At 47.6% G+C, this 230,686-nt stretch carries 210 protein-coding genes, 8 tRNA genes, 1 other RNA gene and 1 pseudogene (1 of these 220 cut by a window edge); 150 read left to right on the forward strand and 70 right to left on the reverse strand.

The annotated features are described in order from the left end of the window. A protein-coding gene (locus HHL17_RS29040; RefSeq protein WP_317166631.1) for an alpha-ketoacid dehydrogenase subunit alpha/beta crosses the window boundary here: on the forward strand, nucleotides 1–789 show its 3' portion. The gene continues 1,341 nt to the left of window position 1, outside the view; only the last 789 of its 2,130 coding nucleotides appear in the window; its start codon lies beyond the left edge, outside the window; it ends in the stop codon at nucleotides 787–789. 88 nt (nucleotides 790–877) lie between these two features. On the opposite strand, the gene HHL17_RS29045 is transcribed toward HHL17_RS29040, so the two are convergent. The 7 genes from HHL17_RS29045 to HHL17_RS29075 form a co-directional block, all read right to left on the reverse strand. Continuing rightward, nucleotides 878–2,164, reverse strand: coding sequence for a DUF4302 domain-containing protein (locus HHL17_RS29045; protein ID WP_169228365.1), 1,287 nt, complete (start codon nucleotides 2,162–2,164; stop codon nucleotides 878–880). A 24-nt stretch (nucleotides 2,165–2,188) separates the two neighbouring features. Continuing rightward, complete coding sequence (locus HHL17_RS29050; protein ID WP_169228366.1) at nucleotides 2,189–3,502, reverse strand: DUF4302 domain-containing protein; 1,314 nt, start codon at nucleotides 3,500–3,502, stop codon at nucleotides 2,189–2,191. Nucleotides 3,503–3,538: 36 nt separating this feature from the next. Then, the gene (locus HHL17_RS29055) at nucleotides 3,539–4,393 is read right to left on the reverse strand and encodes a zinc-binding metallopeptidase (protein ID WP_169228367.1); all 855 of its coding nucleotides are present in this window, start codon (nucleotides 4,391–4,393) and stop codon (nucleotides 3,539–3,541) included. 21 nt (nucleotides 4,394–4,414) lie between these two features. Further along, a complete protein-coding gene (locus HHL17_RS29060; RefSeq protein ID WP_169228368.1) occupies nucleotides 4,415–5,869 on the reverse strand; it encodes a RagB/SusD family nutrient uptake outer membrane protein in 1,455 nt (484 codons plus the stop codon). A gap of 21 nt (nucleotides 5,870–5,890) precedes the next feature. After that, a complete protein-coding gene (locus HHL17_RS29065) occupies nucleotides 5,891–9,481 on the reverse strand; it encodes a SusC/RagA family TonB-linked outer membrane protein (protein ID WP_169228369.1) in 3,591 nt (1,196 codons plus the stop codon). A 181-nt stretch (nucleotides 9,482–9,662) separates the two neighbouring features. Further along, on the reverse strand, nucleotides 9,663–10,637 hold the full coding sequence (locus tag HHL17_RS29070) for a FecR family protein (RefSeq protein ID WP_169228370.1): 975 nt from the start codon (nucleotides 10,635–10,637) through the stop codon (nucleotides 9,663–9,665). A gap of 148 nt (nucleotides 10,638–10,785) precedes the next feature. Continuing rightward, nucleotides 10,786–11,424, reverse strand: coding sequence for an RNA polymerase sigma-70 factor (locus tag HHL17_RS29075; protein ID WP_169228371.1), 639 nt, complete (start codon nucleotides 11,422–11,424; stop codon nucleotides 10,786–10,788). A 1,010-nt stretch (nucleotides 11,425–12,434) separates the two neighbouring features. Between HHL17_RS29075 and HHL17_RS29080 the strand changes: the two genes are divergently transcribed. Then, nucleotides 12,435–15,593, forward strand: coding sequence for a SusC/RagA family TonB-linked outer membrane protein (locus HHL17_RS29080; RefSeq protein ID WP_169228372.1), 3,159 nt, complete (start codon nucleotides 12,435–12,437; stop codon nucleotides 15,591–15,593). A 28-nt stretch (nucleotides 15,594–15,621) separates the two neighbouring features. Beyond that, nucleotides 15,622–17,190 carry a RagB/SusD family nutrient uptake outer membrane protein gene (locus tag HHL17_RS29085; protein ID WP_169228373.1) on the forward strand — a complete coding sequence of 523 codons (1,569 nt, stop codon included), beginning with the start codon at nucleotides 15,622–15,624 and terminating at the stop codon, nucleotides 17,188–17,190. Between the two features lie 115 nt (nucleotides 17,191–17,305). Here HHL17_RS29085 and HHL17_RS29090 read toward each other — a convergent pair whose 3' ends face one another. Both HHL17_RS29090 and HHL17_RS29095 read right to left on the reverse strand, forming a co-directional pair. Beyond that, entirely contained in the window at nucleotides 17,306–17,866 is a 561-nt protein-coding gene (locus HHL17_RS29090) for an RNA polymerase sigma-70 factor (RefSeq protein WP_169228374.1), read from the reverse strand. 135 nt (nucleotides 17,867–18,001) lie between these two features. Then, nucleotides 18,002–19,444, reverse strand: coding sequence for a hypothetical protein (locus tag HHL17_RS29095; RefSeq protein ID WP_169228375.1), 1,443 nt, complete (start codon nucleotides 19,442–19,444; stop codon nucleotides 18,002–18,004). A 163-nt stretch (nucleotides 19,445–19,607) separates the two neighbouring features. On the opposite strand from HHL17_RS29095, the gene HHL17_RS29100 reads away from it, so the two are divergent. The 4 genes from HHL17_RS29100 to HHL17_RS29115 all read left to right on the forward strand — a co-directional run bounded on the left by HHL17_RS29100 (nucleotide 19,608) and on the right by HHL17_RS29115 (nucleotide 28,717). After that, nucleotides 19,608–20,654 (forward strand): FecR family protein, encoded by a 1,047-nt coding sequence (locus HHL17_RS29100; protein WP_169228376.1) that lies wholly within the window; start codon nucleotides 19,608–19,610, stop codon nucleotides 20,652–20,654. 256 nt (nucleotides 20,655–20,910) lie between these two features. Then, nucleotides 20,911–24,312, forward strand: a complete 3,402-nt coding sequence (locus HHL17_RS29105) for a SusC/RagA family TonB-linked outer membrane protein (protein ID WP_206156217.1) — start codon at nucleotides 20,911–20,913, stop codon at nucleotides 24,310–24,312. A 20-nt stretch (nucleotides 24,313–24,332) separates the two neighbouring features. Beyond that, nucleotides 24,333–26,129, forward strand: coding sequence for a RagB/SusD family nutrient uptake outer membrane protein (locus HHL17_RS29110; protein WP_169228377.1), 1,797 nt, complete (start codon nucleotides 24,333–24,335; stop codon nucleotides 26,127–26,129). Nucleotides 26,130–26,260: 131 nt separating this feature from the next. Continuing rightward, a complete protein-coding gene (locus HHL17_RS29115) occupies nucleotides 26,261–28,717 on the forward strand; it encodes an outer membrane protein assembly factor BamB family protein (RefSeq protein WP_169228378.1) in 2,457 nt (818 codons plus the stop codon). Between the two features lie 82 nt (nucleotides 28,718–28,799). Here HHL17_RS29115 and yiaA read toward each other — a convergent pair whose 3' ends face one another. The 3 genes from yiaA to HHL17_RS29130 form a co-directional block, all read right to left on the reverse strand. Then, nucleotides 28,800–29,219, reverse strand: coding sequence for an inner membrane protein YiaA (yiaA, locus tag HHL17_RS29120; RefSeq protein ID WP_169228379.1), 420 nt, complete (start codon nucleotides 29,217–29,219; stop codon nucleotides 28,800–28,802). Between the two features lie 174 nt (nucleotides 29,220–29,393). Continuing rightward, nucleotides 29,394–29,465, reverse strand: a tRNA-Met gene (locus HHL17_RS29125). Nucleotides 29,466–29,698: 233 nt separating this feature from the next. Then, nucleotides 29,699–30,466, reverse strand: a complete 768-nt coding sequence (locus tag HHL17_RS29130) for an NIPSNAP family protein (protein WP_169228380.1) — start codon at nucleotides 30,464–30,466, stop codon at nucleotides 29,699–29,701. 109 nt (nucleotides 30,467–30,575) lie between these two features. On the opposite strand from HHL17_RS29130, the gene HHL17_RS29135 reads away from it, so the two are divergent. Then, nucleotides 30,576–31,691, forward strand: a complete 1,116-nt coding sequence (locus tag HHL17_RS29135) for a suppressor of fused domain protein (protein ID WP_169228381.1) — start codon at nucleotides 30,576–30,578, stop codon at nucleotides 31,689–31,691. Here HHL17_RS29135 and HHL17_RS29140 read toward each other — a convergent pair. Further along, a complete protein-coding gene (locus tag HHL17_RS29140; RefSeq protein ID WP_169228382.1) occupies nucleotides 31,688–33,592 on the reverse strand; it encodes a hypothetical protein in 1,905 nt (634 codons plus the stop codon). The two genes, HHL17_RS29135 and HHL17_RS29140, sit on opposite strands and share 4 nt — an antisense overlap. Nucleotides 33,593–33,751: 159 nt before the next feature. Between HHL17_RS29140 and HHL17_RS29145 the strand changes: the two genes are divergently transcribed. The 14 genes from HHL17_RS29145 to HHL17_RS29210 all read left to right on the forward strand — a co-directional run bounded on the left by HHL17_RS29145 (nucleotide 33,752) and on the right by HHL17_RS29210 (nucleotide 47,660). Next, entirely contained in the window at nucleotides 33,752–34,255 is a 504-nt protein-coding gene (locus tag HHL17_RS29145) for an RNA polymerase sigma factor (protein ID WP_169228383.1), read from the forward strand. Further along, on the forward strand, nucleotides 34,245–34,859 hold the full coding sequence (locus HHL17_RS29150) for a hypothetical protein (RefSeq protein ID WP_169228384.1): 615 nt from the start codon (nucleotides 34,245–34,247) through the stop codon (nucleotides 34,857–34,859). The genes HHL17_RS29145 and HHL17_RS29150 overlap by 11 nt, the downstream gene beginning before the upstream one ends. A gap of 263 nt (nucleotides 34,860–35,122) precedes the next feature. Beyond that, nucleotides 35,123–35,725 (forward strand): hypothetical protein, encoded by a 603-nt coding sequence (locus HHL17_RS29155; protein ID WP_169228385.1) that lies wholly within the window; start codon nucleotides 35,123–35,125, stop codon nucleotides 35,723–35,725. A 269-nt stretch (nucleotides 35,726–35,994) separates the two neighbouring features. After that, nucleotides 35,995–38,703: a hypothetical protein gene (locus tag HHL17_RS29160; RefSeq protein WP_169228386.1), complete on the forward strand. Its 2,709-nt coding sequence runs from the start codon at nucleotides 35,995–35,997 to the stop codon at nucleotides 38,701–38,703. 283 nt (nucleotides 38,704–38,986) lie between these two features. Next, nucleotides 38,987–39,664 carry a Crp/Fnr family transcriptional regulator gene (locus HHL17_RS29165; RefSeq protein WP_169228387.1) on the forward strand — a complete coding sequence of 226 codons (678 nt, stop codon included), beginning with the start codon at nucleotides 38,987–38,989 and terminating at the stop codon, nucleotides 39,662–39,664. A gap of 27 nt (nucleotides 39,665–39,691) precedes the next feature. After that, nucleotides 39,692–40,612 (forward strand): hypothetical protein, encoded by a 921-nt coding sequence (locus tag HHL17_RS29170; RefSeq protein WP_169228388.1) that lies wholly within the window; start codon nucleotides 39,692–39,694, stop codon nucleotides 40,610–40,612. A 127-nt stretch (nucleotides 40,613–40,739) separates the two neighbouring features. After that, the gene (locus tag HHL17_RS29175; protein ID WP_169228389.1) at nucleotides 40,740–41,615 is read left to right on the forward strand and encodes a TraB/GumN family protein; all 876 of its coding nucleotides are present in this window, start codon (nucleotides 40,740–40,742) and stop codon (nucleotides 41,613–41,615) included. Between the two features lie 27 nt (nucleotides 41,616–41,642). Continuing rightward, complete coding sequence (locus HHL17_RS29180; RefSeq protein WP_169228390.1) at nucleotides 41,643–42,200, forward strand: hypothetical protein; 558 nt, start codon at nucleotides 41,643–41,645, stop codon at nucleotides 42,198–42,200. A 96-nt stretch (nucleotides 42,201–42,296) separates the two neighbouring features. Continuing rightward, nucleotides 42,297–44,477, forward strand: coding sequence for an outer membrane beta-barrel family protein (locus HHL17_RS29185; RefSeq protein WP_169228391.1), 2,181 nt, complete (start codon nucleotides 42,297–42,299; stop codon nucleotides 44,475–44,477). A gap of 39 nt (nucleotides 44,478–44,516) precedes the next feature. Next, a complete protein-coding gene (locus tag HHL17_RS29190) occupies nucleotides 44,517–45,251 on the forward strand; it encodes a hypothetical protein (RefSeq protein ID WP_169228392.1) in 735 nt (244 codons plus the stop codon). Beyond that, nucleotides 45,248–46,087, forward strand: coding sequence for an SUMF1/EgtB/PvdO family nonheme iron enzyme (locus tag HHL17_RS29195; protein WP_169228393.1), 840 nt, complete (start codon nucleotides 45,248–45,250; stop codon nucleotides 46,085–46,087). The genes HHL17_RS29190 and HHL17_RS29195 overlap by 4 nt, the downstream gene beginning before the upstream one ends. A gap of 50 nt (nucleotides 46,088–46,137) precedes the next feature. Further along, nucleotides 46,138–46,611, forward strand: a complete 474-nt coding sequence (locus tag HHL17_RS29200; protein ID WP_169228394.1) for an N-acetyltransferase — start codon at nucleotides 46,138–46,140, stop codon at nucleotides 46,609–46,611. Continuing rightward, the gene (locus HHL17_RS29205) at nucleotides 46,602–47,126 is read left to right on the forward strand and encodes a helix-turn-helix domain-containing protein (RefSeq protein WP_169228395.1); all 525 of its coding nucleotides are present in this window, start codon (nucleotides 46,602–46,604) and stop codon (nucleotides 47,124–47,126) included. Before HHL17_RS29200 ends, HHL17_RS29205 begins: the two co-directional genes overlap by 10 nt. Nucleotides 47,127–47,198: 72 nt before the next feature. Beyond that, complete coding sequence (locus HHL17_RS29210; RefSeq protein ID WP_169228396.1) at nucleotides 47,199–47,660, forward strand: nuclear transport factor 2 family protein; 462 nt, start codon at nucleotides 47,199–47,201, stop codon at nucleotides 47,658–47,660. A gap of 4 nt (nucleotides 47,661–47,664) precedes the next feature. On the opposite strand, the gene HHL17_RS29215 is transcribed toward HHL17_RS29210, so the two are convergent. From HHL17_RS29215 to HHL17_RS29225, 3 genes are all read right to left on the reverse strand, one after another. Then, entirely contained in the window at nucleotides 47,665–48,015 is a 351-nt protein-coding gene (locus tag HHL17_RS29215) for a winged helix-turn-helix transcriptional regulator (RefSeq protein ID WP_169228397.1), read from the reverse strand. Between the two features lie 160 nt (nucleotides 48,016–48,175). After that, nucleotides 48,176–49,213 (reverse strand): HlyD family secretion protein, encoded by a 1,038-nt coding sequence (locus HHL17_RS29220; RefSeq protein ID WP_169228398.1) that lies wholly within the window; start codon nucleotides 49,211–49,213, stop codon nucleotides 48,176–48,178. Nucleotides 49,214–49,225: 12 nt separating this feature from the next. Next, nucleotides 49,226–49,537 (reverse strand): TolC family protein, encoded by a 312-nt coding sequence (locus tag HHL17_RS29225; protein WP_169228399.1) that lies wholly within the window; start codon nucleotides 49,535–49,537, stop codon nucleotides 49,226–49,228. An 18-nt stretch (nucleotides 49,538–49,555) separates the two neighbouring features. Between HHL17_RS29225 and HHL17_RS29230 the strand changes: the two genes are divergently transcribed. From HHL17_RS29230 to HHL17_RS29240, 3 genes are all read left to right on the forward strand, one after another. Then, on the forward strand, nucleotides 49,556–50,065 hold the full coding sequence (locus HHL17_RS29230; RefSeq protein WP_169228400.1) for a helix-turn-helix domain-containing protein: 510 nt from the start codon (nucleotides 49,556–49,558) through the stop codon (nucleotides 50,063–50,065). Between the two features lie 61 nt (nucleotides 50,066–50,126). Continuing rightward, nucleotides 50,127–50,324, forward strand: coding sequence for a chryseobasin-related MNIO class RiPP peptide (locus HHL17_RS29235; RefSeq protein WP_169228401.1), 198 nt, complete (start codon nucleotides 50,127–50,129; stop codon nucleotides 50,322–50,324). A 15-nt stretch (nucleotides 50,325–50,339) separates the two neighbouring features. After that, entirely contained in the window at nucleotides 50,340–51,473 is a 1,134-nt protein-coding gene (locus HHL17_RS29240; RefSeq protein WP_317166632.1) for a multinuclear nonheme iron-dependent oxidase, read from the forward strand. 82 nt (nucleotides 51,474–51,555) lie between these two features. Here HHL17_RS29240 and HHL17_RS29245 read toward each other — a convergent pair whose 3' ends face one another. Next, entirely contained in the window at nucleotides 51,556–51,891 is a 336-nt protein-coding gene (locus HHL17_RS29245; RefSeq protein WP_169228402.1) for a hypothetical protein, read from the reverse strand. Between the two features lie 77 nt (nucleotides 51,892–51,968). Here HHL17_RS29245 and HHL17_RS29250 point away from each other — a divergent pair, with 77 nt between their 5' ends. Then, nucleotides 51,969–52,610 carry an HAD family hydrolase gene (locus HHL17_RS29250; protein ID WP_169228403.1) on the forward strand — a complete coding sequence of 214 codons (642 nt, stop codon included), beginning with the start codon at nucleotides 51,969–51,971 and terminating at the stop codon, nucleotides 52,608–52,610. A gap of 72 nt (nucleotides 52,611–52,682) precedes the next feature. Here HHL17_RS29250 and HHL17_RS29255 read toward each other — a convergent pair whose 3' ends face one another. Together HHL17_RS29255 and HHL17_RS29260 are read right to left on the reverse strand one after the other, a co-directional pair. After that, a complete protein-coding gene (locus HHL17_RS29255; protein WP_169228404.1) occupies nucleotides 52,683–54,128 on the reverse strand; it encodes a RagB/SusD family nutrient uptake outer membrane protein in 1,446 nt (481 codons plus the stop codon). Between the two features lie 10 nt (nucleotides 54,129–54,138). Continuing rightward, nucleotides 54,139–57,219 (reverse strand): SusC/RagA family TonB-linked outer membrane protein, encoded by a 3,081-nt coding sequence (locus tag HHL17_RS29260; protein WP_169228405.1) that lies wholly within the window; start codon nucleotides 57,217–57,219, stop codon nucleotides 54,139–54,141. Between the two features lie 497 nt (nucleotides 57,220–57,716). Between HHL17_RS29260 and HHL17_RS29265 the strand changes: the two genes are divergently transcribed. Then, on the forward strand, nucleotides 57,717–60,428 hold the full coding sequence (locus HHL17_RS29265; RefSeq protein WP_169228406.1) for a hypothetical protein: 2,712 nt from the start codon (nucleotides 57,717–57,719) through the stop codon (nucleotides 60,426–60,428). Nucleotides 60,429–60,431: 3 nt separating this feature from the next. Here the strand turns inward: HHL17_RS29265 and HHL17_RS29270 are convergent, their stop codons facing one another. After that, a complete protein-coding gene (locus HHL17_RS29270) occupies nucleotides 60,432–61,154 on the reverse strand; it encodes a Crp/Fnr family transcriptional regulator (RefSeq protein ID WP_169228407.1) in 723 nt (240 codons plus the stop codon). Between the two features lie 30 nt (nucleotides 61,155–61,184). Between HHL17_RS29270 and HHL17_RS29275 the strand changes: the two genes are divergently transcribed. Beyond that, nucleotides 61,185–61,886: a Crp/Fnr family transcriptional regulator gene (locus HHL17_RS29275; protein WP_240975996.1), complete on the forward strand. Its 702-nt coding sequence runs from the start codon at nucleotides 61,185–61,187 to the stop codon at nucleotides 61,884–61,886. A 1-nt stretch (nucleotide 61,887) separates the two neighbouring features. On the opposite strand, the gene HHL17_RS29280 is transcribed toward HHL17_RS29275, so the two are convergent. From HHL17_RS29280 to HHL17_RS29290, 3 genes are read right to left on the reverse strand one after another with little or no spacing between them, the layout of a single operon-like run. Next, the gene (locus HHL17_RS29280) at nucleotides 61,888–62,622 is read right to left on the reverse strand and encodes a YoaK family protein (protein WP_169228408.1); all 735 of its coding nucleotides are present in this window, start codon (nucleotides 62,620–62,622) and stop codon (nucleotides 61,888–61,890) included. A 15-nt stretch (nucleotides 62,623–62,637) separates the two neighbouring features. After that, on the reverse strand, nucleotides 62,638–62,856 hold the full coding sequence (locus tag HHL17_RS29285; protein ID WP_169228409.1) for a hypothetical protein: 219 nt from the start codon (nucleotides 62,854–62,856) through the stop codon (nucleotides 62,638–62,640). A 10-nt stretch (nucleotides 62,857–62,866) separates the two neighbouring features. Continuing rightward, nucleotides 62,867–63,466 carry a methyltransferase domain-containing protein gene (locus tag HHL17_RS29290; protein WP_169228410.1) on the reverse strand — a complete coding sequence of 200 codons (600 nt, stop codon included), beginning with the start codon at nucleotides 63,464–63,466 and terminating at the stop codon, nucleotides 62,867–62,869. A 248-nt stretch (nucleotides 63,467–63,714) separates the two neighbouring features. Here HHL17_RS29290 and HHL17_RS29295 point away from each other — a divergent pair, with 248 nt between their 5' ends. From HHL17_RS29295 to HHL17_RS29365, 15 genes are all read left to right on the forward strand, one after another. After that, nucleotides 63,715–64,326, forward strand: coding sequence for an RNA polymerase sigma factor (locus HHL17_RS29295; protein WP_169228411.1), 612 nt, complete (start codon nucleotides 63,715–63,717; stop codon nucleotides 64,324–64,326). A 73-nt stretch (nucleotides 64,327–64,399) separates the two neighbouring features. Beyond that, the gene (locus HHL17_RS29300) at nucleotides 64,400–65,572 is read left to right on the forward strand and encodes a FecR family protein (protein WP_169228412.1); all 1,173 of its coding nucleotides are present in this window, start codon (nucleotides 64,400–64,402) and stop codon (nucleotides 65,570–65,572) included. A 244-nt stretch (nucleotides 65,573–65,816) separates the two neighbouring features. Further along, nucleotides 65,817–69,161, forward strand: coding sequence for a TonB-dependent receptor (locus tag HHL17_RS29305; RefSeq protein ID WP_169228413.1), 3,345 nt, complete (start codon nucleotides 65,817–65,819; stop codon nucleotides 69,159–69,161). 30 nt (nucleotides 69,162–69,191) lie between these two features. Further along, entirely contained in the window at nucleotides 69,192–70,871 is a 1,680-nt protein-coding gene (locus HHL17_RS29310; RefSeq protein ID WP_169228414.1) for a RagB/SusD family nutrient uptake outer membrane protein, read from the forward strand. Between the two features lie 41 nt (nucleotides 70,872–70,912). Then, nucleotides 70,913–71,938: a hypothetical protein gene (locus HHL17_RS29315; RefSeq protein ID WP_169228415.1), complete on the forward strand. Its 1,026-nt coding sequence runs from the start codon at nucleotides 70,913–70,915 to the stop codon at nucleotides 71,936–71,938. Between the two features lie 25 nt (nucleotides 71,939–71,963). Beyond that, nucleotides 71,964–73,169, forward strand: coding sequence for a glycoside hydrolase family 27 protein (locus HHL17_RS29320; RefSeq protein ID WP_169228416.1), 1,206 nt, complete (start codon nucleotides 71,964–71,966; stop codon nucleotides 73,167–73,169). Nucleotides 73,170–73,172: 3 nt separating this feature from the next. Then, a complete protein-coding gene (locus tag HHL17_RS29325) occupies nucleotides 73,173–74,600 on the forward strand; it encodes a trehalase family glycosidase (protein ID WP_169228417.1) in 1,428 nt (475 codons plus the stop codon). Between the two features lie 369 nt (nucleotides 74,601–74,969). Continuing rightward, complete coding sequence (locus HHL17_RS29330; RefSeq protein ID WP_169228418.1) at nucleotides 74,970–75,788, forward strand: helix-turn-helix domain-containing protein; 819 nt, start codon at nucleotides 74,970–74,972, stop codon at nucleotides 75,786–75,788. Nucleotides 75,789–76,189: 401 nt separating this feature from the next. Continuing rightward, complete coding sequence (locus HHL17_RS29335) at nucleotides 76,190–76,801, forward strand: class I SAM-dependent methyltransferase (protein ID WP_169228419.1); 612 nt, start codon at nucleotides 76,190–76,192, stop codon at nucleotides 76,799–76,801. Nucleotides 76,802–76,813: 12 nt separating this feature from the next. Next, nucleotides 76,814–77,503 carry a class I SAM-dependent methyltransferase gene (locus tag HHL17_RS29340; RefSeq protein ID WP_169228420.1) on the forward strand — a complete coding sequence of 230 codons (690 nt, stop codon included), beginning with the start codon at nucleotides 76,814–76,816 and terminating at the stop codon, nucleotides 77,501–77,503. Nucleotides 77,504–77,602: 99 nt separating this feature from the next. Further along, nucleotides 77,603–78,493, forward strand: a complete 891-nt coding sequence (locus HHL17_RS29345) for an oxidoreductase (RefSeq protein WP_169228421.1) — start codon at nucleotides 77,603–77,605, stop codon at nucleotides 78,491–78,493. 52 nt (nucleotides 78,494–78,545) lie between these two features. Then, entirely contained in the window at nucleotides 78,546–79,355 is an 810-nt protein-coding gene (locus HHL17_RS29350) for an AraC family transcriptional regulator (protein WP_240975997.1), read from the forward strand. Nucleotides 79,356–79,405: 50 nt separating this feature from the next. After that, on the forward strand, nucleotides 79,406–79,870 hold the full coding sequence (locus HHL17_RS29355; RefSeq protein ID WP_206156249.1) for a helix-turn-helix domain-containing protein: 465 nt from the start codon (nucleotides 79,406–79,408) through the stop codon (nucleotides 79,868–79,870). A gap of 65 nt (nucleotides 79,871–79,935) precedes the next feature. Further along, the gene (locus HHL17_RS29360; protein WP_169228422.1) at nucleotides 79,936–80,370 is read left to right on the forward strand and encodes a VOC family protein; all 435 of its coding nucleotides are present in this window, start codon (nucleotides 79,936–79,938) and stop codon (nucleotides 80,368–80,370) included. Next, a complete protein-coding gene (locus HHL17_RS29365) occupies nucleotides 80,354–80,803 on the forward strand; it encodes a DUF1569 domain-containing protein (RefSeq protein WP_169228423.1) in 450 nt (149 codons plus the stop codon). The genes HHL17_RS29360 and HHL17_RS29365 overlap by 17 nt, the downstream gene beginning before the upstream one ends. Before the next feature lie 4 nt (nucleotides 80,804–80,807). Here HHL17_RS29365 and HHL17_RS29370 read toward each other — a convergent pair whose 3' ends face one another. The 6 genes and pseudogenes from HHL17_RS29370 to HHL17_RS29395 form a co-directional block, all read right to left on the reverse strand. After that, nucleotides 80,808–81,434 (reverse strand): class I SAM-dependent methyltransferase, encoded by a 627-nt coding sequence (locus HHL17_RS29370; RefSeq protein WP_169228424.1) that lies wholly within the window; start codon nucleotides 81,432–81,434, stop codon nucleotides 80,808–80,810. A gap of 53 nt (nucleotides 81,435–81,487) precedes the next feature. Beyond that, nucleotides 81,488–81,868 carry a DUF1801 domain-containing protein gene (locus HHL17_RS29375; protein ID WP_169229118.1) on the reverse strand — a complete coding sequence of 127 codons (381 nt, stop codon included), beginning with the start codon at nucleotides 81,866–81,868 and terminating at the stop codon, nucleotides 81,488–81,490. A gap of 59 nt (nucleotides 81,869–81,927) precedes the next feature. Beyond that, entirely contained in the window at nucleotides 81,928–82,428 is a 501-nt protein-coding gene (locus HHL17_RS29380; RefSeq protein WP_169228425.1) for a DUF2938 domain-containing protein, read from the reverse strand. Between the two features lie 3 nt (nucleotides 82,429–82,431). Continuing rightward, the gene (locus HHL17_RS29385) at nucleotides 82,432–83,436 is read right to left on the reverse strand and encodes an NAD(P)/FAD-dependent oxidoreductase (RefSeq protein ID WP_169228426.1); all 1,005 of its coding nucleotides are present in this window, start codon (nucleotides 83,434–83,436) and stop codon (nucleotides 82,432–82,434) included. 4 nt (nucleotides 83,437–83,440) lie between these two features. Continuing rightward, a pseudogene (locus HHL17_RS29390) lies at nucleotides 83,441–83,728 on the reverse strand (thioredoxin family protein); the annotation flags it as partial. Between the two features lie 10 nt (nucleotides 83,729–83,738). Further along, the gene (locus HHL17_RS29395; RefSeq protein WP_169228428.1) at nucleotides 83,739–84,029 is read right to left on the reverse strand and encodes a thioredoxin family protein; all 291 of its coding nucleotides are present in this window, start codon (nucleotides 84,027–84,029) and stop codon (nucleotides 83,739–83,741) included. Between the two features lie 190 nt (nucleotides 84,030–84,219). Between HHL17_RS29395 and HHL17_RS29400 the strand changes: the two genes are divergently transcribed. After that, a complete protein-coding gene (locus HHL17_RS29400; protein ID WP_206156218.1) occupies nucleotides 84,220–84,798 on the forward strand; it encodes a Crp/Fnr family transcriptional regulator in 579 nt (192 codons plus the stop codon). A 67-nt stretch (nucleotides 84,799–84,865) separates the two neighbouring features. Beyond that, a complete protein-coding gene (locus HHL17_RS29405; RefSeq protein ID WP_169228430.1) occupies nucleotides 84,866–85,654 on the forward strand; it encodes an alpha/beta fold hydrolase in 789 nt (262 codons plus the stop codon). Between the two features lie 440 nt (nucleotides 85,655–86,094). Here the strand turns inward: HHL17_RS29405 and HHL17_RS29410 are convergent, their stop codons facing one another. Beyond that, entirely contained in the window at nucleotides 86,095–86,955 is an 861-nt protein-coding gene (locus HHL17_RS29410) for an alpha/beta fold hydrolase (RefSeq protein WP_206156219.1), read from the reverse strand. A 66-nt stretch (nucleotides 86,956–87,021) separates the two neighbouring features. Beyond that, the gene (locus tag HHL17_RS29415) at nucleotides 87,022–87,846 is read right to left on the reverse strand and encodes an SDR family NAD(P)-dependent oxidoreductase (protein ID WP_169228431.1); all 825 of its coding nucleotides are present in this window, start codon (nucleotides 87,844–87,846) and stop codon (nucleotides 87,022–87,024) included. 90 nt (nucleotides 87,847–87,936) lie between these two features. Here HHL17_RS29415 and HHL17_RS29420 point away from each other — a divergent pair, with 90 nt between their 5' ends. The 8 genes from HHL17_RS29420 to HHL17_RS29455 all read left to right on the forward strand — a co-directional run bounded on the left by HHL17_RS29420 (nucleotide 87,937) and on the right by HHL17_RS29455 (nucleotide 97,350). After that, on the forward strand, nucleotides 87,937–88,287 hold the full coding sequence (locus HHL17_RS29420; RefSeq protein ID WP_169228432.1) for a winged helix-turn-helix transcriptional regulator: 351 nt from the start codon (nucleotides 87,937–87,939) through the stop codon (nucleotides 88,285–88,287). Between the two features lie 50 nt (nucleotides 88,288–88,337). After that, complete coding sequence (locus HHL17_RS29425) at nucleotides 88,338–88,916, forward strand: RNA polymerase sigma factor (protein ID WP_169228433.1); 579 nt, start codon at nucleotides 88,338–88,340, stop codon at nucleotides 88,914–88,916. Between the two features lie 93 nt (nucleotides 88,917–89,009). Then, nucleotides 89,010–89,969 carry a FecR family protein gene (locus HHL17_RS29430; protein WP_169228434.1) on the forward strand — a complete coding sequence of 320 codons (960 nt, stop codon included), beginning with the start codon at nucleotides 89,010–89,012 and terminating at the stop codon, nucleotides 89,967–89,969. A gap of 96 nt (nucleotides 89,970–90,065) precedes the next feature. After that, complete coding sequence (locus tag HHL17_RS29435) at nucleotides 90,066–93,500, forward strand: TonB-dependent receptor (RefSeq protein ID WP_169228435.1); 3,435 nt, start codon at nucleotides 90,066–90,068, stop codon at nucleotides 93,498–93,500. Nucleotides 93,501–93,518: 18 nt separating this feature from the next. Then, nucleotides 93,519–94,310, forward strand: coding sequence for a hypothetical protein (locus tag HHL17_RS29440; protein WP_169228436.1), 792 nt, complete (start codon nucleotides 93,519–93,521; stop codon nucleotides 94,308–94,310). Between the two features lie 13 nt (nucleotides 94,311–94,323). Next, nucleotides 94,324–95,073, forward strand: a complete 750-nt coding sequence (locus HHL17_RS29445; RefSeq protein ID WP_169228437.1) for a hypothetical protein — start codon at nucleotides 94,324–94,326, stop codon at nucleotides 95,071–95,073. 124 nt (nucleotides 95,074–95,197) lie between these two features. Next, entirely contained in the window at nucleotides 95,198–95,680 is a 483-nt protein-coding gene (locus HHL17_RS29450) for a RidA family protein (RefSeq protein WP_169228438.1), read from the forward strand. Between the two features lie 245 nt (nucleotides 95,681–95,925). After that, nucleotides 95,926–97,350: an AAA family ATPase gene (locus HHL17_RS29455; RefSeq protein WP_169228439.1), complete on the forward strand. Its 1,425-nt coding sequence runs from the start codon at nucleotides 95,926–95,928 to the stop codon at nucleotides 97,348–97,350. A 71-nt stretch (nucleotides 97,351–97,421) separates the two neighbouring features. On the opposite strand, the gene HHL17_RS29460 is transcribed toward HHL17_RS29455, so the two are convergent. Both HHL17_RS29460 and HHL17_RS29465 read right to left on the reverse strand, forming a co-directional pair. Next, nucleotides 97,422–97,495, reverse strand: a tRNA-Met gene (locus tag HHL17_RS29460). Between the two features lie 91 nt (nucleotides 97,496–97,586). Beyond that, the gene (locus HHL17_RS29465) at nucleotides 97,587–100,034 is read right to left on the reverse strand and encodes a mechanosensitive ion channel family protein (protein WP_169228440.1); all 2,448 of its coding nucleotides are present in this window, start codon (nucleotides 100,032–100,034) and stop codon (nucleotides 97,587–97,589) included. 308 nt (nucleotides 100,035–100,342) lie between these two features. Here HHL17_RS29465 and HHL17_RS29470 point away from each other — a divergent pair, with 308 nt between their 5' ends. Beyond that, entirely contained in the window at nucleotides 100,343–101,911 is a 1,569-nt protein-coding gene (locus HHL17_RS29470; RefSeq protein ID WP_169228441.1) for a glycerol-3-phosphate dehydrogenase/oxidase, read from the forward strand. Nucleotides 101,912–101,996: 85 nt separating this feature from the next. On the opposite strand, the gene HHL17_RS29475 is transcribed toward HHL17_RS29470, so the two are convergent. The 4 genes from HHL17_RS29475 to HHL17_RS29490 all read right to left on the reverse strand — a co-directional run bounded on the left by HHL17_RS29475 (nucleotide 101,997) and on the right by HHL17_RS29490 (nucleotide 104,360). Continuing rightward, complete coding sequence (locus HHL17_RS29475) at nucleotides 101,997–102,587, reverse strand: nitroreductase family protein (RefSeq protein WP_169228442.1); 591 nt, start codon at nucleotides 102,585–102,587, stop codon at nucleotides 101,997–101,999. Between the two features lie 167 nt (nucleotides 102,588–102,754). Continuing rightward, nucleotides 102,755–103,204 carry an acyl-CoA thioesterase gene (locus tag HHL17_RS29480; RefSeq protein ID WP_169228443.1) on the reverse strand — a complete coding sequence of 150 codons (450 nt, stop codon included), beginning with the start codon at nucleotides 103,202–103,204 and terminating at the stop codon, nucleotides 102,755–102,757. Between the two features lie 17 nt (nucleotides 103,205–103,221). Next, a complete protein-coding gene (gene rdgB, locus HHL17_RS29485; protein WP_169228444.1) occupies nucleotides 103,222–103,803 on the reverse strand; it encodes an RdgB/HAM1 family non-canonical purine NTP pyrophosphatase in 582 nt (193 codons plus the stop codon). 59 nt (nucleotides 103,804–103,862) lie between these two features. Continuing rightward, a complete protein-coding gene (locus HHL17_RS29490) occupies nucleotides 103,863–104,360 on the reverse strand; it encodes a hypothetical protein (protein WP_169228445.1) in 498 nt (165 codons plus the stop codon). Nucleotides 104,361–104,489: 129 nt separating this feature from the next. Here HHL17_RS29490 and HHL17_RS29495 point away from each other — a divergent pair, with 129 nt between their 5' ends. The 7 genes from HHL17_RS29495 (at nucleotide 104,490) to HHL17_RS29525 (ending at nucleotide 113,474) form a co-directional block, all read left to right on the forward strand. Beyond that, nucleotides 104,490–105,590, forward strand: coding sequence for a branched-chain amino acid aminotransferase (locus HHL17_RS29495; protein ID WP_169228446.1), 1,101 nt, complete (start codon nucleotides 104,490–104,492; stop codon nucleotides 105,588–105,590). A gap of 310 nt (nucleotides 105,591–105,900) precedes the next feature. Beyond that, nucleotides 105,901–106,281, forward strand: a complete 381-nt coding sequence (gene rpsL / locus HHL17_RS29500; protein WP_012789278.1) for a 30S ribosomal protein S12 — start codon at nucleotides 105,901–105,903, stop codon at nucleotides 106,279–106,281. A 30-nt stretch (nucleotides 106,282–106,311) separates the two neighbouring features. Continuing rightward, nucleotides 106,312–106,779, forward strand: coding sequence for a 30S ribosomal protein S7 (rpsG, locus tag HHL17_RS29505; RefSeq protein ID WP_169228447.1), 468 nt, complete (start codon nucleotides 106,312–106,314; stop codon nucleotides 106,777–106,779). A gap of 1,525 nt (nucleotides 106,780–108,304) precedes the next feature. Next, the gene (gene fusA, locus HHL17_RS29510) at nucleotides 108,305–110,449 is read left to right on the forward strand and encodes an elongation factor G (protein WP_206156220.1); all 2,145 of its coding nucleotides are present in this window, start codon (nucleotides 108,305–108,307) and stop codon (nucleotides 110,447–110,449) included. Nucleotides 110,450–110,736: 287 nt separating this feature from the next. Further along, nucleotides 110,737–111,522: a glycosyltransferase gene (locus HHL17_RS29515; protein WP_169228448.1), complete on the forward strand. Its 786-nt coding sequence runs from the start codon at nucleotides 110,737–110,739 to the stop codon at nucleotides 111,520–111,522. Nucleotides 111,523–111,524: 2 nt separating this feature from the next. Further along, complete coding sequence (locus tag HHL17_RS29520; protein WP_169228449.1) at nucleotides 111,525–112,292, forward strand: polysaccharide deacetylase family protein; 768 nt, start codon at nucleotides 111,525–111,527, stop codon at nucleotides 112,290–112,292. A 564-nt stretch (nucleotides 112,293–112,856) separates the two neighbouring features. Further along, nucleotides 112,857–113,474 (forward strand): outer membrane beta-barrel protein, encoded by a 618-nt coding sequence (locus tag HHL17_RS29525; RefSeq protein WP_169228450.1) that lies wholly within the window; start codon nucleotides 112,857–112,859, stop codon nucleotides 113,472–113,474. Between the two features lie 227 nt (nucleotides 113,475–113,701). Here HHL17_RS29525 and HHL17_RS29530 read toward each other — a convergent pair whose 3' ends face one another. Continuing rightward, nucleotides 113,702–113,842 carry a hypothetical protein gene (locus tag HHL17_RS29530; RefSeq protein WP_169228451.1) on the reverse strand — a complete coding sequence of 47 codons (141 nt, stop codon included), beginning with the start codon at nucleotides 113,840–113,842 and terminating at the stop codon, nucleotides 113,702–113,704. Between the two features lie 3,785 nt (nucleotides 113,843–117,627). Between HHL17_RS29530 and rpsJ the strand changes: the two genes are divergently transcribed. The 32 genes from rpsJ to carA all read left to right on the forward strand — a co-directional run bounded on the left by rpsJ (nucleotide 117,628) and on the right by carA (nucleotide 136,728). Next, nucleotides 117,628–117,933 carry a 30S ribosomal protein S10 gene (rpsJ, locus tag HHL17_RS29535; protein WP_012789286.1) on the forward strand — a complete coding sequence of 102 codons (306 nt, stop codon included), beginning with the start codon at nucleotides 117,628–117,630 and terminating at the stop codon, nucleotides 117,931–117,933. 194 nt (nucleotides 117,934–118,127) lie between these two features. Continuing rightward, entirely contained in the window at nucleotides 118,128–118,745 is a 618-nt protein-coding gene (rplC, locus tag HHL17_RS29540; RefSeq protein ID WP_168871747.1) for a 50S ribosomal protein L3, read from the forward strand. 1 nt (nucleotide 118,746) lies between these two features. Continuing rightward, on the forward strand, nucleotides 118,747–119,385 hold the full coding sequence (gene rplD, locus HHL17_RS29545; RefSeq protein ID WP_168871748.1) for a 50S ribosomal protein L4: 639 nt from the start codon (nucleotides 118,747–118,749) through the stop codon (nucleotides 119,383–119,385). Between the two features lie 69 nt (nucleotides 119,386–119,454). After that, nucleotides 119,455–119,754, forward strand: coding sequence for a 50S ribosomal protein L23 (rplW, locus tag HHL17_RS29550; protein WP_169228452.1), 300 nt, complete (start codon nucleotides 119,455–119,457; stop codon nucleotides 119,752–119,754). Nucleotides 119,755–119,842: 88 nt separating this feature from the next. Beyond that, complete coding sequence (gene rplB, locus HHL17_RS29555; RefSeq protein WP_169228453.1) at nucleotides 119,843–120,676, forward strand: 50S ribosomal protein L2; 834 nt, start codon at nucleotides 119,843–119,845, stop codon at nucleotides 120,674–120,676. A 63-nt stretch (nucleotides 120,677–120,739) separates the two neighbouring features. Further along, entirely contained in the window at nucleotides 120,740–121,006 is a 267-nt protein-coding gene (rpsS, locus tag HHL17_RS29560; RefSeq protein WP_169228454.1) for a 30S ribosomal protein S19, read from the forward strand. Nucleotides 121,007–121,097: 91 nt separating this feature from the next. Beyond that, nucleotides 121,098–121,448, forward strand: coding sequence for a 50S ribosomal protein L22 (gene rplV, locus HHL17_RS29565; RefSeq protein ID WP_078666979.1), 351 nt, complete (start codon nucleotides 121,098–121,100; stop codon nucleotides 121,446–121,448). A gap of 61 nt (nucleotides 121,449–121,509) precedes the next feature. Further along, a complete protein-coding gene (gene rpsC, locus HHL17_RS29570) occupies nucleotides 121,510–122,298 on the forward strand; it encodes a 30S ribosomal protein S3 (RefSeq protein WP_169228455.1) in 789 nt (262 codons plus the stop codon). A 55-nt stretch (nucleotides 122,299–122,353) separates the two neighbouring features. Beyond that, nucleotides 122,354–122,773 (forward strand): 50S ribosomal protein L16, encoded by a 420-nt coding sequence (rplP, locus tag HHL17_RS29575; RefSeq protein ID WP_078666981.1) that lies wholly within the window; start codon nucleotides 122,354–122,356, stop codon nucleotides 122,771–122,773. 65 nt (nucleotides 122,774–122,838) lie between these two features. Next, the gene (gene rpmC, locus HHL17_RS29580) at nucleotides 122,839–123,039 is read left to right on the forward strand and encodes a 50S ribosomal protein L29 (RefSeq protein WP_078666982.1); all 201 of its coding nucleotides are present in this window, start codon (nucleotides 122,839–122,841) and stop codon (nucleotides 123,037–123,039) included. A 50-nt stretch (nucleotides 123,040–123,089) separates the two neighbouring features. Next, nucleotides 123,090–123,350, forward strand: a complete 261-nt coding sequence (gene rpsQ, locus HHL17_RS29585; protein ID WP_078666983.1) for a 30S ribosomal protein S17 — start codon at nucleotides 123,090–123,092, stop codon at nucleotides 123,348–123,350. 71 nt (nucleotides 123,351–123,421) lie between these two features. After that, nucleotides 123,422–123,790: a 50S ribosomal protein L14 gene (rplN, locus tag HHL17_RS29590; protein ID WP_078666984.1), complete on the forward strand. Its 369-nt coding sequence runs from the start codon at nucleotides 123,422–123,424 to the stop codon at nucleotides 123,788–123,790. A 167-nt stretch (nucleotides 123,791–123,957) separates the two neighbouring features. Continuing rightward, the gene (gene rplX / locus HHL17_RS29595; RefSeq protein ID WP_078666985.1) at nucleotides 123,958–124,296 is read left to right on the forward strand and encodes a 50S ribosomal protein L24; all 339 of its coding nucleotides are present in this window, start codon (nucleotides 123,958–123,960) and stop codon (nucleotides 124,294–124,296) included. Continuing rightward, on the forward strand, nucleotides 124,296–124,871 hold the full coding sequence (gene rplE, locus HHL17_RS29600; RefSeq protein ID WP_169228456.1) for a 50S ribosomal protein L5: 576 nt from the start codon (nucleotides 124,296–124,298) through the stop codon (nucleotides 124,869–124,871). The genes rplX and rplE overlap by 1 nt, the downstream gene beginning before the upstream one ends. Nucleotides 124,872–124,891: 20 nt before the next feature. Further along, nucleotides 124,892–125,161: a 30S ribosomal protein S14 gene (gene rpsN / locus HHL17_RS29605; protein WP_168806964.1), complete on the forward strand. Its 270-nt coding sequence runs from the start codon at nucleotides 124,892–124,894 to the stop codon at nucleotides 125,159–125,161. 107 nt (nucleotides 125,162–125,268) lie between these two features. Beyond that, a complete protein-coding gene (gene rpsH / locus HHL17_RS29610) occupies nucleotides 125,269–125,667 on the forward strand; it encodes a 30S ribosomal protein S8 (protein ID WP_078666988.1) in 399 nt (132 codons plus the stop codon). Nucleotides 125,668–125,795: 128 nt separating this feature from the next. After that, complete coding sequence (gene rplF / locus HHL17_RS29615) at nucleotides 125,796–126,350, forward strand: 50S ribosomal protein L6 (protein ID WP_169228457.1); 555 nt, start codon at nucleotides 125,796–125,798, stop codon at nucleotides 126,348–126,350. Between the two features lie 85 nt (nucleotides 126,351–126,435). Further along, nucleotides 126,436–126,789 carry a 50S ribosomal protein L18 gene (gene rplR / locus HHL17_RS29620; protein ID WP_169228458.1) on the forward strand — a complete coding sequence of 118 codons (354 nt, stop codon included), beginning with the start codon at nucleotides 126,436–126,438 and terminating at the stop codon, nucleotides 126,787–126,789. A gap of 51 nt (nucleotides 126,790–126,840) precedes the next feature. Continuing rightward, a complete protein-coding gene (gene rpsE, locus HHL17_RS29625; RefSeq protein WP_168871756.1) occupies nucleotides 126,841–127,359 on the forward strand; it encodes a 30S ribosomal protein S5 in 519 nt (172 codons plus the stop codon). Nucleotides 127,360–127,460: 101 nt separating this feature from the next. Next, complete coding sequence (gene rpmD / locus HHL17_RS29630; RefSeq protein WP_078666992.1) at nucleotides 127,461–127,646, forward strand: 50S ribosomal protein L30; 186 nt, start codon at nucleotides 127,461–127,463, stop codon at nucleotides 127,644–127,646. A 129-nt stretch (nucleotides 127,647–127,775) separates the two neighbouring features. Then, nucleotides 127,776–128,222 carry a 50S ribosomal protein L15 gene (gene rplO / locus HHL17_RS29635; RefSeq protein WP_078666993.1) on the forward strand — a complete coding sequence of 149 codons (447 nt, stop codon included), beginning with the start codon at nucleotides 127,776–127,778 and terminating at the stop codon, nucleotides 128,220–128,222. Nucleotides 128,223–128,300: 78 nt separating this feature from the next. Then, on the forward strand, nucleotides 128,301–129,641 hold the full coding sequence (gene secY, locus HHL17_RS29640; RefSeq protein ID WP_168871757.1) for a preprotein translocase subunit SecY: 1,341 nt from the start codon (nucleotides 128,301–128,303) through the stop codon (nucleotides 129,639–129,641). 149 nt (nucleotides 129,642–129,790) lie between these two features. Beyond that, on the forward strand, nucleotides 129,791–130,591 hold the full coding sequence (gene map / locus HHL17_RS29645; RefSeq protein WP_169228459.1) for a type I methionyl aminopeptidase: 801 nt from the start codon (nucleotides 129,791–129,793) through the stop codon (nucleotides 130,589–130,591). 148 nt (nucleotides 130,592–130,739) lie between these two features. Continuing rightward, nucleotides 130,740–130,958 (forward strand): translation initiation factor IF-1, encoded by a 219-nt coding sequence (infA, locus tag HHL17_RS29650; protein ID WP_012789309.1) that lies wholly within the window; start codon nucleotides 130,740–130,742, stop codon nucleotides 130,956–130,958. Between the two features lie 70 nt (nucleotides 130,959–131,028). After that, nucleotides 131,029–131,145 (forward strand): 50S ribosomal protein L36, encoded by a 117-nt coding sequence (gene rpmJ / locus HHL17_RS29655; protein ID WP_073083232.1) that lies wholly within the window; start codon nucleotides 131,029–131,031, stop codon nucleotides 131,143–131,145. Nucleotides 131,146–131,203: 58 nt separating this feature from the next. Continuing rightward, entirely contained in the window at nucleotides 131,204–131,584 is a 381-nt protein-coding gene (gene rpsM / locus HHL17_RS29660; protein WP_078666996.1) for a 30S ribosomal protein S13, read from the forward strand. Between the two features lie 111 nt (nucleotides 131,585–131,695). Then, on the forward strand, nucleotides 131,696–132,097 hold the full coding sequence (rpsK, locus tag HHL17_RS29665; RefSeq protein WP_078666997.1) for a 30S ribosomal protein S11: 402 nt from the start codon (nucleotides 131,696–131,698) through the stop codon (nucleotides 132,095–132,097). A 154-nt stretch (nucleotides 132,098–132,251) separates the two neighbouring features. Continuing rightward, a complete protein-coding gene (gene rpsD / locus HHL17_RS29670) occupies nucleotides 132,252–132,857 on the forward strand; it encodes a 30S ribosomal protein S4 (protein ID WP_169228460.1) in 606 nt (201 codons plus the stop codon). Nucleotides 132,858–132,924: 67 nt separating this feature from the next. Continuing rightward, a complete protein-coding gene (locus HHL17_RS29675; RefSeq protein WP_168871759.1) occupies nucleotides 132,925–133,920 on the forward strand; it encodes a DNA-directed RNA polymerase subunit alpha in 996 nt (331 codons plus the stop codon). Nucleotides 133,921–134,030: 110 nt separating this feature from the next. Continuing rightward, a complete protein-coding gene (gene rplQ / locus HHL17_RS29680) occupies nucleotides 134,031–134,525 on the forward strand; it encodes a 50S ribosomal protein L17 (RefSeq protein WP_169228461.1) in 495 nt (164 codons plus the stop codon). Between the two features lie 129 nt (nucleotides 134,526–134,654). Continuing rightward, nucleotides 134,655–135,479 carry a hypothetical protein gene (locus HHL17_RS29685; protein WP_169228462.1) on the forward strand — a complete coding sequence of 275 codons (825 nt, stop codon included), beginning with the start codon at nucleotides 134,655–134,657 and terminating at the stop codon, nucleotides 135,477–135,479. 136 nt (nucleotides 135,480–135,615) lie between these two features. Beyond that, complete coding sequence (carA, locus tag HHL17_RS29690; protein WP_169228463.1) at nucleotides 135,616–136,728, forward strand: glutamine-hydrolyzing carbamoyl-phosphate synthase small subunit; 1,113 nt, start codon at nucleotides 135,616–135,618, stop codon at nucleotides 136,726–136,728. Nucleotides 136,729–137,414: 686 nt separating this feature from the next. Here the strand turns inward: carA and HHL17_RS29695 are convergent. After that, nucleotides 137,415–138,614, reverse strand: coding sequence for a pyridoxal phosphate-dependent aminotransferase (locus tag HHL17_RS29695; RefSeq protein ID WP_169228464.1), 1,200 nt, complete (start codon nucleotides 138,612–138,614; stop codon nucleotides 137,415–137,417). 107 nt (nucleotides 138,615–138,721) lie between these two features. Beyond that, nucleotides 138,722–139,114: a DUF1573 domain-containing protein gene (locus HHL17_RS29700; protein ID WP_169228465.1), complete on the reverse strand. Its 393-nt coding sequence runs from the start codon at nucleotides 139,112–139,114 to the stop codon at nucleotides 138,722–138,724. Nucleotides 139,115–139,339: 225 nt separating this feature from the next. Between HHL17_RS29700 and HHL17_RS29705 the strand changes: the two genes are divergently transcribed. The 3 genes from HHL17_RS29705 to HHL17_RS29715 all read left to right on the forward strand — a co-directional run bounded on the left by HHL17_RS29705 (nucleotide 139,340) and on the right by HHL17_RS29715 (nucleotide 143,909). Next, nucleotides 139,340–141,718 carry an alpha-ketoacid dehydrogenase subunit alpha/beta gene (locus HHL17_RS29705; RefSeq protein ID WP_240975998.1) on the forward strand — a complete coding sequence of 793 codons (2,379 nt, stop codon included), beginning with the start codon at nucleotides 139,340–139,342 and terminating at the stop codon, nucleotides 141,716–141,718. Nucleotides 141,719–141,940: 222 nt separating this feature from the next. Next, entirely contained in the window at nucleotides 141,941–142,906 is a 966-nt protein-coding gene (locus HHL17_RS29710) for a D-2-hydroxyacid dehydrogenase (protein ID WP_169228467.1), read from the forward strand. A 274-nt stretch (nucleotides 142,907–143,180) separates the two neighbouring features. Further along, entirely contained in the window at nucleotides 143,181–143,909 is a 729-nt protein-coding gene (locus HHL17_RS29715) for a response regulator transcription factor (protein WP_168871767.1), read from the forward strand. 77 nt (nucleotides 143,910–143,986) lie between these two features. Here HHL17_RS29715 and HHL17_RS29720 read toward each other — a convergent pair whose 3' ends face one another. Next, a complete protein-coding gene (locus HHL17_RS29720) occupies nucleotides 143,987–144,697 on the reverse strand; it encodes a YebC/PmpR family DNA-binding transcriptional regulator (protein ID WP_169228468.1) in 711 nt (236 codons plus the stop codon). Between the two features lie 179 nt (nucleotides 144,698–144,876). Beyond that, entirely contained in the window at nucleotides 144,877–146,310 is a 1,434-nt protein-coding gene (locus tag HHL17_RS29725) for an amino acid permease (protein ID WP_206156221.1), read from the reverse strand. Between the two features lie 250 nt (nucleotides 146,311–146,560). Between HHL17_RS29725 and HHL17_RS29730 the strand changes: the two genes are divergently transcribed. The 3 genes from HHL17_RS29730 to HHL17_RS29740 all read left to right on the forward strand — a co-directional run bounded on the left by HHL17_RS29730 (nucleotide 146,561) and on the right by HHL17_RS29740 (nucleotide 149,925). After that, complete coding sequence (locus HHL17_RS29730; RefSeq protein WP_169228470.1) at nucleotides 146,561–147,877, forward strand: dicarboxylate/amino acid:cation symporter; 1,317 nt, start codon at nucleotides 146,561–146,563, stop codon at nucleotides 147,875–147,877. Nucleotides 147,878–147,925: 48 nt separating this feature from the next. Then, nucleotides 147,926–148,612 carry a DedA family protein gene (locus HHL17_RS29735; RefSeq protein ID WP_169228471.1) on the forward strand — a complete coding sequence of 229 codons (687 nt, stop codon included), beginning with the start codon at nucleotides 147,926–147,928 and terminating at the stop codon, nucleotides 148,610–148,612. Between the two features lie 77 nt (nucleotides 148,613–148,689). Then, nucleotides 148,690–149,925: an MFS transporter gene (locus HHL17_RS29740; RefSeq protein WP_169228472.1), complete on the forward strand. Its 1,236-nt coding sequence runs from the start codon at nucleotides 148,690–148,692 to the stop codon at nucleotides 149,923–149,925. Here the strand turns inward: HHL17_RS29740 and HHL17_RS29745 are convergent. From HHL17_RS29745 to HHL17_RS29755, 3 genes are all read right to left on the reverse strand, one after another. Beyond that, nucleotides 149,922–150,383, reverse strand: coding sequence for a MarR family winged helix-turn-helix transcriptional regulator (locus HHL17_RS29745; RefSeq protein WP_169228473.1), 462 nt, complete (start codon nucleotides 150,381–150,383; stop codon nucleotides 149,922–149,924). The genes HHL17_RS29740 and HHL17_RS29745 overlap by 4 nt on opposite strands. Nucleotides 150,384–150,621: 238 nt before the next feature. Next, nucleotides 150,622–151,563 (reverse strand): malate dehydrogenase, encoded by a 942-nt coding sequence (gene mdh / locus HHL17_RS29750; protein ID WP_169228474.1) that lies wholly within the window; start codon nucleotides 151,561–151,563, stop codon nucleotides 150,622–150,624. 77 nt (nucleotides 151,564–151,640) lie between these two features. Then, the gene (locus tag HHL17_RS29755) at nucleotides 151,641–152,156 is read right to left on the reverse strand and encodes a peroxiredoxin family protein (RefSeq protein WP_169228475.1); all 516 of its coding nucleotides are present in this window, start codon (nucleotides 152,154–152,156) and stop codon (nucleotides 151,641–151,643) included. A 190-nt stretch (nucleotides 152,157–152,346) separates the two neighbouring features. Here HHL17_RS29755 and efp point away from each other — a divergent pair, with 190 nt between their 5' ends. The 3 genes from efp (at nucleotide 152,347) to accC (ending at nucleotide 154,969) form a co-directional block, all read left to right on the forward strand. Then, nucleotides 152,347–152,913: an elongation factor P gene (gene efp / locus HHL17_RS29760; RefSeq protein ID WP_169228476.1), complete on the forward strand. Its 567-nt coding sequence runs from the start codon at nucleotides 152,347–152,349 to the stop codon at nucleotides 152,911–152,913. A gap of 108 nt (nucleotides 152,914–153,021) precedes the next feature. Next, nucleotides 153,022–153,504, forward strand: coding sequence for an acetyl-CoA carboxylase biotin carboxyl carrier protein (gene accB / locus HHL17_RS29765; RefSeq protein WP_169228477.1), 483 nt, complete (start codon nucleotides 153,022–153,024; stop codon nucleotides 153,502–153,504). Nucleotides 153,505–153,631: 127 nt separating this feature from the next. Next, nucleotides 153,632–154,969, forward strand: a complete 1,338-nt coding sequence (gene accC / locus HHL17_RS29770) for an acetyl-CoA carboxylase biotin carboxylase subunit (RefSeq protein WP_169228478.1) — start codon at nucleotides 153,632–153,634, stop codon at nucleotides 154,967–154,969. 62 nt (nucleotides 154,970–155,031) lie between these two features. Here accC and HHL17_RS29775 read toward each other — a convergent pair whose 3' ends face one another. Next, nucleotides 155,032–155,835: a hypothetical protein gene (locus HHL17_RS29775; RefSeq protein ID WP_169228479.1), complete on the reverse strand. Its 804-nt coding sequence runs from the start codon at nucleotides 155,833–155,835 to the stop codon at nucleotides 155,032–155,034. A gap of 170 nt (nucleotides 155,836–156,005) precedes the next feature. Beyond that, a complete protein-coding gene (locus tag HHL17_RS29780) occupies nucleotides 156,006–158,195 on the reverse strand; it encodes a glutamine synthetase III family protein (protein WP_169228480.1) in 2,190 nt (729 codons plus the stop codon). A 507-nt stretch (nucleotides 158,196–158,702) separates the two neighbouring features. Here HHL17_RS29780 and purL point away from each other — a divergent pair. Further along, nucleotides 158,703–160,925 (forward strand): phosphoribosylformylglycinamidine synthase subunit PurL, encoded by a 2,223-nt coding sequence (gene purL, locus HHL17_RS29785; protein WP_169228481.1) that lies wholly within the window; start codon nucleotides 158,703–158,705, stop codon nucleotides 160,923–160,925. Between the two features lie 80 nt (nucleotides 160,926–161,005). Here purL and HHL17_RS29790 read toward each other — a convergent pair whose 3' ends face one another. Together HHL17_RS29790 and HHL17_RS29795 are read right to left on the reverse strand one after the other, a co-directional pair. Next, a complete protein-coding gene (locus HHL17_RS29790; protein WP_240976030.1) occupies nucleotides 161,006–163,330 on the reverse strand; it encodes a TonB-dependent receptor in 2,325 nt (774 codons plus the stop codon). Nucleotides 163,331–163,332: 2 nt separating this feature from the next. Further along, nucleotides 163,333–164,409 carry a PepSY-associated TM helix domain-containing protein gene (locus HHL17_RS29795; RefSeq protein WP_169228483.1) on the reverse strand — a complete coding sequence of 359 codons (1,077 nt, stop codon included), beginning with the start codon at nucleotides 164,407–164,409 and terminating at the stop codon, nucleotides 163,333–163,335. A gap of 601 nt (nucleotides 164,410–165,010) precedes the next feature. Here HHL17_RS29795 and HHL17_RS29800 point away from each other — a divergent pair. Beyond that, nucleotides 165,011–165,556: a hypothetical protein gene (locus HHL17_RS29800; RefSeq protein WP_169228484.1), complete on the forward strand. Its 546-nt coding sequence runs from the start codon at nucleotides 165,011–165,013 to the stop codon at nucleotides 165,554–165,556. 87 nt (nucleotides 165,557–165,643) lie between these two features. Here HHL17_RS29800 and HHL17_RS29805 read toward each other — a convergent pair whose 3' ends face one another. After that, nucleotides 165,644–166,885 carry an aminotransferase class I/II-fold pyridoxal phosphate-dependent enzyme gene (locus tag HHL17_RS29805; RefSeq protein ID WP_169228485.1) on the reverse strand — a complete coding sequence of 414 codons (1,242 nt, stop codon included), beginning with the start codon at nucleotides 166,883–166,885 and terminating at the stop codon, nucleotides 165,644–165,646. A 170-nt stretch (nucleotides 166,886–167,055) separates the two neighbouring features. On the opposite strand from HHL17_RS29805, the gene pafA reads away from it, so the two are divergent. The 3 genes from pafA (at nucleotide 167,056) to HHL17_RS29820 (ending at nucleotide 170,285) form a co-directional block, all read left to right on the forward strand. Beyond that, nucleotides 167,056–168,726 (forward strand): alkaline phosphatase PafA, encoded by a 1,671-nt coding sequence (gene pafA, locus HHL17_RS29810; protein WP_169228486.1) that lies wholly within the window; start codon nucleotides 167,056–167,058, stop codon nucleotides 168,724–168,726. Between the two features lie 86 nt (nucleotides 168,727–168,812). Then, a complete protein-coding gene (locus tag HHL17_RS29815; protein ID WP_169228487.1) occupies nucleotides 168,813–169,592 on the forward strand; it encodes an enoyl-CoA hydratase/isomerase family protein in 780 nt (259 codons plus the stop codon). Between the two features lie 42 nt (nucleotides 169,593–169,634). Beyond that, a complete protein-coding gene (locus HHL17_RS29820) occupies nucleotides 169,635–170,285 on the forward strand; it encodes a hypothetical protein (RefSeq protein ID WP_169228488.1) in 651 nt (216 codons plus the stop codon). Nucleotides 170,286–170,452: 167 nt separating this feature from the next. On the opposite strand, the gene HHL17_RS29825 is transcribed toward HHL17_RS29820, so the two are convergent. Then, nucleotides 170,453–170,851 (reverse strand): hypothetical protein, encoded by a 399-nt coding sequence (locus tag HHL17_RS29825; protein WP_169228489.1) that lies wholly within the window; start codon nucleotides 170,849–170,851, stop codon nucleotides 170,453–170,455. A gap of 149 nt (nucleotides 170,852–171,000) precedes the next feature. Here HHL17_RS29825 and HHL17_RS29830 point away from each other — a divergent pair, with 149 nt between their 5' ends. From HHL17_RS29830 to HHL17_RS29840, 3 genes are all read left to right on the forward strand, one after another. Beyond that, nucleotides 171,001–172,422: a tetratricopeptide repeat protein gene (locus HHL17_RS29830; RefSeq protein ID WP_169228490.1), complete on the forward strand. Its 1,422-nt coding sequence runs from the start codon at nucleotides 171,001–171,003 to the stop codon at nucleotides 172,420–172,422. 181 nt (nucleotides 172,423–172,603) lie between these two features. Next, nucleotides 172,604–173,368, forward strand: coding sequence for a phosphosulfolactate synthase (locus HHL17_RS29835; protein WP_169228491.1), 765 nt, complete (start codon nucleotides 172,604–172,606; stop codon nucleotides 173,366–173,368). Between the two features lie 94 nt (nucleotides 173,369–173,462). Next, the gene (locus HHL17_RS29840; protein ID WP_169228492.1) at nucleotides 173,463–174,194 is read left to right on the forward strand and encodes a shikimate dehydrogenase family protein; all 732 of its coding nucleotides are present in this window, start codon (nucleotides 173,463–173,465) and stop codon (nucleotides 174,192–174,194) included. Between the two features lie 78 nt (nucleotides 174,195–174,272). Here the strand turns inward: HHL17_RS29840 and HHL17_RS29845 are convergent, their stop codons facing one another. After that, entirely contained in the window at nucleotides 174,273–175,070 is a 798-nt protein-coding gene (locus HHL17_RS29845; RefSeq protein WP_169228493.1) for a class I SAM-dependent methyltransferase, read from the reverse strand. Between the two features lie 130 nt (nucleotides 175,071–175,200). Between HHL17_RS29845 and truB the strand changes: the two genes are divergently transcribed. After that, nucleotides 175,201–175,896, forward strand: a complete 696-nt coding sequence (gene truB / locus HHL17_RS29850; RefSeq protein ID WP_169228494.1) for a tRNA pseudouridine(55) synthase TruB — start codon at nucleotides 175,201–175,203, stop codon at nucleotides 175,894–175,896. Here the strand turns inward: truB and tamL are convergent. Further along, complete coding sequence (gene tamL / locus HHL17_RS29855; protein ID WP_169228495.1) at nucleotides 175,877–178,282, reverse strand: translocation and assembly module lipoprotein TamL; 2,406 nt, start codon at nucleotides 178,280–178,282, stop codon at nucleotides 175,877–175,879. The two genes, truB and tamL, sit on opposite strands and share 20 nt — an antisense overlap. Nucleotides 178,283–178,413: 131 nt before the next feature. On the opposite strand from tamL, the gene HHL17_RS29860 reads away from it, so the two are divergent. The 3 genes from HHL17_RS29860 to HHL17_RS29870 are packed head-to-tail and all read left to right on the forward strand — an operon-like array spanning nucleotide 178,414 to nucleotide 182,476. Then, nucleotides 178,414–179,154 carry a TrmH family RNA methyltransferase gene (locus HHL17_RS29860; RefSeq protein ID WP_394353307.1) on the forward strand — a complete coding sequence of 247 codons (741 nt, stop codon included), beginning with the start codon at nucleotides 178,414–178,416 and terminating at the stop codon, nucleotides 179,152–179,154. A 9-nt stretch (nucleotides 179,155–179,163) separates the two neighbouring features. After that, a complete protein-coding gene (locus HHL17_RS29865; RefSeq protein WP_169228497.1) occupies nucleotides 179,164–180,189 on the forward strand; it encodes a hypothetical protein in 1,026 nt (341 codons plus the stop codon). Further along, entirely contained in the window at nucleotides 180,155–182,476 is a 2,322-nt protein-coding gene (locus HHL17_RS29870; protein ID WP_169228498.1) for a hypothetical protein, read from the forward strand. The genes HHL17_RS29865 and HHL17_RS29870 overlap by 35 nt, the downstream gene beginning before the upstream one ends. A 2-nt stretch (nucleotides 182,477–182,478) precedes the next feature. On the opposite strand, the gene HHL17_RS29875 is transcribed toward HHL17_RS29870, so the two are convergent. Next, nucleotides 182,479–183,714 carry an ABC transporter permease gene (locus HHL17_RS29875; protein ID WP_169228499.1) on the reverse strand — a complete coding sequence of 412 codons (1,236 nt, stop codon included), beginning with the start codon at nucleotides 183,712–183,714 and terminating at the stop codon, nucleotides 182,479–182,481. A gap of 94 nt (nucleotides 183,715–183,808) precedes the next feature. Here HHL17_RS29875 and HHL17_RS29880 point away from each other — a divergent pair, with 94 nt between their 5' ends. After that, nucleotides 183,809–185,101 carry a type IX secretion system plug protein gene (locus HHL17_RS29880; protein WP_169228500.1) on the forward strand — a complete coding sequence of 431 codons (1,293 nt, stop codon included), beginning with the start codon at nucleotides 183,809–183,811 and terminating at the stop codon, nucleotides 185,099–185,101. Nucleotides 185,102–185,210: 109 nt separating this feature from the next. Here the strand turns inward: HHL17_RS29880 and HHL17_RS29885 are convergent, their stop codons facing one another. The 5 genes from HHL17_RS29885 to ffs form a co-directional block, all read right to left on the reverse strand. Then, nucleotides 185,211–186,524: an NAD(P)/FAD-dependent oxidoreductase gene (locus HHL17_RS29885; RefSeq protein WP_169228501.1), complete on the reverse strand. Its 1,314-nt coding sequence runs from the start codon at nucleotides 186,522–186,524 to the stop codon at nucleotides 185,211–185,213. 889 nt (nucleotides 186,525–187,413) lie between these two features. Continuing rightward, the gene (locus HHL17_RS29890) at nucleotides 187,414–188,127 is read right to left on the reverse strand and encodes an MIP/aquaporin family protein (protein ID WP_169228502.1); all 714 of its coding nucleotides are present in this window, start codon (nucleotides 188,125–188,127) and stop codon (nucleotides 187,414–187,416) included. A gap of 11 nt (nucleotides 188,128–188,138) precedes the next feature. Continuing rightward, nucleotides 188,139–189,635 (reverse strand): glycerol kinase GlpK, encoded by a 1,497-nt coding sequence (glpK, locus tag HHL17_RS29895; RefSeq protein ID WP_169228503.1) that lies wholly within the window; start codon nucleotides 189,633–189,635, stop codon nucleotides 188,139–188,141. Between the two features lie 94 nt (nucleotides 189,636–189,729). Further along, on the reverse strand, nucleotides 189,730–190,380 hold the full coding sequence (fsa, locus tag HHL17_RS29900; protein WP_078667044.1) for a fructose-6-phosphate aldolase: 651 nt from the start codon (nucleotides 190,378–190,380) through the stop codon (nucleotides 189,730–189,732). Nucleotides 190,381–190,508: 128 nt separating this feature from the next. Beyond that, nucleotides 190,509–190,608: signal recognition particle sRNA small type (ffs, locus tag HHL17_RS29905), an RNA gene on the reverse strand. 238 nt (nucleotides 190,609–190,846) lie between these two features. Between ffs and HHL17_RS29910 the strand changes: the two genes are divergently transcribed. The 3 genes from HHL17_RS29910 to HHL17_RS29920 all read left to right on the forward strand — a co-directional run bounded on the left by HHL17_RS29910 (nucleotide 190,847) and on the right by HHL17_RS29920 (nucleotide 192,263). After that, complete coding sequence (locus tag HHL17_RS29910; protein WP_169228504.1) at nucleotides 190,847–191,278, forward strand: DUF5684 domain-containing protein; 432 nt, start codon at nucleotides 190,847–190,849, stop codon at nucleotides 191,276–191,278. A 41-nt stretch (nucleotides 191,279–191,319) separates the two neighbouring features. Further along, on the forward strand, nucleotides 191,320–191,745 hold the full coding sequence (locus HHL17_RS29915) for an RDD family protein (protein WP_169228505.1): 426 nt from the start codon (nucleotides 191,320–191,322) through the stop codon (nucleotides 191,743–191,745). Nucleotides 191,746–191,843: 98 nt separating this feature from the next. Continuing rightward, nucleotides 191,844–192,263 carry an RDD family protein gene (locus HHL17_RS29920; protein WP_169228506.1) on the forward strand — a complete coding sequence of 140 codons (420 nt, stop codon included), beginning with the start codon at nucleotides 191,844–191,846 and terminating at the stop codon, nucleotides 192,261–192,263. A 63-nt stretch (nucleotides 192,264–192,326) separates the two neighbouring features. Here the strand turns inward: HHL17_RS29920 and HHL17_RS29925 are convergent, their stop codons facing one another. Beyond that, entirely contained in the window at nucleotides 192,327–193,070 is a 744-nt protein-coding gene (locus HHL17_RS29925; protein ID WP_169228507.1) for an RDD family protein, read from the reverse strand. A gap of 115 nt (nucleotides 193,071–193,185) precedes the next feature. On the opposite strand from HHL17_RS29925, the gene HHL17_RS29930 reads away from it, so the two are divergent. Genes HHL17_RS29930 through HHL17_RS29950 form a run of 5 tightly spaced genes read left to right on the forward strand, consistent with a single transcriptional unit; the run spans nucleotide 193,186 to nucleotide 198,611 of the window. Then, nucleotides 193,186–194,181 (forward strand): stage II sporulation protein M, encoded by a 996-nt coding sequence (locus HHL17_RS29930; RefSeq protein WP_169228508.1) that lies wholly within the window; start codon nucleotides 193,186–193,188, stop codon nucleotides 194,179–194,181. A 2-nt stretch (nucleotides 194,182–194,183) separates the two neighbouring features. Beyond that, nucleotides 194,184–195,041, forward strand: a complete 858-nt coding sequence (locus HHL17_RS29935; RefSeq protein WP_169228509.1) for a DUF4129 domain-containing protein — start codon at nucleotides 194,184–194,186, stop codon at nucleotides 195,039–195,041. Next, the gene (locus tag HHL17_RS29940; protein WP_169228510.1) at nucleotides 195,038–196,267 is read left to right on the forward strand and encodes a hypothetical protein; all 1,230 of its coding nucleotides are present in this window, start codon (nucleotides 195,038–195,040) and stop codon (nucleotides 196,265–196,267) included. The genes HHL17_RS29935 and HHL17_RS29940 overlap by 4 nt, the downstream gene beginning before the upstream one ends. Then, nucleotides 196,267–197,247, forward strand: coding sequence for an AAA family ATPase (locus HHL17_RS29945; protein ID WP_169228511.1), 981 nt, complete (start codon nucleotides 196,267–196,269; stop codon nucleotides 197,245–197,247). The genes HHL17_RS29940 and HHL17_RS29945 overlap by 1 nt, the downstream gene beginning before the upstream one ends. A gap of 11 nt (nucleotides 197,248–197,258) precedes the next feature. Continuing rightward, nucleotides 197,259–198,611 (forward strand): DUF58 domain-containing protein, encoded by a 1,353-nt coding sequence (locus HHL17_RS29950; protein WP_169228512.1) that lies wholly within the window; start codon nucleotides 197,259–197,261, stop codon nucleotides 198,609–198,611. A gap of 2 nt (nucleotides 198,612–198,613) precedes the next feature. Here HHL17_RS29950 and HHL17_RS29955 read toward each other — a convergent pair whose 3' ends face one another. The 5 genes from HHL17_RS29955 to gatC are packed head-to-tail and all read right to left on the reverse strand — an operon-like array spanning nucleotide 198,614 to nucleotide 201,521. Then, nucleotides 198,614–199,297 (reverse strand): hypothetical protein, encoded by a 684-nt coding sequence (locus HHL17_RS29955; protein ID WP_169228513.1) that lies wholly within the window; start codon nucleotides 199,295–199,297, stop codon nucleotides 198,614–198,616. Between the two features lie 11 nt (nucleotides 199,298–199,308). Continuing rightward, nucleotides 199,309–199,896, reverse strand: coding sequence for a riboflavin synthase (locus tag HHL17_RS29960; protein WP_169228514.1), 588 nt, complete (start codon nucleotides 199,894–199,896; stop codon nucleotides 199,309–199,311). A gap of 21 nt (nucleotides 199,897–199,917) precedes the next feature. After that, a complete protein-coding gene (locus HHL17_RS29965; protein ID WP_169228515.1) occupies nucleotides 199,918–200,478 on the reverse strand; it encodes a cob(I)yrinic acid a,c-diamide adenosyltransferase in 561 nt (186 codons plus the stop codon). 34 nt (nucleotides 200,479–200,512) lie between these two features. Beyond that, nucleotides 200,513–201,226: an ABC transporter ATP-binding protein gene (locus HHL17_RS29970; protein ID WP_169228516.1), complete on the reverse strand. Its 714-nt coding sequence runs from the start codon at nucleotides 201,224–201,226 to the stop codon at nucleotides 200,513–200,515. A gap of 4 nt (nucleotides 201,227–201,230) precedes the next feature. After that, nucleotides 201,231–201,521 carry an Asp-tRNA(Asn)/Glu-tRNA(Gln) amidotransferase subunit GatC gene (gene gatC / locus HHL17_RS29975; RefSeq protein ID WP_169228517.1) on the reverse strand — a complete coding sequence of 97 codons (291 nt, stop codon included), beginning with the start codon at nucleotides 201,519–201,521 and terminating at the stop codon, nucleotides 201,231–201,233. Nucleotides 201,522–201,707: 186 nt separating this feature from the next. On the opposite strand from gatC, the gene trpS reads away from it, so the two are divergent. The 9 genes from trpS to HHL17_RS30020 all read left to right on the forward strand — a co-directional run bounded on the left by trpS (nucleotide 201,708) and on the right by HHL17_RS30020 (nucleotide 214,299). Continuing rightward, a complete protein-coding gene (gene trpS, locus HHL17_RS29980; RefSeq protein ID WP_169228518.1) occupies nucleotides 201,708–202,718 on the forward strand; it encodes a tryptophan--tRNA ligase in 1,011 nt (336 codons plus the stop codon). 44 nt (nucleotides 202,719–202,762) lie between these two features. Continuing rightward, the gene (locus HHL17_RS29985; RefSeq protein ID WP_168871817.1) at nucleotides 202,763–203,398 is read left to right on the forward strand and encodes a deoxynucleoside kinase; all 636 of its coding nucleotides are present in this window, start codon (nucleotides 202,763–202,765) and stop codon (nucleotides 203,396–203,398) included. 157 nt (nucleotides 203,399–203,555) lie between these two features. Continuing rightward, complete coding sequence (locus HHL17_RS29990; RefSeq protein ID WP_169228519.1) at nucleotides 203,556–204,344, forward strand: hypothetical protein; 789 nt, start codon at nucleotides 203,556–203,558, stop codon at nucleotides 204,342–204,344. Next, nucleotides 204,320–206,383: a ComEA family DNA-binding protein gene (locus HHL17_RS29995; protein ID WP_169228520.1), complete on the forward strand. Its 2,064-nt coding sequence runs from the start codon at nucleotides 204,320–204,322 to the stop codon at nucleotides 206,381–206,383. The genes HHL17_RS29990 and HHL17_RS29995 overlap by 25 nt, the downstream gene beginning before the upstream one ends. 445 nt (nucleotides 206,384–206,828) lie before the next feature. Then, complete coding sequence (locus tag HHL17_RS30000; protein WP_169228521.1) at nucleotides 206,829–210,059, forward strand: SusC/RagA family TonB-linked outer membrane protein; 3,231 nt, start codon at nucleotides 206,829–206,831, stop codon at nucleotides 210,057–210,059. A gap of 24 nt (nucleotides 210,060–210,083) precedes the next feature. Continuing rightward, a complete protein-coding gene (locus HHL17_RS30005; protein ID WP_169228522.1) occupies nucleotides 210,084–211,415 on the forward strand; it encodes a SusD/RagB family nutrient-binding outer membrane lipoprotein in 1,332 nt (443 codons plus the stop codon). 85 nt (nucleotides 211,416–211,500) lie between these two features. Beyond that, nucleotides 211,501–211,815: a DUF3467 domain-containing protein gene (locus tag HHL17_RS30010; RefSeq protein ID WP_168871822.1), complete on the forward strand. Its 315-nt coding sequence runs from the start codon at nucleotides 211,501–211,503 to the stop codon at nucleotides 211,813–211,815. Between the two features lie 7 nt (nucleotides 211,816–211,822). Beyond that, entirely contained in the window at nucleotides 211,823–212,896 is a 1,074-nt protein-coding gene (locus HHL17_RS30015) for an Ldh family oxidoreductase (protein WP_169228523.1), read from the forward strand. A gap of 80 nt (nucleotides 212,897–212,976) precedes the next feature. Then, complete coding sequence (locus HHL17_RS30020; protein WP_169228524.1) at nucleotides 212,977–214,299, forward strand: aspartate kinase; 1,323 nt, start codon at nucleotides 212,977–212,979, stop codon at nucleotides 214,297–214,299. A gap of 54 nt (nucleotides 214,300–214,353) precedes the next feature. On the opposite strand, the gene HHL17_RS30025 is transcribed toward HHL17_RS30020, so the two are convergent. From HHL17_RS30025 to dinB, 4 genes are all read right to left on the reverse strand, one after another. Further along, on the reverse strand, nucleotides 214,354–214,815 hold the full coding sequence (locus tag HHL17_RS30025) for an RES family NAD+ phosphorylase (RefSeq protein WP_169228525.1): 462 nt from the start codon (nucleotides 214,813–214,815) through the stop codon (nucleotides 214,354–214,356). 3 nt (nucleotides 214,816–214,818) lie between these two features. After that, nucleotides 214,819–215,271 (reverse strand): type II RES/Xre toxin-antitoxin system antitoxin, encoded by a 453-nt coding sequence (gene parS / locus HHL17_RS30030; protein WP_169228526.1) that lies wholly within the window; start codon nucleotides 215,269–215,271, stop codon nucleotides 214,819–214,821. 78 nt (nucleotides 215,272–215,349) lie between these two features. Further along, complete coding sequence (locus HHL17_RS30035) at nucleotides 215,350–218,301, reverse strand: DNA polymerase III subunit alpha (protein ID WP_169228527.1); 2,952 nt, start codon at nucleotides 218,299–218,301, stop codon at nucleotides 215,350–215,352. A gap of 1 nt (nucleotide 218,302) precedes the next feature. Then, the gene (gene dinB / locus HHL17_RS30040; RefSeq protein ID WP_169228528.1) at nucleotides 218,303–219,517 is read right to left on the reverse strand and encodes a DNA polymerase IV; all 1,215 of its coding nucleotides are present in this window, start codon (nucleotides 219,515–219,517) and stop codon (nucleotides 218,303–218,305) included. 429 nt (nucleotides 219,518–219,946) lie between these two features. Here dinB and HHL17_RS30045 point away from each other — a divergent pair, with 429 nt between their 5' ends. Then, nucleotides 219,947–220,612: an SdpI family protein gene (locus HHL17_RS30045; RefSeq protein WP_169228529.1), complete on the forward strand. Its 666-nt coding sequence runs from the start codon at nucleotides 219,947–219,949 to the stop codon at nucleotides 220,610–220,612. 80 nt (nucleotides 220,613–220,692) lie between these two features. Here the strand turns inward: HHL17_RS30045 and HHL17_RS30050 are convergent, their stop codons facing one another. Further along, nucleotides 220,693–221,139, reverse strand: a complete 447-nt coding sequence (locus tag HHL17_RS30050) for a hypothetical protein (RefSeq protein WP_169228530.1) — start codon at nucleotides 221,137–221,139, stop codon at nucleotides 220,693–220,695. Nucleotides 221,140–221,247: 108 nt separating this feature from the next. Here HHL17_RS30050 and HHL17_RS30055 point away from each other — a divergent pair, with 108 nt between their 5' ends. The 17 genes from HHL17_RS30055 (at nucleotide 221,248) to rplJ (ending at nucleotide 230,633) form a co-directional block, all read left to right on the forward strand. Beyond that, a complete protein-coding gene (locus HHL17_RS30055) occupies nucleotides 221,248–222,000 on the forward strand; it encodes an XRE family transcriptional regulator (RefSeq protein ID WP_169228531.1) in 753 nt (250 codons plus the stop codon). 325 nt (nucleotides 222,001–222,325) lie between these two features. After that, nucleotides 222,326–222,523, forward strand: a complete 198-nt coding sequence (gene rpsU / locus HHL17_RS30060; protein WP_168871833.1) for a 30S ribosomal protein S21 — start codon at nucleotides 222,326–222,328, stop codon at nucleotides 222,521–222,523. Nucleotides 222,524–222,612: 89 nt separating this feature from the next. Beyond that, nucleotides 222,613–223,551 carry a tyrosine-type recombinase/integrase gene (locus HHL17_RS30065; protein ID WP_240976000.1) on the forward strand — a complete coding sequence of 313 codons (939 nt, stop codon included), beginning with the start codon at nucleotides 222,613–222,615 and terminating at the stop codon, nucleotides 223,549–223,551. Nucleotides 223,552–223,714: 163 nt separating this feature from the next. Next, nucleotides 223,715–224,014, forward strand: a complete 300-nt coding sequence (locus tag HHL17_RS30070) for an HPF/RaiA family ribosome-associated protein (RefSeq protein WP_078667073.1) — start codon at nucleotides 223,715–223,717, stop codon at nucleotides 224,012–224,014. A gap of 235 nt (nucleotides 224,015–224,249) precedes the next feature. Then, nucleotides 224,250–224,323, forward strand: a tRNA-Thr gene (locus HHL17_RS30075). Between the two features lie 72 nt (nucleotides 224,324–224,395). Beyond that, nucleotides 224,396–224,481: transfer RNA gene (locus HHL17_RS30080), tRNA-Tyr, on the forward strand. A 190-nt stretch (nucleotides 224,482–224,671) separates the two neighbouring features. After that, a tRNA-Gly gene (locus HHL17_RS30085) sits at nucleotides 224,672–224,744 on the forward strand. Nucleotides 224,745–224,759: 15 nt separating this feature from the next. Beyond that, a tRNA-Thr gene (locus HHL17_RS30090) sits at nucleotides 224,760–224,831 on the forward strand. A 120-nt stretch (nucleotides 224,832–224,951) separates the two neighbouring features. Continuing rightward, nucleotides 224,952–225,032, forward strand: a tRNA-OTHER gene (locus tag HHL17_RS30095). 74 nt (nucleotides 225,033–225,106) lie between these two features. Further along, complete coding sequence (gene tuf / locus HHL17_RS30100; RefSeq protein WP_169228533.1) at nucleotides 225,107–226,294, forward strand: elongation factor Tu; 1,188 nt, start codon at nucleotides 225,107–225,109, stop codon at nucleotides 226,292–226,294. Between the two features lie 102 nt (nucleotides 226,295–226,396). Then, nucleotides 226,397–226,467: transfer RNA gene (locus tag HHL17_RS30105), tRNA-Trp, on the forward strand. Between the two features lie 98 nt (nucleotides 226,468–226,565). Further along, nucleotides 226,566–226,763, forward strand: a complete 198-nt coding sequence (gene secE, locus HHL17_RS30110; protein ID WP_168871836.1) for a preprotein translocase subunit SecE — start codon at nucleotides 226,566–226,568, stop codon at nucleotides 226,761–226,763. Between the two features lie 4 nt (nucleotides 226,764–226,767). After that, nucleotides 226,768–227,334 (forward strand): transcription termination/antitermination protein NusG, encoded by a 567-nt coding sequence (gene nusG / locus HHL17_RS30115; protein WP_078667076.1) that lies wholly within the window; start codon nucleotides 226,768–226,770, stop codon nucleotides 227,332–227,334. 119 nt (nucleotides 227,335–227,453) lie between these two features. Further along, a complete protein-coding gene (locus HHL17_RS30120) occupies nucleotides 227,454–228,638 on the forward strand; it encodes a transglutaminase domain-containing protein (RefSeq protein WP_169228534.1) in 1,185 nt (394 codons plus the stop codon). Nucleotides 228,639–228,868: 230 nt separating this feature from the next. Then, complete coding sequence (gene rplK, locus HHL17_RS30125) at nucleotides 228,869–229,312, forward strand: 50S ribosomal protein L11 (protein WP_169228535.1); 444 nt, start codon at nucleotides 228,869–228,871, stop codon at nucleotides 229,310–229,312. Nucleotides 229,313–229,355: 43 nt separating this feature from the next. After that, nucleotides 229,356–230,045, forward strand: coding sequence for a 50S ribosomal protein L1 (gene rplA, locus HHL17_RS30130; protein WP_206156222.1), 690 nt, complete (start codon nucleotides 229,356–229,358; stop codon nucleotides 230,043–230,045). A 57-nt stretch (nucleotides 230,046–230,102) separates the two neighbouring features. After that, nucleotides 230,103–230,633, forward strand: a complete 531-nt coding sequence (gene rplJ, locus HHL17_RS30135; RefSeq protein ID WP_169228537.1) for a 50S ribosomal protein L10 — start codon at nucleotides 230,103–230,105, stop codon at nucleotides 230,631–230,633. The last annotated feature ends 53 nt before the right edge of the window (nucleotides 230,634–230,686 follow it).

The raw sequence follows: 230,686 nt of genomic DNA on the forward strand, positions 1-230,686 counted from the left end.
ATCGTGGAAATACAGTTTGCGGATTATATCTATCCGGGATTCAACCAGCTGGTGACAGAAATTTCCAAGTCCTGTTACCTGAGCCAGGGCAAATTTCCGGTGCAAACGCTTATCAGGGTGCCTATCGGCGCTTACGGCGGCGGCGGCCCTTATCACTCCGGCAGTATTGAATCCACCCTGCTGAGCATCAAAGGCATCAAGGTGGTATACCCTTCCAATGCGGCTGACATGAAAGGCCTGCTCAAAGCGGCATTCCTGGACCCTAATCCGGTGGTGATGCTGGAACACAAAGGGCTCTATTGGAGCAAAGTACCCGGTACCCAGGATGCGATGACGATAGAACCGGCGGCAGACTATGTGCTGCCACTGGGAAAAGCCGCTGTGGTATTGCAGGCACACCCCAAAGATGTGCAGCGTGGGGAATCTGTTTGCATCATCACCTATGGTATGGGCGTATACTGGGCAAAAGCTGCTGCACGCGCATTTCCGGGGAATGTGGAAATCGTGGATCTGCGCACCCTCTTCCCGCTGGATGAAGAGCTGGTATTTCAAACCGTCCGCAAGCATGGTAAATGCCTGCTGCTGACGGAAGAGCAACTGAATAACTCTTTTACGCAGGCGTTGGCGGGCCGTATTCAGAAAGAATGTTTCAGGCAACTGGACGCCCCGGTACATATGCTGGGGGCCCTCGACCTGCCGGCAGTGGCACTTAATACCGGCCTGGAAGCCGCTATGCTGCCCAATGCGGCGAAGGTGGAGGCTATGATAAAAGCGCTAATGTCCTACTGAGGACCAACCGATACTTCATGTAAAAAGGCCCTGTCAGCGTCCTGACAGGGCCTCTCTCTTTTTTATCGTGAAAGGATAGTACTGGTGCTTACCAGTAACTGGTGAAGCCAAGGGTAGGTTTGTCGGCACTTTTGAAGCTGACGAACACGCCGTCCGGAGCATCGAGGTAATCAAGGGTGAACCGGTTGGTGGATAACATGTTTGTCAGTGGTTGTGCCAGTGTTTTTAATGCATTGCCGTTGGCGCCCGGAGTATCATTGGTAAATGCCAGCATCACAAATGAATAAACGCCATCTGCCGTTTTGGTATATCGGAAGCTATATCTGCAAATAATTGTGCCGATATAGATATCCATGTTCAGTAGATTGTTGACGGTCTGGAAATCCATCACCACTTTGGTGATCGGATATTTGGCACCTTTAAAGCGGTTGGACACATCGTTCCAGATGGTCATAAAATCAGCTGTCCAGCCAGGTAGCGGATAGGTGGTGGGTGGCAGCATTGTCAATGCGCCGGGGAGCTCGCTGCCGAGCAGGTAGTGGACCGGCACTATGGGAACGTTGGTCCGTTCCAGGTATACCTTGTTTTTATCAACCAGCGCATAGAAGTTGCTGACCGTAGCGTCCCAGATAAGGGAGGACACGCTCTGATTGTCTACCACAACAGGATGGCGCAAAGTGATGCCTGTTAACGTGTAAGCGTAACCGGTACCGGAAGAGGTCCTGGTTTTGTTGTTAACGAAAGCAAAGCCACCGATTTTGCTGTTGGTGTTAAAGAAGACAAAAGCCGGTGTGTTACCAGGCTTGATGGCAAAAAATCCAGGCTGGTTGAAAAAGGTGGCACTGGCAGCCATAGATGCCTGGAGATTACCGGCGGCATAATCTGCTTTTACCTGTGCACTGGCTTTTACCAGTTTCAGCTCATCGCTGAATTTGTTCCCCGTTAATACAAGTGTGTCTCCGCTGATATAACGGAAAGCATAGGCGGTATCTACCCCTCTGTTGGACAGTTTGATATCTCCCAGTTGGGAACCTTCACTGAAGTTGAGGGTAGGATTGACGGTCTGTGAAATACTGAGGGAAAAGCGGCTTTTGCTGGGCGTAGCGGCAGTAGTGGCGTTTATGTCTGTGTATAAGGTCACTTCACTTTTACTGTTATCGAGCTGGAGGTAAACATTGTACAGCTCTTTGCCCTCGCGGGGGGTGAGCACACCAACCCAACCGTTAGGGGCGGAGCCCAGTACGGTTTTAAAGGAGTCGAGCTGTTGTTTGGGCTCGGTGTAGGACTTTTCCACCGGAATATCGAGGGCGTTGTTTTTCCGGCAGGATGCCAGTACTGCAGCACAGAGTAATGTATATAATGCGAGTTTTTTCATTTGAATGAGTTGCAGATGAAGAAATTATTTGAGTGAACCGCCAATGGCGATGGTGGGGTCATCTACTCCAATCAGCTGCGCCATCTGACTATTGCCCGGCATGGAGAAATAATCCAGCCGGTATTTACCGGTAGCCAGTTTAGTCAGAATCTGTTTCATAGCAGGGTAGACGAGGCCGGGAATTTCTCCTTTAATGTCCTGCATCGTGAAGCTGTATTCTCCGTTTTTGTTTTTCACATAATCGAAAATGTACATTCCGGTGAAGGAGTTGGCGTTTTGTGTCAGTTTAATCTGCACACCCATCAATTGGGACTGAGTATCGAAAAGAATGTTTAACCCTATCAGTTGCAGGTTAGGAAAACCAAGATTGGGCATCTGCGTTTTAGCAGCGGTCCACATAGTTTGGTAACCTGGAGAGAACGCTCCCTTGGTGGCATCGGATGTTTCTATCTGATCATATCCAATTCCCATCAGCAGATGCAAGGCAAAAAGCGGCCCGTTAGCTACTTGCAGTTCGGTGTTTTTACCGTTGCCTTTCAGGTACATTATTTTTTTGTCGTTGTCCAAAAATAGTTCCCGGTAGCTGGTATTGTTGATAATGAAAGGATCTTTGGTAAAGACGCCTGTCAACGTATATGCATAGTTGTTAACATCCGTCACCAGCTCACCATCTTTTTCGTATACCAGTGAAAATCCGCGTGAATTTGTATTGAAGACGGTTTGTATTTTTTTCCCGTCTGCAGTAGTGGTGTAGAGAGTAGGATGGGTGACAACGTAGTCGGAGACGGCATCCCGCATGGTGTTCAGACCACCTGCCTTATAGGCAGCTTCATCTGCGGCACTGGCCCTGACGAGCACCATCTTGCTTTTTTTGGCATTGCCGGTGAGGAATACAGTGTCGGTACGGGTGGAGTCATAGCCGAATTCAAAATCGGAATCATAACCTTTGCCCCGCAGGCCGCCAAATACCCTGTCATCCGGGTCGGACAGCAGATGGAGATAGTTGTAGGTATCGAATACGAGCGATGGTCGTTGCTGGGCTCCCATACGATAGGAGCTTTCAGACAGGTCCTGTCCGGTGATGGGGGTGAGGTCGCCCAGCATGTTTACGCGGTTGTTTTCACCAAATTTAAAATAGAAGCCAAAGCCCTGACCACCATTGGGAAAGAGGTATGCTTTCCAGCCGTTGGCGCCGCCGGTAAGTTGTTGTTTATACGCGGTGAGGGTGGTGTTCATCCGCTCTTCCGGTTTGAGGCCAAAAACCGAACCGTCATTGTCTTTGCGGCATGATGCAGCGAGTATGCATAACAACGTGCCTGCGATTATATATTTTTTCATATATCCGTTGTAGTTATAGTACCTGTTCATAAAAAACTATCTGATCGCTTCTGCGATAGCAGTAGCTGTTTTCGCCTGCAGGCTGTCGAAATTTATTTTCCAGCTGTTCTGGAAGTAGGTCCTGACTATTTGTGCTTTTCGTTGGAGCATGTCTTTACCAACAGTGGTGCGGGACTGGCTGACCATTTGATCAAAGCCGTCTTTACCTTCTGTCAGCATGGTAGACACCATTTCCACAAAATCCTCATCTGCTTTGGAGCGGGCATAGGGCGTAATAAAGCCGAGGTCCAGCGCTTCCTGCAGGGTGGTATTGTTCCATGTACCGGTATAACCGCTGGGAGTAAGGGCTTTGTATTCTCTTGGATAGAAGATGGTCTGATGCAGGATGTGTGCAAATTCGTGGTGAATGGTATGCAACATAAACTTCACAAAACCGGCATTCTTTTGATTGAATTCGTTGAGACGCAGTAACTGTATGGTTTTACCGCCTTCTGCCTCCCCGAGGGTGATGGTGCCATTAGAGTTATACCTGGGGCTGCCTACCAGTATTATCTGTTTCGGAGAGTATTTAAGGAAGAAGGGCAGTCCTACTTCATTGATATAAGGTTCTACCCAGGTTTTGTGTATCAGGTCCATTACCGGTATCACCATCGATTCTTTAACGGGAATGAGGGTTTTATCAGTAGCTACCGCATAGGGGTCCCATTTATACCTGACTTCGATGTTATAAGGCTTGGTATAGTTGGCTGTAATCCAGTTGTCCAGTGTGGTAGGCTGCTGGTTGTCTTCCGGGAACAGGTTAGAGATATCCAGGTTCTCTTTTTTGCCGCAGCCGGAGAGAAGCGTGATCAGTCCGGCTACCAGTATGGGAATGATATAATGACGTTTCATATATACAAGTTTGAGCGGTGTTTATCGTGGGTTTAATTCCAGGCCGGACAGCTGTGCTTCCTGCGGTATTTGTACCATACGGCGCGGGTCATTGGCGCCCAGTATCATTTTGGTTTTACCATCGAAGGAAGTATGCACTACCGGTATTTTATGACGGAGGATATCGAACCAACGGAGCCCTTCCAACATAAATTCTATCCGCTTATAATACAGGAGCGTTTCGAGTATTGCTGCACGTGTATCCACGGTGCCATAGTAACCTTTGACCTTATCAATGGAGAGGTTCTGTGTTGGGTTATAGAGATTATTACGCTGGCTAAGGAAATCATTGATATCTGCCAATGCTTCATTGAAATTGCCCAGCTGTGTATTGGCTTCGGCCCTGTTGAACAGTACTTCTTCCGCAGTAAGCAATGGTATCATATCCCAGGGGTCACCGATGTTGGCGTTCTGGTCTACGCGGATAAACAGCTCATAGAATTTCGGAACGAAGTAGTCTTCCGGTTTTTGGTAATAAACTTTGTAGGCCATTCTGGTACGGGAGGGGTTGTCGAGGCCATTGATCATGCTACCGAGCGCGGGGTCGCAGCCATAACGGTTGGTGATCACGTTTCTGGCCCACAGCGATTGTGTTTCTGCGAGCAGTAGGTTGGCTTTCTGGGTTGCCCGGGTGTACTCTTTCCGGAGTACCAGTTCTTCCATGGCGTTGTAAGTGGTATTAACGGGCCGCAGGTAAGGCAGTATTTTACCGGCAGGTAAGGTGAGATTAGCATGTTCCACTACTTTGGCGTAGTTCTTTTTGAACAGGTAGAAGCGCGTTGCAAAAGCATGAGCAGCGGAGGTAGTGAAGTGATAGGAAAGCGTGCCAGTGTAGGAGTTGTCATCTATCAACGGCAATCCTTCGGTGAGGTCTTTCTCTATTTGTTCATACACATACGCTACTGTTTTTCTCTCATACTTTTCCACTACTATTTTCTCGGGTTTAGTCACGTAAGGGATACCGGGAGCTTTGGCTGCGGTAGCCGGATCGTATGACTGGGAGAAGATGGTGACCAGCATAAAATGAGCATAGGCCCGACAGAGCAGGGCTTCGCCTCTGGAGGCCTTGTAAGCAGCTTTGTCCGTTGCTTTGTCTATCACTTCCAACGCCTGATTGGCAGCGGCAATGGCGGCATAAGCTTGTTGCCAGTAGTAGTCAGGCGTGTCCTGGGACCTGTCTGAAGATACTTCCCAAAACCAGGGCTGACGGTTAATGCGGGTATTGTTATCCGTGCCTTTATCGTTGGCATTGTCTGACATGGCTTCGAGGAACGGAATATAGTTGGCCCGGGGATAGGCAGAGGTCAGCAGCTCGGCCACCTTGGCGGGGGAATTTACTTCTGTACGCTGATCGGGCAGTTGCTCCAGGTATTTTTTACACCCGGGCGCAACAGTCATGATCGCTAACGCTGATATATATACGAGATTTCTTTTCATATCCAAAACTTTTCATTCAGGTTAAAAACCAACTTTTACGGACAGGGTGTATTGCTTAGGGACAGGTAACGCTACGCCACCAGACTGGAAGAACTCAGGGTCTTGGCCTTTCAGTTTAGGGTCTGCATAGATCAGCCATGGGTTGTTGGCCACGAGGCTCAACGAAGCGTTGTTAAGGCCTATTGCTGAGGTATACCTCAGCGGCAGGTTGTAACTCAGCGATACCTGTTTCAGGCGGATAAAGCCCCCATCAGCAACACGGGTAGAAGAATAGTTATAGGTATAATAGGGTGTAACGCCACTAAGTTTATTGATTACGCGAAGGTCAGACAGGGACGGAATATCTGTCTGCTTTTCGTCACCGGTCATCATCCAGCGGTCGAGGAATTCTTTTGGCATGGCGGTGAGGTCCGTATACCGCTGCTGGAAGGCAGGGTTGAGGCGGATAACGTTTCCTGCACTGAAGGTAAACAGGGCAGAGAAGGTGAAATCCTTATAACGTACGGAGTTGTAGAAGCCGCCGGTTACCTTGGGATCAATAGGCCCGTTGTATTTCAGGTAGTTGATGGCATCACTTTGGAGGTTGACTTCATTTACTTTTTCTCCTTTTTCATTGACAAATACAGGTGTACCATCAAGTGAAGACAGTTCCTGCAAATCGATGGAATACAGGCCTCTGTAAGGACGGTTCAGCATAGGTCCGCCATCAGGGCCGATGAGGTCCCAGATATTGGGATTGGTTTTCAGGTTGGTGATTTTGTTTTCATTATAGGCAGCGGTCAGTTGTGTTCTCCATTGCCAGTTTTTCTGTTGGATGACAGCGCCGCCAACAGTCAGTTCCACACCGTGTGATTTCATGTCGGCATAGTTGGCATTTTTGATAAACTGGCCGCCGATGCCGGAAGTACGGATAGGGCTAATGAGATCGAAGCCGTTACGGTTATAACCGTCGAGGGTAATGGTGAGGCGATCTTTGAACATGCCGAGATCGATACCCACGTTGGTTTCGTATTGTTTTTCCCAGGTAAGCTCTGAGTTTTCGAGATCGGTGATATTGATCACAGACTCGATTTCAGGCAGATAGGGACGATATGTTTTGCCGCTGCGGGTAACGAGGCTGGAGTTGGTGGCTTTACCCTGCAGGCTGGCGGTGAGGCCATAGGTAGCGCGAAGGGTGAGTCGGTTGATGTTCTGTACTGTTTTCATGAAATCTTCCGTATCCACGTTCCAGGAGCCGCTGATGTTCCAGGTGGGCAGCCAGCGGGCGGTCCGGGATTTTCCGAGCAGGTTGGAGCCATCATAACGGATGGTACCGTTGAGGTTGTATTTGCCTTTATAGGAATAAGCGCCGTTCGCCATGTAAGCGAGGAAGCGGTCGTAGTAGTTCTGCATGCCGTAGAAATCGAAACCACTTTCCACTGCCTGTTTGATGATGCGGGGATCTACGTAAGGCACGCCGCCTTTGTCGAACTGATAGCCGTAACCGTTAGAGAATTTGTTTTGACGGTTGGCATATCTTAATTCCTGGGAGGCATAGGCCACAAAGATGTGGGTGTTATTATAGGTTTTATTCCATTCAAGGGAGTTGCGGATGTTATAGCTGACGAGGTAATCGTCGTTGGTGTTATAGAAACCGCCATAGGGCAGTACTACTACGGGATAAGCTTCCGGGTCGTCCGGGTCGCGGTAGAGGAATTTATTTTTGTTCATCACATCGGCGTTGTCCGCGGCGCGATATGCCATGGCCATATTGGAGTTCTCCCTTACTTTATGTTCCCGGTTGGTTTTGGCATAACGCAAAGCGCCCAGGAAGGTGTATTTCAGGGTAGGCGTGATTTTATAGCCTGCTTCACCCTGTAGTTTAATATCTACCATGGTGAGGTCGAGCGTATTGTTGTTCAGTTCATTGATGATATTGAACGGAGCGAAGTTCCGCCGGAAGAATTCCAGGTTGCCATTCTGGTCATAGGCAGTCATGGTACGACTGGTATTGAGGGCGTAGCTGAAAGGGTTGATATCGAAATCGCGGTCAAATTTTCCTTCCACCGGATTGCTGACCCTTCCGATGCTGCCGGGAGCGCGCTGATCTCTGATAGAGCCTTGTGTGATGAGGCCTATATTAAATCTGGGTGAGATGTTGAAGTTGGCGCGGGCGTTGCCGGTAAAGCGTTTTACCCTGTCGCCGATGGTCCAGCCGTTATCGTTGAGGAAGCTGGTAGAGAAATAGAGTTGTGATTTTTCCGTACCGGAGGAGATACTCAGGGAGTGTTCCTGCAGGAGGGAGTTGCGGAATAATACGTCGAACCAGTCGGTATTGGCGAGTGCATATCTTTTGAGGAATTCATTTCTGGATTTCTCGTCATTGTAAACTGTTCTGTTGTTGATATTTTCCGCCAGTTTGGTGAATACGCCGCCATCCTGTCTGGTGGCCAGGTCACCGTATTGCAGGAAGCCCCGGCTTTCCATGGATTTGTATACCGACATCTGGTCGGCAGAGTTCATGATGTTAAAATCTTTATATGTTGGTTTGATATAGGTAGAGAAGTTACCGGTATAGGAGATGAGGGGTTTGCCTACGCGTCCTTTTTTGGTGGTGATGACTACCACGCCGTTCATGGCGCGGGCGCCATACATGGCGGTAGCGGCAGCATCTTTGAGGATCTGGAAGCTCTCGATATCGTCGGGGTTGAGGCCGGCTACGGAAGAGCCCAGCAGGGTGGTGGGGTCTCCGGTGGAGAGCTGTTCGTTGGATACGTTCACCACATCTTCCAGTACGATACCATCTACCACCCAGAGCGGTTTGTTATCGCCGGTGATGGAAGTAGCGCCACGGACGCGGATTTTAGGGGCTGCGCCGAAGGTACCGGATACGTTTTGTATAGAAACGCCGGCCACGCGGCCTTCCAGCATACGGCTTACGTCGGTGATACCTTCCCGTTTCACGTCGTTGGCTTTGAGGGTAGCCGCGGAACCGGTGAAGAGTTTACGGTCGATGGTCTGGTAACCGGTCACGACTACCTGGTTAAGGTTCGTCACATTTTCTTCGAGGGTAACAATAATAGGTTTATCGGCGGTGGCTTTCACTTCCTGTGTTTTAAACCCTACCATGCTGATAACGAGGGTGGCGCCGGGTTTTACGCGGATGGTGAATTCACCTTTACTGTCGGTAGCGATACCGTTGCTGGTGCCTTTTTCCACGATGCTGATACCTGGCACAAAGGAAGCATCACCGTTTTCCGCGCGGGTGCCCGCACGGCCTTTAACGGTGATGACCTCCTGTTGTGGCGCGATTACTTCGGCGGGGCGTGTGAGCACGATCTTATCGCCGATTACTTTATGTGCTATGCCTTTGCTCTCGAGCAGATTAAGCGCCTGCTGCATAGAAACTTTATCGGGATCGATTTCGACATTCATGTTTTTGTTGATGACCGCGGCATCATACACAAATACGACATTGTATTTTTTCTCCATCCTGCCGAGGATGATTTCCAGTTTCTCCCGGTTTTGCTCATTTGTCAGCGGTGCGGCCTGGTTTTCCAGGCATGCCACTGTCAATAGGGCAAGGAGTAGCTTCGATTTTGGTCTCTTCTTCTTGTAAAGGATTTCAAACATCGTGTATAATTATTATAGGTTAAACGGGTCCGGAGCAGGCATAGGCGATACGCTCCATGGGGAGCGGGAACATAGCCTGCAATGATGTTGGTTGCATTTCCGGGTTGACAGAACTGCGATGTACGATTTCAGTTGACACATTGGGTTGCTAAACAACGGAGAAAGGCCAGGCGGCAGGGTATTACCTGCCGGTGATCGTAATTTCCCGGTTGCGGTGCACTACCGTTATAGGGTATGTAGCTTGCAGCACCTCCAATACTTCTTCCAGCTTATTGTTTTTAAATGTTGCATTCAGTTTTTTCACAGGGATTTTACCCCGGAGGTTGATTTTAACCTGGTAAAGTGCTTCTACTTTTTTGCATACTTCTGACAGTGGGGCATCCACGAAGACAAGTTCATGGGTGATCCAGGCGTCGGCATTGCTGTTGATGGCATTATACTGTTCCAGGCTGCCGGTGGCCGGATCGAAGTGTAACCCTTCGCCGGCTGAGAGGATGGTCTCCGGTGCGTTGGTATGGCCGGAAGCGAACCTGATTTTTCCTGTTTTAACGGTGACGCCTATACGATAGTTCTCCAGGTGGATGTTAAAAGTGGTGCCCAGTACGGTGATGCTGGACTGTCCGATTTTAACCACGAAGGGAGTGGCTGTTTGCGTGGCCACGTCAAAATAGGCGGTGCCTTGTTCCATGATGACAGTCCTGTTTTTTTGCATTCTTTCCGGATAGCGTACCCGGCTGTTCTTGTCGAGATAAACACGTGACTGATCGGGCAGGAGCAGGGAATCGATGGCTGCCAGTGTAGCTTTTTCTTTGTAGGTGACAGTACCGGAGTGGTAAAAGAACCAGCTTGCGGCGGCCACTATAGGGATGATGACAGCAGCTACGCGGAACCAGTGGTAGCGGCGTGCAGGCAGATGGTGAACAGTTTCGTCTTCCGGCAGGGCTTCCTGGAGCCGGGCGATAGCGTTTTTTGTATCCAGCTGGTCCAGTATTTTAAGGTCTGGTGACAGTTGCCATAGTTGTTGTACCTGCAGGAGAGTGGCTTCATTTTCCGGGGAAGCGGCGGCCCATTGCCGCACTTGCTGCTCCAGGGCAGTGTCCTGCGGATTGTTCAGGTATTTTACCAGTTGCAGCCAGTTGATCGTTTCTTTTTCCATTGGACAGAAGCCTTTGTGTATTGTTACAATTCACGGAAGGGGATACCCCCAGTGACGTACAAAAAATTTTCAAATTAATTTTTATATAATATAATATGGAGAAGAGAGGAAGCAGAGAACGGAACAGCTGGTGGTGAGCCCGTGAGGTTTACAACCGGTTGGCCAGTTCACCGGCGAGCGCCAGAAAGAGTTGCAGCATGCGGAGGTGGGCGGTGTAATCGCGGGAATTGTCCTGGCGGTAAAAAAGATTTTCGCGGAGTGTTTTAAGGGCGTGGAGCATGTGGTTTTCCACTGTTTTCTCGGAGATCTGTAGTTGGGCAGCGATCTCGCGGTATTTGAGGCCATCGAAGCGGCTCATTTTAAACACTTTTGAACATTGTTTTGGCAGTTTTTCTATTTCCTGATAGATGCGCATTTTCAGTTCCTGTTCTTCCTGCAGGTTGTGCAGATAGCTGTCTGTCAGTGATTCGGCAATAAGGGAGTGATGGCGGGCGATGTTTTTTTCCCGCTTAAGATAGTTGAGCGCATGATTGATAACCGCTTTGTACAGGTAGGCACGGAGGGCGCCGTTTTCATCCAGCAGCACAGGGTTCTCCCATATTCTGATGAACACTTCCTGTACCAGTTCCTGTGCGATGCCTGCATCTTTGCAGTAGCGGAAGGCCGCCATCACCAGTTCCCGGAAGTGACGTTCATATACATAGGTAAAGGCCTGCCTGTTTTTTGCATGAATTTCCCTGATCAATGCAGCCTCGCTCAGTTGGGCAATATCGCTGGTTCTCACCATTAGTTTTCCTACTCTTTTCCAGGTATCAGGGTATAAGGTATAAAAAAAATCATGAATTCAGTTAATGGAAAGGAAAGAAAAGGAAGTAGGTGGCGGGAGATAGCGTCTTTATATCGGTTATTTCGTTTTTTCCTGTTCTTTTGGCAGTTCGCGGGTAATTTATCATCAACCGGCTACCAGCGATAAAAAAATTTGCAAAAACGTTTTAGTTATCTGGAAATAATTATATTTTTATGATCGGAGCTGTAGTGAAAACGCCAAAAAAGTATGTAGATAATATGCCAGCTCGGATCTAAATCTAAAAAATTATTCACTTGTAATGGTAGCACTGTTAAATGAAAATCACTTGTAGCCGGCAGGAGTACTAAATCGATTCAGCTCCCACCGCATTTCACGTTAGAGGTTGTAAACCATATTTTTTTGAATCAGGGTAACTGCCTTGTCTGGCAGTGTAAACAGGTATTTATCACATTATTTAATCTAAAACAAAATCGTTTTTGTACATCAGGGGAATGATTATCATCTAACAAAATCGTTTTAGCACGTAACAAAAGGCACTTTGAAAATTCCATCATGGTACCACGTCCATTGATGGACCTTTTCCGGAAAGCCGGATGTAAGTAATGTCAATGCTTTCCACGGCATCTTCGTATAGCCTTTTCCGTGTACATTTTCCAGGTATCAGGGTAGTTGTTGTGATTGCCCTGTGCGGCAGCATCAGCCCATGCAGCAGATTGTCAACAGCAGATACTTTTTCCGGGTATCAGGAGTCTTCGCATCACTCCTTTTGTGACGTTATCAGCCTGTATGAGCTTTGTCAACAACCAGCGTGTTTTCCGGATGGCCTGCCATCTGGAAACATAGCCTCCGCTGCCCGCCTGCCCTTTACTGTATTTCAGACTGCTTTCCTTCCCAAAAATATCCGGAAGGGATAACGGGCTCTCTTTGCAAAATCGTTTTAGCATGAACTCTTTGGCATTGAACCTTTATTAACCAAAAAACAAACATGTATGAAGAAAAAACTGACCTTCCTGGTACGGACCAGCTTGCAGAGCAGCTTCCTGCTATTGCTGTCGCTGCTGGCCTTCTCCCAGGGAAAGAAGATCACCGGTAAGGTGTTTGATGCACGTGACAACACGCCGCTTCCGGGCGTGACAGTGCAGGTGAAAGGCACCAGTACCGGTACCCAGTCCGGTCCCGACGGTAGCTATACCATTAATGTACCCGGTAACAACACAACGCTCATATTTTCTTTCGTGGGCTACACACCCACTGAAAAACTGGTAGGTAACGTAACCTCACTCAATGCTGCACTGAGCACTGACGTGAAATCACTGCAGGACGTGGTGGTGATCGGTTATGGTACACAGAAAAGATCTGACGTGACCGGCGCTGTAGCATCGGTAAGAGCCGGCGCATTGCAGGAACGTCCTGCACCTTCCGTTAACCAGGCCCTCAGCGGCCGTATGCCCGGTGTACAAGTAAGCACCAACTCAGGTCGCCCTGGCGGCCAGACAAGGGTGCGCATCCGCGGTTTCAGCTCTATCAACACTACCAGCAACCCGCTCTACGTAGTAGATGGAGTAGCGCTGCCCATGGGTAACCAAACACAGAACTCTAACGCGATTGACTATATTAATCCGAATGACATCGAATCTATTGAAGTACTGAAAGACGCTTCCTCCACCGCTATCTATGGCGCCAGAGGTGCTAACGGTGTCGTGCTGGTCACTACCAAAAAAGGTTCTGCTACCGGCGGCCGCGTAACGTACGACAACTACTTCGGCATCAACACACCAGGCCCGCACCGCGTGAAAATGCTCAACGCCAAAGAATACCTCGACCTGGAAACACTGGGCTGGAAAAATGCACAGATCTATGATAAAGCCGGATGGGACAATGGCAACTACGTGAACAGCAATCCTGCCCTGAAAAGAACAGACTCCCGCTTCTTCGATAAAGACGGCAACCCGCTGTATGATACCGACTGGTTCAAAGAATCCGTTCAGCACAAACTGACACAGAACCATCAGTTAGGCTTCTCCGGTGGCAACCCTGATACCCAGTATGGTCTCTACCTCGGTTACCTCGATGATAACGGCTTGCTGCTGAATTCCTATCTGAAACGTTATTCTGCACGCTTTACCATCGATACCAAAATAAAAGAATGGCTGAAAGTAGGTGGCTCCCTCAGTTATAACAATCAGGAAGAAAACCTGGTAGACATCGGTACCGGCGGTCTTAACTCCGTACGTATGATCACCGAGGCTCTGCCTTTCCTGCCGTTGAAACTGGCCGATGGCACCTGGACCAACAATAAGATGTATCCTGGCGCTGAAGGCGGTTCCAACCCGGTACAGATCCTGACAGACAGAAAATACATCCTGAATACACAGACCACCCTCGGTAATGCTTACGCTAACCTGACGCTGGCCAAAGGGCTCGAACTGCGCAGCACCCTCGGTGCCAACATCGTGACCCGTGGCCGTAACGAATGGAATGGCCGCTCTCTGCTGGATATCTCCGCCTCTCAGAAAGGTATTGCCATCGTGGCCAATGACCGCGAATCTTTCTGGTCCTTTGAAAACTACCTGACCTATAATAAACGTTTTGGTACTGATCACTCCTTCACCGGCATGGTGGGTATGGGTGCCTCTGAAAACAACTACTTCACCATCAACGCAAGGGGCGAAAACTATTCCACGGATTACTTTGAGAACAACAACCTGGGCGCAGGATCTGTGATCCCTGCCAGTGGCGTGGGTTCTAGCCGTACCCGGTTTTCGTTCTTCTCTTACTTCACCCGTTTGAACTATGCGTACAAAGACCGCTACCTGCTGACCCTCACTGCCCGCAGAGACGGATCTTCCCGCTTCGGTCCTTCCAACAAATACGCTACGTTCCCCTCCGCCGCACTGGCCTGGAGAGTGTCTGAAGAACCGTGGCTGAAAGGCAACCACCTCCTGTCCAACCTGAAACTGCGTACCAGCTACGGCGTAACCGGTAACTCTGAAATTCCGCCGTACCAGTCACTCGCTACGCTCTCTGCCAGCGGTACTTACGCTGCGGTTATCAATGGCGCTAAAGTACAGGGCATTGGCACCAACAGGCTGGCCAACCCTGACCTGAAATGGGAAAAGACAGCACAGGCAGACTTCGGCGCTGAAATAGGCTTGTTCAACAACCGCATCAACCTCGAAGCTGACATCTACTACCGTAAAACAACAGACATGCTGCTCGATGCGCCGGTACCTACTACCAGCGGTTACGCCACCATCCGTAAAAACATCGGCTCCATGGAGAACAAAGGCCTGGAACTGGCCCTGAATGCACTGGTAATAAACGGAAAAGACTTTACCTGGAACACTATCTTCAATATCTCCTTCAACCGTAACAAAATCCTGTCACTCGCTACACCGGCAGATATCTTCGGTGTGGGCGGTCCCAACTTCACCAACCAGACCAACATTCTGCGTGTAGGCGAAGCCGTTGGTTCCTTCTGGGGACTGGTACGGGAAGGTACCTGGAGCGAAGCAGAAAGAGCACAGGCCGCTAAATTCCAGAGCTACCGTGGTGGTAATACCATGCTGCCCGGTGATATAAAATATCGCGATGTGAACGGCGACAACATCATCAACGATGCTGACCGTATGATCATCGGTAACGGTAACCCGAAAGGATGGGGCGGTTTTATCAACAGCTTCAAGTATAAAAACTTCGACCTCACCCTCGAACTGCAGTACTCTTACGGCGCTGACGTGCTGAACATGTCACACCACTCCGGTGAAGACCGTATCAGTATCGCCAACAGCTTCAAATCTGTATTGGACTACTGGACACCGGAACGTCAGAATACACCGATCGCTGCTCCCCGTCCGGTGGCTGCCGGTTATGTTACCAACGTGGACACCCGTTGGGTGGAAGACGGTTCTTTCCTCCGTGGTAAAAACTTACTGCTGGGATACAACTTCAAACCTGAAGCACTGCAGAAAATGCACCTGAGCCGCCTGCGCATCTGGGCTTCTGCACAAAACTTCTTCGTTTTGACCAAATACAGCGGCAACGACCCGGAAGTATCTACCTATGGCGATTCTTTTGCACAAGGACAGACATTCTTCGACTATCCCAAGCCCACTACTTATCAGCTGGGGTTAAACGTGGCGTTCTAATTTGTTCAGTATTCAAAAAGACTTTATCATGAAGAGAAATATCATTCATAAAACGATACAGCTGGCGCTCTGCGGCGCTATGCTGATGGGTGCGGGCAGCGGTTGTAAAAAGTTCCTGGAAGAAAAGGACCCTTCCAACCTCAGCCCCGACAGCTACTTTACTTTACCTGAACATGCTGATGCGGCCATCTTTGCTGCCTATTCCCGGCTGCGCTTCGTAGGGGAAGGTGCAGGTATCTTCACCAACAACTACGCATTCCTGGATGCAGCTACCGGCACGGTGACCACCAAAACCGCCCAGAACTCTGACCTGAACAACCTCTTGGGTCTGGTGTATGATGGTGATAACCTCCAGATCGGTAACTGGTGGAAAGGGATTTACCGCGAAATTGCCCAGGCCAACCTGGTACTGGACAATGTTCCGAAAATCAATCCCATGGATGAAGTGGCCCGTAAAAAAGTATTGGGTGAAGCTTACTTCCTGCGTGCCTGGTCTTATTTTTATGCAGTAAGGCTGTGGGGTGATGTGCCTTTGGTCCTGAAGTCACAGACACCACAATCGACCGATTTTTCTCCCAGCCGTACCAGCACTGAAGAGGTGTACAAAGCCATCGTGGATGACCTGCAGAAAGCAGAAGCCGCCGGCCTTCCCTGGAAAGATAATACCGGTCGTGCCAGCACTGCGGCTATTAAAGCCCTGCTGGCCAAAGTATACCTGACCATGGCCGGTTTCCCGCTCAATAAAGGACAGGCATATTATAAACTGGCCGCTGATAAATCAAAAGAAGTGATTGACTATGCCAATGCACATCCTTCTGAAATTGACCTGTTTACCAGCTACGACGATCTGCACAGCGTTGGTACCAACAACAAACTGGAGCTGCTGTTCCAGGTACAATACCTGAGCGGTGTAGAAGAAAACCCGGTGCAGACCACCATGCTGCCTAACAACGCACAACCAGACATCTCCGCGAAAGGCAGCGGTCAGGGTACCTATGTGCCGTCTCTGTCTTTCTATAATTCCTACAAGAAATTTGAGCCGACAGATAAACGCCCTGATCAACAGCAGTTTTTCTACACTTATTATTTCTTCAAAGGCAACGGCGATACCATCAAACTGGGCGCTCCGTACATCTACAAGTTCTTTGATGTGACCTGCCATGGTACATCCGGCAGGCCTGGTACCGGTATCAGCAATCTGAACCTGACGCTGATGCGTTATGCGGAAGTACTGCTGACATATGCTGAGGCACAGAACCGTGCTGATGGGGCGCCTAACGCAGATGCATACACGGCTTTGAACGCTATCCGTCTTCGTGCGAACCTGCCTGCAAAAGCGGGCCTCAGCCAGGGAGACTTTGAACAGTCTGTATGGCGTGAACGCTGGCATGAGCTGTGCTACGAAGGCGTGATCTGGTTTGATATGCTGCGCCTGCGCAAAGCATACAACGAAGACACGAATGGTTTCGACGATTTCATTGGCCACGTCAACAAATCAAACGGCGCGGTATTGGCGAAGAAACACCTGCTGTACCCATTGCCGGTATTTGAAATGAAGAACAACCCGAATCTGAAACCACAGAACGAAGGCTACTAATCATTTGGTTATTTAGTTATTTTATTATTTAGTTATTTAATAAAGACGAAGACCGAAGCGGATAATCGCTTCGGTCTTCGTCTTTAAATATCAAAATAATCAAATGATAAAATGACTAGATTTTTTCCAGGGTGAAATTAACAGCGGTGGTCAGTCTTTTCATGGCAATGGCCAGTTGGTTTTCCACTGTTTTAACGGAGAGATTGAGTACGGTAGCTACTTCTTTATAACGCAGCCCGTATTGTTTTACGAGGATGTACACCATTTTGCATTTAGGGGGAAGTTGTTCGATGGTGTGCTCCATTTTGCGGATCATTTCCGCGGAGATCATCAGTTGTTCGGGATCGCTTTCAAAAGAAATTTCCAGTTTATCTTCTTCTGCGATGCTTACCTGCCGGGAGGCAGATTGTTTGCGCATATGATCAATGGCTTTGTTTTTAGCTACCACAAAGAGGTACACCTGCGGATTTTTTATGTCCGTCAGCGATTGCCTTTTTTGCCAGCAATGCATAAAAACATCGTTCGTAATTTCTTCCGCCACCTCTTTGGAACGGGTGAGCGAGAAAGAAAAACGCAGCAGTTTTATGAAAAAATGATTGTAGAAAGCTTTGAAGGCTGTCTGGTCATTGTTCGCTGTGATGTTTTTGAATAGTTCATTGATTATACACTGATCCATCCCTTTTTAAGCCACTGATATTGGTTGCAATAATAGATAACGCAGATTACGCTAAAGTTAACAAAATAATTTATCCGGTAATTTTTTTTGTCGATGGTATTTTTTTGGCGGAAGGTGATGGTATATAAGCTCGTATTATCCTGCGCCGCCATATAAGTCGGCGATATGGCGAAGAATATAATGCACTTCGTCCGCGTTTCCTTCCTGGTAACGACGTGCCCAGAAAGATACGAGCCATACCGCAAGGCGTTTGCCCTGCCGGTCACCTTTGGCGATGGCGTTGTCATATTTCTCCAGTCCTGCCGCAAAGGCGATATCTTTTATATATGCTTCCGCTTGTGGTTCAGTGCCATCCAACGGAACGTTCATTTTGTCATACAGTGTTTTAAGCGACTCGCGATAGTGAGGAATGTCCTGCAGATATTCGTAGGTAGCGATGAGGTTATCAATATAACGACCAGCCGGTGAACGCTGATATACGACCGTGGGTAGTACCTGGCGAAGATAGGGGCCGAAGTGATCGAAACATGCTTTCAGGCGCTGGCCGTCGCGGCCTGTGAAGTCGAATATTTCGATGACAGGCGCCAGGGAGGTGGTATTAAATATCTTCACGGCGTCAGCTATGGTGGCCCGGTCCTTTTGTGCGAAAAGCGTCCGGATACCCATGCCCCAGTTCAGTATCAGGTCCGTCGGCGCCGGATTGTTTTTACCCAGTTCCAGCTGATCATAGCAGATGAATTGAAGCGCTGCCCTGATGCTGTCTCCCGCTGGCTCGGGCCCTTTCCACTCTTCCGGCTCAGCGCTGGCTACTGCTTCGGCAGGAGCATCCCCGGTACTGGCGATGGCCTCGGCTGCCACTTCTTCATTAATAGATGTCGTGAGATCGGCCGCCGCCTGGGCCACTTCAGGCGACACTTCATCAGACATGCTATAGGGTTTGTAATGTACCAGGTCATAAACGATAAAAATCACTGCCAGCATGCCGGTGAGCACCACTCCGCTCAATGCAATGCTGATGACACGATTACGCTGCCATAACTTCTCTATCAGCAACCAGCTGGCGCCCAGCAGGAATGCGCCGATCATGGCAGCCCAGCAGAATAAACAAGTCCCGGTATAAATATCAACGTCCGAATTAGCAATAGACCTGATGTCACTTGTCCTAAGGATAAAAATAAAAGCAAAGGCCACCAGTGATATCAACAGGTTCGACAGAAAAACTTTTTTCCAGAAACTCCCGCCAGGAGAGGCTATATCTGTTTTCCTGCGTAACAGGCGGATAACACCGTATAAGACACCAACCCATAAACAACTGGTCAGCAGCCATACTATCGGAGAAACAAATGTATCTATTACAGTGCTCTGCTGATAGTCATGGGAGATCATGTTGGGCAATCCGTCCAGCTCATACAGCAATCCGAATGGGAGGGAAAGCATTTGATGGCGGGAAGCAACCTGCAGTCCTGCTGCTTCCAGCGTTGCGTTGCCAAAGTTTTGCGCCAGCCGGGGGATACCGAAAATAGCCGTTACCAGTAATGCTTCCAGCAGTAAGATGTACTTATACAGTTTGTTTTCCATAAGGGACAGGTTAAAGCCTACAAATATATTATTAAAAAAATTATCTGGGTAACCTCAAAAAAATGTTAAAACGCTTTTGGGGGTTTTTGATTTTCTTTTCGACCTTATTGTGAAAACACGGATTTAAAAATAAATGATCGAGCGTAACCGGATAAATACTTTGATGGCCAGGAAGATATCCGGCGAGGCCACCATGGAGGAATTGAAAGAACTGGAGATATTGCTGATGCAGTTTCCGGAATTACAATATGCCTTTACCATTGTGGAAGATATACATGCGGTGAACCCGGCCAACGGATTCACGCCGGAAGAAGAGAGCCGGTTGGCCAGCGAAGGACTGGACCGCATGAACCTGTTCCTACAGCAATCACAGGACACGCCTGTTGTCAGGAGGATGGCCCCGTGGAAAATGATCGCTGGTATGGCCGCTATGGTGGCGGTGTTGCTGAGCGTGTGGGCATTGTGGCCTGCATCGCCCGACAGGCAGGCTTTTCGTAATGAGGTAGTTACCAAAACCGGCTCCAAAACCAGTGTGGTACTGCCTGATGGTACCACCGTAGTACTCAATGCCTGTAGCCGCCTGCAATATGATGCTACCCGTTTCCTCAATGGGGAAAGGGAAGTAGGGCTTACCGGAGAAGCCTATTTCGATGTAAAACATGATCCGGCACATCCGTTTATTATCCGGACAGGGCCTGTCAATATCCGCGTATTAGGGACCGTATTTAACGTAAAAGCCTATACGGAGGATGCCACTGTAGAAACCACGCTGCTCAGCGGCAAGGTGGAGGTGAGTTTTCCTCAGGGCAGCAGCGGCCAGAAAGTGGTGCAGCTGCAGCCAGACCAGAAACTGGTCATCGCCAATCATAAAGACCAACCGGTACAGGACAGTAAAAAAGCCAACTTTAGCATTACACCGGTAAAGAATGTCACTGCCGGCACGGTAACCAGTCCGGACGAGGAAAAACCAACCACCGCCTGGATCAATGACCGGTTCGACTTTGACAATGTAACATTTGAACAGCTGTCGCACGATCTGGAGCGATGGTACAACGTAACACTGCGGTTTAAAAATGACCGTTACAAACACGAAGTATTTACGGGTGCTTTCCGTAAGCAGGGCATTGAGGATGTGTTGCAGGCACTGCAACTGATGTCCGGTTTTCACTACGAAGTGAATACAAAAGAAAATGTCATCTATATATGGTAAAAACGTATCAGGGAATAAAATGCCGGGTGCGGCAGACAACTATGGCATAACTATTCAATAAAAATTTTTTTTGCGGACAGCAAAAAGGGAAATGCGGCAACATTCCCCTTTTACAATGCTGGCTAAACAATCTAAACCGATTCGAGAGAATCCGGTAATGGCTAATTATTTAACCTAACGAAACAAATTTATGAAAAAAAGCTTTTGGTGGCCTTCTGATATTCCCCGGCGGAATATGAGGAAACTGTTAATGCGTATGAAACTAACCTCCGTATTGCTCTGTGCAGGGTTTTTACAGCTTAGCGCACATGGTTTTTCCCAGGAGCGGCTCACTGTTAATTATAACAATATTAACATTGGAAAGCTCCTGAACGTGATCGGGCAGAAAAGCGACTACACTTTCGTGTATAAAAATGCCAGCATCCCTGACCGGAAGATCTCTATTGCCATGAAAGATGCTCCCGTGCGGGACATCCTGGACAAGGCGCTGGCAGGCACCTCCCTGGGATACAAGATCATGAAAGATAATCTGATCGTGATCCTGGAAGCCGGTGAAACGGTACAGAACGTTCCCATCAAAGGACGCATCACCGACGAAGCCGGCAATCCGTTGATCGGGGTGACCGTGCTGGTAAAAGGCACCACCACTGGTGCTAAAACCGATGTCGACGGCCGGTTTAAGATGGAAGTCCCCGAAAATGCCATTATCGAATTCTCCTATGTAGGCTACGAGCCCAAACAGATGACTGTTAAAGAGGCTGCCACCTTTAATATCTCCCTGAAAGCCAATTCCAGCGGCCTGAATGAAGTGGTGGTGGTAGGTTACGGCAAACAAAAAAGAATCAACCTCAGCGGCGCGGTAGACGCCATTTCCGGCAAGGAACTGGAGAGCCGTCCCATCGCCAATATCAACAACGGTTTACAAGGCCTGTTGCCTAACCTGAATATCACCAACGACAACGGCCGTGTGTCATCCGCTTCCAAGTTCAATATCCGCGGTATGACCTCCATCAACGGTGGTGATCCGTTCATTCTCGTAGACAACATTCCTTTCACCAATGAAGAAGTGTCCCGCCTGAACCCTGCCGACGTGGAAAGCGTGACCGTCCTGAAAGACGCCGCTTCCGCCGCTATCTATGGCGCCCGTGCCGCTTTCGGTGTAGTGCTCATCACTACCAAATCCGGTAAAGACGGCCGCCTTATCGTAAATGCCAATACCAACTATGCCGTGCGTACCCTCGGACTGGTGCCTAAAATTGTGACCGATCCGCTGACTACCATGGAATACAAACACGATGCCGCTACGCCGCTGTACGACCTGTATCCCGCTGCTGAAAGGGCTTATGCACAGAGACTGAAAGACGATCCATCCCTGCCTAACGTTATTGTCAACCCGACCGATAAAAACAAGTGGAGCTACTACGGTACTACCGACTGGCTGCATGAGGTATACCAGAAATCTGCTCCGGCCTATAATGCCAACGTCAGCATCTCCCGCGGTGATGAGAAACTGAACTACTATTTCTCTGCTGATTATTATTCACAGGATGGTATGCTGCGCTACAACCCGGACAAATACAACCGCTATAACCTGCGCGCCAAAGCCTCCTATACTTTTAATGACCGCATCAAAATAGGTAGCAACACCATGTACAGCAACACGACGTACGCACAGCCGTCCAGCACCATGGATTACCTGTTTTTCCACAATTCCAACCGTACGCCCGCTCTCAGCGTGCCCCGTAACCCGGACGGTACCTGGACTTCCGACGGTGCAGCCCTGCTGGGTAACCTGCAAAGCGGTGGCCGTTCCAATGACACCTGGGGCGACTTTATGACCACGCTCAATGCGGAAGTGGGCATCATCAAAGATATGTGGACCCTGAAAGGTGATGCAACTTTCCGCAGAGGCAACCAGACCGGTAATACCTATGTGCTGCCGGTAGCTTACCGCACCGGTCCTGATCAGCCGTTCGCCTACACCAACGGTAACAAATCATCTGCCTCCAATCTCAGCACGGATGTGAAGTATAATGTTTATAACATTTATACCGACTTCCACAAGACCTTCAACAAAAAGCACTATGTGGGCGCGCTGGCTGGTTTTAACCAGGAATATCATTACTACAACCAGTTCCAGGTTAAAAAACTAGACCTGATCAGCTCTCAATATCCTACTTCACAGCTGGCTACCGGTAATATCACCCAAAAACAGCAGATTGAAGATTGGGCTGTAAGAGGTATCTACTATCGCCTGAATTATATCTTCGACGATAAATACATTGTGGAAGTAAATGGTCGTAACGACGGTTCTTCCCGCTTCCGTACCGACCACCGCTGGGGCTTTTTCCCTTCCGGTTCACTCGCGTGGGTAGTGTCTAAAGAAAATTTCTTCCGTGGCATTAAAGACCGTCTGGGTATCGACATGCTGAAACTCCGTGGTTCTTACGGCTCACTCGGTGATCAGCAGTGGGATGCCTACGGTTATATGGAGACAATGTCAACCAATAACATCAACTCCGTACTGAACGGACAAATTCCTATCGGTGTGTTTTCTCCGTCACCTGTTACCGCTACCTACAGCTGGCAGACGGTTAAGACCCTCAATGGTGGTATCGACATCACCCTGCTGAAAGAAAAATTAACGTTTAGCTATGACCGTTATACCCGCTTTACCAACGGTATGTTCGCTAAAAGCCAGGAATTGCCTGCTGTTTTTGGTGCAACCCCTCCAAAAACCAACTCTGCTGACCTGAAAACAAGAGGATGGGAGATGACCCTGTTCTGGAGAGATCAGTTTAAAATTGGTAAAGATGATTTCAGCTATGGTGTGAAACTCCTCGTGGCTGACAGCCGGTCTTTCATTACCCGTTACACTAACCCTACCGGTACCCTCGCCAACTACGACAACGGCGACATTAAAAAGAGAAACTATTATAACGGACAGGAAATCGGCGATATCTGGGGCCTCGAAACAGAAGGTTTCTTCCAGAACGCAGAAGAGCTGAAGTCGCACCCTAATCAGGCTAAAGTAGGTTCTGATGACCAGCAGTACCTGTTTTACGTAGGTGACCTGAAGTTCAAAGACCTCAATGGCGACGGCGTGATCGACTATGGCGACAATACCGTTTCCAACCCGGGTGACCGCAGGATCATCGGTAACAGCGCTCCCCGTTTGCCATACAGCATTGACCTGACGGCTTCCTATAAAGGTTTCGATATCCGTGCGCTGATACAGGGCATCGGTAAAAGAGACTGGTACCCTGGTGCGGGCAACCACTATTTCTGGGGCGTCTACGCACAACCGTGGACTAACGTACAGGTGCATAACATGGACAGATGGACACCGGAAACACCCAATGGTTATTTCCCTCGCCTGAAATCCTATATCGCAGAAGATGCTACCGAGCTGGGTGCACCTCAGACAAGATACCTGCAGAACGCAGCTTACACTCGTCTGAAGAACGTGACGCTGGGTTACACCCTGCCGAAATCACTCACCGAGAGAGCGAAGATCAACCGGTTACGCATCTACGTAGCGGCAGAAAACATCTTCACCATCTCCCACCTGAAAGCCAACATTGATCCGGAAGGCCTGGATGGGTCGGTATATCCTTATCAGAAAACTTATTCGTGCGGATTGAACCTGAACTTTTAATTAAAGCAAAAAAGTGCAACATGAAAAACAAGAGGCTTATTATACCATTCATCATATTGGGTTGTGCGGCGGTTTCCTGTAGTAAGGATTTCCTGCAAAGGATGCCACAGACGGAGATTACGCCGGATGCCTACTTTAAAACACCGGGTGACCTGCAGACTTACGTGAATGGTTTGTATGACGATAACCTGTCTGCTCCTTATGAAGATAACAACTCAGATAACGTTTCCGGCAATACCGGCAGCGAGATCGATAAACTGATACACGGTACGCTGGACGCAACCACAGTAGGTGGCTGGGATACCTGGAACCAGCTGCGTAATATCAACTATCTGCTGGACAATGTGTACAAAACACAGGGCGATGCGGTAGAGATTAAGCACTATACCGGGGTGGCGCGTTATTTCCGTGCCCGCTTTTATGCAGGCATGATCGCCCGTTATTCCGATGTGCCTTTTTACGGCCATGTGATGAACGATATCGATCCTGGTATGTACAAAGGGAGCGACCCCCGTGCCAACGTAGCCGATTCTGTACTGGCCGACTTGCAGTTTGCGGTGGATAATATCAAAGCAGATACTAAAGACAATGGTACGCTGGTGAACAAATACGCTGCACTGGCGCTGATGTCCCGCTACTGCCTGTTCGAAGGTACTTTCCGTCGTTATCATCCTGAACTGAAATTGCAGGCTACCGCGGATGTATGGTTGAAAAAAGCGGTATGGGCTTCCGAGCAGATCATGGCCAGCGCCCGTTATGATATCTACAATACCGGTAAAGGCGGCGCTGATTACCGTGCTATGTTTGTTAGTATTACACTGGCAGGAAACAAAGAAGCCATCCAATGGCGTGATTATCCACAGAGCCTCGGTAAAGGCAATAATACCCACAGCGTATTGGGCTGGACATGGTCACTCAGCCAAAGCCTGGTATACAGCTACCTGATGAAAGACGGTACGCCGTTCACTTCTCAGCCGGGTTATGATAAAATGGACTATACCACTACCTTTAAAAACCGTGACCCCCGTTTGGCGGAAACAGTGGCGTATCCTGGATTCAGCACCACACAGGACAACAACCCATATATCGCCAAACCTAACCTCGGTGGATATGATCAGCTGAAATTCTATCCCCGCGATCCTAAACAACGCCAGGGATGGGATGCCAATTACACCGCGCTGCCAGTATACCGTTATGCGGAAGTACTGTTGAACTATGCCGAAGCAAAAGCTGAGTTGCTGGACCTGTCACAGGCAGACCTGGACAACTCTGTGAACCTGCTGCGCCGCCGTGTGCAGATGCCTGACCTGAGCCTGGTGGCCGCCAATGGTAACCCTGATCAGGTAATGAGCAATCAGTATAACGTGACCAGCGCCAACAAAGGCGTTATCCTCGAAATCCGCCGTGAGCGGAGAGTGGAAATGGCTTGCGAAGGTCAGCGGTTGAATGATATCAACCGCTGGGCTGCCGGTACCCGCCTCAAAGAAGCGCCGGCAGGTATGTACGTTGCCGGAATGGGTGGTATCGATATGACCGGAGATGGTGTGGCCGATATCGCTATCCTGCCTAATACAACTGATACTTCTTCCATCGCGGGCCTGCCTGCTGATGTAAGAGCGCGCCTGAGCCGTTTTTATCTGACAGATAAAAACGGTGGTCTGAATAACTTCTACCTGGAGAATGGCAATAGTGGTCATATCCTTTTTGCCGCAGACCGCGCCGGACGTACCTTTACAGAACCTAAGTTTTATTATCGCCCGATCCCTAAACAGCAGCTGGTACTGAACAGCAAGTTGCAGCAGATCATGGGCTGGTAATAACAGACCGTAAAAAACGAATTACAGATAGCGAATTTTGCGGAAACGCCTGTCAAGCCTTATTGTTTCATATTGACAGGTATCCGCGGTTCGCCATCTGTAATTCGTATTTTTTTATATAAACATTGACGATGAAAAAGATTTTGTTTGCTTTCCTATCCTGCTGCACCCTGCATACAGCCATGGCACAACGTTTTACGGGGACCGTGTTTCTCGATGGCAATGCCAACGGCAAACAGGATGCTGCCGAAACCGGCATGCCTGGTGTACGCGTGTCTGACGGCCTCTCTGTGACCATTACCGGCAAAGATGGCCGCTTTCAGCTGCCAGGGCATGTCCGCGCACGTTTCGTGTTTATCACCACGCCCGCCGGTTATCAAACAACCCAGGCGTTTTATATTCATACAGACAGCAGCCGTACTGCCTATGACTTCGGGCTGCAAGCCCGCAGCAAGGCTGCTACCGGTAAAGCCAAATTTGTAAGGCTGGCCGATACGGAAACAACGCAGTTCAACAACTGGATGACCGAAGCCAAAGAATATGCCCGCAACGAAGGGGTAGACTTCATGATTCATACCGGCGACATCTGTTACGAGAAAGGCATGGCTTTTCATGCGCAGCATGTCAATAGCCGCGCCATGGGCCTGCCGGTATATTATTGCATCGGTAACCACGACCTGGTGAAAGGCGCTTATGGTGAAGCCTTGTATGAATCTCTCTTCGGCCCGGTGTTTTATTCCTTTGAAGCTGGTCCGGCGCACTTTATTGTAACACCTATGCGTTATGGCGATTACCAGCCTTCCTACACACTGGAAGATGTGGTGAAGTGGTTGAAGAATGACCTCGCCAATACTGATCCTGCCAAACCGGTGATCGTTTTCAATCACGACCTGCTGACCTATGACACGCTGTTTACCCTGCGGACCGGCAATGACAGCATCAACCTGAATGAGCATAACCTGAAAGCCTGGATCTATGGCCACTGGCATATCAATTTTGCCCGTATACACGGCAATACTGGTATCCGGTCGCTCTGCGCCGCACCTCCGCCCGATGGCGGTATTGATAACGCCGCCTCCAATTTCGATGTGGTGGATATCGATAAAAACGGTATTTCGTTGGTGCAGCGCCGTTATACCTATGTGGAAAACCAACTCACCCTGGTATCTCCAACGATCAACGGCACCGCTTTTGATCAGGATAAGATGGTGGTCAGCGTAAACGCCTATCATACCGCATCACCAGTGAAAACGGTGCGTTTCCGCATGTTCGACAAAAAAGGGAACCTGTTGAAAGAGTTGCCACTGCAACAGTACACAGACTGGAACTGGCGTGCTACTGCCGCTGTACCGGCTGTCGTGAAAAATGACGTATATACGGCAACGGTAGAAGCCACCCTCGGCACCGGCCGTATCCTCTTTACCCGCGATACTTTCCGGTTGACCCAAACAGCGCTTCCAACCGCTAAAACCGCCGAATGGCCGGAAGCATTGCAGAATGCCCAACGCACGGGCGTTACCCGTCTTTCAGCTGCAGGAACGCTGCCTTTGAAATGGACAGCCAACATCGGTGGTAACATCTGGAAGTCATCTCCCATATGTGCCGAAGGCAAAATATTTGTGGGCACTATCGACGACGAAGGCAATCATCATTGTCATATCACTGCGCTGGATGCCAATACCGGTCGCCTGTTGTGGCAATTCCCTACTGGTAACTCCATCAAACACAGTATAAGCTACAGCGGGGGAATAGTGCTGGCTACTGACGCAGAAGGCGTTACCTACGCGTTGGAAGCGGCTACCGGGAAATTACGCTGGAAGCACCAGGGCAATCAGCAATCCCTGCCTGGTTATAATTCCGGTGGGGTGGCGCAGGACGGCGTTTATTACACCGGTGCCGGCAACAACCTACAGGCATTGGATATTCGCAGCGGTCAGGTGAAATGGACCAACCGCGACTGGACCGGCGGCGAAGGTACACCCGCCTCCATGGCCCTGCGCAATGGTCAGCTGATCACCGGCTCCAACTGGGACCACCTGTATGCGCATGATGCGGCCACCGGTCGTGTACAATGGAAACGCAGCGATGAGGGCCTTCGTTTCCGCAGTGGTACACCTGCCTTCTTCGATGACAAGCTGTATGTACATGGCATCAATAAATTGCATGTGCTGGAACCCGCTACCGGAAAGACTATCGACAGTATCCCGGTGACGGCGGAACTGAAAACCATGACGGCGCCGCTGGTAACATCACAGTATATCATTACCTGTACCGCTTCCGGCGGAATGATGGCCTTTGATAAAAATACCAAAGCACTGGTTTGGCAGTTTACACCGGGTGAAGCGCTGTTCTACACCGCTCCCTATACTTCGCCCTCTTCCGCTACCATAGAATCTACGCCGCTGCTGGCCGGTAATCGCCTGCTGGTAGGAGCTTCCGATGGATTTGTATATGTATTGGACCTCGCTTCCGGGAAGATGCTGCGACGTATTGCAGCAGGAGCGCCCGTATTCGCCGATATGGCGGTGTACAATGGAATGTTGTATGTGGCAGACTTTTCGGGGAATGTGAACGCGTATGCGTTGTAATGGTTACTATCTATCTACTATAAACAGAAAAGCAAAGAACGCATTGTTCTTTGCTTTTCTTATTTCAGCTTGTTTGATACGTCTATTGCAGATCGTTGTTTCTGATGGCCTCTTTCGCAGCAGCCTGGCTGTCACGGGTATTTTTCTGTACCGCAATAGCACCGAAAATACTCAGCAGGAAAGCGAAAGCATAGAATCCTTTTTCGCTGGGGAGGAGCGTGGCATTCCACAAACCGACGATCAGCAGCAGTATGGCTATCAGCATGGATACCCAGCTGATACCGTAATACATATCGGTTACGGGAATGTTTTCCAGCCTGTCACGTACGCATTTCTGTACTGACACCGCCGCAAAAAGCGCATACATCAATACGGTGAAATAATAACCTTTTTCATTCAGTTGCATGTTGGCGTTCCACAGCCCGATAAGGTATCCCACAACACCGGCGAGCAAAGCTACCCAGGATGTGGCGATAAATGCCATTGATGGTTTTTGTTTCATGGATTAATTGTTGTTAATAAAAAGGATGAACGTTATGGTGATAAGGATATCTCCGTTGATATATTTTACAATATAATAATACTATTTATTTCTGATACCGGAAGGTATGTTGAGGAGAAAGACGATTGGGTCACCAAAAATAAAAATCCCGGGCGTTACCCGGGATTTTCTTTGTAGCGAGGAGCGGATTCGAACCACTGACCTTCGGGTTATGAGCCCGACGAGCTACCTCTGCTCTACCTCGCAATGAGGATGCAAATGTAGGCAATAAAATCAAACTACAAAATTTAACACAAAATTTTTTCGTTGTTAACGCTCAGGAAATGTTGATGTCAATAAAAAAAAAGAAAATTGACTATCGGCGCTTTGCCTTACGGGTAAAGCGTTTGCGGCTTGTCTTTCGGTGTTGTCTATACGATAACAAACGCGTTGAAAATATTTTATTTATTTTTTAGAAAGACAAAAAACGATGAACATCTTTATATATCAGAGTAATCTGTGGGACGTAAAAATGTGATTTCTGATTTGGACACGTTATGTGCATAAACCGGCATGGCCTGTAATTTTTTCCAGTCAGGATCAGCGGAAAATGATTTCCAGTGAGCGTCACGGTCGGCTTTGTTGTTGAACGTGGTCATATACATGAGGTTGGGCATACGGCTGCCGGAAAGCACGGAACCGTAAAATACCGCGTTGAAGCCCAGCTTCCGGAAGATGCCGATCTCATCACCGTCGTTGAACATCTGCACTTTGTTGACATGATACTGTTCGGTAGGGCTTTCATAGCTGCGCAATTCGTATATCCGTTCGGTTTTGGGGGCAGACAGCGCAGGCATGGTCATTACAGGCGCATCGGGGAATGCCTGCAGCAGGATAGATTCCAGCCGGTTATAGGGAATATCGTTCCAGGCAGCTTCCAGATAAGACCGGCCGGATTCCCGGAAAGCCTTGTCAGCAGATAGCTTCCTGTCCAGCTGTAACAGCTGGTCCATATTCCGGAAAGGTACCAGCACATAAATGCGTATATCCGCGGTATCTACTGCCACAGGTTTAAAAACGCCCACGGTGCTGATACCTGCACGATGCAGGGCCGGCAGGTAAGCCGTTTGCAGAAAACTGTCTACTCTGGCTTCCTGGGCAGCTGTTTTCAAATGGTAGATCTTTATCTGGTAGCATTGCCTTTCTTTGGCCATCAGCTGGAAATAGCCCAGCAGCAGCGCTGTCAGCAGAAACGTGGAAAACTTCATGGTTGATGATTTATGTTAAACAAAATAATTGATTTTGATCTGGATTACTAGTACTAGCGATGAATACATTATTTTTGGAGAATTCTGTATTACTATAAAAAATGATGTTATGTCAGATCCGGTTATGCTGATAGAAGAAACTAACAGCCGCAATACCATGTATGCGGTGGTAGAGCAGGATGACAGAGTAGCTTATTTTTACCTGTATCCCTCTGAGCTGATGACCAACAAATATTCTCCGCGTCCCTGCTGGTTGCGCAACCTGAAGCCCGCACCGGAGAAAAAAGATGTGAAGGCGATGGAAGAAGGGCTGGCTCCCATGTTGGAAGCCCGTTATTGTAGTCACCCGGAAGGTAAAGCTCCGTTAGACCCTGAATTGATCCGCATCGTATGGATGGAGGAAGGTGATGGCGCCTCCCTGATCTACGACGGTGAACTGATGGCCGTCATCCCCGGCTGGACGCTGTATACACAGGAACGTAGTGTGGGCTATGCGGCCGACTGCACCAGCGGCGGTGAGGACAGTCTCATGTTCCCGCTGGGAACCCCTGATACCAATCAGCTGCATAAAAAAGTGGCGGAAGCCACTGCTTTCTGGGACGACTGGTCCGATGAAACCAGCCAGACATGGAGTATCCTGCAACAGCAGTACCTCGATGCCTACGAAGCGGTACTCGGCCCGACCGTAAAATATTACGCCATAGACGGCGGTCAATGGCCTCCTATAGGCATGGCCCGTTTTGAGAAAGATGACGTGGTGTATTTCGTGACGCTGGGTGTAAGCATCCGGCCGATGCCGTGGGTGGAAATCCTGTACAACGAAAAGGCGCCCGGGTTCCGTCGCATGGAGCTGGCGCTGGCTGTTAGCAAAAAAGACTTCGATGAGAAAACGATCATGAGCTTCGCCGGCATGGTGTCCGGTCTGGCAGACCGCCCCTGGAAGCAGATCACCTGGCTCGGAGAAGGTCATACCATCAGTTTCAGCGAACTGCCGGCCCCTTACGAAAGCATGGTGCTGTCTGCGGCGCTGTACACCGGTCCCGCTATCGAAATGCCCGTGATCTACAATGATCCTGTTAACCTCTACTGGGCATCACCGATCACCAAAGCGGAACGGCTGTTTGCTCACGAACAACCCAACGGCGGCTATGTGCTGCTGGAAAAAATGATCAACAACGGTATCAATCACCTTATACAACCCCGGAAGGAGGTAGTGGCCGGTTAACGGCCACTACCCGCTCCGGCGAAGATGCCGGGCGAAAATGTTTTCAATGCCGCAGCCGCGGCAGGTTTCAGTAATATATAACGTTGATCCGTATACGATTCTCCGTCGCCTCCCAGCAGGTAAAGACGGAAAGGCAATCCCTGTTTGCCTAAGGCATCATTGATGACCTTCAGGGCATCAACATTTTCAGGCTGGCGGGTGGCGGAAAAAAGAAAACGGTGGGCATGGAGCCGCTGTAATGCTTCCTGCGTGTGACTGGCAAGGCTTTGCAGATCGGCTGCGCTGCTAAAACAGGCAGGGGAGAAGGACAGGGCATCCTGGTAGCCGGTAGGATTTTGTTCCCGGATGGCAGCCTGCAACAGAGCCGTGTCCTGCTGTGGGAATAGCAGCTGTTTTCTGCCTAGGGTCACGAAGGAATCGATCTGCTGTTTATTCAGGCGTGTACCGGTATCAAAATACTGATAGGGATATACAGCATAATCATAATCGCCGGGGCTGCCGTTGTAACAACCTTCTATGCGGTCAAAGAGGTAGGGTGACTGTAACAGCTCCGCCTGTGCTTCGGTGAGCAGTGTGAGAAAGACCGTATCGGGCTGTAGCGGCTCGTAGCGGGTAAAGCGGTTGGGTTGTATAAAATAGAAACGCCGCTGGTCGTGTTGGTCTTCCAGATAGTGATTGAGGAATTGCAGGTTCTCCGGCCGTACCCATGATTCAAACTCTTTTTCATCGATCGTTTCCTTGTACAGTTGCCCATTGAGCTGCAGGGTGGCTGACAGTATTTTGGCTGACCGGCTGAGCGCCAGTTGTTCCTGGTAAGGATACAGGCCATCGGCATTGGGAGCGGCTTTCTGTACCCGTATATCCGTTGCCGTTAAGGGGAAAATCCTTTGTGATATTTTGTCCGTTACCCGCTGATATACAGCCTTGATAGAGGCTACGGGTATTTCTCCGTAGTTGTTCACCGGTACCAGGTCATACGGATGTATGTCTGTGGCGGTATAAAGCGGTACGGCGGACTTACAGGCAGAAAGAATATCATCGGAAGACAGCAGGGTATATGGCCGGTAGCGGGCGATGATCTGTTGTTTCCCGGCTTCGTCTGTCAGTCCTGTTTGTTGCAGGCTATCGAGGCGCAATAGCTGCTGTTGTTTCAGATAGGGGTATTTATCGAGGTAAGTGATATATTTTCCCAGTTCCTGCAGGGCATTCGTATGGCTGACGGAGCCATAGATATTTTTCCCGTTGTGATAATAAGCGTTGATCACCGAATCTGTTTCAGGGAGGAAACCTGCCTGGCGGAAAAGGTTGACCCAACACAGGTAAGGGGCATATGTGGTCACCCTTTCCTGCTGGGCAGCTGGCGTATCTGTTTGATCATTGACAGCAAATTCGAGGGTGCTGTCAGCGAAGAAGGGCGCTATAGCAGGGCCAAACCAGCTATGGATGCGGATGGAGAGGGAATCGTTGCTGTCGTAATTAAACCGGCAGTAATCGGCCGAGTGATGCAGAAAGTCGAAAAGGTCGTGGCGGGTGGGAAACTGACCGTCGAGGAAACGGGCTTCGGCAAACTGGTTGTCATGCCCTGACCAGGGGTACTTACGGATCGCCGCGAGGGAATCCAGTGTGGTCATGGTTATCCGGGTTTGTCCGGGGATGATGTCCAGGAAGTCGGCTTCCGCTACAAAGATGGCCTGGGTGGGCAGGTGAGTTTTATCGAGTCCCTGATACAGTTGGAGTGGTTGACCACCGGCAAACCGGATCAGCTCTTCCTGGCCGGCAGGCGTCAAAAGCTGTAGCTGCCCGAGCTTTCGGGCCATACTGGTAACGGTGGAAAGTGGTAACTGTTGGGCGTTGGCGGTAATATGGCTAACAAATAACAATACGAACAGCAGGTATTTCATGTTGACGACGGTAAAAATTCTGACCGAAGATAATGTTTAATCCGGGGGGACATATGGATAATTCTTTGAAAATGAGTTTCTTTAAATTTTTTTTGAAAAAGTTGTAACGAAAGGACCGGTCCGGATACTAATCAGGAAAATGTACTAAAGCTATCCATCTTGAAAAATAAGGAACAGGCATTTCTGGCACATATAGAAAGCAACAAGGGGATCATTCACAAGATCTGTAAGATGTATATGGATACTGCTGATGATCAACAGGACCTGTTCCAGGAAATTGTTTATCAATTGTGGAAGTCTTACGATTCTTTTCAGGAGCAGAGCCGTTTTTCCACCTGGATGTACCGGGTATCGCTGAATACGGCGATTGTTTTCTTTAAGAAGGAGCGGCGGCAGTTGGAGACATCTGATACTATGCCGGAGCATCTGGCAGACGAGGAGCATCGGACATCGGAAAAGGAATTGCAGCTGTATCATTTTTACAAGGCGGTACAGCAGCTGGAGAGGCTGGAAAAAGCATTGGTATTTTATCACCTGGAAAATTATTCTCACCGCGAGATAGCAGACAACCTGGGTATTTCGGAAGGCAACGCCCGCGTAAAGCTCAACCGGGCCAAAACAAAATTAAAAGAACTGATTAAACTACAAGGATATGAATTTTGATGATATACAATCACTGTGGAATGCGGATGATGGAGGGAGGGGTATGGTAGTCCCTGACAACGTTGAAAAGATAAAGGCCGCTCATCATCCGGTAGACAAGATCCGGAAGAACATGAGGCATGAAGCGTGGGGGCAGCTGATTGCCCTTATCGTGATTGGTTTGTATGGACGAAGTATGCCTACAGAGATAATGTCCGTGATTTATTATTGTTTGTATGGTGTTATGCTGGCCATCTGCGGATATTACGCCTATCGTTTTTACCGGTTCTACCGGCGATTGGGATCATCTGTATTATCTGCCAAAGAGCATTTGTATGAAGTGTATTATGATATACAACTGCATATGGAAATGTACCGGTTACTTACTTATGCGTTGATGATGCTGGCGTTTGGTTTTGTGATCATGTATATGTTGATGAAGCCGGGGTTTATGCATGCAGCGGGCACGCCAGTCGGTGTATGGATGGTGTTTAAGATAGCGGCGATTTTTGTGGTGTTCATGGTATTGTCGGTAATAGCTACAGAAGTATGGTTAAAGATATACTATGGAAAGTATCAGAAGGAGATAAAAAAGATAAAGGATGAATTGAAGGAAGATATATGAAACAATCGGTTGCGAGTGTGTATTCCCGTTAACGGCTAGTTAACGGGAATATTTTTTTTATGACTTTTTTGTTGTCTGGTAGCGGGTTTCAGCTGCCTGAGATCGAGTATGCCATCGAGTTGTTAAAGAAATTTTAAAATGATGATGGTGGTCATCAATATGGAAATTAAATAGCTCTAATATTGTGTCACAAACCTTGATTAAAGAATGCGCATTTCATCATTCAGGTTGCTGTTTTCTCAAAACTTTTAAACCCAAAAAAAATGAAAAAGCTATTATTGTCTGCAGCTTTTGCAATTGCTGCCTTAGCAGGTTACGCGCAATCAGGATCTGCTCCTGTTTCTCCCAACTCTTCTTATCAAACCCCGGCTCCCCAATGCTGTGGCGTTTCTACTGATTACTCTGCAGTGCTCGTTAGCCTTGAATTATGCAATGTAATTGAAATTTGCCCTCCGTTGGATGTTATGTGTGCAAAATTCGATAGCAAAGAAGATTATAACTGCGGTGAAGAGCTTGAAGACTTCTTCGGTCACAAATCTGCTAATTTTTATGTTAGCTCCAACAGAAACTTTAACGTAACTATCAAATCTGCTTCCCCTAACTTTTTGTATGTAGGTAGCGGCACTGGTAACACAATTATGCCTTGCTCTATACTGAAATACAATCTGCACAGCAATGGTACCGGTGGTACTAATGCTACTCCAATGGCCTGGAACCCGCTGACAGTTGCTGCCGCTCCATTGATCAACAATGGTGTACATGGTGTCAACAAACCATTCTCTGTGAAATTCAAAGCAGATCCAGGATGGGATTTCGCTGCAGGTACTTATGGCCTCGGTGTTATTTTGACTGCAACACAGTTATAATATCAAGGATTGGACGCTCAAGTAAGCCTTTTCGAGAGAGAAGGCTTACTTGCCCAAAGCTCGAAGCTGAATAGTTTGTTGGATGTTGGTTGAGTGCTCGTTAGATGTTTATGTTAGATGTTTTTACGTTGGATGTTACCTCAAACAGTTGGATGTTACCTCTTTAACCTGGATGTTACCTCAATAAGTTGGATGTTCCCCGAGAGAGAATAAGTTGGATGTACCCCTTTTACCCCCCTGTCAGCCAGATGAAACTATCGTTACCCCCCATGTTGTGCATTTTGTGGCATCTCTGTTGCACTATCTACATCCCGGATGTTTCCGGGCAGGGAGTTGCCGGTTTTGTTGTAACGTTAAAGGATTCGCTGGCTGCCAATAAAGATAGCCGCTTTCTGTATAATAATATTCGGATTACTAATAAGTATCATCAGGCACAGTCCTTTCAGTTATCGGTGACGGTCCCGGACGGCTGGCGGTTGATGGCCCCTGCGAAGTCTTTGTCAAAGGTGCTGGATCCAGACCAGTCAGAGGTAGTGTCTGTGATATTGATGCGGCAACAGAATGCGCCGGCGCTCTGGAAGCCTGTACAAGTGCAGATCGATGCAAAAGCATATCGATTTTATATAAAAGCGGAACCGATCTGTGAGTTTTTAGTTACCCCCCTTACAAGTGTTATCCAATTAAAAGGTCAGGAGAAAGACTTTACAGTTATGCTCCGGGTTAGGAATACCGGCACTGTTCCCGGAGCTTACCTGGCCAATATCAGAAGCCGTAATCTGGATATTAACAGTACCGAGAAATTTTGGTTAAAGCCTGGCACAGATACGGTGTACTCCTTTTCCTATCATTTGAAGGATAAGGCGATGAATATGCTGAAAACGGAGAAGTTGCAAATAAACGTGGAAGATACCCTGGGCGTAAGTTATATGAACTACGCTACGCTCGAGCGGGTGCAGCATGAACGAAGGGAAAAAGAGTCACCCTATATTACCTTCCCGCTCTGGTTAGAAACAGGCGTCATGATATGGGGAAAGCAGGTTAGTTACTATGGTGGTATGCACGGTGAGATCCCCATTGGTGACAACAAGCTTTCCTTTTTTTACCGCACCAAACAATATGGCCTGGGTAATAACCTCGAACAAAACGTGATGGGGTTCAATTACCAGACAAAACGCTGGGATCTTTATGCAGGACACATGAGCGACATCAGGTACTTTTTTACATATGGTAATGGCGGTAAAATCACCTATCGGCCTAAACCCAATACAGAATTTACGATCAGCGGCACCAAACATAGTAATGCACTCACCTGGTTTACCAATGATAACATTACGATGACCGCCAAGTATCCGGTAGGAAAAGTCACCGTGCTGCAGGGAATTGCAGGAGATGTAGACCATATACAGCGGCGCCAGTCTTATCTTTTCAATAACGAAGTGCAGTTGTTCAATACCCCCAAAGTATTAGTAGCGGTAAATGCAGGGGTGGGCATGGATTTCTTCGCAGCGAAAATAGCAGGCTTTCCGGACAAACCAGGCATGGCATTGGGCTATAACTTTGCCTATCATGGAAAACGGATCGATTTCTCCAGTCTGGTGCAATACTACAGCGATCATTTCCCAGGCCTGAACAAAGGGCTGATGTATCACTTCCATGACTTTAGCTGGAGGTTTGGCACTAACGCGCTCGGGGCTTTTTACCAGTACAATCGCTCCGGTGTGAACACCCTCCGGGATACTATCTACAACACAGATGCCTTTAAGTTCAACATTGCCAAATACGGCCTCAAGTACAGCCATGGCTTTGTGAATGGTTCCTTCTCCCTCAGTGGCGGCATGATGAAACAAAGTATGGTCATTGGCAGCACCATGCCTGAATATATCTTCGGAGAGATGTATATAAAACAACAGGCAGGTAAAAAATTCAGTTTCTTCCTGAATTCTATTAACGGGTATAATGGTTCATACGGTGTCGATAAAAAAGCTGTTTTTCTCACTAATACGAACATGTCGCTGGCTTATAAGGTCTTTGGTGTAAAAGGTACCTTTATGCAACAACCCGTGTTTGACCAGACAGCAGAAAAGAATTTTCTGCGATATGTACAAACAATGCTGGCCGGCCCGTTTATGACGTTTACTTTGTTTAAACGGGTAAAGACGAATATCTATTACAATTTCTCCAAATCGTTGTATGATAATCTGATATATCATCAGGTGGGCGGCAATATTATGTACAGCAATGCGAAGAACGGACTGGACGTGAGCGCCTCTGCGATGATACCGTTGGAGAGTGGCAGCCTTACCCCGAATGGCCTGGGTGATAAGTATGTCAGCTTATCAATGACTAAAAAATTTAATGTACCAATAATTTTCAGGAAAAAATACTTCACACTGAACCTTTTACCATTTTTTGATGTTAATGGTAACGGAACCAGAGACGCCGGAGAGCAGCTTATCCCTAATCTGCAGATCAATATCAACAGTATTCCCTTTATCTCAGATGAAAGAGGCTCTATCTCCTATCGAAATGTCACACCAGGTAAATACCAATTGGATTTTGGCGGCGCAAACAACGTCAAAGGTGTAATACCTGCCTCCGGTTTAACACAAACGGTTCCAGTGAACAAAGATCTGACTATCTTCATTCCTTTTAAAAGGAGCCGGGTAATTACCGGGAAGATCTTGATCAGTTCTGACTCCCTAGCCAGGAGCAATTTCCCTCGCAGCAACATCAAAGTAATCGCAACAGACAGTACAGGCATGCTGTATAGCACCCTGACAGACGACATGGGTAGTTATTTTATGAACGTACCAGCCGGCAAGTATGCCGTTTCTCTAAATCCAGAGGCGTTCAGTGATAAGATAAAACCCAAGGTGATGTCCTATTCAGTGGACGTGGCTACCCGTCTGGAAGCAACAGCAGATTTTGAGATAGTAGACAAAAGCAGGGTAGTAAGATTCTTTAAGTCGAAAAAGTAAAGTGATAACCCCAAATGCTAAATACCATAATTATGAAAAATATGAGACTTATTTGTTTAAGTATGCACCCCAAATCGTGATAGCTTTATCCTGATGATAACCCCGAAAGAAAAACACCTCTCTTTCAAGAAAATTTAACCATATCCCGTTTGAATTGAAGAACCGTTCCCCCAAAAAGAGTTAGTATGTATGTCATTGTCATGTCCTAATTAATTGCTGAAAGATGAAAAAGGTAATGTTTATTGAAGAGGAGGCGGATTGTAAACACTCATTAACCCCGGCTATGCATTCTTTTAACCCTGTTACCACTGTAGACGAGCTGCTGAAAGCGCAGGTCGACGACGGCAACGTAATCAGTATTAAAAAGAAACGAATTATTTATGCAGAAGGGAAAACCGCGGCGTCCATTTTCTACATCCTCAAAGGAAAAGTAAAAACCAGTAAATGGAATGAAGAGGGAAAAGAGCTCATCACGGGCCTGTATCACGAAGGCGATTTTATCGGATTCAATGCCCTGCTGGACAGCGGCAGATACCGTGAAACAGCCGAAGTAATCGAAGATGCCGAGCTCATTATTATTTCCCGCACCGACCTGGAACTTCATTTCGAGTACAACAGCAGCTTTCTGCGAAAGTTCCTGGACATACTCGCCGGCAATATCGCGGAGAAACAGGAACAGATGCTCCGGATGGCCTACAGCCCTCTCCGAAAGAAAGTAGCGGAAGCACTGCTGATCACTTGTAAAAAATATAATCCTACCAATCAGGGCGAATTCAGTATGAATATCAGCCGCTGTAATCTGGCAGCGCTTGCTGGTGTGGCAAAAGAGTCCCTGATCAGAACACTCAGTGATCTGCGTGATGAAAAAATCATCCAGATAAAAGATGGAAAAATCATTATAACGGATATCAGAAAATTGGAACACCTGATTTATTGTTCAGACGGAAAACCGAATATATAATTCAATATCATCAAATTCTACCGTGCTATGAAACAGTTGATGCTATTATTATTCCTGTTGTTCAGCGTTCTATTTATAAAGGCCCAGGATACTACCGGTAAAAAAAGTATGATCGCAAGGCCTGCTATTGACACCAGTAAAACGCGAATGACGCCCGGGTCGCCATTCGCTATGAAGAACCCGGCGAAGCCCGCAGCGGACACCGGCAATAAAAGAGGGTTGACCATAAAACCGTCTACCATAGACTTTAAGCTGAATAACGGGCAAACCGGTGCTGCCCATGTATTTATTGTCAATCACCTGAACAAGAAGAAACAGTTTTCGCTGTATCTCATGGACTGGATCAGGGACTCGCTGGGCGTGCATGTTTACACCGCACCAGGCACCACCGAACGCTCTTGCGCCCGCTGGATAAAGCTGGAGAGAACATTTGTGGAAGTAGATACGGGACAGACCGTAGATCTTCCGATCAAAATGCAGGTGCCCGATTCAGCCGCCGCCACCGGTGAAATGAAATGGACCATGCTCTTCCTCGAAACGACGGAAGAACAGGTAGTGGAATCGCCCACCGGCCTGAAAACAAACGTGACAAATAAAGTCAGGGTAGGGGTACACCTTTATCAGACACCCCCATCCCTTACTTATAAAGATGTAAAGATACTCTCCTTTGACCACGCCGATACCAGTGCCCGGATATGTCACATCACGTGTCAGAATACCGGGACGGTGCAACTTGAATGCACCGGCTATCTGGAACTATCCAATATCGCCACAGGCGATAAAACGAAGATCGATGTACCCATGTTCCCGCTGTTCCCGGAACAGAGACGTGTGGTGGAATTTGTAATACCCGACAAAGTACCCAAAGGAAAATACTCACTCATAGGAGTGATCGACGCAGGAACAGACGTACCTATGGAAGCTGCACAGGAAATGATAGATATCTGAACTGTATCCACTTAGAATCTGATCCGGCACTATTCTTAGTGCCGGAAAATTTTTTTTAATTTTTTTTGAGAAAACTGTAACGAAAGTTTATCTGCTGCAACTAATACTGTAAATAAACTTTTAAACGATGAAACAGTTGCTCAAAAAACTCTCCTTCGCCATTGTCACTATATGTACCATTACTTCCGCTCCCTTTGCCGCCACACAGCCACAGCCCACACAGCCACAGCCCACAGAGAAAACAGTCCTGTGGAAAATATCCGGTAACGGGCTGGATAAGCCTTCTTACCTGTTTGGTACTTTCCATATGCTCTGTAAAGATGATTTCATCATCAGCGAAAAAGCAAAGAAAGCATTTGCCGGTACCAGCCAGCTGGTGATAGAAGCCAACATCTTTGATCCCGCAGAACTACAGGTGGCGCAAAAAGAGATCATGTCCGATGTCCCCCAAAGCCAGCGACTGTCCAAAGAAAAATATGCGCTGGTGGATTCCGTACTGCGCGCTAAAACGGGAGTGCCTTTCCAGCGTTTCGACAGCATTCGTCTGAGCGCGCTGGTGGCGGTATTGGTCCGCCTGGGCTTTACCTGCCCGCAGCCAGTCAGCCAGGAAGCAGCGCTCTATCAATATGCCCAGCAAAAACAAATGAAGTTCACCACGCTGGAAACAATGAAAGAACAAGTGGACTACATGAACAAAGGATTTTCCGATGCCTTCTTTTTTAAATTCCTACAAACCATCGACTCACTGAAACAATTAACCACACGGATGGTCAAGGCCTACAAAGCTGAAGACATCGATGTAATAATGCAGGAAATGAACGACGCCGACATGAGCTATTGGATGCTGACACGCCGCAATGCAGATTGGGCCGTTAAAATGCCCGCTATGATGCAGGCCAATAGCTGCTTCTTCGCTGTTGGGTCCGGCCACCTCGCCGGGGAAAATGGCATCATTCAACTGCTGAAAGCCAAAGGTTACACTGTTACTCCCGTTTTAAACTGATTTGATCACACCGCAAAAATTACACATATGCATCTCCAGTTGTCTACTCCCGCCACTAATCAACCTGTAAACAAGATCCGGAAAAACATGAGACAGGAAGGTATTCTCCAGATTATCAGCCTGATCTTCCTGGCAGCACTGCCCCGCTACTTTGTACTCAGCCCGCTGGTAATGGTCGGCTACTATTGCCTCTACGCCATATTGGTGTCTGTCTCCGGATATTATCTCTATAAATTCTACCAGTTCTATCAGCGCCTGTCTACCGCCAACCTGTCCACTAAAGAGCATCTGTATGGCGCCTATTATGAAATCAGGATACACCTGGAAATGTACCGTTCCTTTACCTACATCATACTGGTACTGATGCTTGGATTTGCTACGCTGTATGGTTTGGTGGATACCCCCCATATATTGAAAAGTATTCAGGACAAGTTGAATGTAAATGGTATCATAGTGCTGGCTGTTGCTTTGACTGGTGTTGTCACGTTGATAGGCATAGTCACCGAATGCACACTGGAATCCTACTATGGCAGATATGTGAAAGAAATCCGGCAACAGATCGCTGATCTGACTGCTGGTGAGTAACTACTGAAAAATGCCGGGAAAATGTTCCCGGCATTTTTATAAGCGGTTATTAAAATCCATGTCCCTTGTGTATTTTGTGAGCTTTGACCGTACTGTATGCATAAATTTATCTTGTTGATGCTGGCCAGTTTACCCGCCTACGTAACTGCCCAAAAGAGAGACTCAACCATTAAAGAACTGAAAGAAATCTCCATTGTGTCTAAAAAGAAAACGGTGGAATTCAAAGATGGCAAAGTAGTGTATAATGTCAGTAACAGTGTAAATGCCATGGGCAGTAATGCACTGGAACTGTTGAAACGCTCTCCCGGCGTGATGGTGGACCCCACCAACAATATTTCGCTGAATGGAAAATCGGGTGTTACCGTGTATATCGATGGTAAGCCCAGCTACATGCAGGGCGACGCATTGGCAGCATTGCTGAAATCATTGCAGTCCGCCAATATCCATAGTATAGAACTGCTGCCTAATCCATCGAGTAAATATGACGCGGCAGGCAGCGGTGGCATCATCAATATCCGCCTGAAGAAAAATACCGCTTCAGGGCTCAACGGGGATATCGCTGCTGGTATGCATTTCGGACAGACACCCAAAACAGAAGGAGCGCTGAACCTGAACTACCGTACCGGCAAGCTTAATCTGTATGGTAACTACAACCACTACTTCGGATATCATAACATGGAATATGATTTCTACCGTATACAGGAAGGAGAGATCATCGATAACCGTACCCGCGATGTGGATATGCGTAATCCTGTCAATTTCAAACTGGGAGCCGATTACAACATCAACAGCCGGCATACCGTTGGGGTGATGATGAATGCTAACCTGTACTTCGGGCCAGGGATGACCAACACCACCACCTACCTCGCAGATGCTGCCACAGGGCAATTGACATCTATGCTGAAGGCTACGAACGACTACTATTCGCAGAAACAAAACTGGAAAAACTACAACGTCAACTATCAATACAAGGATACCAGCGGGAGGTTATTTACCACGGACCTGGACTATGGCTATTACCGGGCCCGTATCAAAAATATCCTGTACAACCATTTCCTGAAAGCCGACAGTGTCACCGAAACCAGTCAATATACGCTGCGTACGTTTAATAACAGTGATATCAATATCTACGGTATCAAAGCTGACTATGAACAGCCGGTGCAGCGCGGCAAAATTTACGCAGGTATCAAAGGCAATGCAGTGGTGAGTGACAACTGGGTACAGATATTTGACGTGAGAGACAAAGCAGATTACCTGAACGAAAGAAAAAGCAATACTTTCCGCTACGATGAAAAAGTATATGCAGCATACGCCATGGCCGATCAACAGTGGGGGAAATGGAAGTTACAGGCAGGCCTGCGCATGGAGCAAACGGTGGCAGATGGCGTATTGCACGCCAAGAGCCAGGCCACCGCTAAAGATACCTCACAGCAGGTGAACAACCGTTACCTGGACTTTTTTCCGTCTATGCAGCTGTCCTTCCGCCCGTCGGACCTGCATCACTTTTCATTGTTGTACAACCGGAAGATAGACCGGCCTACCTATACAGACTTAAACCCGTTTTCCTACCAGCTGGATGAACTCTCCTCCTGGCAGGGGAATGCTTTCCTGCGGCCCCAGTATTCCAACAGCGTCACGGTGGGGTATAATGCCACCGGCATCCTGTCTGCCTCGCTGACGTATACCCATCGCCGTGATATGTTTGTGCCGGTGTCGGATAGTATCAGTGGCAACAAAATGGTGATGACGCCAAAGAATGTCGGATCACAACATCTGCTGGCGCTGAATCTGTCGTCCAGCGTATCGCCGCTGCCATGGTGGAACATCTCCGCCAACGTGAACGCGTTTTATAAGCAGAACCTCATCACCTTCGATGAACGCAGGCATGCCAAACTAAGCGTCAATACCGTACAACTTAATGTGCAGCAGGTCTTTGATCTTGATAAGAAAACACAGGCGGAGATCAGCGGCAATTATCAGTCGCCCGATATCTATGGTGGTTTCCAGCGAAGCAAACATAACTGGCAGCTGAATATCGGGGTACAACGTAAAGTCCTGAAAGACCAGGGCACTGTGCGGATCGGTATCAACGATCTCTTTCAAACGGCCCGCTGGTATGGCGTCCGGGATTTCGACGGACTGTACTACCGGAACAAAGGGTATGAAGACTCCCGTCAGTTGAGACTAGGCTTCAGCTACCGTTTTGGTAACGTAAAACTGGCCAGGGCACGGGAACGTAGCTCCGGACTGGAAAGTGAGTCCAGAAGGGTTAAATAATGCGGAGATGTCTTAATTTAGCAGTCTAAATAAAAAAGCATGAAATACCTGATGTTTGTTGCCGCCATTTTAGGATGTTTGCGCCTCTCCGCGCAGGATGGAGGACCGGAATGGAAGAACGCGAGTAAATCCAGCGAGGCCTATGCTGCTTACCGGGGCAAATTAACCGTACCTCCCTATGGACTGGCAAAAGTAAAAGCGCTGATCGACAAAACTCCCTATGCTGAGGATGACAGTTCGCCTCTGAGTAACAAAGATTATATGGGCCTGTCTTTACGGGAGAAGTTCACCTACCATATGATCCACGCTGAAATCAGTGCCCAGAACTGTGACGTACGTCCGCCCATTCAAGACGAAGAAAAAAAGATATTCGGTCAGATGGCAGATGGTTTCAACGAAAGCGTATGGAGCGACCGGCAGAGCAAATTCATGATCAGTAACCGTGATTCTGTAATGGCACTGATCAAAGAATCTACAGACCGCAGCAAAAGAATGGGGGCCAACTACAAAATGGCCATCGTAGAGATCAACGGGCGGGAGATGATCCCCTATATCATTGAGGTGTACAACAGGGACCAGAAAGACCGTGACCTGCTGACACTGCTGATGCTGTTGATGAAGAACAATGAATATAAGCCATTCATGGCTTCTCAGTCTTTCCGCAAGCTGTATGGCGAGAATGCCGACTATCAGTCCTATATCGACTTCAACAAGGGCAACGAAGACCTGATCATCAAAAGAGCCACCGATTATTATAATACCATCGGCAAATGAGCGGCTTTTTAACATATTGTCTGCAACGATTTACCCCGGTCCTGCTGTTGCTGGCCGGGGTAAATGCTGTTAATGGCCAGTCGCAGCGTCTGGTGCATGTACCAGCCGGCGACTATGCCCTCGGCAGAAAAGGTTATATCAACAATCCGCTGCGTACTGTGCACACCAATGGTTTCGACATCGCAGCGACAGAGCTGACCAACGCCGAATTTGAAAAGTTCGTGCAGGCGACCGGTTATGTCACCGATGCAGAACGAAACAAAAACGCGCTGGTATTCAGTCCGGGGCTGCGTGAATTCCGCTGGCTCGAAGACTCTACCGCCAGCTGGCGTTATCCCAACGGTATTACCCGTGGCGGCATCGAAAATAAAATGGACCATCCGGTAACGACCATCAGCTATCGTGATGCCATTGCTTATTGCGACTGGGCCGGCGTTAGACTGCCTACCCTCGATGAATGGGAAATAGCTTCCCGTGCCGGCGCTGCCACCACCTATTTCTGGGGCGATGATATGATGCCGCTTTCCACCTACGCCAATGTATGGCATGGCCGCGACCACCTTCAGGCCGACAGCACCGACGGATATATGTACACCGCACCAGTAGGTAGTTTTAAACCTAATGCATGGGGCCTGTACGATATGTATGGCAACGTCTTTGAATACTGCGAAGGCCGGCTGCCAACAGATAAGCCCGACAGCCGTTCCGTGCACGCCCGTGGCGGTTCCTGGTGGTGCAGCAAAAATTCCTGCGCCTTTTTTAATTCTGTGGATATTGGCAGGGTGAAAAGAGGAGCCTCGTTTAGTAACCTGGGGTTTAGGGTGGTGAAGAAATAACAGGGAGTAAATACTTTACGTTTTTTGTAAAGTATTTTGTATCTTCAATAATGGAAATTATTGAACTTGCTTCAGGAGAAAGAAAAAGTGTCATAATAACCGAAACGCTGAAAAGTGATCTCAAGAATTTGACAGAAGACAGATTCTTTTTTAACTGGCGGACGCTGGAAGGTAGTCCGGTTGTGTATAAGTTACAGCTAAAGGAGAAAAACGGAATTTTAGGAGTAATGGGGCTTATTCATTTTCCGGATGAAGCCAGGGTAGAAATAAAGTTAATCACTTCCTCTAAGGAGAATATTGGGAAAAAGAAAAAATATGAAGGAATTGTTGGCTGTTTGATAGGATATGCTTGTCAGTTAAGCTTAACAAAATATGGTGAAATGGCCTGCGTCTCTTTAGTGCCTAAAACAGAAATCAGACAACATTATATAGAAAAATACGGAATGGAAGATGCTGGTTGGCAGTTGTTTCTGGACGGATGGAGATTGTTGAATATTGTAAAAAAATATGTTTTATGTATGTGAAGAAAGGTTTTTCAAAGAAAAAACTGGAAGAGCTGGCAGAAGATGTGGTAATAACTGAAAAACTTTCACCTGCACAGGAGGCTGAGGCCAGGAAACAGCTTGCTGCCGCACGGAAGAAAACACAGGCTGGGATGACAGAGCAGGAGCGGTTGATTGCTAATTTGTTACAGTTAAAATTTCGTCTGGAAGAGTATATTAATAACAGAGAGTATGATGATCAGTTGACATTTGGTTATTTCCTGAAAGAATACCTACAGCTGATTCACAAGAAAAGAAACGAATTTGCTGCGGAAATTGATATTCATGAAACGCTGTTAAGCCAGTTGATTAATAATCACAGGGCTCCCAGCGAAAGTGTTATCATTCGCCTTGAGCTGCATTCCAATAATGCTATACCTGCAACCTACTGGTATCGGCTTGTTGAAAAACAGAAAGAACACTTTATTGGCACAAACAAGGATTTAAGAAAAGCTGAAAAGAAATTTGTGAAAAACCCCCTTCGGGTTTCTATTTGAACTTCTTTTACACCAACGGTAACAATCCTTCTCTTTTTCGTTGATACCTTTCTGTTATCAACAAACACACTGATGAAACATACTGTAGCTACCTTTGTGGCCTTGCTGTACAGCAGCCTGGCCCTCTCCACCTATGCGCAGACCAAGGCTGATTCCCTCGCTATCCGCCAGGCTGCACTGGATTATATCGAATCCCAACACCGGCCGGATACTGCTCAAATGTCCAGGTGCCTTCACCCGCGACTGGTAAAACGTACATTCTGGAAATATTCGAAACAGCCGTCACGGGAGTATCTGCGGGAATCCCATGCAGACGAGATGATCTTGCTGGCAGGTAATTACAATACGAAAGGAGACAAGTTCCTGGCTAATCCCAGAAAAGAGGTGGTATTGCTGGATGTGAGTACTCAAACGGCTTCTGTGAAGCTTTATGCCGATGAGTGGATCGATTATATGCACCTGGTGAAGCTCAATGATGAGTGGAAGATCGTTAATGTATTATGGCAGTTCAATAATCCGGAAAAGCACCGGTAAAAGATCATGATTCCTGTGGCGTACTGTTACAGTGATGATGCAGGTAGGCATTGCCCCATTCATTCATGGCTACAATAACGGGCCACAGGGATTCGCCCCAGCTGGTGAGGTAATATTCCACCCGGAGGGGTACTTCTGCATATACTTTTTTGTAGACGATATGACAGGCTTCCAGTTCCTTTAACTGTTGGCTTAATACCCGCAGGGAAGCGCCGGGAATGTTGCGGCAAAGCTCGCTGGGACGGCGTATGCCCAGATGAAGACAATCCAGTATGCAGGCTTTCCATTTGCCGCCAAGGGCTTTGATGGTGGTGGCTACGCCATAATCCAGTTCGGGTAACTTTTTGACATACATAAGGCACGGTTGCATTTGCTGCTCAAATATATCTATTTCGGGCCGGGCTGCCTATAATGATAAATTTGTCCATATGGATCAGTATTAGTAGGAAATGCCTTCCCGTTTGACAGTACTAAAAGCCGGGCTGTCTCATGTTACTGAGGCAGCCCGGTCTTTTTTAACGGGTATTCACCGTTACTTCTACGTTCATGCCTGGCCGTAGTAAATGCAGTGTCGTATCAGCTGTTTGTAGTTTTATTTTCACTGGAATGCGCTGCACTACTTTGACGAAATTGCCGGTGGCATTGTCCGGCGGCAACAATGCTACTTTAGCGCCTGTGGTAGCTGCGAAATTGTGGACCGTGCCGCTCAGTTCCATATCGGGGTAAGCATCTACCCGTATCTTTACCGGTTGCCCTGGGTGCATATGCGTTAACTGGGTCTCTTTAAAATTAGCGGTTACATACAAACTATTTTCGTCGACTACCGAAAAGAGCGTCTGTCCGGGTTGTACCAGTTGTCCGGGCTGTACCTTGCGTTTGGTCACAAGACCGGTGACCGGTGCAGCAATATGTGTATATGACAACATCAGCTGTGCGTAATCTATATCCACTGCTTCGCGGCTGACGGCAGTATGTGTTACCTGCAATTGTGAACGGTGGTTGCTGATCTGTTCAATGGCGGCGTTGTATTGGCCGCTGGCGGCGGCATAGGTAGCGGCGGCGGCATCACGGGTTGTTTTCGCCTGATCATATTGCTGTCGGGGTACGGCGCCTTTGGCTACCAATACGGTGTAACGGCTAAAGTCCTGTTCTGCCTGCCATAATTTTGCTTTGGCGGCTTCCACCTCCGCTTTATAACCTGATGATGCGGCCTCGGAGGTAGCGACCTGCGTGGTGGCAACATCAATGCGGGAATTGGCCAGTTTGTGCGCCGCCATTGCCTGTTCCAGTTTCAGGTGATATTCCCTGTCCTCCAGTTTGATGAGCAACTGGTCTTTTATCACTCGTTGGTTGTCTTCAAAATAAATAGAGTCGATATAACCACCGGCCCTGGATACAACTACGCTCAGGTCTCCATCGATCTGTGCATCGTCTGTTTCCTCGTGTGTGCGATAGAATTGGTACCTGTTTATGCCGATGATGATACCGGCGGCTGCTACTGCCAGTAACACTACCGGTAACAGCATTTTTCTCTTTTTCCTGTTTTCTTCCATGTGATATACTATTTAATAGGATGTTGTGATACTGCCGGTCGCCTTTAGTAACCGGAACCATGCGAGACTGGCATCGGAGCGCGCTATGGCTATATTGGCCATGGCCTGGTACAGACGGCTGTTGGCGTCTATCATATCGGTGACAGAGGTGGTGTTATACTGATAGCGTTCCGTTTGTATACGGTTGTTTTCGGAGGCCTGGTCAATGGCGGTCTGCAATAGCTGTACCGTCTGAAGTGCCTGCCGGTAATGCTGGTAACAGGCATTTACTTCCTGCCGGATGCGCTCTTGCAGCCTGTCACGGTACATACTTCGCTGCGCCAACAGCTGGCACGTAATGAGATGATGCTTAACACCGGCTTGCTGCATGTGACGCCGCAAATGCTCTCCGTACTCACCGATATGATTACCTCCCGGCGTACCGGCTATTACGGTAAAATGTTGATGGAGGCCCGGGTACTGGAGCTGTTTATGTTGCAAACAGAGGCGCTGCAGGAAAAATTCCCGGGAAAAGCCTGTGGATACTTATTGGAAAGTGCCGGGGATATAGAGAAGCTCTATTTTATTAAGGAACTTATAGATAAAGATCCGGAAATGGACCATTCACTCAAAAAATTGAGCCGTCAGGCGGGGTTGAATATCTTCAAACTAAAAAATGGTTTTAAGAGCGTGTTTGGAGACACTGTATTCGGTTATATTCATCACCTCCGGATGGAGAAAGCACGGAAATTACTACTGGAAGGGGAACAGGTTAGCACGGTAGCCTACCTGCTGGGGTATACCACTCCCAATAATTTCAGTACTGCTTTCCGGAAAAGGTTTGGGATATCTCCCGGTAAGTTCAAACGGTAACATTTTCATTAGTTGTTCCGTTTTATAATCAAATATTTTCATTCATTTAAAAACCCAAAGTATGAATCTGTCAAAATCATTGCTGGGAGCTATCCTGGCAGGTATTACGATACAAGCCGCCCCATCGTGTAATGAACCCAAAGCCCCTGCTGTAAAAGAAGAGAAAAAAGCAGTTAAAAAAGATACGGTGACGGAGAGGAAAGACACCTCAAAGCCACAGACCGCGGGGGATGGCTGCCCGGCTTGTGGGATGGGCTGATTAAAAACGTGAATCGTGTCGCAAATATTTTCAACAGTTGCCTGTAATCTGGACAACAACATCCTGGCCGCCTGCCTGCCCCTTATGGAGGAGGCCAGGGTTGAAGCTATTGAATGGTCTTTCGACGCATTATATGCGGTGGAGGAGGTACCTGCCTGGTTCGGGGAATTATTGAGCGTTTTCAGTAATGAAAACAGGCTTATTGGTCATGGTGTTTTTTTCTCCCTTTTTTCGGGGAGATGGCTTCCGGAACAACAACAATGGCTGAACGATCTGAAGGCCGTCAGCCGTCGTTACCAGTTCGATCATGTAACGGAACATTTCGGCTTTATGACTGGCCGGGACTTCCATCATGGTGCACCATTAAATATCCCTTATACGCCGGTCACCCTGGAGATAGGCCGTGATCGGCTGAAGCGCATGCAGGATGCCTGCAGTTGCCCGGTAGGCCTGGAAAACCTGGCTTTCTCTTATTCGCTGGAAGAAGTAAAAAAGCATGGCGATTTCCTCAACGAGTTACTGGAACCGGTCAACGGTTTTATGATCCTCGATCTGCACAATCTTTATTGTCAGGCGCATAATTTTAATCTCACTTTTGAAGCGCTGAACAGCTTGTATCCGTTGCATCGTGTCAGGGAGATACATATTTCCGGTGGCAGCTGGGAAGTGTCCGGCGCTACGCCGGGAAAGACCGTTCGCCGTGATACGCACGATGATGCCGTACCCGAAGAAGTGTTCGCCTACCTCGATAAAGCGATCGACTTTTGTCCTTCGCTGAAATACGTTGTGCTGGAACAGCTGGGCTCCGGACTGGATTGCGACAGCAGCCGTGCAGCCTTCGGCCACGATTTCCTCCGGATGGACGAACTCATTAAATACAAAAACAAAACGGCGGCCCCGCTGAATAATTTCCTGCCGGAAGCCCTGCAAATACCAGCCCAGGCACGGGAAGACGAATCGTTGTACCAGCAGCAGCTGGAGCTGTCGCAAATACTGGAAACGGCTACCTCTTTTGATGCGCTCATGAAAGCTTTACAGGCATCGTCGCTGGCACATTCCGCCTGGCAGATTGAAAGCTGGGACCCTGCCATGATTGAGACAGCGGCGAAGATTGCACAGAAGTGGAGACGGAAAGACCCTATTTTTTAACATAATTTACCTAAACAGCTGGTTAGATATCTCACACAATTTTATGTGTGTGACGGGCGGAGACAATTAAAAATTGAAGGGATCAAATAATTACTTTCCTCTCCATTATAACAGGCGACTGATATAATCTCTTTTCTTCTCCCTGTTCAAGGGAAACCAGCTTCCCGTCCTCGAAATGCAGGATGTTGTTGATTTCAAACCAATAGTCCTTGTAAATAGTTTCCTTGTAATAAAAATCTTCATACAATACTTCCCCGATTTTGGTGAAACTTTTTTTGAAAGGTTTTCCAAACCGGGCAATGACGGCCTGTTTACCGATTCCCGGCTTTAACTCGGCGGAGGTAAAGCGGCTGCTGGTCAGGGTGGTGGCACAGCTACAAAGCGTGAGGGCTGTTATTAGCATAAGCATGATTTTCATAACACTGGTATTGGGTGATGGATGAATGTAAGAAATAACCGTACCACAATTATCTTTATGTTCCCAATGACAGATATATGAATACAAACAACGTGAAATGCGTCATATTTGATTGTGATGGTGTACTGGTAGACAGCGAAATTATTGGTATCCGGGTATTACTGGGACTGGCAGCGGAATACGGTGTGAGCATGGAAGAACAAGAAGCCGTGCGTGTGATGAGTGGCCGGAACCTCGTGGAGGCTGTGGCTATTTTGCAGGCGCTGACAGACCGCCCCTTTGCGGATAATTTTATCGAGCAATACCGCACCCGCTCTTATGCACTGTTTGAGAAAGAAGTAAAGCCGGTGGATGGTATCCGGGAAGTGCTGGAACAACTCACACTGCCTTTCTGTGTGGCGTCCAGCGGACCGGTGAAGAAGATAGAGCTGAATTTACGGTTGACAGGCCTGTTGCCTTTTTTTGAAGGGAGGATATTCAGTGCCTATACCATCAACAGCTGGAAGCCTGACCCGGGTATTTTCCTGCATGCTGCGGCCACGATGGGATTTGATCCTGCGGAATGTGTGGTGGTGGAAGACAGCCTGGCAGGCATACAAGCTGCCAGGGCCGGCGGGTTCCGGGCTTTGGGATATGCCAGCGATCATAGCGCTGCTTACCTGGAGGCCGCTGGCGCGGAGGTATTTTATTCGATGAAAGACCTGCCTCGTTTCCTGTAAATAATCTCTTTACATGCAAGGCCTCCTGCTTCCGTTAAACGAAGCAGGAGGCCTTTGTAATTCACTGCTCTCTTAATAACCCGGGTTCTGTTTGATATTTGGATTAGCGCCGGTTTCCACTTCAGGAATAGGTTGCAGTCTTCTGAAGTCGGTGGTTTTTACAGTCGGATAACTGGTATAGCCTTTTACGCCCATATTCTGGCGATTGATGTCTGCGTTGGTCCGGGTGAGGTCAAAGAAACGGAGCCCTTCAAAGGCCAGTTCCTTGCGTCTCTCACGGATGATGGCATCTGTTAGCGCGGTGCCGCTATAGGTATAGGCTGTCAGCGCGGCGTCGCGGTTTTGTGCCACTTTGTTCAGGTAAAGCAGCGCATTGGCTTCGTCGCCCAGTCTGGCGTAGGATTCGGCCAGTGTCAGCAGCACTTCTGCATAACGTAACAGCTTCACTTCATCTTTATCTGTTTTATTGGCATTCTGGTATTTGTTGACGATATATGCCTGATAGCCGCCACGGAGGCTGTCGATGATCAGTGTCCGGCGTTTATCCGTTGCCGTATACAGCGCATAGGTATCATCGGTGGCGAGCAGGTCACCGAGGCCGTTGCGGGAGTACATGTAGTCCATTCCTTCGGGGCCGTTGTTGGCGGCGGCGGAGTTGTTCAGCTCAAAAATAGTTTCCAGCTTATCGGTACGTGCTGCGGATGATGCCCAATAGGCATTGAAGCTGTTGGCATCGGCGGCCAGCGTATAGCCGCCGTTTTTCACGACCAGCAGCGCTGCATCACGGGCTTTGTCGTAATCGGCTTTGTACAGGTAAGCACGTGCCTGTAACGCCTTTACGGCCTGTTTGGCGATGAAATTGGAGCTGGTGGTATGGATGGAAGGAGTGGCATCGGGCATGATCTTATAGGCGCTGTCCAGATCGCTGATGATCTGATCGTACACTTCGGCGACGGTATTGCGTGCCGGCTTAATGAAAGCACCGCCTACATCGGTGGATAGCGTGACCAACGGTACGCCGTCTGAGGTGGGCTTTACGGTGTAGGGAGTGGCAAACCAGTTGACAAGGTTCAGGTAGCACAACGCCCGAATGGTATAAGCTTCGCCTTTCAGCTGATTAACATTGTTATTCACATTGATGCGGGCGCCGATGATACGGTTGGCCTGCAGGATGCTGTAGTAGCTCTGGGACCACAGTAGCCTGGCGTCCGGGCTGGATACAATAAAGGTATAACTGTACTGCGTCAGCAGGCGGCTGGAATTAGTACTGCTGAGATACACGTTGTCTGCCAGCAGATCGCCGAATACAACGGCATTGCGGCCGAAGAGAAAGTAGTTGTCCAGGTTTCTGTATAAACCGGCCAGCGATTCCATCATGTCGGTATCGGTCAGGATGCCTTTCTCCACGGAAACGGACGTGGGTGGCTGCTCGTCCAGGAACTGTTTGCCACAGGCGCTTATCAGGGTGGTGGCGGCCATCAGGAGCGGCAGCCATATGTATTTGTTGTTCTTCTTCATGATCAATGGTTTAAAATCCTACGTTAATCCCGAAAGTGAAAGTTTTGTATTTCAGCATGTTCTGATAGTCGAAGCCGGAATAGCTGACTTCGGGATCAAAAGGCAGACGGTCATCGAAAGTTTTGGTCCATAGGTTAGTGCCTCTGCCATACACATACAGCTTGTTGACGCCTAATCGTTTTGCCAGCGCCATGTGGCTGAAATCATAACCGATGCTGATGTTCTGCAACCGGATATGGTCGCCACGGTACAGGCGGTAGGTGCTCACGGAATTGTCTGTTGTGGTGCTGAATTTAGGCACGTCGGTCTGTTGACCAGGTGTAGTCCAACGTCTGTCGTAGATAAACTGGTATTTGTTGTAGGTGTAATAAGCGCCGGAGGTGAAGTAAATGTCGGATGCGCCGTATACCCAGTAGCCGAGGTTATAGTTGAAATCTACACCCAGACTGATGCCTTTGTAAGTAAATACGTTACTGAAGCCTCCCATGTATTTGGGGACGGATTGTTTGTTGAGCACTATATATGTTGCCTTGGAGATATCAGTGGTGGTGGCGGAATGCCCGCCATCTGTATAATACAGCGGACTGCCTGTCTGCGGGTCTACACCGGCGAATTCTTTCAGATAATAGTTGTTGAAACTGTATCCTTCTTTGAGGTAGAACATGTCGTTACGCTCCAGGGTTCCCTGTGGCAGGCGGGTGATCTCATTTTTGTTGAGGGCAAGATTGAAATTGCCGTTCCAGTTGAAATCTTTGCACTTCAGTATGTCCCCTTTGATGGTGAATTCCCAGCCTTTGTTGACCATAGAGCCTACGTTCTGGCTTACTGCGCCGAAGCCGGTGGTCAGGGAGGTGTTGACTGCGCGGATAAGGCCATCGATGTTATTGTAATAGTAATCGACGGTCAGTATAAAGCGATCGTTCCGAAAACCGATGTCGGCGCCGGCATCGAATTTTTTGGAGGTTTCCCAGCGCAGATCGGTGTTGCCGATGATGGAATACTGGCTGCCATTATAACCGGCATAGCTATACGAACTGCTGTAGTTGGCCTGTGGCATCCAGTCGTAGTTACCAAGATTGGCGTTGCCGGTGGTGCCATAGGAGGAGCGGATTTTCAGTGATGACAGTATCCGTTGTTGCTGGAAGAAATCCTCTTCGTGTACGTTCCAGGTGCCGCCGATGGAATAGAAGCCGGCGTTGCGGTTATTGGGCGGGAACCGGGAAGAGCCGTCCCTTCTGTAAGAACCGTTGAGTGCATATTTATTGCGGTAGTTGATGCTCGCACTGGAGTATAAAGACGTAAAGGCATAGTTGCTGAACTGGCCATAGGCGCCTACTGGCGTAGCGGCGTTGCTTAGCGCGGTAAGGTCTTCATGCGCGGAAGGGAATCCGCTGCCCACGGCGGCCAGCAGGTATTTTTTAGATTTCTGTGCTTCATAACCTACGGAGGCGGTTACATAGAAATTATCATATCCGGGAATATCATAACGATAATCCAGCTGGTTACGGGTAAGCCAGTTGGTATAACGGGAATAATAGTTTTTGCTGGTGCCGCCGGCAGATACGCCGTCACCCATTATCGGATTCAGGAAGATGGTTTCTTCCAGCGTGTTGTAATCGATGCTGAAATAGCTGGTGTAAACGAGCTTGTCCCAGATATTCCATTTGAGTTTGGCATTACCGAGCATCCTTGTTTCAGACAGGCGTTTGCTATCGTTTTTAGCGATCCATAAAGGATTGTAGATGCCAGGAAAATTGGTGTTGCCGGCGATGCTGGTGTTGATGGAGCCGTCGTCGTTGTAGGCCAGCTGGTAGGGGCGCAGTGCCCGTGCTGCCCAGGTGGGGTTGCCGGAGTACTGGGTGCTGTAAGGTGTGTTCTGGTCCACATTGGATATGTTGACGCCAGCAGACAACAGGAAACGTTTATTGATCTGATGATCAAAGTTGATCAGGCCGGACACACGTTTGAAGTCGGCCCCGATAGTAGTGGCCTGTTGATTGAAATAACCGGCGGAGGCGAACAGTTTTGTTTTTTCGGTGCCGCTGTTGAGGCTTACGTTGTATTGCTGTTGGCTTCCGGTGCGGGTAACGAGGTCGTTCCAGTCGTTGCTTTTGCCGCTGTTCAGGCCATATTTATCGGCGAGGTCATTGGTTTGTGCGTCGGTGTAGCCGGAATTGCGAAGGCCTTCGCGGAACAGTTCAGCGTATTGTGCAGCGTTCAGCGGTCTGCCGGCATGGGGGAGAGGGATCTGGCTGGCTACGCCGCCTTCGGCATCTGCCCTGACCTGTGTTTTCCCCATCTTGCCTCTTTTAGTGGTGATGACGATAACGCCGGTGCTGCCGCGGGAGCCGTACAGCGCTGTAGCGGCGGCATCTTTCAATACGTCAATGCTTTCGATATCGTTCTGGTTGATACCGGCGAGTGCATTGGAAGTAGTAACGGCGCCGGAGAGCTGGCCGGAGTTGACGATCATGCCATCTACCACGATCAGCGGATCAGAGGAGAGGGAGAGTGAGCCTACGCCTCTGATGCGGATATTGACATTGGCGCCGGGCTGACCGCTGGTCAGTGGTGCTGAGAGGCCTGCTATTTTGCCCTGCATGCTCTGCATGACGGTGGAGAATGGTTTGTTTTCCAGTGCTGAACCGCTGATGGTGCCGATGGCACTGGTGTTGGCCGCGCGTGTGGTGACGCGATAGCCGTCAGTGACCACTACTTCGTCGAGCTGCCGGATGCCGGGCCGCAGGCGGACATATAGCGGCTGGCTGCCTACTTTTATTTCCTGTGGCAGATAACCCATCATACTGAAGAGGATGGTGGCGCCTGTGGGTACCTGTTTTAGTACGAAGTGACCCGTCGCGTCGGTGGTGGTGGCTTGCGAGGAGCCGTTTACTTTTACCAGTACGCCTGGCATGGGGGCGCCGGTGCTGTCGGTAACGGTGCCGGTTACACGTAAGGTGTCGGTGGCCGCCAGCGTTCGTGAATGGCATAGGAGTAGTAGGAACAGGGAGAGCGCAGCCGTGAGTGACAATCTCAGGATACCAGGCCTGATCGTGTCAGTATTGTTCCTGGTATGGATGTTGAAAACCATATTTTTAAATTACAGGTTAAAAAATCCCGCAGGCCGGTAATGGCTGGCGTTGATGTTGGTTGCTTAGGTCAGTTGTTATCAGTATACCGCTCTCTGTTCAGTTGATCACATACAAATCCTGTATCAGCCTTCGGCTGATGAATGCGTAAAATGGTATGACTGATAGATTGATGTAATTCAATCGGCAGCCGGGAGGATGCCGGTTTGATTGGTTGATATTTGTTTGTGGTCCGGATAACCAATGGTTAACCGGCGTATTAATTTATTTGTATACGAATATACATTTATTTTGTAAACAAAAAATTATTTTATCCAAAAGCGTCGGCTGGTGAGTAGATGATCGCTAATACAATGCCATAGCGTTGTAAGGTAAATAATACACTTATCCTTTGGGCTTGATAAGATAGTTTTGTTTACCGGATTTATATTGTTTTGTATACAAAATGTCTCTATCATTGTAACGGCTTCATTATCTGTGAATGTAATTATCAACCAGCATGTATATTGTTAATAATAGTAAGCGCCTTATCCTGATTGTTGTATGGTCATTGTGGTGCAGCATCGTCACTGCACAGCAACTGCAATGGAATGTGGATAAAGCAGCGGTCAACCGTCATACAGCTGAACTGGTGAAAGGGCCTGGTAAGATAAGATGGGCCGTCCTGAAGAAAAACAGCGCGGCCACAACAGACAGCAGCCAAACACCTGCCGATCTGACGTTTTCCGTCAGCCTCCCACGGGCAGGCACCTACGAAATGATCACCTGTGCCGTTACTGAACAAAATCTGGACTCCCTCGTGAAACATGGGAAAGTGGAAACGTCACATATCAAAATACAATTCCCCGGACAACGTCCTACTAAACGCATCGTATTCGACAGCTGGAACCATTCCATACAGGTAGCCGGTAAATTTGATCTTTCCACACCACGGCAACAGGTGAAAATATGGCTGCCTAAAGGTATCCGCCTGCAATACATCGCGTTCAAGCCCTATGCGCCACCAGCAGCGCCGGCCGCTGCACAGCAATATAAACCCACTGTGGCGCCACGACCGGGGAGGCCACGCTTATGGCTAAACGAAGAATCGCTGCCGGTGATTAAATCCCGCCTCCTTACCGGCGAAAACAAAGCGGCCTGGGAGAAGGTGAAGGCATCAGCCCGGCAACCGTTCACCTTCGCTTTTGATCCGGAAAAGGAAGTGTTCTACAACGCTGCATTGGAACAAGCTGCGGAAAATAAAGCTTTCTATTACCTCATGACCGGCGACACGGCCATCGGCCGCCAGGCGGTGGAACTGATCACTCACTACCTGACCATGCTGGAATTCGGCAACGTGAAATATGGCGACATTACCCGTGAGGTAGGCCGTGCTATCTACACCGGTGCGCTGGTGTATGACTGGTGTTACGCGCTACTGGACCCATCCACGAAACAGACGTTACGCTATCACATGATGCGGCAGGCCCGCGAAATGGAAATAGGCTGGCCCCCCTTTGACAACAGCGCTATCAATGGTCATGGTAACGAAGCGCAGGTCAACCGCGACCTGCTGGCTATGAGCATCGCCATTTATGATGAAGACCCATTACCTTATCAATACACTGCTTACATTATCCTCGAACAGCTGGTGCCCATGCGGAAGTTTGAATATACTTCGCCACGGCATAACCAGGGCGTAGACTACGGCGCTTACCGCTTCGGCTGGGAAATGCACGCCGCATGGCTGTTTCAGCGCATGACCGGCCATCCCGTTTTTGATGACAATATCAAAAAACTGCCTTACTGGTGGCTCTATATGCGCCTGCCCGACGGGACCATGCTGCATGATGGCGATATGTTCAGCGTGCGTGCCCATCGCCTGGCCAGCTACTGGAAGCAGCCGCAAACCATGCTGCTCTGTTACGCCTACGCCAACAACCCGATACTGAAAGCAGAATTTGAAAGAGAAGGAGGACTGCCGGATAATCCGGTGCTGTTCCTGTTGGTCAACGACCCTGCACTTAAACTGTATACCAGCCTGGCTTCACTGCCATTAACCCAAAGCTACGGGAATGTTATTGGCGGCATGGTAGCCCGCACGGGCTGGAACAATCAACCCAACAGCAACGATGTGATCGCACAAATCAAAGGCGGCGGTTATCATTTCGGCAATCACCAGCATGCCGATGCCGGCGCACTGGAAATATACTACCACGGTATGCAACTGGGTCATATAGGACTGTATCTTTCTTATGGTACGCCGTATGATTTTAATTTCAACAAGCGGTCCGTTTCCCACAGTATGATGTTGGCCATTGATCCGGCGGAGCCGCTACTGTTCCGCACCAAAGCTAATGACGGCGGGTCCCGCTTCAGTCAGCGCTTTCCGGTTACGCCGCAGGAAACAAAGACTGATCCGTGGTTTAATTACGGTACCGTGGCTTCTGCTGCCTATCATCCCGCGTCCGCAGAAGAGCCCGGCTACAGCTATTTCAAAGCAGACCTCACTGCTGCATACTCCGCCAAAATGCAGCAATACACCCGCAGCTGCTGTTTCCTCGACCTCGGTCGTGACGACGTACCTGCGGCTATTATCCTCACGGATGATATGACTACCGTGCAGGCATCTTTCAAAAAATACTGGCAGGTCACTACGTTGCAACAACCCGTGCAAACCAGCACCGGACTGGTATTACACAACGCGGTGAATGGCATTGCCGGGAAAACATACATGAATATGCTGCTGCCGGCACCGGAAAACAGGCAAACGGAAATATTGAGCGGAGACAGTGCTACCAGTACTTTTGGGCATCCTTATACGGTGAGTTCTCCGGTGGTGTACCGGGTGATGGTATCGCCACAAACAGCCCGGCAGCAGGACCGCTTCCTGACGGTTTTCCAGATGGCCCGGGAAAATGTGACACCGCTGCCGGTGAGCTATTACGAAGCTGCACAACGATATGTGATCACCATTGGCAACCGCATCGTGGTGATGGCTTCAAGCTCCGGCCTGATAGACGCGGCGTTTGAGCTCCTCGTTCCCGGTGATCAGCCTTACGAGGTGGTGATGACAGGCCTTGCCCCTGGCTTCTGGAATATGCAGGACAGTAATGGTAAAATAGTGAGCACTGTCAATATCGCTGCGGGAGAAAACGCCTGGTCTTTCCATGCCAAAGCAGGAACGTACAAGATCTCACCGGGACGGCCTTACCGCGATATCAGGAAATAAACTTCAGGATGGTAACGGTTCACCACAACCCGAAATCTCTACCAGTTTTTTTACGTCGGTGATGCAGATTTTTTTGCCAGCGATCGTGAGTACACCGGCTTGTTTGAAAGCGGATAAAAAGCGGGTCACATTTTCAACACCGGTACCTACCATGTTGGCAAGATCGGTGCGGGGTATTTGTATCAGGATGTCTTCGCCCGCTGGTGTTTCGTCTTTAAACTTCTCCCGTAAAACAATCAGGGTAATGGCTAACCGCTCCTGTACGGACCGGTGTGTGAAGGCGGAAATGCTGTTGGTCAGCACCGTAAATTCATGGCTCAGTGTTTTGAGCAGGCGTCGTGCGAGGCTGCCGGAGCGGTTTAGCAGCTGCAGAAAATCTTCTTTCGGTATAAAAGCGATGGTGCTTTCTTCCAGCGTGGCGGCAGAGTCGGGATACCTGCCTCCTGCGAGGATGGCGTGATAACCTACCAGTTCACCGGTATTGGCCACATATATGATCTGCTCTTTCCCGTCTTTGTCGACCCGGTATTTTTTGACTTTCCCTTTTTGAATATAATAGATACCGAAGGCGGGCGCGGCTTCCCGGAATATGACTTCTCCTTTGTTATAACGTTGGGTGGTCATCAGGGAGGTAAGGGCAGCGTGTTCTTCTTCCGGCAGGTTGCTTAACACAGACCGGGAGCGGAAATTCCATTTATCGATAGGAAACAGGCCAGATAAACTCATCGCAGGCCAAAGGTAAATTTTAATTTTAAAATGCTAGTTTTGGTCGCAATGAGCAAAGGTGTCTTCCCGATAGATCAGTGGGATTTCAGAAGTGAATCCGTGTTGATGGACCTCCCGCAGGAGGTATATGACCGGCTGATGGTCCATAAGACAGAGCGGATATATGAACAGCATGAAATCCTTTTCCGGGAAGGAGCTTTCCCTTCCGGGATATTTTATATCGTCAAAGGGAAAGTAAAAAAATATAAAGCCAACAGGGAAGGAAGGGAGCAGATCGTTAACCTGGCTCATACCGGTCAACTGATAGGCTATCACGCAGTGCTCTCTGAAGAACGTTACCCTGATACCGCAGCAGCGCTGGAAAAAAGTACCATCGCTTTTATACCGAAAGAAGATTTCCTCGATGCGCTGGACCATTCGCCACTGCTGACAACCCGGCTGCTGACTACGCTGAGCCATGAATTTGCGGTACTGGTGAACAACCTGACCATGTTTGCTCAAAAAACGGTCAGGGAGCGGCTGGCGCTACAGTTGTTGATAATGCGCGAAAAATTCAGGGATGATACGATCAATCTGAACAGGGAAGACCTGGCCAACCTGGTGGGAACGGCCCGTGAAAATGTGATCCGGGCACTGGCTGCCTTCAGGGAGGAAGGCCTGGTGGAAACACGGGGCCGCAAAATTATCATCCGGGATGTGGACAAACTGATGGCGATTGCCAGTTCTCCGTGATTTAAGCCACTGCCGGCGCCTTTATACGCCGCACCATCTTCCTCATCCGCACACGGAACAGGTCATAAAACAATGCTATGACCAGCACGCCCGCCGGCAGATAAAATGTATTATAAGACAACCGGAGAAAAGCATACCCGCCTACGATACCGCCTCCCAGGAAAAAGAAGATGATGACCAGCCGGAGAATAATTTTTTTCCTGACATCTGTATCAGGTGAATGTCGATTGAATAATATCGTATGAAGATCAATACCAAGATCGGTGAACATACCCGTCAGGTGCGTTGTGCGTACTACATACCCTGAGATGGTGGACACCAGCGCATTCTGCATACCCATCGCAAACAGGAGACTGCCTGCGAAGTATTCCGTTTGCAGAATACTTTGCCGATAGGTATGCCCGAATGTGCCCACCAGTATAAGGATAATCATCTCACAAAGAATGGGTATCATATAACCCCACCGCCTGAAAGGGCCGGTTTTACCGGAGAAAAGACTGGAGAAAAAAGCGCCTGCCAGGAAAAGCAATAACCATAACGCCACCATCCGGGCCGCCCTGAAATCGCCGGTGGCGAGTTTGTGTGCCAACAGCGCGGCGTGCCCGGTCACATTGGTGGTCAGCACGGCGAAGGCAAAGAGCCCCGCCGCATTTACCATCCCTGCAGTAAAACAGAGTAATACCGCCAGTCGTAGGTTATGTTTGTAATTTCTTTTTCTTCCGGTGTGGCGCAGCATGGGTAGAGGCCTGTTTTATTGCAGTTCCGGGCATCCCCGAAGGCAGATCAGTGCGTAACGGAAACTGCTCCATTGTGTGCTGTCCCATTCCAGCGGGGACTGTTGCTCCAGCCATGTTTGCAGTTGAGCAGCCATATCATCGTTTGTGATGCCGGAAATAATTTGCATCACCTGTTGTTTGTCTGTGGCCTGTTTTAATGCTTCAATAGTTGATGTATGCTTCTCTGTTATCATGATAATTTTTTTAAGATCGTTTTACCCACATTTTCAGCAGGAAGTCCACACTGGCATCTACCAGCTGATAAGTTGGCGGTATTTCATCTTCGAGGCTGTGGAAGGTGACCACCCGGGTGCCGCCCGGTTTATGGGCCAGTCCCTGGAACATTTGCCGGCAGTAGTAATGATACAGGCTGGCGGAGTATTCCGTATCCTGGTCGATATGACCATCTTCGGCGAGGTTCTCAAAAAATGCGTTGTAAAAGTAGAAGTGGTCGAAATCGTCAAAGTCTATCTGGGTAACGTTCCCATGAATAAACTGTGCATTTTCCACTCCCGTCAGCCGTTGTGCGGAGCGGGCAAAATTATGCAGTTCTTTGCGTTGTTCGATACCATAGAAAGTACTTTCCGGGTAATGGTGCGCGCCTAACAGGCAGAATTTACCCACGCCGCTGCCTACATCGAGGATGCGGCCGCCCAGGCCGGTAGCCAGAAAGCGGGCTGCTTTGCGGGCTACTTCCACCGGTGTCCAGTGCCGTCTTGATAATTGCTGAATTCGTTGCGGGTACAGCCAGTCAAAAGCTGCGTCATTTACATACCACGTTGGGCTTGCGGTTATTTCGTTCATACCGGATGCAAAGTTAGTCCACTGTAGCGTTAGCGGCGCTGATACTTTTCAGGAAAAAAGCTGCAAAAAGTCACTTTTTGAAATCTTCGGGGAGGGTAATATTTGCGAAGAAGCGGGTAATTTCTGAGAACGACATCCTTTGAATTCCCCTTAAATTTAATACCTTGGAAGCAAATTACAACCAAAATAATTGATCGCATACCGGATGGGTTTTGGATAATGACCGACCGGTTTTATCTGTTTTAAAATTGCCAACCGTCCTACTATATGATGATACGGCCCTTTTCAGAAAAGTGGCCCAGGGTGATGAAACGGCTTTTCGGACACTCTTCGACCGATATTGGGATACCGTGCACGGGGTTGCATTGGCATTGACCAAATCAGCCACCACGGCAGAAGAGATGGCGCAGGACGTTTTCGTGAAACTGTGGCTCAAACGGGATAAACTGGCAGCAGTAGCCAATTTCGAAGGCTACCTGTTCATGGTGGCACGCAACCATATCTTCAATACTTTCCGAAAAAAAATACAGCTCACTTCTTTTACCGATCATCTGTTGGATTATGCAGCCAACCATATGGCCGCCGCAGATACGCCTGACAAACGGCTGCTATGTAATGAACTGGAAACACTGGTCGCACAGGCGGTGGACCAAATGCCGCCACAACAACGGTCAGTATACTGCATGAGCCGCCAGCAAGGCCTTAGCCAGGAAGAGATTGCAGACGCCCTGCATATCTCCCGGCATACCGTGAAAAGTCATATGAACAAAGCACTACACCTTATCCGCAACTACCTGAGGGAACACGCTACCCTCGAAATGTTGCTTCTCTTTTATTTTATGGCGATGAACGCCCATTAAAAAAATTTTTTTCCCAACTCATACCATCACCCTTTATCTGTGTCTTTACTAGACATAGCAACCCTCATTGCCCATGGAACAGACACGTTTGAAAGTGCTGCTGCGGCGTTATCTCGACAATTCTCTTCCGCCGTCAGCGCTGAAGGAACTGATCGCTGAGCTGCAACAGGATACACATCAGGATACAGTTTTACAGGAGCTGGGACAGGCGCTGGCTGGCGGCGCCTATGCCACGCCTACCGACACAGAGAAGAAGGATATTATTTTCCGCAGCATCCTTCAGAAAGCAGCGGAGCAGGAAGCAGCCGCTGTATTACAACCAGTGAAGCGCCACAGGTCCCTGTGGAAAGCGGCCGTGGCTGCCATGGTGATCATACTGGCAGGGGTGGCAGCTTACTTTGCAGCAGGCCACCGGTTCACGAACCATCGTCCGGTGCTGGCCCGCCAGGATGTGCAGCCCGGCGGCAACAAGGCAATGTTGCTCCTTGCTGATGGCAGGTACGTTACCCTGGACAGTACCAATAAAGGAACGCTGGCACAGCAGGGCAGCGCTACCGTGTCCCAGACAGGTGGCGGGCAACTGGCCTACGATGGTCCAAATGCTAATGATAAAGAGATCGTATACAATACCGTTTTCACACCGCGTGGCGGTCAGTTCCGCATTGTATTGCCAGACGGTACCAAAGTATGGCTCAATGCTGCTTCATCACTGCGTTTCCCCACTACTTTCCCGGCCAACGAACGCCGCGTGGAAATTAACGGCGAGGCTTACTTTGAAGTGGCCCCGCAGCAGTCATCTCCTTTTAAGGTAGCAGCGCCACATGCCGAAGTAACGGTACTGGGCACACATTTTAATGTAAACTCCTATATGGACGATGGGGCGGTGAAGACAACGCTGCTGGAAGGCCGTGTCCTTGTGACCCATCAGGGCCGTACCGTGGCGCTTAAACCTGGTCAGCAGGCGCAAACGAAAGATGGTATCCGCATACTGGAACAAATAGACACCGATGCATTAATGGCCTGGAAAGACGGGCGCTTTTCCTGTAATGATATTCCATTGGAAGACATCATGCGGCAAATCAGCAGATGGTATGATGTCCAGGTGATTTTTAAAGATAATATTACCGATACCTATAGTGTAGAAATTTCCAGGGATGTACCCCTGTCTAAACTACTGCAATTCCTGGAATTGAGCGGGGGCGTGCATTTTGACGTTAATGAAAAAACAATTATCGTAAAAAAATAAAGAAAGACAACCATTCAGGCAGTTATCATCAGATGCAATAAAAAACCGGGCAGTGTTCGCGGCACGACCCGGCAGATTGTTGGATCAGGACTCTTATACAATCATTTTCGGGACTGCTAATTGTTTACATCCAAACTCTAACAAAAGTATGCAAAATGTTCTTTGTAATTCCACATTACTGAAAGACTGCCATGCCCCCGGACCAAGGCGGCAAAAGGCATTCATGGCCAAAATCGGGTTGATCATGAGGTTGACACTTATTCTTATGCTGGCGTTCATGCTGCAGGTACAAGCAGCTACCAACGCTCAAACGATCACGCTCTCGCTGAAAAATGTTCCGCTTAGGACCGTGTTCAAAGCCATCAGCCGCCAAGGCGGCTACAATTTCGTTTACAACAATAACCTCCTGCAACAAGCGGGCAAGGTGGATATTGAAGTCAACAACGCGCAGGTGGAAGATGTACTGAAACAAGTTTTCCGGCATCAGCCTGTCACCTATGAGATCATCGATAAGACGATTATCATCCGGAAACCTGCTGCTGTAGCGGCGCCGGTAGATAATGACCGTCCCGCTGCACCGGCAGCCACCATCCGTGGCCGCGTGACAGATGAAAAGGGCGAGCCCCTGATCGGTGTGACCATCCAGCTGAAAGGCGCCGCTGCCGGCGCTGTGACCGGCAACAACGGCGAATTCCAGATCAACATACCGGACAATTCCTCCGGTATCCTGGTCTTCACTTTCCTCGGTATGGAAAAACAGGAAGTCCTGGTGGGTAAACGCGTACATGTGGACGTAGTGCTGAAAAGAGCCGTGGCACAACAACAGGAAGTAGTGGTAGTAGGTTACGGCACACAGAAAAAAGCTACCGTTACCGGCTCCGTCGCTACCATCAAAGGAGAAGAGATTGCCCGCGTGCCTACGGCCAACGTCTCCAACGGACTGGCAGGCCACATCCCCGGCGTTATTGCCAATAACCGCTCCGGCCGTCCGGGCGACGATTACTCTTCTATCAGTGTGAGAGGCTTCAACTCCTTCAGTGGCGGTACCGCGCCCCTCATCATCATTGATGGTATCCCCGACAGGAACATGGACCGTATCAATCCCAATGATATCGAAAGTGTGACCGTCCTCAAAGATGCATCCGCGGCCATCTACGGGGTACGTTCTGCCAATGGGGTGATCCTCATCACGACCAAAAGAGGTAAGACAGGCAAACCTACTATCACCTATGAAGGTACTTATGATATTCAGCAGCTCACCCGTATGGACCACCGCGTGCCCGCATGGCAATACATGACCTACTACAATGAGCTGAATGGTTACCAGGGTAATTCTATTCCCTATAAACAGGCGGATATCGATAAGTACAAAGCCGGCAACGATCCTAACTATACCAGCACCGACTGGCAACGTGCGGTGTTCCGGAAAAACGCTCCCCAAACCAATCACAGCATTTCAGTAAGAGGTGGCAGTGAAGCGGTGAAGTTTTTCGTCTCCGGCCAATACCTCTCCCAGCAAAGCAACTGGGCCAACAGTGATGAAAACTTCAAAAATTATAACCTGCGTTCCAATATCGATGCATCAATTTCCAAAAACCTGAAACTGACGCTGGATGTTGCCGTGAGAAAAGAAGACCGTAAATACCCCGCACTCAGTGCCGGAGACATCCTGCATGAAACCGTGAGCATGTATCCTTTTATCCCTGTACACTGGACAAACGGATTCCCTTCCGCTGGTATCTCCGCTGGCCGCAATCCCTATACCATGACATCGTCAGCTCCGGGATATGATAATGTGACCGACCTCTTCGTGCAGCCTAAAATTGGCTTCGACTGGCAGCTGCCGGCTATCGTGAAAGGGTTGTCTATCAGTGGGTATGCTGCTTTTGACTACCGCCAGCGCAGCGAGAAAAATTTCACCCGTCCCTGGGATGCCTATAGCTATAGCCTTTCTACCAACACCTACAACAACCAGAAGCCCAGTACCGCTATCCTGAGCCTCTTCCAGGACGAACGTTCCTATAACGAGAACACCTATTTCTACAAAATTGCTTTCGACAGAACATTCGGAAAGCACAGTATCAATGCTTTTGCCGGATACGAACAAACGGCTTCTACCTACCGGCAAACCCTCGCTTACCGTAAAAACCTGCTGAGCGATCAGCTGGACCAGCTCTTTACCGGAGGCACTGTTGACCAGAACGCCAACGGCAGCGCGAGCCAGGATGGCCGTGAAAGTTACCTCGGCCGCGTGTCCTATGCCTATGCCGATAAATACCTCGCCGAAATAGTAGGCCGCTACAATGGTTCTTTCAACTTCCCGAAAGACAGGCGCTGGGGCATGTTCCCGTCTGTATCGCTCGGCTGGCGCATCTCTGAAGAAAACTTCTTCAAAGACAACGTGAAGTTTGTGGATAACCTGAAACTCCGCGCTTCATGGGGTATCATGGGTAGTGATGCAGTAGCCAAATATCTCTACCTCGCCCGTTATTCGCTGGTAAGCAATATGAGCACCAGCTATTTCGAGTATCCGAGAGAATACAATACTTATTTTGGGCCTAACTACACGGAGGCGACTGCGTTGTACCTGACTTCCGCCCCGAATGCCAATATCACCTGGGAACAGCAGGATACGCGTAACTTCGGCCTGGACGCGGTATTGCTGAACAATCATCTAAGCGTGACCGTAGATTATTTCCGCAACGTGCGTAAAGACATCCTGGCGCCAAGAAACGCATCGGTACCATTGTATGCCGGTCTTATCCTGCCGGATGAAAATATCGGCAGAACGCTCAACAGGGGCTTCGATTTCATCGTCAATTACAACGGACAGGCAAGTGCCGTGAAATATAATGTGGGCGCCAACTTCACCTATGCGAAAAGTAAAGTGCTGTTCCGCGACGAGGCACCCAATATCCCCGATTATCAAAAATCTACCGGCCTGCCTATCGATTCCTGGGTAGTGTTCGAAACAAAAGGTATTTATCATACACAGGAGGAAGTAGACAAATCCCCTCATATGGCCGGCGCCAAGGCCGGCGACCTGTGGCTGGTGGATAAAAATGGTGACGGCGCCATCACCTACGATGACCAGGTACGTATACCCGAATCCGCTACCCCGAAAATTGTATTCGGTATCACGATGGGCGCCGAATACAAAGGTCTCGCAGTAGACCTGGTATGGGCCGGACAAACAGAAGCCAAACAGCTGATCATCCCGCAGGGACAGAGCGCTGTGGTAGCACCGCCACAATGGTTGTATGACGGCCGCTGGACACCGGACAACCCTAATGCCGAATATCCCCGCGCCTTCAACTCCAAAGATCCCAGGAACAATGTCTATGCTGACTTTTGGCTGGTAGATGCTTCTTTCCTCCGTCTGAAATCCGCACAGATCTCCTATAACATTCCGAAAAACCTGTACCGCAGCATTGGCATCGAAAATATCCGGGTGTTTGTAAGTGGTTTCAATCTCTTCTCTATCGACAAGATGAAGAAGTTCTACCGCGATCCGGAAACCAATAACATCACGGGTGTCAACTATCCGCAAACAAGGATTTATCGCGCTGGTATCACCATCGGTCTGTAACCACTTTTATGACATTTAAATCTATTTACTGTGAAAAGAATATACCGGAGAATAGGCGCTGCACTACTTGCTGCTTTGTTTTTAACGGCCTGTCAGAAAAATGTGCTGGATAAAGTGCCCTTGGATTCCTTCTCAGACGAATCTGTCTGGAAAGACCTACGCCTTGCCCAGGCCTTTGCCGACTTTCAATATAACATTCTGCCCAGCGCAGGTCACTACTGGGATAACCTGAGTAACCGCTCCTGGGCCCTCTCCTCCGCCAGTGATGAGGCCTTCAACAGGTTTGATGATTACAACACCTTTACCATGAATTCAGGCTCCCTTACTCCGGACAACCTGAGCAACTTTGACATATGGGAGGAAACGTACAAACGCATCCAGGATTGTAATCTCTTTCTTTCAAGAATCGACGGGGTGCCTGGCGATGACGCCGTGCGCAGCCGGTTGAAGGCCGAAATCACCTACCTGCGGGCCTATGCCTACTTTAAACTCATCAGTGATTATGGTGGCGTGCCACTGGTGACCCAGGCTTTCAACCTGAACAGCAATTTCGTCATGTCACGCAGTACTTTCGATGAATGCGTGTCCTTCATAACAAAAGAATGTGACGCGGCAGCAGCGGTATTGCCCGGTAGCTACGGCAACAGCGCGGCTGAACTGGGAAGGGCCACCAAAGGCGCTGCTCTTGCGCTGAAATCACGGGCACTGTTATACGCTGCCAGTCCGCAATGGAACACCGGCAATGATAACGCAAGATGGCAACAGGCATCTGATGCCGCCAAAGCGGTGATTGATATGCCTAACTACCAATTGTTCACCGGCCCTTACACCACCCTGTTCACCACCTTCAATACGGAGCTGATCATGACCCGTGGTATGAACAAGCAGTACCTGTCTGCCCACACTGCCGTGGAAAGATTCCTCGCTCCCAATGGTTTCCGCGGCTGGTCATCTTTTGCGCCCAGCCAGGGTTTGGTAGATGCCTTCGGTATGGCTGACGGCAAAGAGATCAGTGATCCGACTTCCGGTTATAATCCGCAGGACCCGTATGCTAACCGCGATCCCCGTTTTTATCATGATATCCTCTGTGATGGCCGTCCCTACGGAAGGCCGGAGTATTTCAAAGACCGCTATAATGCAGGGCACAGCAACGTGGTGGAAACATACGAAGGTGGCCTCGATACGGAAACAGGATGGGATACCTGGAACTCCAGCTATACCCGCTACAGCTTCCGCAAATACCAGGATACGACCTTTAACTACAGGGTGGAAACACAAACCAACAAATTCTGGGTGGTAGCCAGGCTCTCCGAGATATACCTGAACTATGCAGAAGCAGAGTTCCACCTCGGACATGAAAACGTAGCCCGCCAATACCTGGACCTGCTGCGTCACCGCGCGGGCATCACTACCGATCTGCCCGGCGCCCTCGCCGGCCCGGACCTGCTGAAGAAAATCCAGAATGAAAGACAAGTAGAGCTGTGCCTCGAAGGACATCGCTACTATGATGTACGTCGCTGGAAGATCGCAGACGTAACGGAGAATAAACCTCTGAATGGGATCAAGATCGTGAAGAATGCCGATGGTTCTAAAACTTACACTGTCATCAAAGTACAGGACCGCGTGTTTAAGCCGGAGCATTATCTCCTGCCTATTCCCCGCGACGAGATCAGAAGAACAAACCTGCCTCAGAATCCAGGATATAAATGATAACCATTAAAGTGGTCAAGCGCATGAAACACCGATGCATAATGACACTACTGCTGGTAATACTGGGGGCGTGCAAAAAAAGCACCGCCCCCGACAGCGGTAGTCATCAAAATGACAAAATACAAATCGCCGTCACCGCCCCGGAAACCGGTTACATCTACCTCGATGGCGCGTACACCGGCGTGCAGACACCCGGCAATATCGCCGTCAGCGCCGGTAAACACGTGATCGGCGTAGCCTTGCGGAACACCTGGCAGTACCTGCGAAAAGAAAGCAATGTCACCACCGCCGCTACACTGAATTTCACCACGGCAGACAAACCCGCGCCCAAAGTATGGAAAACGCTGTGGATAGGATTGTACGAAACAAAAGGCATTTCCAGTGCCGGCGATTGCAGCACCCATTTCTCCCAGGCTGAGCTGAATATGGGCTACGACTTTTTCCAGTGGAGCATTCAGCAGCACTTTGAGAAATATGCCTACAATACCATTCATTGGGACCTCACCCGGAAAGATATCACACTACCGGTATCGCTTACACGTGGAGCCAATGGTAATTTCACGGTAGAACCATCGACCATCGCGGCGTTGATGCCGGAGATACAGCCCGGCGCATACGACTGCGTATTCGTTTTCTGGCGGGAAAGTGAAGGGGCCTGCAGTTTTAAAAGCAGCTACTTTGGCCTCGCATGGACCAACCCGCTCAAAGAAAACATCAAAACCGGCTATGTCACTGTTAAGTTCGACGCCGGTACCAGCCTGGCCGATAGGATCAACTACTACAAAACCAATGACCCGGGCGTATGGCTACACGAATGGCTGCATACCGTAGGTGAAAACTTCTACCAGGACAAAGGTCTGCAACTGCCGGCCAAAGCGGGTGATGGCCTCGTGGTGCACGCGGCGGAAATGTATAACTATATCTTCCCGTGGATGGACTGGTACCGTGATTTTATGGCTGGCAGCGTGGTCAACGCCAGTGGCTCCCCGCGTTATCTCGGCATCGGTCCGGAAGCTTTCCTGGGCTGCTCTCTCCGCGAAAAAGCAGCCAACACCTGTAAGGATTAATCGTTCATCATCTCACAGCAAATAAATGAAAAAACTGTTATCCGGTATACTGATGTTAGCGCTGATGCATACCGCCACCGCACAGAAATTTGAAGGGCTGGCGCCTACGCCGCCCATGGGCTGGAACACCTGGAACACTTTCCAGACGGCCATGAGCGAGAAACTGATCATGGAAACGGCGGATATCATGGTGTCTTCCGGTATGAAAGATGCCGGCTACGTCTACCTCGTCCTGGACGATGGCTGGATGACCATGGAACGCGACAGTCTCGGTAACCTCGTGCCCGACCCGCAAAAGTTCCCACACGGCCTCAAAGCTGTCGTGGATTATGTACATGCCAAAGGCCTGAAATTCGGTATGTACAACTGCGCCGGCACACTCACCTGCGCGAAATATCCCGGTACCCGCGGATATGAATACCAGGACGCACGCAACTACGCAGCATGGAACATCGATTACCTGAAATACGATTGGTGCAATACCCACGGCATCAACGCTAAGGAGGCATATACTACTATGAGCAACGCCTTGCGCAAAGCGGGCCGCCCGATGATATTCAGCCTGTGCGAATGGGGCGTTAACAAGCCATGGGAGTGGGGCGCTCCGGTGGGCCAGCTGTGGCGTACTACCGAGGATATCTGGCAGGTGTTTGATTCTGTACACAGTCACGGTACCTGGGACGCGCTCAGCGTGATGCGCATCGCTGATTTACAGGATACGCTGCGCCGTTATGCCGGCCCCGATCACTGGAACGACCCCGATATGCTGGAAGTAGGCAACGGGATGACCTATACGGAAGACAGGACGCACTTCTCCCTTTGGGCCATGATGGCTGCTCCGCTGATGGCTGGCAACGATATCCGTAAAATGACGCCCGCCACAAAAGAAATACTCACTAATAAAGATGTGATTGCCATCGACCAGGACCCTTTAGGCATACAGGGTTTCAAATTCTCCGATAAAGACAGCCTGCAGATATGGTTCAAACCACTGCAGCACGGTGATTGGGCCGTGTGTTTCCTGAACCGCAGCAGTCATGAAGCAGCCGTGAATTTCAACTGGAAACAAACCACGGTGGTGGATAACGTTTTCCACTATACGCTGAAGCAAGATATCAACTATGCCCTGTACAACGTATGGACGGGCAAATACGAAGGCACTACCAAAAAGCCGTTTACCGCTGCCATCAAACCACACGATATGGTGATGTTCCGGTTAAAGCAACAGTAACCAATGAAACGATTCCTACTGGCGTGCTGCCTTATCAGTTGCAGCATCACGGCCCTGTCACAGGGCGCAGTTTTTACGACTACCGATACGGCAGTTCAGCAGGCTTACCGCTGGGCTGCCGGCATGGTACAACACTATCGCGGCCAGCCGAATGATGCCGTTGGCCCCTGGTACGAGGCTGCCCTGCCTTCCCGTAACGCCTTCTGCATGCGCGACGTGGCACACCAAACTATCGGTGCGGCCATCTGCGGACTGGATAAAGAAAACAGCAATATGCTACGGGCATTTGCTACGCATATCGCGGAGAAAAGAGACTGGTGCTCTTATTGGGAGATCAACAAATTCGGGCTTCCTGCTCCGGAAGATTATCGCAACGACCGCGAATTCTGGTATAACCTGAACGCCAACTTCGATGTGATGTTCGCCTGCTGGAAGTTATACCGCTGGACTGGCGATAAATCATATATACAGCATCCGGCGTTCGTTCATTTTTTTGATAAAACGGTGAGCGAGTACATTGATCAATGGGTGTTGCAGCCGGATTCCCTTTTCACAAGGCCGCTGCATCCGAATGCCCCCGTACCTTTCAATAAACAGGATTATTTCCATCGCTGCCGTGGACTGGCTTCCTATGTGGAAAATGTCCCGGACCTGAAAATGGGCGTAGACCTTATTGCGGCCATCTACCGCGGATTGTCTTCCTTCGCTGCTATGCAAACAGGGAAGGGCGATACCGCAAAAGCAGCCCTGTATCAAAGAAAAGCGGAGCAATACCGGGAAAAAATAGATGCTTACTGGTGGAATGCCAGCGATCACCGTTACTACACCTGGTACAACGGCGCTGGTCAGTTTGGAACAGGAGAAGGAGAGATGTTCCTGCTCTGGTTCGATGCGCTGAAAGACACCGCCAGAAGTAACCAAACGATAGCACATTTGCTGGCCGGTCAATGGAATGTGGAAACCACTTCCTATCTGCCGGTGATCTGCTATCAGCAAGGATACTGGCGGCAGGCACGCAACTACATCCTGTGGTTATCTGATCCGGCCACGCCCCGGAGGGAATATCCCGAGGTATCTTTCGGGGTGGTGGAAGGCATTATTCGTGGCCTGATGGGCATAGAGCCGGATGCTGCATCACAGCGCATTACCACCCTCTATAGGGGCAATACAGCGGATACCGCTGCTGTACGCGGATTAAAAGTGATGAATACGGAGATAACGGTTACGCATACCGGAAAGCAGTCCACTTTTCAGCATTCAGGCAGACAAACACTGCTTTGGCGCGCGGCTTTTGCGGGTAAGCATGATCGCATCATTGTACAAAATGTGTCCAGGACAGCCAGTTTTCGGACAGACAACAACGGACAAATCATATCTTTCATTGATCTGAAAGTCCCCGCCGGAAGTATCATAAAGGCCGGAATAAAATAAGGAGCAGAACTTTTAGGGGCTTCCCCGGCAATGGCCACCAGCTTCAGTAAAACTGTAATTGAAAACCCGATAATAGAGGGCGTAGTCATAAAGTGATGCAGCCCTGTCACTGTAAAAAGGCCCTGAAGCATTTGCTCCAGGGCCTTTTTAACAGTACCGCTGATGTTGGCTTGTTGCGCTACTGCCGCCAGGGTAATCAGGCAAAGGAGAAAGCCTGAAACGATGGCCTTAAATGAAGTCGTCATGTTTGGTTGTAAAAATTTCCGCAAAACTATCTTGACTTGTAGGGGCTGGTAATCCTATCGGGAATTTGTTTTGTGTGAAACGGAAAAAATAGAAGGCGGGAAATCGTTACCTTGAAATATCGATATGAAAAAAATTCCGGTTAGAAATATTCGTCGCGGCAGTCCCCGGGACTTTGGTATACAGGATATCGGGGAAAAGATGGCCGGCAAGGATATGGTGCAGGAACTGCACCGGCACGATTTCTTTTACGTGCTCGCCTTGGAAAAAGGCGCCGGTGAACATGAAATAGATTTTACGCCGCACCGGGTGGCGGACCATACTATCTTCTTTCTGCGGCCCGGCCAGGTGCATCAGCTTCGTATCAAAGCCGGCAGCACAGGCTGGATGATGCAGTTTACCTCCGGCTTTTACCATGACGCACAGCTGTTGCGCCGGATAGGAGCAGTCAACGCTTACTCCGACAGGGAAGGGAAAGCCCTGCGTGTGCTGGAAGCTATCTTCCGGGAATATCAACAGCAGCAGGACCAATACCGGGAGGTCATCAAATCCAGCCTGCATATCTTCCTGGTAACCCTGCTCCGGCTACAGCAACAACCGGCAAAAGATAACCCCAACACCTATACGCAGGAGCGGCTCGAAGCATTACTGGAACTGCTGGAAACACATATTCATACGCATAAACGGGCATCGCAGTACGCGGCGATGCTGCACCTTTCGCTTTACCAGCTGAATGCGGTCACCCGGGAAGCGATGGGCAAAACCGCCTCTGAGCTGATCAATGAACAGATCGTCCTGGAGGCAAAGCGGCACCTGCTGGCCACTACCGCACAGGTAAGCCAGATCGCGGAACAGCTGGGCTATGAAGATGTCTCTTACTTTATCCGTTTCTTTAAAAAACAGACAGGATATACGCCGGAAGTGTTCAGGAATAATAACGGTTAATGTGACTGGTTGCGCTTCCGGAGCTTCCAAAGATTTGTCACTAACGAGATCATACAGCCAATAAAAATGATGCTCAAACCTGTAAGGGTGAGTTTTATCCAAAGTTCAACCGCGGCGATTTCAGCAAATATGTAGTTCGTAAGAGGCTCTGTCAGGAAAAGAAACCCCACCGACAGGAGTATCCAGGCGAGAATATGATAGAGTATGACGCGACCTTTCTTTTTCATATGTGGCGGGATAAATCAGGTGATACGCCGAAGGGTGGCGAGGTTAATACTGATTGAAATATTACTAAATATAACGAATGCCGGCAATAATTTAATCGCAGTCCTGTAGAACTCCATTATTGTCCTGTCCCTCTCCGGGCCAGCCACTGTAACTTTGAAGAAAAAAAACTGATTATGAAACAGAAATGGGATGAAAGATACCAAAACGATTTTTTTGTCTATGGGAAAGAACCGAATGAATTTTTCAGGGAATGGCTGCCCAAATTCACACCCGGCGCCATACTGATGCCTGCCGACGGAGAAGGTCGCAATGGCGTGTTTGCTGCGCAAAAAGGCTGGCAGGTAACGTCCTTCGATCAGAGCGAACAAGGGAAGATAAAAGCCATGCAACTGGCGGCAGAACGACAGGTATCACTGGATTATATTGTCGGTAACCTTGAAGACCTTCGATTTGAAGCAGCTTCCTTCGATGCTATGGGGCTGATTTATGCCCACTTTGCCGGTGATAAAAAAGTGCAGTTCCACCAGCAGTTGGACACTTATCTCAAACCGGGCGGCATCATTATTTTGGAAGCTTTCAGCAAACAACATCGCGGGTTTAAGATCGCCAATCCCGGTGTGGGCGGCCCAGATGCGTTAGACGACCTGTACTCAAAAGAAGAGATCACTACCGATTTCGGAAATTATGATATCTTGATGCTGGAGGAAGAAGAAATCCTGTTGAATGAAGGGCAGTTTCATATCGGCAGAGGATCGGTGGTCCGGTTTGCAGGCAGGAAAAGATAACCTATATACTACATGAAATTATTAACATCCTCAGCGCTTATCTGGTCGCCGGTGGTGGCCAACAACCGGATGAACCGGAAGCGACAGGCCAGCGGTATCAACAGCTATGAAAAAGAATTGAACTTAAAACCGGAAAGCTGGTTGAACGACCGTCTACAGCAAAGCGGGCAGGCCGCATGGCTGGACCTCTGCTGTGGTGAAGGCAATGCATTGCTGCAATATGCCCGGGAAGCGGCGGCAAATCAGCAGCAGGCAAACATCCGGCTGAAAGGTATTGACCTGGTGGACCAATTCCAGCCCATACCACCCGGCATCGACTGTCTGCAATTTGAAACCCGTCCGCTGGATAACTGGACCAGCGATGAACAATATGATCTCGTTACCTGTGTGCATGGGCTGCACTATGTGGGAGATAAACTCAAAGTACTGGCTGCCATCCTGAAGGCCATCGGAAGCGAGGGCTTATTCCTGGCTAATCTCGACCTGAAAAGTATTCGTGTAACTGACGATCCCCAACATCAGTACCTGAAGCAATTATTCGCTGAGCATGACATCTCCTATAACGGCAGAAAAAAAATCATCAGCTGCCAGGGCGCCAGGGACATCAGTTTTGACGTGGTGTACCAGGGCGCTGATGATAAGGCTGGCCCCAATTACACCGGACAGGAAGCGGTGGATTCGTATTATACGTTAGTCCGCTGATGCATCATGAGCTTTTCAACAAACCATCTTTGAGCCATACAACAAAGCTGCGGGCTTCACCCCGGTGTACCTTTGAGGTATCATTAAAAATCAGCAAAAATGGAAAAAGTATGGTTCATTACCGGCAGTTCCCGCGGACTGGGCCGGAGCCTCACAGAAGCCGTGTTACAAAACGGCGATAAAGTCGCAGCTACTGCGCGCAATATCAGTCAACTGGATGAGCTGGTACAACAATACGGCGATCAGATACTACCGCTGGCGCTGGATGTTACCGACTATGAAAAAGTACACCAGGTGGTGGCCGCAGCCGTGCAGCATTTCGGTCGTATCGACGTACTGGTCAACAATGCCGGCTTCGGTGTCATCGGTGCGGCGGAAGCCTATACCGCAGAACAGGTACGTAGTCAGCTGGAAACGAACCTGTATGCGCCCATTGAAATCACCCGGGCGGTGTTGCCTTACATGCGCAAACAGGGCGGCGGCCGGATATTACAGATCAGCTCTATCGGTGGGAGAGTGGGCAATGCCGGCCTGACCATGTACCAGGCGGCTAAATTTGGCCTGAGCGGTTTCACAGAAGCATTGGCCAAAGAAACAGGACCATTGGGTATTTACGTGACCAGCGTGGAGCCGGGCGGGTTCCGCACCGACTGGGCCGGCGCTTCTATGACCTATGCCCCCGAAATAGAGGCATATGAAACGGTCAACCAACGTATTGCCTACGTCAGAGAAGGTAAATTTGTCCCGGTGGGAGACCCGGTTAAAGCTGCAAAAGCCATGTTGGACCTGGCACAGCATCCTGCGCCACCGGTACACCTGGTACTAGGCAGCGAAGCGATCGGTCTCCTGGAAAATGCTGACAAGGCACGACAGGCTGAAATGGAAGAATGGTTGCCGGTAAGCTTGTCCACCGACCACGAAGAGGCTGCGGCATTCCTCGATACCCCCATGGGCAAGTGGGCCACTGATGGTGTTCAACGCAAGGCTTAATAACAGACGGAGCAGACGGTATCAACATGCCGTCTGCTTTTTGTAATTTTAGATGATGACTGAACTGAAGACAAATCCATCACGTATCGCCTATTCCTGTTACTATGAACGTAACCGGGACGGGGAACAGTTTGTGCCGGAACATGTGTTAAGCTACCAGGTAGCTGGCAAACTAACGCTTAGTAATGCCGATAAAACCTATGTTTTTGGTGAAGGAGACATCCGGCTGATCAAACGTAATCAGCTGGTAAAGTTTTTAAAGGAACCACCGGAAAACGGCCTGTTTAAGACCATATCCATTTATCTCGATCAGGAAACATTAAAAAGCTTTAGCCTGGAATATGGCTATCAGGCGGCAACGGCCGGCAAATCAGGGGAAGAGGCGGTAATAAGGTTGCAGGATCAGCCATTGTGTAAAAGTTTTATGGAATCATTAGTCCCCTATGTACAGGGAGACCAACTGATCAATGATGACCTGCAACGGCTTAAACAGCGGGAAGCTATTATGATCCTGCTACAGGCACAGCCGAAGCTGAAAGATATCCTGTTTGATTTCAGGGAACCGGGTAAAATTGATCTGGAAGAATTTATGAACAGGAACTTTCACTTTAATGTGCAGCTGAAACGTTTCGCGTACCTTACCGGCCGCAGCCTTGCTACTTTCAAACGTGATTTTGAGCATATCTTTCATATTTCCCCCAGTCGCTGGTTGCTGCAAAGACGTTTGCAGGAAGCACACTTTCTGATAAGGGAGAAAGGGAAAGCACCGTCCGACGTGTACCTTGAAACCGGGTTTGAAGACTTGTCCCACTTTTCTTTTGCGTTTAAGAAGATGTACGGGGTAGCGCCGTCAAAGCTGTAAATTGAGGCTATTTCGCGGTATTGTTGTATATTCGGATAGCTGTGAACGTTATGGGTAATGCAGATAAAAATAGAGACAACAGGGAGATCATCACTCCGGAATACCCGAGGGTGTACCTGTATATCCGCATTGTTCAGGCCAAGCTGTTTATTGATAATAACTATGCTGACGAGATCGATCTGGAAAACATCGCTGATGAAGCCTATTTTTCCAGGTTTCATTTTATCCGGCTTTTTAAGTCGGCCTATGGAAAAACACCCCACCAATATCTCAAATCAGTAAGGATAGAAAAAGCACAGCAACTGCTGAAAGAGGATAAAACTGTTGCTGAAGCCTGCTTTTCGGTAGGTTTTCAAAGCCTGACCACCTTTAGCGGCCTCTTTAAAAAAATAGTGGGAGAATCCCCGTCTTCCTACGCCGCCCGCCATAAAGAAATGAAAAAGAAAATCAGTGAAAAGCCCCTGGCGTTTGTCCCTTCCTGTTATGCCTACCAACACGGTTGGCTGGAAAAATAGCAATTTTGAAGAGGTGAATATTTAAGCAGTTGTTGATCTTTGTTTTAGTAACAAAAACGAAGACTATGATAACTAAAATGACCGTCACCAATATTCATGTACTGGACCAGGACAGCGCCTACGATTTTTATGTTAACAAACTGGGATTTAAGCTGATAGATGACATCCCTATGGGGCCGGACACCCGTTGGCTTACCGTGTCGCCGCCGGAGCAGCCTGACCTGCAACTGGTCCTTTTCCCGGTAAAAGTGAGTAAAATGTTTCCCCAGGAAACAGCGGATATGCTGATCACACTGATCAAACAAGGCGTATTTGGCTGTGGCGTGCTCACCTGCAAAGATATTTTTGCCACCTATGAAGAACTGAAAGCCAAAGGAGTGGAGTTCATGAAACCGCCCACCAAAGAGTTCTACGGCACAGAAGCCCTCTTTAAGGACGATTCGGGAAACTACTTTTCATTACAGTCCATCAATAATTTTAGCCATGAAGACAATATTTGACCCCTCAACGAGGACTGAATTAATAAACAGGATTAATTCCCTCAACGAGCACAGCAGGGCGCAATGGGGCAAGATGGATGTCTGGCAGATGACCAAACACTGCACCATATGGTTTGAATGGATTATGGGAAAAAACAACCCAACATACAAGCAGGAATGGCTGGGCAGGATATTCGGGAAAATGGCCCTGAAAAGTAATACCAAAGACGACAGGCCCATGCAGAAAAATATGCCGGCAGGAAAACAAGCCGTCAAAGAAAAAGGTGGTGATGTAGAACAGCAGAAAAAAATATGGATAAACCTGATCGCAGCATGCGAACACTATTCAAACCCTGCATTTATCCACGATTTTTTTGGCAAAATGACTACCGAGCAAATTGGCGTTTTCGCGTATAAACATGCCGATCACCACCTGAGGCAGTTTGGGGTGTAAAGTTTCACTTCCCTTCTTTGCTGCATTTCACCAAAAACATAGGATAGTTTTCAGTTACCTCAGTGATCTCCAGCAAGCCTGCGTTATCAAATTCTGCATGGATGGAATCCCTGTCATAGAAGAACATCCTGACACCACCGAACATTTCGTAGCGGTCTTTGCTGATGAGCGTACCCTGACCATAAGTGTGGGCCGTTTTTGAAATCACCGTGAAAACCATGTAGCCGTTTGTTGACAGCTGGTTGTAGCAATCACGGATGAGTTTCATTCTTTCGCCGCTGTCCAGCAAATGAATCAGCGCATAGCAGAATATACCATCGTATTTTTTATCGTCAAAAGGCATGTCTGTCACAGACCCATGGTAGACAGGCATGTCTGTGCCGTAATGTTTCTGCGCTATTTCGATAGCGGTTTGCGATATCTCAATGCCTGTTACGGCCATCCCGTTGTCCCTGAAAATGCGGGCGTTGCGGCCATATCCCATTCCGGGAATGAGGACGTTTTTGATACCTTTTTCAATGAAAAAGTCCTTTGTCAGTATGGCTGAATGGGATGGCTCAAAACCCCACATCTCCTGCTTTTCGGCAAAAGCAGCCTCCCAAAATTCAGGTTTACCGGTTTCCTGTTGCATAATGAAAATTTGCAACGAAGTTACAAAAATAAGCGTCTCGAAAAGGGATGCTCCTAAGAGCGCCCCTTAGCCTTAGTAGCAACAACGCCGGTTTTATACAGGTTTATAGCCTGCCGGACAATGGTTTTTATTCTCTTAACAGGCAGGTCTTTTGCGGGATCGAGCAGCATTATTTTCATCCTGGAACGTTTTTCCTGCTCTAAATAGGATTGGGTGAAGTGTTTGCCTTCCACAATACCGATATAAGGCTGCAGATGTTTTTTGTGTGTCCACAAATAGCAGAACATCCTGCCCCTGAAACAGAAAAAGGGCATTCCATACTTCAACTCGTTAACGATCTCCTCATCCACCGATAAAATGATGTCCTTCAAGGCAAGAAAAATTTCCTTGGTGGCCTCGTCCTGCCGGAGATAAAAATTGTCTATTTCTTTCATGGTTACTGAAGACAAATTTAAGCTGTTTTTCTGATTGGAGGCTACCGTGACAAACAGGCTTATTTCAGCAAAATGCTCAGCAACAAAGCCGCCAGATACAGGCCGATCCCATAAACAGTATGTGTTTTAAGGCTTCTGGTCCTGGCCAGCGTAGGGTTCGGTGTTTTGGAGGCGGCTATACCAAATCCAAAGGCAGGCTGCATCAGGAACCAGGGAGCGGCCGTTGTTACTATTCCTATGATGATCGCAGGCCCAAATGTAGGATGATAGGCCCACTGGATGCCCCATATCAACAACAGCAGAAAAGCAAAGGATATTCCGATCAGGTAGTGGGCAATCCATCCGATAGCCCTTTCGCCCTTTATAGGTGCAGCCTGCAGGATCGTCTGATGGGAGAATTTGCCATGTTGAAAATGGCCGATCCATCGGCCTAGCAGCGCATAGTCCAATGACTGCACGTTGAAAAGGCGTTTATTGATCACTGCAAAAATGTCCATTATAATGGTGGCGCCTGAACCTATGATCAACGAAAAAATAATCAGTTCAGTTATGTTCATCATATCTTATTTTAATTGAAAAGTAGTGGTGGCTAATGCCATATTGATGGCTGATCCGGCTTGCGAGCCGGTGGCAACTGCGGTGGCAATGGAGCGGAAGGCTGAATTGTCGCCACAGGCATAAATACCGGGAACAGAAGTCTGCTGAAACGGGTCCACCTTCAGTAATCCCTGTGGTGTTAGCTCACATCCCATGTCAACCGGAATTTTGCAATGCTGCTCAAAGGCAGGTCTTGCGTAAAGTGCGTCCAACGCATGAACGGAGCCGTCTGTCAACCGGATGCCTGACATATGGCCTTCTTTATGGTCAATTGCCTGGATATCAGATTCAATAACAGCGATCTTGTTTTTTTGTAACAAATGTAATTGATCCGCGGAAAATGAGGCTTTCCCATTGGTGAAAATGGTCAGCTTGTTAGTAAGGTTGGATACCAGCTGTGCATAATGGAAAGCCAGGTCGCCATTGCCCAGTATGCCTGTCCGCTGATGGCGGACTTCATACCCGTGACAATAGGGGCAGTGTAGTATGGAAACGCCCCAACAGGCTGCGAAGCCAGGCGTGGAGGGCATGATGTCCTTTAGACCGGTAGCGAACAATAGCTTTTTCGTCAATACGACTTTACCGCTTTGGGTTGCGACTTCAAACAGCTGCTCCTTCTTATGTACCTGGACAACCATATCTTCCTGGAAGGATACCGTCGTGTACTTCAGCACATCTGCTTTGGCCTTATCCGCAATAGCTTTAGGCGTTTGATTGTCCTGTGTAACGAAATTATGCGCCTGTGCAGCTTTGCTGTTGCAGCGCAGGCCACTGTCTATAATGAGCACGTTTCGCAACGAGCGGCCCAATGCCAAAGCAGCGGAAAGCCCGGCATAACTGCCTCCGACAATGACAACGTCAAAAGCAGGAGGAGCGGTAAATGGCCTGGCAAAAGCTTTCAATGCGCCGGGGAGGGCAAAAGCTGTGGTGATAAGACCACCTTGCATGATAAAGTTTCTGCGAGAGATCATAACGTTACTGTAAGGTTTCAATTTTCCGCAGAATATCTTTCTCTGAGACCAAACCGGTATGCCTCCAGTGTATGCCTCCATTTTTATCCAACAGCACCAAAGTAGGTACACCTCTGATGAGGAAATCACCTGCCAGGTCGCTCTCCTGGTCAACGTCCACTCTTCTGATATCCACTACCGCTTTTACTTTCTCTTCAAGACCATTGATAATTGGTGTCAGTACTTTACAGGGGCCGCACCAGGTGGCTGTAAACTGCAACAGCACGGGCTTTTTTTCAGAATTATCCATTTGTGAATGCTGTTTATTTTAGTGGAGACAATTGTTCAGTGATGCTTTTTTCTGTCAGTATCCCCGTATTCCTCCATACTTCGCGGTCATTTTTAACGGCTACGATGGTCGGAATGGAGCGGATGTTGTATTGGGTGGTCATTTTCGCATCGTGGTCAACATTGATCTGTTGAATCTCCAGCCAGTCATATTGTTTTTCCTTTAGCGATGCAATAACAGGCATCATGGCCCGGCAGGGGGCACACCATTCTGCGTAAAATTGTATCAGGATGAGGTGATCTGTTCTTTGCGTATGATTCGTCATAAATTGAAACTTTGAAACACAAAATTATTCAGGGTGAATGGGATTATACTGTCACTTATAGGAGAAAAAATGGTACAAACCGCTGATGTAGTACCCACAACTGTAATGTAGATAAAATGACCAGTGTATATTGATACACTGGTCATTTTCATATTATGGCGTTAAGCCCTATATTGCATATGGATCATAGATGGGAGGACTTATGGAACGCTACCATTACTTCAGACAATTTCACGATATCAGTTCGGCAGACTACCGTTTGCTGATTGAAAATCTGCAGTCCCGCTCTTTCAAAAAAGGAGAATCCATTGTCGTGCCCGGACAAATCCAACGGGAACTGTACTTCGTCAAAAGCGGCGTACAGATGGCTCACTTTGATACGGATGACAAAACCTATGTCATCGACTTTAGCCACTTTCCCGCCTTATGTGCTATCGCTGAATCCTTTTCCTTTCAGACGCCCTCTAAATACTTTATCACCTGCCTGACAGACAGTGAAATGGAGTATCTCAGCTATGAACACCTGCAAAAATTACTTGATCAGTCCCGGGAGATAGAAAGACTTTTCAGACGGATGATCGAAGCCATGTTAGCCGATATGGTTAACCTTCATATTAATCTGCGTGCCATGACCATAGAAGAACGCTATCTGACGTTTTGCAGGAAAAGCCCACAGCTGCTGCATCTGGTGCCACACAAGTATATCGCTTCCTATCTGGGAATAGACCCGACAAACTTTAGTAAGTTATTCAATCAGGTGAAAATTTGATGTTGGTGTAGACCAAGAATCGTTTGCTGACTGCTGCCGAGCTTTGTACTAACAAAACCGGAAAGCTATGATTACTGTAGAAAATCGCGGCAGCTACGCAAACGTAAACGGATTAAAAATGTACTATGAAGTACATGGCCAGGGGAGACCTCTTTTCCTGCTGCCCGGGGCCGTCTCCGGGGTGAGCACTGCCTTTGGAAGCCTCATTCCGCTGCTGGCAGCAGACAGGCAGGTCATCGCCCTCGAATTTCAGGGCTATGGACATACCGCCGATATCCCGGAACGCCCGCTTTCTTATGAACAATGGGCAGATGACGTGATAGCGTTACTGCAAGCGCTGGACATAAAAAATGCAGATTTTTTCGGATACAGCACCGGGGCCGGTGTGGCATTACAGATCGCCATGCGCCAACCTGAGCTCGTTGGGAAGCTCATCCTCGCTTCCTGTACTTTCAACAGCAGCGGGCGCCATCCACAACTCAGCGGACTGGAATCACTGCTCACCCCCGAAGGCCTGAAAGGTACTCCCTATGAAACGGAATATCTCAGTACAGCTCCCCAGTCGGAAGACTGGCCCAAACATCTGGCTAAAGTAACAGCATTCAACAAAGTAATACAGGATTGGCCCGTTGATGATATCAGAAATATAAAGGCGCCGGCATTGATTATCGCCGGTGATGCAGATATCGTTCAACCGGAACATGTAGTGGAATTGTATCGTTTATTGGGAGGTGGCAGTCTGGGTGAGTTATCCATGCCTGTGTCACAACTGGCCATATTGCCTGGAACGATGCATACGGCGTTGACCACGAAGACAGATTTATTGATGGCAATGATTCCCGGGTTTCTTGAATAGCCACTGGGCAGACATTTGATAAGGTTTCGGAAGAGGGGCGCTGGTTGTAGTTAGAACGAGTATTTTCTCTAAAGATCTGATGCTGTTGGAGAAATCACCTATCAGAAATTAATGTGGTCTTTTCACAATGATGACAATACCAGTAAATTTTGATGTCATCTTCCAGTCTCATTTCATTTTTTATTCCGCAGGTAACACATATCCTTTCAAAGGATTCATCTTCCCGGGCAATATAGCCGCAATTGGAACAGCCCCATGTTGTAGGGGGTGTATTTTCTTCATCATATGACCAGGTGAAAGCCTGGTCCTGGCAATTTGGACAAGTTATCAGTCCCATTGGAAAAGTTTTACAGTCGTACTATCTGATCCCCAAATATATATTAGAAAACCATTCAACGAAATGCTTTTATGCACCTGCATAAAAGCATTTCGTTGAATGGTTACTTTTTTATCTGTGTTAAAATCAGCTTATTGATTTGTTCCGGTTGTTCCTCTGGAACATAATGTCCACACTCTTCTATTGTTTCAACTTGTACATGGTCCGCAATTTTCCTGATAGCGTCACCTACACGTTCTGCCAATGCATAACGTCCGCCTATCGCCAAAACAGGAATGGATAGTTTCCCGCTGAACGATTGGTTTTGTTTGGCGCTTTCACCAAAAGCCCGGTAGTAGTCAAAACCGTTTTTCATCGTTCCTTTGTAATCGTTGTAGTATGTCTGCAAGTCGTCTTTATTGATGGCGGTCTTAATAAAAGACTTCTTCGTAAAATACCAGGAGATATATTCTTTTTCTTTTCCGTCTGTTAGAAATTCAGGTATTGCGTCAACAGCGTGAAAATAAAACTGCCAGACTTTGTTGGCATTTTCAGGCCGGAAAACGGCGGCGTCCATCAGTCCGGGTATACTGGCATCAATGACTGTGAGTGTTGACAACTTCCGCTCAAAGAAAATGGCATATGTCACAGCTACCCAGCTGCCGATGTCGTGTCCCACTAAATGGAACTTGTCAATTTTAAGGCTATCTGTAAATTTGTCAATCAGTGTGGCGATACTTTTGGTATCGTATTTTTCAACTTTCTCGCTTTTGCCTAACCCTGGTAAGTCTACCGCGATCACCCGGTTATGTTTGGAGAGCTCAGAAAAATTTTTTCTCCATACATACGAGGTTTGAGGCCACCCATGTAAGAGGATGATGGTTTCTCCTTTTCCCTGTTCATAATAGGCTATTTTGGAGTGATCAATATTGATTTCTTTCATGGCGGGCATTTGTGCCAGAAGACTACCGGGAGTTATCAGCATCAGAAATAACCGGATTGCTTTGTTTATTTTAAAAGGAAAGTTCATAACCTGCTTTTGTTGCTATTGTTAATAATCTATGCTTCTTGCGATCTCTTCTGTTTGTGTGATACAGTTTTGCAGCTCGATAATTTTAGCTTTCATGATGTCGATAGTGCCGGATGTCAGGGGCAGACGGAAAATGGGGCTGTCGTTTGTTACAGCTTCAATAATTGCCTTTGCCGCTTTAATAGGATCGCCGGGTTGTTTACCATTAATATTCTTTGTATTTGTCCTGATGCTTCCCAGTTTTTCGGTGTAAGCAGGCAACTCATTTTGAGCATATTGAACAGATGCCCCAAAGAAATCGGTCCGTAATGCCCCTGGCTCTGCGAGCAAGACCTTTATCCCAAAGGGTGCTGCCTCTTGTTTCAGGGCTTCAGTCATTCCTTCCAGGGCGAATTTGCTGGAAGCATAGATGCCATTTCCGGGTGCCGCCATAAGCCCTACGCGGGAAGAAATCTGGACAATTGTTCCGCGCCCTTTTTCACGCATATGCGGCAATACGGTTTGGCAAAGCTTCCAGAGGGAGATGACATTCACGTTAAATTGATTGATTACCTCGTTATCGTTAAATTCCTCTATCATGCCAAATGCACCATAGCCCGCATTGTTTACGAGTATATCTATCTGTCCGTATTCTTTAATGATCGTTGCTGTCAGTGTAGCTATCTGATCAGTTTTCACCAGGTCAATAATGTGGGCCTTTGCATTCAGTTCCTCTTCAAATGCAGCTTTGTCCGTAGCTGTCCGAACGGTCCCAATCACAATGTCACCAGTTGCTGCAGCCTGTTTAGCGATCTCCCGGCCCAGTCCTTTAGAGACACCTGTAATAAGCCATACTTTCTGTTTCATAATATTTTATTGTTTAGATGCTATGCAAAACTATTTTATACCTTCGCATAGAACAAGTACCTACAAAATTGTAGGTACCAACTAAAAGTGATGAGAAAGGAAAATTCAACAAACTTCTTAAACGAAAAGGACCTGGCTAACAACTGTGGAATGTACTATACCATCACGCTTATCGGAGGCAGATGGAAAATAAGCATTTTAGCAGCACTGTTGGACCACGAAGTAATGCGGTATTCAGAAATAAAAACCAGGCTCACCAACATCACGGAAAGGATGCTGATAAAACAACTCAAAGAGCTGCAGGACGATGGGCTTATTATCCGGAACGACTACAAAGAGGTGCCACCGCGAGTGGAGTATAGTATCAGTAAGAAAGGGCGGAGTCTTGAAAAGTTGCTGATCGAGATGCAGCAATGGGGGAAAAAGCATAGCAAAGAATAACATTTTGGTAAAACTGTAACTATATCTTTGCGCCCGCAAGATAATTTGTCATGGATAGGAACACTTTAGATGATGCAGCCTTATGGCAACAGGTAAAGCGGGGTGATACGGCATCGTTTACGTGTTTGTTTGAACGGTATTGGGATGAGATGTTTTCGATGGCTTACCGCAGGCTGGCTGATGAGGCAACGGCCAAAGATTTTGTGCAGAACATTTTTATTCACGCCTGGGAAAACCGGCAGCAGATCACTGTTGAGAGTAATCTAAGTCCTTATCTGTTTACGGCTTTAAAATATAGTGTTGTCCGCCATATTTACCGGGTGGCCAAACAAGGCACCACAGATTTACCGTTATCTGTCTACAGCCTGCCTGATGAAACGGAACAAAAAAAGCAGGACCACCACGAATTTGACAGATTAAGAGAAAAAGTTCAATCGGAAATTGCCGCCATGCCTGATAAAATGCGGGAAGTCTTTATCCTCAGTTATGAAAAGGAGCTATCCATCAGGGAGATAGCTTTGCGCCTGTCCATTTCAGAGCAGACAGTCAAAAACCAGGTACACAACGCCCTTAAACGGCTTCGCTTCCGCCTGCAAAACCAGGCGATTTTCCTGCCTTTTATCCTGTAACCAGGCTCCTTTTTACGAATTCACAATTCGGTAACATTGAAATTATAGTACCACATGACCCCATCGGTATGTAGATAACAGGAGGACTGTTATATGATGAAACTACATAACCGGTTAAAACTACTTCGGCATTATTTATCCGGGAAGACAAATGAAGATCAGCGCAGGCTCGTTGATGACTGGTATCACTCGGTAGATGATACAAAGCCGATCGGGCTTTGGCAGGAAGAAGGGAAGAAGAGCGCCATCAAAGGAGGGATTCAATTACAGATTCTGGAACAGATAAATAATCATGCCGCTGGTGGGAAAGTCGTGCCTATGCGTGGCCGGATAACGGCAGCCGCCTGCATTGCTGTATTATTGATCGGCGCCTCCTGGCTTTTCCTGGCCAACCGCCTCAGAGAACCGATCACATATTTTACAATAGCAGCCCCGCTGGGTGAGGTGAAACAAATACTATTGCCCGACAGTACACAGGTGTGGCTGAAGTCCGGCACTACGCTGCAATACAGCTCTCAATACGGAAAACAAACCAGGAGCCTGGAGTTGACAGGAGAGGCGTTTTTTGAGGTGCAAAAAGACGGTTCCAGACCATTTATGGTGAAGACGGGAAACCTGGAAACAAGGGTGCTGGGCACAGCTTTCAACATACAGGCCTACCACGACCAGCCATCGATACAGGTATGGGTACAACAAGGACGGGTACAGGTGAGCGATAGCGTGCAGGTAATAACGGAGCTTTCAAAAGGGAAAAGATTGCAATGGGACCGGGCAGACGGGCATTCCAATATTGACAGCCTTGACTGGAAACAGGCGTTGGTCTGGCGGCAAGGTGTTTTACTGTTGGAATCTGCTACATTTTCAGAAGTGGCATTTGAGTTAAAAGAAATATATGGCGTAGCACTGGTTACCCACAATGCCGATATCCGCAGTCTGCACTATGATGCCAAATTCTTTATACATAAGACTTCAGTGAATGACATTATTGCCTCCCTGGCGGCGGTTCATCATATACAGTATAAAATAAGCGGAAAGACAATCACCTTATATTAAAAGCAAACCCCGCTGGTAACGGGATTTGCCAAACATTTTGGTAATGCCATTTTTGACGAAAGCAACATTACCATGTAAAAAAGCAATCATAAAGGTATGGAAAAAAAAGAAAAAGGGACATTAGCCTCCACCAGGATAAGGCTTGTGTTGATGCTGTGTTGCCTGATGCTGGCGGCATCCGGATTGAAGGCGCAGGCGCCGGGAACGGTCAAACTGTCTATTCGATTTGCAAATGTTACATTGGATGTTGCCATGAGGCAGGTGAAGGAGGTCTGCCCGGTAAATATAGCATACGATGCTGGTAAACTACGGCTTGCACAATGGAGTATCGCTCCGAAAGAATTTAACCAGGCTGGCTTATCTGAAATCCTGCAATATCTATTGCAGAAGGCGAATGTCGGGTATAAAGAGGTGGCTGGAGGAATTGTGCTGTTTGAAAAAGAAAAGGCCGTTCCTGCCCCTGCTAAAAAAGACAAAGGACGCCTTATTGGAAAGGTCATAGACGAAGAGAACGGGGAGCCGGTGATCGGCGCTACTGTCCGTATTGGTGAGATGGGATCGGTGACGGATGATGCAGGTAGTTTTTCATTACCACTATCTGAAGGGAGTTATACGGTGATGATCAGTTCAATGGGGTATGGGTCTAAGGAGGTAAGTGGCATTGCGATAAATGAAAATGAAACATTTGCCTTAAACGCTACGCTTAAAAGACAGAAAGGAAACCTGGCGACGGTGGTGGTGAAATCCTCTGCCAGAAAGGAAACTACTGCTTCCCTGTACATCCGTCAGAAAAATGAAGCCGGTATTTCCAATGGTATCAGCCGCGAGCAGATTGCCGTGTTGCCGGATAAAAACATCGGGGAAACATTGAAACGTATTTCGGGCGTAAGTACAACGGACAACAGGCGGGTGGTGGTACGTGGTATCGCCGAGAGATATAATATTGCCATGATGGACGGAGCAGCCCTGCCAAGCACGGATGTGCAGGTGCGCGACTTTGAATTTGACATCGTTCCCAGTAACCTGGTAGATAACGTTGTCGTATCTAAAACAGCTACACCTGATATGGGGTTCGGTTTTGGTGGAGGAATGGTACAGATCAATACAATGGCCATCGTCGATAACAATTTTACCACCATCAGCTTCGGCAGTAAATACATCAATGGCAGTACAGGCAAAGAATTCCTGGGCTACCAACGGGGGAAGAGCGATTACCTGGGTTTTGATGATGGTGGTAGAAATCATTTCCCCAAAGAGATCCTTACACTTTCACAAGGCAATTACAATCCCCAGAAGCCTTATGATCATATCCCGCCTGCAGGCATTGAAAAAGTGACGCCTGACATGATCGCAGCACAGAACAAAAGGATAGGTGGCCTTGAAAGACTGGGGACCCGTACCTATAAAGCCGCTCCGGGACAGAATTATCAGTTTAGCCTGGGACGTAGCTACGACCTGAAGGGCAGCCGTATCGGATTAGTAGGATCGCTGAGCTACCGCAACGAACAAGCCATCGATGATGTCGAACATTTTGAACGCGGCGCCTTTAGTAAGCAGGGCAACAATTTGTATGATCCGGCAACGGGTGCGGAGATCAAGGAGTCAAATGCCAAACAATACAATTTTACCACCAGCTGGGGCGCATTGTTAAATGCAGGATGGAAAGGCAAGAACCATCAGATCATTTCCCGTAATTTTTATTCCAGGGTATTTGCCAACCAGTTTTTCCGTGTAAGAGGCTGGGGAGACGACCTGGGGTTTGGGGATAATCCTGCTATCCATGAATTCGACAGGCCTAAGTTTATAGACCTGTTACAGAACAGGATAAATGGTGAGCATAACGTTGGCCGTTTTAAGTTTGATTGGAGCGTGGCCCGCAACCAGGTGACCAACCACGAACAGGACGCTGTAGATGCGGAACTGTCGCCTATTACAACATTGAATGGTGCTGTTTACAATTATGTGCCTGGTCTCAAGGCTAACCCAGGCCCGCTGAGCCGCTCTTCCTATAAATATGTTGAAACCAATTGGATGGCCGATGCTGCGCTGAGCTATCGGTTAAATATCGGAAAGTTGCCACAGGTTCTCAAGGCCGGTTATCAGTATATGGATAAAAAAGGGCACTACGATTGGAGCGTTTTGCCAATTGGGGTAGCCGGGAATTTTATGGATGCCTATAAGCCGGTACACCAGTGGAATATTGACTTTACGGACCCACTGAGAAACATGTATTATTATCCGGCAGCCTTCAACAATAACAGTTATGAGGGAAGAAATAACAACCAGGCCGGGTACGTGATGATGGACAACCGTTTTACCCACTGGCTCCGTTTGGTGTGGGGCATCAGGGCGGAGTATTACAAATATGAAAAGGTAAAGGACGAAGCGGCAGATAAGGTCTCGCAGGCTAACCTGGACAATTCGGATAAGCGGCGCTATGTTGACCCGGAAACAGGTGACCTGGTGCACAAAACCCTCGATGCCAGTGCAGAAGATAAGAAGTGGCTGTACTTACCTTCGGGCAACCTGACCATTACGCCGTTCACTAATTTCAACATCAGGGCTTCCTTCGCCCAGTCGGCCATCCGCCCGGCACTGATAGAAAATTCCAGTTTTGCGCGTTTCAATTATTTCTATGGCCGCATACAGCGCAATACGGGTGTGGTGTCTACATTGATCACACATTACGATCTGCGGGCAGAATGGTATCCGGCGCCGGGAGAGGTAATCTCAGCTGGTTATTTTAAAAAGCATTTCAAAAATCCGGTAGAAATGTACCTGGATATTACCAATACCAGTGGCGCCATAGATCTGCTGACCGCCAACTCCGACTATGCTAACGTAAACGGATGGGAAGTAGACCTGCGGAAGAGCCTGGGATTTATCTATAAAGGGACGAAACTCCTGGACAATTTGTATTTCAGCGGAAACCTGACTATACAAAACTCTGAAGTGCAGGCCAGCGGTCTCCGTTATGAAGCCATGGGATCTGGCGTTGATGCCAACGGCGTAACTTATTCCTACCGCAGGAAAACGTACCTGAAAGAAAAACGTCCTTTGTACGGACAGGTGCCTGTATTGTACAATATAGGCCTGCAGTATGCAGGCGACCGGCTGGGCGCTAACATCGCGTTCAACCACTCAGGTTATAAAACATTTACCGTAGGCCTGCAGCCCCATTATTCAGAAATGGAGCGGCCGCGCGATCAGGTGGATGCCCAGGTGAGCTACAAGTTCCTGAAGGATAAAAAATTACAGGTAAGGCTGAATGTCAGCAACCTCACCAATAGCCCATACCGCTTTTTTATCAACGGAAAGAATACCTATAGCCTGAAACCGGGTACTGAAATCATGAATATGAAAGAATGGTCGGATGTATATGAATGGAAAGAGGGTTTCTCCCAAAAGTATGAGGAAGGGCATTATGAAGATACTCCCGATGGGAAAGCAAAAGTTCGTGTAGGCGATACAGATACTTTTATCCGTAAGATAGGAGCTTCGTTTAGTCTCGCCGTATCCTACAGTTTTTAACAGCAACAAACAGAAAAAATGAAAATAAATACTATCAGCAGGCTTTTGCTCGGCATAGCGACATTTTTGCTGGCTGCCTGCAATAAAGACAACGACAATTTTCTCTACCAGGAACAGGTGTTGCCTATTACCATTAAGGGATACAACGCTACAAAAGAGCAGCTTATGGTAAAAGTGGATACGATTGTTTTGCCAACGGCGCTTGGGATGGAAGGATCGTTTACACAATTCGAGGCCTTCACTTTCAAAGGAGACCAGCGTACAGTTAAGTTGAATATAAGTGAAAAAAGCACCGGGAAACTGGTCCTGGAAAAGGAATTTAAAAAGGAAGATGAGGCAGCTACTTTAAGTTTCCTGTACATGGATGGTAAAGTAAGTGATATGCCGGAAAAGCCGGCTGTAGCGCCGGATAAGATTAGCCTTATCTATATGTTCATGCCTAATGTTACCAATTACAGTGAACCGGTGGATATCGTAGTCGGTAAATATTTCGTAACGCCAAAGGTATTTGAAGAAATCACCCGGATCAAAAATGTGAAGCCAAATGAATTTAGCCAGACAACAACGATTTCCACGTTCTCTACAGCCCGGCAGGACTATAATGGCGTAATGACCTCGGTGTCTTTCCAGGCAAGGATATATAAAGCGGGCACCAATACGCCGTACGTGGATGGCACTGCCTATACCTGGAGCGATATTTCAACTACCGCTCCCAAACCGGCGTCATCTGCCCCTTCCTCTAAACTCTATATCTTCTCTGAATTACCTACCGGAAGTTCGATGAGATTTGCTACCCGTTTGGATTACTAAAATAAAACAGATCATGTCAAATATAAGATTACTCAGACTGCTTGTTATTTTGTTGATGTTTACTGCCTGCAACAAGGATGAAGAACAGATGAAAGCAGTCAATATTGAAGTGTGGGGCTATAATGTTGGTGATGCCGAACTGGAAACCTCGATAGACACCACTGTTTACCGCAGTTTCACTACGCAGCCCAATATGCCTGTTATTTTTAGCAGAATATATACCTATCCTTTCGCTAAAAATGAGGTATTGCTAAAAATAAAAAACAAAACATCCGGTAAAGATGTGTTCCAGCGGCAGTTAACCCTGAGCGCCAGCGAGCTTGAACTGTTTTTCCCTTTTGTATTCATTAACGGGAACGAACTGAAAATAGAGCAGGCAGCTGCCGATCAGGCTACCAACAAGTTGAGCTTCTATATCCATTATCCGCAAAGTAACGATGCACTGGATATCTTTCTGAAAAACGACGCGGGACAAATCGTGTACATCGCTCAAAACGTAAAATCAGGCACCTGGATACATACCACTTATCTGCCGATGGAAGGCTTTAAAGAAAAAGAAAAAAGGTATGTATTGTGCTTTACCAAAACCGGTACTACAGATAGCTGGTATTTTGAAGAAGGTGAGACCAAAAGCACGATTGACGAGCACAGTTTGATTTTTCCAAAAAACGAAGAAAAAGGGCTGGTACGTAGCTATTTTGTTACGCCTGGCACTACTCAGCTCGAAGTAGCACGTTTATTCAAAAGACCTAAAGCACAGTAGCAGCTTGCTGATTGTAAAATATTTACGAAGTGTGCGGCGATAATGCTGCACACTTTTTTTGTTTCCTGGTATCAAGTGGTCAATCGCCCGTAAATGTCTATCTTGAAAGAAACTATCCAACGCCATGAGAAAACAATTTATTTTAAGCGTCGTTGCCTTGTTGTTGGTGACATCGCTTGCCAAAGCCCAATCAGACAAGTCCGCGGTTCAATTTATTAATCCTCCCGAGGTGGTTAAACCCAATGGCTATTCGCAAGCCGCTGTTATCAACCTGGGATCCAATAAAATGCTCATCCTTTCAGGACAGGTGCCACAAAATGTTAAAGGTGAACTTGTTGGGAAAGATAACTTTGAGCAACAGGCAGAGCAGGTTTTCGCCAATATCCAAAAAATTATAGAAGCCGCTGGTGGAAAGATGTCCGACATCGTGAAACTTTCCTATTTTATTCTGGACACAAAAAACCTGAAAACGCTTCGTACTGTCAGGGATAAATATGTGGATGTGCAACATCCGCCAGCCAGCACGCTGGTGCAGGTAAGTAAATTGTTCCGGGATGATGTTTTACTGGAGGTTGAAGCTACTGCCGTCATTCCTGTTCATAAATGATCTGTTGATGTGATGGTATAATAAGAGATGAATATAAATCAGAAGGCTTTCAAGTAGATGCTTAAAAGCCTTTTTCCTGTAGCCCAGATGGGATTTATTTAGAACCAGTGATGTGTTGTTGTACATGGAATAATGAAGTAAATGTCACTTCATATTCTGTTTTATCTTCATTTAAAGCACTTTTATAGACTGTCAATTTGGCCATAAGTGCTCGTTTTTTTATATTTATGGCCAAATTGATGGATATGGACAAGTTAATTGGCCGCAAAAAAGAGCTTGATTTGCTCAATCAGATCAAAGACACCAATTCATCCTCTTTTGTAGCAGTGTATGGGAGAAGAAGGGTAGGGAAGACTTTTTTAATCAGGCAGGCTTTCGATAACAAATTTGAATTTTACATGACAGGTATGTCTAATGTAAACCTGTCACAACAATTAGCCAATTTTTATGCTGCCTTGATAAAATATGATTCTTCAGCCAATAAGAAAAAAACTCCTGCCGATTGGTTCACAGCATTCCAACAGCTCTCTGTTTTGCTGGAATCCAGTAAGCGTAAAAAGAAAATTATTTTTCTGGACGAACTGCCCTGGCTTGATACAGCACAGTCTGATTTTGTACCTGCGCTGGAGCATTTTTGGAATTCATGGGCAAGCGCAAGAAATGATGTCGTATTGATTGTTTGTGGTTCAGCAGCGGGATGGATGATCAACAAACTCATTAATAATAAAGGGGGCTTGCATAATCGGGTGACTCATCGGCTTAGGTTAGAACCCTTTACCTTGAAAGAGTGCGAAGAATTTTTAAAGTATAGGACTGCAACATTTGACAGGTATCAGATTATACAATTGTACATGGTTATGGGCGGGATCCCCTTTTATCTGGAGCAGGTTAATGTAGCGCAAAGTGCCGCCCAGAATATTGATAGACTATGCTTTGAGAAGGATGGAATGCTACGTTCTGAATTTGATAATCTTTACCAATCCTTATTCGATAATGCGGAAAAACATATTGCAATCATAGAAACATTGAGTAAAAAGGCAAAAGGATTAACGCGCGGGGAGTTAATCAAAGGAGCTAAGCTTCCCACAGGGGGGAGTGTCACTAGAATTTTAAAAGAATTAGAGGAAAGTGATTTCATTCGCAAATACATCTCATACGGAAAAAAGGAAAGAAATAGTCTTTATCAGCTAACTGATTTTTACTCGCTGTTTTATTTAAAGTTTATAAGAAAGGCTGGTGTATTGGATGAAAATAGTTGGATTAATGGTTTGGATAGTCCGGAGCAGCGTTCCTGGAGCGGTTATGCTTATGAGCAGGTATGTCTTGCGCATATTAAAGAAATAAAAAAGGCACTAGGGATCAGCGGAGTGCAAACAGCCACATCATCATGGATAAGTGCCAATACAGATGCCGGCGCTCAAATTGACCTGGTGATTGACAGACGCGATCAGGTAATCAATATTTGTGAAATGAAATTCTCTATTAACAATTTTACAATCGACAAAAAATATGCGGAGCAGTTGAGAAATAAGATTGGCATTTTTAAAGAAGAAACAAAAACGCGCAAAGCTATTTTTCTGACTATGATAACAACTTTTGGATTGAATAAAAATAGTTACTCGGATTCGCTGGTACAAAACAGTCTGAAGATGGATGTTTTGTTTGAATGATAGTAGAATACCATTTCTCCTAAATGAAAAAGCCGCGAATTCCTAAAAAAGAATTTGCGGCTTTTAACCTGTAGCGAGATCGGGACTTGAACCCGAGACCTCAGGGTTATGAATCCTGTGCTCTAACCACCTGAGCTACCTCGCCATTTCCTGTCTGTCTTGAATTCTCATTCTCAAAACGGGAGTGCAAAGATAACGGCTAATAAATGAAAATTCAAAATGTACAGCCCGTTTTTTTACAATTTTTTTTCTCCGTTCTCTGCCGGTTTATCGTCTGGTAGCCCGGATTCCGCTTCCTTATTGACTTTCCACTTGTTCAGCACGGCTTCATCGATGCTGCGGATATGCAGGTCCCGTTGCGGGAAAGGCAGTTCTATACCGGCTTTGTTGAGGGCGTCGTAGATGAAAGTGAGCACTTTGCTTTGTAAGGTGCCGGCATTGCCAAGATCGGAAATCCAGAAGTACACCTGGAAATTAACGGCGTTATCCCCGAACTGGGAAAGCTGTACGATCGGCTCTGGTGTGGTGAGAATACCTTCCTGGCCGGGGAAAGCGCTCTTGATAATATCGGTCACTTGTGTGATGTCGCTACCATAACCTACGCCGAGCATGAAATTAACACGACGGACACGGTTGGTCATCGTCCAGTTGATCAGTTGTTGGGAGATAAGATCAGCATTGGGAACTACTACGGTAGAGCCGTCATAGGCGGAAATTTTACTGGAGCGGATACCGATTTCTTTCACAACACCGGAGCGGGTACCCAGTTCTATCACGTCACCCACTTCAATAGGTTTTTCAAAAGCCAGGATAATACCGGACACCAGGTTGTTGACGATGTTCTGTAAACCGAAGCCTATGCCTACGCTGAGGGCGCCTATCACGATGGTCAGTTTGTCCATCGGGATACCGGAGGCGGCGAAGGCGAGTAATACACCGCCGGCCAGTACGGCAAGACGTAACAACAGCAGGGTAGAGCCGAAGCGTGGCTTCCGGGCCGGACTGGTACTCTGACCGGTACTGCCAAACATATACGCTATCATCTGGGAGGCGACAAAGGCCACCCAGATGACAAGCACAAAAATGATCACGCTGCTGAAGGTAAAGTCCGAATTGCCAATGTGATGGCTGGCGGACAGGATATTGCTGATCTCTTCGTAGACGGCGTCGTACAGGTAGAGGTTACGGGCTACAATGATCAGCCAGCCTACGAAAGCCAGTACAGTCAGGAATGTTTTTAGCTTGGTCTGCACATCCTGGTAGTCCATGAAAGAGATAAAGGTGCTGGAGTTTTTATTGGCCTCCACTTGTATGAACACCGCTTCCAGCACTATTTTCACGAGTACATACAGGTTCATGGCCATGACGGTGTTCACCACGGCGCTGGACCCGAATATTTTGGCGCTGCCTACCCGGGCGAATATCACCAGCAGCAGGGAAATGGCGGAGGTGCCGATAAACAGCTTAATGGTGGGCGCGGTATATTTTGGATGGGCGAAGGTGGTCAGCGAGGTTTCTTTCAGCAGCCGGAAACCCAGCAGTATACAGAGCACGGCGCAGATCAGCAGTCCCCATTGTTCGGCATAAGTCACCTCTATCAACAGGTTATTGACGCAATACACAAAAAGCAGCGCCATCAGCATCAGCCAATAGCGATATAGTGTCCTCGGAAAATGTGACCGGAAAAGATAGGAGAGGGCGAACATGGTCAGCCCCCAGATAATTTCGGTGTACAGAATGGGATACCGCACGGAAAACACGGAGGACAACGTCGTTACAAAAATAACAGTGCTCGCTACCGGATGACGGTACACATACTGCGCATGTTGCAGGATCGCTTCTGCCTCCTGCTCCGGATGATTGCGCCGGATACGCCGCACATTGGCGTAGATCCACCCGGCAAACAAGGAGGCTAGCAATATCCATACAATGAAAATCGGCCACTGGATAGAAAAGAAGATGCTCAATACCCGTGTGCTTTTGTGTAAAGATCGTCGGGCGACCGGGAAAAACTCCAGTGGATTGATACTGTCACGGTGCGGCGCCCAGATATACCGGTAGTCACGGGAAAACATGTTGGCGGAAAACTGCTCCAGCTGATAGTTGCTGTCCTCCAGCAGATTGGACACATCAATGTACCGGTTGGCGATCTTGTTTTGCAGTAACCCCATTTTAACAAGGCTTACTTTATTGGCGCTGTCTACTACACGGTATTTGTTGATCAGGCGGGTAAGCTGACCGATATAAAAACCATAGAGCTCATCTTCTGCGGGAATATTGCGCATGGAGGTGTCGCGCCGCAGAGAGTGTAGTGTATCGTTGATGGCTACCAGGGCGTTGTAATAGGAGAAGAGGTTGTTCTGCCAGCCACCCAGCTTGCGCTGCAGCTGCTCCAGCATTACCTTGTTGGTGTAAATATCGTTGATATTTGGGGTACGGTCCAGCCCAGCAATATTTTCTTTGATCAATGCGAGGGAAGTGTCTACCAATGGGACTTCCCAGGTGATACTGACAGTGTCAAATCCACGCCGCAGGCTGCTCATCAGCTGGTTGAGCAGGAGGGTATAACCTTCTATCCTGTTGATGATCACGGCCACGGCGGTATCGGATTTCTTCAACTTGGAAGTGTCCTGGGCCAGCCTGCTGATATTTTTGCTGATCGTGGCACTGTCAATAACCGCCATATGAATGGTGTCAGTCGTGGGAATCTTTTTTTTGCTCCGCTGACCGGCAGCAGGTAAAACAATGCATAGCCATAGTAATGCCAGCAAAGGCCAACAAAAATATCGTGGTCTGATGATAACCTGAATGAACATATGAATAATGATATGGAACAGGAAGTTACGTTACTTAGAGGAACATTTTTTGTGCCTAAATGTTCCGGCTGCCAGAACTTTTCCTTTACCTGTCCGTTAAGTTTTAGGGGCAGAAGCCGTTGCCATTTGCGGACTCGGTATTTCCGCAGTATTTTGTAGTACCCGAAAAATCGTATATGAAAAGAGAAGCTATTGTTGCAGCCCTGAGAAAAGATCTGGAGCCCTGGGATATTATTGTGGCCGGCGGCGGTGCTACCGGTTTAGGCGCCGCGCTGGAAGCGGTGACGAGAGGATACCGTACCCTGCTCCTTGAACAGGCTGATTTTGCGGCCTCCACGTCCAGTAAAAGCACTAAACTGGTGCATGGAGGGGTACGTTACCTGGCCCAGGGCGATGTTTCCCTCGTCAGGGAGGCCAGCGTGGAACGTGGCCGCCTCGCGCATAATGCACCCCATCTGGTGCGTAACCTCAGCTTCGTGATCCCTACTTTCAATGCGTGGGAAAACCTGAAATATACGATCGGCCTTAAAATGTACGATTGGCTGGCTGGCCGCCTCAGCCTCGGCAGATCGGTACATATCTCCCGCAGGGATACGCTGGAAAAACTCACTACCCTGAAACCGGAACGCCTCGCCGGCGGCGTCCTCTATCATGACGGTCAGTTCGATGACAGCCGCCTGGCGGTCAACCTGGCCCAGACAATCACCGATAAAGGAGGCACGGTCCTGAACTATATGAAAATTACCAGTCTTTATAAAGATGAAGGCGGTAATATCAGCGGACTAACGGTCAGGGATACACTGAATGACGGACCTGAAATATTTCTCAATACCAGGGCGGTGATCAACGCGACCGGTGTTTTTGCGGATGATATTCTGGAGATGGATAACCCGGAAGCTCCTAAGTCAATTGCGGCCAGTCAGGGTGTGCATGTGGTGCTCGACAGCAGCTTTCTGCCCGGGCATAATGCGCTGATGATCCCGGCTACCAGCGATGGCCGCGTACTGTTCGTGGTGCCGTGGCATAACAAAGTGGTGGTAGGAACTACAGATACGCCGATTAACCACATCAGCCTGGAACCGCATGCACTGGAGGCGGAAATCAACTTTATCCTGCGCACGGCGGGAGAATACCTGGTCAGGGCGCCGCAACGCAGCGACGTACTGAGCGTATGGGCCGGCCTTCGTCCGCTCGCGGCTGCGAAAGCGGAAGGTCATAAAACGAAGGAAATATCCCGCAGCCATAAAATCATCGTGGCCGCTTCAGGACTGGTGACCATCATCGGCGGCAAATGGACCACCTACCGTCGTATGGCGGAAGATGTCATCCACCAGCTGGAAAAGTCCCTGCGCTGGAAACCGACAGCGTCGGTAACCGACGAAATGCCGGTCCACGGTGCCGCTACCGGGATGAACTGGGAAGACCCCTGGTATTTCTATGGCAGCGATGTGCCCCGGCTGCAGCAACTGATGAAGGACCAGCCAGATCTGCAGGAGGTGTTGAGTGAGTCTTTCGGTATCCTGAAAGTGCAGGTGGTTTGGGCGGTAAGGGAAGAAATGGCGCGGAACATCGCTGATTTTCTTGCCAGGAGGGTACGGCTGCTCTTTCTGGATGCACGGGAAGCTTTACGTATAGCCCCGGCCGTAGCAAATATCATGGCACGGGAACTGGGGAGGGACGGGCACTGGGTCAACGAACAGCTGCAAACATTCGAAACGCTTGCGAAAGCATATATACTGGTTTGATATTTAGCTATTTGATTATTCAATTATTGAATTCCTCCATTCCAACCCAATAATTAAATAATCAAATAGCTAATTTTTTAAATGATTACATCCATTTTACTTTTTCAGACAATGGTTTCAGGCGCTTGCCGGGTTGTGCCGGTTCGTCTGTATAGCCAAGGTAGAAGAAGCCCAATACCTGGTCTGCATCCCCCAGTCCGAGATAATCCTGCATGGCAGGGTGGAAGGTCATACCGCCGGAGCCCCAGTAGGCGGCAATGCCCTGAGAGGTGGCGCCCAGCCACATATTCTGTACGGCGCAGGATACTGCTGCAATTTCTTCTACAACCGGAATTTTTGGATTGCTGCCTCTTTTCATACAGATGGCAATCACATGAGAAGCCAGATCACCCTGACTTTTCAGTTTATCGTAGCTGCCGGCAATGAATTTGTCCGCCGGAGTGAACTGTTTATACAGATCGGCATGAGCAGTACAGAACTGCTGTACTTTCTCACCGCCGTACACAACGAAGTACCATGGCTCCGTATAGCCGTGAGTGGGTGCCCAGTCTGCCATTTGCAGCAGCTGTTGTACGGTTTCGTCGGCTATTTTCCGGCCGTTCATGCTGGTAGGCTTCACGGTGCGGCGACTGGCGATTATTTTTTCCAGATAACTGGCGGTAGTATTTGTTTCCATGATGTTGTTTATATTATATAATGATGGTTCCCAATGAAATGTCTCTCAATAAAAATATCTCCCGATAATAATGGTTGCCTGCAATAATGTCTCCTACTGATAAAATGTCTTCCGATAATAATGGTTTCCCATTAAATGATACCTGAATAACATCTTAGCCCAGGGCTTCAGCCCTGGGAAACCATAGATTCCATGGCAGCTTTCATCTCTGCCGGTAATTTCATGACTTTGCGGGCGTTGTAATCAAAGCATACCATGCCGGTCTTGGCGGTGGCGATGGTGATTGTTTGGCTGTTACGCTGGGTGGTCAGGTGATAGAAAAGTTCAAAACCGAATGGGCTGTATTCTCCTGCGGCTACCTCCACGGTAAAAATATCGCCATGGAAGCCTTCTCCTTTGTAGGCTACGGCTACATCGGCCATAATCAGGCCGGTGCCGGCTTCGTGGTCCAGTTCTTTGTAGCCTGCCCGTTGAATGAACTGCATGCGGGCCTCGTGCATTATAGACAGGATGGCGTCATTGCCAACATGTCCGCCATAGTTAACATCCTGTATCCTGATAGGTATCGTTGTGCTGAACCCAAATTTCTCTGGTAGGTCTATTTTTATTCTTGCCATTATTTTTTAGGTAGATGTTAAACAGGTAATGTTTTCAGGAAGGCCACGAATTTCTCGAAGGCACGGCCACGGTGACTGTACTGATTTTTTTCGGCAAGGTCCATTTCGGCAAAGGTACGGTTGGCGCCTTCGGGAATAAAGATGGGATCGTAGCCGAAGCCTTTCTCTCCGGAAGTACGTTCTGTAATGGTGCCGCGACTGATGCCTTCAAACTGGTGCTCTTTTCCGTCAAGGATGAGAGAGATGACCGTCCGGAACTGTGCGCTGCGGTCGCTGGCGCCTTCCATTTCAGCCAGTACTTTGACGATATTGTCAGCTGCCTTTTTCTGTTCACCGGCATACCGGGCGCTTAATACCCCGGGAGCGCCGTTCAGTGCGCTGATTTCCAGTCCCGTGTCTTCTGCAAAACAGTTTTGAAGGGTCATCTGGTGGATGGTGGTCGATTTCTCACGGGCATTCTCCTCCAGCGTATCGTGTGGTTCAGGGATGTCAATGTCAATACCCGCTTCCAGCAGGGTGATGATCTCGAAATGATCGCCCAGCATGGAGCGGAACTCCTTCACCTTATTTTCATTATTGGTAGCAAAAATCAGTTTCATCTATTAAAATTTCTAAATCGCCCTAAATCAAGTAATAAAATAAAAAAATATTAAAATAATTAAATGCCAAGCAGTTGCTTCAGTCCGGCCCACAGTTTGGCTTTCAGTACTTTATCAGTTCCAATCACTTGCAGTTCGTCAGACAGCAGCAGGGTAGTGCTGTTGACGGTCAACAGTTGGTAAAGAGGCGCATCTGTCAGGCCCAGCGGTGTCGATGCGGCGCCAAATACAATGGCCTTCTCTATTTTTACAGCAGCTTGCCACGAAGTGTAGTCCAGCTGCGGGTAAGGAGAGGTGTTCATCAGGGATACGTCCTGCATCCCTAGTTTACAGGCATTTAATATATTGGTAAGGAGGTTGAATAATTCATCATTTAAGTAGGCTTCATTTTCGTTTTGTATGAAGAGCGCAACGTTTTTTTGATTTTCTCCTAAATATTTGACTTTGGGTACCTCAATTTGCGGCGCTGCAACCGGCACGCTTTTCCCGGGAATGATCGGCTGGGTAAAGATTTTAGCCAGATAATACGGATCAAGGTCTAATTGGTCGAGCGACATATTATTATAATTTAATTTAATATCAAAGTCCCGCGTGGGGAAAAATCAGTTTATTTGCACTGCCGTATCCGCAAATGCGGCCATCCAACGCAAGAAAGTGTAAAAATATTGAGATAAAATTGATTAACCATGATGGTAGCTAAATCAACAGTAAAGGAAGAAGCATTACAGAAGATCAAAGTCACAAAAACTACGCATAGCCGTTTGAGTGAAGTGGATTTTAATAATCTGGTGTTCGGTAAAAAGTATGCTGACCACATGCTGGTAGCCGATTTTGATGGAAAAGAGTGGAAAAATGCCGAAATCCTGCCTTTTCAGAATTTTTCTGTAAGCCCTTCCAATGCCGCCTGGCATTATGGACAGGCCATTTTCGAAGGTATCAAGGCCTATAAAGATCCTCAGGACAACCCGATGATCTTCCGTCCTTACGATAACTACAGGAGATTTAACCTCTCCGCCGAAAGAATGGGTATGCCCGAAGTGCCGGAATGGCTCTTTATCGGTGGTATGGACATATTGATTGATCTGGACCGCGACTGGGTCCCAACCGGCCCTGGTTGCTCTCTTTATCTGCGTCCTTTTATGATCGCAGCAGATGAATTCATTGGGGTGCGCCCTTCTGATACCTACCGTTTTGCCATTATCAATTCACCTTCCGGTCCTTATTTCAATAAACCGATTAAACTGCTGGTGCAGGATAAATATGTACGGGCTTTCCCCGGCGGCGTAGGATACGCTAAAGCTGCGGGCAACTACGGCGGTACCATGTATCCTACCATGCAGGCTAAAAAACAGGGCTACGACCAGATCCTCTGGGTAGATGGCTATGAACATAAATACCTGCAGGAATGCGGTACCATGAACGTATTTGTTATTATTGGCAATACGGCTATCACGCCCGATCTGGAACAAGGCACCATCCTGGAAGGGGTTACCCGTGCCAGCGTAATCGATCTGCTGAAAGATCTCGGTCTCACTGTGGAAGAAAGACCTATATCTATCGATGAAGTGGTGACTGCCTATAAAAACGGCACCCTCCGCGAAGTCTTTGGTACCGGTACAGCCGCTGCATTGGCCTACGTAGAACAACTGGATTACCTCGATACACAGATCAAACTGGACACTACTACCTATAAAACCGGCGCGGAAGTAATCCGCCGGCTCGATGCTATCCGCACCGGCCGTGAGGAAGATACCCGCAACTGGAATTACCAGGTAGGTGAGAAATAGGCAGGTACACATTAACAAAATATCAAAATAAAAAAATAACCAAATAAAAAAGTAGGGTCTGTCAACCGGCCCTATTTTTTTATGGTAGATTCTAAAGGAAATCATACCTTTGCAATCCGGATTTTTGATATCCTGCTTATACCAGATCACGTTTGACCAGTCTTCGACTACCTGGGAACTTCAAAACCGGCAAAAAAATTATTCGAAACAATTTTGTTATTCACATATATAGTTTTACCTTTGCCCTCCCAAAATCCCTTATGGGAAATTTGGATGTCATTGTAAACCGACATAAAAAACTAGGTAAAGAATGCCTACTATACAACAATTAGTAAGAAAAGGAAGAGAAATTATCCGGGCTAAGTCTAAGTCCAGGGCATTAGATAGCTGCCCTCAGCGTCGTGGTGTTTGTACTCGTGTGTACACAACCACGCCTAAAAAACCTAACTCCGCTTTGCGTAAAGTTGCAAAGGTGCGTTTGACCAATAAAGTTGAGGTGATTGCTTACATCCCTGGTGAAGGTCACAACCTGCAGGAACACTCTATCGTACTGATCCGTGGTGGAAGGGTAAAAGACTTACCAGGTGTTCGTTACCACATCGTTCGCGGTTCCCTGGATACTGCCGGTGTGAAAGACAGAAAGCAGAGCCGTTCCAAATATGGTACTAAAAAGGAAAAGGCTAAAAAATAATCAATTATAAATAGTCGTAATTTTCAATAAATGAGAAAGCAAGCTGCAAAAAAATTGCCTCTGGCTCCGGATCCTCGGTTTAACGACAAGCTGGTAACTCGCTTCGTTAATAACGTAATGGAACAAGGAAAAAAGAGCATTGCCTATAAAATCTTCTACGATGCCGTGGATAAGGTAAGCCAGATGACCGGTGAAAACGGTTATGAAATTTGGAGAAAAGCATTGACCAACGTAACTCCTGCTGTAGAAGTTAGAAGCCGCCGTATCGGTGGTGCTACCTTCCAGATCCCTGCTGAAGTTCGCCCGGATAGAAAAGTATCCCTGAGCATCAAATGGCTGGTTCGTTATGCTGGTGAAAGAAATGGTAAGAGCATGGCTGATAAGCTGGCAAATGAAATCGTAGCAGCAAGCAAAGGTGAAGGCGCAGCGTTCAAGAAGAAAGAAGATACTCACCGTATGGCTGAGGCTAACAAAGCTTTCTCTCACTTCAGAGTATAGTTATAGCCCTCACGGGCAACTCAATATATTTGGCAAACAGTTCCTCTTCGGAGCTGTTTGCCTTTTTATGTGTGGATAAACCATGCTTTTAGTGTGCGTAACTCCTGCATTACCCCGTTGATAAACTCGATGCTCCACTGCCATAGCGGATTTGCCGGGACGTCGCCAGGCGTGCCCGGAATGTGGATAACTGTGGGTGTCCTGCACAAACAACCCCTTATTTCAATGCTCCTGTGCTTCTGAAGACTCCTCTCTACCAAATACTGCCACACTCCTTTGTTTAAATCTCTCGCTTTAACAAGCATTTCCCGTTACATAGCGGCCACTCCCCAACATTTAAAATATCACCACTGATGCTCAACCGGATCACCCCAAAAACTTCCCCTAACATAAAAAAGGCCGTCGGGAGAACCCGACAGCCATGGCTAATTGGTTAGATCTACTGCTTTATCTCACATTTACTAATACTTTGATCTTGCCGGTTTCCCCGGTGAATTCCTGTAATGCCTTGCCGATCGCCTGGCCCGGTTTCAGCACCCAATGGCACCGTGCCTGAAATATCTGTATCGAATGCTCCTCTGAGAGCAAATACCCCCGGTTTGGTGGTATACACGCCCACTACCAGTGAGGAATATGCACCTGTAGGTTTTTCAATAGTACGGTCTGTATTGGTTGCAATCGCTATCACATCTCCTGGATCGTAAAAGGCAATGCCACCTGCGGCATCAAATGCCTCTGCCAGGTCAGCGCCATAACTCTGGGTGCCATCGTTAAAATAGCCCCGCCCATTTCTGGCTATACGGGCTACATTCCCGTTTGAACTGGCATAAAAACCATTAGGATTCTTGTAAACGAGAAAACTACCGTTTCCACTAGTAAGACTAAGGCCGAAAAGAGCATTGGCGCTACTAACTGACTCACTACCATTGTAAGGAATGGCTATCGTACCGGCCGGTCCCTGAGCGCCAGCAGCACCGGTAGCACCAGTAGTACCAAAAAATGAATGAAAACGAAACGGCCACCTTATTGATTAGGAGGAATGTACAGATATAGCCATAAATTTTTCACTTTTGGAATGAATAGATAGAGAATGAAAGGGTGAATAGATGATAAGTAATGGATAAGCACGGAAATAAATCTAAGATCAGAATGGTAAAATTTTGATAAGCAGGTATAAATAAACCAATTAGTTTCCTGGGGTAACCAGATGATCTACATGACAGTATCTGTGTGAAGCGGAACTTGGGGGATTATGCACTAGTACTCGATAATAACACGAATATCAACGAATTATCAATCCTGACAAATGCCTACTTTTCTAATGGCTGGTTTTGACGGAAAAATGGTAGAATTCGGTATAAAACCGGTTAAAACAATTTAAGCCATTTTAATTTAAATTAATGTGTCAAAACGCCCGTGCTTGTTAAAAAAGAAATAACAATTGCGCAATATCGCGCGTTTTATTTATTGCTAAAAATAAATTACCTTTGCCCCCCAAATTGCATTATTTAGTCATTTTAATATTATGGCAGACTTAAGATTTCAAAGGAACTTTGGTATTGCGGCGCACATTGATGCGGGTAAAACCACTACCACAGAGCGTATCCTGTATTATACAGGTAAATCCCACAAGATTGGTGAGGTGCACGAGGGTGCTGCTACCATGGACTGGATGGCACAGGAGCAGGAAAGAGGTATTACCATCACATCTGCTGCTACCACTTGTTTTTGGAATTTCCCAACCTTACAGGGTAAAGCTCTCCCGGACACTAAGCAATATAAATTCAACATCATCGATACTCCGGGCCACGTGGACTTTACCGTGGAAGTAGAACGCTCCCTGCGTGTACTGGACGGTCTGGTGGCACTGTTCTGCGCTGTATCCGGCGTTGAACCTCAGTCTGAGACCGTTTGGCGCCAGGCTAACCGCTACCGCGTACCCCGTATCGGTTTCGTTAATAAAATGGACCGTTCCGGCGCCGACTTCCTGAACGTGGTAAAACAGGTAAAGGAAATGCTGGGTGCTAACCCCGTTCCCCTGACCCTGCCTATCGGTGCGGAAGATACTTTCAAAGGCGTGGTTGACCTGATCACCATGAAAGGTATCATCTGGGACGAAGAAGGTAAAGGTGCTACCTACCAGGAAATCGAAATTCCGGAAGACATGAAGGAAGAAGCGAACGAATGGAGAGCTAAACTGGTAGAAGCCGTTGCTGAATACGACGATACCCTGATGGAGAAATTCTTCGAAGATCCTAACTCTATCTCCGAAGCTGAAATCCACGAAGCAATCCGTAAAGCTACTATCGACATCGCTATCATCCCGATGATGTGCGGTTCCTCCTTCAAAAATAAAGGTGTTCAGAAAATGCTGGATGCGGTTTGCCGTTACCTGCCTTCTCCAATGGACATCGAAGCGGTAAAAGGTACCAACCCTGATACCGGCGAAGAAATCGAACGTAAACCAGATGCTAAAGAACCACTGTCTGCACTGGCGTTCAAAATCGCAACCGATCCTTTCGTAGGTCGTCTGGCGTTCTTCCGGGTTTATTCCGGTCACCTGGATGCAGGTTCTTATGTACTGAACACCCGTACCGGCAAAAACGAACGTATCAGCCGTATCATGCAGATGCACGCTAACAAGCAGAACCCGATCGATTTCATCGAAGCTGGTGATATCGGTGCTGCTGTTGGTTTTAAAGATATCAAAACCGGCGATACCCTGTGTGATGAAAAATCACCTATTATCCTGGAATCTATGACCTTCCCGGAACCGGTTATCAGCATCGCTATCGAGCCTAAAACTCAGGCGGACGTTGATAAAATGGGTATGGCTCTCGCTAAACTGGTAGAGGAAGATCCTACCCTGAAAGCTAAAACTGACGAAGAAACCGGCCAAACCGTATTGAGCGGTATGGGTGAGCTTCACCTGGAAATCATCGTTGACCGTATGCGTCGCGAATTCAAGGTGGAAGTTAACCAGGGTGCTCCGCAAGTAGCTTACAAAGAAGCCCTGACTGCCAAAGTTGAACACCGTGAGGTATTTAAGAAACAAACCGGTGGTCGTGGTAAATTCGCTGATATCCAGATCGAAATCGGACCTGCCGATGCAGAATGGCTGAAAGAGAATGAAGGCAAAGCCTTCCAGTTCGTCAATGATATCTTTGGTGGTGCTATCCCTAAAGAGTTCATCCCAGCTGTACAGAAAGGCTTTGAACAATCCCTCAACCAGGGTGTTCTCGCTAACTTCCCGCTGGTGAACCTGAGAGTAAGACTGTTTGACGGTTCCTTCCACGCGGTGGACTCCGACGCTATGTCTTTCGAGCTCTGCGCCAAACAAGCCTTCCGTGAAGCTGCCCGCAAAGCTAAACCAGTGTTGCTGGAGCCTATCATGAAAGTGGAAGTACAAACTCCTGACCAGTACATGGGTGACGTTACAGGTGACCTGAACCGTCGTCGTGGTATGCTGGAAGGTATGGACTCCAAAAATGGTGTACAGGTGATCAAAGCTAAAGTTCCTTTGAGCGAAATGTTCGGTTACGTAACCCAACTGCGTTCACTGTCTTCTGGCCGCGCCAGCTCCATCATGGAATTCTCTCACTACGCTCCGGCTCCAAACAACGTGGCTGAAGAAGTAGTAGCGAAAGTAAAAGGTAAAGTAAACGCCTAATACATATTTTTTCCATAGAAAAAGGTTGTCCTGCGAAAGCGGGACAACCTTTTTTGCTTACATGAACATGCTATTGCCAGGTAATGGTTTTTCAATATATTCGACTAAACATAACCTACAACTGACCGTACTTTTTGCCAAATGCCAGGGTCCTGTTCTTCAGGACCTTTTTTTATGATTTCTTTCCAGGGGTAGTAGGGGGTGGTCAGCCTTTTGCCGTTATACTATATGAAAATGCATATCTAACTGAGCCTGTATTTTTTTACTGATAGCCGACTGACCACAATATGTACTTAGAATTAACACAAGCACCTCCTGCAACTGTTATATACGAAACAGGAGAACAGATTGTACTGGCTCCTGGCCTGGATGTGATTCTGCCCTGCTGGAACCCGTCGGGCCCTTGGGTGGAATCGCTAATCAGGCACTATCATGAAGTACTTCGCCTCATGGGCGAAGTGCCTGTACAGCTCATCCTCGTAAATGATGGTTCGCTCCGCAACTTCACCAGTCAGCATATATCCTGGCTCGAAGCTGCCATTCCCGGCATTATCATCGTCAACAATAAACAAAACCGTGGTAAAGGCCATGCGGTCCGCGAAGGCGTGAAAAATTCCCGCCATGCCTACCAGGTGTATACCGACCTTGACTTCCCGTTTGGCGTAGATGCCGTTAGAAAAGCCTACGACCAGCTTCAGCAAGGCCTCGATGTAGTGGCCGGCGAAAGGGGAGCCGCTTACCTGAAAGAATTGCCCCGTAAAAGAAGAATTATTACCCGCATCAGCCGCCTGCTCAATAAAGTGGTGCTCCGCCTTAAAGTAAATGACGCCCAGGCCGGCCTCAAAGGCTTCAACGCCCACGGCAGATCAGTACTCCTCAATACTACCATCGACGGTTTTCTCTATGATAGCGAGTTCCTGTACAAAGCCGGTAAAAATCCACGCCTCAAAATCGGTGCAGTAGACGTATATTGCCGCCCCGGTATCAGCTTCAGCGCATTTAAAATCAAACTGCTGCTGAAAGAACTAAGGAACTATTGCCGGATTATTACCAGTGCTAACGCCGCTAACTAACTATGAACCAGGAGAAAAGGATACTGATTAGTGTTGACGTGGAAGAATTTGATATCCCCGAAGAATTTGGCCGACAGGTACCCCTGCAGGAAAAACTGGAAATATCCAGAAAAGGCCTGCAAACTACCCTCGACCTCTTTGATCAATACAATGTGCGCGCTACTTTTTTTATCACTGCCTATTGGGCGCAGCATTACCCCGAACTGATCAGACAGGTGGCCGCCAAACACGAAATTGCCTCCCACGCATACTACCATAGCTCTTTCTCCGATGCGGACCTGGAAGGGTCCCGACTGGCCCTGCAGGAAATCAGCGGTCAACAGGTACGCGGTTTCCGCATGCCCCGCCTCCGTAAAGTGAACATGCAAGCGCTCAAAGATGCCGGTTACCTCTACGATGCTTCCCTGAACCCTACCTGGCTTCCTGGTCGCTATAATAACCGTCACCTGCCTCGTACCATGTTCCGGGGAGAAAACAATATGTGGATCATCCCTTCTTCCGTTTCCCCCCTCATCCGGTACCCCGTTTTCTGGCTGAGCGTGAAAAATGCCCCCCTGTGGGTGACCCGCCATTTCAGCAAAACCATCCTCCGGAAAGATAATTACCTCTCTTTTTATTTCCACCCGTGGGAATTGGTGGATATCCGGGGCTATGCCCTGCCTTCCTATATCAGCCGCGTTTCCGGCTCCAGGATGGAGCAGAAAATGGCTGGTTTCCTGCGGTTTCTGCAGCAACAGGGCCGCTTCTGCGCGCATATCGATATGCTGTAATCCTTTGCCTTAATGTATAATGTTTGCGCCACCTAGCTGCCCTGTCCCCGGATGACTGTTGTCTCCGGTAAATATGCCGTCCTGGAATATATCACCCATAGTAACAAGGGAGGAGTACTGCCTCATTCTGTCCTGTCAGGTTTCCGAACTATCCTCTTTAGAAAAATCACCCCGGGAAACATGGAAAAAAAAGCACAGGTGGGAAAAGATTTTTATACAACAACATTCGATCGTAATTGTTATATGCCTTAAGCATAACCAGAAAAGGACGGTCAGCAAATAGTACAAGGAGAGAAAAAATTATATTTTTTTTAACAAAAGAGAAACTTATATGCTTCATTTTCAGTAGTTTTGTTTCAAGTTCAGTTTCTATTCGAGCATGTGTTTGTGATTGTTTGAAGCATTTGTTAAGCTACCCATTATCCCCCTGCCGCTAATTTTTTTCAGTTCATTATTCAATAGCAACCTGCTATAGCTGCAAACATCAAATACTGATTTGCTGTTTTGCGCGATCGGCATATTTATTCATTCAGCATGTTAAATGTTAAAACTAAAATGCACACTATGAAAAAAATTCGTCTCCTAACCCTTGTTGCAGTGAGTGTACTGATGGGATCAACCGTTAAAGCACAGATCCAGAAAGGAAACATTATGGTGGGTGCCAATCTCACAAACATGAATGTGACTTTTCAAAAGGAAAGCACTGCTTTCAGTTTTAATCTATCTCCTAAAATCGGTTGGTTTATCAAAGATGGTTTGGCTGTCGGCGGTTATGTTGATTTTGGCGCCAATACTACCAAGAATAAAACGACAGATACCAGGGCTTCGAATACAAATTATGGTGTAGGAGTTTTCGCCCGTTATTTTGTAGAGGATAAAAACGTTAGGAAACTGGAATTTTCCAAGAGAGTGAGGTTCTTTGCGGAAGCAAATGCCGGGTTTGCCGGACAAAACCCAGCCAGTGGTGCTTCTACAAATGGTTTTAACGTTGGTATCGGGCCTGGTATTTCCTATTTTATTACACCCAATGTGGGCCTGGAAGGTTTAGTGAAATATGATCTGACTGTGGGAGGAGGTAATTCCACCACTGCCAACCGTATCAGCTTGGGCATAGGTTTCCAGATTTACCTGCCATCTGCTAAAGCAAAAGCTATTTATAAAGAAGAAAGAGGCGGAAAATAATCCACTGGCAAGTGAAAAAATGGTCCCGGTAGTCATGATCTATGGCGGCCGGGGCCTTTTTATTAGGATTCCTTATATGTTTTACAGAATGAATGTCATAGTATTGAATGAGTGATGGGTGTCATATTTGGATTTGAGGGAAGCAATTACATTTGCAATATGGCTGGTTAATACCCGGTCGTTTGGGATTGCTGAAAACCAATAAAAGAGTAGGCTTTAACCCTAAATCAATTGTTATGTTCCTTCACGAACTGATTGAATGGCTTCGCAAGCTGCTTTGCGGCTGCAACACTCATCCTGGTCACCCACGTGATGATGATGATGATGATGATCGTGGCCATCATGGTTGCCACCGTCGTTAGTAGCACCTTATGAAGTCTTCTTGCTCTTGAACCCCTTGGCTTGTTTGCCTCCCCCAGACCGCAAACAATAAGACTGCCGAAAACCATGTAAAAGCGTAGCTGAGATTAAAAACCTTTTTCCTATGGTCCTCGCTGTACTCTTTCCCTGTCAACAGGATATTTTGCGTTGCTGAAATCCGCACTGGGCGGCATTCGGCTAAAGAGCATGCTGCGTTTGTTACCCGTAGAGCCATGACTGACGTCATGGCTTTTTTGTGTCGTGAACAGCGAGTATTGCAATGAATAAAATGAATACTGTAATAATAAATGCCAATAATGATCTGCATCATATTTGGATTTAAGAGAAGCGGTTACATTTGTAATATGACCGGTTCCCGGTCATTTGGGATTGCTGAAAACCAATAAAAAGAGTAGGCTATAACCCTAAAACCATTTGTTATGTTCCTTTGTGAATTGCTTGAATGGCTTCGCCGGCTGCTTTGCGGCGGTAACACGAATCCTGGTCATGGTGGTTGTCATCGCGAAGATGATGACGATGATGATCGTTGCCACCCACGTCGTTGCCACTAAGCGCTAAGCGACATGTGAACTATTCTTGCTCTTGAACCCCACGGCTTGTATGCCTCCCCAGACGCATAAACAATGAGATTGCCGAAAGCCATGTAAAAGCGTAGCTGAGATTAAAAACCTTTTTCCTATGGTCCTCGATGTTCTCTTTCCCTGTCTCCAGGTTATTTTGCATTGCTGAAATCCGCACTGGGCGGCATTCGGCTAGAGAGCATGCTGCGTTTGTTACCCGTAGAGCCATGACCTCGGTCATGGCTTTTTTGTAAGCAGGTGTGTATGAACAACCAATGTTGTAATGAGCAAATAGATATCGGATTAGAATGGATGACCTGGATCATAGTTGTATTAGAGAGAAGCGGTTACATTTGTAATATGACCGACTGTCATCGGTTATTTGGGATTGCTGAAAACCAATAAAAGAGTAGGCATTTAACCCCTTTAAATCAAATTTTATGATCCTCACTGATTTACTGCTATTCCTGCTCCAATTGCTGTTTGGCGGCGGTAACACAAATCCTGGTGGTGGTGAACATGGCTGTGGTTGCGGTTGCCACCATCACCACTAAAAGACCCGTAAACTATTTTTGCTCTTGAATCCCCTTGGCTTGTCTGCCTCCCCCAGACGCATGAACAATGAGACAGCCGAAAACCATGTAAAAGTTAGCTGATATTAGAACCTCTTTCTTATGGTCCTCGATGTACTCTTTCCCCTGTAGCCAGGTTATTTTGCGTAGCTGAAATCCGCACTGGGAGGCATTCGGCTAAAGAGCATGCTGCGTTTGTTACCCGTAGAGCCATGACCGAGGTCATGGCTTTTTTTAGGCAGATATTGTAATGAATAAAATGAACGGTAGAGCTATCAATGGATTAACTGAACGGGTAATTATTGCGGGGAAGCACTATTTTGCAGTGTGGCCGGTTGGTTCCGGTCATTGGGATCGCTGAAAACCAAAAAAAGAGTAAGCTCAGAATCTTTAATCGTTTCCGTATGTTTAACACAATTCTCAACGCTTTCCTGAAGTTTCTGCACACTGTTATTGGTGCCCTGTAATCCCAGCAGATACAGGACAGTCAATGCTCTTGTATGCTGTGATTACGGAAGACATTTTTTTATTCGTATTACAAAAGAGCCGCGAGTAACCCGCGGCTTTTTTGTGTTTTATGATGAGTTAAATAATTAGGATTCCTGTTTTTCGGTGATGATTTTTACAGATATGATATTATTTCGGAAGATGTTTAGTGTTACCTGCAGACCTTGTAAATAGCGTGTTCAGGGGATTGAACAAAGCGTGTGTTTTTGATAACAGAATGAACAAAATGAATGTATGTTATTGTGTGAATAGCCCTTATTTTTAACATGTTGGTTCCTCCTATGAAACCAATTGGGATTGCCGAAAACCAAAAAAAGAGTAGGCTAAACAGGAGTAATTCCATTTTTATGAACTTACTGAACCAACTGCTTGCAGCTATCGTTGCTCTGCTGAAATCTCTGCTGGGCGGCCTGTAATTACTGATCGTCCCTAAGGGAACTGCACTGTTTCCGGTTCTATTTCCCTTACAAACGTATGTAACTAATTGGGATCGCCGAAAACCAAAAAAAGAGTAGGCATAACAGGTGAAAATCCATTTTCTATGAATTTACTGAATCAACTGCTCGCAGCTATCGTCGCTCTGCTGCAATCTCTGCTGGGTGGCCTGTAATAACTGATCGTCCCTAAGGGAACTGTACTGTTTCCGGTTCTATTTCCCTTACAAACGTATGTAACTAATTGGGATCGCCGAAAACCAAAAAAAGAGTAGGCATAACAGGTGAAAATCCATTTTTTATGAATTTGCTGAATCAACTGCTCGCAGCTATCGTCGCTCTGCTGCAATCTCTGCTGGGTGGCCTGTAATTACTGGCCTTCCGTAAGGGAACTGTCTATCCTTAGTTCGATTTCCCTTGCAACGCATTTAGCTCCGGGACTTGTTCCCGGAGTTTTTTTTAGTAGGAGTCTCATTTGCTTTCATCCCGTATCATACGGGAATTACAACACGTTATCCCTAACCAGGGAACGTTTATAGAAGAATTCCTACGCTCGCGAAAAAAACTTTTCAGTTGGAATGTTACACCGCTCCCGGAGGTCTCCAGGGGGCCTTTTGTCTTTGCAGGAAAGAGAGAAAATACGCTGCTATGCAGCCAGTGCAGAGGAATGAACAAAATGATCAAAAACCCTGGAAATGAACAAAATGAGCTCATGCTAATTACGGAAGAGCTTTTAAATTCGGCACCGGATGTTAAGATTACCAACTGGGATTGCCGAAAACCAAAAAAAGAGTAGGCATAACAATGAAAACCTAAAACTATGGATTTGCTGAACCAATTGCTCGCACTGATCTTAGGATTGCTAAAATCATTACTGGGCGGTATCGGTGGTGGTTTACCTCTGTAAGAGGCAACCGGATGCACCGTATCTGCTTTAACTAATTCAGGAACCGCTTCGTTTTGCTGCATAGGCACAAAACGGAGCGGTTGCCTTTTGGGGAGTATTGGCCTGCTCAGTCCTCGCATGTTTTGTTCAGGACCGCTTATGCAAACGATGTACTACCTATAATTGTATGGCATCCTTCCTATTTTGATTATTTTCCATGTATTTCTCATTCCGACGCTGACCGGGATGGGTATTTCATATAGTCCGGATGTTTGAAGGCAGTCGCCCAGGACGATCGGGCACGTATTCCGGGGGCTGCACGACAGTGTTAAGCAGGTTGTTTATTCACCGAACCGGACAGTGTTCAATTTTCCTGTTATTTTGCCTGGGGAGGAGTGGAGGCCTGCTGCTTTTACCGGGGCTACAGCTAATGGGAAAAGCAGGTCCTGCCGCTAAACAGGGAAAGCGTCCATTGCAGGAGCCCGTTTGGACGTCCCGGGCGCCTGCGGGCAACAAATACAATTTTTCTCCGGAGGGGGCTGAAAAATTTTTTGTTTTGATTTTTGTTTTCCTATATTTGTCGAAACCAGCATGTCAACTAAGCGTAAGACTTAATACGCACAAAATGAATGTTTTCGGCGGCCTAATCGCATAAAATCCGTACCCCACACCCCGCTTTCCCGTGACCATGGCAAACTTCTGCCGGGTATCTTTTTATTTTTTTCCAGAGATTTATTTGCCAATTCAAAAAAACCGGGTTACCTTTGCCCTCCCAAATTGTAAAGGGAAAAAACACGAAGAAGTTCATTGCATATGTCTCAGAGAATAAGAATCAAGCTGAAGTCCTACGATCATAACCTGGTAGACAAGTCTGCTGAGAAGATCGTTAAAACCGTGCGTAACACGGGCGCCGTGGTAACAGGTCCAATTCCTTTACCTACAGAGAAGAAAATTTTTACGGTACTGCGTTCTCCGCACGTAAATAAGAAAGCGCGCGAGCAGTTCCAGTTGTGTACTCACAAGCGTTTACTGGACATCTATACCTCCTCTTCCAGGACTGTAGATGCGCTGAGTAAGCTGGATTTACCTTCTGGGGTAGAAGTTGAAATTAAAGCATAAGGACAACAGCAAGGCTGGGCAAAAGGCCCGCCTTTTACTGATTTTATGGTTATTGGTTGATTTTCAACCAATAACAATTTTAACAAATAACACATAGGTCGCGCCTTCTGGGCGGCCGCCCAATAAATGTATTTAACCGCCCATCCTGGGGATAGCTAGAAATCCCCCAGGCGCTGGGTAAAATCATATATAAAATGAAAGGTATTATTGGTAAAAAGATTGGTATGACCAGTATCTTCGAGTCCAATGGTAAGCAAACTGCTTGCACCATTATCGAAGCAGGTCCCAACGTTGTAACACAGGTAAAAAGCCTGGAATCAGATGGTTACAATGCAATTCAGGTTTCTTTCGGTGAGAAGAAAGAAAAACACACTACAAAAGCTGAGCTCAATCACTTCGCGAAAGCAAGCACCTCTCCCAAACGTTTTGTTAAAGAATTCCGCAATCCGGACGTACAGAAAGCCCTTGGTGAATCTATCACCTGCGAAATCTTCGCTGAAGGTGAATCTGTTGACGTAGTAGGCACTTCCAAAGGTAAAGGCTTCCAGGGTGTTGTTAAACGCCACGGTTTTAGCGGTGTGGGTGAAGCCACCCACGGCCAGCACGACAGAAGCAGGGCTCCTGGTTCTGTAGGCGGTTCCTCCTATCCTTCCCGCGTTTTCAAGGGCATGCGTATGGCCGGCCAGACAGGTAACGAAAGAGTGAAAGTGAAAGGTCTGAAGATCCTGAAAATATTCCCTGAAAAGAATTATATCCTGGTAAGTGGTTCCGTTCCCGGCCACAATGGTTCAATCGTTTTAATCCAGAAGTAACATGCAACTTGATATTTTAAATATAGAAGGTAAGAAAACCGGAAGATCCATCGAACTTCCTGAGGAGATCTTTGGTGTGGAGCCTAACAACCACGTAATCTACCTGGCTGTTAAACAATACCTCGCCGCTCAGCGTCAGGGTACCCACAAGGTAAAAACCAGAGCTGAAGTAAAAGGTGCTTCCCGCAAACTGCACAAACAAAAAGGTACTGGTGGTGCCCGTAAAGGTAACATCCGTAACCCACTGTATAAAGGTGGTGGTACCATCTTCGGTCCCAAACCTCATGGTTGGGGTATCAAACTGAACAGAAAAGTGAAAGATCTCGCTAAGATCTCCGCCCTGTCAGTAAAAGCTAAGGAAAACAGCATCATCATCGTTGAAGATCTGGCGCTGCAGGCTCCTAAAACCAAACAATTCGTTGGTATCTTAAAGAACCTGAACATCAATGTAGACGGTAAGAAGACTATGTTCATCACACCGGAATACAACGATAGCGTTTATCTGTCTTTAAGAAACATCCCTACTGTAGACGGAGCTATGCTGAGCGATATCAATACTTATGATATCATGAACAGCAACTACCTCGTGTTCACAGAAAGCGCTGCTAAAATCTTCACTGAAGAGCCAGCAGAAGCATAAGGTGTTGTAAACCAATTCAATAACAAAGCTACAAAGCTCACAGCTTAAAAGCTATAAGCTATAAAGAAGATGAAACTTTCAGACGTTTTAATCAAACCGGTAGTAACCGAAAAGGTGAACAAAGCCACCGAAAAATTCAACCGCTACTACTTCATTGTTGACAAAAAAGCCAACAAACTGGAGATCAAAAAAGCAGTGGAAGAATTCTACGGTGTAACCGTACAGGATGTGAATACTGCCGTAATGCCGGGTAAAGCTAAATTCCGCTTTACTAAAGCCGGTTTCATTGCAGGTAAAAAACCGTCTTTCAAAAAGGCGATCATCACCCTCGCATCTGGTGAAACTATAGATCTGTATGCTAACATGTAGTGCCGTTCCGGCCTGAACAGCCGGGATGTGGATGTATATACAGATCACGATTTATATTTATCAATAACATTTAACTTTTTAGGAAGTAATGGCACTGAAGAAGTTCAAACCAATGACGGCCGGTACCCGCTGGAAAATAGGCAACGCTTACGCTGAGCTGACTACGGATACCCCCGAAAAAAGCCTGCTCGAGCCCGCTAAAAGAAGCGGCGGTAGAAACGCTCAGGGTAGGATGTCTATGCGCTACATCGGTGGCGGTCACAAAAAAGCTTACCGTGTGGTAGACTTTAAACGTGAAAAGACTGATATCCCCGCTACAGTTAAAACTATCGAATACGATCCTAACCGTAGTGCATTCATCGCGCTGGTAAGCTATGCAGACGGTGAAAAACGTTATATCATCGCTCCACAAGGCCTCCAGGTTGGCAGCACCGTTATTAGCGGTGAAAATGTTGCCCCTGAAGTAGGTAACGCCCTGCCGCTGAAAAACATGCCGCTGGGTACTGTGGTGCACAATATCGAACTGCAGCCTGGTAAAGGTGGTGCTATCGCAAGAAGCGCCGGTGCCTACGCTCAGCTGTCGAACAAGGAAGAAAGATACGCTGTACTGAAAATGCCTTCCGGTGAACTGCGCAAAGTGCTGAACACCTGTAAAGCAACTGTAGGTACTGTTTCCAACTCCGATCACGCCCTGCAATCTATCGGTAAAGCAGGTGCTAACCGTTGGAGAGGTATCCGCCCACGCAACCGTGGTGTAGCCATGAACCCTGTAGATCACCCGATGGGTGGTGGTGAAGGTAAATCTTCCGGCGGCCATCCTAGATCCAGAACAGGCAAATATGCGAAAGGTCTGAAAACCAGAAAACCGCATAAGAGCTCTGATAAACTGATCATCAGCAGGAAAAACGGTAAAAAATTATAATATTTCGGAATTCGGGTCCTGCTAACCCGGGACCCAAATTTGAAAAATCATAAATAAGAAGACATGGCTCGTTCCATAAGAAAAGGTCCTTACGTAGACCAGAAATTAGAGAATAAAATCGAAAAAATGAACGCTGGCACCAAGCGCACAGTTATCAAAACCTGGAGCCGCCGTTCTACTATCACTCCTGATTTCGTTGGTCACACTTTCGCTGTTCACAATGGCAATAAATTCATTCCGGTTTATGTAACGGAATTTATGGTAGGCCATAAACTGGGCGAATTTGCACCTACACGTAACTTCAGAGGACACGCTAACAAGAAAATGTAAATTATAGTCTGAGGTTTGAGGTTTGAGAAGGCTCAAGCCCAATCTCAAACTCCAGACGTCAGACATTAAATAATAAAAGAAATTAATAACAATGGAAGCAGTAGCTAAGCTGAATAATAATCCCACATCTACCCGCAAAATGCGTTTGCTGGCAGACTTAATCCGTGGTCTGGATGTGGAAAAGGCTTTGAATATTTTGAAGTTCCATCCAAAGCACCCCAGCGTTCCGTTGGAAAAACTGCTGGTATCCGCTATCGCAAACTGGAAAGTGAAGAATGAAGGTGCTCGGGTAGAAGATGCCAACCTGATCGTTAAAACTATCTTCGTTGACGGTGGCCGCACCCTGAAAAGAATGCGTCCCGCTCCACAAGGTAGAGGTTACCGTATCCGCAAGAGAAGTAACCACGTTACGATTGTGGTGGATGGTAAAAATGCACAGTAAGCGTTTCATACCAAAGAGATATAAATTAAAACTATTAAACTAATAGACAAATAACCGAAACATGGGTCAGAAAACAAATCCTATTGGTAACAGGTTAGGTATCATCAGAGGATGGGACTCTAATTGGTATGGCAGCAAAAAAGATTTTGCGACCAAACTGATCGAAGACAACAAGATCAGAACTTATCTGAATGCCCGCATCAACAAAGGCGGCATCTCCAGAGTTGTGATTGAAAGAACTTTAGGTAAGTTGATCGTCACTGTGCATACTTCCAAACCAGGTATCATCATAGGTAAAGGTGGTAACGAAGTTGATCGTATCAAGGAAGAACTGAAAAAACTGACTGGTAAAGAAGACGTACAGATCAATATTCTCGAAATCCGCCGTCCAGAAATGGATGCTAACATCGTTGCTGAAACTATCGCTAAACAAATTGAAAGCCGTATCAACTACAAACGTGCTATCAAAATGGCGATCGCTACTGCACTGAGAATGGGAGCAGAGGGTATCAAAATTAAAGTAAGCGGCCGTCTGGGTGGTGCTGAAATCGCTCGTGCGGAAGAAGTGAAACAAGGTCGTGTTCCCCTGCATACTTATCGCATGGACATCGACTACGCTTCCCTGTTCGCACTGACTGTATACGGTAAAATCGGTATCAAAGTATGGATCTGTAAAGGTGAAGTACTGGGTAAACGCGATCTGAACCCGAACGTGCTGACTGGCAAAGAAGGTGATAACCGCGGTGGTGGACGTGAACACGGTGGAGAAAGAAGAGAACACGGCGAAAGAAGAGATCATCGCGGTGGTGACAGAAGAGGCGGTGAAAACCGTGGCGGTGGCCGCAGATAATCCCTGCAGGCATAGCAAACATTAACAATTACTATTAACATTAACAATACAGACGATGTTACAGCCAAAAAGAGTGAAACATAGGAAGATGCACAAAGGCCGCATCAAAGGGAACGCTAAAAGAGGCGCTACCCTCTCCTTTGGTACATTCGGTCTTAAAGCATTAGAACCTAAGTGGATCACTGACCGGCAGATCGAAGCTGCCCGTGTCGCCCTCACCAGACACATGAAACGTGAAGGTAACGTATGGATCCGCATATTCCCTGACAAACCTATCACTGCCAAACCTCTGGAAGTGAGGATGGGTAAAGGTAAAGGTGCTCCAGACCATTGGGCAGCAGTAGTAAAACCAGGTAGAATTTTATTTGAAGCTGATGGCGTTCCCTTACAGGTAGCGAAAGAAGCGATGGAACTCGCAGCACAGAAACTGCCCATCAAAGTAAAATTTGTAACCAGCCGCGACTACGTTGCTTAATTACTATCAATCACTAATATACCCCGTTTACCGCTCACGCTGTAAACGGACCAAATAAAATACAAATGGCAAAAGAAAAGCTGGATCTGAACGGCCTGAGCATTCAGGATCTCCAGGAGAAAATCTCTGCGGAAGAGCTGCGCCTGAAGAAAATGAAATTCGGTCATGCAATTACACCCATCGAAAATCCCATGAGCATCCGCTCTGTGAGACGCGATATCGCTCGTATGCAAACCGAACTGCGTAAAAAACAACTGGGCTTCTAAGCATTCGTATAACAAAATTTACCTCCCCGGAGGATTAAATACTTTCAACAATGACGACCGAAAGACAATTAAGAAAAACCAGGATTGGTGTGGTGGCCAGCAACAAAATGGATAAAACCATTACTGTTAAGGTGGAACGTAAAGTGAAGCACCCTATCTATGGTAAATTCGTTAAAAAAACTACCAAGTTCATGGCGCACGACGATAAAAACGAGTGCAGCATCGGTGATACCGTGAAAATCGCGGAAACCCGCCCTCTGAGCAAAAACAAATGCTGGAGATTGGTAGAAATTATCGAAAAAGTAAAATAATTTATCAAGTGTTTCAAGCTGCTGCCGGCTTACCCGGCTTCAGCCGCTGATTAAACAACAAACTCATTACGATGATACAACAAGAATCAAGACTGAGTGTAGCTGATAACAGCGGTGCAAAAGAAGTACTTTGCATCCGCGTGCTGGGCAACTCCGGTCAGGACTACGCTAAAGTAGGTGATAAAATTGTGGTTACTGTAAAGGACGCGATTCCTGGCGGTGGTGCTAAGAAAGGTATGGTTACCAAAGCGGTAATCGTAAGAACCAAAAACAAATTACGCCGTAAAGACGGTTCCTATATCCGTTTCGACGATAACGCGGTTGTACTGCTTAATAACTCAGACGAACCACGCGGTACCCGTATTTTCGGTCCGGTTGCCCGTGAACTGAGAGACAAGGGTTATATGAAAATTATCTCCCTCGCTCCTGAGGTATTATAAGATTTTGAGATTTTGGGATTTCGGAATTTGGCGATTTAGATCAAAAAATTCGTAAATCCCAAAATTTGTAAATATTTCTTATCTTTGCAGCCCGTTTGCAAAACGAGACAAAACATTAATCAAGCGAAACAACTGTTTCGCTTGGCGTTTATAAATAAATCAAAGTGATGAAAACTAGATTTAAGCCTAAATTCAACATTAAGAAGGGCGACCTGGTTGCGGTGATTGCCGGCGACGACAAGGACAGGACCAAAGCACGCAAAGTGCTGGAAGTTCACCCTGAACAAGGCCGCGTTCTTGTAGAAGGCGTTAACATTATTACCAAGCATACCAAGCCTACTGCTCAGAACACCAAAGGTGGTATCGTTAAGCAGGAAGCTCCGATTGCTATCTCCAACGTGATGCTGTGGGATGCCAAAGCAGGTAAACCTACCCGTGTGAACAGACAGCGGGAAAACGGTAAATTAATTCGTATCGCTAAAAAATCAGGGGAGGTAATTAAATAATGGCAAACTCTAAATATACTCCAAGACTGCAGAAAAAATACTTAGACGAGGTAGCTCCTGCACTGATGAAGAAATTCAACTACAAAAGTGTAATGCAGGTTCCCCGTCTGGTGAAAATTTGCCTGAACCAGGGTATCAATGGCGCCGTTGGTGATAAAAAACTGGTTGACATCGCTGTAGATGAAATGACCCGTATCTCCGGCCAGAAAGCTGTTGCCACCATGTCCAAAAAAGATATCTCAAACTTTAAACTGAGAAAAAACATGCCTATTGGCGCCCGCGTAACACTGCGCAGCACCAACATGTTTGACTTCCTGGACCGCCTGGTTTCTGTTTCCCTGCCTCGTGTACGTGACTTCAAAGGTATCAACGAAAAAGCTTTCGACGGTCGCGGTAACTACACTATGGGTATCACCGAACAAATCATCTTCCCTGAGATCGATATCGATAAAGTAACCAAAATGTCCGGTATGGATATTACTTTCGTTACTACGGCTAAAACCAACGAAGAAGCTTACGAGCTGCTGAAAGAAATGGGTATGCCGTTCAGGAACATGAAAAAAGATAATCAGTAAATCGAAACGATAATATAATTATGGCAAAAGAATCCGTAAAAGCCAGACAAAGGAAAAGAGAAGCCATGGTAGCAAGATTCGCTGAAAAGCGCGCTGCCCTGAAAGCTGCCGGTGACTACGCTGCACTGGATCAACTTCCTAAAAACGCTTCTCCTGTTCGTCTGAAAAACAGATGCCAGCTGACCGGTCGTCCTAAAGGATACATGCGTCACTTCGGCCTCTGCAGGAACATGTTCCGCGACCTGGCTCTCGCAGGCAAAATCCCTGGTGTAACTAAAGCCAGCTGGTAATTCCATTTCAATATTTAATTATTTAAATATTGAAATAAAAAGTTATTTGATTCCCATCTTTTTCGATTGGATATCGCATTGTAAACATTATTCAAACTATTTAAACAATGGTTACTGATCCAATAGCAGACTTCCTGACTAGAATCCGGAACGCGCAAATGGCCACCCACAGGATCGTGGAAATCCCGGCTTCCAAGCTGAAAAAACGCATTACAGAAATTCTGTACGATAAAGGTTATATCCTGAAGTACAAATTCGAAGAGGACAACAAACAAGGTGTTATCAAAATAGCCCTGAAATACGATCCTCAGACGAAAGAACCCGCTATTAAAGAACTGCAACGCATCAGCCGTCCAGGTCTGCGTCAGTACGCTAAACCAGAAGAGTTTAAGCGTGTTAAAAACGGGCTCGGCGTGGCTATCATCTCCACCTCCAAAGGCGTAATGACCGATAAAGAAGCTAAAGCTCAAAACGTAGGCGGCGAAGTAGTTTGCTACGTTTACTAATATATTGGCTTACAGGGACTTCTGGTCCCGGTAAGCCCAAACGGTTATCTGACAATTAAGCTTTCTATACGGCGCTGAACACGGATAACTGCAGAAACAACTATCAAAAATATACTTAAACTCAAGTTATGTCACGTATAGGTAAAGCTCCTATCAAATTGGCCAGCGGTGTTACTGTTACTGTTTCCCCGGCTAATGAAGTTACTGTTAAAGGTCCTAAAGGTGAACTGAAAAGATCCATCGACAGAGACCTGAAAGTAGAAGTGAAAGACGGAGTATTGACTGTAACACGTCCTACAGATCAGATCCGTCACAAAGCGCTGCACGGTCTGACCCGCGCACTGATCGCCAACATGGTGGCCGGTGTAACTGACGGTTTCAAAAAACAACTCGAACTGGTTGGTGTGGGTTACAAAGCGGCTAACAATGGTCAGCTGCTGGACCTGTCTCTGGGTTACTCCCACAACATCGTGATCGAAATTCCAAAAGAATTGAAAGTGGCTACCCTGACTGAAAAAGGTCAGAACCCTAAAATTATGCTGGAAGGTACCGATAACCAATTGCTGGGCCAGGTAGCGGCTAAAATCCGCAGCCTGCGCAAACCTGAACCGTACAAAGGTAAAGGTGTTCGCTACAGTGATGAAGTGGTTCGTAAGAAAGCTGGTAAGTCAGCAGGTAAATAATTTTTAACTAGCTAATCAGCCCCCCGGCTGGTTAGCTGGTTTTAACATATCCCGGCAGCATCGGGATAATAAAATAAAACTCACAATGAGCACAAAAGTTAGCAGAAGGGAAAAGATCCGCTACCGCATCCGTAAAAAGATCTCCGGTACTGCAGGAATACCAAGATTATCTGTATTTCGCAGCAACAGCGATATCTATGTACAGCTGATCGATGATACCAACGGTACTACCCTGGCATCCGCTTCTTCCCGTGATAAAGATATCAAAGCGCAATCCGGTACCAAATCCGAGAAATCCAAACTGGTAGGTATGGCCCTGGCTCAGAAAGCCACCGCTTTAGGCCTCACCACTTGTGTTTTCGACAGAAGCGGGTATTTATACCATGGCCGCATTAAAAGTGTAGCTGACGGAGCAAGAGAAGGTGGTCTCCAGTTTTAATTCCTGGGTCCTAATTTTATCATTCTGAACAAGTAATTCTTATAAAATAAAATGGCAAAGAATTCATTCAATAAAGTAAAGGCCGGTGATCTGGAGCTGAAAGAAAAAGTAGTGGCGATCAACCGTGTTACCAAAACCACCAAAGGCGGTCGTACTTTCAGTTTTTCCGCACTGGTAGTAGTAGGTAATGAAAACGGCGTGGTAGGTCATGGCCTTGGTAAAGCTAAAGAAGTACAGCAGGCTATCACCAAAGGTATAGACGATGCTAAAAAGAACCTGATCAAGGTTCCTGTTATGCACGGTACTATCCCTCACGATCAGTTCGCGAAAGAAGGCGCTGCCAAAGTATTGATCAAACCGGCTGCTCACGGTACCGGTGTGATCGCGGGTGGTTCTATGCGTGCAGTACTGGAAAGCGCAGGCGTTACTGACGTACTGGCTAAATCCCTGGGTTCTGCCAACCCTCACAACGTGGTGAAAGCTACTTTCAAAGCACTGGGCCTGTTACGCGAACCAATCAGCGTAGCTAGAACCAGAACCGTTTCCCTGAAGAAAGTTTTCAACGGTTAATCTCCTTCCAGGCGATCATCCAATGTAAACATATACCTCCGGGATATATTGATACTCATTATTAACAATTAAATTACTCCGCCTTCAGCGGATAGGGATTTATGGCAAAGATTAAGATCACTCAAGTGAAAAGTGGTATTGACCGTCCTGAAAGGCAGAAACTGACCTTGAAGGCACTGGGCCTGACTAAAATGAACGCTACTGTTGAAGTAGAGGCAACTCCTCAGGTCCTGGGAATGGTTCGTAAAGTTGATCATCTGGTAAAAGTAGAAACAGTTAACGCTTAATAATTAAGTAACACTGCTGTGGGATTGTCTGCTGATAATCTTACTTTTACATTTGTAACTTTACAAAGTCATACTTTTTACAATTACATGCGAGCGGTTAATTTCCGCGTAAGTAAAAACAATTAAATTATGAATCTGCATTCATTAAAGCCTGCTAAAGGCGCCGTACATAAAGAAAAACGTCTCGGACGTGGTGAGGCTTCCGGTAAAGGTGGTACTTCTACAAAAGGTAACAAAGGTATCCAACAACGCGCCGGTTACGCCAGCAAAAGAGGCTTTGAAGGTGGCCAGATGCCAATCCAGCGCCGTATGCCTAAACGCGGTTTCAAAAACAACAACCGCGAGGAATACACCATCTTCAACCTGGGTCAGATTGACCACTTAGTTGAAAAATATGGCCTGCAGGAATTCAACCTCGAAAACCTGTACATGAATGGCCTGGTGAACCGGACAGCTAAAGTTAAAATTCTGGCTAACGGTGAACTGAAATCCAAGGTGACTGTTAAAGTAAACGCTATCAGCGAAAAAGCTAAACAGGCCATCGAATCAACAGGTGGATCAGTAGAACTGGTATAAGACTTTACGACTGAGGAGACGCCTACGGAGTAGTGCGTCTTTTCATATTTAATAGCGCTATTAAACCTTTATCTTCCTGTGAAGAAATTTATCGAAACGATTAAGAACATCTGGAGTATCGAGGATCTGCGTAATCGCATCTTAACTACCCTGCTCCTGGTCCTCATTTACCGTGTTGGATCTTATATAGCCTTGCCCGGTATTGATGCAAACGCGCTCAGCAACTTTGAAAAAAATTCTAACCAGGGCATTCTGGGGCTGGTAAACATGTTTGCCGGCGGATCGTTTTCAAGAGCCTCTATTTTTGCGTTGGGTATCATGCCCTACATCTCCGCTTCCATTGCTATTCAGTTGCTGACCATAGCAGTACCTTATTTCCAGAAACTGCAGAAGGAAGGTGAAAGCGGCCGCAAAAAAATCAACCAGTATACCCGCATACTTACTGTGGTGGTAACCGGATTCCAGGCAAGTGCTTACGTAGCTTATCTCCGTAATCAGTCAGGTGGCGCTATTATTCCAGAATACGGAACCTTCTTTTTCTGGCTCTCTACCACTATCGTCCTCACTGCAGGTACCCTGTTCGTGATGTGGCTCGGTGAAAAGATCACAGATAAAGGTATTGGTAACGGTACTTCCATTATCATCATGATGGGCATCCTCGCCCGCCTCCCACAAGCCCTGATCGGGGAATTCTCCTCTAAAGTGGCTGGCTCCGGCGGTCCGATCCTCTTCCTGATCGAAATCGCGGTGTTTATCATGATCACCGTGGGCCTTATCCTGCTCGTTCAGGGTACCCGGAAAATTCCCGTTAACTACGCAAAACGTATTGTGGGCAACAAACAATACGGCGGAGTTCGCCAGTTCATTCCCCTCAAGGTGAATGCTGCCGGTGTAATGCCGATCATCTTTGCCCAGGCTATTATGTTCATCCCTGCTACGGCTATCGGTTTCGCTACCAGCTCTGAAAGCGCTTCCGGTTTCGTTCGTATCTTCAGCGACCACACTAATGGCTGGTACAACCTGATCTACGCTGTTCTCGTGATTGTATTTACTTATTTCTATACTGCGCTGATTTTCAACCCCACCCAGATGGCGGATGAAATGAAACGCAACAATGGCTTCGTTCCTGGTGTTAAACCCGGAAAAGCTACTGCCGATTATATCGGTGCTGTAATGGACCGCATTACCCTCCCGGGAGCATTTTTCCTGGCACTCGTGGGTATCATGCCAGGCCTGGCAGCTGCCTTCAAGATTAACAGCAACTTCGCCACCTTCTTCGGTGGTACGTCCCTCCTCATCATGGTAGGGGTTATCCTGGACACGCTGCAACAGATCGAAAGCCAGCTCCTGATGCGCCACTACGATGGCCTCATGAGCACCGGCCGCATCAAGGGCAGAACTGCCCCGGCTAATGCTTAAATGATTGTTCGCCCGGTGCCCCGCGGTACCAGATGCGACAAACGCAATAAAATAGCCACAAGAGCTTTCACGCTTTGGTGGCTATTATATTTTGTTAAGGCCGTCAATCGCCCCGTAAAAAGGGCCGGACTGCTAAAAGCTTACTAAAGATGATTCACTATAAGACGAAGGAAGAAATAGAGCTGATCCGTAAAAGTGCCCTCCTCCTCAGCGCTGCCCTGGCCGAAGTGGCGAAAGCCCTCAAACCAGGAATGACCACACTCGATGTAGACGCGGTGGCGGATAAATTTATCGTGGAAAACGGAGCCGTGCCTTCGTTCAAAAACTATAAAGGTTTCCCCAATGCCTGCTGTATTTCAGTGAACGAGGCAGTAGTACACGGTATTCCCAATAAACACGTCCTGAAAGACGGTGATATCCTCACGGTGGACGTAGGCGTGTATATGAACGGTTTCCATGCTGACAGTGCCTATACTTTCGCCATTGGCAACGTGCCGGAGAATGTACGCCGCCTCATGGCTGCTACCAAAGCTTCTCTCTATAAAGGCATCGAAAAAGCCATTATTGGCAACCGTATCGGCGATATTTCCTACGCGATCCAGGAATATACCGAGAAGGAACGGGGTTACGGTGTGGTAAGGGAACTGGTAGGGCATGGCCTGGGCCGTCACCTCCATGAAGACCCGCAGGTGCCTAATTATGGCAAACGTGGCAGCGGTCCGGTGATAAAAGAAGGCCTGGTCATCGCCATCGAACCTATGATCAACCTCCGTACCAAGGACGTAGAATACCTGGAAGACGGTTGGACCGTGGTGACACGCGACAGAAGTCCTTCCGTTCACTTTGAACATACCGTGGCGGTAGGAAAAGGCAAGCCGGATATCCTGTCTTCCTTTACCGAAATCGAAAAAGCGGAAAAAAACAACCCGGAACTGAATACAAATTACTAAAATATATTAGTGTATTTGGTTAATAGTGAAGGGGTTTTAAATAGCGATTGACTGGCATGAATGACCGGATCGGCAATATTAATAATAATTAAGGGAAATTTTTCTATTTCAAAAGATAAATGCTATCTTTGCAGTCCTAAAAATTTTTATGGCAAAACAGGCACTCATTAAACAGGATGGAATTATATTAGAAGCCTTGTCAAACGCTATGTTCCGTGTAAAACTGGAAAATGGGCACGAGATCCTGGCCACCATTTCTGGAAAAATGAGAATGCACTACATACGCATTCTGCCAGGAGATAAGGTGGGAGTGGAGATGAGCCCATACGATTTGTCAAGGGGCCGTATAATTTTCAGATACAAATAGGCGGGACCCGGATTCGTGCATTAAGGCAGATAAATTAACAAAAAATATAACCTTTTATAAAATAATCATCATGAAGGTAAGAGCTGCAATCAAAAAAAGAAGTGCGGATTGTAAAATAGTTCGTAGAAAAGGTGTTCTGTTGGTGATCAACAAAAAGAACCCTCGTTTCAAACAACGTCAGGGATAATCTATTCCCCCACGGAATTTGATTTTTTAATCAGAATCATAAAATCTAAAATATAAATATGGCACGTATAGCCGGTATAGATCTTCCTAAAAATAAAAGAGGAGAAATTGGCCTCACCTATATTTTTGGTATAGGCCGTTCTACCGCCCAATATATCCTGAACAAGGCGGAAATTGATGTAAACAAGAAAGTGAAGGATTGGAATGACGATGATCAAGCTGCCATCCGTAACATTATCAACGGCGAGTTTAAGGTAGAGGGTCAACTGCGTTCTGAAGTACAAATGAATATCAAGCGTCTGCTGGATATCGCTTGCTACCGTGGTCTGCGTCACAGGAAAGGCTTACCGGTAAGAGGTCAGCGTACACGTACCAACAGCCGTACCCGCAAAGGTAAACGTAAGACAGTGGCTGGTAAGAAAAAAGCAACTAAGAAATAATAACTAATCCCAGGTTGGAATCCCAAATTCCCAAACGAGGGGTTTGGTTTCGATGTCAACAGGATCGGAAGATTTGGGATCTGGAATTTCATATTTGGAATTTAAATCATTATGGCAAAAGCAAATAATACAAAAACTGCTGCTAGTAAAAAAAGGGTAGTAAAAGTAGACAACTACGGAGACGTACACATCTCCGCCAGCTTCAATAACATCATTGTGAGCATCACCAACAAGCACGGTCAGGTTATTTCCTGGTCTTCTGCTGGTAAAATGGGCTTCAGAGGTTCTAAAAAGAACACTCCGTACGCTGCTCAGCTGGCTGCGCAGGATGCTGCTAAAGTTGCTATGGACGCCGGTCTGAAAAGAGCAGATGTATTTGTAAAAGGCCCAGGAGCAGGTCGTGAGAGCGCTATCCGTGCTATCGCTAACTCCGGTATCGAAGTGAGCATGATTAAAGACGTTACGCCTTTACCGCACAACGGTTGCCGTCCTCCCAAGAAAAGAAGAGTATAGTCAGCTATCATAACAGATTCCAGATACCGGACTTCCATAGAAGTTGGGTATCTGGACTTTGTAATTTATATTTATAATTGGGTGTATGATCAGGTTTTCAGATTTTTTGAAGAGCATACATCATTAACTAAAAAATCTAACTTATATTTAAATCATGGCAAGGTATACAGGCCCAAAGACCAAAATTTCCAGAATTTTTGGCGAACCTATCTTAGGTAATGGTAAATACTTAGGTAAAAACAGTAACCCTCCGGGTCAGCACGGTGCTAACCGCAAACGTAAACAACTGGGCGAATATGCACTGCAGCTGAGAGAAAAACAGAAAGCCAAATACACTTATGGCCTGCTGGAAAAACAATTCCGCAACCTGTTCGACGAAGCTACCCGCAGAAAAGGCGTTGCCGGTGAAGTATTGATCAAACTGCTGGAAGCACGTCTGGACAACACCGTTTTCCGTCTGGGTATCGCTCCTTCCCGCCCTGCTGCCCGTCAGCTGGTATCCCACAAACACATCACCGTTAACGGTACTGTGGTAAACACACCTTCTTTCCAACTGAAACCAGGTGACGTTATCAGCCTGAAAAACAAAACTGCCAACAATACCGCTCTCACCAGCGTTATTCGTGGTAAAAATCCTAAATTCAGCTGGCTGGATTGGAATGAAAAAGAAATGAAAGGCGTATTCATTGCTTATCCTGAGAGAGAGAGCGTTCCTGAAAATATCAAGGAACAACTGATTGTAGAATTGTACTCTAAGTAATAAATATTAGTCCATGGCTATGGCCATGGACTAACTTCATATTTAAACTAATAAATCTATCATATCAATGGCAATTTTAAATTTCCAGAAACCTGATAAGATCGTATTGCAGAAGTCTACCGACTTTGAAGCTCAATTCGAATTCCGTCCATTAGAACCAGGTTATGCTGTGACTATCGGTAATGCGTTGCGTCGCGTACTGTTGTCTTCTTTGGAGGGCTATGCCATTGTGGGTATAAAAATTGAAGGCGCCGATCACGAATTCGCTACACTCAGAGGGGTTACCGAAGACGTTACAGAGATCATCCTGAACCTGAAACAGGTTCGTTTCAAGAAGATCGCTGAAAACGACGTAACGAACGAAAAGATTACCCTGTCCATCAAAGGCAAAACAGAATTTCGCGCTGACATGATCGAAAAAGCCACCAGCGCTTTCCAGATCATGAATCCGGAACTGCTGATCTGCACCCTGGACCCTTCTGCCAAACTGGATATCGAACTGACTATCGGCAAAGGCCGCGGTTACGTGCCAGCAGAGGAAAATAAACCCAAAGATGCAGTATTCGGCTACATCGCTATCGACTCTATCTTTACGCCTATCAAAAACGTAAAGTACAGCATAGAAAATACCCGTGTGGAACAAAAAACTGACTATGAGAAACTCATCATGGAGGTTGTCACAGACGGTACCATCCACCCGGAAGAAGCAGTAAAACAAGCTTCCCGTATCCTCATTCAGCACCTGATGATCATCACCGATGAAAACATCAGCTTTGATACCAAAGACGCTGAAAAAGAAGATGTAGTGGACGAACAAACACTGCAACTGCGTAAGATCCTGAAAACACCACTGGAAGATCTCGATCTGAGCGTGCGTGCATTCAACTGTCTGAAAGCAGCGAAAATCAACTCCCTGAGCGAACTGGTACAATACGAACAGGAAGAACTGATGAAGTTCAGAAACTTCGGCCAGAAATCCCTCAGCGAAATCGAACAAGTGCTCGGCGAAAGAGGCCTGCACTTCGGTATGGACCTGTCCAAACTGAAACTCGAAGAAGAATAGTCAAACAATACTGATGCCTTGCAGATGACTTCATCCGGCAAGGCATCTCTTTTTTTAATACAGTACCTTACAATTCCTGACACGGTGTAAGGGGTAAAACAACAAATGTCATGCGTCACGGAGTTAAATTAAACAAATTAAGCAGAACTGCTTCCCACCGTAAAGCCCTGATGTCCAATCTGGCTTGCGAACTGATCAGCCACAAACGTATCACCACTACCCTCGCAAAAGCGAAAGCACTGCGTGTTTACGTTGAACCACTGCTCACAAGAGGCAAAAACGATACTACCCACAACCGTAGAATCGTGTTCAGCTACCTGCAGGACAAAGAAGCTATCAAAGAACTGTTCGGTGCGATCAGTGAGAAAATAGCTAGCCGTCCTGGTGGTTACACCCGTATCATTAAGCTGGGTAAACGTCATGGGGATAACGCAGAAGTTGCCCTGATCGAGCTGGTTGATTTCAACGAAATCTACGGTGCTCCGACAGAAAAAGCTGCTGCTAAGAAAACCCGTCGTGCCGGTGGTGCTAAAAAGAAAGCTGACGCTGCTGCTCCTGCTGCAGAAAAAGCTGCCGATACCACTGAAGAGAAATCAGCTGAGTAATCGTACTTTACGATACACAAAAGGACAAAGCCCCGCTTTGTCCTTTTTTTATGTCTAAATAAATATATTTATTTTGTAATATTATGTTGTATTTCCCTACGGGGAATAACCAACACCTAATCATTGCCTATGAAATACCTGCTTTGCGGGAGCTGTTCGCATGCTAATCCCCTGAAATCCGAATACCTCACTTTTTGTGACCAATGCGGCAAAAAACTGCCCAATACTTTCGCTGACTGGCGAAAACTCCACCCAATGGGCTCTTACATGGAATATCAACAAACGGTGGGCATCTCCATAAAGGAAAAAAAGCCCAACCGCACTTCCTCCTGGGTCAAAAGACAATTGCAGCCGGCCAATAAAGGCAAGGTCATCGTGTTTTTCTCCCTGGTACTGGTACTGCTGGCCACTGCCGGCACACTGTTTGGCAAAAGGGCAGTATTTACGCTGCTGTACGCTAAAGTGCCTAAGTCATATCTCTATTCCAGCTGGCAAACGGCCACTATCGGCCGTCAGGCACTGGAAATAAGCACACCGGTAAAGCTGTGGATACATGACCAGCCACTGGCGCCGGATATCGCTAAAGTGACGGAATATGCCAAAAGCTACAGGAATGAGGACGGTGGCGGCATCCGAATCACGGTGAATATGTACAGTTATTTTGAAAATGTGGCCAACACGCTCGAAAACGCCAAAGAGGACAGTCACCAGGCGATGGAACAGGATGACCTGTCTGATATCCATGCCAAATCCATCCCTGTGCTGATTTCCGGTATACAGGGCCAGCTGGAGGAAGGTAACTACCTGTATAAAGGCGGTATCCGGCTGGCATTCCAGAACCTGGTGGTGGTAAAAGGGGCCAACCGTTGGGAGATACTGATCCACTATCGGGATGACGACCCCATCGGTCCACAAGTGGCCCAGCGCGTGCTTAAATCAGTAAAAATTAAATAACCGGGGCAGAAAGCAAAAAAAATCTGTAATTAAACCTTGCATTTCATAACTTTGCACGGTTTTTTATCCGAACCTTCAGGGCGTACTAACCCTTGAAGGTTTTTTTTAAAATATAAAACAAGAACAGATACCAGAAATGCCTCAGACAAGAACCATCCAGCCTGCCATACTGTTGCTCGACGACGGTACGGTTTTTCAGGGAAAAGCTTTTGGGAAAATTGGCACTGCCGCCGGTGAATTAGCTTTCAATACCGGTATGACGGGTTACCAGGAAGTGTTTACAGACCCTTCTTACAAAGGACAGGTACTTATCATGAACAACTGCTATATCGGCAACTACGGCACCCGTAAAGAGGACGTAGAAAGCGGCAGTGTTAAGATAAGTGGTCTGATTGCGAAAAATATCGCGTACAACTATTCCAGAAAGATGGCAGACGAATCGCTGGAAAAGTTCCTGACCGATAATAACCTGGTAGCCATCTATGATGTAGATACCCGCGCGCTGGTTTCCCATATCCGCAGCAAAGGTGCGATGAACTGCATCATCTCCTCCGAAATCCTGGATGTAGAACAGCTGAAAGCTCAGCTGGCCCAGGTACCTTCCATGGAGGGACTGGCACTCTGCCAGGAAGTGACGACTGCAGAGCCTTATTATGTAGGCAATCCGGACGCAGAAATCCGTATTGCAGTGATGGACAACGGCGTGAAAAGAAACATGCTGAAATGCCTGTCCGACAAGGGCGCGTACCTGAAAGTATTCCCAACGGATACCAAATTTGAAGTATGCGAAGAATTTAAGCCACACGCTTATTTCATCTCCAACGGCCCCGGCGATCCGGCTCCGCTGAAGTATGCAGTGGAAACCGTGAAACAAATCCTGGCTGCTGAAAGACCGATGTTCGGCATCTGTCTCGGCCACCAGCTGCTGGCACTGGCCAACGGTATCCCAACTTACAAAATGCACCACGGTCACCGCGGTCTGAACCATCCGGTTAAAAACCTGAAAACCGGTCTGTGTGAAATCACTACCCAGAACCACGGTTTTGCAGTAGATGCTGCAGCGATCGCCGCCAGTGAACAGGTGGAAGTTACGCACATCAACCTGAACGATAATACCGTAGAAGGTATCCGTATCAAGAACAAACCAGCTTTCTCCGTGCAATATCACCCGGAAAGCACACCTGGTCCGTTCGACTCCCGCTATCTGTTCGATGATTTCTTCGAAATGATCAAGGCAAACAAAAAATAAGAGACAGGTTTAACAAGACTGGAATATAATGGAGACGGTCCCGAGGAATCGGGACCGTTGCATTTTAAAATTCCACGTTATGAAAACAAACGAAAATACTATGCAACTAGGCATTAGCTTTTCCGCCGTTTTATTACATAACAATATTATAAAAAAAAGGTGTGTAATGTTGAATCGGAGTGGTGAAAATTTTAGCAAACAAGACTAAAATGAGGATTTTCGGCAGTTTCAGACTGAAAACCGGCATATAAGGACAAAAAAATACGGCTCTGTGATCAGAGCCGTTTGCCTTTATAAATTCCACGTTATGAAAAACTGATACAAAAATACGATATTTTGCTAAAACGTTTTAGTAAGCTTTATACTTTTTACAGATTACTGATAATTCTCTTGCTGTAATGTGATCCAAAGTTCGCTCCAAAAAAACGTTTGTTGAAATTCTCCAGGTTAAATTTTTCTTAAACAAGTTTAGATTTTGCAATCTATCGTATATGTAAATATTTTTATTTCTGTTTATTTTTGCGTCTTTTGTTGTTTGTACATCAAATATACAAAAGAAAACATGAAAAAACCAAGAGGTGAATGTTAAAAAATGATGAATTCGGCAAATAAAACATATATATAATTAAATATAATGTGATTTGCGTTGATCACTTCTCATTTCAGCTCCTGGTTTTTTAAATGAATTATTTGTCCGTACGCCCAGGATATACTTCCAGTGCTTTTTCCAGGCAAACTATTGCATGACGAATGTCGTCACGGTTCAGCACATAGGCTAACCGCACTTCCTGTTTTCCCAGCCCTGGGGTAGCGTAAAAGCCGGTCGCCGGAGACATCATCACCGTTTGTTTTTCGTATTCAAAAGACTCCAGCATCCACTGGCAGAACTTATCGGAGTCATCAATTGGCAGCCGCGCCATGGCATAAAACGCACCACCCGGATTAGGACAGAAAACGCCCGGGATCTTATTCAGGCCCTCTACCAGCACATCACGGCGGCTCTGGTATTCTGCTTTGATACCATCAAAATAGTCCAGCGGAAGGTCCACTGCGGCTTCACCTGCAATCTGTGCAAAGGACGGGGGGCTCAAACGGGCCTGTGCAAACTTCATGGTGGCGTCCAGCACGGACTGGTTCTTGGTCACAAATGCACCAATACGGCCTCCACAGGCGCTGTAACGCTTGGAGATCGTGTCCATCAGGATCACATTGTCGTCCATGCCTTCCAGGTTCATAGCAGAGAAGTGGGTGCCCGCGTAACAGAATTCGCGGTAAGCCTCATCGGAGAACAGGAACAGGTTGTGTTTCAGGCACAGCTGTTTCAGCACTTCCATTTCTTCTTTGCTGTACAGGTAACCGGTAGGATTGTTTGGGTTACAGATCAGGATGGCTTTGGTGCGCGGTGTAATAGCTGCCTCAAATGCTTCCATGGCAGGCAGCGCAAAGCCGGTCTCAATATTAGCGGTAATAGTCTTGATCTTCACTTCGGCTTCTACGGCAAAACCATTATAGTTGGCGTAGAAAGGCTCCGGTACAATCACTTCGTCGCCCGGATCGAGGCAGGCCATAAAAGCAAAGACGATAGCTTCAGAACCGCCGGTGGTCACAATGATCTGGTTATGGTTCAAAGAAACATCGAACCGTCCGTAATACTCCACCAGTTTGCGGCGGTAGCTTTCGTTACCTGCGCTGTGGCTGTATTCCAGGACTTTGAATTCAGAATGACGCACCGCGTCCAGCACCGGTTTCGGGGTCTCGATATCGGGCTGGCCGATGTTCAGGTGATATACCTTCACACCTCTTTTCTTAGCTGCTTCGGCGAAGGGAACAAGTTTTCTGATGGGAGAAGGTGGCATCAACACACCTCTCTGGCTAATGGTAGGCATAAAATTGTTTTGATCTTTTGCCCTGCAAAGATAGGGGTTAGGCAGGGCAACAAAAAAACCTTACAGCGCGCTGCTGTAAGGTTTTTAATATTTTTTTTAACCTAAAACTAGTTGTTGGCTACGGTACCGGTCAGATGCAGTTCTTTGTCCTGATCAACACCTTTGAACTTAACCCAGATGGTTTTGTTCTGCTGGCCTAAACCGTTGGCACTGTAGTTGGCAGTGATCTTACCTTTTTTACCAGGCAGGATCGGTTCCTGTGTCCATTTCGGCGTAGTGCAACCACAGCTGGCACGTGCAGCTTCGATCAGGATAGGTTCTTTAGAAATGTTGGTGAATTCAAAATCAACAGATACTGGTTTGTTCAGTGCTGTTTTTCCGAAATCAACAGTTTCCTTCGCAAATTTTACTTTCGTGTCTGCCGCATTAGGCTGAGACTGTGCCCACAAAGCTGTAGTAATCAACAGGCTGGCGAATAGGGACAAGATGAATTTTTTCATTTTCATATGATGGTTTTAGCGCGACTGGTTAAAAAATATAAATTTCTTTTTGACCAAGGACAAATTTACGGCCAAAAAGTAATTGTTACCTTGTAATTTATTAAAATCTTATTAAAAAAAATCAGATTATTTTAAATGCATGTTGGCGACCGATTTTTCAACTGTATAATTAACCTTACTTTTGTACTTTAACCAAGAGGCATGATAGAAAATAAAGCACTATCTATGAATATAGAAAGCCGGTTGTCATTCGAAGAATTCCGTAAGGAGGTATTAAATGACTACAGGTTGGCCTGCGAAAGCAGGGAAGTGAGTCTGCTGGCCCGCAGGGAAGTTCTCACGGGCAAGGCTAAGTTTGGCATCTTTGGAGATGGGAAAGAGGTGGCACAGGTGGCGATGTCAAAGTATTTTAAGCCTGGCGACTTCCGCTCCGGTTATTATCGCGACCAGACTGTTGCATTTGCCACTGGGATCGCTACTCCCGAACAATACTTTTCCCAATTATATGCTGATCCCGATCAGCAGCATGACCCCTTCTCCGGCGGCCGCCAGATGAACTCGCATTTTGCGACCCCCAACCTCGATCAGGATGGTAACTGGCTCAACCTGATGGAGATGAAGAACTCCGCGGCAGACATGGCGCCTACGGCCGGACAGATGCCCCGTGCGGTGGGACTGGCATACGCCTCCAAAATGTTCCGCGAAGTGGAAGCGCTGCACGATCTTAAACATCTTACGGATAACGGTAACGAAATTTGTTTCGCTACTATCGGTGACGCCTCTACGTCAGAAGGCCATTTCTGGGAAACCATGAATGCTGCAGGCGTATTGCAGGTGCCATTGGCGGTTTTCGTATGGGATGACGGCTACGGTATCTCCGTACCCCGTAAATACCAGACTACCAAAAACTCCATCAGCGTCGCACTGGAAGGCTTCCGTAAAGCGGACGGCACCAACGGCTTTGATATCTATAACGTGAAAGGATGGGATTATGCCGGTATGTGCGAAGTATTTGAAGCGGCTATCCGCAAAATACGGGAAACACATATCCCCGCACTATTCCACGTGGAAGAAATCACCCAGCCGCAAGGCCACTCTACCAGCGGCTCCCACGAACGCTACAAAAGCAAGGAGCGCCTGTCCTGGGAAAAAGAATTCGACTGTAATCTGAAAATGCGTTCCTGGATCATGGAGAACGCCTTGTGTGATGAGGAAACACTGGTGGAGATTGAAGCAAATGCTAAAACCACTGCACAGGACGCACGTAAGGCCGCATGGGAAAAATATATCACCCCCATTAAACAGGAGTTACAGCGCTTTGTGGCACTGGCTACACCTCTCACAGAAGTGTCCGGCGCGAATGCTGAACTGGTAGCGCAGCAGGTACGTGAACTGCAGGCCAACCGCGAACCACAGCGCAGGGATATCCTGAAAGCTGCTGCCACCATTCTGGTAAGGCACCGGCAACTGAAAGCTGATCCTGCCATACAGGCTTTACAGCAGTACTACGATCAGTATCTCCGGGAAGAAAAAGAAAATTACAATTCCTATCTGCATGCAACCGGCGCTAATTCGGTATTGAATGTACCGGAAGTACCGGTGGAATATAACGATGACGCCACTACGCTCAACGGCTATGAGGTGCTGAACAAATATTTTGATCAGCTGATCACCAACAATCCGAAGGTGTTTGCTTTCGGAGAAGACGTAGGTAAAATCGGCGACGTAAACCAGGCCTTCGCTGGATTACAGCAGAAACATGGTCCGCTGCGTATAACGGATACGGGCATACGTGAATTAACGATCATGGGCCAGGGTATCGGTATGGCCCTGCGTGGCCTGCGTCCTATCGCAGAAATCCAGTATTTGGATTACGTACTGTATGGCCTGCAACCCCTGAGTGATGATGTGGCTTCTCTGCAATATCGTACCAAGGGCATTCAACACTGCCCGATTATCGTGCGTACCCGCGGCCACCGGCTGGAAGGTATCTGGCACAGCGGTTCTCCAATGGGTATGATCATCAACTCACTGAGAGGCATGAACGTATGTGTGCCACGCAACATGGTACAGGCAGCCGGTATGTACAATACCCTGCTGCAGGCCAATGAGCCGGCGCTGGTGATTGAATCACTGAATGGTTACCGCCTCAAGGAAAAACTGCCTTCCAACCTCGAAACATTCACGGTGCCACTGGGCGTACCGGAAGTGCTGAAAGAAGGTACCGATGTTACGCTGGTAACTTATGGTTCCATGACCCGCATCGTAGAAGAAGCGATGGTGACACTGGAAGAACTGGGCATTTCCTGTGAACTGATAGATGTACAAACGTTGCTGCCTTTTGATATTCATCACAGCATTGTGCAATCACTGAAGAAAACCAACCGCATCGCCTTCATTGATGAAGACGTACCGGGAGGCGGCACTGCCTATATGTTCCAGCAGGTGATGGAACAGCAGGGCGGCTACCGCTGGCTGGATGTGGCTCCGCGTACGCTAGCCGCACAGGCACATCGTCCGGCTTATGGTTCTGATGGTGATTATTTCTCCAAGCCCAACACGGAAGATGTGGTGAAAATGGTGATGGAGATGATGGAAGAATAGCAAACAGACTTGCTCATAATAGGCGAAGCCACCGTACATGCATCCAATCTGCATATGCGGTGGCTTCTGTGTTTAATGTAGTCAAGCAGTTATTGCAAGCTTAGTTTTGCTGTTATTATGGCGCAGCAAAGGTGTGGCATTTTTTCAAAGTGCAGAAGGATAGCGGTCTGAGTTAATAATTATTTAATTCATCATGTATATTTAACGAACAAACAGAAATATATGAAAAACATAGTTGTATTGGACGGATATGCTTTAAATCCCGGTGACCTGGACTGGGCGCCACTGCAGGCTTTGGGGAAGGTGACCATCTACGACCGTACGCCGGCGGACCTGGTAGCGGAACGAGCAAAAGATGCCCATATTTTACTGACCAACAAAGCAATTGTCAGCGCAGAAACGATCAATAGCCTGCCTTCCCTCGAATATATCGGGGTGATGGCCACTGGGTATAATGTGGTGGATATTCAGGCCGCTACGGCCCGGAAAATACCTGTCACCAATGTTCCCGCTTACAGTACTGCTTCAGTGGCGCAGCTTACTTTTGCATTAATATTGGAATTGTGTTTTCGGACGGGTTTGCACGCAGAAACTGTGAGAGCGGGGGAATGGGCCTCCAGCGTGGATTTCAGCTATTGGAAGACACCACTGACCGAACTGGATGGCCTTACATTGGGTATTGTGGGCTTTGGGCAGATAGGGCAGGCGGTAGCAAAGATCGCCATGGCCTTCGGAATGAAAGTGATCGCTTATCATAAACATCCTGACAGGGACCAGATGGAGGGCGTGACTTTTGTGGACCAGGCCACCTGTTTCCGGGAAGCGGATATTGTATCGCTGCATTGTCCGCTGAACCAGGACAACCGGGAGTTTGTGAATGCAGGTTTATTGAAAACGATGAAAAAAACAGCATTTCTGATTAATACCAGCCGGGGACCGCTGATCCGCGAGGCCGATCTGGCTGAGGCATTAAAAGAAGGTGTGATAGCAGGAGCAGGGCTGGATGTGCTTTCCGCAGAGCCGCCCGCAGCAGATAATCCGCTGGTACACGCACCAGGCGCTATTATTACACCTCATATCGCGTGGGCAACGCAGGCAGCACGAGGCCGGTTGATGCGCATGGCAGTAGAGAATGTACATCAACACCTACAAGGGAGGTGTCAAAATAATATCAATAAAATACAATAAAATATTATTTTGATATTTTAATCATGTGTTTGTATATTCAGGTAACCCTCTTATAAATAACTATTAATTTTTGTCTGAAGAATGAATAAGCTGAACAACTCCTGTAACTTGAATAGAATGGTCACCGGTTTTAGTATAATTTTGAAAACGTATATTTTACCCTTATAGAATTAAAATATATAAAAACAGGGCGGTACCTTCTGTGACCGACCGCGTTTTTATGAAGGGGGAAGTCGCTAAATTCAGGAGGTCACCTTCAAAATTCAACCGAAATATGAAATCACGTATTCTATTGGTAGAGGACGATGAATTTTTTGCCAAAGTGCTCAAGCGGCAGCTGGAGCGTGCCAATTTTGAAGTAACGCATGCCATCGACGGACAGGCCGGTTGGGAGAAATTCCAGGAAACGATTTTTGATTTATGCATCCTGGACGTGGTGATGCCCAGGAAAGATGGTTTTACATTGGCGGGAGAAATACGGGCCACGGATTTTAACATCCCCATCGTATTTACTTCTTCCCGTTATATGGAGCAGGACAGGTTGCAGGGATTTGATATCGGAGCGGATGATTACCTGGTAAAGCCCTTCAATACGGATGAACTGATCAGCCGTATTAAAGTCTACATTAAACGCAGCCGTCTGCTTCGGAGTGAGAAGCGGATTGTCTATACAGTAGGTAACCTTGTTTTTGATTATTCCCAGCTTCAGTTGCGGCATAAAGACAATGAGGTAGAAAATCACGTTCGGATCGCTCCCAAGGAGGCGGAATTACTGCGCTATCTGTGTGAAAACTCTAACAAAAAACTGAAAAGGGAGCATATCCTGGCGAGTGTCTGGGGAGCGGACGGTTACCTGGCACAACGGGTAATGGACGTGTACCTGAGTCGCTTACGCCGGCATATTGCCATGGATCCCTCTATCCGGATAGAAACCTTTCACGGAAAAGGTCTTATGCTGGTCATCAACGAGATGGACCGTACCCACATCATTGAGAAGGCGTAAAGCCTGATTGTTTTTTAAACCTGAAATAGAAACGTCCCGGCATTTGCCGGGACGTTCTTTTTTTATGGAAATAACCTTTATTTCAGATTATAGAATACCTGTTGAACGTCATCGTCCTGTTCCAGACGATCTACCAGCTCCAGTACCTCTTTGGCCTGCTCTTCATTCAGTTCCAAGGTAGTGGTGGGAATACGTTTCAGCTCTGAGCTGATTACTTCCAGGCCTTTGTCTTCCAGCGCTTTGGCCATATTGCCAAATTCATTGAAAGCAGCACGGATAATGATGTTGCCTTCGCTGTCTTCCCCGATTTCTTCCATACCGAAATCAATCAGTTCCAGCTCCAGTTCTTCCAGGTCCTGGCCGGCATTTTTCACTTTGAATTCACCCACACGGTTGAACAGGAAACCTACGGAACCACTGTTGCCCAGGGCGCCGCCACCTTTGGTGAAGTGCATACGGAGGTTGGCCACAGTACGGGTAGTATTATCAGTAGCAGTATCAATGATTACTGCTACGCCGTGAGGGGCATAACCTTCATATACCACCTCCTCGTAATCAGTCTTGTCTTTACCCATTGCACGTTTGATTGCCGCTTCCACACGGTCTTTAGGCATATTGGCGCTTTTGGCGTTGAGCATGCAACGGCGCAGTGCAGGGTTGTTGTCGGGGTCAGGACCGCCATTTTTTACTGCAATAGCGATTTCCTTACCGACTCTTGTGAATGCTTTGGCCATCCTGTCCCAGCGGGCAAACATGGTTGACTTTCTTACTTCAAATATCCTTCCCATAATGGGTTATAAATTAATTATTTGTGAATGATAACAATTGGAGGTGTATCACCCCAAAAGGCTAATAAAGATGCAAATTTAGAGAACTTTCGGCTAAAATGGAGCCCTTTTATAACAGAAAACCGCCCGGGAAAAGTGGCCGGGCGGTTTTCTGTAAATATTGTTCAGTGATGAAGGGATCACAATTTCTCAGCAACGCTCTGTTGCTCACTTTGCTGCCCGATCTTACTGTTTTTCTTGCTGTAGGCGAAGTAGATGATGAAACCGAGGCCCATCCAGATAGCCAGTCGTAACCAGGTATCCCATGGCAGGGCGCCCATCATTACCACGCAGATAATGATACCCATGATCGGAACAAAAGGCACCAACGGTGTTCTGAACGGTCTGGGGGCATCCGGCTGTTTTTTGCGCATGATGATGATACCGATACATACCAGTACAAACGCGAACAGTGTACCAATGCTCACCATTTCACCTACCACATGCACCGGCACGAAAGCGGAGAACAGGCTCACAAATACCATGAACAGGAGGTTTGATTTGTACGGAGTACGGTATTTCGGATGTACATCAGAAAAGGTTTTTGGCAACAGGCCGTCTTTTGACATGGAGTAGAACACACGGGACTGGCCCATGAGCATTACCAGGATCACAGAGGTGTAACCCGCCAGGATAGCGAGGATAATAGCCTGTTGCAGCCAGCCGTACGGTGTTTTCGCAATGGCGATCGCTACCGGTGCAGCGCTGTCTTTAAATTCTTTATAGTTGGCGAGGCCGGTCATGACGTGGGCAAAAAGCACGTACAGTACGGTACAGATGACAAGCGAGCCCAGAATACCGATAGGCATATCCTTCTGTGGCTTTTTCGCTTCCTGTGCCGCCGTAGATACCGCGTCGAAACCGATGAAGGCGAAGAACACCACGGCAGCACCACGCAATACACCGGAAATACCGAAGTGGCCGAAGCCCTGGTTTTCAGGAATATAAGGGTGATAGTTATCGGGGTTTACATGGTTCCAGCCTACTGCGATGAATACCAGTACCACGGTTACTTTCAGCGCTACCAGCAAAGCATTGGTGAAGGCTGATTCACGGGTACCGCGGATCAACAGCAGGGAGAGCGCGCCTACGATCAGGATAGCCGGGAAGTTCATGAAGCCGTGCACGGTGCTACCATCCATCAGGGTAACGGTTTCAAAAGGAGATGCCGTCAGCTGTGCAGGCAGATGAATATTAAAGTGATGCAGGAATTTCACCAGGTACTGGGACCAGCTGATAGCCACGGTTGCCGCGCCCAGTGCATATTCCAGCACAAGGTCCCATCCGATGATCCATGCCATGAATTCACCCATGGTAGCATAGGAGTAAGTATAAGCACTTCCTGCAATAGGAATCATGGAAGCAAATTCGGCATAACAAAGGCCTGCGAAAGCGCAACCGATAGCGCCTATGAGGAAGGAGATAGTAACGGCGGGGCCGGCATTGTTGGCTGCTGCCAGACCAGTCAGGGAAAACAGACCTGCGCCGATGATAGCGCCGATACCCAGAGCAACGAGGTTCGTTGCGGATAAAGATCGTTTCAGTCCCTTCTCTGACTCGGTCGCCTCATTCATGAGCTGATTTAAAGACTTGGTTCTGGAAAATAGAAGACCCATACAAAAGAAAAGTTGTGGTTGATGTTTTAAGGTAGTTTAGTTCTGTTGTGTTGTACGTCGATCGTCAAATATAATATCTAAAATCTAGAACGGATACTTTTATTTTGGCCTGAAACGCTTATTTGTACCGGCAGAACCTTATTTTTGGGAAATTTTCCGGTTACAACAATTATTAAATTTTTTAAAGAAGAAAAAATCCTGGCGTTGCATGAAGAAATCATCAAATAGGCTTACTCTGTTCATTTTTATTGCCATGTTGGTGGGCATCAGTACTGGTTATGCGGTTTGGCTGGCTTATGCTGTTCCTGCTGACCAGCTCATGAAACCTGGCGGAGTGGCTACCATTACTCAAAGCGACGCCCCTCAGGTTTTTGCTGACCGGATTTCTATTCTGACAGACATTTTCCTGCGGCTGGTAAAAATGATTATTGCCCCGCTGGTGTTTTCCACACTGGTAGTGGGTGTGGCCAAGATGGGCGATATCAAGGCGGTAGGCCGCGTAGGTGGCAAAACCATGCTGTGGTTTATCAGTGCAACCTTTGTATCATTGTTCCTGGGTCTGGTGCTGGTGAATATCATGAAGCCGGGCCTGTCTCTCAATCTGCCGCTGCCAGATACACATGCCAGTTCTGGTATTGCCAAGGCAGATATGACACTGAGAGGCTTTTTCCACCACGTGGTGCCGGATAGTGTGATTGATGCCATGGCTAAAAATGAAATTCTGCAGATCGTGATATTTGCGATTTTCTTTGGTGTGGCCGCTGCAGCGATTGGTGAAAAGGCGCAAACGGTAGTGAAGCTGATGGATAGTGTGGCGCATATTATGCTGAAAGTGACCGGCTTTGTAATGAACTTCGCGCCATTTGCGGTATTTGGTGCAATGGCCGCTATCATAGCCACCAAAGGGCTTTCTGTTCTGTTGGTGTATGGTAAATTTATTATCCAGTTTTATCTGGGCCTGTTTAGCTTATGGATTGTACTGGCATTGGTAGGATGGCTGATACTCGGTAAACGGGTGTTCCGGTTACTGGGCGGTATCAAAGATCCGCTGTTACTGGCTTTCGGTACGGCCAGTAGTGAAGCGGCGTATCCGCGTACCATGGCTGAACTGGAGCGGTTCGGCTGCGACAACCGTATTGTAAGTTTTGTATTACCCCTGGGCTATTCCTTTAACCTGGATGGCTCTATGATGTATATGACGTTTGCCAGCCTGTTTATTGCACAGGCTTATGGCATGCACCTGGGCATTGATCAACAGATCACGATGCTATTGGTGTTAATGATCACCAGTAAAGGTATCGCTGGCGTACCAAGGGCCTCCCTCGTGGTAATAGCCGGTACCTTGTCCATGTTCCATATTCCGGAAGCAGGTTTATTGCTGCTGCTGGGTGTGGACCATCTGTTGGACATGGGACGTTCTGCTACCAACGTAATTGGTAATGCAATGGCCACTGCGGTGGTGTCTAAATGGGAGAATAAGCTGGGACCAGGCGATGATAGCAATGGAATTTTAGTTAACAAATAGATAACAGTTTTATTCTTATTTTACCGATTCTGAACAGAATTTATTAGCATGGACCAGATTTTAGAGTTTTTTAAACACCTCATTAATCCCTCGTGGATTATTGAACACGGTGGCCTGTACCTGTTACTGGCAATTGTTTTTGCGGAGACCGGTTTATTTATTGGCTTTTTTCTCCCCGGCGATTCCCTGCTCTTTGTGGCAGGTATTTACAGTGCAGACCTCTGCCGGAGTTTCTTTGATATACCGTTTTTTGTCATAATGCTGTTGATTGCATTGGCTGGTGTACTGGGTAACATGGTAGGCTTCTGGTTTGGCAGAAAATCCGGCCCGCTGTTATTTAAAAAGAAAGACACTTTTTTCTTCAAAAAGAAACACTTGCATCAGGCACACGACTTCTTTGTGAAATACGGTGGTGGCGCTATTTTCCTGGCCCGTTTCCTGCCCATTATCCGCACTTTTGCCCCTATTGTGGCAGGTATGGTACAGATGGACAAAAAGAAGTTCATGCTCTTTAATGTGATCGGCTCCTTCTCCTGGGTATTTTCCATGATGCTGGCCGGCCACTACCTGGACAAATTCTTCCCCAACCTGAAGAATCACCTGGAGCTGATCATACTGGTTATCATTGTGATCACTACTTTGCCGGTAATTATCAAACTGCTCTCCGGAAAAGTGAAACATCATCCAGACCCGAATCAGTCAGAAGTTACCAACACATCGGATACAACTTTATAGGAGTTATAAAAAATGGGCTGTAATTGGCCCATTTTTTTTTATTTTAACCGTTATTTATTTTATCAACCAAAGTCCACATGAAAACTGATAGCCGCTCTGCTTCTATCTTTAACATTGCCGTGATCGTTGCATCACTGGGTTATTTCGTAGATATCTATGATCTGCTCCTTTTTACCATCGTACGTGTACCCAGCCTGAAAGAACTGGGGGTGCCACAAAATGAAATTGACGCCGGCGCCGGCCTGTTGCTTATCAATATTCAGATGCTGGGCCTGTTGATAGGCGGTATTGTCTGGGGCATCATCGGTGATAAAAAAGGGCGTTTAAGCGTGTTGTTTGGGTCTATCCTCATTTATTCTGTGGCAAATATTGCCAATGGTTTTGTACATGGCATCAACGGGTATGTTTTATGGCGTTTTGTGGCAGGCTTTGGGTTGGCGGGTGAACTGGGAGCCGGTATTACGCTGGTATCAGAGATCCTGCCGAAGGAAAAGCGCGGTTATGGTACCATGATCGTGGCCACAGTAGGGGTTTCCGGTGCGGTAGCCGCCAATCTGATCGCTAAACTGGTGGGTGACTGGCGTATCTGTTATTTTATCGGAGGTGGTCTGGGCTTGTGTTTACTGGTATTGAGGGTAAGTGTAATGGAGTCGCATATGTTTAATGCGGTGCGTACTTCCACTACGGCCAGGGGAAGTTTTTTTGCTTTATTCACCAGCCGGGAACGGTTTCTTAAATACCTGAAATGCATCTTGTTAGGAGCGCCTACCTGGTTTGTAGTAGGTATCCTGATTGCTTTCTCCAATAAGTTTGCGAAGGAGATGAATGTTACGGGAGCCATTAGCCCGGGAGATGCCGTGGCTTTCTGTTATGCGGGGCTTACCCTGGGTGATTTTTCATCTGGTTTGATCAGTCAGTTGTGGAGAAGCCGGCGTAAAGTAATGTTGCTGTTCCTGTTACTGACAGGCGCCATGGTGGCCGTGTACCTGAATATGTTTGGTGCAGCTACCTGGGCATTTTATACCGTTTGTTTTATCCTTGGCTTCAGTGTTGGTTTCTGGGCCATTTTTGTCACGATTGCCGCAGAGAGTTTTGGTACCAACCTGCGGGCTACTGTGGCCACTACCGTGCCTAATTTTGCACGGGGCATGTTACCATTGATATCCCTGTTATTTGTGCAGGTGCAGGGTTATTTTACTTTTTTGCAGAGTGGCGCTATCGTAGCCGTGGTATGTATCGGCGTAGCAATGATAGCAGCCTGGAATATTGAAGAAACTTTTGGGAAAGACCTGAATTATCTGGAAGAAATTTAGTGATAGGCTTCCAGCATTTTGTCCAGCAGTTTATTGAGCTGACTGAGTTCTTTTTCGTTCAGCGCTTTGAAGGTGTCATTGAGGTGACTGAGTTCAGTATCAATGGCGCTGAGCAGTTCCAGTCCTTTGGACGTGATTTTCACGTCTACTGCTCTTCTGTCCAGTTCACAACTTTTACGTTCCACCAGGTCTGCTTTACGCAGTCTTTCCACGAGACGTGACACGTCGCTCATTTTGTCGAGCATACGGTCTTTCAGCACGTTGATACTGGCTGCTTTAGGATGTTGTCCGCGAAGGATGCGCAGTATATTGTACTGCTGCATGGTGATGTCGTAACGTTTGAAAAACTGTTGATGGCGGGAGGTGATCCAGTTACCGATGAAGATGAGGCTCACAAGTCCCCGCTGATATTCATCTCCGAAATTTTTTTGTGTAATTAGTTTTTCAAGATTTGACATACGCTGTTGCTATGAGTTAGCGAAATGGTGCCCGTTAGATTTGGAAGTATTTCATTTATACCAGTTTATGCAGGCTCTAATCAAAATTACGAATCTTTTTTAACACTAGTTAACATTCGCTGCGGGGTTGGTGCCAGTATTTTTCCCGGTGATGGTAGCTGGTTTTATAAATGATAACGGATTACAGCAGCGAAAAAAATTTCGGTTGCTGTAATCCGTTATTTTGTTTGGATACAGGTTAAGCAGTAGCAGACTGCATTTTATCCAGAACGTCCATTACTTCTTTCACGTGTTGGGCAGAAGTATTGAGCAGTGCTTTTTCGTCGGCATTAAGTTGCAGTTCCAGAATTTTTTCGATACCGTTTTTACCCAGTACCACAGGAACACCAAGGTAGATGTCTTTCAGGCCGTATTCGCCGGTGAGCCATGCGCAAACGGGGAAGATGCGTTTTTCATCTTTCACGATGGCTTCCACCATCTGGGCAGCTGCGGCGCCGGGAGCGTACCAGGCGGAGGTGCCGAGGAGATTAACGATTTCGCCGCCGCCTACTTTCGTGCGTTGGATGATAGCCTCGAGTTTATCGGCAGCTACCAGTTCAGTTACCGGAATACCGCTGACGGTGGTATAACGGGGGAGGGGTACCATGGTATCGCCATGGCCGCCCATCAGGATGGCCTGAATATCTTTAGGGGAACATCCGATTTCATCTGCCAGGAAAGCGCGGTAGCGGGCGGTATCGAGGATGCCGGCCATACCGAATACTTTGGAGCTGCTTTTTTTAGCAGTGAGGTAGGCGCAATAGGTCATTACGTCCAGCGGATTGCTGACAACGATGATAATAGCGTCTGGTGAGTGTTTTGCAATATTTTCAGTGACTGATTTAACGATGTTGGCGTTGGTGGAAATCAGGTCATCGCGGCTCATGCCGGGTTTGCGGGGAAGACCGGAGGTGATGACTACCACATCACTGTTGGCAGTTTTGGCGTAATCGTTGGTAACACCGGTCACCTTGGTGCTGTAATAATCAATGGGAGCCTGCTGCCAGGTGTCCAGGGCCTTTCCTTCAGCTGTTCCTTCCTTAATATCCAGTAAAACCACTTCCTGCAGAAAATCTCTATGGGCCAGCACATTGGCGCAGGTAGCGCCCACATTCCCAGCTCCTACTACTGTAACTTTCATTTTGTCGATAGCTTTAAAAGTGAAGAATGATTATAATAAACAAATGTAATGATTCGGGATCAGATCCGGCCTCGTACTTATTGCCATTTCAACGGGCGACTGGCCAGGTAATGTACCAGTGAATCCAGTTTAACAGTGCCCTCAAATCCTTTGATGAACTGTTGTTTTTTATCGTACAGATAAAGTCCCGGGAAGTAGTGCAGATCGTAGAAATACATGATCTGGCGCGTAGGTTCGCTGGCCATGATAATATTGGGGTATTTTTTGATGTTATAGCGGTCATAGTACTCCTTCATCTGCTCTATCTTGAAGGGGGTTACCATCAGAATCTGTACATTTTTGAACTTGTCAATGTTTTTCAGTACTTCTTCCGTCAGATGTTTGCAGTGGTCACAATCCACACTGAAAACAAAGACCATGGTCTTTTCGTTTTTGCGAAGATCATTTTTAGTAAACGTATTGCCATCGGGAAGGATCATCGGGAAAGCCGGAACGATGGGATATTGCAAATAGGCCGGTTTGGAAGGGGTGGTACTTTGAGCCTTCAGGAACATTGGTACACAACACAATACAAATAAGAAAAACTGACGCATACTACTATGAATTTGCTTTATTTAAAATTCAATTTAGCCCTTTAATGTCATTTATTGGAGAAAAAAGACGAAAATTGGGTCGAAAAGAGACTAATCTGCCTAATTTTAGGAATTTAGTGTTCGTTCATATGCAAAAATTTCTACTTTTGCAATCCGTATAAATTTTTAACTTAAAATCAGTAACCTATTTATGGCTACCACCGCAGATATCAGAACAGGATTAATTATCAAGCTGGATAACAGTTTGTATTCTGTTGTAGAGTTTGGTCAAAACAAAACCGCCCGTGCTGCAGCAAAAGTTTGGGCTAAATTGAAGGGCGTTGACAATAGCCGTTCTATAGAGCACACCTGGAACTCCGGGGATACCATTTTCCCGGTTCGTATCGAGAAAAAAGCGTTCCAGTTTTTATATAAGGATGACACCGGTTACAACTTCATGGACAATGAGACATTTGAGCAGATTGCCATGTCGGAACAAACCATCGATGCTCCTCAGTTCCTGAAAGAAGGCCAGGAAGTAATGGTTCAGATCAATACTGAAACTGAACAATACATGGCTGTGGAACTGCCTGACAAAATTGTTATGCTGGTAACTTACTCTGAGCCGGGCGTAAAAGGTGATACTGCTACCCGTACACTGAAACCTGCTACTGTAGAAACTGGTGCTACTGTTATGGTGCCGCTGTTTGTAGAAGAAGGCGAACTGATCCGTGTGAATGCAAAAACCGGCGAATACATCGAAAGAGTAAAGGCGTAATTCATTCTCTGAAATTATTTATTTGGCTACCGGGCTGCCTCAGGGCGGCCCCGGTTGTCCGGTAAAGGACCATATACGTTCATAAATTATAAACCAAAAACTGTCTACATGGACTTTAAACAGATTCAGGAACTGGTAAAAATGATCAACAAATCAAATATCAGTGAACTGAGCATTGAGCAGGACAAGTTCAAGATTACAATAAAACAGAAAGACAACGAAGTACAACAGGTAATCGCTGTTCCTGCGGCCGCAGCGCCGATTCAGACGGTAGCAGCGGTAGCTCCGGCCGCCGCCCCGGTACAGGCAGCAACATCTGCACCAGCCGCACCAGCTGCACCTAAGGCAGACAACCTGATTACTATCAAATCTCCTATGATCGGTACCTTCTACCGTTCTGCAGGACCTGATAAAGCTCCTTTCATCAATGTAGGTGATGAAATCGCTGCCGGCAAGGTAGTATGCATCATTGAAGCGATGAAGTTATTCAACGAAATCGAAAGTGAAGTGAGCGGTAAGATCGTCAAAGTACTTGTTGACGACGCCACTCCGGTAGAATACGATCAACCTTTGTTTTTAGTAGAACCGTAATAACAGCCATTAGCGCTTAGCAGTTAGCCTTTAGCCTCTGACAGATTTTTTGTAGGGTTAAAGGCTAACTACTGAGAGCTAATGGCTGAATGCTACTTAGCTATTATATCAACTTATAAGGAAAACAATGTTTAAAAAAATATTGATTGCCAACCGTGGTGAGATTGCCCTTCGGATTATCCGTACCTGTAAGGAAATGGGTATCAAAACGGTAGCAGTTTATTCTACTGCAGATAAAGACAGCTTGCATGTGAAGTTTGCGGATGAAGCTGTGTGTATTGGTAAACCACAGAGCAGCGAGTCTTACCTGAACATTCCTCACCTCATGGCTGCCGCCGAGATCACCAACGCAGACGCTATCCACCCGGGATATGGTTTCCTGGCTGAGAATGCACGTTTTGCCGAAATCTGTGGCGAACATGGTATCAAATTCATCGGCCCCACTCCGGAGATGATCCGTAAAATGGGCGACAAGATGACTGCGAAAGAAACCATGATTGCTGCCGGCGTACCTGTAATTCCGGGATCTGAAGGCCTGCTCCAGAGCGTTGAAGAAGCCAAAGTCATCGCTAGAGAAATGGGCTTGCCTGTTATCCTGAAAGCTACTGCCGGCGGTGGTGGTAAAGGTATGCGTGTGGTATGGGACGAGAGCGAATTGGAGAACGCCTACAACATGGCTAAAAATGAAGCCCGCGCCGCTTTCAATAACGATGGCATCTACATGGAGAAATTCGTGGAAGAGCCTCGTCACATTGAAATCCAGGTAGCTGGTGACCAATATGGCAAAGTATGCCACCTGTCTGAAAGGGACTGCTCTATTCAGCGCCGTCACCAGAAACTGGTGGAGGAATCTCCTTCTCCTTTCATGACACCGGAACTGCGCGAAAAAATGGGTGAGGCTGCCATCAAGGCTGCCAGCGCCATCAACTATGAAAGCGTAGGTACCATCGAGTTCCTGGTAGATAAACACCGCAACTTCTACTTCATGGAAATGAACACCCGTATCCAGGTGGAACACGGTGTGACAGAAGAGGTGATCAATTTTGACCTGGTAAAGGAACAAATCAAGATTGCTGCCGGTATTCCTATCTCCGGTAAAAACTATACGCCGCAGATGCACGCTATCGAATGCCGCATCAATGCGGAAGATCCGTATAATGATTTCCGTCCTTCTCCGGGCAAAATCACGGTATTGCATATTCCGGGCGGCCACGGCGTACGCGTGGATTCCCACATCTATGCAGGTTATGTTATTCCTCCGTTCTATGACTCTATGGTGGCTAAAATCATCACCATGGCACAAACCCGTGAGGAAGCCATCAATACCATGGAACGCGCCCTGAGCGAGTTCGTGATTGAAGGCGTTAAAACAACTATTCCTTTCCATCAGCAGCTGATGCGCAACGAAGACTTCCGTAAAGGCAACTTTACGACCAAGTTTACCGAAACCTTCAAACTGGTGTAAGAAAGTGCACTGTATTGGAAAAGCTCCGGAGATGTCTCCGGAGCTTTTCTGTTTTTAGGTGGTTACTGGTAGCGGATGATTGTGTGGTGGAAAAAAATGCCCAATACGCCGGTTGGTGCCGGCAACTCAGTAGGCAGGCCATTGCTGTTATAGCTGCTTACACTGCCGCTGTTGTTGCGGCTGTAGTCCCTGTCGATGAACTGCCATAACGGGTGCAGGCGGTGGAAATTGGTTTTGTTGTCATACACCGGATAAGTGATGGTGGTATCGGTGGGGATGCCCATAGAAGTGATTTCTTCCAGGATGCTCTGGATTTTCCAGGCGTTGCCGCTGCTGTTGTAAGAGTAGTCAACGGTGGTCCGGAACGTCGGCGGGTGCACTGTCAAATCAGTTGTTACCGTATGAACGATGCGGTTGAGGCTGTCGTATTGATAGGTGGTAGTACGGAGTTGTTGACCGCTGATGCCGACGGGAGTAGCGGTGGTATCAAACGTACCGAAGGCAAATGCGGTGTCCCGGATAATTCGGCCGGTAGCGTCATGTACATAGCGGTAGGCCATTTCAAATGTTGACAGGGAGAGATAGGAGCCGATCCGGGCGTTTAACCGTTGCTGGTTATCGTACCGGAACAGCCACATGGACCTGCCTGTTGCTACCATGGTAGGGATAATCCTGGTGGGGTTGCCCTGGCTGTTGTAATACAGCCGGAACGAGTCAGCATACAACGGGTCCACTTCTTTCAGTAGCGTAATCCTGGTAGTTGGCTGTCCGGGGACTACGATGGCACCGCCGGGTTTGAGGCAGGCTGTCAGCAACATAGCGGCTATGAGGGCACAGTACAGTAGGCCGCATGGATTTTTTTTCATGGGTATATTGATTTTTGGGTGAGGAAACACATTCCTGGCGCGGGTGTACGGGTTAATGGGCAGAGGGGTAACGGTTAGGGATATACTTTAAAGTACGTAGAAATTGTGGTAAAAACAAAGCCCCGGATAAAAATCCGGGGCTAATCATACACCAAAACAATCTTACGGTTTTATCGCAAGAAAAGCAGTTCTCTGTACTTAGGCAGTGCCCATCTTTTATCATCTACCAGGAATTCCAGTTTATCGGAGTGGTAGCGGATAATATCGAAGTACGGTTTAATTTTTTCGCAGTATTCAATCGCTTTCTGGCGGCTGTCGGTCAACTTGTTGGTCACTTTACGTTGCTCGATCATTGCCTGAACGTTTTCACTGATCACGTTGATGTGTTCAGAGATTTTGGCAGCGATTTGTGTTTGTGCTTTGTAGGCAGCTTCACCCATGCCAATTTCTTTCAGTCCGCGGATATTGCTGATCAGGTCATTGAGGTAGCTGATAGCTGCGGGTAAAATAGTGTTGGTAGCCAGGTCGCCGATTACACGGGCTTCGATCTGAACTTTCTTCACATAATCTTCAAGCAGGATCTCGTGACGGGCGTGTAATTCTTTTTCGGTATAAACACCGGTTTCGGAGTACAGCTGGGCGGCTTTAGGAGTGATCATCGCATCCAGCGCTTTAGGCGTGGTTTTGATGTTCTGTAAACCTCTTCTTTCGGCCTCTTTTTCCCATTCTTCGCTGTAGCCGTCGCCTTCGAACAATATTTTTTCCGAATCTACAATATATTTCCGAAGAGTTTGCATGATGGCAATCTCTTTTTTCTCACCTTTTTCGATCAGGCCGTCCACTTCCACTTTGAAGTCGGTCAGGGTTTTGGCCACGATGGTGTTCAGTACGGTCATAGCGGAGGCACAGTTGGCGGTAGAGCCTACAGCGCGGAACTCGAACTTGTTACCGGTGAACGCAAAAGGAGAGGTACGGTTACGGTCGGTGTTGTCCAGCATCAGTTCCGGAATATGACGGTGCAGGTCCAGTTTGAGGATGGCTTCGTCTTGTTCGTCGAACTTGTTGCTTACGCGGGATTTTACTTCCTGCAGCACGTCGTAGAGGTATTTACCGGAGAATACGGAGATGATGGCAGGAGGCGCTTCGTTGGCACCCAGACGGAAGTCGTTGCTGGCAGAAGCGATAGCAGCTCTCAGCAGGTCGGCGTAGTCATGTACCGCTTTGATGGTATTCACGAAGAAGGTGAGGAACATCAGGTTGGTCTTCGGGGTTTTGCCCGGAGCCAGCAGGTTCACACCGGTATCGGTAGCCATGCTCCAGTTGTTGTGTTTACCGGAACCGTTGATGCCAGCGAAAGGTTTTTCGTGCAGCAGCACTTTCAGTTTGTGGCGTTTGGCCACTTTATTCATGATGTCCATCAGCAGGGAGTTGTGGTCCACTGCGATGTTCACTTCTTCAAATATAGGAGCGCATTCGAACTGGGAAGGAGCTACTTCATTGTGGCGTGTTCTCAAAGGAATGCCCAGTTTGTAGGATTCTTCTTCGAAGTCGCGCATGTACGCATAGATACGCTCAGGGATGGAGCCGAAGTAGTGGTCTTCCAGCTGTTGACCTTTGGAAGGTGCGTGACCTACCACGGTACGGCCGGTCATGAGCAGGTCAGGACGGGCGTTAGCCAGGTTTTCGTCTACCAGGAAGTATTCTTGTTCCCAACCGAGGGTAGGGGTTACTTTGGTAACATTTTTATCGAAGTAGTTGCATACGTCTACTGCGGCTTTGTCGATAGCGGCCAGTGCTTTCAGCAATGGAGCTTTGTAGTCCAGTGATTCGCCGGTATAAGAAACAAATATAGTAGGGATGCAGAGGGTTTTACCATAACCCTGTTCCAGGATAAATGCAGGAGAGGAAGGATCCCAGGCAGTGTAGCCACGGGCTTCAAAAGTGGCTCTCAGACCGCCGTTCGGGAAGCTGGAGGCATCAGGCTCCTGTTGTACCAGGGCGTCGCCGTCAAAAGTTTCCAGGGCAGATCCGTCACCTTTCAGGGTGAAGAATGAGTCGTGTTTTTCAGCAGTGGTGCCGGTTAACGGCTGAAACCAGTGAGTGTAGTGGGTTACTCCCTTTTTCATAGCCCAGGCTTTCATGCCGGAAGCGATTTGCTCCGCCATTTTGCGTTCCAGCTTGGTGCCATTCTTAATGGAGTTCATCAGGCTTTTATAGGCCTCGTCACTCAGGTATTCTCTTACAATTCTTCCGGCAAAAACATTGCTGCCAAATACCTCGGTGATTTTACCGTTGTGTTCGGGAAGATTGGTGTCTACGCCAGCTAATCCTTCCAGCGCGGTGAAACGTAACGATTGCATGCTGTAATAATTTTAATACAAAAGAACGCCAACCTCGCTGTAAATGCAAATAAATTGTTCACTTTAACCAAAAAATTACATTTCTTGGTTTATAAAGCCGATTTTTTTGAGAAATGAATAAAAAAAAGAGATCTCTGGCGTCTGAAACTGATGAATTAAAAAATTTATAATATGAAAATGATGAACACATAGGTCCCAGGGCTTCAGCCCTGGGCTACGCTGTTGTTCAGGCTTGCTTTTTAATAAGATGCTGACCTGATGGGTGGTTCTTTCAAATATCGAAGCCCTGCTACCTTACTTGTGTGAACTGTTTATTATAGAAGATTTGACCGTACTTATCAGCTTTTTATGAAACAGCTTGAACAACAACGTAGCCCAGGGCTTCAGCCCTGGGAACCGATGACGCCCATTTTTACGCCCTTTAACCCCTCATTCTTGGCATTTGCCATAAAATCTTGTAGGTTTGCATCTTCTTTTTAATTACTCGTTTTTTTATACTTAAACTACATGCAAACCACCGTAGAAATTGCTGAACAGCTGGGCCTTACTGCTGACGAGTTTGAACGTATTGAATCTATCTTAGGGCGTAACCCCAACTTTACCGAATTGAGTATGTACTCCGTTATGTGGAGTGAGCACTGCTCTTACAAAAACTCAATCGTATGGCTGAAGTCATTACCACGCGAAGGTGAACGCCTCCTCGTAAAGGCTGGTGAGGAAAACGCAGGACTGGTAGATATCGGTGATGGATACGCAGTTGTATTTAAAATAGAATCCCATAACCACCCTTCAGCGATTGAGCCCTTCCAGGGCGCTGCTACCGGGGTTGGTGGTATCCACCGCGATATCTTCACAATGGGCGCCCGCCCCATTGCGGCATTGAACTCCCTGCGCTTCGGCAATATCAATGATAAAAAAACACAGCACCTGGTGAAAGGTATCGTACACGGTATCGGTCACTATGGTAACTGCTTCGGTGTTCCAACCGTAGGCGGCGAAACTTATTTTGAAGACTGCTATGGTACCAACCCACTGGTAAACGCCATGAGCGTGGGTATCGTAAAAGTAGGCCAAACAGTTTCTGCTACCTCCCACGGTGAAGGCAACCCGGTTTTCATCGTAGGTTCCGCTACCGGTAAAGACGGTATCGGCGGCGCTTCTTTCGCTTCTGCCAACATCACGGAAGACAGCGCGGAAGATCTGCCAGCAGTACAGGTAGGTGACCCCTTCCAGGAAAAGAAACTGCTGGAAGCCTGCCTCGAAGTAATTAAAACCAACGCTATCATCGGTATGCAGGATATGGGCGCCGCCGGTATCACCTGCTCTACTGCCGAAATGAGCGCTAAAGGCGAACATGGTATGCACATCTGGCTGGATAAAGTACCTACCCGCCAGGAAAATATGAAAGGATGGGAAATGCTGCTGAGCGAAAGCCAGGAACGCATGCTCATCGTAGTGAAAAAAGGCCAGGAAAAAGCAGTCCTCGATATCTTCGAAAAATGGGACCTGCACTGCGTTCAGATCGGTGAAGTAACCAAAGACACCAACCTGAAGTTTTATATGAACGGTGAACTGGAAGCGGACGTTCCTGCTGAAAGTCTCGTGCTCGGCGGCGGCGCTCCTCAATATCACCGCGCTTATACTGAACCTGCCTACTTCCAGAAAGTGAAAGCGTTCGATATTCAGAACGTTCCGGATACAGAACACGCCCGCTTTGCAGCGGAAAGGATCATCGCACTGCCTAACATCGCTTCCAAACGCTGGATCTTCAACCAGTACGACAGCATGGTAGGTACTGCCAACACCACTACCAACGCTCCGAGCGACGCTCCGATCGTACTGGTGAAAGGCACCAAAAAAGCGCTGGCAATGACGACCGACTGTAACAGCCGCTACGTATTTGCTGATCCGCACAAAGGTGGCCAGATCGCTGTGGCGGAAGCTGCCCGCAACATCGTTTGCTCCGGCGGTGAACCCCTGGCTATCACCAACTGCCTCAACTTCGGGAACCCTTACGATCCGGAAGTTTATTACCAGTTCGTACACGCTGTACAAGGCATGGGCGAAGCTTGCCGTAAATTCAATACCCCGGTTACCGGCGGTAACGTGAGCTTCTATAACCAATCACCTGATGGTGCGGTATACCCTACGCCAACTATCGGTATGGTGGGCCTGCTCGACAGCCTCGATCAACGTATCACCCTCGACTTCAAGGAAGCCGGTGACCTGGTATACTTGATTGGCCGCAGCCGCAATGATATCAACAGCTCTGAATACCTGCACAAAATCATCGGTATCGAATACAGCCCTGCTCCGCACTTCAACCTCGAAGAAGAACTGCAGTTGCAGCAGGCTATCACTAAACTGAACAAAGCCCACCTGATCCAGTCTGCACACGATATCAGCGAAGGTGGTCTGTTCGTTACCATGATGGAAAGCGCTATGCCAAGAGGCCTGGGCTTTGAACTGAACCTGAACGCTAAATTCCGTAAAGACGCTTACCTCTTCGGTGAAAGCCAAAGCCGTGTAATCGTAACTGTTAAACCGGAAAACAAAGAGAAATTCGAAGCACTGATGCACGGCCTGGTAGACGCCTCCGACGTTTCTGTACGTTATGAGAAAGTAGGCGCTGTAACCGGTGACCATGTGAAAGTAGGTGGCGAAGACTGGGGTAAAGTAAACGACTGGAAACAGATCTACAATACTTCTGTAGAAGAACACCTGAAATAATCTGCTCAACAGATAAATGTTATAAAAAAGGAAAGGCGCGAATTTCGCGCCTTTCCTTTTTTATGTAAATCGGTTATTGATCAGAATGCATACCGGAAACCCAGGTTAAACCGGGCGCCACTGCCTTTGATATAAGAATCTGTTCTCACTCTGGCCTGTGACATCACCGGGTAATAATCGGCATTCAGCAGGTTGTCTACCCCCAGCCGGATAGAAGCGGCGGAGTTGAAACGATAAGCAGTGTACAAGTTCACAAGCGAGAAATCACCAACAGGTCCGTTGCCCAGGTCATACTCTTTGGTAGCAGGATTGGGATCAAAACGTTTCCGTACGCCGGAATAGATGTAATACACCCCCAGGTCCCATTGTTTCAGTGGAGAATAATTCACGTTGACAGTCATCTTGTCTGGTGTAATACGGGTAGTAGGCAACCATGTTTTCCCGCCATTCACGTCTTTTTTACCTTCTACATGGGTGTAAGCCGCACTGGCAGAGAGATTAGGCAGGAACTGATAACCAGCGGCCAGTTCAAAACCCTGTACGCGCTCAGGCGCTCTTTCTGGTACAGCCACGCCATTCACGTCTTTCAGACTGGTACCCAGATTGGATGTGCTGATGAAGTAAGAACCGGAAGCATTGAATTGGCCGATGTTACTGTTGAAACCAGCTTCATAGTTGTTGGTCACGATAGCTTTGGTTTCGATGGTGTTGATGCTGGTAGCGCCATTGCTGACAGCCTTGGCCAGTCGCAGGGTACGACCCAGGTCATACAGGGAGAAGCTTTGTGAGTAGCTGACAAACGGGTTGAAAGCCGGGAACCGGGTATATCGCAGGCCGGCATTGAATACCAAAGCCTCGTAAGGCAGGTTGCCACCTTTTACGAATACGCCACCGGCATAGTTACCAAACTTAATGGTGGTGTAGTCAGGAATATCGAGCCGGATGTTTTCGTAACGCAGACCAGCTTTTACCAGGAAGTCTTTGAACAGATATGTTTTCAGCTGTGCATAAGGCGCGAGGTTTTTCATATTCATCTCCGGTACGAAAGGACGGCCATCGGTAAGCGGCTGGGCCGTTTTATCGTTCAATATGTCTATGCCCCAGGTGACGTCGCCATGCAGATTAGGATGGAAGTTGAACAGTGTATTGAAATTCACACGGACACCCATTTTTTTAGAGGTAATGGCGGAGTTGCCCGGTGGTGCATAAAAATCGGAATATTCGAATACGGTGTAGAAGTCCTGGTAATACAGGTTTACATTCAACGATGTATTACGGAAAATGTTTTTGCTGGTAAAATTCAGATAGGCGTTATGGTTATACGGCGTACCCTGTTTATCACCAGGATTGGTGCCAATGATACCAATGATGGGGTGTTGCCCGAATTTACCGCCAGAGTCAACGTAGCTGCTGTTTTGCATGGTGCGGTAATAGTTGTACATCACCTCCAGCCGGTTATTATCGTTGAAGTTGTAACCCAGTTTCGCAAAAAGGTTCACGTTTTCGTTTTGGCTGAGTGACTGGAAAGGGGCTATGACCTGTCCTTTAGCGTCTTTGTTGACACCGGTTTGCTCATAGGTGCCGGCCACTACATAATCGAATTTATTGAGCCGGCCGCTGAACTGTTGCGCCACGCGTGCTCCAAGGCTGTTGGCCGCGCTGGTGAGCGAACCGCTGGTGCTGATGTCGGTACTGCCGCTGAAACGTTTATTTGGATTGGCTTTGATGGTGATGAAGTTAATGATGCCTCCATCGGCGCCGTTGCCATAAATGGCGGTGGAGCCTTTGATCACTTCCACCCTTTCGATGACCGAAACATCGATGCTGCGCATGTCTTTATCGCCGTTACGCAGCGGGGTGGATTGCGGAATGCCGTCTATCATGATCAGCATACCGCGGCCACGCAGGGTTTGACCTTTGTTGGTGGAAGTATTGGTACCCAGCGTAAGGCCCGGCACGTTCATACTGAGCAGCTGGTTGATGTCTGTGGTGATAGCGCTTTGCTCCCGCAGTTGTTTACCGCTGATGATGGTAATAGAAGAGGGGACAGTGCCCAGCGTTTCCTTGTTGCGGCTGGCAGTCACTACTACTTCATTCAGGCCAACATCTGACGGCTGGATGGTAAGTGAGAGGGTAGTGATGCTGTCTGTGATGGTGACAGGTTGCTCCAGTGTGTTATATCCGATGCCGGTAGCGATCAGTTTATAGCTGCCGGGTTTTATGTTATTGATGCTGAAAGTGCCGTCAGGACCGGAGATCGCATGTTTCTGTGTGCCGGCCAGATAGAGGCGTAGCATGGGAACGGCAGTTTGTGCCGTATCGCGGATGGTGCCGGTCAGTTTTTGTGCAGTCGTCTGTAAAGTAACCAGGAGTGTCAGAGAACACAGTACCAGGTATTGTTTCATTTTCAAAGCTGATGTTTTTTAATGATGTATTTCCGGCGGTACCATATCAGGAAACCGGATATGGAAAGGATGCCGGGTGTGAGGCCCAGAAGGGCATATAGTATTTTAACAGGAATGCCGCCATAGTTGCCGAAATGCAGTGGGGCCATGGCTGCGTTGAATTTATCACCCAAAGGCGCATTGCTGAAATTGACCGTCTTTTTTACCTGTCCGGCGATATCAAAATGGACAGATGAGCTGTAGCGGCCCCAGATTGCAGCTTCGTGGGCGTGGCCCAGGATGCGTATAGGATCACCGGCTTTTTTAGGCGGACGGATGCCCATTGCTTCAAAACCTGGTATTTGTGCGGTGGCTTTGGTCAGCAGCGATTCGTAGTCAACAGGAATGGGAGCGCCGACATTGGGAAAGGGGGCGGTTGTTTTCCGGTTGTCCAGTACTTTCAATTGCATCATAAACCCGGTAAACGCAATGAGGAGATTGAACAGCAGTGCCCATACCCCTACAATACGGTGCAGGTTGCGCCAGCGCCGGGTACGGCTGCCCCATTCGGGCTTTAGACGGAAGGTCAGTACCTTAAACACCGATTTCCGATATACCCAGATACCAGTCAGGAGAGAGATAAACAGCAGGATGGCGACTGTCAGCATCACTTTAGCGCCTGTTTTTCCGCTCAGCAGGGAAAAGTGCAGGTATATCAGGAAGCCGGAGAAATAGCCGGTATTGGTGTGTTGGTGGATAACTTCCCCGGTGTAGGGGTTGAGGAAGAGGTATACCTTGTCGTCCGGCCCGTATTCTGCCCTTACGATTGCTGGTTCTTCCGGTGTTTGTGGCAGCCGGGAGAAGAACAGATAAGGGGTGCCGCCCCGCAGGGATTTACCGGCTTGTTGCAGTAGCTCAAAAAGTGGTTTACGCTGTGTTCCCGGTGTAATGTGATAGGTTTCATGATGCAGGGCTTCGTCTATTTCCTCGCTAAAAACCAGCAGGGTGCCAGTTATGCTGGCAAAAAGCAGCATTATGCCTACAATGAGGCCCGTAATGCGGTGAACAGTGAAAAGCTGTTTATGCAGATATTGCTTCAATTTCCTTATTGTTTTTTTTACCAGCTGCAAAGGGTGATGATTACAGGGCGGGCACGAAAGTGCTATGTCCCGGCGGTTGATAGTGATCAGTTATCTGTTGCACCAACTATTTGCAGTCGTGGCTGCAAAGGTACTGCTGTCCTGGGTGAAGCGTTTACGCAATCGGGAAATTTATTGGGTTAAAACGGGAAAAAGGCGTGATTTTGATAGTTAGCTGATTTATTGTTGCAGTCTAATACTTTAACAAGCTATTAACAAAATACAACATTTGTGTTATGTGATACTGAGAAAACTGCTCTACATTTGAAATGTAACAATGAACACGACGCGAAATCTAAAAAAGATACTTATATAAAATACTTGGAATCACTTGGTTATTCCAAATTCTATGAAGACCATATATTCTACCATGTCCTGATGAAAATTTAGTGAAATTTTACACCTAGTGAAAGAACGATTTGAGTAGGGCTGAGGAAACTCAGCCCTTTTGTATTTTCATAATTATCTGGTTCTCAGATTATTTGGGCTTATTAATTTCCCGCTCTAGCTTTGTATAACGACCTCATCAACGGTTGGCTTTTTAACCCGGAAAAGGAGCCCTATGAAATATTATGTTTGCTTTACAGTTGTGAAAAGATTTTTGTCCAAATCGTTAAAAGCATTGTGGCTCTTAACAGCAATTGGCTTGGTCGTTTTTATAGCTTCTGTGTTTATGGAGGGTATCAAGTTGCTGCTACCTTATGCTATGGGGTGTTTCCTGCTGGGTTGTGTGGTGCAGAAGTTTTTCAGGCGATATAAAAAAACAGGGGAATGTACCCTGACCGACCAGGAGATCATTGTTACATCAGGCGAGAACATAGCCAAGTATCCGCTTTCCCTGATAACAGAATTCAAACTGTATTTTCGGGGTTATCGTGGGATGGAGTTGAAGCCAAGCCAAGGTAGGATAATATTGCCGAACTTTAGTGACGGGGCATGTAATGAACTTGTTTTCCGGCATAAGGGGGAAGAGGTCCGGATAGGGCTGAAGTTTTATCAACGCCATCTTAATGAGATGAATACACTTTTTACAATTTGGGAAGAGCAGGATATATCATACGAATTGTATGGGAGAAAGAATGTTGCCAGGAAGCGGTTTAGGGCATAATCGAATGTTGTAATAAAAAAGCCTTCCTGTATTGCAGGAAGGCTTTTTGTATGAATAGCTAAATAAATCACAAAATCCGTAAATGGCTTATACCATTGGTATTTCAGCTACCTGGTAAACTTTTTCGTCGAGCTTGGCTTTGGTTTCGCTGAAAGCTTTCAGTGTCAGTTCAATGTCCTCGTCTGTGTGAGCAGCAGTTGGGATAAGGCGGTAGATGATCTGGCCTTTTGGAATAACGGGATATACCACGATAGAGCAGAAGATGTTGTAGTTTTCGCGGAGGTCCAGGCACATGGCTGTAGCTTCCGGAATATCGCCCTGCAGGTAGATCGGGGTAACGGGGGAGTTGGTTTTACCGATGTTGAAACCGCGGGCTTTAAGGCCATTCTGCAGTTTATTCACATTTTCCCACAGTTTTGCTTTCATTTCCGGGTGTTTGCGCATCAGTTCCACTCTTTTCAGGTGACCGATAACGATTGGTAACGGAATAGATTTAGCAAAGATCTGGGAGCGCATGTTGTAGCGCAGGTAGTTGATGATGGCTTTTTCGCCGCTGATGAAGGCGCCGATAGAAGCACCGGATTTAGCGAAGGTGTTGAACAGGAGATCGATTTTATCCTGAACGCCTTGTTCTTCGCCGGTACCGGCACCGGTTTTACCCATGGTACCGAAGCCGTGTGCGTCGTCTACCAGAAGGCGGAATTCAAATTTATCTTTCAGTGCAGCGATTTCTTTCAGTTTACCCTGATCGCCGGCCATACCGAATACGCCTTCTGTTACTACGAGGATACCGCCACCTTGTGCGTTAGCCAGTTCAGTAGCGCGTCTCAGTTGTTTTTCGCAATCTTCGATGTCGTTGTGTTTGAACACATAACGTTTGCCGGGATGGAGGCGCAGGCCGTCCAGGATGCTGGCGTGGCATTCTGCGTCGTACACGATAACGTCCCTGCGGCCGCAAACAGCATCGATAGCACTCATGATGCCCTGATAGCCGTAGTTCAGCAAGGTGGTATCTTCTTTACCCATGTAATCGGACAGTTCGCGCTCGAGCTGCTCGTGATAGTTGGTGTTGCCGCTCATCATGCGGGCGCCCATCGGCGCTGCAAGACCGAAGTCAGCTGCCGCCTTTGCGTCGGTAGCCCGTACTTCCGGAAGATTGGCCAGCCCCAGGTAGTTGTTGAGGCTCCAAACTATTTTTTCATTGCCCCGGAATTTCATGCGGGGGCCTATTTCTCCTTCCAGCTTAGGAAAGGCGAAATAGCCATGGGCTCTGTCTGAATGCTCCCCAATGGGGCCCATGTGTTTCAGCAGTTTCTCGAAAATATCCATACGCTATATTATGTAATAGTTAAATGCTTTGATAAAAAGAGGACACAAAGGTATTAAAATATTGCTTTTTCTAAACTTCGATTACATTTGCCAGCGTCATTTTAATGCTTCATTACTACCGGCCTCTGCCGGCAAAAGTACGTTTATCTTATAAAAAGCAATAATATCTAATGAAAAGGATCTCCCTGCTTGCCTTTGCCCTGGTAATCGCCACTACAGGCACCCGGGCACAAAAGGCCACTTCTCCAAAACCTTTCAATCATCTGGCGACAGCCAAAAGCAGCAAAACAGCTGCCAAACCGAAACTGATCGTAGGCATGGTAGTAGACCAGATGCGCTGGGACTACCTGTACCGTTATAGCAACAGGTACGCTGCCGGAGGCTTTAAAAGACTGCTGCAGGAAGGCTTCTCCTGCGAAAATACACTGATCAACTACACTCCCACCATCACCGCCTGTGGACATACCTGTGTGTATACCGGCTCTGTACCGGCTATCCATGGTATAATCGGCAACACCTGGTACAGCCCCGAAATTGGTCGTACCATGTACTGCGCGGAAGACACCACCATGACTACCGTTGGCAGTGCATCCGCTGCCGGTAAAATGAGCCCTCGCAATATGCTGGTCACCACCATCGGTGATGAGCTGCGCCTGTCCAACCAGTTCCAGAGCAAAGTAGTAGGCGTGGCCATTAAAGACCGTGGCGCCATCCTGCCTGCCGGTCACAGTGCCAACGCCGCTTACTGGTATGACGGTAGCACCGGCAACTGGGTAACCAGCTCTTACTATATGAACGAGCTGCCAGGCTGGGCACAACAGTTCAATAACGAAAAATGGCCTCAGCAATACCTGTCCAAACCCTGGACCACGCTGTATCCTGCATCGTCCTATACCCTCAGCACCGCAGATGAAAAGGTGTATGAAGGCAAATATAAAAACAGCACTACCGGCACCTCTTTCCCGCATGATCTGAGCGGCGCTGCCAACAGCTCTATCGCTGCTTCTCCCTTTGGTAACACCATGACCCTGGAATTTGCCAAAAAAGCCATGGAAGCGTATAATATGGGTAAAGGCGCGGTGACCGATTTCCTGGCCATCAGCCTGTCTTCCACAGATTATGTCGGTCACCAGTTTGGACCTAATTCCATAGAAGCTGAAGATACCTACCTGCGCCTGGACCACGATCTGGCTACGTTCTTCCAGTACCTGGACGCCAATATCGGCAAAGGACAGTACCTGTTCTTTATCACTGCTGATCACGGCGTAGCCCATGTACCGGGATTCCTGGAGGAAAACAAACTGCCTGGCGGTACCTGGGATGACCGCGCTGCCATGAAAGACCTGAATGAGAAGCTTGCCACGAAATTTGGTGTAAAAGACGTGATTAAAGCGGTGGACAACTATCAGCTGTGGCTGAACCACGACGTGATCGAGGCTTCCGGCAAGAACTACAACGATATTCAGCAGTTTATTATTACCAACCTGCAAAAATCTCCTGCCATTGCCAAGGCGTTCCCTATCCGTGACCTGATGGTGACCGTTCTGCCTGAACCGATGCGCACCATGATGGCCAACGGTTACAATACCAAACGGAGCGGAGATATTCAGATTGTACTGTCCCCCGCTTATATCGACGGCGGCAAAACCGGTACCACACACGGTTTATGGTATCCTTACGATGCACACATCCCGCTGGTATGGATGGGATGGGGTGTTCATCCGGGTAAAACCAATCGTACTGTGGGGATGACAGATATAGCGCCTACACTGGCCGCGCTGTTGCACATCCAGATGCCCAGCGGCAACGTAGGACAAGTGATCCAGGAGATTACTCATTAAAAGTTTATTCCTTATATTGCTCAGGAAAGTACGGATGGTTACCCGGCAACCGTGGTGGCCATCCGTACTGCGTAATTCTTTACCATATGGAATTCAACTTGTTGCAATATGAGGTGGCGTCCCGTGTAGCCACGATCACGCTGAACCGGCCCGATAAGCGGAATGCGCTGAATGGCCAGCTGGTAGCGGAGCTTCGGCAGGCATTTGCCATCGCTGCCGCAGACGAAGGCGTGAAGGTGGTTGTATTGAAGGGCAATGGAGAAGCTTTTTGTGCCGGGGCAGACCTGGAATACCTGCAGCAGTTGCAGCAAAATACCTATGATGAAAATCTCGCTGACTCGCGGGAGTTAATGCAGTTGTTTCAGGAGATTTACCTGCTCGATAAGGTAGTGATAGCCCAGGTAGAGGGCCATGCCGTGGCCGGAGGCTGTGGGCTGGTAACGGTTTGCGACCTGAGTTATGCCGTACCCGAAGCCATGATGGGGTACACTGAGGTGAAAATCGGTTTTATACCCGCGCTGGTAGCTGTTTTCCTGGTTCGGAAAATAGGAGAGGGCAGGGCCCGGGAATTATTGTTGACCGGCCGGCTCGTGAGTGCCGAAAAAGCCGCCCGTGATGGCCTGATCACTGCTGTAATACCTGCCGGAGAAATTAAGGAACATGTGGCCAAAGTGGCTGCCAGCTTATGTAACGACGCATCCGGCAACTCCCTGAAGGTGACCAAAAAATTGATTGGCACAGTGTTGGACTTACCTATAAAAGACGGACTGGAGCATGCAGCCGAACTGAATGCTGCCACCCGTGGACATGAAGACTGTAAACGCGGGATAGCTGCGTTTTTGCATAAAGAAAAGCTTGTATGGTAAACTGTACCTGCTGTCACAACCACTAACCAACACACCACGACTATGTCATACCGGTTGTTTTTAACATATTTCCTGCTGTGGATAACCAGCCCTATACTGGCACAACGCGTTATTTCCGATGCTAAGATCGTTTACAAGATAGATCTGCCGCCTGAGCGCGCCCAGATGGATGCTATGCAGGAGGGAAGCACGCTCACCCAGTACATGAGAGGCCAGCTGAGCAGGATAGACATGGACTTCAACATTGTCAAATACACCTACCTGATCAATAGTAAGGATGAAACCTTGACCACGCTGATAGACCAGCATGGTAACAAATACCTCATCCGCGCCAATAAGGGGCAGTATGAAAAAGAGCTGAAGCAGTATGAAAATGTTCAGTTTAAAGATCAGGCTGAAACCCGGCAGATTGCTGGTTATACCTGTAAAAAGACGATCGGCACCATGCCGGACGGTACCACCTTTGAAGTATACTATACCCCCGATTTAGTGCCCGAAAACAGGCACTATAATCGCCGGTTTGTCAACCTGAAAGGGATACCCCTTGAATTTGAGATCGTGACCAAAACGGGCTCTAAAATGCGTGTAATCGCCACCAAGGTAGAGCTGTATCCTATCCCTGCTTCTTATTTTGATGTGCCAAAGACGGGTTACAAGATCGTAAGCCCTGAAGAGCTGAAAACGATGCAGTAAGGTAAACGCCGGGGCGGCGGCCGGTGGGCTGGTAAATGTTCCGCAAAGCAGCAGCTAAGCCGGCGTGGGCCCGGACATCTCCCGAAAAAATATAAAAGAAAAAGGCCTATCAAGAAGTTGTTAAACTTTTTGATAGGCCCATATTTGTACTTGAAGAAACGTTAAGGTCAGCCTTTCTTAAGCGGCAGGATAATCTGCAGTTTTTGAAAGTTCATGTTGTTCACTGGAGGCTGTATCGGTTGTACAGTGTAAGGAACAACATAAGTCGTATTACCCTTGGTGTAGGACATTACAGACTGGAAATTGATCACGTTGGTATTGGTGAACTTAAAATTTGAATTGTAGCTGCCTGTGAACCTGTAACCGGCGTCGAGGGCCAGGTTGGTTTTGGGCATGGCGGTATTCAACACGAAATGGACATTATCGGTCTTTTTCGCCTTGTCTTTTTCATTATCGGTAGGCAAAAGGGTGCTATTTGCCAGTGCGCTAATGGCGAACAGCGCCATAGCTCCCGCCAATAGGCAGGACAATGAAAAAGTCTTGGATATGTGAATTTTCGTTTTCATTGTAACACAAATATACAAACTTTTCGATCTATTATATAACAAATCCTTAACGCAAATTACAATAAATTCTTAATAAAATGTTAAAAAATTTATAAACGGTTTTAAATACTGCGAATTGGTGGAAACATAAAAGTCTTATATTTACATTAATGAGTAAAGATTTTTCTTTTTTAAACGAGGATTTTGATGATCTGAGAGACTTGTTGCAGCAGTTTGAAAATCTGAGGGCGGGTAAATCTCACTCTTTTCTGGACGAGGACTCATTTGAGCAGATCATAGACTATTATGACGAGCAGGATGAAATGCCGATCGCATTACAGGCCGCCGAAATAGCCATAGAGCAGTTTCCCTATTCCTCTGCACTTCTTCTGAAAAAAGCCAACTTACTGATAGAAACCAAAAAGTACAAAGAAGCCCTTCATTTACTGGACAAAGCTGCCGTGCTGGACCGCAACGATATCAATTTGTATATCCTGCAGACTGACGTGTACCTGGCACTGAACCAGCATCAGAAGGCTGCGGATGTACTCAATGAGCAGATTGACCAATTTGAGGGGGAAGACAAGACGGAATTGTTGCTGGAGCTGTCTGACGTGTATGATGACTGGGAGGAGTTTGAGAAAGTGTTCGACTGCCTGAAGATGGCGCTGGAACATGAACCCAACAACGAGGAGGCATTGCACAAGATCTGTTTCTGGACGGAGTTTACCGGCAGAAACGAAGAGAGTATCCGGTTACATACCTGGATCATAGATGAGCATCCGTTTAACCACCTGGCGTGGTTTAACCTGGGGACTGCCTATCAGGGGCTGAAGCTGTACGAAAAAGCGATAGACGCCTATCAGTACGCCGTGGCTATTGACGAGAAATTTGACTACGCCTACCGTAACATGGGCGATGCCTATATCCGTTTGCGTAAGTATGCCGATGCGATCGAAGTATTGCAGAAGCACCTGGAAATCGCCAAGCCGGAAGATGTGATCTATGAGGCCATCGGACATTGTTATGAGCGGCAGCGTAAGTATACCCAGGCCCGTTATTACTACCGGAAAGCTTCCCATCTGAGCCCCAACGACGACAAGCTGTTTTACAAGATTGCCGTGGCCTATATGATGGAGGAAAACTGGGACAATGCCGCCAAATCACTGCTTAACGCACTGAAAATAAACAAACAGAACGCAGAATATAATATGAGCCTCGGCGAATGTTACCTGCAGCTGGGCAAGGAGAAAGATGCATTGCTTTATTTCGTGAATGCCGTGCGTATCCGTCCGAAGAGCGTGCTGCCCTGGCAGGAGCTTATAAAAGGCTTGTATGTATTTGGTTTTCTGGAAGAAGCGCTCGATCAACTGGCCGCCGCCGAAGAAAAAGCCGGCCGTAAACCGGTATTCCAATATTACCGGGCCGCTATCCTGATAGCGCAGGGCAAGACCAAAGAAGGATTGCTGCACCTGGAAACCGCGCTGCAGCAGGCCCCTAAGGCCCTCAAAAAGCTGGTGGAGCTGGATCCAGCCATATTACAGCATGTGAGTGTGGTAGACCTGATCGCTCAATACCGCAAGAAACGTTAACCAATGTTATTTACTTTTAAAATAAAGTATAGTCTTCTTATTTTTGCGCCGGCTTTTTAAATTGTCATGGACATAAGCCATTGTATTTCCGGTTAATAAAATTGCAGCTACACTATCCCAACTTGCCCGGGTGAAAATAGTATGTGTTTTACTGACCTATAAGAAGATAAAAATATTTCAAATGAATTTTAATCTGACACAAATCCCGGAAAGGACGCAGAAACCCCGCACCCATGGACTTACCATGGTGATGGACAAGGGGCTTAGTTTGGAAGAAGCAAGAAATTTTTTATCGGCGTCGGGACCTCACGTGGATATCCTGAAACTCGGCTTTGGTACTGCGTTTGTCACGCCCAACCTGCGCGCAAAAATTGAGCTTTACCAGTCGGCCAACATTCCGGTATATTTTGGCGGTACTTTGTTTGAAGCATTTCTGATCCGTAACCAGTTTGATGAATATGTGAAGCTGGTACAGGATTACGGTATTAGTTACATGGAGGTGTCTGATGGTTCTATCATCATCCCGCATGCTGAAAAGTGCGGCTATATCGAAAAGCTGTCCAAAATCGGCCTGGTACTGAGCGAAGTAGGCTCCAAAGACGCGGAACATATTATTCCTCCTTATAAATGGATCGAATTAATGAGAGCGGAACTGTCTGCCGGCGCTACCTATGTGATCGCAGAAGCCCGTGAAAGCGGTAACGTTGGTATCTACCGTGGTACCGGTGAAGTACGCGAAGGCCTGGTACAGGAAATCCTGACCCAGATCCCCGCTGAAAAAATCATCTGGGAAGCACCACAGAAAGCACAACAACTGTACTTCCTGGAGCTGGTAGGCTGCAACGCTAACCTCGGTAACCTGGCGCCCAACGAGGTGATTTCCCTCGAAGCGATGCGCGTAGGCCTGAGAGGTGATACCTTCCACCTGTTTCTTGACAAGGAATAATTCCGTAAAGGAATGATATATTAGAGACCTGATTATTTATAATGCAACAAAACATTCTAAATAATCAGGTCTCTTCTTTTTTAAAAAACAACACATGAAAACATACGGCCTTATTGGTTATCCGCTCAGCCACTCTTTTTCCAAAGGTTTCTTTACCCGGAAATTTGAAGAAGAGAACATCGCCGGACACCAGTATGAAACCTTCCCCATACCCGCTATCACTGAGTTTCCGGCATTACTGGCCCAACATCCGGACCTGTGCGGCCTGAATGTCACTATTCCCTACAAGGAACAGGTGATCCCTTATCTCGATGAACTCAGCGACGCTGCCGCCAAAATTGGGGCTGTCAACTGCATCCGCTTTAAAGACGGTAAAAAGAAAGGCTTTAATACTGATGTGATCGGGTTTCGAAATTCCCTGGAACCCTTGCTGCAACCGCATCATAACAAGGCCCTCGTACTGGGTACCGGCGGCGCGGCCAAAGCTGTGACGTATGCCCTGCAGGAAATGAACATCGCCTATATAGTGGCCAGCCGTACACCCGGTAACGGAACGGTGGCTTACAGCTCACTGGACCAGGCCACCATGGAGGCCCACACACTGATCATCAATACTACGCCGCTGGGCATGTATCCTAACGTAGACGCCTGTCCGGACATTCCTTATGAATACATCACCTCCAGTCATCTGTTGTATGACCTGGTGTATAATCCGGCAGAAACCCTGTTCCTGCAGAAAGGCGCCGCACAAGGCGCTGGCATCAAAAACGGGCATGAGATGCTGATCCTGCAGGCAGAAGCATCCTGGGATATCTGGAACAAATAGCCGTTAAATCATCATAAAATCAAAGAGCGAAGACCTCCATCAGGAAATCTTCGCTCTTTGATTATCAGTTTGTACCAGCTACTGCGGCTTGATCATATAATACATACAGGTTGTCACAAAATCACGCACATAGGGGATCGCCGATACCGGCTTCCATTGCTCACGGGCGCTGACATTGAACTTGTATTTGTAGATGGGATTGATCAGGTAGAACCGGCGTTGTGTAATTTTATAGCCCTGACGTTTTACGATCCGCTCAAACCGTTCGATGGAAATGCCGGTGGATTTCACATCCATCAGCTCCTGAACGATATCATTTTCTTCCCCGAACATCCGCAGTACGCCACGGTAAACCGGTTTAGGCAACAGGTGAATATAAGGCACCATGCTTAGGAATTTATTATGACAGATCTGCTGGTGGCCGCCATGAGGCATGTACCAGGGCGGAAAACCAAAGTATACCTGTCCGCGTGGTGTGAGCAGTTGTTTGAGGTGACCGACAATTTTCTCCTGGTCCGGTATGTGTTCGATGGCATCTTTCAGGATGATTACATCAAAAGAGTTACGGAATTCTCCCAGAAAATCAACATCATAAATATTTTTGGCAATCAGCTTCAGTTGCCCGGTAGTTTCATATTTCCCCAGAAAACTTCTGGCCAGTTCTATCCTGGCCGGCGCCAGGTCTACTCCTACGCAGCGGCAGCCTTTTTCCAGCAAAGGGGTGAGCACACCGCCTTCACCGCAGCCCACTTCCATGACACGAAGGCCTTCCAGCTGCGGAAATTCCTGCTGGATAAACGGCATCACGTAATCGCGTGAGTTGTCTACCTGTTGCTGATAACGGAGCGTAGCATTCTTATGGTGTTCTAATGACATGATAGCAAAATTGCGTGAATTTATGCAAAAGCTTCAAGCTTTTAATAGTTATCGGTTATAATATTTTACTATATAACCGGTAGTTAGTCAGGATATGGTGCGCTAAACGTGATTTAGCTATCTTTGCGGGATGCAAACAACCGATAAGACGAAATACCAGGAAGGAGCTGTAATACTGGTCAATAAACCGCTGACATGGACTTCCTTTGATGTAGTACGCAAAATAAGAAATTTAACGAAAGCCAAAATAGGGCATGCCGGCACACTGGACCCGCTGGCTACCGGATTGCTGATCTGCTGCACCGGTAAGATGACCAAAAAGATCAATGAGTACCAGGCTCAGGAGAAAGAATACACCGGTACTTTTACCCTCGGCGCCACCACGCCTACTTTCGACAAGGAGTCTGAACCGGAAAATTTCAAAGACATTGCCGGTATCGATGAGGCTGCCCTGAAAGCCGCTACTGCAGGTTTTTTAGGAGAAATTATGCAACTGCCTCCCATCCATTCTGCCATTAAACAAAACGGTAAACCCATTTATCTGCTGGCCAGAAAAGGGGTAGATGTGAAAGTGGAGCCCCGTAAGATCACCATCTCCGAATTTGAGATCACTAAAATAGAATTGCCAGTTGTACATTTCCGCGTGGTATGCAGCACGGGCACGTATATACGTTCCCTGGCCAACGATTATGGCGCTGCATTGGGCTGTGGTGCCTATCTGAGCAGTTTGTGCCGCACCCGCATCGGTGCTTTCAAGCTGGAAGAAGCCATCAATATGGAGGAATTTATATCTGCCAACAGCGCGCCTAAAACGGATAACCAATAGCGATATTCCAGATAATATTGTTTTTACGCCATTTACTGCTTCCGAGGTCCCACTCGCTGATATACCAGCCATTGTTGCTGTCAGCGTAATAAGGCACTTTCAGCGGGATGCCCCAGTCGAGGCGGATCAGGAAGAAGGAAAAATCCAGTCTCAGGCCGGCGCCGGTACCGATCGCCAGATCGTGATAGAGCTGGTCGAAGCGGAATTCGGAGCCAGGCCTTGTAAGATCTTTCTTGATCATCCAGATGTTACCCATATCGACGAAGGTGGCGCCTTTAAGATTGATGGTGCCGCCAAACATCCGTAACAGATCGAACCGGTATTCTACGTTGCCTTCCAGTTTCATATCGCCGGTTTGGTCCGGGAATATCTGGGCGCTGGAAGAAGTGTCCTTGTAGGAGCCAGGGCCCAGTGTACGCAGGCGGAAAGCGCGGATACTGTTGGGACCACCGGAGGTGAACTGTCTTACATAAGGCAGTACTGTTGATGTGCTGTAGGGGATGCCCACACCTGCATATATCCTGGTAGCCAGCCCGCTATGAATGCCCAGCCGCCAGTAGTGACGGTAGTCGGCCTCCATCTTCACAAAATTGGAAATATTTACTTTGGTGAGGGATTCAATATTTGATTTGTTGCCGGCAGCCATACCTACCAGGCTATTGATACCATTCAGCCACAATCCAGATTCTTCAATGTTTGCCCTGAAATAGCTGTAATGCCGTTGGTGCAGCAGGTCATTGTTGCTGTAGATGAACGAAACGCTTTCTCCGCCGATCAATGCCGGTTCAAAGCTGCGCTTCAGATATGGGTTGGGGTCTACGGTCGTAGCCTTAAAGTTAGGATCAAGGTTTACGCCCACATAGTTGAGGGTAAATGGTTTTACTATCCAGCGTTTGTATAAACTTTCGTTCCAGTCATAGCCATAGGAGAGGTTGATACTGGTGATGTCGAATTTCTCAATACGTGACAGAAAGTTAGCGCCGAAAGTAAGCCTGGTTTTTACATTGGACCGGGCCGCCTGCCGGATATTGAACGGTAGCGCGAAGCGGGGCCAGGTAAAACTCATCTCTCCGCCAAACTCCCTCGATTGCAACACCCATCCTTCGACCGGTTTATTCACCAGTTCAATGCCGGTGTTGAGGCTCATACTTAGCTGCGTAGCACTTTTAGCGAGATTGATATGCCTGTAGTTGAGACTGACACCGGAACCTAACGTATAGTCGGAGCTGTTACTCAACTCGAAGTTGATGCCCAGTTCCTGTTTGCGCCGGGGCGTGAGGAACAGATAAGCATCCAGTCCGTGTGCGGTATCCTTGTTTTCCTTGTATTGCAGGGTGACGAACTGCCAGACGCCGAGGTCATACAGTTTATTGACCGTATTATTGTACTGCTGCAGGGAGTACGTTTCTCCGGGTCTCAGCAGGATGGATTTGGACAGTGTTTTAGGTTTCAGGATATCCTGGTGAGAACGGATGGTAATGTATTTGCGATTGTCTTCCCTGAGGGTGGAATCGTTGGGATTACCATTGAGCGGGAAGTCAGGATATGCGTAAATTTTGCTGATATGGTAGCGTTGCCAGGTCGCGAAGGCTGAGTCTTCCGGGTTTTTAATCCTTACTTCCACGTCCATCGTGGGTTTTTCGCGGCCTTTGTTTTCCGTGAAGATGTTCACAAATCCTTCAAAGGGGTTGAGGGAGTTGCGGAACAGCGCTTTATTGAGGGTATCGACTTCAAATTCGATGGCATCGCGGCCAAATTTGTAGTAGCCGGCATCGCGGATGACGCGGGTGAGCCTTTCCCTTTCCGATGATAAGGTGGCCGATTTGTAGGCGATACCTTTTTTCAGGAGCGACAGGTCCTGGTTGGCTTGCACAATGGCGAGGAGATTGGTGTCGGGCACTTCGTAGGTGATTTTATCGAGTACGAAGTTGCGGCCGGTATTCACTTTATAGGTAACACTGGTTTTGCGCCGTTTCTCACTGGGATCGGCTGTCACCGTAGCGTAGAAGAAGCCCTGATTATGCAGGTAGCTGGTCATGCGGGAAATGGATTCCTTTGTTTTGGCGGAATCGTAGATCACCGGTGCTTCCAGGTTTCTTTTGGAGAGCACCATGTTCCAGAACCAGCTGGATTTTTTCTCATTATATTTCTGATTGAACAGCCATACCTTAATACGGGTAGTCAGCAGTTTTTTGTTGGGCTGCTGGGTCATCAGTGACTTGGAAGACAAGGAACTGCGGATATCCTGTTTTTCGGAATTGAGGATATCGCCTTTTACATCTACAGTACTGCTGACATATAAAGTCTGGTCCTGTTGCAGGTATTTGGTATTGGAACATGCGCCCAAAGCCAGTATCCCAACCAGCAGCAGCAAATATCTCAGCAAAGAAGTCCTTGAATTGGGTGGCGGCTGCATCACGGGCGAAAACGTTATAATATTTTAAATGGTAATACTGAACCCTACCTCCGGCAGCCTGTTTCTTGGCTGATTAAAAGAAATCGTGTAGGTTTGGCCTCATGTTGTCAAAGGCGCAAATTAAATATATTCAATCATTACAGCACAAAAAAAACCGTCAAAAATCCAGCCAGTATATTGCGGAGGGAGACAAGATCGTACAGGAACTACTACAGGCGGGCATGCCAGTGAAAGCCGTATATGCCACCAGCGCATGGTTGCTTCAGCATAGCCAGCTCCTGGACCGTTTGCCGGCAGATGCCGTAATAGAAGTGGATAACGCCACCCTGAAACAACTTTCGGCACTTACCACGCCGAACAACGCCATGGCCCTGCTGGATATGCCACCGGCAGATGGGGGGCTCCCGCCGGAAGGCACCGTAGTACTGGCGCTCGAAGCCATCCAGGACCCCGGCAACATGGGCACGCTGATTCGTATAGCCGACTGGTTTGGCATCCGGCAGATCATCGTTTCCCCGGACTGTGTGGATGTTTATAATCCCAAAACCATACAAGCCACAATGGGCAGCATTGCCCGGGTACAGGTGAAGGAAATGGACCTCCGGACGCTGCTGGAAGAAAGTAAATTACCTTCCTACGCCGCCACCCTGCATGGAGAGGACATCACCCGCTTTACCACCATCCGCGAAGGGATTATCCTGATCGGTAATGAAGGCCGGGGACTGATGGAAGAGACCATCGCCCAGGCTACCCATCGCATTACCATCCCGCGCCTTGGAGGCGCCGAGTCCCTGAATGCAGCCGTAGCCGCCGGCATTATTTGTGGCAGATTATTGATTTAACTGACTGTCATGTCCCGATATCTGTTTTTGTGTTTGTTGATACTGTGTTTCGCCTGCCAACGTCCCGCGCCGCGACAGATAACGCCTGCTTTTTATTATTGGAAACAGACATGGACCGGCAATGCCCACGAGATGCAATACCTGCGTGGACTGCCGGCCAGGAGACTGTACGTTAAAATGTTTGATACCGATGTTGACCCCGGGACAGGGAAACCCATACCGGTCGCGATACTGCGGGAGCAGGTACCCCTGCCGGACAGTATTGACATCATCCCGGTGGTATTCATCGTAAATGAAGTGTGGACCAAGCCGGATACTGCCCTCGCTGCCAATATTAACCGGCTGCTGGAGCAGTTGTGTTATAATATTCCTACCGGCCGTATTCCGGAAGTACAGATGGACTGCGACTGGACGCGTACTTCCCGGGATGCCTACTTTGCTTTTCTGCAACAGCTGCGGGAGCAATCTTTTTTCCGCCATCGTCAGCTGTCAGCCACTATCCGCATGCACCAGGTGAAGTTTTTGACCAACAGCGGCGTGCCACCGGTGGACAAAGGTCTGCTGATGTGTTACAATATGGGTGATCTGCGGAAAGCGGGAGACCATAACTCCATCCTGGATGAAAACACCATGAAATCTTATATCGGCAATGACAGGGTATCCGCTTATCCGGTACCTTTGGATATTGCTTTACCATTGTTCGACTGGTCGGTATTGTTCAGGGATGGCCGTTATGCCGGCATCCTCCGTAATATCGGAAACACAGACCTTCAGGACTCCGCACTGTTTGCGCCATCGGGGAAATACGTTTACACCGTCCGGAAAGATAGTGTGGTAAATGGCTACCTGTTAAAAGCAGGCAATGTTGTCCGCCGTGAAACCAGCGAGCCCGCTGTGCTGGAAGCCGTTTCCCGCATGGTAGCCCGGCAACGACAGGATTATGACCCTGTTGTTATTTTTTATCATTTGGATTCAGTAACCCTTCATAATTATCCGTTGGATGAACTACAAAAAATTTATCGTTTTTTCCATTAGCTTTTGTGCCGTGCTGTTTGGCAATGTGATCTATACCCTGTCCTGCGGACCGGATGCAGATCCCTATGATTATTACATCTCCTTTTTTAATCCTTATCAGTCGGGAAAAGGGTATGAGCCGTTTTATTATACCGGCATGAGCCCTTTTTATGATGACGCCACCACGCCTTCGGAAATGGAGGTGAATGTGAGCGACTGGCAACGGTTTGCCGGGGATAAGGTAAAAGTCGGTGATATCCGGGAGTACATCTACACCTATACCAAAGATGAGATGTCGGCGGTGGCCACCCGCAGCACCGCTTCCCTGCCTGACAGTGTGCGTAAAAATACATTTGCGCAGTTCCTGCAGGAAGAACGTAACCAGGAGGCTGCCCGCTACCTGTTGTTTGCGAAAACCTGTGAGCCGTCTGTGAGCCAGATCGACCCATGGACGCCGCCTACCCGCAATATGCCTACCATGGAGGCATTGGGAAAAGAGGCGGCTGAACTGTATGAGAAAACCAGCAACAAAGACCTTCGTGAACGTTATGCTTTGCAGCAGGTAAGGCTGCTGCATTACAGTGGCCGGTATGAAGATGCCGCCACCACCTTCGATAAGCTGTTTAAGAAAGGAGGTTCCTCGCTGATGTATTACAAAGCGCTGGCGCTGAAAGCGGGTGCTGTGCAGCATATGGGCGACTCTATACAAGGTGCGTATCTGTTTTCCCGTGTATTCGACAAGGCGCCGGCATTGCGTATCAGCTGTTATACCAGTATGAGATGGGGCAACGCTCCGGAAGAAGCAGTGTACAATCTTTGTAAAGATAACCGCGAAAAAGCCATGGTAGCGGCTATTTATGGCATGCGGAAAGATGAGATCACATTGGAACCACTGAAGAAGGTGTATGGGTTCGATCCTGCATCTCCGGCGTTGACGGTATTGATGGGCCGTGAAATCAGCAAACTGGAATCCCGGTTTCTCGACAGGACCATTTCCACTTCTACCGATTCCGTATCTATGGCCGGGCTGGTGACGCTTCCTCCTGAAATGGCTACCATCGCCAATACCCAGATACGCCCGCTGGTGGGCTGGATGAACAGTGTGATCGAAAAAGGAAAAGTAAAAGACCTCGCTTTCTGGCAAGTGAACTCCGCCTACCTCTCCTATATGTGCCGCGACTATGATGTGGCGAGGGCGCAGCTGGACAAGGTAAACAGCAAAGAACCGGAGATCCGTAATCAGTGGGAGGTGGTGAATTTGTTGATCAACATCAACCAGCATAAAACCATCGACAAAGAGCTGGAAGATAAATTACTGGGCACCTTTAAATGGCTGGACGGCCAGCTGGCGGCCGCACCGCGACAAGGAGAGTGGTGGGCGACCGGCCGTGACAGGTTTTTCAGCAAAACATATCGTAACCTGCTGGGTGCAATCCTGGCGCCTAAGTATCATCAGCAGAAGGACTTTGCCAAAGAAGCGTTGGTCCGTGGCCGTTGTGATAGCCTGAACGTATATGATTATTTCCTCTCCGGCCAGTCAGCGACGGCCCAGATATGCGATGAGATGAACAGCGCACAGCTGCTGCAACTGCACAATTTCATGAAAGCTACCGGTAAAACGCCTTACGAGACTTACCTGACCGGCTTTTTCCCCAAAGAAGTAGATTTGAACGCAGCCCTCGGGGAAAGTTACCTGCGCGTGCATGATTTCAAAACCGCGCAACAGTGGTTTAGAAAAGCCGGCAAGATGGCTTCTTCTTACCTTGTATTCAAGGAGCTGTTTCAGGATTTCGGTCCGGACGATGCACCTGAAAAGGCCTATCCCAAAGCCATTACACAGTTACAGTTCTGCGATAAGATGTTAGCCTTGCAGGAAAAAATGAAAGTAGCGCCTGTGGATGCGAAGGTTTACTACGAATATGCGACAGGCCTGTTTAATATCACTTATTACGGCAGAACGTGGAACTTTGTAAGCCGCTACCGGCCATCTACAGGGTGGTACACCACGGAGTGTGAAAAAGATCCTTTTGAGCGGCAGTATTTTGGTGCCTATGGTGCGGAAGGTTATTATCTGAAAGCCGCGCAAGTAGCCACAGATCCTGAATTCAGGGCCAAATGTTTCTTTATGGCAGCGCGTTGTTATCAGAAACATGTTACGCCTATGGAAGATGGCAATAAGTATTACGCAGCGTTGGTACGTAACCGTTATTTCCCTGTGTTGCGGAACAACTATTCCCAGACACGCCTGTACCAGGAGGTATATGGGCAATGCAGTTATCTGCGCGACTTCGTGAAGAGCGGAAGATAAAGTTATTTGAACTGGATGGCTTTTACCGGCATGATTTTCCGGATAATGAGCGACGGGATCAGTAGCACCAATACACAGATGGTGAGTGTGCCCAGATTGATCAGCACTATTTCCGGCCATCTGATATCGATAGCGGCCATCGACATGTAGTAAGACTCTTCCGGGAGTTTGAAGATGCCGGTGGCCTTTTGCATAAAGGCCAGCCCCAGCCCGAAGAAGTCGCCGATGAGGATCCCCATGAGGATGATGTACCCTGCCTGGAACACAAATATCTTTTGGATTTTCCAGTTACGCATGCCCAATGCTTTGAGGATGCCTACCATGTTAGTCCGTTCCAGTATCAATATCAGGATGGCGGTGATCATGTTGATAATAGCCACGATGGTCATGATCACAATAATGATCAGTTCATTCTGGTTTTGTAACTGAAGCCAGTCGAAAATATTGGGATAGATATCGCGGATGGTACGGGTAAAAAGTTGATCGGGTAGCGCGTTGTTGTCGATGATGCGGGCGGTGGTGTCCATCTTATGATAATCCTGGAGCATGATCTCATAACCGCCTACCTGTGCGGGTTCCCAGTCGTTGAGCCGGCGAACGAGGTTCAGGTCACCGATAACATAAGTCTTGTCATATTCTTCGATACCGGTTTTAAAGATGCCGGAAACCTGTAATTTGCGGGCGCGGGGCGGTAGTCCGCCGCCCTGTATGAAGTAGATGATTACTTTATCATCGACCTTTAGCTGCAGTTCTTTCGCCATGTTGGTGGAAATCATAATTTCCGGTGCATAACTGGTATCATTAAAACGGGGTGGCCGGCCGGTTTGAATGAACCGCTGCAACTGTGGCCAGTCATAGCTTTTATCTATCCCTTTGAAGATGATGCCGTTGATTTCCTTTTCGGATTTGATAATGGCCGATTTGGTGGCATAAGGATAGATGGACTTTACGCCGGGCACTTTTTTGATACTGTCTATCAGGGTAGGCCTGGAGGTGAAGGGTATTTCTTCGGTCAGCGGGCCGGCATTAGGCTGGTATTGATTGACGTGAAGATGTCCCCAGAAGCTGAAAATCTTGTCCTGAATGACCTGCTGAAAACCATTGACCAGGGCTGTTGCCAGAATCATTACCGCCACGCTGACTGCGGTAGCAGCTACAGCGATGTTGATGATGAACTTCGAAAAAGAGGAAGCTTTGTTAAAAGCGATCTTTCTGGCAATAAAAGCAGATAATTCCATTGAACTGATTTCGATTAAAGCAAATGTAGGAAATCAAAAATCAAATCTCTAAATAAGCAAATAATCGTAACTTGAATACAACCAAATAGCCAGTATGCGTATAGCAGCTTTTCTTTCATGGGTGGTCCTGGCAGCCTGTCTGTTTACCGGCAGGGTGATGGCGCAGGCAAATGTCATTACACCGGACCATATTTACCACAACAACATCAAGTCCGTCAAATTCAATCAGCAGGGCGATCCGCTGAGTATGCCCATGTATACCATTGGTACAGGGGAGAAACTGGAGCTGTCTTTTGATGACATGGACAACGATGTGAAAACCTACTATTATTCTTTTATCCTTTGTAACGCAGACTGGACACCGGCTCAGGTAAACCAGTTTGATTACATGCGTGGGTTCTCTGAAACAAGGATACTTAATTACAAGATGTCGTCTGTAGCGTTGCAGCGGTATACGCACTACAGTGTGCAGTTGCCGGGCACCAACAGTTATCCGGTCAAGTCGGGCAACTATCTGCTGAAGGTATACCTGGACAGTGATACCACCCAGCTGGCATTTACCCGCCGTATGTATGTAGTGGAATCAAAGGCCGGTGTTGCCGGATTTATCCAGCAGCCGGTGTCGCCAAAATTGTTCCGCACTCATCAGAAGGTGAATTTCGAAGTCAATACCGGCTCTCTGAATATCCAGAATCCTTTTGACCAGATCAAAGTGGTGATCCTGCAAAACTACCGTTGGGACAATGCTATCACCAACCTGAAGCCGCAGTTTATTAACGGTAATGTGATCAAGTACAATGCGGAGCTGGATTGTGTCATTCCCGCAGGGAAGGAGTTCCGCTGGATAGATCTGCGAAGTTTCCGTTTACAGACGGAGCGGGTGCACCGGTCGGAGTATCACGCCAACAGTACAGATGTTTTCGCCGTGACAGATGTGGAGCGGGCTGACAAGGTATATCAGTTCATCAAAGACGTCAATGGTAAGTATTACCTGGCTACGCTGGATGATTATAATCCTAATTTTGAGGGTGACTATGCATCTGTACATTTTTCTTTTGCCTCCCCTGAACCTTACGCCGGATATGATATGTATATTTTTGGGGAGATGACAGACTACGAGCTTAACAGCAATAGTAAGTTGACCTACAACGCCGCCAGCCGGGCTTATGAAGGAACATTGTTCCTGAAGCAGGGATACTACAACTATATTTATGGGCTGGTAGACAAGACGGTGCCTAACGCAAAATTCAACACTGATTTAACGGAAGGCAACTGGTGGGAAACGGAGAACAACTATACTATTTTGTTGTACTTCCGTCCGTTGGGCGGCCGTGCAGATGAGCTGGTGGCCAGTGTTACCTTAAATTCTATGCTGAACCGCAAGTAAGCGGTTGAGATACGTTATAAAGCAAAGACCTGATGATATGCTCATCAGGTCTTTTGCATTTTTAACAATAAAACACCTATTTATATAACAACAAAACAACCTTGTTTGATTATACACCTACCGTCTGCCGTAGCTTCACAATGTTGGCTGCACCACGTTTGATGATAATGCGGGTGCCTCTTTCGTAGGTGAAGTAGCGATAGAACCAGTTGATGAATACCACGAGTTTATTACGGAAGCCGAGCAGGCTCATAAGGTGCACGATCATCCATACTATCCAGGCGAAGTAGCCGTTGAGCCGCATGTTGGCAAATTCGGCCACTGCCCTGTTTCGTCCGATGGTGGCCATACTGCCGAGGTCTTTGTAATAGAAGCCTTTCAGTGGTTTTTTCTCCAGTATGAGGCGGATATTGTGTGCCAGGTTTTTCCCTTGTTGGATAGCCACCTGGGCTACCATAGGATATCCTTTCGGGAAGCGCTGGTCGTTAGTCATTTGCGCGATATCGCCGATGGCGAATACGTTTTCATATCCTTTTACCTGGTTGAATTCATTGACCAGAATGCGGCCGTTAGGCAGCAGGATGTCTTGCGGGAGACCATTTACCGGTACGCCTTTCACGCCGGCAGACCACAAGAGGGATTGTGATTCGATGGTTTCTCCATTGCTGAGGGTGATGGTATGGCCATCATATTCTTTTACGCCGGTGTTGACCATCACTTTAACGCCCAGTTCCTGTAACGCATGCAGGGTGCGTTCGGATGTTTTTTCGCTGAAAGAAGCCAGCAGTTTAGGTCCTGCTTCGATCAGGTAAACATTCATCAGGGATTGGGGCAGATCAGGATAGTCTTTAGGCATGATATATTTCCGTAGTTCAGCGAACGCACCTGCCAGTTCCACACCGGTGGGGCCGCCGCCTACCATAACGAAATTCAGTTTAGGTTTTATCTCTTCGGGGTTTTTCAGCAGCAGACTTTCTTCAAATTGTTTCACCACATAGTTTCTGATCTGTACTGCTTCGATCAGGGATTTCATGCCGATGGCATTTTCTTCGATGGCTTTATTACCGAAGAAGTTGGTATTGCTGCCGGTGGCGAAGACGAGGTAGTCGTAGCGAATGTCACCGATGCCTGTTTCCAGTATGTTTTCTGTTGCTTTGATGCCAGTTACTTCTGCCATACGGAAGACGAGGTTTTTCTGTTTTCTGAAGATGCCTCTGAGTGGGAAAGCGATACTGTCGGGTTCCAGGCCTGCCGTAGATACCTGATAAAGCAGTGGCTGGAAGAGGTGATAATTGTTTCTGTCGAGTAAGACTACCTGAACCGGAGCATGTTTCAGCTGTTTGGCCAAATTAATACCACCAAATCCTCCTCCTACAATAACTACGCGCGGTTGAGCTGATTCCGGAATGTTAGGCTGGATCATAATTCATCTATTTATTTTGTATTTGGATATGGCATGCCTCGTTATAACATTCTGATATTGTCGGCAGTTCAAATGCCGTACCAGTAGTAATTTTTATCAAAGTTACGAAACTTTCAGAAAAAAATGAAAATTACTTACATGATAAATATCAGGTTTTTAAAATAGGCGTTCCCGTGAGGGGAAGAATTTCAGGCATCGCAGGGCTGGGAGTCAAATCCGGGTTGATGAAAGGCGACGTTTTTGTTTTGCGGCAGGGGGTGGGAAACCAGGGGCGTGTGGGGTATGGAAGGCAACGTTTTGTATCGGGGAACAGATCGCCGGTAATCCGGGGGCATGGGGCATGGGAGGAGAGGTTTTGTATCAGGGGATTGGGGTGTATGGGGTAGGGAGGTAATGTTTTACATCGGAAAATAGATTTTCGGGAATCCGGGTCCAAGGGATATGGATGTAGTGTTTTACGTCAGGGAATGGACTGCCGGAAATCCGGGGCCATGTGGTATGGAGGTAGTGTTTTACATCGAGGAGTAGATTTTCGGGAACCCAGGGCCAACGGGAGGGCTATGTTTTATATCGGGGAATGATTTCCGGGAACCCAGGGCTGAAGCCCTGGGCTACGATGTTATTCAGGCTGATTAGGAGAAGGTCCTTAAGTATCAGCCTGCATTAGTCAAGTCATCACCATCACGGAAGGAGGACGGCATTGTAATATTATACCGCTGGTTTCTGTGATAGATACATGACTTTGTTGCTTCCGGATCTGTCAACAATAGAGCATATCCGGAGGATGAATGCTCTATGTTGTTATCCTATAATTTGAAATCTATGCACTGAGGTATCTTGAACAACATCGTAGCCCAGGGCTTCAGCCCTGGGTTTACGGGATGATGTTTTATGAAGCCAGAAAGGCATTGTATATTACCGCTGCCGCTACGGCTCCTGCAATAGGGCCGGCAATGGGTATCCAGGCGTAGCTCCAGTCGCTGCCGCCTTTTCCGGAGATAGGCAGTATAGCGTGCATGATGCGCGGGCCGAGGTCTCTGGCGGGATTGATGGCATAGCCGGTAGGGCCGCCAAGGGAGAGGCCGATGGCCAGTACCACAAAAGCTACGGGCAGCGCATCGAGGGAACCGATGCCACTGGCGGGTTTGGTGATATAAAAGACAGCCAGTATAAAAACGAGCGTGGCAATAAACTCGGTGAGGAAATTATAGCCTGGTGTTCGTATGGCCGGGATGGTACAGAAGACGCCCAGTTTGCTGGCGGCATCTGTTGTGGCGTCGAAGTGTTTTTTGTAGCAAAGCCATACGAGGCCGGCGCCCAGCATAGCTCCCAGCATCTGGGCAGCGATGTAGGATGGTACAAGCGACCAGCTGAAGGAGCCTTTCACGGCCAGCGCAATGGTCACGGCAGGATTGAGGTGGGCGCCGCTGTACTGTCCGGCGCAGAACACACCGACGAATACGGCCATGGCCCATCCCATGGTAATGACGATCCAGCCGCCCTGGTTGCCTTTGGACCGGCTCAGTACTACGTTGGCGACTACGCCGTCGCCGAGGGCGATGAGAAAAGCTGTTCCGATAATTTCGGCTAAGAATGGTGACATGTGTGGAATTTTTAGGCTTCTTCTGTCCAGGCCTGGGCTGCTCTCACAGCACGTTTCCAGTCCTTACAAAGTTGTTGGCGTTGTGTTGTTTTCATAGTGGGTTCAAAGGTAGCGTCTACCTTCCACTGGCGGGCGATGGATGGTATACTGTCCCAGTATCCGACGGCGAGGCCGGCGAGGTAGGCGGCGCCTAATGCGGTGGTTTCGGTGATATGCGGGCGTACCACACGTACCTGCAGCAGGTCTGACTGGAACTGCATGAGCAGGTTATTGCTGGTGGCGCCGCCATCGACGCGTAGTTCGCTGATGGGCATACCGGCGTCGCCTTCCATGGCTTTGAGCACGTCCATGGTCTGGAAGGCGATACTGTCGAGTGCTGCGCGGGCGATGTGTGCCGCACTGGTGCCGCGGGTGATGCCTACCATGGTACCACGTGCATGCTGGTTCCAGTAGGGGGCGCCCAAACCGGCGAAGGCTGGCACGAAGTATACGCCATCGCTGTGGGGTACGGTAGCGGCCAACTTTTCCACGTCCGCAGAATGCCGGATGATGCCGAGGCCGTCGCGCAGCCACTGTACTACGGCTCCGCCGATGAAGATGCTGCCTTCGAGGGCGTAGGTGGTTTTGCCATTGATCTGCCAGGCTACCGTGGTGAGCAGGTTATTTTTGGACGGGATGGGTTTGTCACCGGTATTGAGCACCATAAAACAGCCGGTGCCATAGGTGTTTTTCAGCATACCGGGCTCGGTACACATCTGTCCGAAGAGCGCCGCCTGCTGGTCGCCGGCGATACCGGCAATAGGAATACGATAGGGGGTGAGCGTAGCTTCGGAGTAGCCATACACTTCGCTGGATGGTTTTACTTCCGGTAGCATGGAAGCTGGGATATCAAAAAGCGCGAGCAGTTCCGTATCCCATTTCATGTCGTGGATATTAAACAACAATGTGCGGGACGCGTTGCTCACATCGGTGATGTGCAGGTGGCCGTTGGAGAAGTTCCAGGTGAGCCAGCTGTCTACCGTGCCGAAGGCCAGTTCACCGGCTTCTGCTTTTTGTCTGACGCCGGGAACATTGTCCAGTATCCATTTGATTTTGGTAGCGGAGAAGTAGGCATCTATACGGAGACCGGTTTTGTCTTTGATCAGTTGTTCTTTGCCTTCTTTGATGAGGCTGTCGCAATAGGCGGCGGTGCGGCGGTCCTGCCATACGATGGCATTATGCACAGGTTTGCCGGTTTTACGGTCCCATATGATGGTGGTTTCCCGTTGATTAGTGATACCGATGGCGGCGATGTTATCGCCGGAGATACGGGCTTTGAGCAGCACTTCCGCGGCTACGCTGGCCTGTGACGTCCATATTTCCATGGCATCATGTTCCACCCATCCGGGTTGGGGGAATATCTGTTTGAATTCTTTTTGTGCAGTAGCCTTAATACTGCCATCGTGGTCGAAGATGATGGCGCGGGAGCTGGTGGTGCCCTGGTCCAGCGCAAGAATGTATTTCCCCATCCGGTTAATGGTTTTAGTGGTTAACAATTTACAAAAAAAATCCCCGGCGCAAGAACTGCACCGGGGATACACCATCTAAAAAATATCTTGGAAATTACATTTTCTTGGCATCTTCCAGGAACTTGGCAAGGCCGATATCCGTTAACGGATGTTTCAGCAGGCCGAGGATGGAATCTAACGGGCAGGTACATACGTCAGCACCTACTTCCGCACATTTTACGATGTGGAGGGCGCTGCGGATGGATGCTGCGAGGATCTCCGTTTTGAAGCCCTGCAGGCTGTATATCTGTGCAATCTGTGCGATCAGTTCAACACCGTCCCAGTTGCTGTCATCAATACGACCGATGAAAGGAGATACGTAAGCAGCACCGGCTTTGGCAGCCAGGATAGCCTGACCGGCAGAGAACACGAGGGTGCAGTTGGTGCGGATACCGTTCTCAGAAAACCATTTGATGGCTTTTACACCTTCTTTGATCATCGGTACTTTCACCACAATGTTGGGGTGAATAGCGGCCAGTTTCTTACCTTCTTCCACGATAGATTTGAAATCAGTAGAAAACACTTCCGCGCTCACATCTCCGTCCACGATTTCGCAGATGTCTGCATAATGTTTCAGGATAGCGGCTTCACCTTTAATACCTTCTTTGGCCATCAGTGACGGGTTGGTGGTAACACCATCCAGTACGCCGAGATCATGAGCTTCTCTTATCTGATCGAGATTGGCTGTATCGATAAAGAATTTCATACTATTAAGAATTAGATTTGTAAGACTCGATTTGCGTCATTTTGTGGAGTACACTGTCATTAGCGAAGAGGTGAGCAAATAGTAACCAGATGACTACTGACGAGCAACTAATGACCTTTAAAAAAGAAAAAAGGCAAGTTACTTATATCGCACCGCTTCAACCACCTACCCTTGCTACATTCCTGTCCTGGGGGAGTTCAGCAGGAGCTGGTCGTATAAGACTTGCCGGTTGCAAAGGTAATGCAATCCACTGAAAATCCAAATTTTGTAAAAGAAATCTCAAAAAAAATGTTGGGTCAGCTTCTATAGTGTATTATTTTCCGGTTAAAAAATCAACCAAATATGTATGCACCGCAATTGTTATACTTGAATTTTTGTGTATCTTGTTGACGTTTTAATCCCAGACAGCGGGCTGGAACATGTGGCGGCCGCCTGTCTTTATTCTTTCATTCAAAACTATATCCTTATGGACAACACCAATAGTGGTGCCGTTTTTGCCATGATGCTCCCCTTCCTTTGGTTTTGCCTCGGTCTTGCTGTTTTCTCCGTTATCTGTATGTGGAAAGTATACAAGAAAGCCGGTTTTGAAGGCTGGGAATGCATTATCCCCATTTACAGCACACTTATTCTGTTGAGGATTATCGGCAAACCATGGTGGTGGTTGCTGATGTTTTGCATCCCCGTTGTGAACATTGTTTTCGCCATTATGGCAATGGACCTGCTCAGTAAAAGTTTCGGGAAAGGCCTTGGCTTTACGCTGGGACTGATATTCCTGGGCTATATCTTCATCGCTATTATCGCATTCGACCGGACTATTGTGTATCAGGGGCCAGCAGGCGACCCCAACGCTCCCCGGCCACAACAGGATGTCAATTCAATCGGTCAAAAACTCGTTTAACTGTAAAATCTATTTTTTAATTCTATATACTGTTTCAACCTATGGATTCATTTAACCAAGCCAAAAACTCCGACCTGCTTTCTGATCTGCAGGAACCGGTAGCCTTCGACCACGCCTCCAAAGGGCAACGTTTTGCTAATCTGCTTATCGATGGTGTTATTCTGGGCGTAGCTCAGAATATATTTGCCGCGATACTGGGATTAGGAACTTTTGAAGCCATCGGGATCGGCCTCGTCGTTAACCTTGCTTATTACACCGGCATGGAAGGATTCGGCGGCGGACGTACCGTTGGTAAAATGGTAACCGGCACCCGTGTGGTAAGCACCAACGGTGAAGCACTTACTACCGGCAGGATCTTGCTCCGTACCGTTTGCAGATGGGTGCCTTTCGAACCATTCAGCATGCTGTTTGGTGATGCCCCCTGGCACGATACGTGGACTGACACCGCTGTAGTGAAAGGCAAATAAGTCAGTGCAAATATCTTCTTCAAAAAGAAAGGCCGAAGCAGGGATATCCCGCTTCGGTCTTCGTTTTTGAAAACATCTTCTGAAAATTTTTATCCCCTATGGAATCAATTGACAAATCCCATTCTACTGACCTGCTGTCTGATCTGCAGGACCCCGTCATTTTTGAATATGCCTCTAAAGGACAACGTTTTGCCAACCTGTTCATTGACATGATTATCATTGATCTCGGCATGGCGCTATTGCTGAATGTTATTCCGGGCGCACTGTTGTTATTGCCGTTTCTGATTATCTGGTACATTGGGTATTTTGTCTGCATGGAAGCATTTGCCGGCGGCCGCACCATTGGAAAAATGGCGACCAACACCCGCGTGGTAAATTTGGACAAAGGACCGATCAGTATCGGGCAGGCATTTGGCCGGATCTTCTCCAGACTGGTCCCTTTTGAAGCTTTCTCAGCGCTGTTCGGTGTGCCATGGCACGATCAGTGGACGAATACAACCGTGATCAAAAACAAATAAGACGGTTTAAAAAAGCGAGGCCGAAGTGCAATGCTTCGGCCTCGCTTTTGAATATAATTCACCTCAGTTATCCCGCGTGGTGTAGTAGTTGTAATCATTCAATACGGTTTCCAGGAAACTGGTATTGGGCAAATCGGATTGAATATGCAACACCTCTTTTACGCGATGGGCCACTTTGGCCGCCAGTACTTCATCTCCGGCCAGCAGCGCTTTGTCGAGCAGTTCCTTCACCTTGTTCATATCCCGGTCAGATAACCGCATGATCTGCGGAAACTGTGGCTGGTAGTCGGAGGCCGACATATCCCGGAAAATGGTTTCTTCAATGCTGCCCTTACGTTTGGTATTGATCACTATAGTACCGGCCACCAGATCGCCCAGGCGCTGATTGTAAGGGGTACGGGACATGGTCACTATCGGAAGGATCACAGGTATAAAGAACAGCCCTGCCATCAGCGGGGATTCTATCATCCGGAATATCCACCGGATAAGATGCTGGCTTGCGGTAGGCTGATTGCCGGAAAGGCTCACCACCTTCATGTGCATCATTTTTTTACCAGGCGATTGCCCGCCCATGGCTATTTCCGTTACCAGGAAATACAACATGACAGGTATCGACACGACCAATATGATAAACGCCATTCTGGCGTCAGAATTTATATTAAGTGCTGAAATGGCTATAAATGCCAACAGGACATAAGCCGCCCTGATCCCGAAATCAATGAGCCAGGCGAGAAAACGCGTCATCGCATCCGCCGTTTCAAATTCGAGGTCAATGTTAAAGGAAGTTGGTATTTTTATGTTGCTCATACTCAAATTTACATATTTGTTTATATATTGTTAAACGATTTAGTATGTTTGCCCGATACTCCCCCTTATACTGTAGGTAGATATCCGGATTCAAAAAAAGGGAATTTGACTCATTATGAGAGAATCGTTGTTTATCAAGAAAAATTTGCCCCGCTGGAAACAGATCCAGGAGGAGCCAACGGAGGACCCCGATGAAATGGCGGAAAGATTTGTTTCCTTACTGGATGATCTCTCTTATGCCAAAACATTCTATAGCTTCAGTAAAGTAACCCGCTATATCAACGGACTGGCATCCGGTATTTACCAGCGTATTTATCAGAACCGCAAAGAAGAGGTAGGCCGTTTTCAATTGTTCTTCCGGTATGAACTACCGCTGTTGTTCCGGCAGTATCACCGCCTGTTGCTGTTTACGCTTTGTTTTTTCCTGTTGTTCTGTATTATCGGTGCTTTTTCTTCAGCGCATGATGAAACATTTGTCAGGGGGTTTCTGGGAGATGAATATGTAAACATGACAGAACGGAACATCGCGAATAACGACCCTTTCGGCGTATATAAGCAAGGCAACCCGTTGCTGATGTTCCTGCAGATAGCCATCAATAATATCCGGGTATCGCTGATGTGTTATGTAGGCGGTATCTTTCTTGGCGCGGGTTCTTTGTACCTGTTGCTGCATAACGGTATTATGCTCGGCGTGTTCCAGTATATTTTCTTTTCGCACGGCCTGGGCTTCAAGTCCATACTGGTGATCTGGATACACGGAACGCTGGAGATTTCCAGTATCGTTATTTCCGGCTGCGCGGGTATTATCCTGGGGAAGAGCCTCCTGTTTCCCGGCACACGCAAACGGTTGGATTCACTGCGTAAAGGCGCTAAAGATGGCATCAAGATCATGGTGACATTGATCCCTATTTTCGTGGTGGCCGCTTTCCTTGAAGGATTTGTGACCCGTTATACTGAAATGCCGTTGTGGCTTAGCCTTTTCATACTCGCGGGTTCATTGTTGTTTATGATAGGCTACTTCGTTGTATATCCCATCCGTCTGCACCGTAAAGGATACCGCCTTAGCGAGAGCGGTAAAGTGATGGTTCCATTGCCCCGTTCAAAGCAGTAAATATGATGAAAAGAGTTTACAGAAAATATGGTTGGCTGCTGCTGTTATGCTTGTCGAGCGTACCACTGACGGGGATTTCGCAATCTGTTCCACCGCCCCCGCCTGAACCACCACCGGCGATAACGGTATCAGCAGAAGATACGTCGGCATTAACCTCACCCGTGGAAACAGCAACTGAAGAGGAAAGCACACAGGAGCAGGCTGCGCCTATACTGGATGAATATGGAGAAGAAGTGGAGCTGCCTCCGTTTGATAAACGGGCCGTGCATGAAAATACCATGAGGGGGCTGAAGGCGGATGATGATATGCAATACCGCGATAAGCCCAGTGAAGACACCCAAACAACCTCCAAATTCGGAGAAGGAGTTGCGCGTTTTTTTGCCATGATCTTCTATGCCCTCTGGCAATTTAGCTGGGTAATCCTCATACTGCTGTTAGCGGGGCTTGGTTACCTGCTGTACCGGTTTATGAAAAACAACGACCTGAGCATCTTCCGAAAACCCAAATTGGTAGATGGTCTGGAGGAAATACAGGAAGAAAACCTGCAGAGCGCGGCAGAGTATGAAGAAAAAATCCGTGCAGCCATTGCTGCGGGAGAGATAAGGCAGGCTATCCGCTGGTGGTATCTGTATACACTGTTTCAGCTGGCCAACCGCCAACTGATCACTCCGGGACGGGAAAAAACCAACAACGATTATCTGCGCAGTATGCGGAACACACCTTACTATAAAACGTTTTCCACATTAACGTTGGACTATGAATATATCTGGTACGGCGGATTTGAGATCAGTGCAGACAACTTCAGGACCATGGACCAGCAGTTCAGGGATTTTAATAACCAATTAGGCAAAGCTTCGTGAAAAACAGGACCACCTATATCATCATCGGCGTTATATTGCTCCTGGTAATATTGCTGGCTTTTGTCGGCAAAAAGGGGACGCTGAACAATGACCGGCTATCTACCAAAATGGAGAAATCATCTTTCTCCAGCAAGGATAAAAAGGCTGGTGGCGCTTATGTGGCATTTAGAACATTACCGGAACTTTTTACCCGTCACTCTATACAGGTAGTGACCAAACCCTTTGCCACCACTTACGCCAAGGAATCGGAACTGCGTTATGCAGGCAACAACTATATCCTGGTGGCCAATGAATTGTTTACTACTGAGAAAGACGTAGAATCCATGATGGAATGTGTGTCCATCGGCAACTATTTATTTCTGAGTGTAAACAAGATCGATCCGTTGCTGGCAAAGAAGCTGAAATGTAAGGTAGTGGAGGGTTCTAACTATCAACCCGGTGTTCCCACTAAAGTGCAGGGGTATAATGATAAGTCAGTACTGCTGGATACAACTTACAGCTACAGCGGGATGGTTGCCGGCAGCTATTTTTCTGCTATCGATACCGGCTATACGAAAATACTGGGCAGCAATTTTAAGGGTAAGCCCAATTTCATCCGGGTAGTACACGGGCGCGGCTGCTTTTTTATATCGCTGAATCCGTATACGTTCACCAACTATTTCCTGCTGGAACAGGATAATATCGCGGCGCTGGAAACGCAACTGTCCTATATGCCGGACAATGCGTCCAATATTTACTGGGACGATTTTTACAGTCATCAGGACAGCGCACAGGCAGGTGATTTCAGCGAATGGCAGGTGCTGATGCGTTACCCTTCGATGCGCTGGGCGCTGTGGCTGGCGGTATTGCTGCTGTTGCTGTATGTGCTCTTCGAAGGGAAAAGAAGACAACGTATTATCCCGGAGAAACCTGTACTGGCCAACAATTCCCTGGAATTTGTGGATGCCATCGGCCAGTTATATTATCAGCAGCACGACAACTTCAACCTGGCGCATAAAATGACGCTGCATCTGTTGGAGTATATCCGTAACCGTTATTACCTGAATACCAATCATCTTAATGCACAGTTCATCGAAGCATTGTCCAAAAAAGCGGCCATGCCGGAAAATGAAGTACGGGAGCTGATCAATATGGTGCATCATATTCAACTGGCCGGACAGGTAAGCGACGAACAATTGCAACATTTTTATCAACGCATTCAACATTTTTATTTAAATACGAAATAATGGATATCAATACCTTTCAACCCAGGACTGATTTTACCACCCTGCATGAAGGCGTGGAAGCTATCAGAGCACAGATTGGTCAAGTAATTGTGGGACAGCACCAGATGGTGGACCTGCTGATAGCAGGCCTGCTCACACAAGGGCATGTACTGATTGAAGGGGTGCCGGGCGTGGCGAAAACACTGACCGCTAAATTGCTGGCACAGTGCATAGACGCTGATTTCTCCAGAATACAGTTCACCCCTGACCTGATGCCGGCAGATGTGCTGGGCACTTCTGTATTCAATCCCCAAACACGGGAATTCGAATACAAAAAAGGGCCTATCTTCAGCAACCTGGTACTGATAGATGAAATCAACCGTGCCCCGGCCAAAACGCAGTCTGCGCTGTTTGAGGTGATGGAAGAAAGACAGATCACCAATGATGGAACAACCTATCAGCTGGACCGTCCGTTTATGGTTATTGCCACACAGAACCCGATAGAGCAGGAAGGTACCTATCGTTTGCCGGAAGCACAGCTGGACCGTTTCCTTTTTAAAGTGGAAGTGAAGTATCCGGACCTGAAAGAAGAAGTAGCGGTGCTGCAAAGTGTGCAACGGCTGAATGGCGCTACAGACCTGTCTAAAGTAGTAGCGAAGGCAGTCACGGCTACGCAGGTGATTGAATTCCAGAATCTGGTACGCCAGGTAAGGATTGACGAAAAACTGTTGCATTATATAGCTTCCATTATCCAGGAAACCCGTATGAATGCATCGTTATACCTGGGTGCTTCACCGCGTGCATCCATTGCTGTTATGAACTGTGCTAAAGCCATTGCTGCCATGCGTAACCGCGACTTTGTCATTCCTGATGATATTGTGGAAATGATTCCCAATGTGCTGCGTCACCGTATTATGCTGACACCGGAAAAAGAAATGGAAGGAATCCGTACTGACGATGTGATCGCACAGATCATCAAGATGGTAGAGGTTCCCCGATAAGCTGATTGTATATGTCTTCAACTGTAAAAAACAACTTGTATCAGCAGCTGTTTTTCAGCAATCGCCTGTACATGGGACTGGGGGCCAACATCCTGTTGTTCATCATCTCCTTTTTTGTACCGGGACTGTACAATGTTGCTATATTGATTTTCGTGGTGCTGCTGGTATTGCTGGCGCTGGATATGATATTGCTGGTATTGAGGCCGGCCAGTATCCTCCAGGCTGTGCGTACGGCCAGTCCCCGTTTTAGTAATGGAGATGAAAATGACGTATTGGTCACCTGCACCAACCGTTATCCTTTCCCGGTGTTTGTAACGCTGGTGGAGGAGCTGCCATTCCAGTTCCAGGACCGTAATTTTGCTATGAAAGCGAAGCTGGGTGCCGGTGAAGAGTATGCGTTCCAGTATAAGCTGCGCCCGGTGGAAAGAGGCGTATATCATTTTGGATATACCTACATTTTTGTGCAGAGCGCGTTGGGTATCGTTAACCGTCGTTTTGTTTTTAACACGGAGCAGGACGTGCAGGTGTATCCCAGCTTTCAGCAGCTGCGGCATTTCTCCCTGTATTCCTATATGAACCGGCTCAATGAGATGGGCGTGCATAAACGCCGTGTGATTGGTCACAGTATGGAGTTTGATCACATTAAACCCTATACGAAGGGGGATGATGTGCGTATGCTCAATTGGAAAGCGACGGCCCGTTCCGGTAACCTGATGGTGAATAACTATGTGGAAGAAAAATCGCAGCAGGTATATTGTGTGATCGACAAGGGGCGCACCATGAAGATGCCCTTTGACGGACTGACGTTGCTGGATTATGCTATCAATTCGTCATTGGTATTCAGCAATGTGGCCTTGGGCAAAGGCGACAGGGCAGGACTGGTAACGTTTAATGAAAGCGCTGTGGAAGTGTTGCCAGCAAGCAATAAAAAGGTGCAGCTCAACAAGATACTGGAACAGCTGTATGCGCAGGAAACACAATGGAAAGAGAGTGATCTGGAGGCGTTAAGCGTGCAGTTGCGCAGCCATTTATCACAGCGTTCGCTGCTGATATTATTCACCAATTTTGAATCGATGTCCAGCCTGCAACGGCAGTTGCCTTATCTGCGGCGGCTGGCGAAGTACCATCTGGTATTGGTCGTGTTTTTTGAAAATACGGAGCTGAAGCGGATTACAGAGCAGGAGGCCGTGGATGTGGAAGCTATTTATAAACAGACTATCGCACAGAAGTTTGCATACGATAAGAAACTGATCGTGAAAGAGCTGGCCAAATATGGCATTATGTCTTTATTGAGTACGCCGGAGCATCTGACGCTGAATGTGGTTAACAAATACCTGGAGCTGAAGGCGCGTACGCTGATTTAAGGTTATTGACGCCGGCCCCGTGGCCTTGTCTGTCCCGGTGGGGGCGGCAGATCGGGGTCGGGCATTATTTTGACAGGCACTTCTGAGCGGATATACAGGTTCGGGTTCGCTTTGTACCATGCTTCCATGATAACTGCTTTGGCAGTATCATTTTGTTCCACCAATACATCTTGTCCGATAACGGTGCCGGCGGAAGTCCGGAACCGCAGCTGTACAGTATCCAGTGGTAGTACCCGGCCGCTGTTGAATTTCCCTTCTACGTTCATGTAATAGCGGATGTTGCGTTTGATGCTGTCCGCATAATGGTTGAAACGCATGCCCACCAGGTAGGGTAGGGTAAGTGTGTTTGACAGCGGTGCTGTTCCTTCCCCGTTAACGGTGACGGTTACACGATAATGCTCCTTTGCCAGTTGAAGACGGTTGAAATACAGGATACCGTCCCGGATATTGCCGTTGGAGGTGCTGACCTGTATTTTATTCCAGCGAAGGTTGCCGCGCAACATACCTGCGGTTTGGCGGGTGCTGCTGTCGCTATACACGAATTCCAGTCCGATAGGTATACGGTCATAGAGTTCGGCCACAGCCGTGGTATCGTACCACACATTGATACGTGCAACCTTTGCCTGTTGGGCTTGTGCCAACAAAGTGAGCAGCAGTGATATGGACAGCAGCAGGTATTTTTTCAAAGTCTTATGGTTTATCGCACTGCCATTTGTCTGGCTACGTACTTGCCCAGAATGTCAAACTCCAGATTAACGAGGTGTCCCGGGTGCATGAATTGTACGTTGGTGAATGCGAACGTATATGGTATGATGGCCACTGAAAATTCCTTTTCGGTGATATCGAATACAGTGAGGCTGATGCCGTTCATGCAGATGCTTCCTTTTTCCACGATCAGGCCGGCGTTGGCAGTGGGATAGGTGAAGCGGTACAACCAGCTGCCGTTCTGCTCTTCGCGGGAGACGCAGGTACCGGTGCCATCTACGTGGCCTTGTACGAGGTGCCCGTCTATACGGCCGTTGAAGACCATGGCCCTTTCCAGGTTAACCCTGGCGCCTGGCACGAGCAGTGACAGATTGGTTTTCTGCAATGTTTCCGCGACAGCTACCACTTCGTAGGTATCGCCCTGTATATTGGTAACGGTAAGGCATACACCGTTATGGGAAACGCTCTGGTCTATTTTGAGTTCACCGGCAACAGACGACTTGATATTGATAATGAGATTACCGCCGTCTTTGCGGGTGGACATAACTTCTCCTGTTGTTTCAATGATTCCTGTGAACATGCAGCGAATTTAAGAAAAAAACTATACCCTTGGTTTCCAGGGAATTTCTTCCACGCCCAGCTTGTGGCCGGTCCAGCGGGCCAATACAAAGAGGTAATCGCTCAGGCGGTTGATGTATTTGAGTACCAGCGGTTCGATGAACATCTCATGTTCCTGCATACCTACGCAGAGCCTTTCGGTGCGGCGGCATACACAGCGGGCAATATGGCAGGTAGATACGGCTACATGTCCGCCCGGAAGAACGAAGTGTTTCATGGGAGGCAGCTCTTCATTCATTTTATCGATGCTGGTTTCCAGCAACTGGATATCTGCTTCGTGGAGGTCTGGGATGCGCATTTTGGTTTCCTTGTCAGGGTCGCAGGCGAGTGCTGCGCCGACGGTGAACAGGCGGTCCTGTATTTCCTTCAGCAGGGTTTTGGTGTCCGGATCTGCCATGTAATCGTTGACCAGCCCGATATAGGAGTTCAGCTCATCTACGGTGCCATAGGCATCTATGCGAAGATCGCTCTTGGGTACTTTGGTACCGCCTATCAGGGAGGTTTTGCCTTTATCCCCTGTTTTGGTGTATATTTTAAGAGACATGTCTTTTTTCTGCAAAATACGAATTACGCAGCGGTCATGATTTGAGCAGGGCTTCTTTTTTCTCATTGACCCTGTCAGACTCGATGACACCGTCTCTCAGGCGGATGATCCTTCTGGCGTGATCGGCGATATCTTCCTCATGCGTAACCAGTACTACGGTGTTGCCGGAAGCGTGGATACTGCCGAATATGTCCATGATTTCGATGGAGGTTTTGGTATCGAGGTTACCGGTAGGTTCGTCCGCGAGGATGAGGGAAGGGTCGTTCACGAGGGCGCGGGCGATGGCCACACGCTGGCACTGGCCACCGGAAAGTTCGTTGGGTTTATGTTTGTAGCGGTCGCCCAGCCCTACCCGTTCGAGCATCAGGCGTGCTTTTTCCTCCCTTTCTTTTTTGCCGATACCAGCATAGATCAGGGGTACGGCCACATTTTCGAGGGCGGTGAGGCGGGGCATGAGGTTGAACTGCTGGAAAACGAAGCCGATTTCTTTACCGCGAACGCCGGCGAGGTCATTGTCTTCCATGGTGCTCACGTCATGGCCGCTCAGGATATATTTACCGTCGGTAGGGGAGTCCAGGCATCCGAGAATGTTCATGAGCGTGGATTTACCGGAGCCGGAAGGTCCCATCAGGGCAACATACTCGTTTTTAAAGATGTCCAGGGATACCCCCTTGAGTACCGGTAGCTCATTTTTACCTAAAAAATAGCTTTTTCTGATGTCTTCCAGGTGGATAACGGACTTTTGCATGTGGTTATTTCTTTATGACTTTCGGTACCTCGAAGTATTCAGAGGTGGCCGCAGGTGCGTTTTGAAGGCCTTCTTCCCGGGTGATGGTGGTCATCACCTTATCTTCCCGGAAAACATTATAGTCAGCGGTAAGATGTAACAACGGTTTTACATCGGTAGTATCCAGTTCATTGAGTTTCTCCACAAAGGTGATCATCCGCTGGAGATCGCCACGGATGGCGGTTTTCTCCTGCTCATTGAATTCCAGTCTGGCGAGATCGGCTAACTGTTGTACCAGGGCGTCGTTCACTTCCATAATCAAATTAAATCAAAAAATAATAAAATGTAATTGCCAAAATGATGGTATCTCAAAAATAGGGATAAACGGAGAGCTTTCAACAGCCTTCCATCGCCTTTTTGGACAATTTATGATATTTTTTTACAGATCGGTGGATAAGGGAATATTAAAAGCTAACAGCTATTCTTTAAATTGCGCCCTGTTATGGCTACAGAAAAAGAAATTGTGGTGAGCGGCATACGCCCCACCGGTTATTTGCATTTAGGCAATTATTTTGGCGCGATCCGTAATTATATCCGGATGCAGGAAGAGTTTGACTGCTACTTTTTTGTGGCGGACTGGCATTCGCTGACGACCCATCCGAACCCGAAAGACCTGCAAGCCAATGTGATGCGGGTGCTGGCAGAAAACATCGCTTCCGGCCTCGATCCGGAAAAGGTGACCCTGTACGCCCAAAGTCATGTACCGGAAATAGCGGAGCTGTATCTCCTGATGAATATGCTGGCTTACAAAGGTGAGCTGGAGAAAGTACCTACGTTTAAAGACAAGGTAAGATTGCAGCCTGAAAACGTGAACGCCGGCCTGTTGACCTACCCGGTGTTGATGAGCGTGGACATTCTTATTCAGCGTGCCGTGAAAGTGCCGGTGGGCAAAGACCAGGGACAACACCTGGAAATGGCCCGCAACTTCGCGCAGCGTTTTAATAACCGTTATGGTGAGCTGTTCCCTGAACCGGTAGCCTTCAACTATGGCGATAACCTCGTACGCATCCTGAGCCTCGACGGTAAAGGGGGTAAAATGAGCAAGAGCGAAAATGAAATGTCTACCATCTATTTATCTGATGATGATGACAAAATTCGCAAGAAACTGAGCAAAGCGAAAACCGACAGCAGTAGCGGCGTACCGGGCGAACCTATGCCGGAATCCGTGGCCAACCTGATTGTGTTGATGGAACTGGTGTCCAGCCCTGATACTGTTAAGTTTTATGTAGATGCTTTTAATGCCGGCACGATCCGCTATGGTGATATGAAAACTCAGCTGGGGGAAGATATGGTGAAATTTATTGCGCCTATCCGCGAAAAAGCCAAAGACCTGCAAGAAAATCGGACCTATCTGCATAAGATCATGAAAGAAGGTGCTGAAAAAGCGCGGGCAAATGCGGCACAAACTTTGCAACAGGCGAGAAATCTCATTGGTTTAAACTATTTTGAGTAACCACAGCTGTCAGCAATTTTCAGTATTCACGACCTTTCATTAGCATGGCAAAACAAAATAAAATCAAACATATCGCGATCGCCGGCAATATCGGCGCGGGTAAAACCACCCTCACCGAAATGCTCTGCCGCCATTACAAATGGCATCCGCAGTATGAAGATGTAGAGCACAACCCATATCTGAACGATTTTTATGAAGATATGCCCCGTTGGTCTTTCAACCTGCAGGTGTATTTCTTAAACGGCAGGCTGAAACAACTGCTCGAAATCCAGAATGGAAAAGAGACAGTGATACAGGACCGCACCATCTATGAGGATGCGCATATCTTCGCGCCTAACCTGTATGAGATGGGCCTGATGACCAAAAGGGATTTTGATAATTATTTCAACTTCTTCCAGACGCTGAAAAGCATGGTGAAACCGCCAGACCTGCTGATTTACCTGCAGGCGTCCGTTCCCACGCTGGTAGCCCAGATACAGAAAAGAGGAAGAGAATATGAAGAAAATATCCGGCTTGATTATCTCAAACGGCTAAACGAATATTACAACAACTGGATTGAGAAATACGATGAAGGTCCATTGCTGGTAATTGATATTGATAAAAATAAATTCCCCGAGAGCGATGAAGACCTCGGAGAGATTATTTCAAAAATAGATTCCCAGCTGCACGGGCTTTTCTGATCCTGACGGCAACATCTTATTACGCCCCGTCTGGCAACCGCCAGACGGGGTTTTTATTTTCCAGGAAAATTTTTTCCCGCGTTTAGAAGTGATTAACATTTGCCATTTTTTCCCGGTGTATGTTTGTCGTACAAGAATTGTTTGTTAAACCCCCGCTATGAAACCATTGTTACTGACCATTGTTTGTGTGTCATACTTTCTGTTGACGTATGCACAGTTTTTATCGACGCCGGCCGGGAAAGACGCTGCCGCAGGCAGTTACAGCCGTCGTTTTCAACAGGTGGCATCGGCCGCCTATCAACCCGCCGGGTTGTCTTGTCTGCGCGCCTTTACAGCAGGTATTTATGCAGAACAGCGTTTTCTACTACAGGAGATTCCGCTTTATCAGGCGATGGCCGCTATCCCCGCAGGGGCCGGTGCGTTTGGTTTACAGTTGATGCGGTTAGGTAGTAGCGTTTACTACCGGCAACAGGCAGGGCTGGCCTATGGCATGCGGCTGGGGCGGAAAGTCGGACTGGGGCTGCAAGGCAGTTATCTTACGGAAATGATATCCGGGTACGGCAGTCACACTGGTGTAGCCGTGACAGGTGGCTTGTTATGGCATGCCAGTGAACAATGGCATACCGGCATCCGTGTCAGCCATTCCCGGCCAGGGACGACCATATACAGCGCCGGTATTGGCTTTGAAGCTTCCTCCGCTTTTTTACTGAGTGCCGAAATAGGAAAAGCCGACGATGAAACCGCGTGGCTGAAAGCAACAGCCACCTACCGGATCGTTCCGCCGCTGGCGTTGCAATGGGGATTTGCCACTTGTGCACCCTTTCAGCATGCCGGTATCACCATTCATTGGCATATGCTGCAGATCATGTTTGCAGCCGGCTTTCATCCTCAACTGGGCATTACACCTTCAACCACTATCATATGGCAGCGGGATGGTACAGAATAACTGTGACGTTGCTGCTGTTGTGTGGTAGCTGGGAGAAGGTGACAGCCAGACAGGAAACGGAACTGCCAGCCGTTATGGAAAATGCGCTGGAAAATGAAACCGCTGCAACAGACGCCGCGTCAGACGATGATGAGAACTGGCAGCAGCTGGAAGACTTTATGCGGCACAAGATACAGCTGAATACCGCGGACGAGGCTACGTTACATTCGTTAGGAATGCTGACAGATATACAAGTGCAGGAGTTCCTGACCTACAGACGGCTGTTGGGCGACCTGGTCAGTATCTACGAACTACAGGCGGTGCCGGGGTTTGAGCCGGATGTGATACGGCAGTTGTTGTCCTATGTGAAAGTAGGGAATGATCTTATGCCGCATTACAACATGCATGACTACCTGCATAAAGGCGGACATACTGTATTGTTACGTTACGGCAGGCAGCTGGAAAAGTCACGCGGATACCAGGGTACAGCCACTGCGGCACCGGCCTATCAAGGCAGTCCGGACAAGGTGCTGCTGCGTTACCGGTATAGTTTTCCGCGCTACATCAGCTGGGGCATCACGATGGAGAAAGATGCCGGCGAGCCATGGGTCGGGTTTCCGAAGCAATATGGTTTCGACTATTACAGCGCGCACCTGTTTGTCCGTAACGCAGGATGGCTGAAGACCGTCGCCCTGGGAGATTACACAGTGAACCTGGGACAGGGGTTGTTGCAGTGGCAGGCGCATGCCTATGGTAAAGGTGCGGCTGCCATGCAGATAAAGCGGGAAGGTGACGTGTTACGGCCACATACTTCTGCCGGAGAAAATAATTTCTTCCGGGGAGCGGCTGCTACGTGGGAGCAACGGGCATGGCAGGCGACAGCCTTCGTGTCGCTGCGCCGGCTGGATGGTACACTGGCACCTGCTAATGATCAGGAAGAAGCGAGTGCGACTGCCTTGCAACGTAGCGGTTATCATCGTACGCTGGCGGAGCTGTCCCGCAAAGGTGCCGTGCAGCAGTGGAGCGGTGGTGGTTGTATCCGTTATCAGCGCCATCGCTGGCAGCTGGGCGCCAATGTGGTCAGTCATCGCCTCGATCCCGCGCTGCAAAGAGAGTTGAAGCCTTATAGCCAGTTTGATTTCACCGGTGCACAATTAACCGGCGCCAGTGTGGATTATGCGGCGTACTGGAAAAATGTCCATCTGTTTGGTGAGGTGGCTGCCAGCGACAACGGTAAACCTGCCATCGTGCAAGGCGCACTGGCCAGCGTGGCGCCTATGGTGGATGTAGCGATGGTCTATCGTTATTATGATAAGGCTTACCAGTCTTTTTATACCAGCAGCTTCGGAGATGGTTCCCGGACGGTGAATGAACAGGGATGGTATACTGGTGTCAGTATGTTGCTCAGCAACCGCTGGAAGATAGAGGGATATGTGGATTTCTTTCGTTTCCCCTGGCTGAAATACCGTGCGGATGCGCCATCCGGCGGACATGATTTTTCAATGCAGGCGGTATACACGCCGAATAAACGCAAACGGCTGTCGCTGCGGATCACTAATGCTACCCATGCAGAAAACAGGAAGGTCCCGGGCAATGCACTGAACGTATTGAAGGATGTAACGTCAACGCACATACGTTTACAAGGCGAATGGACATATAGCCGCAGCTGGCAGTTCCGCGCGAGAGGGGAGTACAGCAGTTATGCAGCGGATACCGGCAGGAAAACAGGATGGATGGCGTATCTGGAAGCAGCATGGCATCCGCGTGCATGCCCACTGGTACTCAATGCAAGACTTGCCCGTTTCGGAACGGCAGACTATAACACACGGATATACGCTTACGAACGCAGCGTGCTATATGACAATGCAGTATCCATGTTGTATGGAGATGGTTGGCAGTACTATCTGAATGCAAAGTGGAAAATAAGCCGTCATTTGTCTTGCTGGATACGGATGCATCAGGTGCTATATTCCGGGCAACAAACCATTGGTACGGGGCAGGAAATGATTCCGGGAGACAGAAAAACCTTTTTTCAGTTGCAACTGCTTCGATCATGGTAAATACCTCCTAAATTGATTTTAAATTTTATTATTCTAAATGTGTGATTATTAGTTGATTATATACTTTGGGGTCTTTGCTGTTAAAAAAATGTTAACTACAAAGGAGCTAGAAAGGTTTTTTTTTATAACTTGGGGATGTTCAACCAAAATCTAAATCCTAAAAAACTAAACTATCAATGAGCCGCTTTTGAGAAAAGCTGTGCCCTTCTTTAGCAATGGCTATTCCAACTTGCTATCTTATTTGCTTGTTTGCTCGTTTGCTTGTGACTATATGCGATTATAGAAATGGTTTTTGCTGTCTACCATAAGTTAAATCAAAGCCTGATTAGAAATTAGTTATGCCGATAGCGGTGTGTACAATTGTATTGTATATACCAGGTTTACGACAACGATATATGCTGGACGCGTGTCCACTTTCTTTTTCAACCAAAATTTGAATCTTTTTATGAAAAAGGTTTTACTCCTTTTTGCCATGCCTATGGCAATTGTTAGCCTGACCTATGCCCAGGAGCGGCAGGTGTCAGGTACAGTAAAGGGCAGTGACGGAAGCCCGGTACTCATGGCTACCATACAAATTAAAGGCACGACCACCGGTACTACTACCGACAAACAGGGAAATTTCCACCTCACCGTAAAAGATGCTAAGGCAGTTTTAGTGGTGAGAAGCGTTGGCTTCCTCACCCGCGAGGTGATTGTAGGAGATAATCCCAGCCTCAATATCATCCTGCCGGTAGATACCAAAGCATTGCAGGAAGTAGTAGTAACGGCGCTGGGTATACGCCAGGAGAAAAAAGCCCTTGGCTACGCTGCGCAAGATGTTAAAGGTGAAGAATTAGTCAGAACAGCTCCTTCCAACCCTCTTAGTGCCCTTTCCGGTAAAGTAGCCGGGGCCAGCATTGTGACCGCCTCCGGTACACCTGGCGCCCCGGTAAGAGTACAGCTCCGCGGTGCTACCACCATCATGGGTAGCAACCAGCCATTATTTGTAATTGATGGTTTACCGGTGGACAATACAGAAACAAATACCTCCAGCGATGGCGGAGGTACCGGCGGTGTACTGCAGTCCAACAGAATGGTGGACATCAACCCTGATGACGTGGAAAATATCACCATGCTGAAAGGGCCGGCTGCCGCAGCATTGTACGGTAGCATGGCATCCAACGGTGCTGTGATCATCACCACCAAAAAAGGAAAAAGAAATCCCGATGGCAGATCTTTTAATATCTCCTATGGTATTACTGTCAACTTCGACAAGGTAAGCCAGTTGCCGGACAGACAAAATAAATATGCACAGGGTTATGGTGACCTCTCTCATCCCGGCGATGACGGCGGCCCTAAAGCTTATTCATTCGGGCCGGCTATCGATACGCTGGTGTTTGACGGCAAACCATATCTGTGGGATAAAAACGGTATGTTGGTTGGCAAAAGCCAGAACCCCGGCGGTAAACCAGCTATCGCCTACGACCCCTACCAGTTTTTCCGGACTGGCGTAGGTACACAGAATAACCTGGCTATCAGTGGTGGTACACCTAACCTGACTTACCGCGTGTCTGCTTCCATCTACAATCAGAAGGGTATGATCCCGCTCACTGATTTTAAAAAGAACACCATCGCTTTCTCTACAGATTATAAATTCTCTGATAAATTCAGCGTATTCAGCAACCTGAATTACGTGAACTCCGGCGGACGTCGTGCTCAGCAAGGTAGTAACCTGAGCGGTATCATGCTGGGCCTTCTAAGAACAACACCTACTTTCGATAACTCCAATGGCGCCAGTGATCCTACTGACCCTTCTGCTTATCTCCTCGGTGATAACAGTGGCGACCAGCGCAGCTACCGCGGTAGAGGTATTTATGACAACCCTTACTGGACGGTGAATATGAACCCCTTTAAAGATAACGTGCAACGTTTCTTCGGTACTGTGGGTGGTGTCTACAAACCTTTTGAATGGCTGAGCATTACTGAAAGATTCGGTGGTGATTATTCTCTTGATAATCGTAAACAGATTTATTCCAAAGGCTCCGGTGGTTTCCCCGACGGACAGTACTTCGAAGATCAGTTGAGCACTTTGGTGATCAATAATGACCTGTTTGCAACGTTCACAAAAAAAACCGGCAAGTTTGACTACTCCTTCCTGGTGGGTCAAAACGTGTATGATTATAAAACCAAATACCTGCATACACAGGGTGATGGACTGAGTGGTAACGACTTCCAGGGCGTTACCAATACCGGTAGCAATACTTTGTCTATCACTAATTCCCAACAACGTAGGGTTGCTTTCTATGGTAAAGCTAACGTGGCGTTCAATAACTATCTGTTCCTGGAGTTGACTGGTCGCTATGAAGGTAACAGCACATTGCCGGTGAAGAACCAGTTCTTCTTTTATCCTTCCGGTAGCCTCGGCTATGTATTTACCGAAGGGTTGAATATAAAGAGCGATGTATTGTCTTTCGGTAAAGTGCGTGTAGCCTTTTCCAGCGTAGGCCGTGGCCTCAATCCATACAGCCTGCAAACGTATTACGCACGTACTGCCCCCGGCGATGGATGGACCAACGGTGTCGTTTTCCCCTATAACGGTTTGGTGGGATACTCCAAGAGCGGTACACTGGGTAATCCCAACCTGACTGCGGAAAAAACCAATCAATTTGAAACCGGTGCAGAATTACGCTTCTTTGACAACCGCGTAACCCTTGATTATACCTACTATAAAGGTAAGAGTAAAGGTCTGTTAAATCAGGTGAGTATTGCACCCAGCAGTGGTTATGGATCAGCTTTCCTGAACGCCGCCTCTATGGAGAACCATGGTCATGAGTTAACACTGGGCATCACACCGATTCGCAGTAAAAATCTGGACTGGACACTCACCTTCAACTATGCCCAGAACAGAAACAAAGTACTGGCGCTGGCGGAAGGTATTGACCGCTTCGACTTCAACGGTTTCACCGGTATTTTCGTTTCTGCTATCGTAGGTAAACAATATGGCTCCCTCTACGGTACCGGCTATCTGAAAGATACACAGGGACGACTGGTGATCAACGACCAGGGTACGCCCGGCGATGGTTCTTATGGCTACCCGATCGTATATGATCCGTTACAATACCTGGGTGATGTAAACCCCAAATGGTCCGGCTCTGTAGGGAATATGTTCAATTTCAAAGGCATCATCCTCAGTTTCCTGATTGAAACCAAACAAGGCCAGAGCATGTGGAATGGTACCTGGGGCGCCATGACCAACTTTGGTACTAGCGCCAACACACTGGCCAGAGGCTCCCAAACCACATTTGATGGTGTAAAAGGTCATCTGGACGGCAGCAACAATCTGGTGACCAAAGGAGAAAGAAACGATATCAAAGCTGATCTTAATGCAGACTATTACAGCGGCGTAGGCAGCGGATTTGTGGTAAATGAACCATTCATCCAGGATGCCAGCTGGGTAAGGCTGCGTGAAGTATCCATCGGCTACAGACTGGTAGGTTCCAAAGTTTTCAAAAAACAAAAACCATGGTTTAATGCTGTAACGCTGACGGCTATTGGAAGAAATCTTTGGCTGCATACCAAATACACTGGTGTAGATCCGGAAACAAGCCTCTTTGGTACACAGGAAGCACAAGGATTTGATTACTTCAACAACCCGGGCTCTAAAACCTACGGCTTCAGTGCAAAATTTGAGTTCTAATTGAAAAATCGAAAAACAGAAGTTATGACTATTCTCAATAAAACACTTGTCACTGCTGGTTTCGCAGCCCTGCTTGCGTTGGGTAGCGGTTGTAAAAAGTACCTGGATGTGAACACGGATCAGGACAGACCCGTAGATGCTCCGCCTGCAGCGATCCTTACAGGTGCAGAAGTAATGGCTGGCTATACGCTGGGTGGTGCAGACGTGGCGCTCACTTCCAGTTTGCTCACCAACCAGGTGGATGGTACCAGCCAGCAGTTCAAGAACTATCAGTTGTACCAGATTGTGGCAGACAACCTGACTAACTGCTGGAGCAACCTTTATCAGGGTACGCTCAATAACCTGGCGGAACTGCGTAAAATGTCAGAACCCAAAAAATGGTATTTCTACAGTGGCGCCAGCAAAATACTGACCGCCTATGTATTGGGCTCCAGTACAGACCTCTGGGGAGATGTGCCTTACAGTGATGCTTTTCAGGGATTGGATTTCAAATTCAAACCTAAATATGATAAACAGGAAGACATCTATAAAACCATCGATGGGTTGCTCACCGCAGCTATCGCTGATCTGAACCAGCCACAGCTGGGACCGGTGCCCGGTGGCAACGATGTGCTTTATGGTGGTGATCCTGCGCTCTGGATCAAATTTGCTAATTCTTACCGGATGCGAATGCTGATCCACCTGACTAAAAAAGATCCGGCTGGTTATGCACAGAAGGTAATCGACGCTTCCAATGCAGCCGGTGGTATTATTTCAGCGGGTGAAGAAGCAGCTGTCGCTTTCCTGAATGATCCTACCAGAGCTAACCCGGTACAGCAGTTCAATGCACAACGTCCGGGTTACATCACTTATGATCAGTCCTTTATGATCAATCAGATGAAGGCGATCGGGGATAACAGGGTAGGGCCTTACCTTGGCGGCGCCTACGATTCCAAAACTTCCCCTGTGTTCCTGATAACTGCTTATGAGCTGGACTTTATCCTGGCAGAAGCACACGCACGTCTCGGACATGATGCTGACGCACAGTCTCACTACGAAGCAGCGGTACTCGGTTCCTTCCTCTCGGTAAAAGCTGACCCAACAGGTTATCTGGCCAAACCGGAAGTGAAGTATGATCCGGCTGCCAGTGCTACTGATAAGCTGAAGCTCATCATGACACAGAAATACTATGCGATGTACCTGCAGGCTGAGAACTTCACCGACTGGCGCCGCACGGGCTTTCCGGTGCTGACATCCAAAAACGCCGGTAAGGAAATTCCTAGACGTTATCCATACCCGCAGTCTGAGCTTTCCTACAATAGCAGCAATGTGCCCACCGGTATTTCACTCACTACCAAAATGTGGTGGGACCAGTAAAAAAAGCTGTTTAACCGCTTTCCATAAAAAAAGAGGGCTCATTGAGCCCTCTTTTTCTATTTTTGTAGGGCTAAATCATACAGATATGGAAAATCAGCACGAAGAGCAGAATCAGCTTAACATCGAGTTAAATGAAGAGATTGCAGAAGGGCAATATGCCAACCTCGCTATAATCACCCATTCCAATGCCGAATTTGTAGTGGATTTTGTCAATGTGATGCCCGGCCTGCCGAAAGCAAAAGTCAAGTCACGCATCATTCTCACGCCCCAGCATGCCAAACGTTTCATGAAGGCCTTACAGGATAATGTCAAAAAATATGAATCTGTTCACGGCACTATCCAGGACCAGGAACCGGTTTCTGTACCCATGAATTTTGGTGGTCCCACTGCTCAAGCCTGATTATACCATGGAACATATTTATTCTTATCATCATCTGACGGAGTTCACCCGCGAAGTTTTTATTCGTATGGGTTGTTCTCATGATCATGCCATGCTGGCCAGTGAAGTACTGGTAGCAGCCGATCTGCGTGGAATAGATTCTCACGGTATAGCCCGGTTGTCCGGCTATGTGCGTTTGTGGGAAGCCAAGAGAATTAATGCCCGTCCGAACATCCGTATTGTACACGAAACACCCAGCACTGCTGTGGTGGATGGAGATGCAGGCCTGGGCCTGGTTGTAGCGCCTTTTGCCATGGAAGTGGCCATACAAAAGGCTGCTGTCGCTGGTACCGGTTGGGTAAGCGTTAAAAACTCCAACCACTTCGGTATCGCCGGCTACCATGCGATGAAAGCGCTGGACCACGATATGATCGGAATGGCGATGACCAATGCCAGTCCGTTAGTGGCGCCTACTTTCGCGAAGGAAAGAATGCTGGGCACCAATCCCATCGCGGTGGCCATCCCGGCAAAAGAACAGCCGCCGTTTGTGGCGGACTTCGCCACTACTACTGCGGCCAATGGTAAATTGGAAATCCTGCAACGCAAAAACCAGGAAGCCCCCTATGGCTGGATTCAGGATAAAGACGGCAACCCCAGCACCAACCCGCATGAACTCAAAGATGGCGGGGCTTTGCTGCCACTAGGCGGCGACCGTGACCATGGAAGTCACAAAGGGTATTGTTTGGGAGCAATAGTTGATATATTTTCGGCCGTCCTTTCCGGAGCCAATTATGGACCATGGGCGCCTCCTTTTGTGAGCTTCCTGCCGCTGGCTCCCGATCCGGTGGGTGAAGGGCTGGGACACTTCTTTGGTGCCATGCGCGTAGATGCGTTCCGTCCGGCAGATGAATTCAAATCCCATATGGACACTTGGATCAGCCGCTTCAGGGCCGCAGTGCCGGTGGAAGGTAAACAGGTGCTCATACCCGGTGATCCGGAAAGAGAAATGCACCATCACCGCCTGGAAAACGGAATACCCGTGCTGGAGCCGGTGGTGAAAGATATGCAGGAGGTAGCTGCTAAATTTAATTTGAATTTTTAAATTTCTATCATTCATATAAACAGCCGGAAATGGGCTAGCAGACTGCTTTCCCGGTAACAGGCAAAAACAATTATATTCAGATGAAAGTGTTAAAATTTGGTGGAACCTCCGTGGGAAAACCAGAGCGCATGCATTCAGTAGCGCAACTGATCACAGCAGATAATGATCAGAAAATTGTGGTACTGTCTGCCCTGTCAGGCACCACGAACGCACTCGTGGAGATCAGCCAGTCATTGTCGGAAGGCAAAAAAGCACAGGCGAAGCAGCAGATAGATAAGCTGGAAAGCCATTACAGGACCTTTTGCGATGAACTGGTGAAACAGGAGGCTGGTCGTGCCAGCGCTAAAGCTATCATTGATGAACACTTTGAATTTCTGAACATCATCCTGAAGATCTCTTTCAATGAAGCGTTGAATAAAGATATCCTCGCACAGGGTGAGCTGTTGTCAACCCGCCTGTTCTGCGTATCCCTGGAAGAAGCCGGCGTTCCCGCTGTGTTGCTGCCAGCACTGGATTTCATGAGCATCGATGAATACGAGGAACCGGAAATCCCTAAAATCAAAATCAAACTGGGTAACCTGATCAATCAGCATAAAGGACAGAAGTTATTCATCACACAGGGATACATCTGCCGTAATGCCAAAGGAGAAGTAGACAACCTGAAACGTGGTGGCAGCGACTATTCCGCTTCCCTGATCGGTGCTGCTATCCAGGCGGAAGAAATCCAGATCTGGACAGATATCGACGGCATGCACAATAACGATCCGCGTGTGGTGAAAAAAACCTTCCCGATCGATCAACTGTCCTTCGATGAAGCTGCCGAGCTGGCTTACTTCGGCGCTAAAATTCTGCACCCGGCGTCTATCTGGCCTGCGCAGCATTTTAATATCCCGGTAAAACTGCTCAATACCATGCAGCCCGAAGCCAAAGGCACTATTATCACTGAAATGCCTAATGGTAACGGTGCTAAAGCTATCGCAGCAAAAGACGGCATCATCGCCATCAAGATCAAGTCCAGCCGCATGTTGCTGGCTTATGGCTTCCTCCGGAAAATATTCGAAGTATTTGAGAAATACCGCACACCGATTGATATGATCACCACTTCTGAAGTGGCCGTATCACTGACTATCGACAGCGAAACACACCTGGACCAGATCCTGAAAGAGCTGCAGCCGTTTGGTACTGTGGAGCTGGACCATCATCAGACCATCGTTTCCATCGTTGGTAATGAGGTGGCCGCCACACCTTCTATCATCACCAAACTGTTTGATGCTATAGAAGGTATTCCTTTGCGCATGATCTCTTATGGTGGCAGCAGACATAACATTTCCATCCTGGTGAACGGCCAGTTCAAGGAAAAAACACTGCAGGTGCTGAATAAAGGACTGTTCGGTTTAGAGTAAATTTCTAAGCATATAAATGAAAGAGGGCGTACCAACCGGTACGCCCTCTTTCATTTATACTTTTCTGAGCCGCTGGTCAAACACAAACGGCTGGGTATCTGTAATCGTGACACGGGCAGCATCCGGGTGCTGCGGGTTGATGAGATAGTTATTTTCTTCGGCAATCACAACAGAAGGAATTCTGAGTACCGCATAGCGAGCGGTATCCACCCATTCATCGCCGATGGTCTGAAGAGCAGGAAACGGCGCCAGCGATTGCCAGCCGGAGGGAAGGTCCTTTTTTGTGAGGACTTTAATCGCAATATCATCGGGGATATGGATAGTGGCGATACAAAAGTCCTGGATAATATTTTTTAAGGGAATGTGCACCAGTACTTCCAGCGCAGACAGCGCCCTGCTGCCGGCCGTATAAACGATGGAATGGCCCGGACTGTTCCACCGGCCTCCGTACAAGCGGGACCCGGTGCCTGTCAGGTCATTGATGTAGGCACATTTACTGATTCTGTAAACATCCATGAGCTATGCGAATATCCCGTGTTCAATACGTCCCAGTTCGTCTTCAATCAGTTGGAAGCCGAAAGTAGTATCTAACAGGGAAATAGGAAGTTGATAGTTAAAGGTTGGAAGCGGCGTGCGCATCCACTCCTTGAAGTTTTCCAGATTGCCGAAAACTTCTGTGCCCCGCTGGTAAAGCTGGGAGAGGAGAATAGCCCGTTCAGAGGTATCGGCGCCAAGTTTGGCGTCGTCCGCATAACGCTGCAGCGTCCTTTCTGAGATATGCAGCACCTGCGCCAGCTCTGTCAGTGAAAAAGAGAGCTGACGGCTCAGGTTTAACAGCGCTCTTTTTAATACACCACTACGGGAGAGTTCTATGAAATCATAGTATCCACTACCCGGGATGTACGCGGCGCCCGGGTTTTCCACAATCATCAGGGTGTTTTCCTGCACCTGGTATTTTCTTGCGTGTTTCATATGTCCCGACATTTGACACAAAAATACAACAAATTGTCGGATTTTGATTTCTTCAACGCTTTAGCAAGATTTTCTCCATCAGAGTTTTTTATCCTCGAAGTACCCGATTTTTTTCATCTGGCTGATTTCCAGTGTGATAACATTATACTCGGAGATCGCTTTCCCTTTTAAAATATAAAAACCACCCTTCTGGAAAGGATATTGACGGAGGCTGTCGGGAAAATGGACGGTATCAATAAACTGTCCTTCGCGGTCCAGAAATGTGCCAAAACACATTGGGTCGCCTTTAGCGGTACGCATTGGTTTGGTGGTGACCAGATATCCCAGTGTAGTTATCGGTTGGTTGATGTACCGGTGAAAATCACGGGCAGGGATATATGCAGACTGATCATGGTTGAGCACTTCAAATGGAGATGCCAGCGGAAAACCCAGCAGGTCTATTTCGTCGAAGGCATCTTCGTGTTGGTGGTAGGCCAGCTCCGGTAATTCGCAATTGACGGTGGCCGGCTTGAACAGTGACAGGTTGTGGATGCCTGCTGTGTTTTGCTGCCGGACCAACAAACTGCTTTTCCACAACAGTTGTTTTTTAGTCTGACCGGTAAACTGAAAACAGCCAATGCGGATTAATAATTCCAGCTGCTCCGCACCGGGGGAAATACGGTTACAGAAATCTTCCAGATGCAGGTAAGGCCCACATTGCCGGCGCTCTTCCAGTATTCTCTCAGCGAGGGCCTGTTCAAGCCCTTCCACATGGATAAGTCCCACATACACCTCCTGTCCTTTGATATTGGTAGGATAGTCGCTGTTGTTGATGCAGGGCGGATGAATGTTGACCCCGGTTTTTTTCAGTTCACGGAAATATAGTTCGCGGTTGTAGAAGCCGCCGAAGTTATTGATCACGGCAACCATAAACTCTGCGGGGAAATAAGTTTTCAGGTAAAGGCTTTGGTAACTCTCCACGGCGAAGCTGGCGGAGTGGGCTTTGGAAAAAGAGAAATTGGCAAAACTGGCGATCTGCCGCCATACTTCCACGGATACTTCATAAGGACGTCCCAATTGTGCGCAGTTGGCAAAAAAACGTTCCTGTATTTTTTCAAAGTCTTTTGTTCCTCTGTATTTCCCTGCCATGGCCCGCCGCAGCGAGTCTGCATCAGCTAGTTCCATATTGGCGTATGTGTGTGCTACTTTGATCACATCTTCCTGATATACCATGATACCAAATGTATCGCTGAGCAATTCTTCGATGACAGGGTGCAGATAAGTGACACTGGCGGGATTGCGGTAACTGTGGATATATTGTTTCATCATGCCGGATTGGGCCACGCCCGGCCGGATAATAGAGCTGGCCGCCACCAGGGTGAGATAGTTATCGCACTGTAGTTTTTGCAGCAGTTGCCGCATGCCAGGGGATTCTATATAAAAACAACCGATGGTGTTGACTTTCCTCAGGTTTTCCTTCACTTTTTCATCCACCGTAAATGCTTTGACATTGTGGATATCGATATCCACCTGTTTGTTTTTACGGACAATATCGATGGTGTCGCGGATATGTCCGAGGCCGCGTTGACTGAGAATATCAAATTTATAGAGGCCGATGCGTTCCGCCTGCAACATGTCCAGCTGAGCGGTGCTGAACCCTTTCGGTGGCAGGTAGGTAGTGCAATACTGATGAATGGGCGCATCGCTGATGAGGATACCGCCGGCATGGATGCTGAGATGATTGGGGAAAGATCTTTCCTGGTCCATCAGCCGGCTGAAATGCTGGATCTTGCGCTGGATATGATCTTCATTCAGTTGTACGTTGAAACCATTTTCCAGTATCTGATCGATTTCTTTTTTAGGGAGACCATACACTTTGCCCATTTCCCGGATGATAGCGTTGGTTTGAAAGGTGGTGACAGTCCCCAGCAGTGCAGTGTGAGTGTCGCCATATTTATCAAACACATACCGGATGATGGCGTCACGGTCACGCCAGGAGAAATCGATATCAAAATCCGGTGGTGAAGTGCGATAGGGGTTGAGGAAGCGTTCAAAGAAGAGATTCAGTTCTATGGGGTCCACATCTGTGATTTTGAGACAGTATGCCACGATAGAATTGGCGCCGCTGCCGCGTCCTACATAGAAAAACTGTCTTTCCTGTGCATAACGGATGATATCCCAGGTAATCAGGAAGTAAGCTTCAAATTCCTGTTGAGCAATGATGTTCAGCTCTTTTTCAATACGCCGTGTGGCTTCAGCGTGGTCTTTCCCATAGCGGTATTCCATGCCTTGATAAGCCAGTTGCCGCAATAACTGACGGTCTTCTTCCACGCTGCCCAGAAATGATTGCCGGTTGCGGGGTGTTTGCAGCTCCATCTCCACCTCACATGTTTCAAGCACGCGGAGCGTATTGGCCACAATATGCGGGTATTGTTCAAAGTGTTCCACCATTTTGGCGGGATGTATAAACTGGTCGTTGATAGTGCCGGTGGTGTGTGGTTCCAGTTGGGAGATCAGGATGTTCTGATCGATGGCACGTAATACGCGGTGCAGTTCATAGTGATCATTATCCTGGAAAGTGACAGGATGCATGATCACCAGCTGGTCGCGAATGCTGAAGGTGTCAACCCGGAAGAGTTTGTTGAGATCACGTGGGTTAACGCCCAGCAGTTCGTGCGGCAACAGTTGAGCTGGCGGAACTGTCCCCCAGTTGTAGATGGCCCAGGTGCCGGGAAGGGCAGGGGCGCGGTCGGGGAAAGATATTTCCCGGCGCAGGTGATCGGAGAGAAAGCGGTTGATATGATACCAGCCTTCCTGGTCGCGGGCAAGCAGCAGGTAGTTGAATGTTGACTCATTGCGGCATTCCACGCCCAGTATTGGTTTGATCAGGTGTTTGCGGCAAAGGTCCACAAATTCCCAGGCATCAGAGGTAATGTTGATATTAGTGAGGCCCAACGTGGTGATGCCCAGTTGCGCGGCTTTTTTGACCAGCATTTCAGCGGGCATGGTGCCATAGCGGAGGCTGAAGAATGTTTTGCAATTCAGGTACATGTTATCCTTTATAGTACGGCATGATATCTTTTTTCAGTGCCGGGATGTTCTTTTTATCCGGCGGCACCACGTTGGTGCCTTTCAGCAGCATATCCCAGCCGAAGCGGTTTTTGATATTGTCGATAGCCTGGTAGAGTGAGATCATTTCCTGGCTGTCATCGAAGAGGTTGATCTGATAGTTGCCCTGTACCAGGTGGCTGAAACGCACACCGATAAGGCGTACCAGCAGACGACGGTCATATAGTTTTTTAAACAGGTCCTTCACTTTTTCCAACAGCACATGATCAGAGCAGCTGTAGGGGATGGTCATTTGTTTGGTGACAGTTTCAAAATCGGAATACCGGATTTTGACAGTCACGCAACCGGTGAGCTTATTCTGCTGCCGTAATTCGAAGGCAATTTTCTCTGTCATGCGTACCAGTTCCGCGTGCAGAAATTCCATGTCGATGGTATCTGCGGGGAAGGTGCTTTCTGTGGAAATGGATTTTTGTTCATAGTAGGGCACTACCGGGGAATCGTCGATGCCGTTGGCTTTTCTCCAGAGTGAGATGCCATTTTTCCCCATCCACGCTTCCAGCAGGGAAGGGGGGACTTCGCTGAGTATTTTCACTGTTTCCACGCCGCGGCGCCGGAGCTGTGCGGCGGTTTCCCGGCCTACCATCGGTATTTTTTCGATAGGCATCGGGGCTAGGAAATTTTTTTCGTCCCCGAAGGGTATTTCCAGTTGACCGTTGGGTTTGGCTTCGTCAGTGGCTACTTTGGATACGAGTTTGTTGGATGCGAGCCCAAAGGAGATGGGCAGCCCGGATTCTTTGATAATGGCTTTCCGCAGTTCTGTGGTCCATTTGAGGGAGCCGAAGAATTTATCCATGCCGGAGAGGTCGAGATAAAATTCATCGATCGAAGATTTTTCATACAGGGGTGCTTTGTCCGCGATGATGCTGGTCACTTCGCGGGATTTTTCACTGTAACGGTCCATGTCGCCGCTGCGGACAATGGCGTGTGGGCACAGGCGCAGGGCAGTTTTCATAGGCATTGCGGAGTGGATGCCATAGCGGCGCGCCTCATAACTGCAGGCAGCTACCACGGCGCGGTCACTACTGCCGCCTATCAGCAGGGGCTTGCCTTTCAGTTGACTGTCATGCAGACATTCCACTGATACAAAAAAACAATCCAGGTCAAAATGTGCGATAGCTCGCTGTTGTAATGTAATCATGCTTCCCTGTTTAGGAATGAGTTCCCGTTCGGAATATCGGAACTACTGTTATCCTCCTCAATCGGAATGTCATTATTGTCCGCAACCAGAAACATCATCATTGTTCCAATCGGCAATACCATTGCTCTCCCCGGGGGGATACTATCCATCTCCAAATCTGCAAGCGATAAGCGGATGGCAGGCCGGGCGAAGGGTCGGCACGGATAGTGATCAGCAGGGCCTGCCAGCCGTAATCACTCGATTTATTGTAAAGGTACTAAATAATTTAGTTTTGCTAAAATTATTAGTATTTATTTATTCAAATTTTATCCCCACTTTCAATTTTCCTAACTTTGATACAACATATCCGAGGGGCCATCTGTAGTATATAAGAGAATGGAAATGAAGGAATAAGAAAAGCGTGAATGTTCATCTTTAAACCATCATCCCATGAAACAGACCAAAGCTTCAAAGGAAATATTTATCCTGGCTTTGTTACTCTTGCCCATGGCTTATCTGGCCATCATCTGGAACACTCTTCCTGCAACAATTCCAACCGACCAGAGCGTATCTGAACTGGCTGAAGGCAGAACTGCTTTTCTGTTGCTAATGATTTTCCTGTTTGTGACCAATGCATTGATTTATGCGTTGTTCCGTTTTATTCCGAAGACAGAGGAAGACAGCCAGGCGGTGGCAAACGTGGAGCAGCGTGAGTTTTACCGTATCCGTTTCATCATACATACTTATCTGGCGTTGTTTACCTGTATCATTATTTTTATGGTGAGCCAGGCACGGCCTTTTGCGATGGCAAGCTGGGCTTTTGTGGGAGTAGGTTTGTTGATTGCTGCGATAGGCCTATATTTGTGGAAGTTGCAGCTGGAACCCAATCACTATGTGGGCGTTCGTACGCCCTGGACGTTACAGAACAAGGAGATCTGGAGGGAAACTCACCGTATGGCCGGGACCCTTTGGGTGAGCGCCGGAGTAGTGATGATGATAGCAGGTTTTTTCCTGTCGCTTGTTACCGGGGTGTTCCTGATCTTTTTTGCGGCTATTGTGCTGGCAGCGTTGCCATACATTTATTCGTTCCGGTTATACAACAAGGACAAAGGATAAGGTTATTCATAGTGGTCAATCAATAACAAAAGAAAATGGCGGTCACCTGACCGCCATTTTTCTTTACAATACGTTTGTGCTTAGTACCAGGCTGCACCCAGTGCCTGACGGAAAGGCCAGGGGATAAGGGCCAGTATCAGGAGAAATGCGATCCCGTAGAATATAAGGGCCAGTTTGTGTTTCTGGGCATCAGAGGTTGCTTTTTTAACTTTGGATTTGCCGATGTGCACCAAAGCAATGGCAATCACAGCCATCAGGGTATGTTCCACTGTGAAAAAACGGAGCGCGGGATTTTTCATGGCAGCGCCCATGTCAGCCAGTCCGGCTTTTGCTTTTTCACTAAATACAAAATATAACAGCAGTCCTATCAGGAGCTGAATATCACAGAAGATCATAAAAAACAGTCCGGCTTTATTGTCGGCTGCCGTAAATGGTGTTCTTCCGGAAACACCTTTAAATGCGCGGATAACTGCCCAAAGCCCAGCCAATACGATTGCCCATCTCAAAATGGAGTGTAGATGTACCATAACAAGTTGATTTTACCGGGCAAAAATAAGCGAAGCGTCTTGAATATATTTGGGATTTTATAAAATTATTTGCTAATTTTGTTAGCAAGGTACTAAATTATTTAGGTTATGTCCGTAGTATGCCAGAATTTAAAATATCTGCGTAAGCAAAAAGGCTGGACGCAACAGGAGTTTGCAGACAAACTGGGCATCAAGCGTTCCTTGCTGGGTGCTTATGAAGAAGAGCGTGCGGAACCTCGTACGGAAGTACTGGAACAGGTAAGTGACATGTTCCGGGTTTCCATCGATGATTTGCTTCGCCGTGATCTGGGCTCCCAGAAAGACAGTTTCCTGGAAAAGCGCCGTCAGCAGAAGCTGGGCAATGCCCGCCAGGCTATCCAGTTTGTGCCGGTAAAAGCCGCTGCCGGTTACCTGGCCGGTTATAATGACGACGAGTTTATCGAGGAACTGAATACATTTACCCTGCCCATGCTGGGCGCAGGCGACTACCGGGCTTTTGAAATTGCCGGGGAGTCCATGTTGCCCGTTCCTTCCGGCTCTGTGATCGTTTGTCACAAAGTAGACGGATGGGAGGAAATTAAAAACAATGAGACCTACGTTGTGGTAACTTCCCGCGAAGGTATTGTCTTCAAAAGGGTGCTGAAAAGCAACCGTGCGAAGTCCAGGATCACGCTGGTATCAGATAACCCCCAGTTTGAACCTTACCCGGTGGAAATGGAAGATGTACTGGAACTGTGGCAGTCGGATGCGGTCATCAGCAAATCCAACCAGCAGAGCCGCATGAGCGTTAACCATCTGGCCGATATGGTCAGCCATCTCCAGGACCAGGTTAGCCTGCTGAAAAAGAAAATCAAGGACTAATACAGTTATTACGGCTAACTATATGGTGCAGGCTGCCGTTTGCTCCACAAACGAGGTAGGCCTCGCCGTGGATTGCTCCTGATGATAAAGAGCGTTTCCGCCTCTTGCTCACTTCCTGCGTCCAAGCGGGCCGGGGAGCATATGGTGGCGATACTTTTTCATTCCTGAATGACTTTTTCACGGGGACTGTAATACATTCATTCCCCGGGAGTTAGGGGCAGTATTGTAAAGACCGGAAAAAAAAGAAAATCAAAACCTGTTTGGTTTTTGTTTTTATAAAATGTTGTGTTATCTTTGCATTCCTAAAAAATAAGAGGCAAAAATTATGTTGATCATTGATTCTAAAGATTGCGAAAACATAGACAAGGCGCTTAAAAAATATAAAAAGAAATTTGAGAAAGCACGTATTCTGCTGCAACTCAGATCACGCCAGTCTTTTACTAAACCATCTGTTAAACGCCGTACAGAGGTGTTGAAAGCTGTTTATAAACAACAGCTGGCCAGTGGTAAATTGGAAGCATAATCCGTTGTAGCCGTCACTGGCTTACCAACTCAAAATATTTGATGATTGTAAGGTTATTTAATAACTTTACAATCATCAATCTTTTTGCGTTGAACGAACTACTATACTCCTTAGCCGAGCGATTCATCTCCTACATTCAGCTCGAAAAGCGATACTCAGAGCACACCTGTATCGCTTATCGCAACGATCTCCTTCAATTTTTTGATTATACTATGGCTACCTATGGTCATGTGACCATAGGAGACATTACGCATGTAATGGTACGCAGCTGGTTGGCCGGTCTTATGGAAGATGCCATGACGGCCAAGAGCGTGAACCGCAAAATCTCCACCCTGAAATCCTTTTTCAAATTCTGTATACGCCAGGAGTTGCTGCAGCAAACCCCGATGGCTAAAGTGGTGGCACCCAAAATCAGCCGCCGTCTGCCGGGATTTATCGATGAAAAAGGGATGAAGGCACTGGAAGACAATCGTAGTCCTGCTTCTGTGACCACTCCCTTTATCTTTTCCGACGATTTTGAAGGAGAAACCCACCGGTTGATATTTGAGATCTTTTATCAGACAGGTATTCGTTTGTCTGAGCTGATCACCTTACAGGAGTTCCGGGTGGATAAGGGCAACCTGTCGATTAAGGTGATGGGTAAAGGAGGGAAGGAGCGTATTATCCCCATCAGCAGCCGGCTGTGTGCGCAGATTGCTGCTTATACGGAGCAGAAGCGGCGTGAACTGGAGGAGTTTGAGCCGGGGGTATTACTGGTGCATCCGCATAGCGGTCAGCGATTGTATCCCAAATATGTGTACCTGATGGTGCGTAAATATCTGACGGAACATGAGATCACTACCTACAAGAAAAAAAGCCCGCATTTACTGCGACATACTTTCGCCACGCATCTTACCAATAACGGGGCCGACCTGAAGGCGGTGAAGGACCTGTTAGGCCACGCCAGTCTTACGTCTACGCAGATTTACACGCATACTACCATTGAGCAGTTGAAGAAGGTATATCAGCAGGCGCACCCCAAGGCCTAACGCATTATTTTTTCATTTTAACAAAATATTACGCATTAGAACAGCATTGCATTACAAAAGTGAGTATATTTATTACAGAAGTTCTTTCACAACTAAGAGAATGCCTATGACCATAGTTTACACACTATAACCTAGATTGTTAAATATTTAAAAAATTAGTGCTATGAACGTTCAAATTCAAACTGTGCATTTTGATGCTGATTCAAAACTGATTGATCACGTGAATAAGAAACTGCAGAAACTGAACACTTTTTATGACCGGATTGTCAGTGTGGATGTATTTTTAAAGTTGGATAATTTAGCGCATCAGGTTAAAGATAAAATTGCCGAAATAAGAGTACGAATTCCCCGCCAGGACCTCTTTGTAAAGCATGAATCTAAATCCTTTGAAGAGTCCTTTGATCTTGCATTTGATTCCTTAGTCAACCAGGTAAAACGACAAAAGGAAAAGAAATTTCAATAATTTTCTAAAATAATTTTGGAAATATTAATCTCTTTGCTACCTTTGCCATCCCGATTCAAAAAGAGGGTCGGTAAAGGTAGCAAAGTTCTTTATGGTAGGGCGTTTTCAGGGAGACAGATAAATTTTTAAATATTTGTAACAAACTGAAAAAAAGATTTTGAGATTTGAAAAAATCGCTTAATTTTGCGCTCTCTTTCAACGAGTTACTTTTTTGAAAGAATGTTTTTTGAAAGATGCCAGCATAGCTCAGTTGGCCAGAGCTACTGATTTGTAATCAGTGGGTCGGGGGTTCGAATCCCTCTGCTGGCTCAAAAGATTTTAATTTGGATTGGATGTTTTAATGACGCACAATAACCAAATGTCAAAATCAAGACAAAACTTGGGCAGGTTCCAGAGCGGCCAAATGGGGCGGACTGTAAATCCGCTGTCTTTCGACTTCATAGGTTCGAATCCTATCCTGCCCACCAAAACGGCTTGTTCCGCTTTTGCGCCTAGCAGAGGCGGAACAATGTTGTTGAGTGGAAGGTGAGAACAATTCTCGAAGTTGATTGGCAAAATTTTTCCGGTGCCTGTGATGCAACAGCCTTTTATGTTCTTTAATTTATTCAGGAGAGTTCAGTCAGCGTTATTACCTTGCTGTTTTGAATTGTCCAGTATGCGGGAGTAGCTCAGTTGGTAGAGCGACAGCCTTCCAAGCTGTAGGTCGCGGGTTCGAACCTCGTCTCCCGCTCGCATATAATTTCAAGCTGTTGTAGCTCAGGGGTAGAGCACTTCCTTGGTAAGGAAGAGGTCGAGAGTTCAATTCTCTTCAACAGCTCTTTTGAATTTTAGAAGAGAAGCATCGCGGTCGCAGTGAGATCACTTCGCCACTAAATACACTCCATAAAATTCGGATTTCGGATTCGAATTTGTTAATTCTGCACTCCGAAATAAACTTAGCGTTGTAGCTCAATGGCAGAGCATCCCACATTTTTTTATTTTATCGGGAAGGACATGAGTTCAATTCTCATCAGCGGTACAAGTTTGTAAAAAGCCGTTTTTTTAAAACAACTATCAATACAATCTTTACAAACCATCTAAAAAGAAAATACAATGGCAAAAGAAACCTTTAAGCGGGATAAACCCCACGTAAACATTGGTACCATCGGCCACGTGGACCACGGTAAAACTACCTTGACTGCTGCCATTACCACAATTTTGGCAAACAAGGGTCTGGCAGAGAAAAGAGGCTATGATGAGATCGATGCTGCTCCTGAAGAAAAAGAAAGAGGTATCACTATCAATACAGCTCACGTAGAGTATCAGACAGTTAACCGTCACTATGCTCACGTTGACTGCCCTGGTCACGCTGACTATGTGAAAAACATGATCACCGGTGCTGCCCAGATGGACGGTGCTATCCTGGTGGTTGCCGCTACAGACGGTCCTATGCCACAAACAAGAGAGCACATCCTGCTGGCTCGCCAGGTAGGTGTACCTCGTGTCGTAGTTTTCATGAACAAAGTTGACCTGGTTGACGATCCTGAACTGCTGGAACTGGTAGAAATCGAGATCCGTGACCTGTTAAGCTCCAACGGCTTCGACGGTGACAACGCTCCTGTTATTCAGGGATCTGCTACCGGTGCACTCGCTGGCGACGCTAAATGGATTGGCGCTATCGAGCAACTGATGGATGCTGTTGATACTTACATTCCGCTGCCTCCTCGTCCGGTTGATCAGGACTTCCTGATGTCCGTAGAAGACGTATTCTCTATCACAGGTCGTGGTACCGTTGCTACAGGTCGTATCGAACGCGGTCGTATCAAAGTTGGTGAGAACGTTGAAATCGTAGGTCTGCAGGAAGAACCACTGAAATCTACTTGTACAGGTGTTGAAATGTTCAAAAAACTCCTGGACGAAGGTGAAGCTGGTGACAACGCTGGTCTGCTGCTGCGTGGTATTGAGAAAACCCAGATCCGTCGTGGTATGGTTATCTGCAAACCAGGTTCCATCACTCCGCACACTGAATTCAAATGCGAAGTTTACGTACTGAGCAAAGAAGAAGGTGGCCGTCACACTCCATTCTTCAACAAATACCGTCCTCAGTTCTACTTCCGTACAACTGACGTAACTGGTGAAGTTGAACTGCCTGCAGGTGTTGAAATGGTTATGCCTGGTGATAACGTTACACTGACTGTAAAACTGATCCAGCCTATCGCTATGGATAAAGGTCTGAAATTCGCTATCCGCGAAGGTGGTCGTACAGTAGGTGCCGGTCAGGTTACTGAAATTATCAAATAAGTATTTCCAAAATACTAAAAGCCATTAGCTTCGGCTATTAAATGTCAGGATTTATTATTATATTTGCTGACTGCTGAAAGCTCAAAGCTAATGGCTTTACACACGGGTATGGTGCAACGGTAGCATACGGGTCTCCAAAACCTTTGATCTGGGTTCGAATCCTAGTACCCGTGCAGGTTAATTAAATGGTTGAATTGTTATTATTAAAAAATAAACAATTCAACCATTTTTAGGCTTTAATCAATTGACCATAAATCGTTAACTTTACAGAATGAATAAGATCAGAAACTACTTCCGGGAGTCTTATCATGAGTTGGTCTACAAAGTATCCTGGCCTACCTGGCAGGAACTACAGTCCTCCACCATGGTCGTGCTGATAGCAACCCTCTTTGTTACAGCGCTGGTTTGGGGTATGGACGCCGCTTCCAATTTTGTGTTGGCACACTATTACGAAATTTTCAAAAAATAAATAAATGGATGCAACCAATATTCCTGCGCAGGAAACAAAGTGGTATGTACTCCGCGTTGTTAGTGGCAAGGAAAAGAAAGTGAAGGAGTACCTGGATATTGAAGTGCGCCGATCTGATTGGGGTAACGTTATCACACAGGTGTTTCTTCCGGTGGAAAAAGTATATAAAGTGCAGGCTGGTAAAAAAGTAATGCGCGAAAAAAACTTCTACCCCGGTTATGTGATGATTGAAGCAATAGATGGTAAAATGACAGACGAAGTGATCCAGGCCATCCGTAACGTGTCTGGCGTTATTCACTTCCTGGGCAAGGAAAAACCCATTGCACTCCGTAAAGCTGAAGTCAACAAAATGTTGGGCAAAGTAGATGAACTGAGCGATCAGGGTCTCACCATGAGCGAACCATTCATCGTTGGCGAAACCATCAAGATCATCGACGGTCCGTTCAACGACTTTAACGGCGTGATCGAAGAAGTGATCGAAGACAAAAAGAAACTGAAAGTAACCGTGAAAATCTTTGGCCGTGCCACCCCTGTGGAACTGAACTTCATGCAGGTGGAAAAATTAGCATAGTTACTGTATCAAATAATTTTTATAAAAAGCGCTCCGAACCCGGGGCGCTTTTTTATTTAATACCTTTGCGTCCATTAAAATCCAATCATCCCTAAACCCGGTTAACAAAATATCAAAAAATGAAAAAATTGCTTTGCGGTGTGGCCGGCTGCCTGTTGTTGCTGTCTGCCTCAGCCCAGCAAAAGAAACCTGCTGTAGCCACTGTACCCGCTATTACCTATGCTTCGATCCCTGATTCAGTAACCGGCACTCCCGCTACCATGGCGGCCTGGCTGGTATCTCACAGCGAAAACAAAACAGCACTCCTCCGCTCCCTGTATGCCTGGGTGGCTTCCCATATCAATTATGATGTGGTCAATACCTTCCAGCCAGGTTATTATAAGGATACAACGGATGCCATCAATAAAACCCTGCAAACACGGACAGCCGTGTGTGAAGGATATGCCTCGCTGTATATGGACGTGGCCCGCCGTGCAGGCGTTCCTGCGGTGCTGGTGACCGGTTATCCGCTTACTGCCGGCAGACCAGACAATGCCAGTCACGCCTGGGTGGCCGTCCAACTGGACAATGAATGGAAGATGATCGATCCCACCTGGGGCTCCGGTTCGGTGAACAATAATAAATACACGCCCCGGCTCAACTGGAAACATTTCCTCGTGGAGCCGTATGATTACCTGAAAACGCATGTGCCGTTTGACCCGCTGTTCCAGTTCTGTGAATATCCGCTGCGACATGATGAAATCCGTGACGGCAAATGGGGTGGGGGAACAGACCAGCCGGTATTTGTCTTCCGGGATACGCTGGCAGCTTTTAATAAGATGTCACCCCTGGCCAAAGCTGAGAATATGGCCGCGAGGATTGGACGTTTCGGAGTGATCAACCAGCTGATTTCCACGGAACTGACTTTCCTGATCAACCAGCTCACCGTTGAGCGGCAGAATGCCAATATTATGGAGCAGAACCGGGTGGCAGATCAGATCAATGAATGCAGCCGGCTCTATAACCGGTTGACCAATGACTTTAACGACTATGTGAACTTCCGTAACAAGCAGTTCTCCCCGGCCAAGGCTGACCAGGAAATCCGGGATTGGGTGGACGGTATGTCGCGGCAGTCGGACGATGTAGAGCGGAAAGCGAGGAAGTTGTCCGTAACAGATCCGGGCAACCGCCGGGTGTTAATGGAAGTATTGGAGGCTAATACGCAGCTGAAGCACCGTATAGCGGATGAGCAGGCTTTTGTGGGTAAATATATTAAGACGGGGAAGATGTTCCGGAAGTCCTTGTTTTATAAAGTGAGCTTTTAGGTGTACTTTTGCGCTTCCCTGGATAATAAGGTATTTTTCGTAGAAATGCAATGGATTTGTAAAAAAAAGGTTGCTGTTAGCAAAAAGGATGCCCAAATTCAAATACTTTTTGGCATTTTAATATTATTATTTACCTTTGCATCCCCTTTAAAAGGTTATTTCAGTTCCTTTTAGTTTTGGGAGTTCTCTGTACAGCAGAGGGCGTTTTAACCAAATTAAATACAATAGTAATGGCAAAAGAGATCGCAACGTACGTGAAATTGCAGGTAAAAGGCGGCCAGGCCAACCCTGCACCTCCGATTGGTCCTGCACTGGGTTCCAAGGGTGTGAACATCATGGAGTTCTGCAAACAGTTCAATGCCCGCACCCAGGATAAAATGGGTAAAGTATTGCCTGTATTGCTGACAGTTTACACTGACAAATCATTTGACTTCGTAATTAAGACTCCTCCGGCACCGGTACAGCTGCTGGAAGCTGCTAAATTGCAAGGTGGTTCTAAAGAGCCTAACCGTAACAAGGTGGGTAAAGTGACCTGGGCACAGGTTGAAGTTATTGCGCAGGATAAAATGCCTGACCTGAACTGCTTCACTCTGAACAGCGCTATGAAAATGGTAGCTGGTACTGCTCGTAGCATGGGTATTACTGTAGAAGGTAAAGCTCCCTGGGAAAACTAATTGGTTCACCCTGTTAAGGCAGGAACTTTAAATCATTTTGACAATGGCAACTAAAAAGAGAAAAGTAGCGCAGGCTAAAGTTGATAAAAACAAGGCGTATTCGCTGAAAGAAGCATCTGCTTTAGTAAAAGATATCAACTGTACTAAATTCGACAGTTCTGTCGATTTACATATCCGCTTAGGCGTTGATCCTAAGAAAGCAGACCAGGCTATCCGTGGTTCCGTAACGCTTCCCCACGGTACTGGTAAGACTAAGAAAGTTTTAGTGCTCTGCACACCTGACAAAGAAGCTGCCGCTAAAGAAGCTGGTGCTGATTTCGTAGGTTTGGACGAGTTTATCCAGAAGATTGAATCCGGTTGGACTGATATCGATGTTATCATCGCTACTCCTGCTGTGATGCCTAAAATCGGTAAACTGGGTAAAATCCTGGGTCCCCGCAACCTGATGCCAAACCCGAAAACCGGTACTGTTACCAACGACGTAGCTGCTGCTGTGAACGAAGTGAAAGGTGGTAAAATTACCTTTAAGGTAGATAAAGCTGGTATCATCCACGCTTCTATCGGCCGTGTATCTTTTGCAACTGATAAAATTGAACAGAACTCTCAGGAGCTGATCAACGCTATCATCAAGCTGAAACCAGCTACTGCAAAAGGCACTTACCTGAAAGGTCTGTCCATGGCTTCTACAATGAGCCCTGGTATTGCAATCGACACTAAATCTGTTCAAAACTAATTGATCACGCGTGTGTAGCCTTATCTGCAAGGAAGGGCTTGCTACAAACGGTAAAATATGAATAAAGATCAAAAAAATGAAGTGATCGAACTGCTGAAAAGCAAGTTCTCTCAATATAGCAACTTCTACATCACCAACACCGAATCATTAACGGTAGCGCAAATTAGCGCCCTGAGGAAGACTTGCTTCGACAAGAATGTGGAAATGAAGGTGGCTAAAAACACCCTGATCCGCAAAGCACTGGAATCTCTGGACAACGAAAAATACGCTGGTATCTATGATTCCCTGCACGGTGTAACTGCCCTGATGTTCTCTGACAGCCCGAAAGAGCCGGCTCTGATCATCTCCGGTTTCCGTAAAGCTAACGCCAAACTGGAAAAACCAGTTCTGAAAGCGGCTTTCGTTGCTGACGAAATCTTCGTAGGCGACAACCAGCTGACTGCCCTGACCAACATCAAGACCAAAAACGAGCTCATCGGCGAAGTTATCGGTCTGTTGCAATCTCCTGCAAAACGCGTTATCGCTGCTTTGCTGGAAAAAGGCAAGAAAGAAGGTGCAGCAGTGGAAGAAGCTCCAGCTGCAGAATAATCTGGAATTTAGTTATTTGGTCATTTAAATATTTAAATAATCAAATATCAAAA

The sequence above is a fragment of the Chitinophaga fulva genome (genome assembly GCF_012927205.1).
In the GTDB taxonomy this organism is placed as follows: domain Bacteria; phylum Bacteroidota; class Bacteroidia; order Chitinophagales; family Chitinophagaceae; genus Chitinophaga; species Chitinophaga fulva.

What these genes read in the sequence shown, in the direction of transcription:
- HHL17_RS29380 (WP_169228425.1), bottom strand. Translation starts at nt 82,428, where the DNA reads ATGATGAACATAACTGAACTGATTATTTTTTCGTTGATCATAGGTTCA.
- HHL17_RS29735 (WP_169228471.1), top strand. Translation starts at nt 147,926, where the DNA reads ATGGACCAGATTTTAGAGTTTTTTAAACACCTCATTAATCCCTCGTGG.
- HHL17_RS29830 (WP_169228490.1), top strand. Translation starts at nt 171,001, where the DNA reads ATGAGTAAAGATTTTTCTTTTTTAAACGAGGATTTTGATGATCTGAGA.
- HHL17_RS29870 (WP_169228498.1), top strand. Translation starts at nt 180,155, where the DNA reads ATGAACTACAAAAAATTTATCGTTTTTTCCATTAGCTTTTGTGCCGTG.
- rplF (WP_169228457.1), top strand. Translation starts at nt 125,796, where the DNA reads ATGTCACGTATAGGTAAAGCTCCTATCAAATTGGCCAGCGGTGTTACT.
- HHL17_RS29345 (WP_169228421.1), top strand. Translation starts at nt 77,603, where the DNA reads ATGGAAAAAGTATGGTTCATTACCGGCAGTTCCCGCGGACTGGGCCGG.
- HHL17_RS29800 (WP_169228484.1), top strand. Translation starts at nt 165,011, where the DNA reads ATGAAATATTATGTTTGCTTTACAGTTGTGAAAAGATTTTTGTCCAAA.
- HHL17_RS29100 (WP_169228376.1), top strand. Translation starts at nt 19,608, where the DNA reads ATGGCCAGGAAGATATCCGGCGAGGCCACCATGGAGGAATTGAAAGAA.
- HHL17_RS29325 (WP_169228417.1), top strand. Translation starts at nt 73,173, where the DNA reads ATGAAACGATTCCTACTGGCGTGCTGCCTTATCAGTTGCAGCATCACG.
- rplN (WP_078666984.1), top strand. Translation starts at nt 123,422, where the DNA reads ATGATACAACAAGAATCAAGACTGAGTGTAGCTGATAACAGCGGTGCA.
- HHL17_RS29150 (WP_169228384.1), top strand. Translation starts at nt 34,245, where the DNA reads ATGAATTTTGATGATATACAATCACTGTGGAATGCGGATGATGGAGGG.
- HHL17_RS29995 (WP_169228520.1), top strand. Translation starts at nt 204,320, where the DNA reads ATGGCAGCGGGATGGTACAGAATAACTGTGACGTTGCTGCTGTTGTGT.
- rplO (WP_078666993.1), top strand. Translation starts at nt 127,776, where the DNA reads ATGAATCTGCATTCATTAAAGCCTGCTAAAGGCGCCGTACATAAAGAA.
- HHL17_RS29180 (WP_169228390.1), top strand. Translation starts at nt 41,643, where the DNA reads ATGCATCTCCAGTTGTCTACTCCCGCCACTAATCAACCTGTAAACAAG.
- HHL17_RS29490 (WP_169228445.1), bottom strand. Translation starts at nt 104,360, where the DNA reads ATGTCGCTCGACCAATTAGACCTTGATCCGTATTATCTGGCTAAAATC.
- HHL17_RS29375 (WP_169229118.1), bottom strand. Translation starts at nt 81,868, where the DNA reads ATGAAAGAAATAGACAATTTTTATCTCCGGCAGGACGAGGCCACCAAG.
- fusA (WP_206156220.1), top strand. Translation starts at nt 108,305, where the DNA reads ATGGCAGACTTAAGATTTCAAAGGAACTTTGGTATTGCGGCGCACATT.
- HHL17_RS29790 (WP_240976030.1), bottom strand. Translation starts at nt 163,330, where the DNA reads ATGAAACAATACCTGGTACTGTGTTCTCTGACACTCCTGGTTACTTTA.
- HHL17_RS29985 (WP_168871817.1), top strand. Translation starts at nt 202,763, where the DNA reads ATGGCAAAACAAAATAAAATCAAACATATCGCGATCGCCGGCAATATC.
- HHL17_RS29090 (WP_169228374.1), bottom strand. Translation starts at nt 17,866, where the DNA reads ATGGATCAGTGTATAATCAATGAACTATTCAAAAACATCACAGCGAAC.
- HHL17_RS29335 (WP_169228419.1), top strand. Translation starts at nt 76,190, where the DNA reads ATGAAACAGAAATGGGATGAAAGATACCAAAACGATTTTTTTGTCTAT.
- HHL17_RS29480 (WP_169228443.1), bottom strand. Translation starts at nt 103,204, where the DNA reads ATGGCAAGAATAAAAATAGACCTACCAGAGAAATTTGGGTTCAGCACA.
- purL (WP_169228481.1), top strand. Translation starts at nt 158,703, where the DNA reads ATGCAAACCACCGTAGAAATTGCTGAACAGCTGGGCCTTACTGCTGAC.
- HHL17_RS29705 (WP_240975998.1), top strand. Translation starts at nt 139,340, where the DNA reads ATGAATATAGAAAGCCGGTTGTCATTCGAAGAATTCCGTAAGGAGGTA.
- rplW (WP_169228452.1), top strand. Translation starts at nt 119,455, where the DNA reads ATGAAACTTTCAGACGTTTTAATCAAACCGGTAGTAACCGAAAAGGTG.
- HHL17_RS29175 (WP_169228389.1), top strand. Translation starts at nt 40,740, where the DNA reads ATGAAACAGTTGCTCAAAAAACTCTCCTTCGCCATTGTCACTATATGT.
- HHL17_RS29885 (WP_169228501.1), bottom strand. Translation starts at nt 186,524, where the DNA reads ATGATCCAGCCTAACATTCCGGAATCAGCTCAACCGCGCGTAGTTATT.
- HHL17_RS29060 (WP_169228368.1), bottom strand. Translation starts at nt 5,869, where the DNA reads ATGAAAAGAAATCTCGTATATATATCAGCGTTAGCGATCATGACTGTT.
- HHL17_RS29050 (WP_169228366.1), bottom strand. Translation starts at nt 3,502, where the DNA reads ATGAAAAAATATATAATCGCAGGCACGTTGTTATGCATACTCGCTGCA.
- HHL17_RS29165 (WP_169228387.1), top strand. Translation starts at nt 38,987, where the DNA reads ATGCATTCTTTTAACCCTGTTACCACTGTAGACGAGCTGCTGAAAGCG.
- yiaA (WP_169228379.1), bottom strand. Translation starts at nt 29,219, where the DNA reads ATGAAACAAAAACCATCAATGGCATTTATCGCCACATCCTGGGTAGCT.
- HHL17_RS29920 (WP_169228506.1), top strand. Translation starts at nt 191,844, where the DNA reads ATGGAATCAATTGACAAATCCCATTCTACTGACCTGCTGTCTGATCTG.
- HHL17_RS29815 (WP_169228487.1), top strand. Translation starts at nt 168,813, where the DNA reads ATGGAATTCAACTTGTTGCAATATGAGGTGGCGTCCCGTGTAGCCACG.
- HHL17_RS29320 (WP_169228416.1), top strand. Translation starts at nt 71,964, where the DNA reads ATGAAAAAACTGTTATCCGGTATACTGATGTTAGCGCTGATGCATACC.
- HHL17_RS29065 (WP_169228369.1), bottom strand. Translation starts at nt 9,481, where the DNA reads ATGTTTGAAATCCTTTACAAGAAGAAGAGACCAAAATCGAAGCTACTC.
- HHL17_RS29255 (WP_169228404.1), bottom strand. Translation starts at nt 54,128, where the DNA reads ATGAAGAAGAACAACAAATACATATGGCTGCCGCTCCTGATGGCCGCC.
- glpK (WP_169228503.1), bottom strand. Translation starts at nt 189,635, where the DNA reads ATGGGGAAATACATTCTTGCGCTGGACCAGGGCACCACCAGCTCCCGC.
- rplA (WP_206156222.1), top strand. Translation starts at nt 229,356, where the DNA reads ATGGCAACTAAAAAGAGAAAAGTAGCGCAGGCTAAAGTTGATAAAAAC.
- HHL17_RS29205 (WP_169228395.1), top strand. Translation starts at nt 46,602, where the DNA reads ATGTATGTGAAGAAAGGTTTTTCAAAGAAAAAACTGGAAGAGCTGGCA.
- HHL17_RS29250 (WP_169228403.1), top strand. Translation starts at nt 51,969, where the DNA reads ATGAATACAAACAACGTGAAATGCGTCATATTTGATTGTGATGGTGTA.
- HHL17_RS29455 (WP_169228439.1), top strand. Translation starts at nt 95,926, where the DNA reads ATGGACAAGTTAATTGGCCGCAAAAAAGAGCTTGATTTGCTCAATCAG.
- gatC (WP_169228517.1), bottom strand. Translation starts at nt 201,521, where the DNA reads ATGGAAGTGAACGACGCCCTGGTACAACAGTTAGCCGATCTCGCCAGA.
- HHL17_RS29880 (WP_169228500.1), top strand. Translation starts at nt 183,809, where the DNA reads ATGCGTATAGCAGCTTTTCTTTCATGGGTGGTCCTGGCAGCCTGTCTG.
- HHL17_RS29430 (WP_169228434.1), top strand. Translation starts at nt 89,010, where the DNA reads ATGATGAAACTACATAACCGGTTAAAACTACTTCGGCATTATTTATCC.
- HHL17_RS29435 (WP_169228435.1), top strand. Translation starts at nt 90,066, where the DNA reads ATGGAAAAAAAAGAAAAAGGGACATTAGCCTCCACCAGGATAAGGCTT.
- rpsU (WP_168871833.1), top strand. Translation starts at nt 222,326, where the DNA reads ATGTTGATCATTGATTCTAAAGATTGCGAAAACATAGACAAGGCGCTT.
- rpsG (WP_169228447.1), top strand. Translation starts at nt 106,312, where the DNA reads ATGAGAAAGCAAGCTGCAAAAAAATTGCCTCTGGCTCCGGATCCTCGG.
- HHL17_RS29865 (WP_169228497.1), top strand. Translation starts at nt 179,164, where the DNA reads ATGTCCCGATATCTGTTTTTGTGTTTGTTGATACTGTGTTTCGCCTGC.
- HHL17_RS29890 (WP_169228502.1), bottom strand. Translation starts at nt 188,127, where the DNA reads ATGTCACCATTCTTAGCCGAAATTATCGGAACAGCTTTTCTCATCGCC.
- HHL17_RS29130 (WP_169228380.1), bottom strand. Translation starts at nt 30,466, where the DNA reads ATGAAGTTTTCCACGTTTCTGCTGACAGCGCTGCTGCTGGGCTATTTC.
- HHL17_RS29525 (WP_169228450.1), top strand. Translation starts at nt 112,857, where the DNA reads ATGAAAAAAATTCGTCTCCTAACCCTTGTTGCAGTGAGTGTACTGATG.
- HHL17_RS29280 (WP_169228408.1), bottom strand. Translation starts at nt 62,622, where the DNA reads ATGCTGCGCCACACCGGAAGAAAAAGAAATTACAAACATAACCTACGA.
- HHL17_RS29075 (WP_169228371.1), bottom strand. Translation starts at nt 11,424, where the DNA reads ATGGTGAGAACCAGCGATATTGCCCAACTGAGCGAGGCTGCATTGATC.
- HHL17_RS29135 (WP_169228381.1), top strand. Translation starts at nt 30,576, where the DNA reads ATGTCAGATCCGGTTATGCTGATAGAAGAAACTAACAGCCGCAATACC.
- rpmJ (WP_073083232.1), top strand. Translation starts at nt 131,029, where the DNA reads ATGAAGGTAAGAGCTGCAATCAAAAAAAGAAGTGCGGATTGTAAAATA.
- HHL17_RS29185 (WP_169228391.1), top strand. Translation starts at nt 42,297, where the DNA reads ATGCATAAATTTATCTTGTTGATGCTGGCCAGTTTACCCGCCTACGTA.
- HHL17_RS30070 (WP_078667073.1), top strand. Translation starts at nt 223,715, where the DNA reads ATGAACGTTCAAATTCAAACTGTGCATTTTGATGCTGATTCAAAACTG.
- HHL17_RS29170 (WP_169228388.1), top strand. Translation starts at nt 39,692, where the DNA reads ATGAAACAGTTGATGCTATTATTATTCCTGTTGTTCAGCGTTCTATTT.
- HHL17_RS30005 (WP_169228522.1), top strand. Translation starts at nt 210,084, where the DNA reads ATGACTATTCTCAATAAAACACTTGTCACTGCTGGTTTCGCAGCCCTG.
- HHL17_RS29445 (WP_169228437.1), top strand. Translation starts at nt 94,324, where the DNA reads ATGTCAAATATAAGATTACTCAGACTGCTTGTTATTTTGTTGATGTTT.
- HHL17_RS29515 (WP_169228448.1), top strand. Translation starts at nt 110,737, where the DNA reads ATGTACTTAGAATTAACACAAGCACCTCCTGCAACTGTTATATACGAA.
- HHL17_RS29925 (WP_169228507.1), bottom strand. Translation starts at nt 193,070, where the DNA reads ATGAGCAACATAAAAATACCAACTTCCTTTAACATTGACCTCGAATTT.
- HHL17_RS29140 (WP_169228382.1), bottom strand. Translation starts at nt 33,592, where the DNA reads ATGAAATACCTGCTGTTCGTATTGTTATTTGTTAGCCATATTACCGCC.
- HHL17_RS29415 (WP_169228431.1), bottom strand. Translation starts at nt 87,846, where the DNA reads ATGAAACAGAAAGTATGGCTTATTACAGGTGTCTCTAAAGGACTGGGC.
- rpsN (WP_168806964.1), top strand. Translation starts at nt 124,892, where the DNA reads ATGGCAAAAGAATCCGTAAAAGCCAGACAAAGGAAAAGAGAAGCCATG.
- HHL17_RS29080 (WP_169228372.1), top strand. Translation starts at nt 12,435, where the DNA reads ATGAAGAAAAAACTGACCTTCCTGGTACGGACCAGCTTGCAGAGCAGC.
- HHL17_RS29700 (WP_169228465.1), bottom strand. Translation starts at nt 139,114, where the DNA reads ATGAAAAAATTCATCTTGTCCCTATTCGCCAGCCTGTTGATTACTACA.
- accC (WP_169228478.1), top strand. Translation starts at nt 153,632, where the DNA reads ATGTTTAAAAAAATATTGATTGCCAACCGTGGTGAGATTGCCCTTCGG.
- HHL17_RS29755 (WP_169228475.1), bottom strand. Translation starts at nt 152,156, where the DNA reads ATGCGTCAGTTTTTCTTATTTGTATTGTGTTGTGTACCAATGTTCCTG.
- HHL17_RS29105 (WP_206156217.1), top strand. Translation starts at nt 20,911, where the DNA reads ATGAAACTAACCTCCGTATTGCTCTGTGCAGGGTTTTTACAGCTTAGC.
- rplK (WP_169228535.1), top strand. Translation starts at nt 228,869, where the DNA reads ATGGCAAAAGAGATCGCAACGTACGTGAAATTGCAGGTAAAAGGCGGC.
- HHL17_RS29340 (WP_169228420.1), top strand. Translation starts at nt 76,814, where the DNA reads ATGAAATTATTAACATCCTCAGCGCTTATCTGGTCGCCGGTGGTGGCC.
- rpsM (WP_078666996.1), top strand. Translation starts at nt 131,204, where the DNA reads ATGGCACGTATAGCCGGTATAGATCTTCCTAAAAATAAAAGAGGAGAA.
- HHL17_RS29960 (WP_169228514.1), bottom strand. Translation starts at nt 199,896, where the DNA reads ATGTTCACAGGAATCATTGAAACAACAGGAGAAGTTATGTCCACCCGC.
- HHL17_RS29360 (WP_169228422.1), top strand. Translation starts at nt 79,936, where the DNA reads ATGATAACTAAAATGACCGTCACCAATATTCATGTACTGGACCAGGAC.
- HHL17_RS29730 (WP_169228470.1), top strand. Translation starts at nt 146,561, where the DNA reads ATGAAGAAATCATCAAATAGGCTTACTCTGTTCATTTTTATTGCCATG.
- HHL17_RS29715 (WP_168871767.1), top strand. Translation starts at nt 143,181, where the DNA reads ATGAAATCACGTATTCTATTGGTAGAGGACGATGAATTTTTTGCCAAA.
- HHL17_RS29315 (WP_169228415.1), top strand. Translation starts at nt 70,913, where the DNA reads ATGACACTACTGCTGGTAATACTGGGGGCGTGCAAAAAAAGCACCGCC.
- fsa (WP_078667044.1), bottom strand. Translation starts at nt 190,380, where the DNA reads ATGAAATTCTTTATCGATACAGCCAATCTCGATCAGATAAGAGAAGCT.
- HHL17_RS29365 (WP_169228423.1), top strand. Translation starts at nt 80,354, where the DNA reads ATGAAGACAATATTTGACCCCTCAACGAGGACTGAATTAATAAACAGG.
- HHL17_RS30055 (WP_169228531.1), top strand. Translation starts at nt 221,248, where the DNA reads ATGTCCGTAGTATGCCAGAATTTAAAATATCTGCGTAAGCAAAAAGGC.
- rplQ (WP_169228461.1), top strand. Translation starts at nt 134,031, where the DNA reads ATGCGTCACGGAGTTAAATTAAACAAATTAAGCAGAACTGCTTCCCAC.
- HHL17_RS29875 (WP_169228499.1), bottom strand. Translation starts at nt 183,714, where the DNA reads ATGGAATTATCTGCTTTTATTGCCAGAAAGATCGCTTTTAACAAAGCT.
- HHL17_RS29410 (WP_206156219.1), bottom strand. Translation starts at nt 86,955, where the DNA reads ATGCTGATAACTCCCGGTAGTCTTCTGGCACAAATGCCCGCCATGAAA.
- HHL17_RS29155 (WP_169228385.1), top strand. Translation starts at nt 35,123, where the DNA reads ATGAAAAAGCTATTATTGTCTGCAGCTTTTGCAATTGCTGCCTTAGCA.
- HHL17_RS29915 (WP_169228505.1), top strand. Translation starts at nt 191,320, where the DNA reads ATGGATTCATTTAACCAAGCCAAAAACTCCGACCTGCTTTCTGATCTG.
- rpsL (WP_012789278.1), top strand. Translation starts at nt 105,901, where the DNA reads ATGCCTACTATACAACAATTAGTAAGAAAAGGAAGAGAAATTATCCGG.
- dinB (WP_169228528.1), bottom strand. Translation starts at nt 219,517, where the DNA reads ATGATTACATTACAACAGCGAGCTATCGCACATTTTGACCTGGATTGT.
- HHL17_RS29260 (WP_169228405.1), bottom strand. Translation starts at nt 57,219, where the DNA reads ATGGTTTTCAACATCCATACCAGGAACAATACTGACACGATCAGGCCT.
- HHL17_RS29990 (WP_169228519.1), top strand. Translation starts at nt 203,556, where the DNA reads ATGAAACCATTGTTACTGACCATTGTTTGTGTGTCATACTTTCTGTTG.
- HHL17_RS30050 (WP_169228530.1), bottom strand. Translation starts at nt 221,139, where the DNA reads ATGGTACATCTACACTCCATTTTGAGATGGGCAATCGTATTGGCTGGG.
- HHL17_RS29825 (WP_169228489.1), bottom strand. Translation starts at nt 170,851, where the DNA reads ATGAAAACGAAAATTCACATATCCAAGACTTTTTCATTGTCCTGCCTA.
- HHL17_RS29970 (WP_169228516.1), bottom strand. Translation starts at nt 201,226, where the DNA reads ATGCAAAAGTCCGTTATCCACCTGGAAGACATCAGAAAAAGCTATTTT.
- rplB (WP_169228453.1), top strand. Translation starts at nt 119,843, where the DNA reads ATGGCACTGAAGAAGTTCAAACCAATGACGGCCGGTACCCGCTGGAAA.
- parS (WP_169228526.1), bottom strand. Translation starts at nt 215,271, where the DNA reads ATGAAACACGCAAGAAAATACCAGGTGCAGGAAAACACCCTGATGATT.
- rpmD (WP_078666992.1), top strand. Translation starts at nt 127,461, where the DNA reads ATGGCAAAGATTAAGATCACTCAAGTGAAAAGTGGTATTGACCGTCCT.
- rplD (WP_168871748.1), top strand. Translation starts at nt 118,747, where the DNA reads ATGCAACTTGATATTTTAAATATAGAAGGTAAGAAAACCGGAAGATCC.
- HHL17_RS29745 (WP_169228473.1), bottom strand. Translation starts at nt 150,383, where the DNA reads ATGTCAAATCTTGAAAAACTAATTACACAAAAAAATTTCGGAGATGAA.
- HHL17_RS29235 (WP_169228401.1), top strand. Translation starts at nt 50,127, where the DNA reads ATGAATCTGTCAAAATCATTGCTGGGAGCTATCCTGGCAGGTATTACG.
- HHL17_RS29475 (WP_169228442.1), bottom strand. Translation starts at nt 102,587, where the DNA reads ATGGAAACAAATACTACCGCCAGTTATCTGGAAAAAATAATCGCCAGT.
- HHL17_RS29685 (WP_169228462.1), top strand. Translation starts at nt 134,655, where the DNA reads ATGAAATACCTGCTTTGCGGGAGCTGTTCGCATGCTAATCCCCTGAAA.
- HHL17_RS29930 (WP_169228508.1), top strand. Translation starts at nt 193,186, where the DNA reads ATGAGAGAATCGTTGTTTATCAAGAAAAATTTGCCCCGCTGGAAACAG.
- rplX (WP_078666985.1), top strand. Translation starts at nt 123,958, where the DNA reads ATGAAAACTAGATTTAAGCCTAAATTCAACATTAAGAAGGGCGACCTG.
- HHL17_RS29465 (WP_169228440.1), bottom strand. Translation starts at nt 100,034, where the DNA reads ATGGCGGTTATTGACAGTGCCACGATCAGCAAAAATATCAGCAGGCTG.
- rdgB (WP_169228444.1), bottom strand. Translation starts at nt 103,803, where the DNA reads ATGAAACTGATTTTTGCTACCAATAATGAAAATAAGGTGAAGGAGTTC.
- HHL17_RS29710 (WP_169228467.1), top strand. Translation starts at nt 141,941, where the DNA reads ATGAAAAACATAGTTGTATTGGACGGATATGCTTTAAATCCCGGTGAC.
- pafA (WP_169228486.1), top strand. Translation starts at nt 167,056, where the DNA reads ATGAAAAGGATCTCCCTGCTTGCCTTTGCCCTGGTAATCGCCACTACA.
- HHL17_RS29440 (WP_169228436.1), top strand. Translation starts at nt 93,519, where the DNA reads ATGAAAATAAATACTATCAGCAGGCTTTTGCTCGGCATAGCGACATTT.
- rpmC (WP_078666982.1), top strand. Translation starts at nt 122,839, where the DNA reads ATGGCAAAAGAAAAGCTGGATCTGAACGGCCTGAGCATTCAGGATCTC.
- HHL17_RS30120 (WP_169228534.1), top strand. Translation starts at nt 227,454, where the DNA reads ATGAAAAAATTGCTTTGCGGTGTGGCCGGCTGCCTGTTGTTGCTGTCT.
- HHL17_RS29835 (WP_169228491.1), top strand. Translation starts at nt 172,604, where the DNA reads ATGAATTTTAATCTGACACAAATCCCGGAAAGGACGCAGAAACCCCGC.
- rpsE (WP_168871756.1), top strand. Translation starts at nt 126,841, where the DNA reads ATGGCAAAGAATTCATTCAATAAAGTAAAGGCCGGTGATCTGGAGCTG.
- HHL17_RS29245 (WP_169228402.1), bottom strand. Translation starts at nt 51,891, where the DNA reads ATGAAAATCATGCTTATGCTAATAACAGCCCTCACGCTTTGTAGCTGT.
- HHL17_RS29230 (WP_169228400.1), top strand. Translation starts at nt 49,556, where the DNA reads ATGATGCTTAACACCGGCTTGCTGCATGTGACGCCGCAAATGCTCTCC.
- efp (WP_169228476.1), top strand. Translation starts at nt 152,347, where the DNA reads ATGGCTACCACCGCAGATATCAGAACAGGATTAATTATCAAGCTGGAT.
- HHL17_RS29740 (WP_169228472.1), top strand. Translation starts at nt 148,690, where the DNA reads ATGAAAACTGATAGCCGCTCTGCTTCTATCTTTAACATTGCCGTGATC.
- rpsJ (WP_012789286.1), top strand. Translation starts at nt 117,628, where the DNA reads ATGTCTCAGAGAATAAGAATCAAGCTGAAGTCCTACGATCATAACCTG.
- HHL17_RS29200 (WP_169228394.1), top strand. Translation starts at nt 46,138, where the DNA reads ATGGAAATTATTGAACTTGCTTCAGGAGAAAGAAAAAGTGTCATAATA.
- tuf (WP_169228533.1), top strand. Translation starts at nt 225,107, where the DNA reads ATGGCAAAAGAAACCTTTAAGCGGGATAAACCCCACGTAAACATTGGT.
- HHL17_RS29355 (WP_206156249.1), top strand. Translation starts at nt 79,406, where the DNA reads ATGGGTAATGCAGATAAAAATAGAGACAACAGGGAGATCATCACTCCG.
- HHL17_RS29840 (WP_169228492.1), top strand. Translation starts at nt 173,463, where the DNA reads ATGAAAACATACGGCCTTATTGGTTATCCGCTCAGCCACTCTTTTTCC.
- accB (WP_169228477.1), top strand. Translation starts at nt 153,022, where the DNA reads ATGGACTTTAAACAGATTCAGGAACTGGTAAAAATGATCAACAAATCA.
- HHL17_RS30045 (WP_169228529.1), top strand. Translation starts at nt 219,947, where the DNA reads ATGAAACAGACCAAAGCTTCAAAGGAAATATTTATCCTGGCTTTGTTA.
- mdh (WP_169228474.1), bottom strand. Translation starts at nt 151,563, where the DNA reads ATGAAAGTTACAGTAGTAGGAGCTGGGAATGTGGGCGCTACCTGCGCC.
- HHL17_RS29070 (WP_169228370.1), bottom strand. Translation starts at nt 10,637, where the DNA reads ATGGAAAAAGAAACGATCAACTGGCTGCAACTGGTAAAATACCTGAAC.
- HHL17_RS29845 (WP_169228493.1), bottom strand. Translation starts at nt 175,070, where the DNA reads ATGTCATTAGAACACCATAAGAATGCTACGCTCCGTTATCAGCAACAG.
- HHL17_RS29095 (WP_169228375.1), bottom strand. Translation starts at nt 19,444, where the DNA reads ATGGAAAACAAACTGTATAAGTACATCTTACTGCTGGAAGCATTACTG.
- HHL17_RS29860 (WP_394353307.1), top strand. Translation starts at nt 178,414, where the DNA reads ATGTTGTCAAAGGCGCAAATTAAATATATTCAATCATTACAGCACAAA.
- HHL17_RS29285 (WP_169228409.1), bottom strand. Translation starts at nt 62,856, where the DNA reads ATGATAACAGAGAAGCATACATCAACTATTGAAGCATTAAAACAGGCC.
- HHL17_RS29470 (WP_169228441.1), top strand. Translation starts at nt 100,343, where the DNA reads ATGAAAAGAGAAGCTATTGTTGCAGCCCTGAGAAAAGATCTGGAGCCC.
- HHL17_RS29220 (WP_169228398.1), bottom strand. Translation starts at nt 49,213, where the DNA reads ATGGAAGAAAACAGGAAAAAGAGAAAAATGCTGTTACCGGTAGTGTTA.
- truB (WP_169228494.1), top strand. Translation starts at nt 175,201, where the DNA reads ATGCAAACAACCGATAAGACGAAATACCAGGAAGGAGCTGTAATACTG.
- HHL17_RS30020 (WP_169228524.1), top strand. Translation starts at nt 212,977, where the DNA reads ATGAAAGTGTTAAAATTTGGTGGAACCTCCGTGGGAAAACCAGAGCGC.
- HHL17_RS29110 (WP_169228377.1), top strand. Translation starts at nt 24,333, where the DNA reads ATGAAAAACAAGAGGCTTATTATACCATTCATCATATTGGGTTGTGCG.
- rpsD (WP_169228460.1), top strand. Translation starts at nt 132,252, where the DNA reads ATGGCAAGGTATACAGGCCCAAAGACCAAAATTTCCAGAATTTTTGGC.
- HHL17_RS29450 (WP_169228438.1), top strand. Translation starts at nt 95,198, where the DNA reads ATGAGAAAACAATTTATTTTAAGCGTCGTTGCCTTGTTGTTGGTGACA.
- HHL17_RS29965 (WP_169228515.1), bottom strand. Translation starts at nt 200,478, where the DNA reads ATGTCTCTTAAAATATACACCAAAACAGGGGATAAAGGCAAAACCTCC.
- HHL17_RS29045 (WP_169228365.1), bottom strand. Translation starts at nt 2,164, where the DNA reads ATGAAAAAACTCGCATTATATACATTACTCTGTGCTGCAGTACTGGCA.
- HHL17_RS29290 (WP_169228410.1), bottom strand. Translation starts at nt 63,466, where the DNA reads ATGAACGAAATAACCGCAAGCCCAACGTGGTATGTAAATGACGCAGCT.
- rplC (WP_168871747.1), top strand. Translation starts at nt 118,128, where the DNA reads ATGAAAGGTATTATTGGTAAAAAGATTGGTATGACCAGTATCTTCGAG.
- map (WP_169228459.1), top strand. Translation starts at nt 129,791, where the DNA reads ATGATTCACTATAAGACGAAGGAAGAAATAGAGCTGATCCGTAAAAGT.
- HHL17_RS29780 (WP_169228480.1), bottom strand. Translation starts at nt 158,195, where the DNA reads ATGCAATCGTTACGTTTCACCGCGCTGGAAGGATTAGCTGGCGTAGAC.
- HHL17_RS29520 (WP_169228449.1), top strand. Translation starts at nt 111,525, where the DNA reads ATGAACCAGGAGAAAAGGATACTGATTAGTGTTGACGTGGAAGAATTT.
- HHL17_RS29265 (WP_169228406.1), top strand. Translation starts at nt 57,717, where the DNA reads ATGTATATTGTTAATAATAGTAAGCGCCTTATCCTGATTGTTGTATGG.
- HHL17_RS29210 (WP_169228396.1), top strand. Translation starts at nt 47,199, where the DNA reads ATGAAACATACTGTAGCTACCTTTGTGGCCTTGCTGTACAGCAGCCTG.
- HHL17_RS29675 (WP_168871759.1), top strand. Translation starts at nt 132,925, where the DNA reads ATGGCAATTTTAAATTTCCAGAAACCTGATAAGATCGTATTGCAGAAG.
- secE (WP_168871836.1), top strand. Translation starts at nt 226,566, where the DNA reads ATGAATAAGATCAGAAACTACTTCCGGGAGTCTTATCATGAGTTGGTC.
- carA (WP_169228463.1), top strand. Translation starts at nt 135,616, where the DNA reads ATGCCTCAGACAAGAACCATCCAGCCTGCCATACTGTTGCTCGACGAC.
- rplP (WP_078666981.1), top strand. Translation starts at nt 122,354, where the DNA reads ATGTTACAGCCAAAAAGAGTGAAACATAGGAAGATGCACAAAGGCCGC.
- rpsH (WP_078666988.1), top strand. Translation starts at nt 125,269, where the DNA reads ATGGTTACTGATCCAATAGCAGACTTCCTGACTAGAATCCGGAACGCG.
- infA (WP_012789309.1), top strand. Translation starts at nt 130,740, where the DNA reads ATGGCAAAACAGGCACTCATTAAACAGGATGGAATTATATTAGAAGCC.
- HHL17_RS29945 (WP_169228511.1), top strand. Translation starts at nt 196,267, where the DNA reads ATGGATATCAATACCTTTCAACCCAGGACTGATTTTACCACCCTGCAT.
- HHL17_RS29395 (WP_169228428.1), bottom strand. Translation starts at nt 84,029, where the DNA reads ATGACGAATCATACGCAAAGAACAGATCACCTCATCCTGATACAATTT.
- HHL17_RS29805 (WP_169228485.1), bottom strand. Translation starts at nt 166,885, where the DNA reads ATGGATATTTTCGAGAAACTGCTGAAACACATGGGCCCCATTGGGGAG.
- HHL17_RS29420 (WP_169228432.1), top strand. Translation starts at nt 87,937, where the DNA reads ATGAGAAAGGAAAATTCAACAAACTTCTTAAACGAAAAGGACCTGGCT.
- HHL17_RS29350 (WP_240975997.1), top strand. Translation starts at nt 78,546, where the DNA reads ATGATGACTGAACTGAAGACAAATCCATCACGTATCGCCTATTCCTGT.
- rpsC (WP_169228455.1), top strand. Translation starts at nt 121,510, where the DNA reads ATGGGTCAGAAAACAAATCCTATTGGTAACAGGTTAGGTATCATCAGA.
- HHL17_RS29495 (WP_169228446.1), top strand. Translation starts at nt 104,490, where the DNA reads ATGATGGTAGCTAAATCAACAGTAAAGGAAGAAGCATTACAGAAGATC.
- HHL17_RS29330 (WP_169228418.1), top strand. Translation starts at nt 74,970, where the DNA reads ATGAAAAAAATTCCGGTTAGAAATATTCGTCGCGGCAGTCCCCGGGAC.
- HHL17_RS29720 (WP_169228468.1), bottom strand. Translation starts at nt 144,697, where the DNA reads ATGGGAAGGATATTTGAAGTAAGAAAGTCAACCATGTTTGCCCGCTGG.
- HHL17_RS29190 (WP_169228392.1), top strand. Translation starts at nt 44,517, where the DNA reads ATGAAATACCTGATGTTTGTTGCCGCCATTTTAGGATGTTTGCGCCTC.
- HHL17_RS29910 (WP_169228504.1), top strand. Translation starts at nt 190,847, where the DNA reads ATGGACAACACCAATAGTGGTGCCGTTTTTGCCATGATGCTCCCCTTC.
- HHL17_RS29950 (WP_169228512.1), top strand. Translation starts at nt 197,259, where the DNA reads ATGTCTTCAACTGTAAAAAACAACTTGTATCAGCAGCTGTTTTTCAGC.
- HHL17_RS29115 (WP_169228378.1), top strand. Translation starts at nt 26,261, where the DNA reads ATGAAAAAGATTTTGTTTGCTTTCCTATCCTGCTGCACCCTGCATACA.
- HHL17_RS29305 (WP_169228413.1), top strand. Translation starts at nt 65,817, where the DNA reads ATGAGGTTGACACTTATTCTTATGCTGGCGTTCATGCTGCAGGTACAA.
- HHL17_RS29725 (WP_206156221.1), bottom strand. Translation starts at nt 146,310, where the DNA reads ATGAATGAGGCGACCGAGTCAGAGAAGGGACTGAAACGATCTTTATCC.
- HHL17_RS30035 (WP_169228527.1), bottom strand. Translation starts at nt 218,301, where the DNA reads ATGTACCTGAATTGCAAAACATTCTTCAGCCTCCGCTATGGCACCATG.
- HHL17_RS29300 (WP_169228412.1), top strand. Translation starts at nt 64,400, where the DNA reads ATGGAACAGACACGTTTGAAAGTGCTGCTGCGGCGTTATCTCGACAAT.
- HHL17_RS30000 (WP_169228521.1), top strand. Translation starts at nt 206,829, where the DNA reads ATGAAAAAGGTTTTACTCCTTTTTGCCATGCCTATGGCAATTGTTAGC.
- HHL17_RS29370 (WP_169228424.1), bottom strand. Translation starts at nt 81,434, where the DNA reads ATGCAACAGGAAACCGGTAAACCTGAATTTTGGGAGGCTGCTTTTGCC.
- HHL17_RS29055 (WP_169228367.1), bottom strand. Translation starts at nt 4,393, where the DNA reads ATGAAACGTCATTATATCATTCCCATACTGGTAGCCGGACTGATCACG.
- rplE (WP_169228456.1), top strand. Translation starts at nt 124,296, where the DNA reads ATGGCAAACTCTAAATATACTCCAAGACTGCAGAAAAAATACTTAGAC.
- HHL17_RS29215 (WP_169228397.1), bottom strand. Translation starts at nt 48,015, where the DNA reads ATGTATGTCAAAAAGTTACCCGAACTGGATTATGGCGTAGCCACCACC.
- rpsK (WP_078666997.1), top strand. Translation starts at nt 131,696, where the DNA reads ATGGCAAAAGCAAATAATACAAAAACTGCTGCTAGTAAAAAAAGGGTA.
- rpsQ (WP_078666983.1), top strand. Translation starts at nt 123,090, where the DNA reads ATGACGACCGAAAGACAATTAAGAAAAACCAGGATTGGTGTGGTGGCC.
- HHL17_RS29270 (WP_169228407.1), bottom strand. Translation starts at nt 61,154, where the DNA reads ATGAGTTTATCTGGCCTGTTTCCTATCGATAAATGGAATTTCCGCTCC.
- HHL17_RS29085 (WP_169228373.1), top strand. Translation starts at nt 15,622, where the DNA reads ATGAAGAGAAATATCATTCATAAAACGATACAGCTGGCGCTCTGCGGC.
- HHL17_RS29695 (WP_169228464.1), bottom strand. Translation starts at nt 138,614, where the DNA reads ATGCCTACCATTAGCCAGAGAGGTGTGTTGATGCCACCTTCTCCCATC.
- trpS (WP_169228518.1), top strand. Translation starts at nt 201,708, where the DNA reads ATGGCTACAGAAAAAGAAATTGTGGTGAGCGGCATACGCCCCACCGGT.
- rplR (WP_169228458.1), top strand. Translation starts at nt 126,436, where the DNA reads ATGAGCACAAAAGTTAGCAGAAGGGAAAAGATCCGCTACCGCATCCGT.
- HHL17_RS29160 (WP_169228386.1), top strand. Translation starts at nt 35,995, where the DNA reads ATGTTGTGCATTTTGTGGCATCTCTGTTGCACTATCTACATCCCGGAT.
- HHL17_RS29195 (WP_169228393.1), top strand. Translation starts at nt 45,248, where the DNA reads ATGAGCGGCTTTTTAACATATTGTCTGCAACGATTTACCCCGGTCCTG.
- HHL17_RS29385 (WP_169228426.1), bottom strand. Translation starts at nt 83,436, where the DNA reads ATGATCTCTCGCAGAAACTTTATCATGCAAGGTGGTCTTATCACCACA.
- HHL17_RS29935 (WP_169228509.1), top strand. Translation starts at nt 194,184, where the DNA reads ATGATGAAAAGAGTTTACAGAAAATATGGTTGGCTGCTGCTGTTATGC.
- HHL17_RS29775 (WP_169228479.1), bottom strand. Translation starts at nt 155,835, where the DNA reads ATGAAAAAAAATCCATGCGGCCTACTGTACTGTGCCCTCATAGCCGCT.
- HHL17_RS29405 (WP_169228430.1), top strand. Translation starts at nt 84,866, where the DNA reads ATGATTACTGTAGAAAATCGCGGCAGCTACGCAAACGTAAACGGATTA.
- rpsS (WP_169228454.1), top strand. Translation starts at nt 120,740, where the DNA reads ATGGCTCGTTCCATAAGAAAAGGTCCTTACGTAGACCAGAAATTAGAG.
- HHL17_RS29820 (WP_169228488.1), top strand. Translation starts at nt 169,635, where the DNA reads ATGTCATACCGGTTGTTTTTAACATATTTCCTGCTGTGGATAACCAGC.
- rplV (WP_078666979.1), top strand. Translation starts at nt 121,098, where the DNA reads ATGGAAGCAGTAGCTAAGCTGAATAATAATCCCACATCTACCCGCAAA.
- nusG (WP_078667076.1), top strand. Translation starts at nt 226,768, where the DNA reads ATGGATGCAACCAATATTCCTGCGCAGGAAACAAAGTGGTATGTACTC.
- HHL17_RS30015 (WP_169228523.1), top strand. Translation starts at nt 211,823, where the DNA reads ATGGAACATATTTATTCTTATCATCATCTGACGGAGTTCACCCGCGAA.
- HHL17_RS29400 (WP_206156218.1), top strand. Translation starts at nt 84,220, where the DNA reads ATGGGAGGACTTATGGAACGCTACCATTACTTCAGACAATTTCACGAT.
- HHL17_RS30010 (WP_168871822.1), top strand. Translation starts at nt 211,501, where the DNA reads ATGGAAAATCAGCACGAAGAGCAGAATCAGCTTAACATCGAGTTAAAT.
- HHL17_RS29275 (WP_240975996.1), top strand. Translation starts at nt 61,185, where the DNA reads ATGCTAGTTTTGGTCGCAATGAGCAAAGGTGTCTTCCCGATAGATCAG.
- HHL17_RS30025 (WP_169228525.1), bottom strand. Translation starts at nt 214,815, where the DNA reads ATGGATGTTTACAGAATCAGTAAATGTGCCTACATCAATGACCTGACA.
- rplJ (WP_169228537.1), top strand. Translation starts at nt 230,103, where the DNA reads ATGAATAAAGATCAAAAAAATGAAGTGATCGAACTGCTGAAAAGCAAG.
- HHL17_RS29425 (WP_169228433.1), top strand. Translation starts at nt 88,338, where the DNA reads ATGGATAGGAACACTTTAGATGATGCAGCCTTATGGCAACAGGTAAAG.